The following is a 230,686-nucleotide window of genomic DNA, read 5'->3' as shown; positions in this document are numbered from 1 at the left end:
CCCGAACCAGCCGCTCAATGAGATTGCTGACGTTTTTTACTTTGATAATTGGATTGCTGGTGATCACGGCATCGAACGGTTTGAATTTGCTGATGGGACTGCATTTTCAGACCTATCTATTTCAGGCAGTGGCCAGATGAAATTTTATGGAACTGACGATGATGATGTCTTTACTGGCACGGATGCCAATGAGGAAATCTACGGAAGTGCTGGTGCTGATACTATCGATGGCGGAGGTGGTACTAACACCATCAAGTACAACCACTCCTCTGAAGGTGTAACTGTCAATCTTATCAGCGGGGAAGGCTCAGGCGGCGACGCTGAAGGCGATCAGCTCTCTAACATCAAATCAGTGTTCGGATCAGAACATGACGATGTGATTATCGGTGATTCAGGCAATAACGGCCTATACGCACTTGGCGGTAATGACCGCTTGGAAGGCGGTGCGGGTAATGACTGGCTCAACGCCTACGGCTCAGGAGACAACTATCTTGATGGAGGTTCTGGCAACGACACTGTTCGTTATCGCTGGTCAAAATCAGCTGTGACTGTGAATCTCGTAGATCAGACAAAGAATGCAGGCGATGCAGCTGGTGACACGTTTGTTTCTATCGAGAACGTTATGGGCAGCGACAAGTATGATGACCACATTACAGGCAATGACGAGAACAACAAGATTTGGGGCTATGGCGGTGATGACATTCTGGAAGGTGGTGAAGGTAACGACACCCTCCTCGGCGGCAAAGGCAACGATGTTCTCAAAGCCGGAAACGGTAATGATACCCTAGAAGGTGGAGCCGGTGACGACGAGCTCTATTATGGTGAAGGCAATGTAACCTTTCGCTATGACCTTGGTGATGGGAATGATGTCATTCATGTCAATCACGACGTGGATTCATCATATAATGACAAAGTCCTCCTGGGAGCAGGAATCTCACCTGATGAAATCACAGTAACTCGCCAGGGAGAAGGCACAGATAAATATGGAGACCTTCGAGACGATCTTGACCTGCTATTGACATTCAAAGACGGTGGCACCTTGCTCATCAAAGAAGCTTTTTATTATGGGCCAAATGGCTTTGCCTTCGGAGAACTTCAGTTCGCTGATGGCACTGTCTGGAACTGGGAGAGCTTCAACAAGATGCGCGTTGAAAACGCAGGAGACGAAGGTGAGGAACTCGCTGGCACTCTAGGAGATGACATTATTGATGGTCGGGGTGGTGACGACAAAGTCGACGGTTACTCCGGTGACGATCATCTCATTGGAGGTGAAGGGAATGACACACTTCAGGGACACGATGGAAACGATCATCTAGAAGGCGGGACCGGCGACGACAAGCTGAGCAGCTCTGCTGGCAACAACATCCTTGATGGAGGAGACGGCAACGACACCTTCTTCAGCATCACCTATGGTGAAGATCAGATCATTGGTGGAAGTGGAGATGATACCATTTATGCGGTAACTGGTACTTCCGTTATCACCGGAGGAACAGGTGATGATACAATCAATGTCTCCACTGCAAAAGTTACCGTCCATTATGATATTGGTGATGGCAACGATATTGTTGACTTCTGGTATCCAGAAAGGCTGAAGGATGAAAATCATAAAGTCATTCTTGGTTCCGGAATCTCACCTGATGAGGTCACTCTTACACGTGCAAATAGCGCTTCAACCAGCCTTTTGTTGACTTTCAAAGATGGCGGAACCCTGCATCTGAAATCCGTTATAGATCCAAGTACCTCGCGCTTAAACTTTGGTGAAATCGAATTTGCGGATGGAACAATCTGGAACTGGGAAGACATCAATAATTCATTGTATGGCAATGCAAGTGAAGCAGACGATTATCTCATAGGGACTTTAGGTGATGACATAATCACCGGCCTCGGTGGAGATGATGAGATCCTAGGCCATTCTGGGGATGATCACCTCCTTGGAGGTGAAGGAAACGACGATCTCTTCGGTGGAGAAGGAAACGATCATCTAGAAGGCGGCGCTGGTGACGACAAACTAAACGGTTGGTCTGGAAGTAACATTCTCGATGGGGGAGAAGGGAATGATACAATTCACAGCATCACTGACGAGCAAGACCAAGTTATTGGTGGAAGTGGTGATGATACAATCTTAATCAGGTATGGTTCTGCGGTTGTAACTGCTGGAACAGGAGATGATACACTTGACATCTCACTAGCTAATGTCACTCTCCATTACAATCTGGGAGATGGCAATGATGTCGTTGATTTTTGGTATCCAGAAAAATTGAAGGATGAAAGTCACAGGTTAGTTCTTGGCGAAGGTATCTCGCCTGATGAAGTTGTTGTCACACGAACATCAGCCAGTTCAACCAGTATTCTCCTGACCTTTAAAGATGGCGGAACTTTGCTTCTAGGTCAGGTCATGGATCGGTATACTTTGCGCTCTGATTTCGGTGAGATCGAGTTTGCTGATGGTACTGTCTGGAACTGGGAGAACATCAACCAGAAACTTCAAGAGCACATCGGCGACGGGGACGACGTTGTTGGAGGAACCTCCGGTAATGACATCATTGATGGCATGGGCGGAGATGACACCATTTACGGTGAAGCAGGTGATGATATCCTCTCTGGGGGAGATGGAAACGACGACCTCAAAGGTGGCGCAGGGAATGATCAACTCAGTTCCGGCAAGGGAGATGACTACCTTGACGGTGGTGATGGTGACGATGTTCTCACAGCCAACGGTACAGGAAGTGCCCAGCTTCATGGCGGTAATGGCGATGACACCCTCTATCACATACAGGGCTCATCAATCATAAACGGCGGAAATGGTGATGACACCATCCATTACTTTGGTGGCGATATCACAGTTGAGTATGGAGTCGGCAGTGGTGATGACATCATTCGCGCAGGTGGACTTGCTGGACCTAACAATAAGCTCATGATTGTGGGCGCGAAGCCTGATGAAGTCCTATTGAGGCATGCGGGAAGTGACTCGATTGAGTTTACCTTTAGCGATGGTGGCACATTGCTTCTGGAAGACGGCTTCTTCCAATCATCTGAAAAACTGTTATTTAGCGAAATTCAATTTCTTGACGGAACAGTCTGGACCTGGGACGACGTCAACCAAAAACTCATCGACAGTGCTGCAGCTCACGCTGTAGATCACGGAGCGACCGAAGGTAATGACACCATCAACGGTACGGTTGACGGTGATATTATCAAAGGCCTTGCAGGCGATGATGTAATCGATGGTGGTGCTGGAAGAGATTTCATTTTTGCCGGAGACGGAAACGACACCATCAAAGGAGGAGATGGCAAGGATATACTCAGCGGTGGCGATGGAAATGATCATATTTCCGGAGAATCCGGTGATGACGACATCAACGGCGGTGCCGGAGATGATCAAATCTTTGGCGGAGAAGGCAACGATTATCTCTCCGGTGGAGAGGGTGACGACATCCTCAAAGGGGGTGCCGGTAATGATCAGCTGAGCGGCGGCCCTGGTAATGACACCCTTGACGGGGGTGATGGCGATGATGTCATTTCGGCCTACCATGACGGGGATAGCACGCTTATCGGCGGAGCTGGAAACGATAAGTTCTACACGCTTCCATCACCAACGCTGTCTAACTTTGTAAAAGTTGAAGGTGGATCTGGGGATGACATCCTTGAGTATATCGGCGGCGAAGTTTCATTCCATTATGACCTTGGAGATGGAAATGACACTATCCGTACAGCTAGCGTGCTGAACCCACACAGCAAGATTGTCTTTGGTGAAGGTATTTCACCGGATGAAGTCATGATTGAGCGACTGGGTAATACCGAAAGCAGCTGGTCTGGCCTCCAATACACCTTCAAGGATGGTGGTAGCATAGTCGTCACGACTGCATTCACCGACGCTCCAGGCGAACTGCAGTTTGGTGAGATTCAGTTTGCAGACGGCACTGTCTGGAACTGGGAAGACATCCATCGGAAGCTTCTGGAAACCGCAAGTGATGAAGGTGAAATCCTTTGGGGCACGAATGGCGATGACGTCATTAACGGCCTTGGCGGAGATGATGTAATTGATAGCGTCGAAGGTGATAACCAGATTTCTGGTGGAACTGGAAACGACATTATCACCAGCGGTTTTGGAGATGACACAATCATATTCGGAGAGAACTTAGGACATGACACACTCATCGACTTTCATGTAGGCAAAAGCTCTCGTGACACCATACAGTTCACAGATGGTGTGTTTGAGAGCTTCGAGGATGTGATGTCTGCTGCTCGTCAGGATGGCCTTGATACCGTCATTCAACTTGATGAAGACAACTCAATCACTCTCCAGCATGTCGACGTTTCACATTTGCATGCTGATGACTTTGCGTTTGTATCCTAACTATTAAGGATAGCATTCATCTTTCGAGCCTCGGCGCCTTCGTGCCGAGGCTTTTTCGTTGCGACATCTCAAGACTTTTTGTAAAGACTTTGCCAACAGGTTTGGAAGGAGTTTACATTCAAAGTTGCAGAGTATCTGCTATTTACACATTTCCATAAACCATTGTTTATTTTAATAAACTTTACCCAAATGAACTAGAATTAAGCATTTACATTTCGAAACTCACTTCGGGTCAGCCATGCACAATCATGAGCTGCATAAATATTATGTGCAATTTGCACATTTATAAAAATTTATGAAATTCAAGGATAGTAGCCATGGAATACAAGTTTGGAAAATACGACGACAATTTTTCTAACAACAGCCCAGAAGATGACATTGTCTGGGCTGCTGGAGGTAACGACACCATACACATGGCATATGGTAACAACACGCTCCACGGAGAAGCTGGGAATGACAGCCTTAGTAGTGGAGAGGGTGACGATTACCTAGACGGCGGCACGGGTAATGACATCTTATCTGGTGGTGCTGGACACAACACTTACTTCTTCGACAGAGGTTATGACAAAGACGTTATTACTGACACTTTGGGTGAGGATACTATTCAATTTGGCCCCGAGATCACATTGGATAATATTAGAGTTGTAGCAGGTGGATCTGAAAGTCAGGACCTTCTGATCTATCTAATTGATCCAGCTAATCCAGATAAACCACTTGATGAGATTACTGACGTTCTAACAATTCAAAACGGCGCGCTTGATACCTCACCATCAATACAATTTGAATTTGCAGATGGTACGATCCTATCTAACATTGCACTCAAAGAAGATGGACGCGCGAAGCACTATGGCACAGCTGGAGATGATACATTCATTGGCAGCGATGGTCGTGATGAAGTTTATGGCAGTTCTGGTGCGGACGCAATTAATGGTAAAGAGGGCCATAATATTGTGAACTACCTTCTTTCAACTGAAGGTGTGTCAGTGAACCTCGATACTGGCGTGATGACTGGTGGTTTCGCTGAAGGTGACCAGCTCACAAATATTGATGCCATTATTGGTAGTTGGTATGACGATGTTCTCATCGGCGATGACAACGACAACTACTTATTTGCTCAAGCCGGTAACGACCATCTGGAAGGCGGCGCGGGAGACGATGAGCTGAATGCGTATGCCGATGGTTCCGACTATCTCGATGGTGGTGAAGGCAATGATACTGTCCGTTACCGTTGGTCCAGCTCTGCTGTCACAGTGGATCTGACAGATCAGTCCAATAACACCGGTGATGCAGCAGGAGATGTTTATGTCTCTATCGAAAACATTATGGGCACTGACAAGCATAGCGACCACTTAACTGGCGATGCTAATGCCAACAAGATCCATGGATACGGCGGTGATGACACCATCTTCGCTGGAGCTGGTGATGATACCGTCATTGCAGGAGATGGTGATGATGTGATTGAAGGTGGTGCTGGGGACGATGCGTTCTTCTTCAGATCAGATTTCGGCAACGACATCATCACAGATTTCGCTGCTGGTGCCGGTTCTGAGGATGTGATCCAGTTCGCAGCTACATTCGATAGCGTTGCAGAAGTGCTTTCTGCGGCAAGTGATGTTGGTGCGGATACTGTTATCTATGTGAATGATGACACTTCAATCACCCTGCAGAATGTTTCTGTAGCTGATCTTCATGCTGACGATTTTGCATTTTTCTAAGTGATGAGTAACTAGACCAATATGATGCCTCGGCGTTTATTCGCCGGGGCTTTTTTATATTTCGCTCTGCTGATCTCATGTTTGACAGTAGCGGATGAGTGATAGGACGCTTGGTTCTGCTTTGATGGGGGGTGTTGCCCTTGTGGGCGTTGAGTTTTTTCAATAGCTTCATGCTGATTGAAAGCAGGATGACTTGAAGGACGCGGTGTGGGCAACGAGCAGGAAATAGCGAAGACGCTGGGGGTACGCAGTGATCTTCTTGTGGAACGGAGCGTTAGTGAGGTTGAGATTCATCCAGACCGGATCATATTGCGCATACCGGAAGAGCCTCATTACTGGGCTGGCAACATGGTTTTCTTCCGGGGTGACAAGGTTGAACCAGAAAAGCAGATTGCTCAGTTTCGTAAGGACCTTCCAGACGCTGCACACACAATGTTCGGTTGGGATTCGCCTGACATGAAGATTAGGCCAGCACATACGGCTTTATCTGATCTTGGATACAAGCTGGAACAGATCGATGTGCTAAGTCTGACCGGTCCTTTGAACCGCTCACCTGCGCCGGATGGGATCGATGTCCGTCCTGTTCAGACTAATGAAGACTGGGAGCAAGTCATCGCGCTCCAAATCGATACTGCTGTTGATCAGGGCTATGACCGAGACAGTTTCGGGACCTATGTGCGGAGACGCTTTGAGAGCCGTCGCCGACAGATTAAGGCAGGACTGGCGAACTGGTTTGGCGCCTTTGATGGGGATCTCTTGGTTGCAGATCTGGGCATTTATACCGATGCAGCGGTTTCGCGTTTTCAAGAGGTTGAGACACGGCCCAGCCATCGCAGGCGGGGTATATGCGCAGCTCTCGTTACTGCTGGTGTCGATTGGGCTAAGGCGCAGGCACCTGCTACCGTACCTGTCTTACAAGCTCATAGTGACGGCCCGGCAGGCCGGATCTATCGGCGTTGTGGCTTCGAGCATCGCGAAACGCTTGTTCTTGCGATCCTTCCACCCCAAGGCACCTTTGAGCGTCCGGCTGACACTGCATAGCAACCGTACGAGGTGACTAGTGCATTAAGCCCCCTCACCTCGTCGTTTCGTTACAGCAGAACTTCTGCTAGCTCTTCATAGGGCGCACCAGAGCCTCGCGCTTGGCCTCAACGATGTCCCGGCAGCAGCAGCCTTCGAGGTGGTCATTGACCATGCCCATAGCTTGCATGAAAGCGTAGACGGTGGTTGGGCCGACGAAGGACCAGCCGCGTTTTTTGAGATCTTTGGAGATGGCCGTGGAGATTTCGGTTTTACCGAGCGTCTTGAGGTTGGCGTAATCACAGGTCTCAGGGCGTTGATCCGGAGTTGGTTCCCACTTCCAGAAGTAAGCTGCGAGTGAACCGAACTCTTCACGCATTTCCAGTGCACGATTGGCGTTGTTGATGGTGGAGTTGATCTTGCCGCGGTGGCGGATGATGCCGGCATCCTGAACAAGGCGCTCGATGTCATTTTGTGTGAACTTTGCGACCTTCTCAAAGTCAAAACCTGCAAAGCCGGCGCGGAAATTCTCGCGTTTGCGCAGGATAGTGATCCAAGACAGGCCTGACTGGAAACCTTCAAGGCAGATCTTTTCAAAGAGGCGGATGTCGTTGGTGACCGGATGCCCCCACTCATCGTCATGATAGGCCTGATAGAACGGATCTCCGCCATGCCACCAGCAGCGGTCTTTGCCATCTTCTCCGCGGATCAGTCCTTCAGCAATCGGTGATGAGTTCTGGTCCATTGCCTTGCCCTTCTTGGTCAATTGTCTTTGCGGGGTCTTGTTGGACGACCATCAGTCACCCTCACTAACTCGCTTAATATGTTTATGTTATGTTCTCTCATAAAGCATTGGCTTGCCAAAATAGCAAGCCATCTGCATATCACTTTTAGGAAAGATCAATCGAACAAAGCGTCAATGTCATCCTGTGTCACGGTACCAGCTTCCACATCCAAAGCCGGACCATGAAGCAGTGCGGAATCATCGCCCTCTTTATCAGAGGCAATACGATCACTGATTTCCTTGAAGCTTTCAATACCGCCCCATATCTCAATCATGCGAATGATGCGTTCTTCGACGAATGACAAGGTGTTCACGACCTTGCTGATGCGCTGGCCAGTCAGATCCTGGAAGTTACAGGCTTCAAAGATCGACACCACCTGCTCGTGAATGTCAGTGACAAGGCCTTCATGCTCACTTGGGACCATTGGCATGACGGTTGCCGCGCTCTGGTCGATGACCTCAGCTGCGGTCAGGATTTGCTCAGTCGCCCCTTCGGTGCCAGATACAATCGCGCCCAGCTCCAATGTCACGCGGCCACGCTCGTCATTATCGACGCTGGCCTTGTTGTGAAGAGCAGCAATTTCATTCTTGGTCTCAGCGATTGCCTGATAAATCGCATCCAGCTCGCCCTTGAGCTTTGCGGCCTCGCCGATTTCCTCACGCAGTTCTTCTGCGACGCGTCGGGACAGTTCTTGTGGGTCAGTTGCCGGAGATCCTACCAACTCTTTCAAGCTGGCAATTTCTTCCATGATCTGCTGGTGACGCAACTCTTCACCATTGTCCTGAATCGGAGTGCTTACTTCGGTGCGTTTGCTACGCACTCCGAACTGAGCCTCTGCACGAAAGGTTTTTCTTACAACTGACATCCCAACCCCGAACTCATGAAGCCAATACGCTTCCTAATGAGGACCACACCGTCGCTACTCCTGTCCGGCGATGCACCCTCTTTTGTTTTCCGCCCTTTCTTCGCAAACTGGCACAGGCTTACGAAGACAGGCTCTCAATTACAGGTTTTAAATAGCAATCCCGGTCACAAGACGCGTCCATGCACCCATAAGTAAGATGGGCACGATTCGCACTCCTGCACGCCGGTCACTACTCACATACTTCTTAGAGTGTTAATTATTACCTTAGATTTATCAGCATTGATTTTTAAGGATAAATTCGACGAGTGGCCGCATAACCCAGTAACAATTGGTTAACCTTAGTTTGAACTAGCATTAATTACATTGATAATTTTAACGATTATTAGAACTGCAACTCCTAGTTTTCCCGAGGACATCGGGTCATTGGCAAGGTCCAGAGGAGTGTGGAATGTTTGGAGCAACGGCAAAAAGCAAAGCAAACTGGCTTGTTACTTTGTTCGGCGTGGGTAGCTTGGTTTGTTCGTTTGGTACTGCTGTGCAAGCAGAGTACAAGCCGCGCGCCTCTGCACCTCCACTTGTCCTTAGCCCTGATCTTGCAAATCCGTGGGTTGTGCAAATCCCGCGATCCCAAGCCAAGGCTGTCCAGAACCTTCGTGGATCTGCAAAGCAAGCAAGACAATCGCGTACGACATCAAAGCGGTATGACCGCCGTATTCCCAAACAGTTCTTGCCGACGACAGTGAGCTACAACACCTCGTATTCACCGGGATCTGTCGTGATCGATACGACATCACGATATCTTTACCTGGTGCAAAGCAATGGCAAGGCCCGCCGTTATGGCGTGGGCGTTGGCCGTCCAGGTTTTGAATGGGCTGGCGTTCACAAAGTTACCAGTAAGCGCGAGTGGCCAGACTGGAGGCCACCTGCTGAGATGCTGAAACGGCAACCAAGCCTCCCCCGTTACATGCCGGGCGGACCGCGTAACCCATTGGGCGCGCGTGCACTTTATCTGGGCTCAACGCTTTACCGTATTCATGGGTCGAATGAACCATGGACGATTGGCCAAGCAGTTTCTTCCGGCTGCATTCGTATGAGAAACGAAGATGTGGCGGAGCTGTATAATATGGTTCCGGTTGGCGCAAAGGTCTATGTGCGCTAGGCATGCACGTTTGTTGCAATCTTGGGTACAGGAACCTATGATAAGGCAACAACTTCAAGTTGCTTGCCGTACCCCAGACAACGGCAAAGCATCAAAAAATAAAGGTCTGTCTTTAAACAGGCTTATTATGTGAATGTGCCGTTGCTGACCATCTGATTGAGGGACTTTTCCCCCAAGCCACATCTGTGTGTTTTGGGAGTGCGGCGTATGTGTGCCAAGAAGAATGGACTAGTCATCAGCAAGGACGAAGTGGTTGCAACTCTTTCCAGTATTTTGTCCAGCCCCAACTTCAGGCGAAGCCCGAAACTAACTGCCCTCCTGACATTTCTCGTCGAGCGTAAACTCTCCAAACAGGAAGAAGACCTCAAAGAACAAGTTATTGGACAGAGGGTCTTCAATTTACCTGAGGGGTTTAATCCGCGTGAAAACCCAATTGTGCGGGTCAATATCTCGCGCTTGCGATCTCTTCTGCGTGGTTACAACGACGCACACCCTGTTGCCCATCACATGCAGATCCGGTTGCCAGACATGGGCTATGTACCTGTTTTTGAGTGTCTACGACCCGTTATTGACGGGGCTGATGAAGAGAGCAACACCTCTCCCTCACAACACACGAGCGAGGAACGCTCACCCATTGAGCTGTTGGATGAGCCTTTGAACTCTGAAGACATCACCCAGATCCGCGGTGTTCTGGAGGATTGCCTGAAAGACCAAGGGCCATCACTCAATCGGTATACGCTTGCAGCCATCCTGCTTGGCTGTTTCGCCAGTATGCTGAGCTTGTTGTTGCTTGCGCATGAGACTGGCTTGGTGTTTGCCGGAGATTGGCATACCCAAGTCGTCGCTGTTCCGCCTCCGACGATTGACGAAGATCAGATCCCACCAGAAATTGCAGCGGAGCTACGACAAATAGAAGGTGAACTTGGCGGGAAAGTCAGCTGCAAAATTCACTCCGATGAGCATATTCTCGCTGAGTAAATGGCAGAAGGCATCATGTAGCTCACTCCTCACCACAAATATCTAGTCTGCGTTTGGATGTCGATCTCAATTAAGCTCACGCAGCTTTCAGGTTTTAGACTGTCAGTGTTTGAGGCGTTCTGTAATTTATCCGAGAGACTGAGGGTAGGTTTGAACTCAATAGATTTTTACCCCTAAAATCATCAGTTTAACATATTCATTTTCAGGAGTTGCCTGAAGCTGCGAAAGGCACAAAATCAAACTCATGAATGCATTGGGAATCAAATTTTTCACCGTTGCATGTCCCCCACGATGCCGAGGGTTTCGGTTCAGTTTTCTAAGGCGGGAATTTTGAGATGAAGACTACATTTTTGCTTGCGTCATTTATTTCAGCAGGTTTTGTCCTCTCAGGGTGCGCCAGTGTCACACGCGGTATGAGTGAAAAAGTCAAAATCTATGCCTCTCCAGAGGATGCACAGATCTCGACGGACATAGGAATGACCTGCAGTTCCTCGCCTTGTACACTCAAGGTTTCACGCAAAGAAAAGTTCAACGTCACCGTTTCCAAAGAAGGTTATAAAACGCAGAAAGTACATGTCACCACTGAAGTTGCAGGAAGCGGTGCAGCAGCTATGGCAGGCAATGCCCTGATCGGAGGTGTGATTGGTGTAGGTGTGGACGCTTACACCGGTGCAATGCTCAATCACAAGCCGAACCCAGTTCTCGTTGAGCTTAAGCCAACAAACCCAGCAAACCCTAATACACCTGTCGGCGATCTCTCACATATTCGGAAGCAATATGCTGATGATGAGAAAGCTCATCAGGAGAATGTTATGCGTCGTGGAGGCGGCGTATAACCTCCAAATCCCTCTCAATCTTATTTGAGAGGGATTTGTGTAAAGCAGCTTAGATCGCCTTGTCCAGCAGCATCGGCTTTGGACCGCCATAGGCCCAATCCAGAAGCTCAATGCTATGAATGACCGGGATTTGGGTGCCGCTGGAGATTTGGGTGATGCAGCCGATGTTGCCGGTGGCGACAAGGTCTGGTTGGGTTGCTTCCAGATTGCTTACTTTGCGGTCTCGCAGAGCAGTGGCAATTTTGGGTTGCATGATGTTGTAGGTACCAGCTGAGCCACAGCAAAGGTGACCTTCCAGAGGTTCTTTGACTGTAAAGCCAGCATTTTGCAGCAGCTTCTTCGGTTGCCAGGTGATCTTCTGGCCATGCTGCATGGAGCAGGCAGAGTGGTAGGCGATGGTCAGCTCTTCGTGCGGCTGTGCTTCGCCTAAGTCCTGTTCAATCAGAAACTCAACAATATCCTTGGACATCTGTGAGATTTGTTGAGCTTTCGCCGCATATTGCGGGTCATCGCGCAGCATGAAGCCATAATCTTTGATGGTGGTCCCGCAGCCTGACGCGGTGATGATGACGGCATCGAGCCCCTCACCGTCCATCTCTCTCATCCATGCATCAATGTTAGTTTTAGCCTGTTCGTTAGAGGCATCTTCCTTGCCCATGTGATGAACGAGCGCGCCACAACAGCCCTCGCCTTTCGGGAAGACCACTTCATAGCCGATGCGGGTAAGTAAGCGGGTCGCTGCATCATTGATGGACGGGGCAAGGACGCTTTGTGCGCAACCTTTCAGGATGGCGACGCGGCCCTTCTTCTGCACTTTCGGGGCAACGGTTTCCTGCCCTGCGAACTGAGAAGGCATTGCTGATTTGGTCGGAGCCAACGCCAGCAGGGTACCCAGTTTTGCAAGCGTACCACCGCATTTCTTCATGAGCCCAGCAAGTGGGCGACCATAGAAGGCGGCTGCGATGGCCAGACGGAAACGGCCCGGTTTGGGCAAAATGGCCTGTAGCACTGCTCTGAGCATCCGGTCTTGCAACGGACGCTTGTAGGTGCGTTCGATATGGATGCGAGCGTGATCTACAAGATGCATGTAGTTCACACCCGAAGGGCATGTGGTCATGCAAGACAAACAGGACAGGCAGCGGTCGATATGCTTGACGGTTTTGGCATCCGCAGGGCGGTCATTTTCCAGCATCTCTTTGATGAGGTAGATGCGGCCACGTGGACTGTCCAGCTCATCTCCCAGCAGCGCGAAGGTTGGGCACGTTGCAGTACAAAACCCGCAGTGCACGCATTTGCGCAGGATCTGTTCGGAGACTGCTGTGGCGCTGTCTTTAAGTTGCTCTGGTGTAAAGTTGGTTTGCATGACCTAGATCCCCGCGTACATTCGGCCCGGGTTGAGGATGTTGTGCGGATCAAACTGAGCTTTCAAGCGTTTAGAAAGCACCATCAATGTCTCCGGCAAGGGCTGGAACACATCCACGCTCATGCGCAGCTCAGCGCTTGCGCGCAGGAGCGTAGCGTGACCACCACCATTTTCAGCAATCAGACGGCGGAGCGGAACATCGTGAGGCTCTTCGCCTTGCATCTCCACCCAGACCAGACCGCCTGCCCAGTCCATCATCCAACGGATTGCAAAGCGCTTTTCCAGCTCGGCAATCATCTGTTGACCAGCAGTCGGACTTACTGAGAGCTTCCAGAGCGGCTTGTCACTTCCGGCGAACGGAATGAGGTCACGTAGATCACCCCATGTTTTGCGGGAGGCCTGACCTTCGATGAGCTCTTGCGATGGAAAGCGCTTCAAGATGCTGCGCAGTTTGTTCAAGCGATAGTCGATGGAAACGGGAATGCCTTCCAGTCTGAGCAAAGTGATGGAGTGTTCTTGTGAGAGCGGGCAGAAGCCTTTGGGCAGATAAGCTGCGGAAGAAACCTCTGCGGAAGACCCCATGGCTTCTGACATGGCACTGGATGCTTCTTGCGGGGTCAGGCCCAACAATACGAAGGTGCATTCTTTGGCTGCTCGAGGGAGAACTTTGATGGAGAAGCTTGTGGCAACAGCAAGAGTGCCCCATGAGGAGCAGAAGCCCCGGGACAGATCATAACCTGTCACGTTTTTCACCACGCGTCCGCCTGCCTTGAAGATCTCACCACGGCCAGAAACAGCTTCCAGACCAAGTACATGATCGCGTGCTGCACCCGCTTTGAGACGGCGCGGACCAGACAGGTTTGTTGCCAGCACACCGCCAATGGTGCCTGCCTGATTTGGGCCACCCAGAACTGCACTTAGGTCTGCTGGTTCAAAGGGAAGTTCCTGATTGTACTCCTTCAAGAGGGTCTGAACGTCCGTCAGTGGCGTGCCTGCCTTCACGGTGAGCACAAGTTCTGCCGGCTCATAGTCGATCACGCCGGTGATGCCGTCAGTGCGCAAAGTATGTGCGGACTGCACCGCCCTGCCCCAGTTGCGCTTGGAGCCGCTGCCAATTACTTCCAGCGGAGTTCGCTCGGCGGCGGCCCATTTGACGACCGCCTCCAGCTCATCAGCTGTTGTTGGGTGGAAACCCTCTCCCATGGTTTCGTCCTGTTCTCTTGTCTTAGGATCACGCTCTAAAAGCGTGGAATATCCGGGAATGGCAGTTGGCCCTGATGAACGTGCATGAAGCCGAGTTCTGCACAACGGTGCAGGACCGGGAACATCTTGCCCGGATTGAGAAGCTGCTTTTCATCAAACGCACACTTCACGCGTTGTTGCTGTTTCAGGTCATCCTCAGAGTACATTTCCGGCATGAGATCGCGTTTCTCAATGCCGACACCATGTTCCCCTGTGAGGACGCCGCCTACTTTTACGCAAAGGCGCAGGATGTCTGCGCCAAAGGCTTCTGCTGCGGCCAGTTCGCCCGGCTTGTTGGCATCATAAAGGATGAGTGGATGCAAGTTTCCGTCACCTGCGTGGAACACGTTAGCGACGCGTAACCCGTGTTTTTCGCTCAGCTCCTGCATTTCCTGCAGGACTTGTGGCAGAGCTGCGCGCGGAATGGTGCCATCCATGCACAAATAGTCCGGCGAGATGCGGCCTACCGCCGGAAACGCAGCCTTACGCCCTGCCCAGAATGTATTGCGCTCTTCTTCTGACTGAGAGACGCGCAGGTAAGATGAGCCGTTCTTTTCTGCAATGGCACTAACACGCTTGAGCAAGTCATCGACTTCAGCTTCAGGGCCGTCCAGTTCCACGATCATGAGAGCGTCTACATCCAGCGGATATCCGGCATGTACGAAGTCTTCGGCAGCATCAATTGCGAGCTTGTCCATGAGCTCCATGCCACCGGGGATGATGCCCGCTCCGATAATTTCAGCCACGCACTTGCCAGCTTCCTCTGAGGTTGGGAAGCCGATGAGTGCTGCACGGGCTGTTTCCGGTTTTTGTAGAACGCGGACAGTGACTTCAGTGACAACTGCGAGCAATCCTTCGGAGCCCGTGAGCAGGGCCATCAAGTCGTAGGCCTCAGAATCCAGATGTTTGCCGCCCAGGCGGATCACCTCTCCAGTGATGAGGACAATTTCCAGTCCCAACAAATTGTTGGTGGTTAAACCGTATTTGAGGGAATGCACACCGCCGGAGTTTTCTGCGATGTTACCGCCAATGGAACAGGCGATTTGGGAGGATGGATCAGGGGCATAATAGAAGCCATCCTGCTGTACAGCCGTCGTAATCCCCAGGTTGGTTACACCCGGCTGGGTCACAACTACCCGGTTTTCCAGATCTATTTCCAAAATCCGATTAAATTTCATCATGGACAGCAAAACGCCGTCTTCCAACGGCAATGCACCGCCAGATAGGGAAGTTCCGGCACCACGGGGCACCACTTTTACATCATTGTCATAGCAGTACTTGAGCACTTGCGAGACCTGATCTACGGTCTCAGGCAAGACCACCACAAGCGGCAGCTGGCGGTATGCCGTCAAGGCATCCGTCTCATAGGGACGCATCTCGATCTCATCGCAGATAACACCTTCTCCACGCACGATTTTTTGCAAATCAGCGACGATTTTGGAGCGCTTTTTTAGTGTTTCCTGTGACGGTTTTGGCATTGCGATCGCTACCATCAGGCCTCCCTCCTGAGTTGTGATTTGAAACTATATTTCCAAGCCACCAACCCAACCGTACTTACTGAATACAATAGCTGAGACTCTCATAATTTTTGCAAAGATAAAAGCCGCATTAAGTCTATTGTCGCCCACAAAACAACGGCTTCAGATTTTGGTGAGTTTGACTCAAAGCAAGTTATTTTCAGTCGTTTATGCTTATGATCAATTCCGTCCGCGACAATATGCCGTAACAATATATACGAAGGTAACGTCGAATCTGTGGGAACTGCCCCATGAGTTAGACTATGTTGTTCTCTATTCGCGGTTATCTCTTAGGATATAGTGGGAAGGATAAAATATGAAGCAGTTTGGCGTCGTTGCAGCGCTTGCATTGCTGTTGAGTTCCGGTGCGGCATTCGCTGAAGGCGATGTTGCTAAGGGCGCAAAAGTTTTCAAAAAATGTAAGGCTTGTCATGCTGTTGGTGAAAAAGCCAAGAACAAGGTAGGACCTAAACTCAATGGCGTCCTTGATGCTGGTTGGGGTGAAGTCGAAGGCTACAAGTATTCCAAGCCTCTTCTGGCAGGTAAAGAAGAAGGTAAAGCTTGGGACGCAGCTACCCTGGACGCATACCTTACAAAACCGAAGAAAGTTATCCCGAAAGGTAAGATGGCTTTCGCTGGTCTTAAGAAAGAAACTCAGCGTCAGGACGTTATCGCGTACCTCGCTCAGTTCAATAAAGACGGCTCCAAGAAATAATTGGATTCCAGAGATTCTAAAGATCGGGGGTCGCAGTTCTGCGGCCCTTTTTTATTTGGCCTGCCCTCATCCTTCTGCCTTACGCACCATCTTGTTTGCGAGGATTGGGATGCCGTTATAGTCGGTCATGAACTCGCTGGTAATGACAAAACCAAATTGCTCATAGAGCCGCTTGGCCGGCAGGTTGGATTTAGCGACATAGAGAGTTGCCTCCCCCTCAGCCCTCTCCAACATGTGTTGCATGAGCGTTCTACCGATGCCCTTGCCTCTGCCTTGCGGGTGGACGAACAATGACCTGAGATCAGCTCCATCCTGAGCTGCATAAGCCAGCATTTTCTCTTCTTCATAAACTGAGATTTGCGACGTGATTAGACTCGTATACCGCTTGGGGTCCTGATCAAGCGGAAGTAATTCAAACCGCTTATCTTCATAGGCAAACTCATCAAGTTTGGACTTTGCGTAAATGTCTAGCACAGCTGGAAGGTCCGCGTCCCGATACGGTCTGATCATCATTCAACTCTTTCTAAGTATATGTGTTTTTCGATTCCCTCGTATTTTGATGGCAGGCAATTGAGGTAACTTTGTGCACCTGCTTTTGATTGTAGTTTAGTACAGTCAAAATGCAGAATAAAACTCGGTCATTTCATGTAAAAGGGGATGCACAAGGCATCCCCTTTTGGCGTCGACTGTAAAGCTGATTAAGCAAGTTCTGTGAAAATCTCGCCTTCCGGGAGGCGGGATTTTGGGAGGGTGGCGTTGAAGTCGCTTTCATGACGGTGGCCGAGGGCAATCAGAGCAACTGCGCGGTAGCCTTTTTCCTGAAGGCCAAACTCTTCGTTAAGCGCGTGAACGTCTACACCCTCAATCGGCACAGCATCAATGCCCAGCGCGCCTGCACCCAGCAGGATGGTTCCCATGTTGAGGTAGACCTGTTTTTCCATCCAATGGTCAGCGTCTTTGAGCTGGTCGCGATGAATACCCACAAAGGTGGCACGGCCTGCTTTGACTGTCTCTTTTACGGCTGGGTCAGCGAAGCGTTTGTCTTGTTCTTCAGCTTCCAGCAAACGGTCCAGATACTCATCAGAGATGTCCGTTCTGACGCAAAAGACGACGACGTGGGAGGAGTTGAGCACCTTGCCGTTATTGAAGGAGAACATGCCCTGCGTTCCCTTTGAAACGCGCTCACGCCCTTCTGGGGTATCTGCAATGATAAAGTGCCAAGGTTGTGAGTTCACACTTGATGGGCTGAAGCGAAGCAGGGATTTAATATGATCAAACTGCTCTGCGGAAATCTGCTTTGATGGATCAAATTCCTTGGTGGAATAGCGGCTCAGCGCGACGTCTTTCAGGTTCATGCTCATGTTCCAGTTTCTTATTTTAAGTGATGTTCTGACCGGAAGATAACTATTAGTTTTTTCTTAGCAAGTACGCACAGAAAATGCACATAGGCACAAAATGTATACTGCAAGCTCCGTGTCCGACATCCGATAAAGTTATTCCACTTAGCCGAGGCGCTACCTTCCTCCTATCAAGATCAGAAGCGTGGATATTATTCTGATTGCGCAAAGCATCGAATGAAGTCTACTTCCATCCAGGCATCTTGTTCTGGTGTCTTTGGGGCACGGTGAGGGAACTCATAAAAGTTCAACATGAGCTGCATCGGATAATTTGGAGATTGAGAGGTTGTTGTAACCAGTTCGCCATCAGCGAAGAAATCAATCTGACTTGGAGACCAGTCCATCGAATAGACGTGCCAGTCAGTAACATCCAAGGGTAAAATGCTGTCGTCAAATTCATCTTTGAGGAGAGGATCGTTAATACGTTTTATTCCACGCCCGACTTGAGCTTCATTTGCAGTCGCACTCCTGCCAAAAATCTCAAAAACCGTAATTTCTCCGGAATGATCCGGCTGATCTTCAAAACCGATCAGCCAAAGCGCTGCTAAATTCCATGGTTTCAATTTTACACGAACACGTATGTCCAACCTACAATATTGCGGCAAGAACAACTGCATTTCAGGAACCTCAGACTTTACAGTAAGCCCATCACGGAACTTGTGTTGCCCATGAGGGCTATTGAGAGGTCCTGCAAAATGCCCAGTCTGGATTCCCGATACCTTGTTTTCTCCATCAAATTCTGGCGACCAGCATTGCTGATTTTCAGAGATGAACAAACGAAGCTTTTTGTCCTTTATCTCATAACTCGCCGCAGATAACTCCAAGGAACTCCAGTGAGGGAGGTAGTTGGGCAACCATTTGTTTATATCGAGAGCAGGACCATCAAAATTATCTTCAAGGATAAGCTTAGAGTTCGGCTGGAGGATCATTCAGATACCTTCACATAATGAATAATTGAAATTGCTGATGCTAAATTGTGATCTTAGAACTTACCCGACGTGCCATACGGCTGATAGTAAATTTAGGGTGGTTTCCCAAACCTAAGCAATCCTTTTAAGCATTGAAGTCCCCTTTGAATTGTGGCAGGCAGGTTGTAGCGATTTCATTTATGCATTGCTCAGAAACTGCAGGACTTCTCCTCTTATGGCCCGACCAAGACGCCCCAAATACAAGAAGGATGCCCGGGTCGGTTTGTTTGTTTCCTGTACTACCAATCTCTTTCGCCCTTCCCTTATAAAAGCTGCAGTTCTTCTGCTGGAAAGAGCCGGTTATGAGGTTGAAGCACCCAGCATTCAGAGTTGTTGCGGACTTGTGTCGCTACGTTCCAATGAACTGGATGATGCACGGGATATGGCGAAGGAGGTGATTTCTCAGTTTGGTCATTACGACTATGTGGCTGTGCTTTCTCCTTTTTGCGCCAAGGTGTTTGAGCGGGCCTATGCGCCACTGCTTTCCGAGCAGTCTGAAGAACTCACGAAGATCACCGCCAAGTTTACGCGTAAGTGCTTTGAAGTCTCTGATCTGTTGCTGGCTGCGCCGGAGTATGGGCAGAGCTTGCAAGGCTTTGCAGGTAAGGTCGCGTTTCTGGATGTGTCAGACGCGCCAAATCTGTTTGGCAGTCAGGTGGCTTCCCGCACTCTGCTGGGTCAGATGGAGCAAGTGGGCGTTATTGACCTGCCGCAGATCTGTGCTTCTCAGGTCAAAGGCGCTCCAGAGGGAACGATCTCCCCTGAACTGGGTCCAGGTGATTTGAGCGGTTTGCTGCATGCGGTGCGCTCTTGTGGGGCTGGTACGCTTGTCTCGACAGATCTGGCGCTCCTGATGGAGCTTTCCACCCATTTGCGCCGCTATGGCTCGGCTATTGAACTCAGACCTGTTTTAGAGATTCTGGCAGGTGATACTCAGTCCATGCCGATTGGCTTGAGTGCCCGTGTGATGGCAGGTCAGTCCATCCTCTGATTCCCCGAGGTCGTCACCAAACCTTGCGCAGGGATTGTGGTTCCCGGTGCTGCTTGTGAAAAACACAAATTCTGCATGACGGGAAATACTGCTTAAGGCCAGTGATTTGCCTCCTAAATCCATTAAATTCCTCAGAATGCCCTTACAAATGTTGTAGTTCTGCGTATTGCTGAGTAGTGTGCGCGGCAACTGGCCAAGGCCATGGTCCGGCTTTGTTGCCAGTTCACAGTGTGAGGCACTTTGTCTCCCCTATCTGCTGTTACACAGGAGCCTATAAAAATGGGAAAGCTCAAGCCGGGCGTCATCTTTGGTGAAGACTATAAAACCCTGATTGAAGCATGCCGCGAAGGTAAGTTCGCCTTGCCTGCGGTCAACGTTGTTGGAACGGACTCCATCAACGCAGTTCTTGAAGCAGCAGCTGCAAACAATACAGATATTATCGTTCAGCTCTCCAACGGTGGTGCGCAGTTCTATGCCGGTAAAGGCATCAAGGACAGCTTCCAGGCAAAAGTGCTTGGGGCAGTTGCTGCAGCTCAGCACGTGCACCTTCTGGCAGAGCATTACGGTGTTGGCGTTGTGTTGCACACCGACCATGCAGACAAGAGCCTGATCCCTTGGCTGGAAGAGCTCATCAAACACGGTGAGGCATTCTACAAGGCAAATGGCAAGCCACTGTTCTCCTCCCACATGCTGGATCTTTCTGCAGAAGACATCGAGTTTAACCTGTCTGAAAGCGAACGCCTGCTGAAGATGATGGCTCCGCTGGAAATGAGCCTTGAGATTGAGCTGGGCGTGACTGGTGGCGAAGAAGACGGTATCGGTTCTGATGATGACATTGGTGCAGACAATCCGAAGCTCTACACCCAGCCTGAAGACGTTCTGCAGGCTTATGACCGTCTGAACCCGCTTGGCCATTTCTCTGTTGCTGCGTCCTTTGGTAACGTGCACGGCGTTTACAAGCCAGGTAACGTGAAGCTGCGCCCTGAAATTCTGCGTGAAAGCCAGAAGCTGGTCAGCGAAACTCACAGCCTTGGTGCAAACCCGCTGGCACTTGTGTTCCACGGTGGATCCGGTTCTGAGAAATCCAAGATCACAGAGAGCCTGAACTATGGCGTGTTCAAAATGAACATCGACACCGACACACAGTTCGCCTTCTCTGAAAAGGTTGGTGCGTATGTGGAAGCAAACGCAAATGCTTTCAAATACCAGATCGACCCGGAAACTGGTGCTCCAACGAAGAAGGCTTACGACCCACGCAAATGGCTGCGTGAAGGTGAGCTCGGCATTGTTGAACGCCTGAAAGAAGCTTGCGAAGACCTGAATTGCGTTGGCAAGAGCCTCTGCCAGTAAGCTGACTAGATTTTATAAGATTGAAGAGCCCGGTACAGACGCGCCGGGCTTTTTATGTTTGTCCACTTATGCTGGGACGCAGTACATTACGTTTCGTGGAAGGTTACACCGCACTATGGGTGCTGGCAGAGCCAACATCTAGTAGTTAACCTGTTCTAAGATGATTAAGCCATCGTGCTCTCACCATCTAAAAACAGGATCGGTACGCCGAGGTTTTTGGCTACTTTTTCGGCGTGTTCCATGAAGATCTGGTATTTTTCTTCCTTGGTCAGGGCCTTTTTGCCTTCAAATTCCTGAAACGCAATGGTGTCGGGCGAAGGTTCAGCGTCTATGAGGAAAATACCATTAATCTTGACAGGCTCAGTTGCGTCTACGCCTTGTTTATGCTGAATGCCGTCCTTGGATGAAACAATCACTTCGTTATGCGCATAGTAGGTGTTGTCCATCAAGTCATCAACGTTCTGCTGACGTTTGTCATACTGGTATCTGTCCAGCTCATTCTTCAAGTAACCGTTGCGAACGTGGTCTGGCACATCAAGAAGCTTTTCATTTTGCTCTTGTGTGACGTTGACCATTCTGTCCTTTTTATCTTTGCGCCCAATGTTGAGTTCACTCATAAGATCATCAGGACTAGAGACCAGAACGTTTTGTGGCGGGACATCCAAGATGACGCCGAAGGCGCCGTAAACAAAGCATTTTTCGTCTGTCACGACAGACGTACAAATGGCATCCTTGTTCTCCAGATACTCAGCTCCCTGAGCAGAGAAACAACCCTTTTGATTGATAAAATCATCCATTGAACCTGTTCGAACGATGAACTTGAAGGGTGCTTTGCAGCCACCTCTTTTTTGGAGATCGAGCCTTTCGGAAGGATCAGAGAAGTTCTCTCTGTTCCAAGTCTCAAGAAAAGCCTTCGTCTTCTCATCCGGCTCAGCTTTGACCAGCTCGACTTTATGCTCCTGAGTCTTTTTTCGCATAAATGCAGCAGCAAGTTTGTCGAGTTTGGAAACATGTGGGTTTTCGCTAGCTCCGACGCCAGTAACTTCGGGCAGAGCATGCAGCCAATCGACTTCCTTCTGATAGCTCTGAAGCGTCTTATTGAGTTTCTTCAGGATCTTGTTCGCAGCATCCACCTGAAAGTTTGCGCAAAGCGTCTCTGCTTCACTAATAAGGCCGCTGGCTTCCTGATCAAGACTGAGGAATTTCTTGTGCTTTTTGCTCGGGATTTTCTTGGCAATGGCAAGGCTGTCAACAATAGGTAACTCGAGTGCCAGTTGCGCGAGGTCTTCTTTCACCCAAGGTAGCTGCGCCTCTAAACCTATCTGGTTAGATTTGGCAACTGTAATGAGTTGCTCCATAGAGGCGATGTTCTCTTTAACCTTTGTGATCCTTGCCTGTGCGTTTTGAGTTTTGCGGCCTTTAAAATCCTTCTTCGCACTTGCAATACCTGAGCGAGCAGATTGACCTGCCTTTTTGAATGATAAGAAGACTGCGCTTTGGTGCTTTACGAGGTCCGTATTTGCAAACAAGTATTCTGCTGTTTTTTCCAAGGCAGCAAGCTCTTCCCCTGGATCAATAGGAGCATTCACCTCTTCCACAAAGTTCAGGTTAAGATGGCGCGCCATGTCACTGGCCCATTTGTGCTCTTGTTTGTTCAACGTTTGCGGGGACATAGATCAACTCCGACAACATTTGCGCATCCCTCCCATCCGCATTTTTTTGGAAAGTAAACGCCTTTATTCCTAACGGGCCGCCAGACTACTACGCTCCCTCAAATGAAAACTTTCCTGAATGTCCTGATTTACTTTCAAATTGGAGACAATCGGTACAGACTTGCAAGCACACAATCATCAACGAGGAGGTGCGTAGAGTGCTTCTCTTTCGTTTAAGAGAAACCTCGTGCCGCCAACGTTGGGGGAAGGCAGCACGAGGGGTGCTGGGAGGCCTTTAACTTGGGTCTGCCAGCAGGTTCTTTTTGATGTGGGCCAGTTCTTCGTCAGAAATGCCCAATGCTTCGCGGCGGTAGGTGTCAAAGCTGCCGTAGTCTTCTTTCACCGCTTGCAGCGCAGCCGTGATCTGCTCTTTATGTGCACCGAAAGCCGGACGGAGAGAATGCGGGCCGTCCGCGACTAACTTGCTCAGTTCATCATAAGTGTAGAGATTGGTGGTGAGGTAGTCGCACATGACGTCTTCCTCAGAAAAGCCCAGAGACAACATCAGTACAGCTGCCACATAACCGGTTCGGTCTTTGCCGCCTGCGCAGTGGAACACCAATGGGTAGTTCTGTTCTTCCAACAACACATGCATGAAGCGGGAGATCTGCGGTGTAAACTTACGGGCGAAGTCCTTATAGCGATCAATCCGGGTGTTGTAGAGGTCTACATTATGGTCTTTCAGCAGTTGGTCAATCTCATCAAACTTTCCGCTGAACCATAAAGGACCAATTTGCGAGGCAACATCTAAAGGCATGATTTTTTTAACGTCTGCCGGGTCTGAGCCAATTGGCAGATTGATGTTGAAGTCTACTGTTGAAATATGTTTGTTCGGGTGTTTCTCCAGTTCATCCGGAGCACGCAAATCCACAATGGTCTCAATGCCCAATGCGCTGAGTTTTTCCTGATCAGCTTTTGTCAGGTTGTCCAGTTGGTCAGAGCGAAAGACTGTTTGCGGCTTTAAAGCCGGGCCATTTTTCGGCGTGGTTAGTGGGCGAAAGTTCTCCAGTTTTTCGATTGGTTTAATAACCTTGATGGCATCGCAATTGGAGGGGATGTCGATTGGCAGTTTGGTTTCGCACGGCATCGTTTCTGCCATGGCGAGCCCTGACGTCATGAGTGAGCCAATCATTGTTGCGGTTGCCAGCCCGATTATTTTTCGCATGGTCATTCCTCTCAGTTTGCAAATTTGGGTGACATAAAGATCAGTTTGACCTATGCAGTAAAGTTGAACTCCATCAGAATTTCAGATCGTGTTGAGGTTGGATGCCCAGTGTTGATCAGTTGGAAGCGTTTGTGACTGCCGCAGAGTTAGGATCGTTTTCTGCTGCGGCACGACGGTTGGGTAAGGCTCAATCCGCTGTAAGTGCTGCGATTTCCAATCTGGAGATTGATCTTGGCTCCGATCTTTTTGATCGCAGCAGTTACCGTGCAGAGCTGACTGTCTCGGGTGTTTCCTTACTGGATTATGCAAGATCCATTTTGCAGAGCAGGCAGGACTTGCTTGTGAAGGCTGGCGCCCTTTGTGAAGGGGCGGAAGGCAGCCTCAAAGTGGTGTTTGAGTATGGGACCTATGTTTCTGAGATTAATCAGGTTTTTCATGATTTCGACAAGCAGTTTCCGAAGGTAGAGTTGCATGTCCAAACCACCTCTTTTGGTGATGTATTTTCCAGGCTGACGGAAGAGAGCGCTCAACTGGGGATTATTATCGAGCGGCACCCTTACAAGGAAGGCTACCACTTCCGTGGGCTTGGATTTGAGCGCCGAATTCCGGTTTGCCACAAGGACCATCCTCTCGCCGAACTGAAGGAAGTCCGGTTGGTGGACTTGCGCGGGTACAGACAGATTATTTCTGGGACAGAGACTGACCGAAACTCGCCTGAGTTTTCACGTCAGAAAGGGCCTCATCTGCTGATTACAGATAATCCGCGCGTGGCACACACCATGGTGCATGGTGGTGTGGGCTGGGCAGAGTTGCCTGCGCAGATGGTGGATGATGAGGTGAAGGCTGGTGCGCTGAAAGAGCTTTCCTATGATTTTCAGCAAAATGCTATTCTCAACAAGGTCTCTCTTGTCTGGGGCAAACAGCAGGCGCAGGCACCTGCCTGTAAATGGTTGATCAACCGGATGTGCCAACTGCACCAGAAGACTTGGGTTTAGCGTCAGCGACCTTCTCAAAATACATCGCGAGCCTCTTTGTGCGTCTTTATCAGCTCTTCTACAAACACCCTGGTCTTGGCTGGGCGAAAGCGGCTGTTTGGGAAGAGCGCGTAAATTCCGCCTTCCTTATGGTGCCAGTCCGGCAAAACCCGTTGCAAACGACCTGATGCCAGATCTTCGCGGACCTGAAAGGACGGGAGGAGACACAGACCGCCGTGACTGAGAGCACATGCGTGCGAAGTCAGTGTGTTCCAGACTGTGATCGGCGGATTTTGGAGTACAAATTGCACCTCCTCCCCTTCAGCTGTTCGCCACGATATTCCCGCAGGTAGCTTGCAGTGGTAGATCCAGTCTTTATCTTGCAGATCGGTTGGTGTTGAGACCGGTCCCATCGCTTCAACATATTGCGGTGAGGCCACAGTAAACTGCTGGAAACTGCCTATTTTCCTTGCGATAGCAAAGCTGTCTTCCAACCAACCAACGCGGATGGAGACATCTATTTTCTCTTTAAGCTGGTCCAACTTTTCATCCGTGAAGACCGCATTGACCCTGATTTTTGGATATTTTACCCTCAATCGCATGAGCGCTTTGGCGACGACGCACTGGCCATAATCTTCTGGCGCTGTCACTGTGAGCAAACCGCTGGGAACCTCTTGTTCATGCTGGAGTTCCTGCACTGCTCGTTCTGCCTGATCGAGAATTTCTGCGGCGTTTTCATAAAACCGCTGCCCTGCTTCTGTCACTTGAAGAGAGCGTGTTGTGCGCACCAGTAGGGCTGCGCCGAGCTCTTCTTCCAGCTTTGCGACTTGGTGGCTGACGATGGCTTTTCCCAGGCCGAGCTTTTTCGCTGCTGCGGTGAAGGAGCCACTTTCGACGACTTCAACAAAATGGCGGAGGCGGTTGAGATTGTAGAGGCTCATACTAATTGTCTCTATTTTACAGACAGTATGTCGAAATTATCTATATTCTACAGATAGTCAAGTTGTCCTAGGTTCCCCTGCAACAAGGAGAAACTTATGACGCACTCATTCCTCTACATCTACGATCCGCTATGTGGGTGGTGTTACGGTGCAGCTCCCAGACTGGCAGATCTGGAGAAGGACTACGAGGTTGAAATGTTACCAGCGGGCTTGTTTAGCGGTGCTGGAGCTCGCCCTCTGGACCATTCTTTTGCATCTTATGCGTGGGCCAGTGACCAGAAGATTGCGAGGCTGACAGGGCAGACATTTAGCCGGGCCTATCAAAGCCAGATTCTAAATGGTGAGAGACAAACGCTAGACTCAACATTTGCGACACTTGCCATGACAGCATGCTCAATCGTGGAACCAGCGAGAGGGCCAGAGGCGCTGAAGCTCATCCAAGATGCCCGGTATGTGGAAGGCAAAGACATCACCGACCTTTCCATCCTGCTGGATCTGCTTTCCGGTGCAGGTTTTGTAGATGCTGCCACTCTGCTTCAAGACCATATGACGTCTGTTGAGGCGGAGACTTCACAGCGCGTTGCTTATGGACAGGTGGTTTTAAACCAGATGGGTGCGCGTGGTGTGCCAACACTTGTTGCAGACATGTTCGGTGAGCGCGTGCTGCTGCCCACTGATCTGCTTTACGGCTCTTACGAGCAACTAACGGAAGCTTTGAACAACTTCTCTCACAGCATTCAGCAGGACACTCCTGCTCTTTAACCCCAAGGAAAACAAATGATAAAGTCTTTTGCTCTTGCTGCAAGCCTTGCAGCAACCGCTACTCTTATGCCTGTTGCTACCTATGCTCAGGATACTGCTGCCCTCACCTTTGAGGTCTACAATCCGGGTGATGAGGGTTTGTTCCCAGTTACCTCAGTGTTGATTGAAGGCCCAAGGGAAGCGGTTTTGGTGGATGCGCAGTTTCAGCGCCGCGATGCCCGGAACTTAATTTCAATCATTAAGGAAAGTGGCAAGACGCTGACATCGATTTACATCAGTCATGGTGATCCTGATTACTATTTCGGTCTGGATGCGCTTCATGCGGCCTACCCTGATGCGAAGATCGTTGCCACGCAGCCGACGGTAGAGAAGATCAAAGCCACCATTGAGGGCAAGTTTGCTTATTGGGGACCGATCCTGAAAGATGATGCACCACAGGAGTTGATCGTTCCTAAGGTCATTGATGGCAACAACTTTGAGGTGGATGGAACTCCAGTTGAGATTGTTGGTCTTGATGGACACGACCCGTCCCACACTAGTCTTTGGGTTCCTTCAGAGCGTACTGTGGTTGGCGGTGTGCTGGTCTATGACAATTCTCATATATGGCAGGCTGATAATCCGACCTCAGAGAAGCGTAAGGATTGGCAGAAGAGTCTTGATGATCTTCTTGCTCTGAACCCGAAACGTGTGATCCCTGGGCATTTTCTTGGTAACACCAACAGCCAGACGGTGGGTTCTATCGCCTTTACCAAGGCCTATGTGGCTGCGGTTGAAAAAAATGCAGCTCTTGCAACAAACTCTGATGAGCTGGTGTCGCTCATGAAGACAGAGTTTCCAGCACTGGAAGAGCGCAGAACCAGTGACCTTGCTCTTGGAGCCAAGGTGGTGATGGGCGAGATGAAATGGCCTGCTGAATAATCGAAGGCTTCAAGCCCTCGCAGTTTTCTGCGGGGGCTTTCCTGTCATTTTTTTCTAATTGAGCTTACTGAGGCACAAGCACTTTCTTGCTACTCGCCCTTCTTACAGCAGAGCAATCCAGCGGCGGGAGATTTCCAGCCCCAACGCGTCGGCTCTTGGGCCGAATTTTGGTCCTTGCTCTTCCAGAATTTCGTTCCAGTGCGGCACCAGTTCATTGATTGGGCCATGGAAGCAGCCGTTCCAATGGTTCACCTGATCGACAGAGCACTCGAAATGGAACTGGATGGCGTATGTAGCGCGGCCCATTTTGAAGGCCTGATTGGGTGTCATCTCGCTGGATGCCAGATGTACGGCGTCTTTTGGCAGAGTGTAAGTGTCAGTGTGCAGGATGAAGATGTGGTCGTCTTCCTCGAAGGCGGAGATGACCGGATCTTGTTTGCCTTGCTCGGAGACTTGCAGTGGCAGCCAGCCAGCTTCCACCGGATTGCCTAAAATGTTCTCGCCGCCGAATGCGCGTGCAATCAACTGGCTCCCGAGGCAGATGCCCATCACCGGCTTATCAGCTTCGTGAAATGCAAGGATCGTGTCGCAAACGCCTTTCAGGAATGGGAACTCTTCATCTGCTCTGGCATGTTGCAAACCGCCTAAAACAACAAGCCCGCTGAATTTGGAGATGTCTGATGGCAGAGGATCACTTTCTGCCATGACACGCAGATCGATCGGCATTTTCGCTTCATCCAGCGCCTGTCCCAGCAGGCCAAGCGTTACGTTTTCGCAGTTTTCAATAACGAGAACGGTCATTCCAACTTCCTGTCATAAGCAGCTGTGCCTTCTTTGTTGGGCATGCTGCATTTATCATTGTTTGGTAGAAACCCGTCCGAAAACCTCTGTGGGCTTTTTAAGGACAGGTTCTAAGCTTCGTTTTCAAAGGCTCGTTTCATGCGTTGTTCCAGACCGCGAACGACCAGAGACAGCGAGACTGTCATGATGAGGTAGAGATACGCAACCACATTGTAAGTTTCGAAGAACTGAAATGTGGAGGCAGAATAGATTTTACCAAGCTGGGTGATGTCTTGCACACCAAGCACAGAGACAAGCGCACTTTCTTTGATGAGTGCGATGAAGTCATTTCCAAGTGGCGGCAGGATGTTCTTGAGCGCTTGCGGCCAGATGATGAAGCGGAACGTGTGCCATCTGGAAAGGCCAAGTGCCCGACCAGCTTCAAGCTGACCGTCATCCACGCTCTCAATACCTGCGCGAAAAATCTCAGCAATGAAGGCAGAGTAGCCGATGGACAGCGCAATGATCGCACGCCAAAGCATGGAAAGATCGCGCACCCGCAGCTTGTCGACGATCTCCCATTCAATCAGCGGCCCCATGATCCAGTTGTAAGCTGCAACCATTTGTGGGGCACCGACAAAGGCAATGTAGAAGAGCAGCACCAGCATGGGTACGCCGCGCATGATCTCGGTATAGAACGAACACAACTCGCGGATGGCACGGTGTTTAGACCCTCGTCCTAATGCGATGACGAGTCCTACAATGCTGGCGATGATGAACGAAACAAATGTGACAAACAGCGTGATGCCGACGCCTCTGAGAAGGGTCTCAAAGATCTGGCGATAATCACCGTTGGCGGCGATGAGCCAGAGAAAGAAAACTGCGAGAACAAATGATGCGAGCAACCACCATGGAAGCTTGTTCAACCGGGATCTTGTGGCAGAACGCATGCCCATCGCGTTTCCTTTAAATCTCGTTTGAATTTCCTGAAGAGATGCGGAAATCCGTAGTCATGCCAGAAGCAGATTGCTGGGTGTATTTGCATGCGAAAATCGCTTTCGACGCTCCTGCAATACCCAGACACAAAATGGCGGGTCGCAAGTACCCGCCAAAATCAACCAGGTTATTGTTAGTTCTTGGACTTATAGTCGAAGAACCATTTTTGGTTCAGGGTATCCAAAGTGCCGTCTTCGCGCATGGAGTTGAGTGCTGCGTTGATCGGCTCGCGCAGATCAGAACCCGGTGTTAGAATGAAGCCGAAGTCTTCAGAGCCGATTGGACCGCCAACCACTTTAAAGCTGTCTGGCGATGCACCCATGTAGCCTGCTGCTGCAGTTGCATCCATCAGCACCATATCGACATCATCAGCACGCAGTGCCTGAACAGAAGCGCCAAAGGTTTCGAACAGCTGAATGCGCTTGTTGTTTTCATCGCCATCCAACACAGCATAAACAGCGGTGTAGAAGTTTGTGGTGCCCGGCTGTGCGCCAACCAACAAGCCTGGATCATCAGCAAAAGCTTTTGAGTTGTCGAAGCGGTCTTCATTGGCCCGCACCAACATGAACATCTCGGAGGTCATGTAAGGATCGGTGAAGTCGATCTGCTTTTCACGCTCTTCGTTGATGGTGATACCATCCATGCCCACATCAAACTGGCCCTGACGAACAGCTTCAATCATGCTGTCCCATGAGGCCAAGCGCCAGTCGACCTTCATGTTGAGGCGTTTCGCAATTTCGTTGAACGCGTCATATTCCCAACCGATGCCTTCACCGGTCTTGGGGTCTGCAAAGTTCAAAGGTGTGTATGCATTTTCGGTTACGGCAACAACGGTGCGGCCCTTCAGATCTGGCAGATCCGTTGCGGAAGCTGCCGCTCCGAAACAGACAGAAAGAGCAAGAGTTGCTAATGCTAGTTTAAATCTCTTCATCATCGGGTATGTCCCCTCCAAGGAAAATTTGGCCACCACGTAGAAAAATCTGGCAGAATCACACCCGGCAGATGTTGACAGTTAGCCGATCAGTGAGCAATAGGATGCAGGTGATTGACCTGTAAAATACCGTAGTTAGCTTGAGTATTTACCCTGCAAATGCAGAGGCGGTCAACGAAAGCCTTGGTGATTTCCTAGGTTGTGCTACTGGTGTTAGAAGATACGGCTAAATGTCGTGGTGAACTTTTATAGACGGATATGTCGGTGCAAAAAGATCCCCTGAACAACGACGAGCCCTATCTTGAGGATGAGCACCACATGCCACTGGGCATAAGTTTGCTCAACTGGATCTCTGTTGGATTCCTTATCTATTTTCTTCTTTGTGCTGTTGGCCTCATTGAAGCGGGCTTTGTTGCTATTGGTCATCAGACAGCCGAACAGATTTTTTCCTATGCTACCAATCCAATTGCAGGCGTGCTGGTTGGCGTTCTCACCACATCTTTAGTGCAGAGTTCTTCTGTCACCACGTCCATTGTGGTTGGCCTGGTCGCGGCAGGAATGCCGATCTCCATTGCCATTCCTATTGTGATTGGCGCCAACTTTGGAACGACACTCACCAACACATTCGTGAGCCTTGGTTATGCGCGAGATCGTGCAGATTTCCGGCGCGCCTTTAGTGCGGCAACGGTTCACGATGCGTTCAACCTGATTTGCCTGCTGATCTTTCTACCGCTGGAGTTGGCCTTTGGCTTTTTGCAGAAGATCGCTATGGCTGTTGGTGATTTCTTTACGGCGCTCGATCCTGCCGACAATCTGATCACCGCAAACTTCAACTTCGTCAATTACTTAACCGAGCCCGTCATTGGAGAAATCCGTGAGTTAGCCTATGGGCTGGCGCAACCGTGGAACGGCCTCGTGATTGCGGCAATTGGTTTTGTGATGATTGTTATCAGCATCACGTTTGTGAGCCAGCTGCTCAAGTTGCTTCTTGCCGGACATGCACGTCGTCTGGCTGAGACGATGACGTCTGTCGCTCCATCCTCCGGCATTTTCACAGGGCTGATCGCGACCTTGCTGCTGCAGTCATCTTCAGCAACAACCAGCCTTATTGTTCCACTGGCGGGTTCTGGTGTTCTGACAACAAAGCAGGTTTATCCGTTCACACTTGGCGCAAATATTGGCACTTGTTTAACAGCAATTCTGGCTGCATTTGCTGTGACTGGTCAGCGAGAGCTGGCGTTTGAGATCGCGATTGTTCATCTGGTCTATAACGTACTGGGTGTTGTGCTGATCTACAGTTTGCCATTCACGCGTTATCTGCCAGTACGCCTTGCCGAGTTTGTTGGTGATTTGGGTGCACGCCGATTTGTGGTGGCCGCGAGCTATGTGGTCGGCATTTTCTTTTTGATCCCCGCTCTTGGCATCTTCCTACTGAGCAGATAACCTAACTCCAGTCATCTTTCCCTATTGCAGCGCTGTGCTCTTTCGTGTGCCAAAAGCTGCTCTCTATTTACATGAGCTTGTTGTTATGCCTTTGCAAAACCGTGTTGCTCCCAATGGTGAGCTGTGTGCTGTCCCTGCCCGTGGCATGTTCATGGGCAATCGTGGTGGCCGTATTCATGATTCAGAGACGCAGAGGCTGACTGGCCGAACGCATGCCTCTCGCAGATGGCTGTGTTGCTCTACCACCTATAAAGACTGGCACCGCGATGTCTGGGGCAAGTTTTATACGGAACTCTTCTTCTTTGACGAGGTGACTGCGCTGGCCGCGGGCCATCGTCCTTGTTTCTTCTGCCGCAAGGAGGATGCACGGCGCTTTGCTGAGCATTGGAAATGCTGCGAAGGATTAGAGGTGGCCCCAAGCTCTGACGAAATGGATCTGGTTTTGCATTCGCAACGGTGCGGGCACAAGAAATCACCAGTTTCCCTTCCACAGATCAATCCGCACGAGGATTGGCCGGAAGGTACTGTGGTTCATTGTGGCGACAGGTTTTATGCTCTGAGGAACCGTAAATGGTGGAGCTGGAGCTTTGAGGGATATACGGCGACTGACCGAAAGTTGCCTGAGGACGTTACTCTTATTACGCCTCCACAGATCATTGCGATCCTGAGAGATGGCTACAGCCCCAAATGGGGCATCTTTAATCTCTAATACTGACCTATAGACCTCTAAATCATTCGTTTTTCAAATGAATAGATGACGTTTATTCATTTGTTTCATCTCGCGATTTCATGCAGGAAGTTGCTTGGAACACTTTGAATTGGCAGGAATATTTCATGACAAGTGCTAGCGACGTTGATGCAGGAATTGCTATTTCTCAAAAGCCTCAAGCACTTAGTATGTTCGATCTCGCCCTTTATGGCACAACCGTATTTGCGTGGGGCTTCAGCTGGTACGCCTTGAAGTTGCAGGCGGTCATTACTCCTGAGATTGCACTTTTCTGGCGGTTTCTGTTTGCAACAATCCTAATGTGGGGCTGGGCCATCTTTGGTGGCCATAAGATGGCCTTTCCGCTGCGGGCTCACCTGAGCTTTGCAGGGCTTGGTCTGCTGCTGTTTTCAACCAACTTCCTTTTGTTTTATCATGGCTCACGAGAGCTGCCATCAGGTTTGCTGTCGGTGGTGTTTTCGCTTGCATCCGTGTTCAACATCGTACTTGGCTTCGTTCTGTTCAAACAGAAGGTAAGCCGTGCGCTTGTGGTTGGGGCTGTTCTTGGTTTCTCCGGCATCTGTCTGATGTTCTATCAAGAAATTGCGGGCAGTACCTGGAATATCGCGGCGTTGGGCGGGCTTGGTCTGTGTGCTCTGGGAACTTTGAGCTTCTGTTTTGGCAACATTGTCTCTGCACGTGCGACAGCAAACAAGATCTCGGTTATCTCAGCCAGTGCATGGGGTATGGTGTACGGCACTGTTCTTCTTGGTGTGAACGGGCTGTTACAAGGTGCGAGCTTTGAGGTTCCGTTTACGCCGGAGTTTATCTGGAGCTTCCTTTATATGGTGGTCATCGGTTCCATCGTTGCCTTTGGAGCTTATCTGACATTGCTGGGCCGGATCGGCTCTGCACGCGCAGGCTATGCGACAGTGATGTTCCCGATTGTAGCGCTTGGCGTTTCCACTGCGATGGAAGGTTACACCTGGACTGCAACATCCATTCTTGGCTTAATGTTTGCTTTGGGTGGGAACTGGATCGTGCTCAGTCGTTCTGCCAAAAAATAAGCCCGGCGTTTTGAACCACCGGACTTAAAGCACTTCAGTAGAGAAGTCGCTTATTCAGCGGCTTCTGTTTCCATTCCGTTATACTCCATCGTGACGTTACCAATGGACGCCACGATGTGATGGCAAAGCGCATCATGAACCGGCTCAATTGCCATTTGAGATCTGATGATGGTGATGTCGCAAGGTGGCAGTGGTGGCAGGCCTTCTTTTTCTCCAAGAATACGCTGTCCCTGACGCAACGCACTGGCTGGCAGGATTGCGATGGCCAGTCCGGCATTCACGGCACCAGCAAGAGCTGCGGCGCTGGCGCTGGTATAAACCACCTGATGCTGAACATTCAAATGATCAAGCGCAGCAACGCCGGCTTGTCTCCATGAACAAGTTGTTGGACCAACCGCAAGGCGCAATGGGCGCTGGTCATGGACGATATGCTCACGAGAGCCAATCCATTGAAGAGGCTCACGGCGCACAATCTGTCCTGGTACACTGGTACAGTCACCGCTGGTGACAATTCCCACGTCCAGATCACCCTTTTGGATTCGTCGCCCAATTTCGTTAGAGCTGGAACATTCCACATCCAAATTGATGCAAGGGTTCAGCCGATTAAATGCTGCAAGTACTTGTGGCAACAGTCGTTCTGCGTAGTCATCTGGCAGCCCGAGTCGGATTCGTCCGGCGATCTCAGGTTCATGAAACGCAGAGAGCGTTTCATCATTTAAAGCAACCATGCGCCGCGCATATTCGACAAGACGTCTTCCGTGTTCTGTTATCCTTGAGTTACGTCCGTCTTTCACAAATATTGGTTGTCCGATACGCTCCTCAAGCTTCTTCATTTGCATGGAAACAGCGGACTGAGTTTTATGTACGGCATCGCCAGCCTTGGTAAAACTTCCCAATTCTGCGACGGCCAGAAATGTTCTCAATTGATCAACATCGATCGAATAAGGCATGGGCTCCCTCCCATTTAACGATGATCAATCAATCACGATCTTGAATGGATTTCAATCGAAAACATTCTCTTGTTTGTCTACAACTTTTCGGTGATATTTGACGCATCGAACGACACCGTTCCCTCTTTTTTTAACCCCCTATACCAGTTCCAATGGATGGCCAGAGCAGCCTATCCAAACGGGAGAGTGATACCATGACGCTTGCATTCCCTACCCCTTCTGAATATCGCAACCCAAATCGCGCTAATGCAGGCACCTTTGAACCACTGACGCTGGCTCACACGTTGCACCTGCTGACAGCTTTGCCTCTAAAGCTCTGGAAACACTATCAGGATCGTCGCGCAATGGTTGAGCTTGCACGCTTGGAAGACCGTATGCTGGACGACATCGGCATTACTCGTGATGACGTTTTCAGCGCGCTTTCTGCTGGCGATGGCAAAGACCCAAGCTGGCATCTACGTATTCGCGCCAGCGAACGCCGCTGCGCCGAAATGGAAAAGCGCCGCCAGCGCGCATAATTTTTGTGGGAGCCTCAATTGGCGGCTCTACCCCTAATTGAACCGCCAAAAATTCATCACCCACATATGAAAAGGGCCTGCATTGCGCAGGCCCTTTTTCTTTTCCGATAACTCGGACTTATTCTTTGCAAGCCACTCAGGCAGAGGCTGCTGTTTTCTCAAAGGACTTCGCCAGATAATCACTCAAAGCGTTTGCTGCTTTGAAATGGCTTTCCTTACCGCGAACCAGCTTGACCACGTAGTTTGGTAGCTGCGGCAGGCCTTCCAGTTCCAGCAGCCCAGCATCAGATGCAACAAGAGATGAGCGCGGCTGAATTGTGATCGCCATACCGCTTGCTGCTGTCATTTCAACAAGACCTGGATTGCTTGAACTGTATTGGATACGGAATGCGCGTTCATCATCCTCAAGCGCTTCAACAGCAGCTTTTCGAATGCGGCATTGTTCCAGACCAACAGCCAATGGCAATTCTCTTTCACTGGCAAGTTTGAAATTGCTGCCAGCTGCCCAAACGAGACGCTCGCTGGAAAGAACACTCCCCTCACCAGCTTCGGCTTCATCTGCGAGGCTGCCGATGATGGCAAGATCCAGTTTGCCTTCTCCCAAAGCCTTACGAAGATCTGCTGCCGGTGCGCAGACGATGGATGCTTCAGCTTTTGGATTGTTCTTAGAGAACTCGAAGATAATCTTTGCGGTTCTGGTTTCGTCAATGCCTTCCGCAAGACCAAGACGAACCTTACCGGTCACTTCGCGCTCCGAGAACATAGCTAATGTCTCGTCATTCAAACGCAGCATCTGACGGGCATGGCGCAACAGTAGCTCGCCATCCTCTGTCAGTTTCGAGTGCCGCCCTTCTCTCCGGAAGACCGTGCGCTCAAGCTTATCTTCCATGCGACGCATTTGCATGGAAATCGCTGATTGCGTTTTATCAAGTTCTTCTGCTGCTCTTGTGAAGCTCCCAGTATCCGCAATCATTACCAGAGTTCGCAGAGAATCTAAGTCTAATAGTGCTGTCATGTCCCCAATCCATAACAATTTGATATGAATATACAGCAAACTGGTGGAAAGAAAACCGAGAGTTGGAATATAATACTTTATTATCGCAGTCTTTTCCCTCTTTTAGGGAGCTTAAGTCGATTCATCACAATAATTAATATAATCAAAATTGTTCTTATTCTGGGTTAGACTCTCGAAAGAATCCAATAGTCAAAATAAAACCCGAAAGAGATCAATCGACTTGGAGTTACGATATAAAAAACACCTAGTAATTCTCTCTAAGATAGAGAGTTATGCTAGATTAATTCATGCCGGTTTGTATTAGCTTGGACGATCAGGCTAGTTCTGAACTCTCGGTCTGAACGGAAACGGAGGAAATTGCAGTAAACAACTTCCTCAATTAGTGATCTTCATCACAAAAAGTTATCCTCAGGTATATGTGAAATATTGTTACCTACGAGATCGAGTTGGCCAAAAAACGTCGCAATATTGCTGCCAAGCCTCGCCCTGAGCTTGTTGCATTGCTGCCAAACCTCCAGACAAGGATGGCACACCCGATTCCTTCGCAGTGGATTGATGCGCCTTACGGCCTGATCCGTTCCCCGGAGACGATGGCTTCTTGGCTCGTGTGTTTTGCGTTGTAGATTCTTTTGGTGACTCATTGTGCTCATCAGAAGCTGAGCTTGTACCCTGCAGAGCATTTGTCCAGAATTCAAGCATCGGATTTTCTAATGGCATCATCTGCGACCAGAAAGCTTCCCGCGCATCCAAGATTGGATTACGCGCAGCATCCGTGTCCTGATGTAACTCTGGACATCCTTTTGCAAAGCCTTGCAAGTAGGCCTCCATCATAGTGCGCTGAGGCCCTGCCAGATAATTCTTCATCATGTTGCCATAGGAAAGCATCAGTAAAATGGGCATTAGCTCCATCCAGCTTTCAACATTCATGGCATCTTTGCGACTGAGGTGGCGTTGCATGGCTGCACTGATATTTTTATCGCCACTGAACATGCTCATGACTTGAGAGAGCATAGCCTGCTGTGGCAATCCGGTCATCCCTTGCCATTTAGACGGATCAGCCCAATTCATGTATGGAAACTCAGGAACACCTGTAGATTTTGCACCCGACTTTCCAGAGGGCGTTTCCTCTTTCTGCATGAAGGGCATAAAACCGTGGCTAGTCTCACAGTAGTCCTTATAGGCTTTTGCATAGTTTTGGCTGAGCATTTCCATAAGGGAAAACATATTGTTATTGGGATGTCGTAACATGAGGTTTTCCCCTCGTAAGCTTCTCACGGCTATTTAATCACTCATCAGACGTAACGTCAGTTCCCTAATTTTGGATGTAGTATTCTGCAAATATTATGTCTAAGAGACGAAATTTGATTGAATTGGGTTCAATAGTGATGCCCGCTCTAAACAATCCGGTAGACATCAACGGCCTCCTCACGGCCACGCAACTGATAATCTCCCAAATGTTTCGTATGAGATTTATCCCTGAGATGGTCCACCGTCGCGTTGCTGGCAAGGGCAATCACTCGGGCATCAGGATCCACCGTTTTGCCAAGCTCCTGTAGACGTGCAGCCACATTCACTGCATCTCCAACGACAGTATAGTTCATCCGTTCAATGGCACCGATGTTGCCGACAACGACTGTTCCTGTGTGAACTCCTATACGCAAGCGTGGCTTTTCAGTCGCGCCCTCCTCGTTTTTGAGCTCTGTCTCCAGCCTTTGCGCAATGAGATGTACCGCATCGATAGCTGCTTGCGCGTGGTTTTCCATGGTTTCCGGAGCTCCCCAAAACGCCATACAACCATCACCAATGTATTTGTCGATAGTTCCATGAGTGTGGCTTATGCAATCGGCAAGCTCCTGGAAGTGTGTGTTGAGTAAGGACGTGGTCTCTTCTGCTGTCAGCTTAGAGGCAACACCAGTGAACCCAGCGATATCAGAGAACAAGATTGTCATCTCACGAAGCTCCGTGCTGTTGAGACCTTCAAATTCTCGCTCCAGCAGCACTCTGACAAGGTCCTTAGGCACATATCTGGAGAATGCGCTCAGAGCCACGCCTGCTGAGTTGAAGGCCTGGTTGGCTTGATCTACCTCTTTAAGTCGCGACCTAGGCAGCGCACTCAACCCTTCCATATTGAGTTTACGGATAGCATTTGCTTGGGTTCCGAGAGCCACAAACGGTCCTGCAAGTCTTCGGCCAATCAAAAACATAAGAAGCACACCGACAGCCAGAAAAGCCGTGGCAGCAACAAAGATTTTGTGCAGATTCTCGAAGGGAACACTGAACTCAGAGGCTAATACATAGCTACCGATGATGATGGGGAAGCGATTTCCGTTTCTCAAATCGTCATAAAGATACAGATAGGTGCCATGGGTAGTTGTGTCGATGTGGGCTTTATAATTGGTGTTGAGAGACCTGCGATTGGCATTTTCGGACCAGATATTGCTCAGAGGTGTGTCCTGCAGATCTGAGATTAATGGGATCGGCTTTGCCTTACTCGGCTTGAAACTCAGAAACGCTTGCTCAGAGCTCGCCAGAACCTGATCTCGTCCATAAAGGATAAACGGAATCTGAGAAGCCCGCCATTTGATGCGAGCCATCAGTTGACCGAGTAGAGATATTGGATAATCCAACGTGAGTTTAGAGATTGTATTGTCGACTGGATTTCTAATGTAGACGGCAAACTGCATAAACGTTTCACCTATGCCCTCATCATAATACGGAGGAGCCCAGCGATGATTGCCGACTTCCATATCCTGTTCATTAGGAGGCATGACCACCATCTGCTGAACCGGCTGGCTCGCGTGATCTAACTGAACCGAGATCCGTCGTCCAGTCGGGAAAGTGTAGGAAATCCGCTTAATATTGGTCTGGCGTGATAGGATGGAAATCAACTGCTCACGTAAAGCTACAGGCGCGTTGTAGATTAGTGGATCTGACAGGACTTCGGCCGCCAACAGCCCCATCCGTTCTTCATTGCGGAAGAAATCTTCAACAACCTCCAGACCACGTTCGACAATGAGAGCCCCGGTTTCGCGCATAATGACGGTTGTCTGACGGTTTGTGGCATCAGATACATAAAGCAGCATGGAACCGCCAATTAAGGCCAGCAGCATCGCCGCACCAATGCTGAAGACAGTGGAGATGGACAGGCGCCATCTTTTGCTGTCTTTCTTTTTTGAGCTCTCTTTTTGGGGCTGCTTTTCAGCGTCAGCAGTCTTGTTGTTCAGGTCCATTCAGGCCTCCATTCGGAGGTACCTTAGAACCAATCTCCCAATTTTGCCTGAACAACGGCCAAAGCCGCGACGGCAGCTGTGTCTGCTCTCAAAATCCGTGGGCCAAGCGGGATAGCATGTACAAATGGTTTGCTATGCAAAAGCGCACGCTCTTCCTCAGAGAAACCGCCTTCCGGGCCGATTAATACGGCCAGAGGTCCTTTAGGAACATCTTTCAGTGCCTCCAACGGATTGTGCGTCCCATGGCCTTCGTCACAGAAGATAATCTGACGATCACCTTCTTCTTGCCCCCACATAGAAAGAAGTTTCTTAAGTTGTTGTGGCTCCATTACGGAGGGGATTGAAAGCACGCCGCACTGTTCGCAGGCTTCAAGCGCATTGGATTCCATGCGCTCCAGCTTCACCTTTGGGTTTTGGGTGAACTGGGTGAGCACCGGGCGTAAGCGCCCAGCTCCCATCTCCACGGCCTTTTGAACCATGTAATCCAGACGCGCCAGTTTCAGCGGTGCAAACAGATAGTCCAAGTCTGGCATCGGTGTCTGCTCACGCAGCTGCTCAGTCACAATCAGCTGACAGGACTTACGCCCCGTCGGCAGTATCTGGGCCCGCCACTCTCCATGCTTGCCGTTGAAGACGAGCACGTCGCCTCCCTCCTTCATGCGAAGGACATTCAGAAGGTAGTTGGCCTGTGCGCGGTCTGCCTCCAATTGAAGGCCTGTACGGAGATTTTGATCGACAAATAAACGTTGCATGCGAAACTCATAGCGGGACATGGGGGCACCATATGCCAAGCACACGGCAGATACCACTTTGCGCTTAAAGATTTGCTGGTGAGAACTCAATGTCTCAACAGGTGGAAGCGCTTCTCACGGTTCCCCTTTGCAATTGTCGCGGGCTACACTAAGAGAGAATGGTTTACTTTTTGCCGCATATGAAAGAAGTCTGACATTGTCTGAACGCTCCAACATTGCTGAATATACCGTCTCCGAGATTTCCGGTGATATCAAACGCGAGCTTGAGGACAAGTTTGGTTATATCCGTGTGCGGGGCGAGTTGGGTCGTGTGAGCAAACCAGCTTCAGGGCATATCTATCTGGATGTAAAAGACGACAAGTCCGTGCTTTCCGGCATTATCTGGCGTGGCAATGCTTCACGGCTCAAGGTGCAGCCAGAGCAAGGTCTTGAAGTCATTGCAACGGGTAAAATCACCACTTTTCCCGGGCAATCCAAGTACCAGATGGTGATTGATAGCCTTGAGCCAGCTGGCGCTGGAGCGTTGATGGCTCTATTGGAAGAGCGCAAGCGCAAACTGGCTGCAGAAGGTTTATTTGCAGAAGAGCGCAAGGTTGCCTTACCACGTATGCCACGTGTGATTGGCGTTGTTACATCCCCAACTGGCGCGGTTATTCGCGATATCCTGCACCGCATCAGTGACCGCTTTCCTCTGCATGTTTTGGTTTGGCCAGTTCGCGTTCAGGGTGAGAGCTGCAGCTCAGAAGTTGCTGCTGGTATTCGCGGTTTTAACGCACTTGAGGCCAACGGAGCGATCCCACGCCCTGATGTTCTGATCGTTGCGCGTGGTGGTGGCTCAATTGAAGACCTCTGGGGCTTTAATGATGAAGCTGTGGTTCGTGCGGCGGCAGACTCTCAAATCCCACTGATTTCGGCTGTTGGCCACGAGACAGACTGGACATTGATTGATCTGGCCGCTGATGTGCGGGCGCCAACTCCAACTGGTGCTGCTGAGTTTGCAGTTCCGGTAAAGGCTGAGATGACCGCTCAGGTGGATGATCTGTCCCGCCGCCTTTCAACGGGTTTGTTGCGCCTGGTCCAAACGCGCCGAACCGAGCTGCGGGCAGCAAGTGCTGCACTGCCTGCTCCACGAGATCTTCTTGCTCTTCCACGCCAGTGGTTTGATATGGTGGCAGGCCGTCTTGAGCAGGGACTGAAGACGAACACGCAGATCCACCGGAATTCTCTGACAGCAGTTTCCTCTGGCTTGCGTCCCATCACACTTGAACGGCAGGTTGCGCAAGGGCGCGAGCGGCTCCAAGTTTTAAAAGATCGTGCCATTGCAGCTTTTTCCAACCAGGTGCAACGGCAACGCCTGCGCCTTTCCAACTCTGCCGGGCTTTTGGCCTCACTAAGCTATGAGCGAGTGATTGAGCGTGGTTACGCTGTGGTGCGTGATCAGGCTGGTGTTCCACTGGCCAGCGCACAGGGTGTTCAGGCAGGGCAAGCCCTGAAACTGGAGATGAAGGGCGGTACTGTTGGAGCTGTGGCTGATGGAGGTGGTGTAACACCAACACCTCCACGAGCAGTAAAGCCGGTGTCAGAACCTGTCGCGGAGGCTACCGCGGAGCCAACTTCTCCTCCAAAGAACTTAGAGGAACACGTGGCTCAGACGAAAGCAAAGCAGGCTAAGCCTTCTCCGAGAAAGAAGAAAAGTGTGGTTGATCCAGACGCACAAGGCAGCTTGTTTTAGAAGTGTTTACGGAGGAATACCCTCTATATCCTCATAATTGCGCAATTAAGAGATCAGGACTAATTTGAGGAAGAAAAAAGGAAGCTACGGCCTCCTTTCCCGATGGCTTATTTTAGAATTGCACGGAACCAGAGTACCAGTCTGTTCCGTGCTTTTTCTATTTTGAACTTAAGTTCAAGCTTCATCTATCTACCACCTCCTTCACCAGTCCACGCTGCTGCTTTGCAAAGGAGATGGGTTTCTGGATGCTATCGAGCCTCGGTAGTAATCACTATCCGAGAGACTAAAGGGTATGTGTGGCCCAAGCGAGATAAAAGCAGTTCAGGCGGAGACACTCGATAATTCAACAGGCTCCTTAAGTAAGGCAAGATGGAAGCTTCCGTTTTGCTTGAAGCCGATAGCTTCATAAGCTTTTGCTGCCGCTGGATTATCAGTGAACAGAACCGATCTCTTTACACCTTGTTGCTTCACAAGATCCAGTGTGAGTGCAACGGCGGCTCTGGCATATCCATTGTTGCGATGTTCTGGTGGTGTCCAGACAGGGCCGACTTGCACGATTTCTGCGAGGGTTGCATTAAACCCGCTCAGCGCAACAGGTTGCTCGCTATCCAGCAAGACCCATGCATTGCCGCTTTTTTGCATTTCCATTACGCGGTTTGTGATGTGTTTGTCATGCTCTTTGCTGGCTTCACCGTCAAAGGCTTCCAGCTCATACGCTTTTAGCCAATCGAACAGTAATGACGTATCAGCTTCTGACGTTGGGATCAGACTGAACTGATCGCTAGTTGCTTTCTCAGAGAGTTGCAGGTCCTCCAAGGCCAGTTGATAGAGGCCTTCACTGCGGTTGGTATTGTAGGCATTTGCGGGAAAGTTCAGTTTGTTCAATACAAATCTGGCTTGCTCACCATCGCCAACCATTCCGGCAACCGGGCGATTAGCAACTTCACGGAAGTGCGTGGTGAGAGCTTCCAGAACGTTCAAGTCAGGTGCCTGAGACATCAAGTTACCGTTCCAGAACTGTGCCAAAACACCCTTTAACTCGTCAGCTTCATCGTAAGCCCCCCAATACTCTCCCGAATAGAGCTCGCCCGTAAATTCAAGGCCAGTTTGTTCGATGTTGTTGAGCAGGAACATTGAGCTGTAGACGTGTTTCATCAAGAACGACCAGACTACCTCTTGATGTTGATTGGATAATATTTTGATTTTCATGGCAATGCTCTTTGTTGGAAACCACAGAGTATGACCCAATAAAAAAACCCGGTCCACCGACCGGGGTTTCTCATTATCTCAATTGATCATCTATTTTACATCAAGGATGGCAAGAAGGTAATGATTGCCGGGAAGGCCACCAAGACAGCTACGGTCACCACATCCGCTACGAAGAACGGTGTAGCACCGCGGAAGACTTCCTGAACCGGGATGTCTGGACGCACACCGGAGACCACGAAGCAGTTCAAGCCAATGGGCGGTGTAATCAGGCAGAGCTCGGCCATCTTCACAACGATGATGCCGAACCAGATTGCACATGCTGCACCGGACATGCCGAGTGTGCTTTCTGCCGCGCTGACATCGAGACCACCATTCAGTGCCATGATCGCCGGGAAGACCACTGGAAGTGTCAAAACCAGCATACCGATTGCATCCATGAACATGCCAAGCACAGCATACCCAAGCAGAATGCAAACAATGATCATCATTGGTGGATAATCGAGTGCGACGATAAACTCGCGGAATGCGTCCGGAAGGCCTGCAAAACCGAGGAAACGTACATAGACGAGTACACCCCAGATGAGGGTGAAGATCATCACAGTCAGCTTCGCCGTTTCGTGAAGAGCCAGGAAAAGCTGCTTGGTACGCATGCCTTTGTAAAACGCAGCCAATAGCACCACGAACGCGCCACACGCACCCGCTTCTGTTGGTGTTGCAAAGCCGAAATAGAGGCTGCTGAAGATGATCAGTATCACGCCAATGATAGGGAACGTGCCGGGTACAGATTCAAAGCGCTCTTTCCAGCTGTAGCCGCCAATTGCAGGTGCTCCGCCCTGCCATGCAGCGATGACGTAAATGATGGCTGCATAGATGAGAACGGAAACAACACCGGGCAAGAAACCTGCCATGAGGAGTTTACCAACGCTCTCTTCCACCAAAATGGCGTAGATCACGAGGATCGCACTTGGTGGGATAAGCGAGGCCAGTGTTCCACCAGCCGCAACCACTGCGGCAGACAGGCGTTTGGAATAGCCTGCTTCCAACATTTCCGGGATCGCGACACGGGCGAACACGGCAGAGGTTGCCGTCGATGCGCCTGATACAGCTGCAAAACCTGCTGTGGCGAAAACGGTGCCGATTGCCAAGCCACCTGGAAGCCAACCTAGCCAGCGTTTTGAGGCTTCAAACAGCTGCTTTGTCAGGCCAGCGTAATAGGCCAGAAAGCCGATCAGGATGAAGGTGGGCAAAACGGACAGTGCATAGGTTACAGATTTAGAATGCGGGATCGTGCCAGCCATTTTTGCAGCAGTCATGACACCGCGTTCAAACCCGAGGCGCATGGAAAAGATCGCGACCATGCCCATAATGCCAACGAACGCTGCCGCAAAGGCAACGCGAACACCAATGATGACAAGAAGCAAGAGCATCCCGGTCATGATGAGACCGATATCAAACGGGGTCATGATGCACCTCCATGGGCAGGTGTTCTCATTTCAGGCCCTTCTTCTCCGTTATCGGCGGAATGGAATGTCTCCTCAATCTCAGCTTTTGCATGCTGAGCAGCATCCATCACGTGCGGTAAATCCAAAACTGAGGCTGACGGATTGATGATCAGGCGGGAGTAGCCAAACAGCTGAAGAACCAGGCGAAGCCACAACAAAGACAATGCAAGTGGAACAATAAACTTGGATGGCCAGGTCGGGATGGAAATATCCATCGTGCTGTCCCCAAAGGTCCATGCACGATCAAAGTGCAGGAAGGAGCCATACATCAACACCGATACAACGAGGAGGATTGCCAGCACACCGAGGAACTCTGCAATCCACTGAGTACGACCTCTGAAGACGCCGATTACCAACTCCATACGGATATGGCCGCCAACACGCTGACAATAAGCGATGCCCATGAACGCAAACACGGCCATGGCTTGCTCTGTAATATCAATAAAACCGGGTACGGGCTGGTTGAACAAGTTGCGTCCAGCGACCTGCACGACAGCCAGCAACATCAAGACGAGGATGGATGTTGCTGCAATAAGGTTGAACAGGTTTTCGATTTTCCCCAACACGCCGTTAAAGCGGAGATAGGCCATATCCGACTTGGGATATGCGGGGCCGTTTGATTTGGACATGTTATCAGCCCGATTTTAAGAGAAATGTTGTGCCCTGCTCTGAGCGAGTACATTCGAGCAGGCTCTTAAATAAACCTCCGATGAGCAGCCCCATCGGATTAAAAAAGGCGCACCAAACAAAGTGCGCCTTTTGATAGGAATTTACTTACCTGCAATTGTGTTTTGTACGAGCGTGAGCAGTTCTGCTGCTGGAAGACCCTTTGCAGACATGTCTTCAACCCACTTGTCCCAGATAGGCTTACCGGCAACAGCCTTGAAACCTTCAAGCTCTTCTTCGGTAAAGGAGATTTGCTTTACACCGTTTGCTTCCAGAGCTGGATAGAACTTGTCATAGACCTTTGCGTAGGTGTCTAGGTAGTGCTGAACTGCAGGAGCTACGCTTTCATCCAGTGCCTTTTGGAACTCAGGTGACAGCATGTCGTAGGCATCTGTGCTGACGACAACCGGACAACTCACAGTGCCTGGGTTCAGGTTGTTGGTCCACCAGCTACCAGCTTCAACTGTTTTGAATGACAGATGTGCGTGAGGTGCAAAAGCAACTGCCTGCACGGTGCCAGAATCGATCGCCTGATACGCCTCAGAAGCTGTCACGGTTGTTGGAACAGCGCCAATGGTCTTCATAGCATTACCAACGCCACCAAGAGCACGCACACGCATGCCTTCAAAATCGGCCAGCTTTGCAGGTGCGTCGCCTTTACCCAGCAGGTTGTACTGCGGCATTGGAGATGGCATCAACAGCTTTGCATTCCAACGACCCAGGTCCTTTTGAACTGCAGGGTGATTGTAGAGCGCGAAATCTACCTTCACCTGAGTTTCCAGATCCGGCACGCCGAGGAATGGCAGATCGGTGGTGGTCAATGTCGGGTTTTTGTCTGCATGGTAAGATGCGCAGAACTGCGCCATCTCGAACGCACCGATGGAGATACCGTCAAGGTTTTCGCGAGATTTGGAGAGCGCTCCACCGTAATGCAGCTTGATTTCGAATTTGCCGTTTGTGCGTGCTGCCACTTCTTCCGATAGCTTTTCAACGTGCTCGGTAAATGCACGTCGTTTGCCCCACAACGAGACATTCCAGGTCACATCTGCAGCCAGAGCTTCGCCCACAAATGCGGAGCCCATTGTTGCTGCGAGCGCAGCTGTCGCAACCTTAAGATTTTTCATTTATAAACTCCCGAAAATAAATTGGCCGTCCTTGCAATAGGCGCAAATCCAGCCCCTCCCTGAATTCCGTCAGATATAAAAATATCACAATTTTCTCAGTAATAAACCTTAGTAATTCGAAGATTTAATGACTATTCACATGCCCCTAGGTTCATTCGTTCAAAATATCTTTGCAGGGTACAAGTGTATAAAAACTCTGCTTTTATTCAGCCAATGAGTTCTTCTTTGCCTAAAGTATAAAGACTTTAAGTATACCTATTTGGGTCGAAACTGGGCTACCTTACACTCCCTTACTTATAATAATAGTGAAACTGCATTATTTTTCAAAACCTTATCCCAATGATTAAGGTTGACAAGGATCAAAGCAGCTATTGCAATGCTGACCTAATATTTCAGGCGAGGGACAACCTCCCGTACCGCTAAGAAATAGAGGGCAAGGAGACAAGGCTTATGGCAATCAAGGACATTCTCACCATTACAGACCTGAACGGCGATCAAACAGCATCTAAGGTTGCTGTTGAATTTGCCCGTCAGGCAGGTGCACATGCGACAGGGCTTGCGCTGGCATTCGAGCCAATCGTGCCCGGTTTTCTGGCTGCACCAATGCCAACCGATTATTTGCAGGTTGCTAAAAATCAGGCCATCGATGCTGCCAAGACTTCTACTGAGAAGTTCAAAGGCTATGCAGAACTCGCTGGTATCTCCACTGAAACTCGTGTGGAAGAGATCGTCACCGGTGGCAGCCTTGAATCCATCATGGGTCATTGCCGCTTGAGCGACATGGTTGTGATTGGTCAGGACAATCCTGAAGCACCTGAGCCAATGCGCGAAATGCTGATCGAAGGTCTGCTGTTCGAATCTGGCGTGCCTACGCTGATCGTTCCATTCATCTCCAAAGGTGATTTTAAGCCGAAGAAAGTTGTTTTGGCTTGGGATGGCAGCGCGACAGCAGCACGTGCAGTGCATGCAGCGCTTCCAATTCTGGAAATGGCAGAGCATGTTACAATCGTGATCGTGAACAAAGGTCTGCCTCTTGAAGGTGAGCCAGGTTCCGACATTGCAACGTATCTTGCCCGCCACGATCTGGAGATCAACGTTGATGTGATCAACAACCCACCAATCGGTGTTGGCGATGCGCTTCTCAACTATGTCTCAGAAAATGGAACAGACCTGCTTGTTATGGGTGGTTACGGTCATAGCCGTATGCGTGAATATCTCGTAGGTGGAGCGACCCGCGACATTCTGCATTCCATGACTATTCCAGTTCTGATGGCTCACTAATTTAGTCGGGGGACGTCCCATTTTGTCTCCCGATCCTTGCCCAATTTGAAGGGGAGAGAGGTGTCGCTTTGCTGTCGCACCTCTCTTCTATTTTGAAGATCAAACGCCCTTCAGCTCCATTGTGAGGGGCATTGGTCTGAATTGAATACCTTAGTAACAGCACCTAAAACTCAACAGAGTTTGACGGGAAATGCGCTATGACGATCTGCAATCTAGAGGGTTTGACCTCTCCACGCTCCATTGCCATTGTTGGCCCAAACAGCAAGCAGGAGGTGGTCCTGCAGCGTCTCATCGACAGCCTTGTTGGTTGTGGGTTTTCTGGTCCTAAAGCGTTTATTGGCTTGTCCGGAACTTCAGCTGATGGATTTAGGAGTATCGCTTCTATTCCAGAGGTGGATGGCAAAGCAGATCTTGCCATTTTGCTGGGAGACCATACTACAGCTGCAGATGACATCAGACTTCTCGGCGAGCAAGGCACACGCGCTGTGGTTATTCCCGCAAGCGGCTTTGACAGCTGGCGGGATGAACATCTTGATGCGCTTTTGAAAGCAGCACATCCGTACAATATTCGAATTCTCGGCCCGGGTAGTCTCGGGATAGCCTCCCCACATTCCAAGCTCTCTACGCTCCTGACAAGTGAGCAAGCTTTGAAAGGGGAACTGGCGCTTATTTCCCGCTCTGGCACCATCTTCAACACCACATTGTCCTGGGCCAAAGCCAACTCCATCGGATTCTCCGGCGTTGTTTCTCTTGGTCGCCGCTTGGATGTTGATGTTTCTGATCTGCTGGACTGGTATGCGCAGGATTATCGGACCAAAGCGATCCTTGTGCACCTTGAGACCATTGCAAACCCGCGCAAGTTTATGTCAGCTGCACGGGCAGCGGCACGCTCAAAGCCAGTGATCGTTATTCGCAGTGGTGCGAGCCGTGACCAACATATTTCAGGCACCGCCCACTCCAGCCGTCTGGCAACGCGCGATTCTGTTTATGATGCCGCTTTGCAGCGTGCTGGCGTGCTTCGTGTTTACGACCTTGATGAGATGTTTGAAGCCGCAGAGACTGTCACCCGCGTTGCTCCATCAGCGGGGCGGCGTCTTTCTATCATCGCAAATGGTCGTAGTCTGGCAACGCTGGCTGCTGACCGCCTTGCGAAGGTTGGTGGCAAGCTGGCTCCTATCAGTGAGGAAACCAAAGAGAAGCTTTGCTCTTTGACCCGGACTGATGCGCGGGCGGACAATCCGTTGGTCTTGTCTGAAGCTGCGAGTCCTGAGGAGTTCAAAGAAGGCATCAGCGCTTTATTGAGAGACCCGAATTCCGACGGTGTGCTGGCCATTGCTGCACCAACAGCTTTTGAAGATTTCTCTCAGGTTGCGAAAGCCTTTGCTGAGGCCGGTCAGGAAGACCGCAAACGGCTTGGCAAGCATCAGGCTTTTGTGACTACGCTGGCTGGTGGTGCCAATATTCCGCGACAAGTTCTGGATGAAGCACGTGTGCCTTGTTATCCAAGCCCGTCTGGCGCAATCCGCTCCTTTATGCATTTGGTCCGATACAAGGAAGCGAAGGATCATCTTTCCGCTGTGCCGGACAGTTTGCCCAGCGATTACAAGCCGAACTTGCGGCTGGCGAAAGAGACGATCCGCGTTGCGCTGGAGAATGGACAGAAGTGGCTGACACCTTTGCAAACGCGGGAACTTCTGCGAGCCTATTCAGTCAATCAAGTCGAATTGCATCTGGTCAAAACCGTTGAGGAAGCTGCCAAGGTTGCTGAGGTTTTGTTCGACAAACACGATCAACTTGTTCTTAAAGTCAGCAGCCCTGATTTAACCTTCAAGTCTGATGTTGGCGGCGTGCATCTTGGCGTTGACAGTGTTGCAGGTGTGAAAGCAACTTTTGAGAAAATCCTTGGCAATGTGAAGCACTCCTATCCGCATGCTGACATTACCGGTGTTGAAATCCAACCAATGGTGACACGCAGGTTTGGATTAGAAACCTATGCTGGCCTTGCAGATGATCCGGTGTTTGGTCCTGTGGTCGTGTTTGGCAAAGGCGGTACATCCGTTGAGGTGGTTGGTGACCGGTCGATTGATCTGGTGCCGATTGATCTTAACCTCGCCAAGGCGATGATCTCCCGCACCAGCACAGCCAAGCTGTTGAAGGGGTTCCGTAATCGACCATCTGCCAATGTTGCAGAGGTCGAGCATCTACTGGTGAAACTCTCTCAGATTGCCGTTGATTTCCCGGAAGTGCGGGAGCTGGATCTGAATCCGGTAGTGGTCGATGAAAATGGCATCGTGGTGCTTGATGCGCGTGTCGCGATCAGTGCTCCGGAGAAACGTCCGGGACGACAAGGCGCGTCTCGCCTGTCTATCGTGCCCTACCCTGTTGAATGGGAGCACACACACAAGCTGAAGGACGGTAAGACGATCCTGATCCGGCCAATCCGGCCTGAAGACCAAGGCAAACTGAAGAACTTTTTTGAGAAGGTGTCGGTTGAAGACTTGCGCCTGCGTTTCTTTGCTCCAGTCAAAGAATTCTCGCACACGTTTCTAGCTCGTCTCGTGCAGTTGGACTATGCGCGGGCTATGGCATTTTCGGCTATTGATCCTGAAACGGGCGATATTTTGGGAGTGGTCCGGCTTCATGCAAACCCAGACCATACTGAGGGCGAGTATGCGGTGATGGTTCAGTCCAACCTCAAAGGCATGGGCCTTGGTTGGGTTTTGATGAAGTTGATTATTCGTTATGCGAAGGTCGACGGCATCCAGACCGTCAAAGGCGAGGTTTTACGCGAGAACACCACCATGCTGGATATGTGCCGCAGTCTCGGCTTCCGCGTAAAGCGCTCTCCTGATGACGATGCGCTTGCGGATGTTGTTCTGGACGTCACTACGCTTGATCGGGAGACGATGAGTTAGATCACCGTCTCCGATATTTTTCAGGTTAACTGGTCGCCATAGAGGCTTCGCGGATCTGCGACAGCGAACGGATTGGCGTAATCGCCTCTGGGTCCAGATGCAGATGCAACAGAGCTGGCTTGCCGCTTGCTTTTGCGGCTTCAAAGGCGGGGCCGAATTCATCAGCCGTTTTCACTGTGCTTGAGTGGAAGCCATAGGCTTTTGCAATATCAGCGAAGTTTGGATTGTGCAGTGTGGTGGCGCTGATACGACCCGGATACTCACGCTCCTGATGCATGCGGATCGTGCCGTAGATGCCGTTGTCGATAACAACCACAATAATGTTTGCGCCATCTTGCGCTGCAGTTCCCAGCTCCTGAATGGTCATCTGCAGGCATCCGTCCCCTGCAAAGCAAATCACATCGCGCTCAGGGAACTTGAGCTTGGCCGCGACAGCTGCTGGCAAGCCGTAGCCCATGGAGCCGGAGGTTGGAGCCAGCTGTGTGTTGTATTTACGGAAGCGATGGAAGCGATGCACCCATGTTGCGTAATTGCCTGCGCCATTGGTGAAGATGGTGGTGTCATCGAGGTTGTTCTCAATCCACTCCATCACCTCAGCCATTTGCAGGTCACCCGTCACCGTTGGGCGAGCACCTGACCATGCCAGATAATCCGCATGCGCTTCTTCAACCTGTGCTTTCCAGCCAGTTTGCTGCTTCACGTCTAATTCTGTCAGAACTTCGCAGAAGCCTGCAGGGCTGGCGTTGATGCTCAGCGTTGGTAGGTACATACGACCAAGTTCTTCTGCACCCGGATGGATGTGAACGACCTTTTGTGCTGGGACTGGGATATTCAGCATGGAATAGGACTGGCTTGGCATCTCTGAGAGAATATCGCCGAGCAGGACAATAAGGTCCGAGTTCTCAATACGTGCTTTGAGTTTCGGGTTGATGCCAATGCCAACATCACCAGCGTAGCAGGCATGGCTGTTGTCAAACAGCATTTGGCGACGGAACGACACGCCAACTGGCAAACCGCTCTTTTCAGCAAACGCCTTAAAGGTGTCGCAGGTCTCTTCTGACCAGCGGGAACCACCCAGAATGAAGAATGGGCGTTCAGCACCTTCCAGCAGCTCTTGGAACTCTTCCATCTGATGATTGGACGGATAAGTTTCAACTGGGCGCATAGCCGGAACACGTTGTGCTTCTGCCAGCTCGATCAGCATGTCTTCTGGCAGGGCCAAAACGACAGGACCGGGACGGCCTGATGTTGCGACATGGTAAGCGCGAGAGACCATTTCCGGGATGCGGTCAGCCTGATCAATCTCAGCCACCCACTTGGCGATGCTGCCAAACATCTGACGGTAGTTGACTTCCTGAAAGGCATCACGCTCGCGCATATCGCGGGCAATCTGGCCAACAAACAGGATCATCGGTGTGGAATCCTGCTGCGCAATGTGCACGCCGGCAGATGCGTTGGTTGCGCCTGGACCGCGTGTCACCATGCAGATGCCCGGCTTGCCGGTCATTTTACCCCAAGCTTCTGCCATCATGGCCGCGCCGCCTTCCTGACGGCACAGGGTGATTGGAACGGAAGCATCATAAAGTGCGTCCAGAACAGCAAGATAGCTCTCACCCGGCACACAGAAGACACGCTCGGCGCCCTGATCTTCCAGCGCATCCACGATTAACTGACCACCGGTCCGCATTGTCTGGCTCATCCCTCACTCCAGTCCTAATTCGATTGAGGCGAAGATACGCGGATTATGCTCTCGTGAAAATCTGCAGTATTTCTCTTTATTATTCCCAGATGGAATGAACTGGGCAAATCACAATGCAAATGATGAAGCCTGCATGACAGATTGAGTATTTTATTGAGTTACTCTTTTTTTTCACTGCAAGACAAAGTCTCTCGCCCTAGAATAAGTCCTAAGCCCGATTGATAGATTGGCAATTGCAGCCTGAAGGTGCACAACATCTCCAGGTATTTTGCTTTTGCGTAGTTTCGATGGATGGACCCATGACCGCCGCCAGTTTTGACGTGGATACTCTGACCCAAAGCGACATCATCAGCTTTTTCACCTCTCCGGAGGCGCACCGGGGGCAAGAGGTCAAGCGCATCGACACACATGCCAATATTGCCTTTCTGGTTGGAAATGATGCCTACAAGATGAAGCGGGATGTGAAGTTTCCGTTCCTTGACTATTCCACGCTAGAGAAGCGGAAAACGGCCTGTGAAGCCGAGATCAAGCTCAACAGTCAGTATGCCCCACAGATTTACCGCAGCACCTTGCCCATCACGTTAGAGAGGGATGGCTCTTTAGAGCTGGCTGGTCATGGCGCTGTCGTTGAATGGGTGGTCCACATGAACCGCTTTAACGAGCACCTCGGGCTGGACAGGGTTGCTGAGGAAAAGGGTATCAGCAGAGAGCTGGCGGTAGACTTAGCGAAACTGATGGTAGATGCCCATAGCCGGACAACACGGCGGGAAGCTCAACCGTGGATTGATGACCTGCTCAATTACACCGACCAAAACCTTGAGGCATTTCGAGAGTTCCCGCAGTTCTTTCCTAGTGACCAGGTGTTGGCACTGGACGAAGCTGCCCGCAAAGAGCACCAACATATCGAGGGCATGATCCGGGACCGCGGCGAGTTGGGGCTCGTGCGTCTAAATCATGGCGATGCTCACCTTGCCAATATAGTGATGCATGACGGGAAGCCGCTTCTGTTTGATGCGGTTGAGTTTGATGATGCGATCGCGACGGGAGATGTTCTTTATGATCTCGCCTTTTTACTATTAGATCTATGTGAGCGAAAAGAGCCTGAAGCAGCTAATGTGGTGCTCAATACCTATCTCCAGTTGGCGCGACAGCCAAAGCATCTGGAAGACCTCCGCGTATTAAGGTTCTATCTGATGATGCGAGCTGCGATCCGCGCCAAGATCGGGGCAGCGGCGTCATTGCACCAAGAAGGTGAAACACGGCGGAAGACCGAGTATCAGGCGCAAGAGTATTTTAAGGTTTGCCGGAGAGCACTTGAACCAACTCCGCCCGTGCTTTGTGTGATTGGTGGCCTTTCCGGCACTGGTAAAACCACGCTCGCTCAAAGACTGGCTCCTTTACTGGGACGTATGCCGGGAGCGGTGCATCTGCGCACAGATGTTTTGCGTAAGGAGATGCTGGATCTCGGTGAGGTCGAAACCGCCAGCAAGGAAACATATACACCAGAGTTTTCAGCCAAGGTCTACGCTGAGTTGCTGGATCGGGCTGAAGTGGTGCTGGCAGCCGGGCACTCCGTCATTATCGATGGGGTTTATAGCAAGTCGGCAGAAAGAGACTCGGTTGAGCAACTTGCCGTAAAGACAGGTGCAGAATTTCAGGGGATCTGGCTGGAAGCTGACGTTGAGACGCTTATCAACCGTGTTGATGCGCGACACGGCGACGCATCAGATGCAGACTCTGAGGTGGTGCGGATGCAGCAAAGTTACGACCTGGGCGAGATTCACTGGGTTAGGCTGGATAGCGCTAAATCCAAAGAAGCTGTTTTAGAACAAGCACGTAGAGTGACAGGGCTGTCTCAGTTACAGTAGTATTCCATTTTTTATAATAATTCCAAAGTGATAGCAGTACTCTATAACGCAGCAATGTTCCTTTCTTGTTTGATTCCCGTCATTGCAAGTCATTCGCAGTTGCAGTTTTATGTCTTCAAGAAATAAGATTTTTGGAGACGTTGATGTCTTTGCTAGCCAGAGAAACATTCGAGCAAGCACCCCATAAAGAAGTCTTCGCACCTTATCGCGAAACATTCGTTCCACCTGTACAGGCTATGCCGCTGACAGAAGCACGTACAGGTGTTGAGCTGAAGGTTGTTCGCCTTGGACGCAACCGGGCAGATGCCCTGAAGTTGCGTTCTCTTGGTTTGACCAGTGATCGTCCGCTTTCCATTTTTGAAGGCAGCGGTTCACGGGCACGTATCCTTTCCATCGGCTCTCAGCGCGTGGCTGTTGGTGTTGACTTGGCTGACACTATTCTGGTGGAAGAGGTTAGCCAATGAGCTGCCACGACACTGGCTCTTGTCGCTGTGAAGACAAACCCCAAGTCCATTTGCTTGGAACTGCCAACTCCGGAAAATCCAGCCTGTTTAACAAGCTGACTGGCCGCAGTCAGGTTATCGGCAACTGGCCGGGTGTTACTGTTGACCGCAAGACTGGCATTTGTGAAACGCAGACCACCGCGCTGGCGCTGCTGGACTTACCCGGCGTTGCAACGCTTTCCTCTCCTGAAGATGACCGTATTGACGAACGCATTACCCGCCAGGCACTTTTATCTGATCGCCCATCCGCACTGGCCGTTGTGCTTGATCCGATTGCGCTGGAACGTTCACTTGCCATTTTACTACAAGCACTCGCGTTTGATGTGCCGATTGTAGCGGTGATGACCAAAGCAGATTTGTGGCCTGCCGGTGTTTTGCAATCAGCTGCTGATCGCCTCTCAGCTGCGCTTGCTATGCCGGTGATCGCAACTTCCGTACACGACGAGCATTCTCTGGCTGGTTTGCGTGATGAGTTGTCAACTGCCGTTCGCTCACCAGACGTCCCCTCCCGTTTGCTGACAGATCCGTTTGATCTGATTGAGCCTGTCAAAGAGCTCGCAGATGGGATCGCCAGACTAGCTCCGGCCTTGTCAGATCAATCCATGCCATTAGCGCATCGATTGATGGAAGGAGACAAGCTGGCGCGTGAGATGGTGCCTGCTGCTGTGCTGGAGAAGGCTCAAGCTGTTTCCCAAAGATGTGAGCTTCGCCTGCAAGACCCAACTGAGTTGGTGATGGCGACGAGTTACTTCAATCGGGCTTATTCTCTCGCGCAACTGATGGAACTGCCTGAGCCACAGGATGTACGCAGCTTCTCAGATAAGATTGACCGCTTTGTGCTTTCCAAGTGGGCTGGCCCGTTTGTGTTCCTTGGCGCGATGTATGCGATGTTCTTCATCGCGATTAATGTTTCCTCCTACTTCATTGATCTGTTTGATGGATTGGGAGATGCCTTGTTTATTCAGGCACCCCTAAGCCTGCTTTATGCGGTTGGGCTTGAAGGTGGTGCACTGGAAATGCTGATCACAGCGCTTGGCGGAGGTTTACAAACTGTCGGTACGTTCGCCCCTATCGTCGGCTTGCTTTTCCTCTGTCAGATTTTCCTTGAGCAGAGCGGGTATATGGCCCGTGCAGCAGTGGTTGCAGATGTCCTGATGCGCCGGATCGGACTGCCCGGTCGCGCCTTCCTGCCGCTCATTCTGGGCTTTGGTTGTACTGTGCCCGCTGTTGTGGCGACCCGTACGCTGGAGACGGAACGCGAGCGGGTGGTGACATCCATGATGGCGCCGTTCATGTCCTGCGGCGCACGCCTGCCAGTGTATGCTTTGTTTGCAGCGGCGTTTTTCCCGGTCAACGGCCAGAACATTGTGTTTGCGCTTTATCTGCTTGGCGTTGGCGTGGCTATCTTTACAGGCTGGGCGCTGTCCAACTCCTTCTACAGAGGGCAATCCACCAGCCTTGCTATTGAGCTGCCGACCTATCAGATGCCGCAGTTTGCACAGGTGATGAAGCTGGTCTGGACGCGTCTGAAGATCTTCCTGTTTGGGGCTGGTAAGATTATTGTCACGGTGGTGGCTGTTCTGACTATTTTGAACTCCGTTGATTTTGAAGGAAACGTTGGCAACGAGGCCAATGGCAACTCTGTTTTGGCTGTTGTTTCCAAACAAGTGACACCAATCTTCGCTCCTATGGGCCTGAGTGAAGATGACTGGCCTGCGACTGTTGGTCTGGTCACAGGCATTTTTGCGAAGGAAGCTGTGGTTGGCACTTTGCAGACGCTTTATGTGACCACTGATGAGGAAGGCGGTGCCCCTGCCCCGCTGGAGACTGCACAAGAGGCCATCAATATCTTCACGACCAGCATTGTGGATCTGACCTCGCAGATGCTTGATCCACTTGGCATCGATATTGGTGATACCTCCAGCTATAACGTAGCTGCTGAAGAGCAAGAGGTTGAGGTGGGCCTGTTCACCGCACTTGCGGCGCACTTTGACGGAAAAGTAGGCGCATTTGCCTACATGATTGCGGTCCTGCTTTACATTCCATGCACTGCGGCTTTGGCCACGATCTGGCGAGAGGTTGGGCGCAACTGGGCTCTGTTTGCGGCAGGCTGGACCACTTTGCTGGCCTACTCCGGCGCTTCTCTGGCTTATCAGATTGGCACCTTCGCTCGCCACCCAACATCTTCTGCGCTCTGGATCATTGGACTGCTGGCTGCAATTGTCAGTGTGTTGGTCTTTATGCGCCAGAAAGCAGAGAGCACCATTGCGCATCAGGCAGCACTGGAGGCCGCAGAATAAAATGTTGCAGCAGATCGAAGGTGTTTTGGCAAAACGTGGCGGCGCTACTGTTGGCGAGATCGCTCAGGATATGAACATCCCAAGTGATTTTGCTATGGCGATGGTTTCCCAACTCAAAGCATTAGGCCGCATTGAGGAAGTGGGATGCTCTTCAAGCTCCGCCTCCAGTAGCTGTGCAAGCTCCTGTGGGGGATGCAGCTTTGCGCCGACGGTTCAGTATCAGCTCAAACAATAAGCTCTGCTTAAGCAAATAAACACAAACAGGAGAGTAAAGACCCGTTCTTTGCTCTCCTGTTTTGCATTTGGCCTATGCCCTCAACTTTCTGGTGAGAAAGCGCGCTCTAGCCTTTCCTGCAAAAAGGAGGGCTCAATGGCCTACACGCACTCACAAGATGAACTTAATTTCAAAGATGCTATCATCTCATGCCTGAAGAACTACTTTAACTTTTATGGTCGTGCATCACGCGCTGAATACTGGTGGTGGTTTTTGTTCAATGCGCTTGTCATCACCGTAGCTGTTCTTTTTGATATTTTGGTTGTGAGTGGTCTTATTTTGGGCATCTCAGAGCTTCAGCAATCATCAGGTACTTCTGGAACTGCAGTGGCAGTCGGTATGTTCCTGCCCAACATCCTCACAATGATTGTTACGCTTTTTCTGTTGTTACCAACACTAACGGTAGCCGTTCGTCGTCTTCACGATGTTGATCGTTCCGGCTTCTGGGTGTTCATTACGGTGATCCCGTTTTTTGGGGCATTGCTTCTATTGTACTGGCATCTGCTTCCTTCAAGGCAAACCGTCAACGCCAATTACGAGTAAACACTCAAACTCAGCTAAGGCAAAAAGTACGCACGCAAAACAGGAGCACAGACCTCAGTTCTTTGCTCTCTGGCACATCGTTAGACAGCCAACCTCGACGTTCTGGTCAGCATGTGCGGTCTAACACCCCTACAAAAACTTGGAGAGTAGCGTGGTTAGTTTTCAAAGCGCCATCAGAACCTGTTTCAAGAAGTATGTGCAGTTCACTGGGCGTGCGCCTCGCTCCGAGTTTTGGTGGTGGGTACTCTTCGTGCTCATAGTGATGATCGCTGCTTACCTTATCGATAACTTTGTGATCGCCCCTACTCTGGGATTGCCCACGGGGAGCGTGCAGGATGGTGCTCCGTTAAGCGCCATCTTGAACATCGCATTCTTCTTGCCTAATCTGGCCGTGGCTGTGCGGCGACTGCATGACATCAATCGATCCGGCTTCTGGCTGCTCATCGCTTTCATACCGATTCTAGGCGGTTTGCTGCTGCTCTACTGGTTTGTGCAGCCATCATTCCATAGCAAAACGAAATATTAGAATTAGAATTAATACAAACTGGATAGTGCTGTGTCGGATCGGGCATAAGCAGAAATTATGCGACACTTTGCATAGCGCATAGCTCCTAATGCAACTCACTTTTTCAAGGAAACAGTTACTACAGCAAAGACAAGTGCCCTATCTTTTGGGGTGCACTGGTCATGGATCGCGGAAAAAACATAATTATTAACAGTGTTCCGCTACGGAATTCCATGATTTAAAATTAGCACATCCCATCGACAGGTGGTCACATGGACAGTTTAGCAGTTGATCTAGCTCGATTCCAATTTGCTTTTACAATCGCGTTCCATATCATATTTCCGGCTTTTACTATAGGTCTGGCAAGTTTTCTTGCTGTCCTTGAAGGCTTATGGCTATGGACAGGACGTGATGTATACTTGCGGGTCTTCAAGTTCTGGCTCGTGATCTTCGCACTTTCCTTCGCTATGGGTGTCGTTTCCGGCATCGTCATGGCTTATCAATTCGGCACCAACTGGTCTGCCTTTGCAGACAAAACCGGATCGGTCATTGGACCGCTCATGGGGTATGAGGTGCTCACGGCCTTCTTCCTGGAAGCAGGTTTCCTCGGCATTATGCTGTTTGGTATGAACCGCGTAGGCAAGAAGTTGCACTTCTTTGCCACCGTGGTTGTTGCCATTGGCACCGCCCTTTCCGCTTTCTGGATCCTTTCCGTCAACAGCTGGATGCAGACACCAGCAGGCTACGCCATGAATGACGTGGGCCAGTTTGTGCCTGCGGATTGGTGGGCGATTATCTTCAACCCCTCCTTCCCCTACCGGCTCGTGCACATGGTGCTGGCAGCTTACCTGACCACAGCCTTCGTGGTTGGTGCCGTGGGTGCCTATCATCTGTTGAAGAACCGATTTAATGCGGCGGCGCAGGTGATGTTCTCCATGGCAATGTGGATGATGATTGTGGTCACGCCAATCCAAATGCTTGCGGGGGACTATCACGGCCTCAACACTCTGGAGCATCAGCCTGCCAAGGTTGCTGCTATGGAGGGGCACTTTGATTCCCAAGGCCCTGCCCCGCTCATCCTCTTTGGATGGCCGGATGTGGAAGCTGGAGAAACAAAGTACAAGATTGAGGTCCCTTATCTCTCGAGCATTATTCTGGCCCACAGCCTCGATGGTGTTGTCCCTGGTTTGAATGAGTTTCCACGGGAAGACTGGCCACCGGCAGCGATCGTGTTTGTGTCATTCCGCATCATGGTTGGTATTGGTGTCTTGATGTTGCTGGTTGGCGTTTGGGGCCTATGGTCTCGGATCCGTGGCCGGCTTTATGAGAGTGAATGGCTTCAGCGAGCTTCCATTGTTATGGGACCTGCTGGCTTTGTCGCCGTCATCGCAGGCTGGACAACAACGGAAGTTGGTCGCCAACCTTACACCGTGTACGGGTTGCTCAAGACGTCAGAATCCGTCTCACCTGTTGAAGCACCTGCCGTCTGGGCCTCGCTGGTCATCTTTGTAGCGGTGTACTGTATCGTCTTTGGCGTTGGTATCTTCTACATCTTCCGGTCCATGGCGAAATCTCCGGATGCGAGCCAGGGCGTTGAGGAAGGCGTACCTGTCAGAACCGCAGGCATCACTCCTGCACAGGCCCTTCAACCACATGAGGGAGATCGTTCCCATGATTCTTGATTATCCGCTCATTTGGGGTTTTCTCATTGCAGTCGCGATCTTCGCCTATGTGATTTTGGATGGCTTTGATCTTGGTATCGGGATCTTGTACCCGACCACTAAAGACGCTGATGAACGCACATTGATGATGAACAGCGTTGCTCCTGTCTGGGATGGCAATGAGACCTGGCTCGTCCTTGGTGGCGGCGGTTTGTTTGCCGTGTTCCCGCTGGCCTACTCGGTTATCATGCCTGCGGTCTACGCACCGATTATTGGCATGTTGATCGGGTTGATCTTCAGAGGTGTTGCCTTTGAGTTCCGCTTCAAATCATCTGTTGAGCGCAGACCTTTCTGGGATATATCCTTCTTTGCAGGATCTATTGTTGCTGCGTTCTGCCAGGGACTGGTGCTTGGCACGCTTGTGCAAGGCATTGAGGTGGTTGACCGCACCTATGCCGGCGGCTGGTGGGATTGGCTGACACCATTTTCTGTCATGACCGGTTTTGCCGTGATCTCCGGCTATGCCCTGCTTGGGGCCACATGGCTGGTGATGAAGCTGGAAGGTGTGCCGCAAGCGCATTTCCGCCGCGTCTCAAAGTACGCAGCTCTTGTCCTGATTGGCTTCCTTCTGCTGGTCAGCATGTGGATGCCATTCATCAATGAGAGCATTATGGAGAAGTGGTTCAGCTTCCCGTATCTGCTTTACACCTTCCCGGTTCCGCTTCTTGTTGCGGTCACCACGCTGGTGCTGTGGCGGTCTTTGATGAGCGATGCGGATTACACACCGTTCCTCGCTTCACTGGTGATCTTCCTGCTGACCTATGTGGGACTTGGGATCAACATCTTCCCGTATGTGGTGCCAAATGTTTACACTCTTTGGGAAGCTGCAGCGCCTGACAGCAGCCTGAAATTCCTGCTTGTGGGAGCGGTCATCCTCATCCCGATGATCCTCGCCTATACGGCCTACGCGTACTACGTGTTCCGTGGCAAGATCAAATCAACGGAAGGGTATCACTGATGAGCCTCGATAAAACTGGCGAAATTGACCAACCTTTATGGAAGCGGTTGCTTTGGTTTGCAGCCCTTTGGGTGGCAGGCGTTGCCTCCATCGCAGTGGTCTCTTACGCCTTAAGAAGTCTGATTATTTAACAGACCCAGCAAAAAATAAGGGCGTGCTATCCCCATAGCACGCCCTTCTCCCAATGAACCGCTCGCGGTTCCTCCTCCGCTACGGCTCGAAACTGTCCGGAGCCGAATATCTCCCGAAAATTCGCCTCTCATATTTCAGGGGTGTACTGTGATATGTTTTAAAAATCCTTTCAATGCGTCAAAACCCGCAGTTAGGCGATTTTATTGCCTAAAACTGGCGAAAATGAGCAAATCAAGGCGATGCTAATATGTGGGTGGCCTGTGGTTGTATTGCGGCTGACGCCTGCCCACTCCTTCTGATTGTTCGGAGTGACGTCTTGCAACCATGCTCCTGTCATGAAAAGTTCACTTGTTGTTTGAGGTCAGACGGACTAATCAGCAGCGCAATTTCCGCTGATGCAGGCTTATTCATCGCTTAAAGTTTATTCTGACTTGCAGCCTATTTTTTTGGGGTACCACACATGATCTTCGCGCAGCTTACCGACATTCACATCAAGGCTGGCGGAAAGTTCGCCTACAACTGTGTTGATACGCTTTCTCATTTGCGTCAGGCCGTTGCGCACCTCAACGCATTTCGTCCACGACTTGATTTTGTGGTGATTAGCGGCGATCTGGTGGATTTGGGCAATGCGGATGAGTATGAGCTGTTCCGGCAAGAGATCGACCAGCTGGATATGCCGTTTTATGTGATCCCCGGTAATCACGATCACCGGGATGCAATGCGGGATGCGTTTGCGGATCATGACTACCTGACTTCAGAGGGTGCACTTCAGTTTTCAATTGAGAAAGATGACTTGCGCATTATCGGGCTGGATACGACCATTCCGGGCAAGCATGACGGCCATTTTGATGCTGATAAGCAAGCGTGGTTGCGTGATGAACTGGACGCACATAAAGATCAGCCGACTTTGGTGTTCATGCATCACCCACCGTTCAAGACGGGTATTCAGCATATGGATGATATTATGCTGATGCGCGCTGATGAGGACTTCTGGCCTGTGGTTACAGGGCGGCCGCAAGTCCGACAGATTGCTTGTGGTCATGTTCACCGAGCGATCGAAGTCTTCAAGAACGGCATTCCGGTGAGCATCTGCCCTGCTTCAGGCCATCAGGTCACGCTTGATCTGGCTCCGGACGGGGAACCTGGCTTTGTTATGGACCCGCCTGCAGCGCGCATTTTCTGCTGGTCCGGGGGAGAACTGATCAATCATTTGAGTTTTATCGGCGACTTTGGTGGCCAACATCCATTCTTTGATAAGGATGGCAAACTGATTGATTAGGCTGGGTCTTTCTCTGTTATGAGATCGGCTTCGTTCTCAACGATGTCCCATGAGACGGCGGCGCCCATTTCCTGCAGTGCCTCCTTCTGCAGTTTCCATGCCTTCTGATTTTGGGCGAGAATGGCGGGGTCGCAAAGTTCGACGCGGTGCCCTCTGTTAAGCGCACCGATTGTTGTGTTCTTGACGCAGGCATTGCCATCCAGACCTGTCACAATCAGGTGGTCAACTTCTTGATTTTTCAGGAACTCAGCGAGCGCCGGTTCGCCAAAAGCGTCGCTCTTTGATTTCACAAGATCCAGATCTGGCTCAACAGAAATGCGTGGATCCATCTTTAAGCCATCAGAGCCTTTTGCCCCCAAACCTCCTCCTAACAGCCGGACCAGAAGGTTGGTGTACCACCCCTTATAAACCTGCCGGATGGAGATAACGGGCCAGCCTTTTTGCTGTGCCAACTCACCAAGCGCGTTTATGTAGTTGAGGCGGGCTTGCAGATAGTCGGGCTCCCAACTTCGAGAGCTGGTTTCCTTGATGAAGTCACTTTGAACATCAATCACCAACAGCGCAGTGCCTCTGCGGCCTTCAAACATGATCGACGGGCCGTTGGTTGGTGTTTGAATGTTGAGGACACCCCAAAAGGTATAGGCAGCAAGGGTTACCACGCAAAGCAAAGCTCCTAAAACCAGAATAAGCACCGTTCGCTCCCCAAGCCAAGACATGCCAGTCCCCACACCATATCATGCTGCAGAGGGGGGCTGACATTTCCAAATTTTGGGGAGCAAAGCCGTCAGAACCTGTACACAATCCAGCTGGTGCTAATGGTCCCGACGGCGGTCTTCGATCTTAGTAAGTTTCGTTCTCTGCCGGGAATTGCTCGCGGCGAACGTCATTTGCAAACGCCTTTACACCTTGTTCGATCTGGGATTTCAGTTCAGCGTACTTGCGCACGAATTTTGGCGTCTTGTCGAACATGCCAAGCATGTCATCGGTGACGAGGATCTGGCCGTCGCAATCAACGGAAGCACCGATACCGATGGTCGGAATTGGCACGCTGTCAGAAATTTCGCGGGCGACTTCATCTTTTGTGCCTTCCACAACAACACAGAATGCACCAGCATCGGCCACCTGACGTGCGCATTCCAGCTGTTCTTTGCGGCTTTCTTCGCTTTTGCCAGCAATTTTATAGCCGCCTTCCACATGCAGATACTGCGGGCGCAGGCCGATGTGAGCGACAACAGGAATGCCACGGTCTACGAGAAAGCGTATGGTTTCTGGCGCTGCGGAATTGTATTCCAGCTTGACGGCCTGACAACCGGTTTCCTGCATCACGCGCAATGCGTTGCGGTACGCGGCCTGTGGGCTTTCTTCAAAGGAGCCGAAAGGCATATCAACGACAACAAGTGCGTTTTGAGAACCACGCATAACGGCTTTGCCGTGCATGATCATCATGTCCAGCGTGACTGCTGTCGTGTCTGGCAAGCCGTGGAGCACCATGCCGACACTGTCGCCCACCAGCAGCAGATCGCAGTGCTCATCCAGCATCTGTGCGATTGGTGCAGTGTAGGCCGTGAGGCAGACCAGCTTGTGATGGCCTTTTGCCTTCATGATGTCTTTAATGGTTTTCCGCCGAGTCGCAGATGTATGAGACATTGTTTTAGGTGCCCGTTTCGTTCATCCAAAGCAGCTGGCCCTTTGTCTGGAGCAATCCAACTGCCTTCATTCTTTGTTATTCCGCGCACTCATTGCCAGTCCGTTCAGCATCAAACCGGCGTACGCTTATTATTATTGTTTTTTGATCTGTGCCTGTGCTTTCAGACTTATGTCTTTACGCGACCTCACCGAAAACCACTCTTTGTCTTTCGGAATTGCGCAGTGCAACATGTGCTTCCTGCGCCTTTATAAGGAATTTTCGGAGAATATAAAATAACGTTGAGATACCCAATGGGACTTTTGGTGCGGTATGTACCATTCACAGTTGAGTTGCGGACTTTCTAAACTGGCTAGGTGTCTCCCCTGTCCATTGCTTAAATGCCCTGCGAAACACCCTTGGATCCGAGTAGCCAAGCTCTGCTGCGATCTGTTCGGATGACAAGCGCGACCATAAGAGCAGCTCCATGGCTTGCGACTGGCGGATCTGCGAGAGGATATCGCGGAAGGAGACTTGAAAAGCGTCTAGTTTGCGCCGAAAACTGCGCTCGCTCATGGAGAACCCACCCGCAATTTCCTCGATAGATGGGTTGCTTTTCAGGCTACGGCGGACTTCTTCCTCCACGGTTTTAAGGAAACCCAGACGGTTGCTTTCTTCCTGCATCATGCCTGCCAGAAGTGTTTCAACTTCCTGCACAACAAACCTGTCTGCAGTTGCCAGCGGACGTTGCAGGTGCTCTGCGTCAAAAAATATTGCATTTCGTGACGCATCAAACCTGACAGATAGTCCGAGTGCCTCCTGATAGAGGCTTCTCTTTGCTGGCGGTGTCTGCATCATCTCAATACGCTGGATCGCTTGCTTGCTTCCTGTTGTGAAGCGGACAACACCCACCATGGCGGCAAACAGTTCCTGCACAAAGAACGTGAGCAACGCTGGCTCATGGAACCGGCTGCGCGCAATCATTTTGATCGCATTATCTGTTGCAGGTTCCAGATCAATCTCCAGCATGCTTCCGGTCAAGCGGTGGTACTTTATGCCGAACTCAAGCGCCGCTCTTCCCGTTGCACTTGCCATAACCCCAAGGCTGACGAGCCCGAGAGAGGTGATGGACTGACGGTGGCCGACAGCAAGGCCGAGGCTTTCATCTCCCGTCAACGCCAGTGCCTTGAGGATAATTAGACGGCTCTGCTGATAGGTCAGGCGGGCCTCATGAGACAGAAGCACCGAGGGGTCAGTGTTTTGGCTCAGGAATGTGTGAGGCAGCACTTTTTCTGCGGCGATGCCGCGTTGCTCGAGCTCCTGCAACAGATAGCGCAACAGGTGCGGTGGAACCTTTGAATGCTGCGCCACTTTTGGCGGTGCCAACTGGCCAAATTCAGAATGCATGCCCTCTCCCAAAGCAGTCATGCTACGGAAACACGGGAGTGACCGCAAGATATGACCGAATTTGTCCGCCCTACGTCCGTATATGTCCTTCTAAACCTGCCTTCTCTTGCCGTAGGGTAAGATTTTCACAGTTCGGGGAGGGAACGGTGGAGATTATAGATAGGGGTGACGCGGTCTGCATTGTTGGTGCAGGCCCGGCGGGGCTTGTGATGGCCCGGGCATTACAGCACAACGGCATTGAATGGGATCAGTTTGACCCAAACCCGGATGTGGGTGGTCTCTGGGACATCAAGCACGATGGTACAGCCATTTATGAGAGCGCGCATTTTATCAGCTCTCGCAGCTTGTCTGGCTTTGCGGATTTTCCGATGCCAGACCATTTCGCAGATTATCCCAAGCACACTGAGATCCTGAAGTACCTGCACGACTTCGCTGAGGCTTATGGGCTGCGTGAGAAGATTACCTTCTCAACTAAGATCGAAAAACTGACCAAGACCGAGAAGGATCGCTGGCAGGTTCATCTCTCTAACGGGGAGTGCCGCGAGTATAAGGCTGTGGTTTGCGCTACGGGCTCGCAATGGCAGGCCAACATGCCGGAGCTGCAAGGCTCCTTTGATGGTGAGATCCGCCATAGCCAGACTTACAAGAACATTCGTGAGTTTGACGGTAAGCGTGTGCTGGTGATTGGAGCGGGCAATTCTGGCTGTGATATTGCCTGTGATGCGGGTGTCTTGGGGGAGAAGGCCTTCATCTCCATGCGGCGCGGCTATTACATCATTCCCAAGCATGTGTTTGGCATGCCTGCGGACGTGTTTGCTGATGGTGGCCCTGATCTGCCTGTCTGGATGATCCGCCCGTTTTTCACGCTGTTGCTGCGTATGTTCAATGGTACGCTGCAACGGTTTGGCATTCCCAAGCCGGATCATAAGCTGTTCGAGACCCATCCTTTGCTCAACACTCAACTGGTGCATTCATTGCAACATGGTGATGTGACTGTGAAGCCGGATGTGGACCATCTGGATGGCTCACACGTGGTGTTTAAAGATGGCAGCCGGGAAGAGATTGACCTGATCCTGTGCGCGACCGGGTTCAACCAGCAGCTGGACTTTGCGGGTGAGTATTTCAGCTATGAGGGCGGACGGCCCAAGATGTTTATTCAGGCAGCCTCCCGCGAGCACAAAAACCTATTTGGCATCAGCTATATCGAGACCAACTCCGGCGCCTACAAGCGGTTTGACTATATGGCTGGGCTGGTTGCCAACTATCTGAAGGACCAGCAAGACAATCCATCTCGTGCCAGCCAATTGGCCGCAATCATCCGCAGTGAAACACCGGATCTTTCTGGTGGCATCCACTTTTTGAAGACGGACCGACATGCAGGTTATTGTGATGCCACAGCGCACACCAAGTACGTGAAGAAGCTTTACAAGCGGATGGGCTGGACCTTCCCGGAGGATATTCGCTTCAAGCGGGCTGCGCCCAAGTCAAAGGGTTCACCGAGCGCAAAGAAAGCGGAGGTAGCAGCATGAGCACCTATCGTTTTCAGGGGCGTACGGCGGTGATCACTGGTGGTGGTGGTGACATCGCCGGGCACATCGCCACGCGTTTGCATGAGCGGGGAATGAACCTCGTGCTGGCAGATAAGAATGGCCGGGCTGCGCGGGAACTTCAGGCCCGGTTAGATAACCTGCGGGTTCATGTGTTTGAGGGGGATCTGACACAGCGCGAGGAGATGGAACGTCTTTTGCGCGAGGTGGAAGAGAACTTTGGAGTGCTGGATGTGCTCATCAATAATATGGCGATCACCAAGGTTGATCGCTTTCATGAGCGCACGCCAGAGAGCATTGAAGAAGAGATCACCATCAACATGGTCGCCCCTTTGTTACTGAGCCGATTGGCGGTGCCTTATCTGCTAAAGGGCGATGATCCACGTATCATCACAACCACTTCGCTTGGTGGCATACAGCCGCTTCGCGAAACACCGATTTATGCGGCAACTAAGTTTGGTCTACGAGGCGCCATGCTTTCGTTTGCGCTGGATGAAGACCTGCACGGCATCAAAGTGAGTTGCGTTCTGCCAACTGCTACAGATACTTACATGCTGCGGCAGGAAGCGTTGGAAGGTGGCAGCGTGCTCAACTTCATTGATGAGCCACAATCGCCCAGCGTGGTGGCTGATCAGTTCGTGAAGCATCTGGAAAAGCCATGTCTGGAGCGCTACCCAAAAGCCAGCGACTCCTGGCTGACACGTCTGGCCATGCTGCTGCCCAACATGATGCCTCGTATTCTGCCGTTCTTTGAAAAGAAAGGACGACGAGGCATGGCAAAATATGTGGCCTCGCTGCGCAGGCAAGGATTGCTGGTGGAAGTCGACGGCAAGCTTTATCAGCGGCAACGGCTTTATCTGGACAAGCCGGAAATGGAGCAAGAGCTGGAGAAGAGCTGAAGAAGAGCTGAATGCTAACGACATACAGCCAAGAATAAATGCAAGACGCTCGGTCTTTTGAAGCAAAACGCAAATCACATAACTCAAAGACCTGAATGTCCTAACTGGCCCCATCGCCACATGCGGGATGTCTTAAATGTCACAGTGCACGCATAAGTAGGCCTCTATGGTTGGCATCTAATCTATAACATTGGTGCCTCATGCCTATTTCGAATTTAGCCTCATCACCGATCTCCTCCTCCAGTGAACAGGTGCATACTGCGCCTGATGTCCGTCCTTCTGACGCTCAGGAGGTAACTCAGCCGCGTGCAGATCCTTCGAAAGACAACAAAACGGGGTATTTCTACGCACCGTTCGCCTCTGACGATATACTCAAAATGGTTTCTGGCACCAATTTATCGAGGGACAAGGCAGGTAAAGATTTGCGCTCTCTTATTGTTGCGACAAACGCTGACAAGGCTGAACTCGAAATACAGAAGTATCAACTCGCTGAGAAAATGTACCAAGAAGCTGGTGGCCTTGCCTCTGGTTTTAACTCCTACATGGCGGACAATGATCTCTCGGAAGATGGCTTCATAGCCGCGTGTGGTCCTGATAAAATTGAAGACATGCTGAGTGCTGCAAGTGATCATGCATGGCGTGCTGATGCACTATTGCGAGTCAACGTAATCAGTAACGAGGAAACGGGCATCCTGAGTACGCTGAAAAAGGGCGAAGACAAGCTCTATATTGCAGGACATGGACTACAGGGTGCAGCAGGTATTACTTCAAAAACGAGCTCAAGCGAAAAGGGCTACAAAGTTGCATGGTCCCAAGACATAGCCAAAGAACTTGCGCATGGAGGGTTAAACAAGTCCTTTTCAGATATTCGCGTGGTATCATGCTTTGGTGCAGATGCGCGATTGCCTACATCTTTCGCGCCAGAATATTTGGCAATCGCATCCGAAACAAAAATTAATAGTTTTCTGTTCATCGAAGTAGACAGAGAACAGGCATTTGCTCAATACTTAGCGAATGACCTTAAGAAGGCTGGTTTTGAACACCCAGAGGTTTCTGGCTACCATGGCGCGGGAAAAGGTTACTCCGATGACACTCATAATTACCAATCCCTTTCCACAACACACGGCGAAGAAATGGTGAGAAGTTCATCCGTGCGGCAGGTTTTTATTCCGGTCTGAACTCGTGTCTAAAGCCTGTCCCGCAGGCTGTAGTAGAGCATGCCCAGAACCATCAAAGGCCAGCGTAAATGGCGGCCACCGGGGAAGACGTGGGTTGGGACTTTTTCCAGGATGTCAAACCGGCTGGCTTGCCCGTCGATCGCTTCTGCCATGAGCTGACCTGCCAGTGTTGCCATGGCGACACCATGACCGGAGAAGCCGCTGGCGTTGAGCATGTTAGGGGCGAGTTTGGCGAAGTATGGCATGCGGTTGAGCGTGATGCCCAGTGTTCCGCCCCAGCCGTATTCGATGGGTACGTCCTTGAGCTGCGGATAGACTTGCAACATGGGTTTGCGGACGAAAGCCTTTATATCGCGCGGGAACTGGAAGCTGTAGCTTTCCCCTCCCCCAAACAAGAGACGGTTGTCTGCTGACAGACGGTAGTAGTTGATCACGAACCGGGAGTCTGCCACGGCTACATCATTGGCGATCAGAGAGCGAGCCAGATCGTCTCCCAGTGGTTCGGTGGCAATGATGTAATTGTTGATGGGCATAACCCGCGCCGCGACGCGCTTTTCAAGGCTATCAATATAACCGTTGCAGGCAAAGACCACGTAGCGGGCAGTGACGTGTCCATTGGCGAGCTTCAACTTAGCTGGCTCGCCCTTTTCGACCTCCAGCACTTCAGAATTTTCAAAGATCTGCACACCAGCATTCTGGCAAGCCTCAGCAAGACCCAACGCGAAGTTGAACGGGTGCAGGTGAGCTGCCCCCATATCCAGCGTGCCACCATGATACGCCGTTGTATCGAGCATCTCTTGTATTTCGGCAGAGTCTACGAAGCGAAGTTCTTCGTAACCGTATGTGTTTGCCAGCTTTTCGGCATAGGCCTTGCTGTGACTTACATAGCTTTGCTTGTGATCTGCGTGGAGAATTCCCGGTTTCAGGTCGCACTGGATCTGGTGTTTTGCAATGAGATCTTTCGTCAGGGACTTGGCGGTTTCAGCAAGGTTCCAGAGTTCTTTGGCACGCTCCAAACCAACAAGACTTTCCAGCTCATCCTGATCTTTTCGCTGACCGCTGCCAAGCTGGCCACCATTGCGGCCAGAGGCTCCCCATCCAACACGGTGCGCATCAAGGAGGTGGACTTTGTAACCACGCTCGGCCAGATGCAAGGCAGAAGACAGGCCCGCATAACCAGCGCCGATGACGCAGACGTCGCAGGTATGCTCGCCTTCCAGTGCGGGAAAGGAGAGCTGCTTGTTTGCGGTCGCGATGTAGTAGGAGGCTGGGTATTGGCCTGCCTTATCATTGGCGTGAAGAAAGCCTTGGGAAATAGCCATGTAAGTCCTTGAGAAGGCTCAGGTTGCAAACCCGAGCCTCTTAAACAGCGCAGGGCAACAGTTAGTGCCCTTCTTGCTTTTCTTTCACTGCTGCCTGCTGAATGAAGTTTACGATCATGTGTGCAACCTCGCCAATTTGCATGGGCGCTTCCGAGGAGGCGATTGCATGATCGGCGATGTCTTCAGGCAGCGTGTCACCTCGGCGTTCCTTAAACAAGGCCACTGAGTAGTCCTTGTTGAACTCCGGATGCCCTTGTAGCGTGAGCGCCCTGCCCTTGTAGTCAATCGCTGCGAACTCGCAGAAATCTGAGGACGCGATGACTTCTCCATCTGCTGGCAGTTTTGTCACCTGATCCTGATGATAGGCTTCAATGGAGAAACTGGTCAGGCCCTCTGGCACCCAATTGGGATTTTCGAGGACATAGTAAGTGAAGACACCACAGCCCCAGCCCTTGTTGGACTTTTCAGCCTTACCGCCCAGCGCTTCTGCAAGGATCTGATGTCCGAAGCAAATGCCGACAATTGGCACGTGCTCGTCATAGGCCGTTTTCAGAAAGGTCTTTAGCCGGTCGATCCACTCAAGATCATCATAGACACCGTGCTTGGAGCCGGTGATCAGCCAGCCGTCGCAGTCATGAACGTTTTGAGGCAGTTGGCCATCCACCACAGGGTAAGACATGTAATGCCAGTTGCCCCCCTGATCCTTCAGGAGCGTTTCGAACATTGACGGGTAATCACCGAATGTCTTGCTCAGGTTCTCGGGTGGTCGGCCAACTTCCAGAATTCCAAGTTTAAAGGTCAAAGAGCACTCCAAAATTCAAAGAGGCAAATGCCGCATAATACATCTGATTGGACTACTCAGTTATATCCTGTCGGCTTTGCCTCTGTAAACTCTTGGAAGCCACTTCAGGCAAAATCTCATGCCGCTCTTTTGGGCTGTTTCAGTGAGATCGGCTTGTTCAGCTGGAAAGCGGGTAAATGGCTGATGGCCTGCTTCAGAGCTTCCCGTTCCGGCGTTGCCTCAAAGTCAGGGAGCAGCTCATCAAACCGTGTTTTATCCATCCAATGCGGGGTATTCCAAAGATAGCGCATTTCCAAAAGGTGTTTTGCCATGGGCCAAAAAGGTCGGCTCAGACGGATCAGCCACCAGCTGAACTGTTTGATACTCACATTCTGTTTGGTGACTTCTGTGAGTGCTTTGCTGAGTTCATTCCCCGTCCACGTGTAGCCGGGGAATGAGATGTCTTCATAGGTGTTCAACTGGTCTCGCATTTCCAGCAGTTTGACGGCAGCACGCGCCATATCCGGCAAATAAGCCCATGCGTGGGGTATATCGGTCTTGCCGGGATAGATGAGCTTCCCCTTCTCCAGCTTGGTGGACATGATCAGGTCAAACCAGTTGCCGCTGGCAGAGGTGTCGATGAAATCTCCAGCTCTGAGCAAAATGGTCCGCACATCTGATGTTTTGTAGAGGCGTTCCAGTTCTATTCTGATCAGACCCAGCTCGTTGCTTGCTTTTTGAGGTGTTTGCGGGCCAATGGGAGAGCTCATGTTTGGGCCGAAGCAGTAATTGTTGCCCGGGATGATGACTGTGGCTTTGGCATGTTTGGCTGCTTCAATCACCTTGTGGGTGAAGGGCAACACATCCCGCTTCCAGTGCGGATATTGTGGATTTGCGCCATTCACGATGACATCAACACCTTCTGCAGCTTCTTTCATGTTTTGGTTTGCACGGTCAAAGGCGCGAGTTTCCCAGCCTGCAGCGTCTAACTGCTCAGTCATGTTTTTTGAAAATCTGCCAGAGGCACCTAAAATCAAAGCTATGGGTCTCATGACCGCTCCTGTCCAATACTCTTTTCCAAATCGCATATTCTTATCCGAACACCGGAAGTCACGTTTCGGGAATACGCTTTAGACACGATAGTAGGCGCTCTATTTCCTATGTAAATTCGAATGTAATGCAGGTATGATATTCAATTATGAATAGCAGACTACATCATCTTTCCTGGGATCTCATTGGTGTTTTTGTAGCGGTTGCGGAGACAGGTAGTCTTTCAGCTGCTGCCAAGACGATGAACCAGAGCCAACCGACAATTGGGCGACAAGTGAAGGCGATTGAGGCGGAGCTGGGCGTCTCGTTGTTTTACCGTCATCAGCGCGGGCTTGGCTTGACAGAGGATGAGGAAGCTTTGCTGCCCCACGCCAAGGCTATGCATTCAGCGGCGGCTCAGTTTCTGCTTCATGCAGAAGAGCGCAAGCAAAGCGGTTTTGCTGGGCCTGTGCGTGTCACCGCCAGTCAGGTGATCTCTCATTATGTGCTACCAAAGCTTATTGCAGAATTTCGGCAGAGCTACCCTGAGATCCAGATTGAGCTTCTCCCTTCTGACGATGCGCAAAACCTGTTGTTTCAGGAAGCTGACATTGCAGTGCGCATGTTTACGCCGACGCAGCTGGACATTGTTGCCAAGAAGATTGGCGAGACACCATTGGGGCTTTTTGCAAGCCGCGCGTTTGTAGAGCGGGTTGGCATGCCGAGCACAAGAGAGGAACTCTTAGCGCTTGACTGGATCGGGTACGACAGGTCTGACCTGATCCCTGCGCGGAATGCAGGAAGCTGGCCTGAACGTGGACCGGGACTTCTTTAGTGTGCGGTGTGATGACAGGGTAACTTACTGGGAATTGGTGCGTGCCGGATGTGGGGTTGGTCTTGGTCAGATTGGAATCGGCCTTGAGGATGACAGTCTTGTGCGCCTTGATCTGGAGGACCCATTGCCTGCTTTGCCTGTTTGGCTGGCTTCGCCGCACACTCTCAAGCAAATTCCGCGCATAAAGCTGTTTTTTGACTTCTTAGCCGGGAAACTGCCTAAGCTGTTGTGATTGAGGGGTTCTGGGTGCTGAACCTCACTGGTCTCGCGTTTTACCCCTAAGAATGCATGGGATAACTTGCCGTAGGGGAAATTATCCCACTATCCCCTTTCGTACACACGCTCACTCTCAAACTTTCGGATATGTTGGTTTGGAGGGAAACGCTGTGTTCATTGGGAAACTTGCGATTCCGGACAAGCAGAATTTTAAGGCGCTGATCTTATAGCGAATGCCTTAGTAAATACACTCCTGCTATTTTTGCCCCTTTATTTGACAGTACAAGTTCCCGAGATTGCCACATTTTACTCAGGGTGTTTTCTTAGATCCCACAAGAACACCGAAACTTCTTAGCGGGAACTGAGAGATTACTTGATACCTGTAATGCGTTGTATCTCCTAATCTTTCTGCTTCTCGCAAGAAGACCAAACAAAGCGTGGCCCCTCGAAAAAAACAAGTAAATGAAACTGCGATTACTGTCATAAATCAAGGGAACACGCCGTGAGTGATTTTCGCTTGTCCAGCCCTCATGCCCTCAATACTGAGGAAGGTAGCCATCCAATGCATGAGGTGCTGGACGCCCTGATTGAAAGCGTCGCTTATGTCTCCCGCGCCCATGGGAATTTCCTCAGTAAAACAGCGTTGACTGCCGGGCTTCCGCTGATCAATGGGCGGTTGCAATTCTCTCAGGTAGAAAAAGCCTCCGAGAATTGCGGGTTACAAGCCGAAAAGCGACAGATTGCTCTTAGCAAGATCTCCAGCAGCAGCCTTCCGTGCCTGTTGGTGTTTCATGACAGAGCCTTGCGCCTGCTGGTGGGCTATGACGCAGCCACACGGCAGGCCAAACTGCTGGATCCTTTAGATTTGGAAAGACCGCAATATCTCAGCTTGGATGTATTGCAGCGGGCATACTCTGGGTATGCGATCCTGTTTTCATCTCTTCATGCACGCGACAGCAGTGGGCAGGTTCATCAAGACAACAAGCATTGGTTCTGGTCCGAGTTCACACGGTTCTGGCCTGACTATGGCAATGTTGCGCTCGGGACATTGCTGATCAACTGCCTTGCCCTCGCTTCCCCCTTGTTCATCATGAATGTTTACGACCGCATCCTGCCCAACTTCGCTGTGGCGTCGCTATGGGCTCTGACAATTGGTGTGGCGTTGGCACTGGCGGGAGATAGTTTGCTGAAGGTGGCGCGATCATCCATCCTCAACAGCCTTGGTAAAAAGGCAGATCAGCGACTGGCTTCCAAGATATTCTCTCATGTGCAGAACATTGATTTTTCTGCCAAAACCAAGAGTGCCGGTGAATATGCCGGGACTGTTCATGACTATGAAAAGCTCCGCGAGTTCTTCAGCTCAACAGCGTTAATCGCCCTGCTGGATTTCTGCTTTGTCGGGCTTTTTATCTGCATCCTGTTTTTCATCGTTGGTCCCATCGCCTGGATTCCCCTGCTTGCTGTGCCCGTGGTTTGCCTGCTTAATCTGGCGGCTCAATTGCCTTTGGAGCGAACCGTTCAAGCCTCAAGCCTTGAAGGGAACAAGCGGCAGAACATTTTGATGGAGACATTGGGCGGGCATGAGACAGTGCGTGCTCTCAATGCAGAAGCTCATATGCAATCCCGCTGGGAGCAGTCTGTTGAGCGCAGCAGCGAGATCCTGTTGCAGAGCCGTCATTGGTCCAATCTGGCAATGGTGGGAACAGGGCATGTGCAAGGCATGGTGTCGGTGCTGATTATTGTCTGGGGTGTTTATCAGGTTGAGGCGGGTGCTGTGAACATGGGGGGGCTGATTGCTGCGATGATGCTGTCATCCCGTGTGCTGGCGCCGATCTCTTCTATCGCCAATGCACTGGTCCGGTTTCGTCAGGTGCTGCACAGCTATCGCCAGCTTGGAGATTTGCTAAGCCAGCCAACAGAACGCAAGACAGGAAAAGCAACTGCAAACCTGCGGTGCTGCCGTGGTGAAGTTCAGTTTCAAAATGTCAGCTTCTCTTATCCCCTCAGTGAGAAGGCAAGCCTGACCCACTGCAATTTCTCGATTGAGCCTGGGGATACGATTGGGCTGGTTGGGTGTGTCGGGTCCGGAAAATCGACCGTAGGCCGCCTGATGAGCGGGCTTCGGTATCCTTCTGAGGGTGCTGTTCTCATTGATGGAATTGACACGCGCCAGTTTGATCCATCAGACCTGCGCCATTTTGTTGGGTATCTGTCTCAGGACAACACGCTGTTTCAGGGCACGTTGAGAGACAATCTTTGCCTTGGATTGCCACATCTTACCAACGAGGAGATCGAGGAAGTTTGCCATGTAACGGGGCTGCATAGCCTCGTGAACAGGCATCCGGCTGGTTACAATCTGATTGTGGGTGAAAACGGAGCTGCGCTTTCTGGTGGGCAGCGGCAATGTGTGGCGTTGGCTCGTGTTCTTTTGCGTAAACCTAAGATCCTGTTTCTGGATGAGCCTTCCAGTCAGCTGGACCTTTCTGCGGAGCAGCGTTTGTTGCGTGGCTTGCGGCGCTATAACAACGGTTCTCTGACACTCATTATCAGCACGCACCGCCCTTCCCTCCTGAAGCTCACCAATCGGCTGATCGCTCTGGATCAAGGCCGCATCATTGCAGATGGGCCGAGCGAGGAAGTGAAGCAATCCATGCAGCAACCGCGTCTGCATGAAGTGCCACAGCCTGCGCAGGTTCCGATTGAAGAAAGGCTGAGAGCATGAAGGGTTGGTCACTTCCCGTTACACCGCTGCATTTGCCAGAGTTTCACAGCCCAAAGCAGTCCAGAATCCTGATCTTCACATGTGCCGCAGTTATGCTGTTGTTGTTCGTCTGGTCTGCATTTGCCCATGTGGAAGAGGTCACTCGAGGCAATGGACGCATCATCCCTTCTCGTCAGATGCAGATTGTGCAAGCTCCGGAACGCGGAATTGTCTCTGAGGTGTTGTTCTATGAAGGCGAAATCGTTGAGCAAGGCGCGGTTCTGGTGAAACTGGATAATACCGGCTTTGCCTCTCAGTTGGGGGAGTTGTTGCAGAAGAAGTATGCGTTGCAGGCTCGTCTTGCACGGTTGGCCGCTGAGGCCCGTCAGGCAAATCTGGCGCTTGATCTTTCAAACACGCCTGCCGACATTGCCGCGTTCTTGCAGCGAGAGCTGGCGGTTTATAAAGCTCGCAAAGAGCAGCTTGCTGCGGAAGTTGCTGTGCTTCGCAGTCAGTTCAGCCAGAAAGAACAGGATCTGAAGCAGCTTGAAGCTGAGGCACAGATGCTGAGCGCCAATCTGACCATCATTGCGCGGGAACTGGAGATCAACCAGCAGCTCTATAAACGTGGTGTCCTGCCAGAGATCGAGTTTTTGCGGCTCAAGCGGCAGTACACAACTCTGGAGGGAGAACGGCAGATGCTGGAGGCTTCTCTTTCAAGTGCCCGCTCTGCCAAGGAAGAGGTTCTACAAAAGGTAGCATCTGCGCAGACAGCGTTTGCCTCTCAGGCACAGTCGGATCTGGTGGCGACCAAAGCGGAACTTACTGTGATTGAGGAGCGGCTGCGCGGGGCGGAGGATCGGGTGCATCGCAGTGCGTTGGTGGCACCCGTTCGCGGGGTGATCAACAAACTCAATGTCAGCACCATTGGGGCGGTGGTTCAGACTGGCGAGCCATTGATTGAGATTGTTCCGCTGGAAGACACGCTGCTGATTGCTGCAAAAATCCAGCCGCAACATGTGGCCTTCCTACATCCGGGTCAGGATGTGAGCGTGAAGATCACGGCCTATGATTATTCTATCTATGGTGGATTGGACGGCGTGTTGGAGCGGATCAGTCCGGACACGTCAGAGGACGAGCGGGGACAGGCGTTTTTCAAGGTGATTGTGCGGACCAAGCAAAACCATCTGGGATCAGAGCAAAACCCGTTGCCCATCACGCCGGGCATGACGGCGAGCATTGATATTCTGACCGGTGAGAAAAGCGTGCTGAGTTATCTTGCCAAACCACTGCTCAAGGTGAAAGCGGAGGCATTTCGCGAGCGGTGAGATAGCAACTCCTCTCGCAGCAAACTAGAGCATAGGCGAGAGGAATGAGAAGGATTTATAGTCCGGTGCGAGCAACAGCATATCGGCCAAGTCAGTGTTTTGCAGAGAGGCCACGGACTGTTGCAGCCCCATCAGGGCAGCCGGATTGGACAGGCTCATGCGCAGCACTTCTTCAGCCGGGAACTGAAGCTCAGTTATCATGCGCGCAACAGACTCCAGCATGGTGACGTGCGCCCCTGCCAGAGACCCGGCTTTGTTGATGAGCTTGCCGTCTTCCAGATAGACCTGATGACCGTAAAGATTGAAGTTTTCCGGTCCACCGACAGTTGGCATAGCATCACTGATGATGATCATATGATCTTTGACAGGCCGCGCACGTATGGCAAGGCGGAGCATGTCGTCGGCGACGTGGTGCCCATCTACGATCAGCGAGCAATAGGCAGTGCTGTTGATGCCCGTTCCAACGGCTCCCGGCTCGCGGTTGACCATCTGGGACATGCCGTTGAACAGGTGTGTGAAGAGGTTTGCGCCCTCTTTCAGAACTGGTTTGATCTGCGCTGCGCCTGCATCAGTATGGCCGATAGAGACAACTGCGCCCATTTCAACCAGTCTTGCAACATCACCTTTGGCAACGCCTTCTGGTGCGACCGTCATGAGGACCGGGATGTCCCGATCTCGCAGGTCGCGGACCAGCTGCAAACTGCGCTCATTAAGCGGACGAACCCAGCTGGCTTCGTGGGTGCCTTTGCGCTCTACACTGATGTGCGGGCCTTCGATGTGGATGCCTTTGATGCCATAGGTGCCGTAAGCATCCTTCATGGCCTCAACGGCGTCCTCCAGCACATTTGGCGCGTCGGTGATGACTGTTGGCAGCAAGGCTGTGGTGCCGAATTGGCGGTGCGCCGCTGCAATGGCAGCCAGACCCTCTGGTGATGGTGAAGTGTTGTAGAGAACCCCGCCGCCGCCGTTGATCTGGATATCAAAGAAACCCGGTGTGATGAGGCCAGAGAGTTTTTTCACGGTCGCATCGGCGGGCAACTGGTCTGCTGAAGACAAGCCTGCGCATTTGCCATCCACGAGATGAATAGCGGTATCGGTCAGCAGGTTCTGGCCGTCAAACAGCTGATCTGGACACAGCCAGATATTTTGGTTGCCCGGTGCGGTGCTCATAGAGCCTCCTCAAGCTGAGGTGCCTCAACTCTCTCAAAGAAATATGGGTCCAGTGCCTGCTGGATTTCAGCAATCACCAGCGCCTTCTCTATGCCAAAACCGTGGCTCTGCAAAGCCCGCGCACGTTCAACAGTGCGAGATGCAAACAGTTGAAGCTGCAGTACCTTTGGAATCTCATGGGTTTGTAAGGCAGCAAAGAGTGCCTTAAGGGCATCCTGCACCTTCTCCTGAGGCCAGTAATACCGGATGCGATCTGCATAACTGAAGTGGCACAGCAAGCGCAGTTCCTGATCAGATCCCTGATAGTGAGAGCGCCAGTACTTGGGCTCAGACAGCATTTCAGCTTCCAGAATCTTTGAGATTTTTGGCGCAGTGCGCTTGTCCTCTTCCAGCCAATCCAGCATCTGATCGAGCGCGTAGATGGCCTGTCTGTAGGCGAAGGTGAGCGCAGGGCCGACTTTCAGGATCGCAAAGCCCATGTTGGCGAGGCGTGGGAACGCGCTGTCCAGCTGGTAATCGGTGCTGTGCGCTTCGAACACAACGTTCTGGAACGGGTCAAGCGCTGCTCGCAGAGCTTTGCCGTCATCAGCGGGTAGATGATCGATGTGGAAGGGTGAGAACTCGACACCCGGCTGCACGACAAGACCGCAGATGCGGTCTTTGGCATCCTGCAGGCCCAGCTCATCGAACTTATCAAAATGCATATGCAAGGTACGCGAGGCACGCGCGGGTGGGGTTGGCTCAATGCTATGAGCCTCACCTTCTTCACGCGCGCCTCCGGGAGGAGGAACTTCCGTACCGACGATGTAGTTGAGACGGCTTGGGTCTGGTGCATACTCTTCACAAACCGCTGCCAGTTCCGCAGCGCGACTGGCGCTCAGTTCGTCACCGACTTGAGCCTCTTCGCCTGCGCAGCCTTCTGAGCAATCCAGATGGATTTTGGTGAACCCAGCTTGCACATAGGCTTTCATCAGCTCTTTGGCTTTTGCCATGGCCTGATCGGCAGGCATGGAGCGCCAGGCTTGCGGGCCGAGATGGTCGCCGCCGAGGATGAGCGCGTCCTCCGGCAATCCGGCAGTGGCGCAAATGCTTTTGACGTAGCTGACAAAGTCTGCTGGCTTCATGCCTGTGTAGCCGCCGTCCTGATTGACTTGGTTGCTGGTCGCTTCCAGCAGCAGGGTCGTGCCTTTTTCTGCTGCGAGCAGAGCGGAAGCAAGGATGACGTCCGGCTGCGCGGAGCAGATGGAGGGAAGCGCGGCTCTGGCGCCTGCACGGTTGGCAGTGATCACCTCAAGCAAAGGGTTGCTCATGACGGCTCCTCCAATATTTGATAGTTTTGGACCGCAGCAAGCGCCGCTCCACGTGTGCCGCTGCTGTCACCATATTCCGCAACACGGATTTCCGGCGGCTCGGTCTGGTCCAGCAAGTGGCCCGGCAGAGCTTGCGCAATGAGGCGGTCGATGTTCGGGATCTTGGAAAGGCCACCGCCGAGCACAATGCAGTCCGGGTCTACCGTGCATTGGAGTGCCGCAACCAGTTCCGCCACAATGCGGGCCCACTTGCGCATGACTTCCTGCATCTGCGGATCACCAGCAGCGGATGCCGTGGTAATGGTCTTCGCATCGGCGTCTTTGCCGGTGACATGTTTGGCGAGGCGGCGTATTCCGGGGCCAGCCAGATAGGTCTCAAAGCAGCCGGTGCGACCACAGCCGCATTGGATACCGTCGAGCCCGAGTTCCTTCATGGTCATGTAGGGAATGCCGAGGTGACCGTATTCTCCAGCAGCCCCATTCAGACCCGAGATTAACGTGCCATTGGAGCAGTAACCGCCACCAACACCTGTGCCGATGATCAGGCCGAAGACGCTGGCGTAGCTTCGCCCAGCACCGAGCATTGCTTCAGAGAGGGCAAAGCAGTTGCAGTCGTTTTCAAACGCGACGGCTCTGCCCAGTTTGTCGATCAGGTCCTGATGGACTGTTCGACCTGAGGCGAGCAGGTTGGCGGTGAGAAATTTGCCTGTTCGTTTGGAATGAAAGCCGGGAATACCAACGCCCACCGGCAAGCCTTTTGAACCTGCGGTTTCTTCCAGCCACACGACCATCTCGCAGAGAGCATCAACCAGATTTTCGTAGGAATCCTGAGGGGTTGGAATGCGTTTGGTTTCAACCACAGCCCAATCACTATCAAAAGCGGTTGCCTCAATTTTGGTGCCGCCCAGATCAATACCGCCAGCTCGAACCATATCAGGCCTCTTCCAATGCGTAGAGCTTGACGCCCGAGACAACGCGGGTCAGCGTGCCCTGCCCTTCAAACGGATTGTCGACGTTGAAACCAAGCTTGTCAGACCAAGCCACTCCCAGCCACTGCGCAATGAGTACATGGAGCACGGACATCCAGCCATCCTCCAGTTTGCATGGAATGTGCACATCTGCCTTTGCAGAATTGCCAATGGTGGTAACTGTTTGCTCGCCGAACTGCGCCTTCACCTCGTCTGCCAGATCCTCGTCGTAACGGCGGGAATGCAGGTTGTTGGAGAGAAACACGAAGACCTTGGTCTGATCATCAACAAAGGACTTTGGGCCGTGCCGGAAACCGAGGGAGCTGTCCCAGATAGACGGGATTTTTCCTGCGGCCAGTTCCATCACTTTGAGCGCACTTTCGCGGGCAACAAAGGCAAGCGGACCGGAGCCTACGAAGACGGCGCGCTGTGGGATGGTGAGTTTGCCTGCCAGTTGATCCGCCTCTGCCAACACGATTTCAGCTGCGTGGCTGATCTCGTTCATGTTGGCGGCGAACTCTTCCGGTGTTTCCTGCCCAAACACTGCCATGGCTGTCAGGATCATAGTGGTGAAACTGGAGGTCATAGCAAAGCCGCTGTCGTGGCATTCGTCCGGCAACACAATCACGCGCTGACTGGCCTTTGAGGCAGGTTGGCGGGTCGCCAGTGCGCTGTCCTTGTTGCAGGTGATGTTCAGCCGTGGTGCTTCGGGGAAGATCGCGTCCAGCAGATCCAGCGTGCCGATGGACTCGGTGGAGTTGCCGGAGCGCCCAAAAGAGACAACCAGCGGAATGACACCGTTGCGTTTAAACACGTGCGGGGCACTGACAAGATCTGTTGAAGGAACGGAGCGCATTGGCAACACGGAGGTTGCGTCCAGCGCTCTGCACAGAAGGTCGCCGATATAGGCGGATGTGCCTGCCCCGCAGAACCAGACTTCCGTGGCTCCGGAGTTGGCAACCCATTCGCTCAGATCACTCAGACGCGCAGCGAATTCCTGTCCCCAACTTGCCCAGATTTGCGGTTGCGCCTGAATTTCGCGCGTAGTTGCCCATTTGGTCAGATCGACCATCGCAGCATTCCTTCATAAAATCAAATAGTTACAGTTACCTTAGAAAGTGTTTCCGGTTGGTCTGGATCCAGACCCAACTGGAGAGCAGTTTCCAAAATCACTGGGTACAATGCACGCAGCAGCATGGCGGAGCTTGCTGCGGGAGTAAGGCCCTGCGCACCAACGGTTTCTGGTGTCAGGCGGAAAACATTTGCGCCGACAGAGCGGAACCGCTCTTCCGCCAGGCTCAGGCTCTGGTTGCTGACCTCTTCCCCCGTATCCAGGATGAGGACACAGAGCGGTTTTGTGGCCAGTTGCAGCGGACCGTGCAGCACCTCAGCAGCGGAATACGCTTCTGCATGAATGGCTGTTGTTTCCTTCAGTTTCAGCGCAACTTCCTGCGCTGCGCCAAAGCCGCAACCGCGTCCGATCACATACACATGCGGCGTGGACTTCACGGCTTCAATGATCTCGTCAGCCTGCTCAAGTTTCGCCTCAGCACTGGCCAGCATGGCTTTTGCCGCTGCTTCACAGGCTTTGGCGTAGTCTGGTTTGAGCGCGGCCAGCAGAGCCATTCCGGCGGCAATGGTGCAGATGACTGTTTTGGTGGCCGGAACGGCTTGCTCCAGGCCTGCTTTGATATCGACACAGGCGTCCGTCTCAGTTGCTAACGGAGAACCCGGTGTGTTGGTGATGGCGAGCGTTTTACCGCCGCCGTTTTTGAACCCGATTGCAGCACTGACCAGATCCTTGCTTCCTCCGGATTGGGAGAAAATAAGGGCGCCAGCATTGCCCAACTGCAATCCATTCCCCAGACTGAACACAGAGGGCGGCAGTGTTGTTACCGGCTTTTGCAGTTCGGCCATCAGTTCATAGGAGATCAAGTTGGCGGCGGCGTCTGAGCTTCCACGCGCAATGGTGTAGAACGTGTCGAGCTTGTCCAGCGCTGCTGCTTTGACACTCTCAGTGAGGTCCTGACGGACCCCTTCTGCGAATGCCGGAATTGCCTGATCTATCTCAGCGCGCATGTACGCGCCGGGGAGTTTGGTCACTGTATTGATTCCATCTTTTTTGTTGTTGCTGCGGTTTCCCGCAGGTTGAAACTGTCGAATTTCTGCCAATAGGACGTCAGGTCCACGACCTGACCGGTTGTGCGCGCCTGATCGAGTGCCAGTGCGGCAACGCCTGCTTCCAGCGCATCCACGACGGAAACTGGCAGGCTGTCCATTTCACCGCGCAGATAGGCGCAGAGGTCCTGACACATCATGTCATCAGCGCCGTAGTGTGCGCCGGGGCGGTCGATGGACTTGTTGTAATCTTCATCCACCAATGTGCCGCGGGTGTGGGCATCGGTCACTTTTAGATAACCGCGCACGAAGTCACCTTCTGCCATGCCCTTGGTACCAATCACACAGAACCGGCGGTGTTCGTCCGGTACGTTGATGTTGGTGTGGAAGGCCATGGTGGCCCCGCTCTCGTATTCGAGGATCGCGGTCTGGTGATCGACGATATCGCCATCAGAGAGGAACGGGTCTTCCGCGGCTTCCCAGATGGACTCTTTAACATGATACACTTGCGTATCTGTTTCTTTTGCTGGTGCATTGCTTGGGACAAAGGATTTTCTACCGCCAAAGCTAGCAACGCGGGATGGGCGCGAGCCAGTCACCATGTTGTAGATATCAAGATCGTGGCAGCATTTTTCCAGCATGAAGCCGCCGGAGTACTTCTCATGGCGGCGCCAGTCACGCATGAAGAAAGCCCCATGATATGGCGCGATATGCTCGTTGGCCTCAATGGAAACCACATCGCCGATCTGACCAGCTGCCTGCGCATCCCGCAGATCTCTTGCATGCTGGGCGTAGCGGAGAACCAGACCGATGAGCACCTGATCTGCACCGTGTTTGGAAAGCAGCTCTGCCAGTTCCATGGTCTCGCTCATGGAGATCACCACTGGCTTTTCTGCAAACATGCGGATGCCAGCTTCCAGCCCGAGGCGGATGTGCTCCAGATGCATATGATTTGGAGAGCTGACGAACAACAGATCCGCCTTTTCACCAGCCAGCATCTCTTCCAGCGTGCCATAAGGCTTGATGGCCTCGTGGTTTTTGAGGCGTTCAATCTGGTGCGGTTTGGGGTCTACATAGGCCACCACTTCCGCTTCGCTCATGTGAGCCTGCAGTCTTTCCAGAACACTGACAGCTCGCAAACCCAAACCAACAACGATGATACGCATGTGTTTCTCCTATGCCAGTTCCAGAGCACCAAGGCGTTGCAGTGCAACTCCTCTTTCGTCAAAGACGTAGGCATCCTCCGGCTTGATACTGAGTTTTATGGTTGTGCCTTCCGGAATCTCAGCCATGCCAGGCAAGGATGTACAAAACGCGCCGTCCCCTTCAACTTTACCGTAGGCGATGGAATGGGCTCCCAGCCGCTCCAGCACTTCTACATGCATGGAAACTGGTCCATTCTCATCAAGCTGCATATGCTCAGGGCGGATGCCGATATCCACGTTGTCACCGGCCTTCACGCCCTCAGACGACACTGGCATGCTCATGACACCGCCATTGGCGAGTTTCACGTGCAGCATGCGGTCTTCAACGCGGCTGACGATGGCAGGCAGGAAGTTCATTTTAGGATGGCCGATGAAACCAGCCACGAACTTGTTGCGCGGGCGCAGGTACAGGTCCATCGGGGTGCCGCACTGCTCCACCACACCGCCGTTGAGCACCACGATACGGTCGGCCATGGTCATGGCTTCCACCTGATCGTGGGTGACGTAAATCATTGTGGTGTCGAGGCTTTTATGGAGCTTGGAGAGTTCCACACGCATGTCCCCGCGCAGCGCTGCATCAAGGTTTGAGAGCGGCTCGTCAAACAGGAACACTTTTGGATTGCGAACAATGGAGCGACCAATGGCAACACGCTGGCGCTGACCACCGGAGAGCTGTCCCGGCTTGTGGTTCAGGCGCTCTTCAAGTTGCAGGATTGCAGCAGCCTTGTTGACGCGGTCCTTGATCTCCTCTTCCGGGCGTTTTGCGACGCGCAGCGGAAAGGCGATGTTTTCGAAAACTGAGAGGTGAGGATAGAGCGCGTAGCTTTGGAACACCATGGAGATGCCACGGTCAATAGGGTGGTCATCGGAAACGTCTTTGCCATCAATGATGATGGAGCCTTCGGAGGCTATTTCCAAACCTGCCACGATCCGCAGGAGCGTTGTTTTTCCGCAGCCAGAAGGGCCAACGAAGACGACGAATTCCTTGTCCTCAATGGAAAGGTTGACGTCTTTCAACACGGTTGTTGGTCCAAATGATTTTTCGATGTTTTGTAGCTGGAGCGTGGCCATAATATTCGTCTTCTCGCACTAAGGAACGGGGAGAGGCTGTCGCCAGCCTCTCCGGGTTTTGCTTACTTGAACTCTTCGAGTTCTTCAGCGGCGATTGCCACCAGGTTTTCAGCGGTATCGTCTTTCAGGATGATGCCCTGAATCATGGAGTTGATGGTTGTCTGCATCGCTTTGTAATCAACAAAGAGGGGCTCTGGACCACCAGTTGGGATGGAGTCTACGAAGACTGCCCAGTATGGGTCATCCATGTAGTATGGCTTCTCATAGCCAAGCTCTTCGTATTTCAGGATTGGTGTGAGGCCCCAACCGTCTGGTTTGTCCAGTGTGTACTGAGATTCGCCTGTGGTCATCATGCGTGCAAATTCCATCGCCAGTTCTTCATGGCCAGAGCCTTTGAAGACAGCGAGGGAGTCAGTGATGAGAAGCGTACCACTGACACCACTTGGACCTGCTGGAATTGGAGCAGCCTTGGTGGTGATGCCTTCTTTATGCTGACCGCGAGCCCAAGGGCCGTCGATGTACATGCCGACTTTATTGTCGTTGAACAGATCACGGACCTGCGTGCGCTCAAATGCGGTTGGACCTTCCTGAGCAACTTCCACCAGCTTGCCGTAGAACTTCAGAGTTTCCAGAGTGTTCTTGGAATCCAGAGTGATTTCGTTGGTGGATGGATCGATGACCTGACCGCCATTGGAATACAGGTAGTTGAGGAACTGGTGCATGGTGTTGTCGAAGTCTTTGCCCGTCAGACCGACACCTGCTTTACCGGTTTTGTCCTTGATGGTCTTCGCAGCCGCATACATCTCGTCCCAGGTCTTTGGTGCTTCACACGCAAGACCGGCTTCCTCGAAGATGTCACAGTTGAGGAACAGACCCTTAGTGGAAAATGCACGCGGGAAGCCCCAGAACTTGTCGCGATAGCTCACGGTGTTCAAAACGCCCGGCTGATAGGCTTTCTGCTGATCTTCAGAGATCGTCACATCAACAACGAGGTCGTTGTCTGCCAACTGTTTTAACGTACGTGAGCCCATGTAGGACACAGATGGCGGGCTGCCTGCGGATGCAAGTTTCAAAGACTTATCCTGACAGGTGCCCCATGGAAGGCTTTCCATGTTGACGGTGTTGCCGGGATGGGCGGCTTCAAATGCGGCAATAACCTTGCGATCTTCATCCAACCCGTTGTCCCCACAACGGATGAAATGTAGCTCAGCTGATTGTGCAGATGTTGCTGCCATCATTGCGCCTGCCCCTGCAGCCGCTGCAAATAGTAGTTTGGTTCTCATGGTTTCTCCTCCCAGTAGTAACCATTGACACTTTTAAAAATCACTCCTTGATCGCACCGGCTGTGAGGCCGGCCACCAAGTAGCGCTGTAAAAATAGGAAAATTACGAGTACGGGCAGTATTCCAACAATGCTTGCTGCCATCATCTGGTTCCATTTGACTGACTGATAGCCAATGAACTCGAGGATGCCCGCTGGCAGAGGCATGAACTCCTTGACGCTGTTGAACGTGATCGCGAACAGGAACTGCTGTGCGTAGGCTGACAGGAACACAGCCACACCCACCACGATGAGACCGGGAACCGCCAAAGGCAGAACAACGCGGCGCAGAGTGTACATACGGCTGGCGCCATCCATGAAAGCTGCTTCTTCCAGTTCGCGCGGGATTTTCTCCAGATAGGATTTCAGGAGCCAGATTCCCATTGGCACCAGAAACGCTGCACCGGGAACAATCATGGCGAAGTATGTGTTCAGCAGGCCGTAGTTTCTCAGGAGCTTGTACAGCGGAATAAGCAGGACAGCACCGGAGAACATGTTAACCGCCAGAAAGATGCCGAGACTGAGTGATTTGCCTTTGAAATCAAACCGGGCATAGGCATAAGCGGCGGGAATGACGAACGCCAAAGCCAGAGCTGTCACCGAGATGGAGATCAGCATGCTGTTTGCGATGTAGCGCGGCAGCATTGGCACTGTCTCCCACATCTGGGAGTAGGCTTTGAACGAGAAGTCGTCTGACCAGAACTGGTAGGGCGAGCGGAACAGGTGTTCCAGTGGCCGCAGCGAGGTCATGAACATCTCAAAAAACGGCAGCAGAATGAAGCCGAGGAATAGCACCACGCAGAAGTAGAGAAATACTTTATGTGGCAGCGAGTAACGATCCATCATTTTAGGCTGCCTCGAAACGTTTTTTGATCTGGTGAAGTGCGAACAGATAGACCAGCGAGAACACGCTAAGCAGTGTCACCACAATCACAGCACGGGCTGCCCCCTGCCCGAACTTGAAGTTTGCAATGGCCATCTTGTAGGTGTCGATGATCAGCGTTGTGGTTGCGTTGCGCGGGCCGCCTTCCGTCAAGATCCAGATGATCTCAAAGGAGTTGAAGGTCCAGATGATCGACAGGATCGACATGGTGATGATCACCGGTAGAATTTGCGGAATGGTGATGCGGCGGAAGCGGTACCAACGGGACGCCCCGTCCACATAGGCTGCTTCATAAAGATCGCGCGGCACGCCCTGCATGGCTGCCAGCATGAAGATGGTCACCATAGGCAGGCCGACCCAGACATCGGTCACAACAGCGGAGTAAAACGCGCTTTGTTTGTAGGCGAGGAACTCAAACGGGCCATCCAGAATGCCTACGTATTGCAAGGCTCCCGAGATGATGCCGAAGTGGCCGTTGTAGAGCCACAACCAGCCGAAACAACCAATCGCGACAGGCACAATCCACGGCGGCATGACCAGCATGCGGAACAGAGCCCGCCCCGGAATTGCCGCGTTGAGCAGCGTTGCACCGATCAGGCCGAAAATGATTTTGAATGAGACAGACAGAAACATCCAATAGAACGTTCTGGACACTGTCTGACCGAATTTGCGAGAGCTGAGCAGCTTCTCATAGTTGGCAGTGCCGATGTAGGCTTCGCCGCCAATGTTGGCGTTGGTGAAAGACAAACGGACTGTCTCTACCAGCGGCCAGGCCACGACTAATACGAGATACAATGCTGCCGGAGCAATCAGTAGCCATGCAAAGGTTGCCTGTGAGCGCATGAGCCCTTGCAGTATCCCTTGTTTCTTTTGTGCCGAACCGCCGCGCTCGCCCTGATAAGGCAGCAGGTCCCCTGACGCATGTGTCATGCGCTCTCCCCAATTCCCAAAGGTGATCGCTTGTCACTCGCCGCTTGCGTCTTGTTATCGCCAGGGAGACGAACCGCGTGTTTTTTGCGAGCACCAAAATAATACCAAAACAAATCCATTTGTCTACCATTTCAGTACCTCCTGTGAAATATTTCTGTTTCAGGCGAAAAAACTTCGATTTTTCAAGAAAATCGCGAGGGGATAAGCTTTATTTCTTTCATTGGTATCCCATCGGTATTGTTTTGCATTGGTATCAAAAAGGTATTATAGATAATACGGATTCACATAAAGATGAGCAGAATGAGCGCACAAGAAGATACCCATACCGATCTGTTCTCAACGACATCCTGGCAGCAGAGGAGTGGCGGTCCACGCTACTTACAGCTTTACCGACACCTTGAATCTGCCATTAAAGATGGGCGGTTAGCAGCAGCGACCACTCTGCCTGCCGAGCGTGAGCTGGCTACATTGACCGGCTTGTCCCGTGTGACGATTCGCAAAGCCATTTCGCAGCTGGTGGTGGATGGTCTGGTGATTCAGCGCCGAGGCTCAGGCTCTTATGTCGCCCCTCAGATGAAGCGCATGGAGCAGTCATTATCTGCGCTCACCAGCTTTACCGAGGACATGCAGCGGCGCGGAAAAACGTCTTCCTCCGAGACGCTGTCCTGTGGGATCTACCTTCCCTCACCTGAGGAGATTGTTGCGCTTGGGCTTGCGTCTGACGGTCAGGTTTCGCGGATTACCCGTCTGCGCCGTGCGGATGGTATTCCGTTAGCCATTGAGACCAGTTCGCTCTCAACCGAATTCGTGCCTGATCCGTCGCGGATTGAGACGTCTCTCTATGAGAAATTGTCTTTGAACGGTATGCGCCCTTCCCGTGCTATCCAGCGCATCTCCGCCTGCAAACTGACAGAAGAGCAAGCTGACTTGCTGGAAGTTTGTGAAGGGGATGCGGCGCTTTACATTGACCGAACGGCTTATCTGGCGAGTGGCCGGGCGATCGAGTTGACCACAGGCGTTTATCGCGGTGATATCTATGATTTTGTTGCAGAATTGCGCAACGTCTGAGATATCGAAAGCCCCGCTGCCAAAATTTGGAGCGGGGCTTTTATTGTTTAGTCCCTTACATCCTGACGCCACCCGATGGCAGAGAACAGCTTGCTGTAGCACGCAGCCTTTTGTGTGATCTCATCTGCATCCGGTTTGTTGGCGCGGGTCGCCCAGCCGATTTCAGAAATACCCAGAATGCGCGGAGCCATCATGGTTTCCATGTTGGCGTCTCGCAGGACGACCTCTGACCACAGGCAACCCTGGGCGCCGATGATCTTGCCTTCCAGCTCTGGTTCATTTTCCGGCACCGGATCCCAGTTCACACTGTCTGCAAGGCTGGTGATGCCTGCCCAGTTGAGGCCGATCTCGTTGAAGTTGCTGGAAGGTGCAATATCCCAATAGGCGTGCGCAGCTGGGGTCATCACCACCGAATAGCCTTTGCGCGCTGCTTCCAGACCCGGTCCTTGCTGTGTCCACGAGAACAAGATGGCGTCGTTGTTGATGCCTCCATTGGCACCTTTGGCAGCTTCTTCCCACGCTGCGGGGCGTACGCCCAGCGAACGGACGTAGGACGCCAGCTTGTCCATCATCCAGCCCTGCACGTCATCCGCTGTTTTGAGGCCCTGCTCTGCCTTCAACTGTTCGATGGCAGGAGACCTGGTCCATGCTGCTGGCGGGCGCTCATCACAGCCAAGGTGCAAGTGAGCAAACGGGAAGATGCCAGAGATTTCCTTGGCCAGCGCTTCCATATAGGTCCACGCTTCTGGCAAGGCGGGATTGATGGTGTTGTTCAGGTAGCCGTGGACGGAGATTTCACCGCTTTCATCCGCTGCATCGCGTAGTTCCGGGTGGATTTGAAGCACAGCCCAGGAGTGAGCGGGAACTTCGATTTCTGGCAGGACTTCGATGTTCAATGCTTTGGCGTGGTCCACCAGTCGCTTGGCGAAGGCAATGGAGTAAGTACCACCTTGCGGGCCATCCGCAGCCCCATAGATGCCGGGAACGACACGTCCTTCGCCGCGCATGCCAGACTTCTTCCAGAGCTCTGGATAGCTCTCCACCTCAAGACGGAAAGCCTCATCATCGCAGAAGTGCCAGTGGAAGCGGTTAAGCTTGAACAGCGCCATCATATCCACCAGCCGCAGCAGGGTTTCCGGCTCGTAATAGTGGCGTGCGCAGTCCAGATGCTGGCCGCGCCATTCAAACCGTGGTGCATCGGAAATCTGGCCGCAAGGGATGGTTCCACCGTAGATCAGCTTGAGGTTGAGCAGTGTGATGGAACCGTAAAAAGCACCGGCTGCCGCTGACGCAGAGAGCGTGATGCCCTCTGAGGTGATTGCCAGTTCGTAGGCGTCTTCGGCGAGTTCTTCGGTTTTGGCAAAGCGAAGCGCAATACCATCCTCAGATAGGAACGGACCAATGTTGTTGCGCTCTGCAAGGGCCTCCACAGCGTCCGTGCTGTCGGCCTCGCCTTCGGCATCCCAAGAACGGTCCAGCTTGTAACCTGCGCTTACGTCCAGCGTGTCACCGGAGGGCTGCCAGCTTTGCGGGGCTGGGACAAGCATCAGTTCACTGGATGCGGGATCGGCCTGTTGCTCAGGCAGTTTGGTGGTGAAGGCCAGATCAATGCCGCGCGGGGCGAGCTGGACTGGCGCAATGCTGCCATCCTCCATGCGCAGGTAAGCGCCTTTTGGCAGCCAGCTGCGGTTGGAGGGGTTCATGCTTCGCTTGTATTTGAGCGTGAACGCCAGGGCCTGCCCTGTTCCCAGTACATCTCTGTCAAAGCCAAGCTCTATGTAGCCCGCCGTCATTTTCTTGACAGTGGCGCCTTCAACCACCTCACAGGGCGCAAGCATGCTGAAGCACAGGGTGTAGTTGGAGATGGGTGCATCACACTTGGCAGAGAGGATGCAGTTGATCTGCCGATCCTCCGTTCTCCATGTTTCCATTCTGATTGTAGTATCAGCACAGGCAGCAGCTTCCATGCCCACGACTCCTCACCAATTTCAGGATGTTGCAGTGAGCACACCAAAGGCAACGGGTTGCCTGAGCGCATGCTCTAACTGCTTGAATTTGCGAATGCTCTTGTCAGAAAATCAGGTTTCATTTCCTGAAGAACACGCAGTAGCATAGCTTCTACTTGGCTGGGCATGTCAATACCATGGCAGACAAATAAATCCATAATTTTGAATTGGTATTACTCTCGAAATGCGCGGGTAGTTACTTTATTTTGAACAGCTGAAACTTACACAAACACTCATGGTGACAAATCAAACACAAACTTTTCAGGTTGCATAAGTCTTTGACTGCAATTCTGTTTTCCAACGCAGTCGCCTGCCTTGTTGCATCAACTCCGGAGCAAGGCATGGTGTTTGTTAGAGCTTTCCGGCTGATAGACAATCTGCCTGCCAAATTTAGGACCAGTTATTCAAGGTGGCCTTCCTCACATCGCGATTAAGACCTCATTTGCGGCTGGGTAACGTGTTGGGTTCTATACTTGCAGGAGAATGTTGAGTTGTCTGCGAAAGGCCAAAGAGGATGGAACGCAAGAGTGTACGGACCCGAGATGGAGTGGAACTCTCCTATCTGACAGGCGGGCAAGGACGGCCTGTCTTTTTGCTGAGTGGCTGGAGCCAGACGGCATCTGTATATGAAGGACAGTTCGCCGACTTTTGCCAGGACCATACGGTATACGCCCTTGAGAACCGGGGGCACGGCGCATCACAAAAGCCCACGGATGGTTATCGAATCCATCGGTTTGCCAAGGATCTGTTTGACGTGGTTGAGGCGTTGGACCTTCGAGATTTCGACGCGGTTGGCCATTCGCTTTCCGTCGCCATGCTCTGGGCATATCTGGATATGTTCGGGACTGAACGCCCTGCGCGCCGTCTGATTTTTATCGACGAGCCAGCGGCCCTCATGGCACGGCCCTCATGGACACAACAAGAGATCAACGAGGCGGGTTCTATCCACCCCACTTTGGAGTCACTTGATGAGATGGTGGAGGCTATTCGCAGGACCCGCAATGTTGAGGATCATCTTGAGATTATTAGCGGGATGTTCACCAGCAAGGTTGGTGATGCTGCCTTGCGCGCATTGGCAGCCGAGAACCTGAAATTGCCCCGCGTGCATGCTGCTGCTCTTATCGAAAACCTCATGATGCAAGACTGGCGGGCCTTTTTGCCTAACATTCACCAGCGCACTCTGGTATTTACAGGCGAGGCCAGTTGGCATCCGCTGGCTTCACAGCAGTTCATCGCTTCCTCAATGCCAAATGGTTCGCTTGAGGTGATCCGCGAAGCCGATGGTGGAAGCCACTTCCTGATGTTCGAAAACCCAGCGCTCTTTAATGAGAAAGCACTGGGTTTCCTGAATGCGTGAGAATCTGCCTACTGTGTTTTCAGCGTGCTTTTGGAGATCATGTAGGCTGCTCCGGCCAATGCTGTGCCGGCGAAGGCATCCATAGCTGCGCGAGAACGGGCGGAGACTGCGAATTTGGAGGCCCGAGTTCCGAGATAGGCGTAAAACAGCAGTGCCGGATATTCGAGCGCGATGTTGAAGACGGCCAGTGCCATCATGCGCAGAGCCATGCCATCACCTTCCCCTGCGAACACAGGCAGCATCGCGCCAAATGACAGGACGGACTTCGGGTTTGCGCCCTGCATTGCGAATGAGGTGAGGAACAGCTTCAAAGTGGATGCCGGCTTCTGCTCTTTCGCTTCGCCCAGCGAGGCTGAGAAAGCGGCTTTGAAAGAGCCATATGCAAGATACAATAGATAAGCTACGCCAATCCATTTGACCGTCTCAAACAGGACTGGGAAAGACAGTAGCAGCGCGCTCATGCCTCCCGCGGCGAGGAGCGCATACATGAGGTTGGCTCCGAACACACCGGCCATGCTGGCGTGGGTTTTACCAATACCGTTTGTGATGCTGTCGCCAACCACTTTCAGGACCGCGGGACCGGGTGTGAAATTGAGCGCCATGAAGGTGACGATAAACCCAAAAATGAGTGTGGCATCAAAAGAGCGAAGAAGCTCCATGGTTTTTCCAATTCAACGCTAGAAACACATAAATAACGCAAAGCAACGCACATACGAACGCAACCCAAAACCCGGAAGGCTAAGGGGAGATGACTGATGGTTCATCTCCCCTCGCGCGCGGATTAGAAATTCACTTGCCGTAAGCCTTAAGGCCCGCCTCTCCAAACGTGGCACTGTGAGTTTCTGTAGCTGCCCCCTCTCCGCGCGCTGTTTGTGCAAACTCTGTTGGTCGGCACATTCGCAAGGGGCGTGCCAAACTAACGATGACGCACTGATCTTCTGATAACTCATTGATGAATATGTGTATATTTCCGGATGGGACTCATTGAAGGAGGACCCAAGAAATCGATAATACTGCCCATTGTTTGATCAGATTGCCCATCTGCTAAGCAATCAGACATAAAAAACCCGGTGTTTGAGACACCGGGTTTGGCTTTTCTGAGATGCAGCAGGTCTGTTCAGGCAGGTTCTGTGATCTTTACTGGTTCGGCCATTTTGCAGGTCTGGCTGATTAGATTGCGCAGTTTTTGTCTTGTCTCCGAACAGGTTAGCTGACCGTCATCATTGGTCTTTGATGCCATATTACCGACAGCGACATATCGCGGATGCACCCAACAACCGTGGTCAGCTGCAAACGACGCCAGACGCGGAAGCATTCTTACACCCCCGAATGGACCCGGTGCGGCGGCCAACAAACCAACCACTTTTCCCTCAAGCACGGAGTGGGATTTGCCAGCTGCACGTCTGGACGCCCAGGTGAATATGTTATGTAGATGCGGGGTGTGGAAGCCGTTGTATTCGGGAGAGGAGATCAGGATTACATCTGCAGCTTCAATCTGTTGCCGTAGCATCGAGAGCTGGTTCTGAACGGTGGCATCTGCTTCAAGATCGGAATGATAGAGGGGAAAAGAGGCAAGCTGGTGCGGCAGGCTGGTCGTCTGATGGTTCAGGTTATGCGCTTCTTCTTCAGCGGCATCCAGCAGGCTCTTATTCAACGAGCCTTCTCTGGTGCTTCCTGAGATGAGGAGGATATTCATGGGAAACTCCATATGACAATATTTTTGTTTTTATATACATTTTTGTTTCTTTATTATGCAAGCACAAAAAAAGCGGCACTGAACTTCAGCACCGCTTTTTGAAATTTGACCGTAAACACTTCTTTATTCTAGCGAACACTTAAAGCAGTTCGCATTTAAGCTGAAACACTTGCACTGCTTTAGCCTTTGTTTTTGCATATCTTTATCCGAAAACCGGTTTCCACTTTTCAGAGATACGCTGTAGGGTTAATCAAACCGAACGCACTTTAGGAGAAGAAGCGCTCAGTGATCTGCAGCATGATCTGATGACCTCCCCAAACGCCAAGGATCGCTACGCAACCAGACAGAACTGGTGGAGCGGGAATAGGTAGTTTGATTGCGGTGAAGATCGCTCCGATGATGAAGCCAGCAAGTGTTGACATAAGCAGTTCAGCCATGGTGTCTCCCGTTAATTCTTTCTTATTGTTCAGAAAACTCTGTTTTCGTTGAACTACAGCCCTTGCTTCTACTGCGCGCCCATACCCCTGCAGTCCCCTGGGTGTATGACCGAAAACCGTGAAGGACAGCCAGCTAAGGTCCTTGAATAAATATTTGGGTCGCCCGACAAGACGGACCCTACCCTGTAATTGCACTTTTAACGCAAAAAAAATCATTTGCAGAAAAAATATTCAAAATGCGATCAGTTGCCGCACTGTCATTTTCATTAGTTAAGTTAAATCAATGTGTTGATCAGCAATCATTTATGTTAGTTCTGCGCAAAACTCCTGCGTTTTCTTACGGCACTCGTACTTACCGCCATTTTCATGAGCTCAGAATTGTGTTGTCAGCCCATCCCTCTGCCTTTACGTTAAAGTCAACATAAGCGCCTTTGCGATCCTTTACTGGTATTCGCTCAGGCCTGCAGCTCGACGCTTTTTTGTTGCACGACCATTCTGTGGAATGCAGTGCGAGGGGGAATAAAATGGCAGAGTATAATGTGACGGCGCTGGCTATTCCGCTGTTTCTGTTTTTTATGCTGATGGAATACGCCTACCTGCGCATGAGCGGGCGGGACCTGCACCGGTTTAGCGATAACATTGCCAGCCTTTCCATGGGCATTTGCCTGCTGGTTTCAGATGCGCTGCTAAAAACTTTTACATTCTCGGTGTTTATCTGGGCGTGGTCATCTTATCGGCTGTTTGACTTTGGCTCAACCAGTTGGGCCACATGGGTCCTGTTCTTCTTTGGTGTGGACTTTTGCTATTACTGGTTCCACCGCATTGCACACACCTACAATTTTCTTTGGGGCGCCCATGTGGGGCATCACCAAAGTGAGGAGTATAACCTGACCACGGCGCTGCGGCAGAGTGCGTTTCAGTATGCGTTCTCGTGGGTCTTCTATCTGCCTCTCGCCTTCTTCGGCTGCCCGCCAGAGGTGTTCCTTGTGCAATTTATGCTGTTGAAGGCCTATCAGTTCTGGCTGCACACCCAGGCGATTGATCGTATCCCCCTTATGGAAGGTGTGTTTTCCACGCCCTCAAGCCACCGTGTCCACCATGCCAAGAACCCGATTTACATCGACAAGAACTTCGGCGGCACGCTGGTGATCTGGGATCGGATGTTTGGCAGCTGGCAGCCGGAGGTCGCAGAGCATCCTTGCCATTATGGCACCACAACGCCGCTGAAAACGTGGAATCCGGTGAAAGCCAACTTGCAGCACTGGTCCATGCTGTTTCGCGACAGCCTTCATACGCGCAGCTGGTGGGACAAGGTCCGGCTGTGGTTCAAACCAACGGGGTGGCGACCAGAAGACAGGCGGCGGAACACCAGTAAACTGCAGAAAACAGGTGTCACCAATCGCCCTAAATTTGATCCGGTGATCTCACCGCTGACCAAGCTGTACTGTGGCATTTCATTTGCGTTGCTGGTGCTGCTGGTGACCATGTTTATCTTCCTGTCCCCACAACTGAGCGCGCGGGAGCTGGCGTTTGGTGTGGTGCTTATTCTGGCTGGTCTCGTGATGATCTCGCAGTTTCTGGAGGGCAAGTATCAACTGCGCTTTGTTGAGGTCGCACGCGTGCCAGCTCTGCTCTGGTTTCTCACCGTGCTTTGGACTTTGCCGATTTCGACGCAGGTCTCGCAGCGGATGGATGTTGCAAAAGGGGTTTCGCCTGAGATTGAACTCTCTGAAGAAACAACGCTTTCTGCACTGCCGTGGCTGGAGAAGCCAGCGGTTTTGGATGGCAGCACACCTGCGGTGCAGCAGGTGACGTGGCATCCTGACGGGGAGCAAGGACAGCTGGAATATACGCTGCGCTATGAGCTTTCCTCTTTCCCGGAGCATGTTGCGAACATCATATCAGCTCGCAACGCGCTGGAAGAAAGCAGTCGGGTCTGGTTGCAGGAGCAGCTTTAGGCGGTCCTCTTATTCCCCATGTGGGGCAGTGACATAGGGAAGGTGTCCGGACTTGATCCAGAGCTTGGCGCCCTCTTCTCCTGCTGTGATGTTGAGGTCATAGCCGATGGGTACACGGAGCCAAGCGTGTTCGGGAAGGTCCTCTCCATCTTCGGTGATTGAACCCTCCAGCACGAAGATTTCTGCTCCGCCGTCAGCCTCAACCGCGTGGTTTGCACCTGCCTGCCAGTGCTCCATACGCACATTTTCACGCTCATCCTGAAACAGAGGGGAGACAGCAACACCTTCGCGCATAGCATCGTTTACGCGGCCAAGTTTGTTGGTGTCCACGCGCACATGGGTGCGGTCTGCAAGGTCGAACTGCCAGAGTTTGACGAGGATGGTACAGCCGGGTTCAGAGGCTGGTGTGTGTTTGGATTCAGGTGGGTTGCGGATGTAGGAGCCAGCCGGGAAATCCCCGTGCTCATCCTGAAATACTCCCGCCAGAACAATGAACTCTTCCCCGCCAGTGTGGACGTGTTCAGAGAAGTGGCTGCCGGGTGCGAAGCGAACAACGGTGGTTGCTCGTGCAACTTCATCTCCCAAACGATCAAGTGGCCTGCGCTCAACACCTTTCATTGGGGACGCGACCCAAGGAATATCGTCGCTGAACTCAACCACTCGCTTTGAAAAATCACCGTTGATCTTCACTGAAGCCTCCATCACATGATGCTCTCAAGTTAAGCACACTTGTCGCTCATTTACAGATGTTAGCGTGCTGTTAGGGATCACTTCATTGTTAAGCTGTTTGTTGCATTCCGTTCCCAGCAGTCCCTTGTTAGGCTTCCGGCGATTTTCTGATGCACTGCGCTGTGCAACTACGGGACGCCTGACCATGAGCCTGCTGGCAGATTTACTTTCCACCCTTTTTGATCGTCGTTATGTTTTTATGGGCAAGCGGGATGAGCGCCCCCTTACCGAACTTTGCAATGCCTTGATGAGCAGTCAGGGAGACGTTTCCGGTGCTGCCATTGCCCACGAGATTCTGGATGGCTACGCCACCACAGATACTGAGGGAAAGCGGGCGTTTTTTGAGCATTTGAACCGCGAAATGGACATTGATCCAGATAAGCTGGAGACCGTTGTTTCCAGTTATAAAACAGAGCGGACGGAAGCCAATTACCGAAAGCTAGTAGAGGCCGCGGAGCCAAAACGGCAGGAGTTGGCACGGCGGCTCAATCAGGTTCCCGGTGCCACTCATCAGCTGGTGCATATGCGCAAGGACTTGCTGGGTTTCATGAAGGAGCAACCGAATCTGGCGCGCACTGATCTGGACTTCCAGCACCTGTTCAACTCGTGGTTCAACCGTGGTTTTCTGGTGCTGCGACCTATCAGCTGGGATAGCCCAGCGCAGATCCTGGAAAAGATTATCGCCTATGAGGCCGTGCATGCCATTGATAGTTGGGATGATTTGCGCCGTCGTTTGCAACCGGAAGACCGGCGGTGTTTTGCCTTCTTCCATCCCTCATTGCCAGATGAGCCGCTGATTTTTGTGGAAGTGGCGCTGACCAAAGGTGTGCCCTCGTCCATTCAAGGCGTGCTTGCAGAAGAGCGGGATATTGTGCCGGTTGATGAAGTGGATACGGCGGTCTTCTACTCGATTTCTAACTGTCAGAGCGGGCTGGCTGGTGTTTCCTTTGGCAACTCACTGATCAAGCAGGTGGTGCAGGATCTTTCGCGTGAGCTCAGTCAGCTGAAGACGTTTGTGACGCTGTCCCCGCTCCCTACTTTCTGCAAGTGGGTCAAAGAGCAAGAGATTGAGCTGCCGGAGACTGATGCAGCCCTTAAAGAACTCGCTGCTTATTACCTTCTTGAAGGCAAGCGGAAGAACGATATGCCGTTTGATCCGGTGGCACGGTTCCATCTTTACAACGGTGCGCTGGTGCATGACGTGCATGTGGGGGCGGATACTTCTGAGAACGGCAAGAAGCAATCGGCGGGGGTGATGGTGAACTACCTGTATGATCTACAGAAGATCTCGCAGAACCACGAAGTGTTTGCGAATAAGAAGGAAATCGTGGCCTCCAAACGGGTGCAGGCGCTTGCTAAGGCTGGTGTGGTGCAGACAGCATCCCAGCCCAAGAGCGATGTTGCCTAGCCGACAATCTTTCGGAGTGCTTTGTTCAGCGGGGCAAGCCTGCGCGGCATGGGCAGGTAGACATCCTCGAACAGCTTCTTGTAGAGCTGAACCGTTTTCGGGTCCGGCTGAAACACCTCGTTTTGCCGTGTCATGGCCTTCATGGCCTGCGTGAAGTCAGGGTGGACCCCAGCACCTACGCTTGCGGCAATGGCAGCGCCCAGACCAGCAGTTTCAAAGGTATGCGGGCGCTCGGTGGGCAGGCCGAAGATGTCTGCGGTGATCTGCATGATGGCGTCAGATTGTGAGCCGCCGCCGGAGACACGCAGGACGTTGATCTTCTCACCGCTTTTGCGCTCGATCCGCTTCAGACCGCGATGTAATTCCAGCGTTATGCCCTCAATGATCGCGCGGTAGATGTGGCCTCTGGTGTGCACATCCCCAAAGCCGATAATCGCGCCTTTCACTGGCGTGGAACGTCCGTTGTCACGGCCCCATTTAGGCAATAGGGTCAAGCCATGGGACCCGGGAGGTGTGCTGTTGAGCAGGTCGTCAAAGAACACTTCGACCGGACTGCCAATCTCTTTGGCTTTCTCCTGCTCCGGGTGGCCGAACTCTTCCTTGAACCAGTTGACCATCCAGTACCCCAGAATGACGGAGGTTTCTGGTGTGAACATACGCGGCATACCCCCGGCATAGGCAGGTAGAGGGCGCTCCACCTCGAAGTACTTTCTGGAATGAATGGTTGCCGTTGCCCGTGTGCCGTAGCTGAGGCAGCCGACGCTGGCATCCACTGCGCCGCAGCCGACAGCTTCGCATGCTTTGTCAGCAGCTGCGGAGATGACTGGTAAGCCTTCCGGAAGTCCAGTGTGCTGGGCAGCTTCTTCACTCACATAGCCGATTGGATTTCCGGGTTCTATGAGCTCTGGTAGGTGGCTGCGCTTGAAGGCGAAGAGCTTCCAGAGAAAGTGGTTATCACTCGCCCATTGCTGCTTTTTGTAATCGTAGGGAATGTAGCCAACCTGTGCGCCAGTTGAATCGCGAAAAAGATCTGTCAGCTTGAAGTTGAGGTAGCCGGAAACCTGCAGGAACTTATAGGTTTTCTTCCAAATTCCGGGCTGGTTGACTGCGATCCAGTTCACTTCACATTCGCTACGTACGCTCTTGATAGATCGGGACAAGCCTGCCACGCCAAAGATTGTTTTCCAAAGCAGTGGCAATGGTTTCTGCTGGTCTTCAATACGCTCGTCCATCCATGTGATGGCAGGGCGCAGAGGGATGCCTCTCTCATCAACTGAGATTTGCGTGCCGCGCTGTGTGGTGACACTCATGGCTTTGACGGCAGCGGGGTCAGCTCCTCTATCCCACAGTTCACGGCAGCAGCGGCCCAGCAGCTCCCACAGGATTAGCGGATCAATTTCTGACCAACCGGGATTATCACTTCGATAATCCGTAATCGGCTTTTGTACTTTGGACAGGAGCGTCCCGTCTGGAGAAAACAGCAAGGCGCGGATGCTCTGGCTGCCGCAGTCGATGGCGAGAAGCGTTTCCGTCATCCTGCTGCCACCTCTTGCATCATTTCCTGCTCTTGGGGCGCGTGAGTTGTTGGCAAGCTGTAGTGGTCTCGCCAAATCTTCTGATATCGCGACCACTCATCCTGCCATTTGTCCATGGACCACCCCAGTTTATCTCTCAGTTGTGTTTCCAGCTCATCAGCCAATGCTGCCCCGCCTTCTTCCAACACTAAGCCAATTCGAGTGCGGCGCAAAAGGAGATCGTCCAAATGCACGACTTCTTCATGCATGACAGCCCACTCAAGCTCTGCCCAAATGCGGTTTGTGCCACTGATGAAGGAAAGACCCTTGGGAGATATTGCTGCGATAAGTGTTGGAAAATCAGCGCCATAGTAGCCCTGTAATCGCTTGAATTCGGCTTCTGGTAACCCAATACTGTCCTTCGTTTCAATGGGAGGTTCGAACACATAGTCTCCCGCCCGCGCAGTGCTCTTGCCTTCCAGATAGGTCGCACAGGTTTCCAGCACTTGCTCGGCCATCACGCGGAAGGTGGTGAGCTTTCCACCTGTCACCGTGATGATGCCATCATCATCCCACACCACATGGTCGCGTTTGGCTTTTGATGGATGCAGTTCTTTAGGGTCAACGCCTTCATTGCCTACGATTGGCCGGACGCCAGACCATGTTGAAATGACGTCTTTCTCAGTAAGCTTTGTGCCGGGGAAGTTGTGGTTGGCACCATCAAGCAGATACGCCACCTCCTCCGATTTGATCGCGGCTTCCTGATCCAGATCCTCAGAGTGATCCAGATCAGTCGTCCCGATTACCGTGCGGCCCAACCACGGGTAGATGAAGACGCCGCGCTTGTCCTGCGGGTGCAGATAGGTCAGGCATTGATGCACTGGCATACGCCAGGACGGGACGACTATATGACTGCCACGTAAAGGGCGAATGCGTTTGGCCTGGCCCAATTGTTCACGCAGGTCATCCGCCCAAACTCCGGTCGCGTTGATGACTGTTTTGGTTGAGATGGCAAAGACTTCGCTGGTTTCCTGATCTTGCACTTCAAGGAGTTTTGGTCCTTCCCCCTCACGATGGATCATCTTCACAGCAGCATAGTTGAGTGTGGTTGCACCGCTGCATCTGGCATCAGCAAGGACACGCAGGACAAGGCGGCTGTCATCTGTGAGGGCATCAGTATATTGCGCTGAGCCCAGCAAACCATGTTCATTGAGCCCCGGCAAAGCAGCGATGGTCTGGTCACGGTCCAAATATTTGTGGTCACGCTTTCTGGCGAAGTATCCGTAGATGTTGAGAAGGACAGAGAAGGCGCGACGGGTTGGGAACTGCTTTTCGCGGAACGGAAAAAGGTAGCTCATGGGCTCGATGAGACCGGGGGCTTCCTTCATCAGCCTTTCACGTTCCCGTACAGATTCCCGTGCCAGCCGGAACTCGCCCTGAGACAGGTACCGTAAGCCGCCATGCACCATCTTGGAGGAGCGGCTGGACGTGCCCCATGCATAATCCTGTTTTTCCAGCAGCAGAACATCGAGCCCAGTTCTTGCTGCCATCAATGCAACACCGGCTCCGGTGATGCCACCGCCAACAACAACCATGTCCCACGGCTTGCTGCGCTCTTTTGTGAGTGACAGCTTTTCGTGCCTGCTAAGTTGTCCTGTATTCGCCATTGCCCCCTCCTCTAATACTGAGTGTTATGCGGGTTCTGTGTTGCTTACGGTTTCCTCGGAGATCAGAACACCGGGGTTCATGCGGTGGTCTGGGTCGAAATTGTTGCTGAGGGCTTTCAGAGCACTCATGCCCAGCACGCCTTTTTCCGCTGGCAGATACGGGGCGTGGTCACGTCCGACACCATGCTGGTGGCTGATGGTTCCGCCGTGGGCAACCACGGTTTCAGATGCGACTTTCTTGATGATTTTCCAGCGTTCCAGTGTCTCTTCATAGGTGCTGGCAACTGGGAACAGATAAGTGGTGTATGCACTGGAGCCTTGCGGATAGACGTGAGACAGATGCGTGAAGGCGAACACGGGAATGCCTTGTTCCTTCAGTGCTTTGGTGACGCTTTGTTCGACCACGTTGATGTATGGGCGCAGGGCTGACCAGTCCATTGCCGTCTCAAAGGTATCGACGCCCACACCATGCTCCCACAAGGGGTGGCGCAGATATGGTCCTTTGAAACGGCCTTCCTTCCATTTGTCGCCCAGCATCTTGGAGAGAACGCGCTTGGCGCCGTGTTGCTTCAGGTAGGTGTTCGCAAGTTTCTGGTTTACGGAGACTTGCTTCTTTGATCCTGTCAGCCCAAAGGTGAGCATGCATTTTTGATCTGTCAGGCCCTTGAGTTTGAAGAGCATATTGAGCTTGGAGAGCTTTTTCTCCGGCACGGCCAGCTTCAGGCTTACATCGGTTTCTGTTGCATTGCTCAGGCGCATCATGGAAAGCGGAATGCGGCCTTGCGTGATGGCCTGCACTGCTGCAACACCGCTTTCCCAATCCGGCATGAAGACCGTATAGAACTGCTCCGCCTCAGCCAATGGCGTGACGCGCAGTTTTACTTCAGTCAGGATGCCAAGTGTGCCTTCTGAGCCGAGCACCATTTCCCGCAGATCAGGGCCAGCAGATGATGCGGGGAGACTTGGAATTTCCAATGTGCCCTTTGGCGTTTCCAGCGTACCACCGGCAAAGAGCTGCTCAATGCGGCCATACCGCAGAGATTGCTGGCCAGAGGAACGTGTGACGACCCAGCCACCTGCGGTGGAAAGCTCAAAGCTTTGCGGGAAGTGGCCGAGCGTGTAACCGATGGCTGCCAGTTGAGCTTCCAGATCCGGCCCGCGCACGCCAGCTCCGAAAGTCGCGATCTGACTTTCCTTGTCGAAATCCAGCAGGCGGTTCATGCGCGTGAGTGCAATGGTGATCTGTGGTTTCTCACTGGCAGGACATGCCAGATGGCCGACAACGGACGTGCCTCCGCCATACGGGACGAGGATGACATCTTGCTGCGCTGCCCAGTCCATCAGATCACGGATTTGCTGGGAGGTTTCCGGGAAAGCGACTGCATCAGGGATGTTTTCAAACTTGCCACTGCGCATTTGCAGCCAATCTGAGAAGCTCTGCCCAGATGCATGCCTGATGCGCGTTGAGGGCGTTTTATCCAGTAAGGGATGGTCTGGTGCGCGAGACGCAGGAACACGCTCAATGGCGCTTTGCAAGGTGGCGTCAGATAGCGGATGAGTCTTGCCTAAAAGCTCTGCGATCAAGGCCTTAGCAAAATCTGCCAGCTCCGTCTGGTGCGTATCATCGCCCCAACCGTTCCATCTTCTCATCTTCGTCGCTCCCCCACACGTATAAACTGTGCTGCGTGACGCATGCTACACAGAGTTTACGCATAGGGAAACTATGCAAGTGGATTATTTTGAGTGATGGCTAAAATACGCCGCGTTACACGACAATCTTCTGGCTCATCTGCTTGCCAACCCCGAAAACGCGCTTATAGCGTTCAATTTCTTCTCGTGATCCCATAGCCTTATTGGGATTGTCGGAGAGCTTGACCGTTGGTTTGCCGTTTGCAGAAATGGCTTTGCAGACCAATGAGAACGGCGCCAAGGCATCTTCTGGCACCAGCCCGCGGAAGTCGTTGGTAAGCATGGTTCCCCAACCAAAACTGCAACGAACGCGACCGTGGAACTTGCGCTGGAGGTGAGCAATCATGTCTTCGTCCAACCCATCAGAGAAGATGACGCGCTTTTGCGTTGGATCTTCACCGCAGGCTTTCCACCATTTGATTGCTGCTTCTGCGCCTTTGACTGGGTCACCGCTGTCGATGCGGATGCCTGTCCAGGAGGACAGCCAGTTCGGAGCGCGTTTCAGGAAGCCTTCGGTCCCGAACGTGTCTGGCAAGATAATGCGCAGATTGCCATCGTGCTCTTCCTGCCAGTCATTCAGCACCTGATACGGGGCGTCGGCAAGTTCCTCGTCACTTTCTGCCAGAGCGGAATAGACCATCGGCAGTTCGTGCGCGTTGGTGCCGATTGCTTCTACTTCGCGGCGCATGGCGATCAGGCAGTTGGATGTGCCGACAAACTTCTTGCCGAGGCCTTCCATCATGGCCTGCACGCACCAGTCCTGCCACAGATAGGAGTGGCGGCGGCGGGTGCCAAAATCTGCCAGTGACAGGTCTTCAACCTTGCGCAGGCATTCGACTTTTTCCCAGAGTTTGGTCATGGCGCGGGCATACAGGACCTGTAGCTCGAACCGGCCCATGTTTTTGAGCACGGCCCGGGAGCGCAGTTCCATCAGCACAGCGAGAGCCGGGACTTCCCAGAGCATCACGGCAGGCCAGTCGCCTTCAAAGGTGAGCTCGTACTGGTCGTCTTTGACTTCCAGATGATAGGGCGGCAGGCGCAGGTTTTCGAACCACTCCAGAAACTCGGCGCGGAACATGGACCGCTTGCCGTAGAACATGTTGCCGCGCAGCCATGTGCTTTCCCCGCGAGACAGGGAGAGCGTGCGGATGTGGTCCAGCTGGTCGCGGAGTTCCTTTTCATCAATGAGCTTTGCCAGCGGAATGTGCTGCGCTCTGTTGATGAGGCTGAAGGTGACCTGCGTGTTCGGCTTTTTCAGAAAGACCGACTGTGCCATGAGCAGCTTGTAGAAGTCGGTGTCGATCAGGGAACGAACAATCGGGTCGATTTTCCAATTGTGGTTATAAACGCGGGAGGCAATATCAATCATTGTGCAACCATCTCGCCAGAGAATTTGACGCCGTGGCTTTGCATCTCATTCAAAGCCTCTTTCAGGGATCCGTTCAGGTCAATCGCTCTGCAGGCATCCAGATGTACAATCACGTCGAACCCCAGCTTTGCCGCATCCACAGCTGAGAAACGCACGCAGAAATCCGTGGCCAGACCAACCATGTGCAGTGTATCGACACCGCGCTCACGCAGGTAAGCCGACAGGCCGGTTGGGGTGGTGTGGTCGTTCTCAAAGAAAGCGGAGTAACTGTCGATGTGCGGACGGAAGCCTTTGCGCAGGACTAGGTCGGCACTGTCGGTATTCAGGTCCTTGTGAAAGGCGGCACCGTTTGTGCCCTGCACGCAATGGTTTGGCCACAGGACCTGCGGGCCATAAGGCATATCGGTCATATCATAATGCTGCTTGGCGTCGTGATTGTCCGCAAAGGATTTATGGTGCTGCGGGTGCCAGTCTTGCGTCAACACTTTGACGGCAAACTCGTTTTGCAGCTCATTGACCAGAGGGACGATCTGCTCACCGTGCTTCACAGCCAGAGCTCCGCCCGAACAGAAATCGTTCTGAATATCAATCATAATCAGAGCTTCGTTTGTCGGTCGTGTCATGGTTGCTTCCTGTTCGCGATGAGTAGTCCTGTATGAGTTTCGCAGAGCAAAATGCGAGGACGTTTAGATACACCGAAGTGGCCAGCGCGAAATATTGCGATAATCTCCGCCAAACTCAAGCAAAATATGCGGGATTAATCCGCAACCAGAGGTAAAATCTATAATTTAGGCAATGTGTGTCTTGGGCGCCTTACTCCAAGGCCATCTTTGTGCACAAGTCACTGCGAACACAGCGTCCGGTTACTGCTTCCAGAAGGCGAACTGAAAGCCAACAACGAGTTGACGCAGGCCGATGGCCGCTCCGGCGATGATAGAGAGCATAACAACGGGTGCGCTGACTGCGAGTGTCGAGAAGGCTGATATGCACTGTCCGATGGTGCAACCCAGAGCAATCACGCCGCCTGTGCCCATCAAGAACCCTCCGAGAATCTGGCGCCTGAGTTCGCGGGGATCATCGCAGGCTTCCCATCTGAAGTGGCCTTTGAGGAGTGAGCCAAGAAATGCCCCACTGAGGACCCCGAAGACAGAACCCACAGCGAAAGACAGGCCGCCACCAGATGCGGTCATGAGATACATGAGGGTATCGCCCACCGGGACTGTGAAGGAATGGCTGGCTACTGAAACTTCCTCAAAGCTTTCTTCAAAGAGATAGCTGGTTGCGACCCAACCGAGGACGATCGCAAGAGCGACGGCCAATGAGGCGATAATGGCCTTCGGGCTTTGGCGAAACTCTTTGTTGCTGACAGCGAACAGGCCAATAGCTCCGGCAATGAACAGGGCGATGGTCAGTTCTGAGAGTTCCAGCCTTTGAGCAAGAGCGTGCGCGATGCCTGTTGAGCCAACATTCGTGACCTCAGTTGGAAACAGGAGAACCCGCAGATAAGCTGTTGGCCCCCCAACCGCCATGGCCGCTGAAATGGCAATCACCAGGGAGAGTACGAAGTACCGCATATCTCCCCCGCCTAAGCGCGCCAAAGCACCGAAACCGCAAGATCCTGCCATCGCCATGCCATAGCCAAACATCAAACCACCGACGACACCGGCGAGCGGGTTCCAGCTTTGGGTGAGATAGATGGTTTTATCCAGAGCAATCAGGCCGAGATCTGCCATCAGAAATGTCGATGCAATTGAGATGGCGATTGCGAAGGCCCACATGCGCATGCGCAGCCATTCTTTGCCATAAAGGGCGTCTTCAATCGCGCCAAGTGTGCAGAAACGGCCCAGACGTGCAGCAAGGCCAAGCAAAACACCACCCGCAAGGCCTGCGAGTGCCGCAAAAATCTCCTCGGACATTTGACCCCTCCCAAGACCAAAACGCCGGAGCTTGAATTTTATTTATCGCTGTTTTCTTCGGTGCAGAACAACTCGAAAATCAGGTCCAGAACCCGAGCTGCCCGTTCATCCTTGAGGCTGTAATAGACTGCCTTACCGTCCCTTCGGCAATTTACCAGACCATCCAAGCGCAAACGTGCAAGTTGCTGACTGACCGCAGACTGACGAGACGACAGAAGCTGCTCCAGCTCTGTTACAGACTTTTCGCCCGTAACGAGATGACACAGGATCATCAATCGGCCTTCGTGTGTCAATGCTTTCAGGAAATCAGTTGCATCCTTGGCATGGCCAACCATGCGCTCGATGTCTTCTTCTTTCATCCCACGTTCAATCATGGGTATAGCCATTAAACCAAATCCTGCAGACCATTTGGAACGGAGTGAGCAAGGTCAGTTAAAGTTGAATAAATTACAGCTGACCTTACAGCACACCTTTGAAGTGGTGGCATACGCCGAATGCAATCATTTTTCAACCATTGCACAGCGAATACCTTTTAGAAGTCCAGCAAATCCGAGATTTCCTCTAGGCCACTTTGGGCACATTCTTCATCAACTTTTGGAGAGGGCGCACCGGAGACACCAATTCCGCCAACAATAGCACCCGCAGATTCGACAGGAAGACCACCACCCAGTGCCACAGCACCAGGGATATCACGCAGACCTGCCGACAGATTTCCTGCCTTGATCCCTTGCTGAATTTCCAGTGTAGACCCGCGGAAACTTACCGCAGTCCACGCTTTTCCGCGTGCTGTGTCGACCGTATGAACGCCAGCATACCGATCCCGGATTGCTGCTTGTGTCTGGCCGAAGCGATCAACGACAACAGCAGAGATCTGATAGCCCCCTTCACGGCAGGCTTCCATGGTGGCAACGGCAAGCTTCATGGCAATTTCCGGCTTCAAAGACTTGAAGCTGACAAAGGCGGATTCATCTTCTGCCTGCGCAACGCTGAAGCCTGCGGACACTGCGAGTAATGCCGCCCCTGTGATGACTGATTTCATTGAGTTCTCCCAACTGAGTTATGCCCCGGACTGACCGGGAAAGATGAATTTCTTTTCAATATTGTTATTGAGCAGACTGAAGCATCTGGTTCAGGGCGGGGTAGAAGAAGTCTTCTCCCGGGTAACCTTCAATCCGCTGGACTTCGGCACCGTCAATTAAAAGGATGAAGGTTGGCGTAAACCGCGCCTTTCCTTTCAGAGTCACGTCTTTGGGAATCGGATCATCAATATCCATCCGCATCAAAGGGGCTATTTGCCCCTCCTCTGTTTTACCGTAGGCTCCACCAATTTCCTTTTCCCAGCGTTCACACCAAGGACAGATTTCATCCTCGACCATGAGCAATTTCATGGTTGAACCAGCTGCTTGGGCACTGCTGAAAAGAAGGGCGAAAATAACAAATGAGATCCAACCAAAATTGCTCATGATATCCACGATTGACATTTTAAAATCTATGATATCTAAATATTCTAATAATAGAATGTGTTTTTAGCAAGTGCCCATATGTATCCAGATCTAACTATCATTGCGGCGGGGAGCGCGGGGTTACTCTCGTTCCTATCGCCTTGTATTTTACCGATTGTGCCGTTCTACCTTTGCTACATTGCAGGCATTGGAATGAACGAGCTTTCCGGTGATGGGGTCACCCCCGCCATCCAGCGACGTGTTGTTTTTACGTCCTTTTTCTTTGCTGCCGGTATTCTCACAATCTTTGTTGGCCTTGGCGCGACAGCAACAGTCTTCGGCCAGTTGCTGCGAGACTGGTTTGATGTGCTGCGCTACATGGCTGCTGCTGTCATCTTTGTTCTTGGCCTCCATTTTGTCGGCATCATCCGGCTCAATCTGCTGCTGAGAGAAGCCCGACTCGATAGCTCATCAGCCCCTGCTGGAATCATTGGTGCTTACTTTGTGGGGATGGCCTTTGCCTTTGGCTGGACGCCCTGTGTTGGTCCGGTTCTGGCGACTATTCTGTTTACCGCTGGTGCCAGTGATGATGTTTCTCAGGGCATGTTGCTGCTGTTTGCTTATGGGGTTGGCATGACGCTACCGTTTATTCTGGCAGCTGTTTTTTCAAAGCCATTCCTGAGTTTCATGGGTCGTTTTCGGAAGTACCTTGGTGCCATCGAAAAAGGCATGGGCGTTCTTTTGATTATTTTTGCGGTGTTGATCGGGACAAACACCGTTTCCTGGATTGCAGAACAAATGATTGAGTATGCGCCAGGACTGACATCTTTAAGCTGAGACGTGTCTATCTTTCGAAAACCATAGAGGAGTTCTCGGGTGCGGTGCGTTATGGGAGGGATCGATGCTTAAAAAACTAATGCTTGCTGCAGCGATGATTTTCGCCAGCATGACGCTGAGCTTTGCTGAGGTTGGAGAGGACGGTCTCCACAAACAACCATGGCTTCGCCTTACCTTCAAAGACCTTAGAGAGGACCTTGCTGCTGCCAATGAAGAAGGCAAACGCATGGTTATTCTCTTTGAGCAACGCGGCTGCATTTACTGCTCCCGCTTGCATAAGAATGTCTTCAGCGATCCAGAGGTTCGCAAGTTCATTGAAGACAACTACTTCGTGGTTCAGATGAACCTGTTTGGCGATGAAGAGGTGACGGACTTCGACGGGGAAGTTCAAACCGAGAAGAACATCGCACGTCGCTGGGGCGTTGTGTTCACCCCCACCTTCCTGTTCCTACCTGAAGAGGTTGGGACAAACAGAACAGCAGGGACTGCCTCTGTGCAGACTATGCCTGGTTCATTTGGAAAATGGACCACCCTCAACATGCTCCGCTGGATCAAACAGAAGGGCTATGAGGGCGAAGAACATTTTCAAAAATTTCATGCACGTGAATTTTTGAAACAAAAAGCAGCCTCAGAATAGCGTTTTCACTCAACTATTTAGACTAAGGTCGATATATTAACATATTCAATTATGTGAATTTTAAGTTGAGTGTTTCTACGTATATGAGTAGCATAAAAAAATTGAATCGCTGCAATTGGGAGGGAGCAATGAAGGCGATTGCCAAAACTATAGCGGCTGCAACGCTGCTGATTTCAGGAAGTGCCGTTGCCGGAGTTGTTGCTCCAGGTAACGTTCAATTTGTCGAGGCAGCTGTGCCGGTGTCTTTGACCGGAGCGGTTGGTGACCCAGCCAAGGGACGGGAATGGTTCGCCAACCGTAAACTGGGAAACTGCCTTGCCTGTCACGCGAATGATGATCTTGCTGAAGAGCAATTCCACGGAGAGATAGGTCCGTACCTTGAGGGTATCGGAGACACCTACACCGACGCGGAATTGCGGGCGATTGTTGTCAACTCGAAGGAAGTCTTCGGGGAAGCGACCATTATGCCTGCCTTCTACAAGAGCGAAGGTTTGAACCGCGTGGCAAAGGAGTTTGCGGGAAAGACCATTCTTTCAGCAGAGCAAGTTGAAGACATCGTCGCTTATCTGGCGACTTTGAAAGAATAGGCGCGTTTGCCTTGAGCGTGCTGCATTGCTGACCAGTTGTGCATCACGCCCAGAATTATTGCTTAAGCGTATTTTCCCAAAGAGTGCTCAGCGCCTGTTGGGGAGATACGCTCCAAGGAGGATTTTTAATGACTGTTACCAGACGTGAAGCGCTTGGTTTGGCAGTGGGAGGCGCAGCCGCTCTGACGACACTGCGTTTTACCGCGCCTGCGTTTGCAGCAGGCAATGCTGTTGAAGATGCAATTATGGAGTTCACTGGCGGCGCGAAGCCGGGAAGCGGTGACATTGCCATTGGTGCACCAGAGATTGCTGAAAACGGGAACACTGTTCCGATTGAAGTGTCTGCGCCGGGTGCAACCTCCATCATGCTGCTTGCAGCAGGCAACCCGAGCCCGGGTGTTGCGACATTCCATTTCAGCGCTCTTTCCGGCGCTCAGGAAGCCAAGACCCGTATTCGCCTTGCGAAAACGCAGGACATTGTCGCCATTGCAAAGATGCCGGACGGGTCCGCCATCATGACAAAGCGTAGTGTCAAGGTCACCATCGGTGGCTGCGGCGGTTAATCAGAAAAGGCATTGAGAAACACATGGCAAAGGTAAAACCACGCGTCAAAGTGCCTAAAAAGGCAAGCGTAAACGAGGTCGTGACCATCAAGACACTGATCTCGCATCCGATGGAATCTGGTCAGCGCAAGGACAAGAAAACCGGCGAGACCATTCCACGCAAGATCATCAATAAGTTTGCTGCCAGCTTTAATGGCGAGCCCGTGTTCATGGCAGATATTGAACCTTCTGTTTCTGCGAACCCTTACATCGAGTTTCAGATGCGGATTCCAGAGTCTGGAGCGGTTCGGTTTGAATGGACGGATGATGACGGCTCGGTCTACGACATGGAAAAGAAAATCACGGTCGCCTAGGCAGCCATTCTTTGGGAGGAGAAGGGTATGAAAAGGACGGTTTCAATACTCGCTGGGGGGCTTCTTTTCGGCACACTTAGCACTGCTGCGCTTGCAGATGACGGACGCGAACTTGTCATCGATGGCGAAACAATTGCAACCACTGCTGTTCCGGCGGATGACCATCCACTGGACGAGTTGATTTCAGGCTGGCGTTTTCGCTCTGCTGAAACTCAGGCACTGCAAATGGATGACTTTGAGAATCCAGCTTTTGTGGCCATTGAGTATGCTGAGGAAATTTGGGAAACGCCCGCTGGCAAATCCAATCAATCCTGCGCGGATTGTCATGGAGATGCGGATAACTTTACCGGTTTGCGGACCAAGTTGCCGCGCTGGAATGACGAGATGGGCAAGCCTGCCACCATGGAAATGCTGATCAATGCGTCCATCGAGACGCATCAGGGAGCAGAGCCGTGGAAATGGGAGAGCGCCGAGATGCTGGCCATGACGGCTCTGATCGGTTTGCAATCTCGTGGCATGCCAGTTGCCATGAAGACTGACGGGCCGATTGCTGACTGGGTCAAGAAGGGTGAAGAGCTTTACTACACCCGTGTTGGCCTGCTGAATATGGCCTGTGCCAACTGCCACGAAGACAATTACGGCAACATGATCCGTGCTGACCATTTGAGTCAGGGGCAAATCAACGGGTTCCCGGTGTATCGTCTGAAGTGGGGCGGACTTGGGTCCATTCATCGCCGGTTTAAAGGCTGTATGGATCAGGTGCGAGCTGAGCCTTACAAACGCGGAAGTGATGAGTTCATTGCTCTGGAAGCTTATGTAACATCTCGCGGGATGGGACTTTCAGTCGAGACCCCATCTGTTCGTAACTAGGTGCATTCCACTTGATTGAGAAATCAAGTGATAAGAATTCGCTCATGCTAAATAGTGGTTTTGGAGGTTGCTCTTATGCAGCAACCTCCTGATCTAAAACAATTTTCGAAATTCTAATAACCTACGGAGGGTGCGGAGATGATCTCGCGCCGTGATTTCTTGCAGGCTGGTGTCGCTGCAGCCGCTATTTTTGGGGCTGGTAGTTTGCCAGTGCTGGCCGCGCGTCAGGCCCTGACACAGAACCAATTTCTGGACTTCAAAACCACCGGCAATGTGACCATCATCCACTTTACGGATTGTCATGCGCAGGTGAAGCCTGTCTGGTTCCGTGAACCCTCCGTGAATATTGGTGTGGGTGCCCAAAAGGGATTGCTGCCGCACATCACTGGTCAGGACCTGCTGAAGGCGTTCAACTACCAGACCGGAACGCCGGAAGCCTATGCCCTCACCTCTGAGGATTTTGTCTCATTGGCCCGTAGCTACGGTAAGATGGGCGGGCTGGACCGGGTGTCGACCATCGTGAAGTCGATCCGGGCAGAACGTCCTGATGCGCTGTTTCTGGATGGCGGTGATACGTGGCACGGGTCCATGACTGCGCTACGCACTGAAGGTCAGGATATGGTCAACCTGATGAACGCGCTCAAACCGGATGCCATGACCTCTCACTGGGAGTTTACCTACGGTATTGATCGCGTCAACGAGATCGTTGAGGAACTGCCCTTCCCGTTTTTGGGAGCCAACATCTTTGACAATGAGTGGGACGAACCGGCGTTCGAGCCCTACAAGATTTTCGAGCGTGGCGGGGCCAAGATTGCTGTGATCGGTCAGGCCTTCCCCTATATGCCAATCGCCAATCCGGGCTGGATGTTCCCGAACCTTTCCTTCGGCATTCGTGAAGCGCGTATTCAGGAGATGGTTGCGGAAGTGAAGCAGGAAGGCGCTGATGTTGTTGTCCTGCTCAGCCACAATGGTTTTGATGTAGACCGCAAGGTGGCACAGCAGGTTTCCGGCATTGACGTGATCCTGAGCGGTCACACTCATGATGCGGTGCCGGAGCCGGTGAAGGTCGGTGAGACCATGATCATCGCATCTGGCTCCAATGGTAAATTTGTGTCTCGTCTGGATCTTGACGTCGACAAGAACGGCATCAAAGACTTCACTTACAAGCTGATCCCGGTGTTTGCCGATGTGATTGCTCCCGACCCTGAGATGGCAGCTCTGATAGAGAAAGAGCGCGCGCCGTTCAAGGAAGAGCTGGAAGAAGTCATCGGCACAACCGACAGCCTGCTTTACCGCCGTGGCAACTTCAACGGTACGTGGGATGACCTGATCTGTCAGGCGCTGATTGAGGAGCGGGAAGCAGACATTGCGCTATCTCCGGGCTTCCGCTGGGGACCATCCCTGCTGCCGGGTGACAACATCACCCGCGAAGACATCCACAATGCCACCAGCATGACCTACCCAAATGCCTACCGCTCTGAGATGACCGGGCAATACCTGCATGAAATTCTGGAGGATGTGGCCGACAACCTGTTCAACCCGGACCCTTACTACCAGCAGGGTGGTGACATGGTTCGCGTGGGCGGCATGGGTTACTCCATCGACGTTTCTAAGCCGGTGGGTGAGCGCGTGACCAACATGACGCTGCTGAAAACCGGCGAGACCATTGATCCTGCCAAGACCTACGTGGTTTCGGGCTGGGCCTCTGTTGGAGAAGACACCGAGGGGCCTGAGATCTGGCAAGTGGTTGAAGATTACATCAGCCGTAAAGGCACCATCACAATGGACCCCAATTCTACCGTTCGCGTTACAGGCGTGTGAGGCGAACCCTGACAGATTTTGAGATGACGAGTAATTGACATGAGTGAAAGACTAAAGTCACCTACCCGCCGAAACCTCCTGAAAGGCGGGGCCTTACTGAGTGGAGCTGCCTTGACTGGCGCTGCACTTCCAGCACGGGCGAATGACCCGGCCATCACCAATCTGCAGCCATGGATGCAGGAGCTGGGAGACGGTGTTGATGCCATGCCTTATGGCGTGCCCTCGCAATATGAGGCGCATGTGAAACGGCGCACTGTGGAATGGCTGACGGCTGACCGCGTGAGTTCGATCAACTTTACCCCGCTGCATGAACTGGACGGCATCATCACGCCGAACGGCCTGTGCTTTGAGCGTCACCATGGCGGGGCCGCTCATATTGACCCTGCCCAGCATCGTTTGATGATCAATGGTCTGGTGGACAAAGAGCTTGTGTTCACCATGGAAGACATCCTGCGCTTCCCACGGGAGAACCGGATCTACTTTCTGGAATGTGCAGCTAACTCCGGCATGGAGTGGCGCGGGGCGCAGCTTAACGGCTGTCAGTTCACCCATGGCATGATCCATAACGTGATGTACACCGGCGTTCCACTGCGGTTGCTGCTGGAAGAAGCTGGCCTGAAGACCAACGCCAAGTGGTTGATGCCGGAAGGCGCTGATGCCTCTGCCATGACCCGCTCCATTCCTTTGCAAAAGGCTCTGGATGACTGCCTTGTTGCCTTTAAGATGAACGGTGAAGCGCTGCGTCCTGAGCAAGGCTACCCGCTGCGACTGGTGGTTCCGGGCTGGGAAGGCAACATGTGGATTAAGTGGCTGCGCCGCATCGAGGTGGGCGATGAGCCGTGGCACCACAGGGAAGAGACCTCCAAATACACTGACCTGATGGAAAACGGGAAGGCGCGTCGCTTTACCTGGGAAATGGACTGTAAGTCCATCATCACCAATCCAAGCCCTCAGGCCCCTATCCTGCACAAGAGCGGTCATACGGTCCTGACTGGTCTGGCATGGTCTGGTCGCGGCACCATTCCGCGCGTGGACATCACGTTGGACGGCGGCAAGAACTGGCATGCTGCCCGAATGGATGGCCTGAGCTTCGACAAGTCCATGCATCGCTTCTATTTCGAGTTTGACTGGGATGGAAAGCCGCTGCTGCTGCAATCTCGCGCACACGATTCCACGGGCTACATCCAGCCAACGAAAAACGAGCTTCGCGCTGTTCGCGGCGAAAACTCCATCTACCACAACAACGGAATCCACACCTGGTACGTTAGCGAAAATGGTGAGGCGGAAAATGTTGAAATTTCTTAGTGTTCTTGCGACTGGAACGCTGCTGCTCACCAGCGCGGCGACAGCCGGTTCTTTCAATATCGGCCGTGCAGCCACCCCTGCTGAAGTGGCCGCATGGAATATTGATGTACGCCCTGATGGACAGGGATTGCCTGCAGGACGCGGAAACGTGGAGCAAGGCGAAGAGATTTTTGCTGAGCGCTGCGCCGTGTGCCACGGTGACTTCGCAGAGGGTGTTGATCGCTGGCCGGTTCTTTCCGGCGGAGACGGCACGCTGACATCCGATCGCCCGGTTAAGACCATCGGCTCTTACTGGCCGTATCTCTCAACCGTGTTTGACTATGTGAACCGCGCCATGCCGTTTGGCGAGGCGCAGTCTTTGAAGCCAGATGAAGTCTACGCCATCACGGCCTTCCTGCTTTACGCCAACGATCTTGTTGAGGATGACTTTGAGCTGAGCCAGGAGAACTTCACCTCCGTTCGCCTGCCAAATGAAGACGGCTTTTACATGGATGATCGCGAAGAGTCGCCGGTCTTCAAGAAACGCGATGTCTGCATGAAAGACTGCAAAGCGGAAGTCAAGATCACCGCACGGGCTCAGGTTCTGGATGTGACACCGGAAGAGACGAAAGCAGCTGAGGAAGCAGCAGCTGCGACTGAAGCCCCAAAGGCTGAAGACGTTGCTTCTGCAGAACCAGCACCAGTTGCAGAGCCTGCTCCGGAGCCCGTTGCTCTTGATGATGCACTCATCAAGAAGGGTGCTAAGGTCTTCAAAAAATGTAAGGCCTGCCATCAGGTTGGAGAGAAAGCCAAGAACAAGGTTGGCCCGATCCTGAACGATATCATCGGTCAGCAGGCCGCTGTGGTTGCCGGCTTTAAATACTCCAAGGCCCTGAAAAAGCTCAATGGCGACGGCCTTGTCTGGTCTGACGAAAATCTGGATGTTTTCCTGACCAAACCGAAAAAGTTTGTGAAGGGCACCAAAATGACATTCGCTGGTTTGAAGAAGGAAAAAGACCGCATTGCTCTTATCGAATTCCTGAAGAGCCACTCCCAATGAGAGCGTTGATACCTGCCCTCGCCCTCACACTTGGCTTTCTGTCAGGGGCAACTTCGGTTGCCTCTGCTCAGGATATTGCGCGCGGCGAACGCCTGTTTAATGCTTGTTTGCGATGCCACGATGTTGGCAAGGATGCCAAGAACCGCATTGGCCCTCACCTGAATGGTGTGTTTGACCGGAAGGCTGCAACCATTGAAGGCGCGACATATTCAAAGGCCATGAAGCGTGCTGGCGCTGATGGCCTGCGTTGGACAATCGACACGCTGAACATCTACATTCAAAACCCTAAGAACCTCGTCTCCGGTACACGCATGAACTACCGGGGAATGAGAAAGGAAAAAGATCGCTCTGATCTGCTCGCTTATCTACGCCAGTTTTCCGTGAGCCCTGCCAACATTCCAGAGGCTTCTGCCAGCCTTTTGCAGCAGGATGCTCCAAGTCTTCACGAAGAAACTTATCTGGACGGAGATGCTGAATATGGCGAATATCTATCAGGTGAATGTACCAGTTGCCATCAATCCAGCGGAGCGGACAAAGGGATCCCTTCCATCACGGGATGGTCGCAACCAGACTTTGTGATTGCGCTGCGGGCCTACAAAAAGGGGCATAGGCCTCATCCCGTCATGCAGATGATCGCCAAACGGCTCTCGGAGGAGGAGATTGCTGCGCTGGCGGCTTATTTTAAAGAATTGCATTAGAGCGGGACCTTTTTGACTGGCTTTGCTCAAATAATTGTTTTCACGCGTATTCCTATCAAAACCGGAGATACTTCCGGGCATACGCTTTAGGGGAGGAATTGACATATGAGACTGAACCGACGTCGTTTTTTAGGGACTGCAGCGGCAAGCGCGGCGCTCTTGTCCTCTCCTATCGCCCTTGGGCAAAAGCGGCCCCGTGTGGTCATCATTGGCGGCGGTGCTGGCGGGGCGACGGCTGCCCGTTACATTGCCAAGGATTCTGATGGTGCGATTGAGGTGATCCTCATTGAACCCTCCCGTACTTACTACACCTGCTTCTTCTCCAACCTGGCCATTGGCGGTTTTCAACCCATGTCCAAGCTGGCACACTCCTACGGCACGTTGGCCAGTGAGTATGGCGTAACCGTCGTGCATGACTGGGCCTCTGACGTGGACCGTGAGAAAAAGGAGGTTCGGCTCGCAGGCGGCGATGCCATCTCCTATGATCGCCTTGTCCTGTCTCCGGGTATCGACTTTGTAAAAGGAGCGATTGAAGGCTGGGATGTGACTGCCCAGACCAAGATGCCTCACGCCTATAAAGCTGGTACACAGACCCAACTGCTGAAGGCGCAGGTTGAGGCTATGACGGAAGGTGGCACCTTTGCCATGGTCGCTCCGCCCAACCCGTACCGCTGTCCTCCCGGCCCTTATGAGCGCGTCTCCATGGTTGCTCATGTGCTGAAGCAGCGAAACCCGACTGCCAAGATCCTCATTCTTGATCCAAAGGAGAAGTTCTCCAAGCAAGGCCTGTTCATGGAAGGCTGGGAGAACCACTACACAGGTATGGTGGACTGGCTGACCGACGAGTTTACCGGAGGTGTTCAGCGTGTTGACCCGAACACCATGGAAATTGTGCTGGAAGACGAGACCATCAAAGCGGATGTCTGCAACGTGATCCCGGCGATGCGGGCTGGTAGCATTGCCCAACAAGCTGGTTTGACCAACGAGGCAGGTTGGTGTCCGATCGTTCCGGCAACACTGCAAAGCCAGATGGATGAAAACATTCATGTGCTTGGTGATGCGACCCAGAACGGTGATATGCCCAAGTCCGGCTACTCTGCCAACAGTCAGGCCAAAGCTGCCGCCATGGCGATCCGTCACGCCCTCACCGGCTCCCGCGCGTTCAAACCACGGTTCTCCAACACCTGTTGGTCGCTGATCTCACCAGACAACGGCGTGAAGGTTGGCGCAAGCTATGTGGCCACGGATGAGAAGATTGCCAAAGTGGATGGCTTCATCTCCCAAAACAACGAGGACGACGCCCTGCGCAAGCAAACCTACGAGGAAAGCCTCGGCTGGTACGCTGGCATGACTGCGGACATGTTTGGGTAAGGAACTGGGTTGCGGAGCGCTCAGCGGGTTTGAGGTGATGCTGAAAGGACTGCTGAGCGTCTTGGTGGAGGAGGCAGAACTGGCTGAAGTGAGTTGAGCACCTGCTTATGTGTAGGACGCTTGATTTGGCTGGTTCCTCAGAGCTGCGGGCACGTATCAGGAAGGTGCCATGCTATCACCGTACATGTGAGGAGTTCACAAGCTGGCAGGGTAGAGTCACGCTGTTGTTAGCTGACTGCACTTGGCACTTAATGAGCTCAAATCACTTATCCCCGGCGTGCATTCCAGAGCATTTCATCGACTTCATCTGAGATAGGGGGGATAGATTAATTCTATCCCCTTTTCGTGGCATCAGTGCTGAGCCAATGCCTGCTGGAGTTATCCTACAGAACGCGGTCTATCGTTGACGTGTTGCCAGAGCTACTTTCGCGAGCAGTATAAACATAGCAACGCAGTCCCAACGCTAATAACGCAAACGAACGCACATTGGAGCGCAAAGCCGTCACCGCCAGCCGCAACTCTGGTGGTCAGCGCCGTTTTATGCGTGCAGACATCCGCCGCCTATCATTTGCGTTAGTCGCGCAGGAGTTTGACTTCACCATCAAAGAGAGCTCTGATCAACTCGGGACACCTCCGCCAGGCCGTGCGCCAAACAAAGCTGATCTTGAAGGAAGCCGTATCAGGAAACCTTCGACCTCCTCACATAGGTGGCCTGCATTGATCATGCGCGTAGTCGGTTCGAGGTTTTTAAGCGGCGTATTTGCCGCGTTTTGGTGCAACATCGGTCAACGTAGCGGCGGTTTCCACCTGAGCGTGCGGACGAAGGACACCTAATCGCGGATATGATTAAGCTGACGCATCAGTATGGTTAACGTCGGACAACTGCCTTATTGAGAGACGCTGGCTGGCTGATCAACAACAAGAAATCGCTCAATACAATGTTATTTAACCAAATAAAAATAGCTACTTAGTCCTTAAATCTCCTCCCTCCTGACTGATAGTTCTCTACTTATAGAAAGTCATTTCCTGTCTAAACCTCTTGCACTGCGTCTCAACTATGCAACCGCGGTAGTTTCTGTATTTCAAGAAAAACACTCTCTTTAAAGCCCTGCAATATTTGACGGATCAGCTTGACAGGGCGGTCACAGGCTTATAGTTGAATGTATGACTCATATTTAATACGCACCTCCTGATTGTATTGAGAATAGTGGTCTCCATTGTTTAAACCTTCGATAACTATGCCTGCCATTGCGGCGAGTACATTCCATCAAGCGTGTCTGGTGGTCATGGTGCCGTTACTGCAAGATGTCTTTGACCTGACACTCAGTATGATTGGGGTTGTTGTAGGAACAGGTTTGATGGCAACCGCAATCAGTTTGCCTGCTTGGGGACGAATAGAAGCATATATCGGAGCTCTCGGTGCCTTGAAGATCATACTGAGTTTCGCGGTCTTAAGCGTGTCTGCAATTGCGGTCAGCTTTATGCTAGTCAGCTATGCTATAATCTCACCTCTTCTCGGATTAACTGTCCTCATTACGGCCCGAATTGCTTATAGCATTTCAGTTCCAGCTCTCCTTCCGCTTACTCAAGCGATACTCGCAAGAAATTCGCAAAATTCTTCCAAGCTTCTAGCTCCGATAGGTCGTTTGAGTTCTATGACAGGTCTTGGACGACTTGCGGGAAACGCCGCTGTGGCTCCGCTCTTGCTTCTTGGAGGTGTCGCTCCACTCGTTGCTCCGATTCCAGTCTATGCAGTTTGCTTATTTTTCGCACTTAAGCAGTCATCACCAGCAACGACAAAATGCAAAAAGAGCAACGAATACAAAAACCGGATCACACTTCCCAAAACTGCGCTTTTAATTGGATTTGCTCTGCAGTTGTGTCTTGGTGCAACATATGTGCTGCTTGGCCCGCTCATAAAAGAAAGCATGCAACTAAACTCAACTCAGGCAACCACTGTTGCAAGTTATTGTCTTACCGCTGCTGTTCTAAGCGGGTTGGTCGCTCAGTTGGGCCTCTTACCAATCTTTCGCAAGCATGCAGGCATTGTGCAAATCACCAGCGCAATTAGCTTTACGGCAGGCCTCAGTCTGCTTTGCATAGCGCATACGCTTTCTTTTATTGCAATGAGTGCAGCTATCATTGGCGCTTCAGCAGCACTGCTCGCAGCTACTAATTCAGTATATTTGCTGAAACGATTGCCAGCTTCACTCAAAGCAAAAGGGTCGACCACTCTTTCCTGTTCTCAGTTTGCCGGACTAGCCACAGGCTCCCTTCTTGGCGGCTTTGGTGGAGAGACGAGCCTGACCTTAACTTTTTCATTTGCCACCATAATCGCACTTGTTTTTTGCGTAGGTGGTTCCGGGTTCGTGATCAGCCACAAGCCAGTTGCGCGACCTTTGCGTCCCTCTGATATTTGACAGAACACAAAGGAGCCTTGAGATGTCCCAGATCGTCAAGATGCCGAAGAATTCGCAACCAGTTTATGACCTGATCGGACTAGGCATAGGGCCGTTCAATTTGAGCGTTGCCGCACTGGCACAGAGCTCATCACGCATTCGCACAGCATTTTTTGACAGCAAGTCAGAATTCAGCTGGCATCAGGGATTGATGTTTTCGCGATCTGTTTTGCAAACGTCGTTCTTGAAAGACCTTGTCACAGCAGTACAACCGACCAGTGCATACTCGTTTATGGCGTTTCTGGTTGAGAAGAAGAGGTTCTATGACTTTTTAGCTGGCCGTTTCACCGGAGTAACCCGTGTGGAGTTTAATGAATATCTTGCATGGGCTGCTGGCAAGATGAACAATCTTCATTGGAACCACACTGCGCAGGAAATCTCGGTAAAAGACAACCGTCTATCTGTGGCGTTTGAAAACGGACGAGTTGAGCACACTCCCAATCTTGTTGTGGGTACAGGCATGAAGCCTTTTGTACCGCAGTGGGCGACCCCTTACTTGGGTGAAAATTGTTTTCACGCAAGCGGTTACCTCAACAAAGCACGGCAGACAAAAAGTAAGCGTATTGCAGTAATTGGTGGCGGACAAACCGGTGCGGAAATTGTTCTGGACCTTTTGACAAGCAAACAAGCAGCTCCATTGGAAGTCCAGTGGATCAGCAATTTACCCCGGTTCTCCCCCCTAGAAGAAGGTGGGTTTGTTGATCAGGTTTTCACACCTGCTTATGTTCAGAGCTACCAGACACTGCCCAAGCAAAGCCAGCGACAAGAAGTGGTAAACCAGAAGCTCGCGAGTGATGGCCTGACCCCAAGCACAGTCGATGAGCTGTATGCAGAAATCTATCGCCTCAAGCATCTTTGCGCGGATCCTTGCACCATCACCTTGCTGCCGGGACGGGACGTAAAAGCCATGGAACAGCAGGGAACCGGCTACCGGCTGACCTCAAACTCCACGATCAGCGGTCAGACGGAAACGCAGCACGTGGATCAGGTCATACTAGCGACAGGGGCAAGGCCAGCGCTTCCGGAGTTTATGACGCCGCTCTTACCGCGCCTTTCGTTAGATGAAAATGGCCTGCCGGAACTGGATGCATCCTACCGACTGCAATGGGACGGACCAAGAAACCTTCAGATTTTTGGGTTAAATCTCGGCCTTTCCTCTCACGGCATTGTGGATCCGCAAATGAGCCTCATGACGTGGAGGAGTGCGACCATATTGAACGCTGTTGTTGGAGAGCCTCTCTTCGATCTGGAAGAAGACAGCGAATTAATCGATTGGCCAAGTGTGCCACGAGCGGAAATCTTAAATCAGGTCATACCAGCCTGAACTGCTGATTAAATCATTAATTGCTCTATTCATCAGGTTCGCCATGAACAAAACCTTAGTTTACACTCAGGCAAACAATCGTCCTGTGTCTGTACCTCCGACACCTTCACAAAGGGCTGAGCAAGCCACTGCAAGTGCATTCTTAAATGCGCTCTTGCGCGAATGGTCAGGCTGGTCCTTTTTATCACACGCGCAAAAAGAGCTTTTATGTTTGAGTGAGGATACAGTTTGTCTTCCTCTGCAAAACAATGATCGCTTGTTGCTGCAAGTCCCTCACCATACGGCTGCTCGATTTGAAATACAGCTGCCTTTTTACCTCTGGAACAGCGAGGGGCATTGCAAGCCTGTTAGCCTCATGAGTGCGCTGACTGCACTTATTACAGATAGTACAATCAGCGGTGAGCACAGCGAAAAGCAGTTTACGCTTTTATCGAGGGTGTTGGATAGTCATCAGGCTCAAATGCAAGCTTATGAGCTGGACGCCAACAACTCTCCTCATGCTGCAGAGAACTGGAATTTTCAGGACGCTGAGCAAGCGCTTATTTCCGGCCATCCGACCCATCCAAACCCGCGTAGCAGAGACGAGCTGACCAAAGCCGATGCCTTGTTGTTATCGCCTGAATTAAAGGGGCAATTTCCTTTATTCTGGGTCTTGGCAGATCGTTCGATCCTGGTTTCAGGTTCTGGTGTGCAAACAACTGCTTTTGACATGTGCCAGAACCTTGCCAAGAGTGATGAAACCTTGCCGGAAACACTGCGGACTAAAGTTGACAAAGGTTACGTGCCTATTGCCTGGCACCCATGGCAGGCAGAACGTTTATTGGCTCGTCCTCAAGTTCTCCGATGGATACAGCAGGGTTTTCTCAGACCCTATGGGTCAATTGGCAAGCCATTTGCAGCAACCGCATCAATGCGCGGAGTACACGCTTTCAAGGCGCCGTACATGCTTAAGTTTTCACTTTCCATGCGGCTAACAAACTCAAAAAGAGTACTTGCTCGCAAGGAGGTTGAACGCGGTGTGCAAATGGCAGAGCTGCTCTCAGGTGCTTTGGGGGACAAGTTGGCAAGTGATTTCCCAAATCTGACCATCCTTACTGAGCCCGGATATGTTGCTCTGCAAGATGAAGACGGCGGCGCACTGGAGGATAGTTTTGTAGTCTTGCGGGACAATCCGTTCCATGAACCGACACAAACCGGCCCCGCCATGCTCGCCAGTTTATGTGAACCTCAACTTGGTGCTCCATCCCCAATTGGTGACTTAATTTATAGGCAGGCGGCAAAAAAAGCACGCTCCCCTCAGGAATTGGCAGAACGCTGGCTGGATGCATTCATGCAAGTGGCTATCCTGCCTCTGCTTGATATTCGCGCTACCTACGGTCTGCTGTTCGGCTCTCATCAGCAAAATATGATGATTGCACTGGAAGATGGCATGCCCGCTCATCTTTATGTCAGGGATTGTCAGGGGACAGGTCACCTAACGACCCACCATGACATACTGTCTGCCTACGTACCTGACATTGGCAAAAATGCTGAAAATGTGGTCCCTCCTGAGCTTGGTGATGAGCTGCTTTGCTATTACGTGATTGTCAATAACCTACTCCACACCGTGAGCACTCTGGTTATTGATGGCTTGATGGACGAGGCCCGCGCCTATGACACGCTTCGCAGAAGATTTAAAGCTGCAGCTCAAAGTACAACCGGCGATCCAGCCTTTTATGACTATCTGCTGACCTCTCCAACATTGGTCAGTAAGGGTAACTATCGCACTAGCCTTAGCAACGTAAACGAAGCATCGGGCGACGGAGCTGGCCAGCTCGCAACATTCTTCAAAATAGCTAACCCATTTAATAACAAGAGAAATAGCGATGACATTGCATAGGATGCCTATTGGCTCATCACTTTCGATTGCCCATAAAACACATGATAGCTCCTCTGATTGCAGATTTGCTCAGGTTGTTACATCCGAAGATTGGAATGGCGGACAGCTAACCGTGTTGCGTGACACCAAAGCTTTTGCCTGTGCTCATCTGGAGAATGCGACAGAGGCAAACCTGAGTTTTTCATTCTATTTGAAAGGTTCTCAAGAAGAAAAACTAGAAGCAGTATTGTTGTGTCTGGAGGCATGCTTTTCGTCGCATTCAGAGATAGAAACTCTGAAAATCAGCCTGCCAGCAGATACTATTGATCCACGAGACTTGCCATTTCTTGCAGTAGCAAATGGGCAGTATCAAGTGTATCGCTCTGGCTTCTATCAAAACCCACAACTCTGGCTCCTTCACAGATCCACAGGTCGCCTTCGCACCGGTTTGGTCGAGGGGCCAGATGGTCGGGATCATCCATTAAGACCACCACATCCAACCGGGCTGTGCTACGAGCGTTATGACCCCGTTGCTGACGTGGTCGTATCGTTTCGTGCCGTTGACATAGACCGTGATCTGGACAGGTTTCATCGCTGGATGAACGATGGCCGTGTCGCATATTTCTGGGAGCTGGCAAAATCTAAAGATGAGCTGAAGGCGTACCTGGAAACATTACAGGCCAAACCCCACACCTATCCACTAATTGGTTGTTTTAATGGTGAGGAAGCAGGTTATTTCGAAACTTATTGGGTGCGAGAGGATCGGCTCGGCCCCTATTACGCCTCTCAAAGTTACGACAGAGGCTGGCATGGGTTGATTGGTGAACGCAGGCACCTAGGCAAAGTAAAAACCGGCGCTTGGTTGCGCGGGCTGACACACTATCTTTTCTTGGACTGCCCGCTGACTGATAACATAATGGGTGAGCCTCGGGTGGATAACGCCAAACTGCTCTCCTATGCAGATTCTCTTGCCTATGAAAAACTCATGGAATTCGATTTCCCGCATAAACGCTCGGCACTCATGTGCTGTCGGCGGGAACGTTTTTTTGAGGAGGTTCGTTTATGATCCTCAACAAACAGCATTGCAGCACAATGGTGGTGGACACGACGAGTCCCTCGCCCTTATGGCCAAAAGTCTGCCAGACAGCGCTCGCAAAGTTACTTAGTGAACTAACTTATGAAGAAGTTTTAAACCCCACTTGTACTGGCGGCGAAACTTTTGAGCTACGCCTTGCCTCAGGTGTACTCTACACGTTTCAGGCGCAAACCATGGTCTGGGGGAACCTCTGGGTGGATGCAGGCAGTATCACTCGGACTCCCGCATTGACACTACCATTGTCTCCTCTTCAATTCTCAGTGGATGCACAGGCCGAACTTGGAATGAGACCGGAAACACTGGCCACCTTTTTGCGTGAAATGTCCAACACTCTGCGTCAGGATTTATTTCTGGCTCAATCCTGCGAAGGTTATGATGCTGACACGCTCCTCCAGATGCAACCATATGAGTTACACGCGCTGCTGGAAGGGCATCCAAAAGCCGTAGCAAACAAAGGTCGCCTTGGTTGGGGAGCAGAGGATGTCGCCCGCTTTGCGCCGGAGAGTCGACAACCGATCGAGTTGTTATGGCTTGCTGCTCGCCGTGAGAACTGCGAGATCAGCGATAGTGATATCCATGCAGAAAAAAGCTTTCTGAAAGACACCTTAGGCGCAACTGAAATGGCGCAACTAATGGACACTCTGAAAAGCAAAGGAGGTACTCTAGAAAGCTACTGTCTCATTCCTGTACACCCCTGGCAATGGGATCATGTGCTCCAACAAACGTACATCAATGATCTACAAACAGCAGACCTGATCCTGCTGGGTACTTTTGGCGGACGCTATGTTTCGGGCCCATCTTTGCGGACGCTCACCAGTCTGGACCGCCCTGAAAGCCCAGATGTAAAGGTTGCTCTGACAATCCTGAACACGTCAGCATGGCGAGGAATTCCTGGAAAATACATCGCTCATGGAGCTGACTTATCTGAGTGGTTGGATGGAATTGTTCAATCAGATGATCACTTGAAGAATAAGGTTTTCATTCTAAAAGAACTGCGCGGTGTATGGTATCGCCATCCGTTTTACCAGCAGCTTCGCGATATTCCCTATCAGCATGATGAAACTTTGGGGGTAATCTGGCGGGAACCTGCAGACTACAAAGTGGGACCAAATCGCAAAGCTTATCTTTACGCTGCCTTGTTGCACAAAGATGGTTCAGGCGTTCCCCTGGCTGCTCATCTCGCGCAAAAGGCAGATCTTGATTTAGCGGATTGGCTGCAAAAGTTGTTTGAAGTCACCGTTGTGCCACTTTATCACATGCTCTGCGTATATGGGCTTGGTTTTATTGCTCACGGACAGAACATAACAGTTGTTCTGGAAGACAATGTACCTGTCGGTATGGCGATCAAAGATTTGCAAGGAGATGTTGATCTCGTAAATGAGGTTTACCCTGAGCAGTGCGATCTAAGTGATGAACTGCGCACATTACTGCCAGCAAAGCCACCAGCTTACATTGTGCATGACATTCAAACCGCTCACTTCGTCACGGTGCTCAGATTTCTGTCATCTTCACTGGCGCAAGCCGAGCAGATGACTGAGACATGTTTCTACCAAATTCTTACAGATACGCTGAAGAGCTATATTGCCGCTAATCCGGGATATGACGCGCGCTTTAAGACATTTGAGCTTTTTGCACCAACCATTCCTAAAGTGTGCATCAACAAGGTACGCTTTGAAATTGGATATGGTGACAGCACTGAACGCCCCTTGCCTGCGCTTGGTATAGATTTGAGTAATCCCCTACTCTGCTAAGATGAAAAGGCAGCTCTGCAATCTGATGGAGCTGCCTCTCTGCCTAATCTCTGACAATGAAGAAGTTGGCTAGAACCCAACAAGAAGCGATCAGAGGAGAGCTACAATCAACGAGTTTGTCGTCTCGCAGAAACGCCCCTCTTACAAATCAGGCTTGCGTAGCCATTGCCTGCTCTTCCAGAACAGCACGAAGTTGTTGTGTTGCCTCCCACAAATCTGCGTGTGAATGATAGAGCGGTGACAGACCAAATCTCACTGCATTCGGAGAACGGAAAGAAGAGGTTATGTTCTTCTTCTTAAGCGCTTCAACGATTTTGCTTCCATCTCCCGGAATGCGAACGCATACATGCCCGCCGCGTTCATCGTAATTTTCAGGGGACGCAAGTTGGACACCAAAATCACCGCATTGTTCTTTGATTAGTGTAACCAGTGTTTCACTCAAAGAACGATGCTTGGCCCAAACCTGATGCGGGTCAACCGAGTTCCAGATCTCTGCTGCACACCAAAAAATCTCATTTGCAATCACCTGCGGAGATCCGGTCATGTGGCGCAACACGCCTTCAGCTGGCTCAAACTGCTCAGAAAATGAAAATATATTTGCATGACCGATCCAACCAGAGATCTCCGGCCAAATCTTATTCTGATGCTTTTTGTTGATGTATAACCATGCAGGACCACCAGGACCGCCACACAAATACTTGTAACCACATCCAACCGCAAAATCTGTTTGTGTGCCCTCAACATCCAGCGGAATAGCGCCCGCAGAATGAGAAAGATCCCAAAGTGTTAATGCGCCTACAGAACGGGCTTTGGTGTTGATTTGCTCCATATTGAAACGGCGACCAGAGCGGTAATCCACTTGAGACAGATAAACGACTGCAACATCCTCAGTGATGGCATCAAGAATGTCTAAATCTGGGTCCGCATAGGCCACTTTCAGCTGGTCGCTGTGTGCGTTCTCCAGGCCTTGCGCTACGTGAAGGTTGGTGGGGAATGTGGTCGTCTCGCTCAAAATCACCTGGCGATCCGGGTTAAGCTTCAGTGCATCCGTCAGCAACTTAAACAGGTTTAGCGTGGTATTGTCATAGGCAAGCGTGTCTTCTGGAGCAGCGCCAATTAAACGACTTATCGCAGCACCAATTTGCATAGGCCGGGCCATCCAACTGGCCGCTGCCCAACTTGCACTGCGTTCATCCGCCCATTCACTTTGAAACACATGTGCAAGATGCGCCGGAACTGACTTTGGCATAGATCCTAGAGAGTTCGCGTCTAAATGTATGACGCCAGGCCGTTCTTCAAACAACTCCTTGCAGTGTTTGAGCGGATCGTTATCGTCAAGCGCTATAATATCTTGATAATTCACTGGATTTCCAATCTTCATAATAAGATGTATGGAGGCAGCGAAGCCGTTTAAGGGGTAACGTCGTGAAGCTTGGTCTCAAAGCCTCCCGGCAACGAGACTTCCAAAATCTCGAGATCATCAGAACCATTCAGCAGAGATGTTTTCATCGTTGGCGGTATGACAAACGCATCTCCAGCTTTCAATTGATGGGCTTTGCCCTCTTCATTGACCAGGGTAACGCTGCCTTCCATGACAAAAGAGAACAAGATATCCGAGGTGTGACTGGTAACAGCCCCAGATGGCCCCGTCGTTGCACGGGCGACTTGCACATTGGCAACCTGTTTTGTTGCTAAACCAATGCCTGTATCTCTGCATTCAAAGCCATCAAGGCGATGGGGCTGCCATATGGCGCTATCCAATTGATGATGAACAAATTTTTGCCCCTGAAACTCGCGTTCTGGGTTCACAGTTCCATTCGGCAAGTCCATCTCGTGATCAATGCTGGTGATATGTTCTGCGGGAACGCCAATTTCGATCACCTCAAGCTCACCAGAGGATTCCAGTACACGATGCCGAATCTCTGGAGGTTGGATAACACAGTCGCCAGCTTTGAGGATAAAAGGCTCACCTTGATCTTCATAAACAAGCCGGACCCAGCCGCGATAGCAAAAAATCAACTGAAACCCAACGGTATGATAATGCACCATATCCGGAACAGGGCCTGCATCTGGAATGCGGATGTGAGAGGCAATAATACTGCCACCCAGACGATCCGGGATCAGGTCACGATACTGCATACCAGCGCGGCCAATCACCCACGGATCATTGTCAATCATATGCCTGACAATGAAAGAGTGCTGGGTTTTGGGCATTTCCAGCGCAGGAGAGGCATCAACAATCTCAATCTTAGTGCCATTTGGCGCGATCAGTTCGGTTTGCCCTTCAGCAAAATCAGCAGGCTCTTTGCATAGCAAACGCAGTGTTCCTGGTTGCTCTGATGCACCTTTTTCCAGGCGCACCCGAAGACCGTGACCGGACATCACCGCAATAGCAGGATTATCAGCTGGGAAAATCATATCCAGCTTCATACCGAGGATCTTGCTGAAAAACGGCAAATCTTCCTTTAGATCGTTGGTTGGCAACCGAATTTCAGCAGATGCAATATGATCTGTCTTGGTTTCTAACTGTGCCACTTGACGTCCCTCCCAGAATTTCAAATGTGATAAATAAAATTGAACGCGTGGTGCTTATTCACCCTCACTTTTGATGTGCGTGGCATCAATCGTCGCGATTACCAAAATACGCGCCGGAGTATCACCAGCACAAACGTAAGCATGCTTCATTGAGCTATCGAAATAGATGGAGTCTTCTGCCTCCAGGAGCAGAGGGGCATAGTGTTCTGAATGCAAATGCAAGTTTCCCTCCAGCACAATCAAAAACTCTTCACCCGGATGAGCATGCAATCCGCCAACCTCTTCCAGAGTTCGCCCTGCTACAATATCAATGGCTGGGTTCATCATTTTGTTGGTGATGTCGTTACTCAACACCTGCGCACTATAGCGTTCTGTTTCCAGAAAAACGCCCTGCCCTTTGCGGGTGATGCTGCGAATGCCACTGCGAGCCGGACTTGCCGGGTTTTCAAAAAATGCAGACATATCTACATTGAGAGCTTGCGACAAAACATAAAGATTGGCAGCACTCATCAGCGTTTGATCATTCTCCACTCGGGACAATGTCGCCTCTGAAATTCCAGTCTGTATGGAGAGCTCACTGAGTGATAACTGCAATGCTTTGCGGAAGGTTTTCACGCGCTCGCCAATGTGCAGTTTCTCTTGCCTCTTCGCGTTCGTAGGCTTTCCAGAGATCGCTGCCGTATTATTTGTTTCACGTCGCAAAATAGATAACGCCTCGCTCATTTAGATTACTTGTTTGTTCGTGCATATAAGTGTTGTGCCACACAATAGAATGACTAATTTCATTAGCGCAAGAGAATTTCATAATTGAAATATGAAATAGCATTTGGCTCAGATGCCAGAACAAGTGAGTGACTTCTGATGATATCTCCCTACCATCAAAACAGGAAAACAGCTGTCTGTGAGGACACTTGCACTTCTGGAGAGGTGATTGACAGCATCTTGCGCATATGCAAGTGTTTTTACTTATTACGCCGTTTGTAGCAGTAAGAATCTCCGATATTGGAGGAGATAGCTGAAATCAATGAGGCCAAAGCCTTCCGACGGTGCAATGCAATGGGAGGGATTTATGAATAAGACTCTTTTGATGCTGACGACAGCAGCATGCATAACATTTGCAGGTTCGGCTTGGGCCGAAGATATTAAAGTTGGGGCATTGATGGGCGTGACGGGGCCTCTCGCCAACTTTATTCCACCAATCCTCAACGGGGCAAAACTGGCAGAGGCAGACGTGAACAAAGGCGGCGGTTTGTTGGACGGGCAAACCATGAAGCTTGTTGTTGCGGACAGTCAAGCATCTGCACAGCCATCGGTTGATGCTGCAGGTAAACTGGTAAACATTGAGAACGTTGTTGCGATCATGGGAGCACTGTCTTCTGGCGCAACCATTGCTGCGGCAAATGCGGTTGCTATTCCAAATGGCGTGCTTCAGGTTTCCCCAACAGCGACTGCACCAAGTATGACCAATTTGGAAGACAACGACTATGTCTACCGCATTGTTCCAAGCGACAACTATCAGGGCAAAGTGCTCGCACGCGCCGTTTTGGAGGAAGGCTTTAAAAAGGTTGCAATTACATATGTTAACAATGACTACGGTGTGGGCATAGGTAATACCTTTAAGGTTCAATACGAGAAGTTGGGTGGGGTCGTCACCAAATTCTCCAAGCATGAAGACAAGAAAAACTCATACCGTGGTGAGTTGGCGACCCTGGCATCCAGCGGTGCTGATGCACTTGTCGTTATCGCTTATGCAGCGGGCAGTGGCGCGAAGATCGTCAAACAATCATTGGAAAATGGCTTCTTCGAGAAGTTCATTGGTACAGACGGTCTGAGGGATGACATCTTAATTCAGCAAATTGGCGCAGAAGCTCTTGCCAGCTCCTTCTTTACCTCACCCAGTTCCCCGAGCTCAAATGCAGCTACAGAAGCGTTCCATGCCCGGTTTGACGAGACATTTGGCGGCGGATCTGACAAGCCATTTGTAGATCAGGCCTATGACGCTACCATGTTGATTGCGTTGGCAATTCAACAAGCGGGTTCAACCGATCGTGCCGCTGTAAAAAATGCGCTTCGTTCAGTTGCGAATGCACCAGGTGAGATTGTTGGCCCGGGAGAATGGGCGAAAGCACGTGAGTTGATCTCTGCGGGCAAAGACATCAATTACGAGGGCGTTTCTGGTGCCCACGAGTTTGATGAGAATGGAGATGTCGCAGGTTATATCGGCAAGTATATTGTCGAGGGCGACAGCTACAAGCAAACCAAAATCTTCAATTAATTCAGCCGTCTACCACAAGAGGTTGAATTTTACCGAGTAATGACCGGGCTCTTCTGGGCCTGGTCATGTTGGACCGTGTCATGACGGTGCAGTCAATGAGATTTTGGGAATACAAATGATCCAGCTTGAGAATGTATCAAAACGATTTGGTGGATTAACTGCCGTTCACAACTGCTCATTTTCAATTCCAACTGGCCAAATTACGGGAGTCATCGGGCCAAATGGAGCGGGTAAGACTACTGTTTTCAATATGATAGCCGGGCTACTGCAACCAAGCAGCGGACAAATTTTTCTTGATGGAGAAGACATTACTGCATTGCCAGCGCATAAGCGTCAGAGCAAAGGGCTTTATCGGACTTTCCAATTGGCGCACGAATTCTCACGCATGACTGTGGTTGAGAATCTGATGGTCGCAGCGGATGGCTCTATCGGAGAAAATGTACTCAATGCAATCTTCCGCCCCTCCGTCTTTCACAAGCAAGAGCATGCGGCCTACGATAAAGCTATGGAAACACTGCGCTTTCTGGAGATTGAGAAACTGCAGGACGAACTGGCAGGAAACCTTTCCGGCGGGCAAAAGAAGCTGCTGGAACTTGGCAGAACCTTGATGCAGACACCAAAGGTCATTTTGCTGGATGAGATCGGTGCCGGCGTCAACCGCAGCCTGCTCAGTAAGATCGCTGTGAAGATCCAACAGCTGAATGACGACTTCGGTTACACTTTCTGCCTGATCGAACATGACCTGGACTACGTCTCGCGGCTTTGCGACGAGGTTGTCGTACTAGCGCAAGCCACTGTTTTAACAACAGGAACCATCGAAGAAATCAAACGTGACGAACGCGTGGTGGAAGCTTACTTCGGTGGTGGCAAGTATGAGGATGTCCATGCCTGACCCAATTTTGAACATCCAAAACCTGACTACAGGCTATGGCGCAACGCCTATTATTCATTGCGTTGATCTGTGCGTTGATTTGAAAGGAATAGTGGTAATTGTGGGACCAAATGGGGCTGGCAAGTCCACTTTGCTGAAATCAATCTTTGCGCTCAATAAATACTTTTCTGGCTCCGTGGAGTTCATGGGGCGTTCGATTGTCGGTGTCAAAACGGCAGACCTCGTCCCTATGGGCATTTCTGCTGTTCCACAGACCAGCAATGTCTTCGCAAACCTGACAGTGCGTGAAAACTTGCAGGTTGGAACTTATGCAGCACCACCGAAAAATCCAGCTTCAACATTAGATATGATCCTGACGCTGTTTCCTGACCTTCGTGAAAAGCTAAACCAGCCAGCGGGGCAGCTTTCCGGAGGTCAACGGCAAATGGTTGCCATCGGAAGAGCAATGATGAGTGATCCAAAGCTGCTGCTGTTGGACGAGCCGACAGCCGGTTTGTCGCCTGCATATCTGGAACGGATCTTTGATATGATCCTGAAGATCAGGGAGACCGGTATCTCCGTGTTGTTGGTAGAGCAAAACGCCAAACAGGCGTTGCGCATTGCGGACATTGGATATGTGCTGGTGAACGGCAAGAACGGATATACGGATACGGGCAAAAACCTTCTGGCTAATGATGAGGTCCGGCATGCATTTCTCGGCGGAGGGCTGCCAGCATGATTGATTTCATCAACTATTACCTCATACCAGGCATAACTCTTGGCAGCATTTATGCATTGGGCGCTGTCGGGATTTCGATGATTTTTGGCATTCTGCGCTTTGCACACTTTGCTCATGGCGACTTGATGACAACTGGCGCTTACATCGCACTAACTGCTGTTTGGACACTTGGTGTTCCAGCACTTGCAGCTATTCCGATTGCCGTTGTCGGGACGGCTCTGGTGGCAGTGTTTTTGGATAAGGCCTTCTATAAACCACTGAGAGATCTACCCAGCATCTACACTGTCATCGCATCCTTTGGGGTTGCTCTTATTTTGCGTTCAGCCATCCAGTTATTGTGGGGCACGGACTCTCAAGTCTATGTGGTCGGCTTTCAAAAACCGCTGGTCTTTTTTGATAGTTTCCGCATCGCTCTTCGGCATATGCAAATCATCGCGTTTACAGTCGTTATTGCCATCACGCTGCATTTCTTCCTCTCGTATTCTAAAACAGGAAAATCCATGCGAGCGGTTGCAGATGACCCAGAACTGGCAAGGATTGCCGGACTGGATACGGAAAAAATTATTCGATGGACTTGGCTAATTGGAGGTGGCCTTGCTGCCATTGGTGGTGTGTTTGTGGGGTTGGATACGGACATCCATACAAACCTGGGTTGGAACTTGCTGTTACCTATGTTTGCAGCAGCTTTGTTGGGCGGAATTGGCCGCCCCTTAGGAGCTATGCTGGGAGGCTTGATAATCGGCGTTGCAGAAGAGATTTGTACGTTCCCGATCATGGAAATAGAGATCATCTCGCCCAGTTATAAGAGCGCAATCGCCTTTATCATCATGTTGGCGCTGTTGTTGTTCCGTCCGCAAGGCCTACTAAAAGGAAGGGTACTTTGATGGAACTCACAGGTCTGTTCTTCTATTTCGTTTCCTTCCTCACCATGGCTGGCATTTATGCTGTGATTTGCCTGGCGCTTAACATCCAATGGGGGTTTGGCGGCCTGTTTAATGCCGGGATTGCTGGCTTTTACGCTATCGGCGCATACTCAGCAGCTATTATCACTTCCACGGCAGCATCAAACAATGTTGGGGGATTTCAGCAACCCATTTTTGTAGGTATGGCCGTTGCAGCTGTCATTGCAGGTCTTGTTGGCTGGGGCATTGCACGGCTTTGCGTTTCTCTCAAAAGCGATTACCTCGCCATGGCAACAATTGGAATTGCAGAGATCATCCGACTTGTCATCGTAAATGAGGAGTGGTTGACCAACGGGAGTTTGGGAGTTTCCAACATCCCCCGTCCCTTTGAAGGGGTGTTCAAAGGGCAAACAGCCGAAATTGTCTTCGTTCTTTTCGTTTGGATAATTGTATTGCTGACTTATTTCATTTCTCAGCGCCTCCACAAAAGTCCGTGGGGCCGGGTTTTGCGAGCGATCCGCGACAATGAAGACGCAGCTGAATCCATCGGCAAGGACACTCACTCTTTCCGCACGCAAACGTTTGTGATTGGTGCCATATTTATGGCGTTGGCTGGAGCGTTGAGTGCGCACTATTTCAAGTACTTCAGCCCAGACGCAACTGAGCCAATCCTGATAACATTTCTTGCCTGGGTGATGTTGATAGCAGGAGGAAGTGGAAACAACAAAGGGGCTATCGCGGGAGCGCTGATCGTTTGGGCGATCTGGTCAATGACAGAGATCCTAACAGGCTTCCTCCCCTCCGAGTGGGCAACCCGATCCTCCTACATGCGCATGCTGCTTATTGGCCTATTCCTGCAGTTCGTTCTGCAACGATATCGCTCTGGCTTGCTACCAGAAAGAGCGCCAAAACTGGACAAGTTGAGACGCTCTTAGCTTGCTGGAGGCAGAAGGCATCATATTCCGCTATGAGCCCCGGATTTTAGTTCAATCCAGCCACCAACCATCCCGGCGGAGTTTATAAGGCAGAGAGCGATCCAGACCCTCCAGAGGAATGGAGCGTTGACCTGTTCGAGTAATATAGCAACGTATTGTCCGAACCATGCTGACAAGGTTTTGGCGGAAGCGCGCGACAAGACCCATAATCACGATCAAGAGCCCCATAATCCCTTCTGGTTCTGGCGCTGAACTTCCACTGAGGTTTGGATAGGCTTTTGTCGTTACCCCAGAAACTTGCGGCAGTGGGACCGACGCTGAAACTGCATTTTCTGGGGCATGATTTACGGGGCCCTCAGAAACCGCAATAAACGAAGTGAAGCGGGTTTGCAGGGAATGATCCAGACCAAGCTTAATAATCTCGTTTTTTAAGGCCTGATTTGAACTGCCTCCAATCGTATATGCCCGATTTTTTGCAAAGATCTGCTCACGCGCCCAGATGATTGGAAGCGCTTTCTTTTCTGGGCTTTGTTGCTGAGTTTTCCCCGACAGATCAATCTCCAGCGGCATCCGAGCTGCCTTTCCATTCACTAAGCCACTTATGAAAATGGTGTGCTTTCCACTTTTTTGATAGCGCCCCAGAACTCGAAGTGCGCGCCCTTCGAACAGGTCTGGCAACTTTGTCGGGCTTTGCTCTTCAACTTCTAATCCGTTCCAATCAATTGAGACATCGGTCAGCACAGGCGTTTTCAAGTCTTTTGCAAAGGCCTCTGCAGTCTCATGGAAGCTCTCGTCAGCCTCAACGTAGCGTGCATATCCCCGTCCCTCTGTTGCCAGCGCCTCAAGCAGGAAGCGATTGACGGACGAACCCACTCCAAACGCATAAAGACGTGCGTTTCCAATGCGATTGGCAACCGTTTGGATTACTTTGCGCTCATTGCCTATGTAACCGTCTGTCAGGAAAACAACGATGCGCGTTGTGTCTTTAGGTTGTTGCGTACCAAACGCAGCATTGAGCGCTGCATTCAGTTCTGTACCGCCACCAGCATAAAGACCGGAGACATACTCAAGCCCTGCCTGTTTGTTATGCTCGCTTGCAATTAAGGACTGCTCCTCAAATGCAGTTGTCTCATTTGCAAACCGAAGGATCCGAAAGTAATCATCTGGGCGTAGATTATTAATCGCGGCACGCATAAAGGCTTTGCTTGCAGTGATCGGAGCGCCCCCCATGGAGCCGGAGGTGTCCAACACAAACACCATCTCTCTTTTACCAATAGTCGCTTCTGCCGGAACTTTAGGCGGCTCGATGAGTAGCGAAAAGAAGCCCCCTTTTTCATCCTCGTAGTAACTGTCTAGACCGGCAGTCACACTCGTCTCAGCGGCCAGTTCGTAACGCAAGACAAAGTCTTTATTGTCAACCTCCCTAGCTTTCTCAAAAGTCGCCTGTTTTTTGGTTTCATCTCCGGAAATGCTCAACTTATGTGTTGAGCTCCAAAGGCCAGATATAGGCAGAGCTGCAGTCATGGACATATCCAGGGAGACCCGCCGACTATCGATGGCCTTGGATGTTGAAACGCCTAACACCTGAGGATATGTCGGTAGCCGATCAATTTCCCAGCCGGAAACGACGTCAACTTCATCACTGCCAGACATCGCATCTGGCTTGCCCTGCTGGGCGGGCTCGGTTGCTCCTTCGTATCGCGGCCCAACCACCATGGGAACAACCAGTTCATAAGCCCCATCCAACTTCGGCACTGACTGCACATATTGCAGGTGCACGGTCACTGACTTACCCGGCATCAAGTTGGCTATATCCTGGGTGAACATGTTTGGTCGGTGCTGTGTCAGCAGAGATGCTGCTTTACCCTCTGCCTTCGCTTGCTTGAATACGGCATTAGCTTCTTGTTTTTCTTTGATTTGCGCGACGATCCGCTGCCCTTCCAACTCCATTTCCATCGCATGCACGGCAGCTTTCTGATTTAGGGGAAACAGATATGTTGCATGGAGCGGCACATCATTGGGATTGAGGAATGTCTGTGAAAGCGTAACCTGGGCGATATCTCCAACCAAATCCACATCGTAGTGCGCAGAGAGCAAGGGCAACTCGACCTGTAGTCCATCTAACATGGCGACAATTGTGCCCGCCTTCTTTTCCAGCGGGTCTGGCTGCTCGGCACCAGCATCGGAGCTCGTGCTAACTACGAAAATCAAAAGCAAGGAGAGAAAGCGCGTTGTCTCAAACATCAAGAATATCCTCTAAATTTCAGGTCCTGGGAAAATCGAAGGCAGCAAAGACCGCGGCCTCAAACTGGTTTTGGTTGGAAAGGGCACCCTGCCATGGTGAAACGCGCTGAATGCTGGTCCAAGAGAGCGACGGGTTTTGCAACCAAATCCAGATCGCTTCGGCCACGTTGTTGGTGACATGCCCGTCATCAGAGAAAAAAGAGACGGAGACCTGCCATTGCTGGCCGTTTTCTGCAGTGGCTCGATACAGCGCTGAAGGCATTGCCTCAAAACGAGACCCAAGAAACTCGACCCGGTAGCCCAGACCGCGCAAGCAATCATCCGGCGCATGAAGATGGCGAAGCGGGGAGCTGGTATGTACAAGAGTAAGCGCATGCTCTCCATAGCGCTTTTTGACTGCATACCCTCCATACGCTTCGAGATACTGTTGCTCGACAGGAAGTAATGGGATGTCCTGCCCGGACTGCCCATTCAAAAACAAAGGCAAAACAGGGAGCGTAGTTGCTCTCGCCACATCAACAGCCTGTCGGGGCAGGCTGACAACAACAACAGCAAGACCAACAAAGGCGAGAGCCAGATACTTTTGAAGTGACTTAGGCAGCTCATGACCTTTAACCATATGAGGAGAGGCAACGAACATGCGTGCCTTAGGCCGATACAGCCTCAGGATTGGCAGAAGGGTGAGAGCAAGAGTGATGTACCCAATCACGCTGTGCCATGGTTCCATCATAACGTTTACGTCAAGAACCCAATGCGGATAGGCGATGCCGAGCGCTAATGTGCTGATGCGGAGAGAGTTGCCTAAGATGCTGAGAACCAGCGTAATACCGACCCAAAGCAGAGCGACACTTAATCGTGGGCGATAGATGGCATTCAACACCACAATAAATGCCAAGCTGAGCATAAGGCTGGACGTGCCAGAACAAGGCAAATCAACCAGTACCTCTTTGCCTTCAAGTGTCAGCCGCACGCCATTGCAGGAAAGGTTCTCAGTGACACCGCTGAGAAGAAAACAAGGCGCTTTCGCAGACAGTTCCTGCAATGGGTAACCCAATAGCCTTTGAACAATCCGCTCAACAGGCAGGGAGAACAGGAAAAGCGCTGAGAGCCATAATGGAGAGAGTGCACGCTTGCGCTCCCCTACCCTCAAAAGCGTGGCAATCGCGAAGGTATCAAAAGCCAGAGCCAACCCGCCAATAACATTGATTGCAAACACCTGACTGATCAGCCGAATGAAAGCCGAAGCAACAAGAAGCAAAGCTGCGGTTTGGCGGTGATGATTAGCGGAGTGGTCCACGGGGCTCGACAGCGACCAAAGCAATAAGCCCGCGACTGCGATCAGATAGACCGCGCCGGAGGATGAATAAGAGGGATCAAACCATGTTCGAACCAGCCATAGCACAGGCTCAAAAGCCAGAATGGCGGAGGCGAGCCCAAACCCAAAAGCTGTCACTCTGTAATTTGCAAGAGTCTTTGTCATGCAAACCGTTGTGCCACCCTGATTTGCAGACCCTACTCACCATCTGTGCAGATTTTCAGCATTTCAACCAGCCAAAGGCACAAGCCTGTCGCAGCCTTTTTGCTCTACAGCTGCGCTTATGATCTTCCTGTTTCTCTAAGGATAGCTTTGGGTGAAAGTACTGGGCCAGATGTACAGGGTTTTAGCCTTGAAAAGCAGGCAACACGACTATTGTGGATGCATTGGGGTCGGTCACTGAGTGACGGATTTTCTTGTATGGTTGATATTCTGGATCATTGTACCAGGCATCGAAGACAACACGGCTGGCAAACTTCAGAATTAAGGTGTTCTCTTTCTGGTAGGTCCCTTCAATGACATCAGGATGCTGAGAAACAGCAATCCGCTCGACACCATGACGGGCGCTAATCGGCCCCAGATGGGCTGAGTAGTCATTGAAGTAGCGGTCAACATCATGAATGCTCAGTTGAACAATGGCGTAGACAGCTGTGTTTTCTTCTTTCTGTGTCATCTGGTAACTCCTCGAATTAAGGGGGATGGAACAGACTCTTCAGCGGGTGGATTTAAGTGCACTCATCACCACAATTGTCAGACCAATGCCGATGGTAGCGAGGCCGCCCCATTGAATGACTGATGGTGTTTCACCGGTTAGGGGAACTCCGATAATCAATGCAAAAACAGGAACTAAAGCAGGAAACATAGCAGCCTGAGCCGCACCCAATATCTGAACCGACTTAGCAAATGCAATCATAGCGACAACACCAGACAGAACACCTTGCACAATGAGTTGGGTCACTAGTATGTGTGCAGACTGCGCAGTGAAAACATCAACGCCACGAGAGCTGAGATAGATTGGCCCAACAGTCAAAAGTCCTGCAACTGAAACAACTGTAGTCACATCGAGCGCGTTCAGTTTCCAGTGCTGCTGCAATACACTAAAGCCAGCCCAAAGCATTCCTGCGACAATGAAAAATGTGTCACCAATGAAAATCTCAAGGGAGCTGGTCATGGCAGCTGGACCAGCAATGAGAGCAAGACCAATAAGTTTTATCAGTGTCCCAAATATGCGCTGCAGGCCAAGTTGTTCACTCAGGAAAATACGAGCAAGCAAAAACCCGCCAAGCATCATGGAGGCCGGCACAATAACGGCACCGTGCGTCAATGGTGCATAAATATAGCCGCCTACACCGAGCAACACGAAGGGAGGTCCTAACAGGACAGACACAACAGCTGCTTGTAAGAGGGAGATGCGCTTGAGGGGATTACGTCGCACGATCAAAAGAAACAGCAGCATGAGCGGGCCTGCCACAATATAACGAAGAAATGCGATATCAAACCCATCAAGGCCTGCGGTAACGCCGACACGCGAGAGTGAGAGATACGCTCCCCAGATTAGACTGGCGGTAAGCCCGGCAATTATCCCTGGACCGAGACTTGGGACTTTCTTAACGGGGCATTCCAATAAGACGCTTTTCATTTCCGTTTTAGTGGCCTGAACATGAAACATTTTGTTTCTCCTTCGCAACCGATCTACTTGTCGACCAATATGTTGAGCAGGACCAAAGCGGTTCAGATGGCGTATCGTTTTATCCCGGAAGATGCTGAGATTTACGTCGCTAACACGACAGACTAGAAATCAAAGCGATCTCATAGTGCGACGTCCCTCGCAGAAGCAACCTATCGACAAAATAGCAGGGTGTCTGAGAGGGCAACGCCACCACCTTCTTAACTGTGAGAGTATCTGCGGGGAGCAGTGCTCATTCGAGTTCTCAGGAATGTTTAGGATAACCGGGCCGTGACTGGCCCAACTTGCCGACTTATGTTTTTGTTGTTCACTGTGGTCCTGAATGGATCGGTTAAGGAATATATGGCAGTACTGGCACGCGTGATAAATCGGTTATCCGGTCAACGCACTATTGCTCAGGAGCAACAATGAAAGAGCTTGATGGGTTGATGGAGTTTTGCGCTGTCGTTGAAAACGGTGGTTTCAAAAGAGCTGCAGAGTCTCTTGATGTATCGACATCATTCGTTAGCCGCCGAGTTTCCAATCTTGAAAATCGCTTAGGGGTGCTATTGCTGCACCGGACGACGCGCAGCGTGAATCTAACAGATATTGGGGAGCAATATTACCTGCGTTCAAAAGCGATTTTGGCAGATATACACGCACTATCAGCTGACTTAGCTGAACAGCAAAATCTGGTAAAGGGGCGTATCCGAGTAGCCGCTGGAGGAATATTTGGCGAGACATGGGTGGCCAGTGCTCTTGCTGACTTTGCCAGATCGCACCCTGAGGTTGAACTTGACCTTGAAATAAGTGACCGGCCTGTAGACTTGGTCAGAGAAAAGTTTGACCTGGCTATTCGTCATGGAATGCCATCAGACCCTGATTTGACAGTTAGCAGGATAGGAAGCCGACGGATGATGGTTTGTGCGTCTCCAGATTATCTGAGAGAGCATGGAGAGCCAAACGAGCCAAAGGATCTGGTATCTCATTCTTGTTTAATTACACCCGGCTTGCGCTGGCTCTTTGCCAGGAATGAAGACACGTTTGAAGTCCGGGTTTCTGCTCGTTGGGCCAGCAATAATGGGCGAGCGCTGATGATTGCTGCGTGTGCAGGTTTAGGATTCACGAGGCTCGCTGAGGGATATCTGACCAGCGCCCTAAAGTCGGGTGCTTTGGTTGCCGTTCTCAAGCCCTATGAGATATCACCACAGGAAACCCTCTTGGCATATCCATCTCGTGCATTCCTTCCCTTCCGGGTACGCTCGCTCGTGGAGCATTTGAAGAAATACTGAAGTCAAACAGCCCCTTCCAGTTGCCCTTCATGAAGCTCACTCATTAAGCAGTCGTTTGAACCCACCGCATTCAAAAGCAATACAATGCTCCAGCAACTCAGGATCCCCTGAGATTATTGCTCCTGAGCAATAGTGCGTTGACCGAACACCCAGTTTATCACGCACGCCAGTACTGCCATATTTCCCTCATCTGATCCATTCAGGACCAAAGCACACTAAATAATATTTGTCCGAAGGCTCAGGTTCGCACTGTCCAACAAACGTTGTCACTACTGGAAAATATGACTTGATAAGCAGATCGCGAGTAATCGCTTTGCCCGCTTTCAGGCAATGGTGAAACGATCATTGGCTTGATCAATCTCGTGTCCTTCTCATCTTCATGTCTTGAATTGAGTCACAAGATAGCCCCGTTTTCCAGTCTTTAGTCATGCAGTGTTTGACTTGACCGATCATAATTCAACCAAGTAGAGGAAACATCTACAATGTCTTTACATGAAAAAATTGCGACCTTAAAAGCTCAAGTCGAAAAAAAGCTGCCTCAGAAAACTCGCGATGTCATGGACCGAGCTACTGCAGATCTGGCGGTATCAGGCATTTTGAATGGCACTATTAAAGTTGGCGATACACTTCCTGGTTTCACCTTGCCCAATCAGAATGGCACACCAGTCAACTCTAACGAGTTGCTTAAGAACGGCCCATTGGTGATCAGTATTTTCCGAGGAGCGTGGTGCCCTTATTGCATGTTAGAGCTTGAAGCTCTGGAAGAAGTTTCACAGCAGTTCCAAGAAGCTAGCGCCAACATATTGATTATTTCGCCACAAACTCAAGCAGCTTCGCTCAAAACCAAAACCGAGAAAGATCTATCTTTCGATATCATTTCGGATCTTGGTAGTCTTTATACCAGCAAGCTCGGTCTCGTTTTCTCTCTACCTGAAGATCTGCGCAAGGTTTATAGAGGGATCGGTATCGACCTACCAAGTTTTAACGGAGATGGAAGTTGGGAACTCCCTATGCCGGCACGCCTGATTGTTAGCCAAACAGGCAAAGTCATGAACGCTGACATTAGTCCAGACTACACCAAACGTCCTGAGCCAGCAGACACTCTTCGAGAACTCCTTGATATGGCGAAGCAAGACCTAACCAACGCGTAGCCTGAAAGCGATTGGCGGCAAGCGATAGCAGCACGTGCCGCCACGTCTCACAGGATTGATTGCAGAACCTCCTGCTTGCTTAGTCACAACGCCGTGAGGACTTGAAAAGTCGATTATTTGCAATTGAATTGCTGATCTGGCGGCATACATAGGATTGATCAGTGTTGCTCTGGATTTCAGGGTATTTTAGTGACCTACTGAAAGGTATACTTGTATGAACACAATCACGGTGCCTAAATTTCCTTTGATCTGGTCTCTCTTTAGCTTGCGCTTGAGTATATCTATTGTGTTCATCCTCTGGACATTAAATAAATTCCTTAGCCCTGACTCGACAGCTAGGACTTTCGAAGCTTTCTATGGCTTTTCAGCTATGAGCGAGGCTCTCTCTTTTATACTCGGCGGAATACAAGCGCTCATCGTCATCTGCTTTCTCGTCGGGTTTAAAAAACGCCTTTCAATAGGCGCTCTTTTAATCATGCATATCGTATCGACGCTTGTATCTTACGAGCGATATCTCGACCCGTTCACAAGCCCCAACCTCCTGTTCTTCGCAGGATGGCCCATGTTAGCCGGACTTCTCACTCTCTATCTTCTGCGTGACTACGATACCAAATTCTCAATAGAACGCAGTGCGATGACGTAACTCTACAGCATCGGGGATATTAGATAACGGGGTGTAAGTTCAGCGTTGGTAAGAAGATTTTGCTCATAGCTGGACGTGATCACCCTGAGCTTGCTACCAGTATTCAGTATTCAGTATTCATAAGATGTAAAAGTGATTGCGCATCGATTGGGAACAATGAAATGAGCAAAATCCGGCGGGCTGTTCCCGATGATTTAGAGGCACTCTACCGAATTTCAGTTCAAACAGGCCATTTAGGTGGTGATGCAAGCCACTTGTATGCCGACTATAAAATGATGGGGCACATTTACTCTGCCCCATATTTAAAATTCTCCCCTCAACTCTCTTACGTAATTGAGCACCAAAATCAAGTCGTGGGCTATTGTGTTGGAACCATCGATACTATTGAATTTGAGGAAGTTCTAGAATCTCAATGGTGGCCCAGCTTAAGACAAAGGTACCCACTACCAGAGGAAGAAACGCGATCAACCTGGACAGCCGAAGAACGCCGATGCCAGATGATCCACTTTCCGGAGAAAACACCAGAACAGATTTCTATAGGTTTTCCTGCCCATCTACACATGAACCTTCTTCCAGTTATTCAAGGGCAAGGTATGGGTGCCCAACTTCTTGACAAATGGCTGCGAGAAGCAAAACGATATGGGGTAGTAGCCATACATGTTGGTGCAAATACAAAAAATGCTAGAGCCATACGCTTTTGGCAAAAACAGGGATTTAGCAAGCTTGACGCATCAGCCTCAAGAACAGCATGGATGGGCCGTTTCATGCCCCCCTGATGCATCTGATCTAAAGTTAAGACCTTCTATTTGATTTGTCTAAACCCATGATGGAACTACGCGGATGCCTGCCAATAGCCCCTTACGCTATCAACTGCCAGTCACTTAACCAACTTCAGACAGTGTAGCGAAAAACTGTTTCTCATCAGCCGTCTTACGACAACTGTATGGGTTGCGGCTGCCTGTCTCTGGACAAATGCGAGCTCTACAACGCCGGCGACGCCGCCTCCAGCTACGACCGCGGCCCCCGCTTCATCTATGGCGACAAGTCATTTAGAGCTGAGGGCTAGGATACGGTAATCGGAATTATAGCATTTCAAAATTTAGACAACAAAAAAACCTGTCATCTTGGTGATAAGGGGTTTGTATCTTTGGTTGCGGGGGGTAGGATTTGAACCTACGACCTTCAGGTTATGAGCCTCTAATATAGCAAATTCTACTATAAGTTACTTTTCAATAACTTAGCTCACAAGCGACTGATACCGCTTAGCAACTCTCATAAAACTTTAACGAACTATACAACATCAAACGGCACCATGTACAGCTCAAAATGCGTACGGCGGTTGACGTGGTGTTGACGTGAAACTTTGCCGGGCCTCTGCCATACCCGTAGGAAAGGCCTTCGTCTACTCTTTAGCCTGCATTGTTGCGCTCTCAATAATGCACTTGCAACCTACAATGCAGGAAGAAGCTGCCAGACCTCCCCAAACCCTTTGCACATTTCGCTGCTCCTATTAAGCGCTACACCGCATAAGTATTTATTATGCGATTTATAGTATATTGACCCATTATTCGTTATTTCGTATAGTGAGCTCATGTTGACGCTTATCCGCACCCCTAAACTGCTCGGAACCTATATCCGTGAACGCCGCAAAGAGCTTGGTCTCAGCCAATCCGACCTTGCTGAGAAATGCGGGACGCGTCAAGCTTCGATCTCGCTTCTCGAAACAGGCAACCCAGGCATAAAGCTAGAGAACCTTCTTCTCGTTCTTTCCGTGCTGCAATTGGACCTAGCAATCCAAAACCGCAAGCAAAGCAGTCATAGCGAAATTGAGGATTTGTTCTGATGGGACGAAGACCAGCCCATGTTGCTCTCCAAATTTTTCTAAATAACCGCCATATCGGGCAGCTGACGAAGGAACGCTCAGGAGCAATTTCATTTGCTTATGCTGCTGAGTGGCTCAAGCTAGATCGGGCGATCCCTGTTTCCCTATCATTGCCGCTACGACAAGATCGCTATGTTGGCGAACCAGTATCCGCTGTCTTTGAGAATCTCCTGCCAGATTCCGCAGATCTTAAGCAGCTGGTCGCCGAGCAAGTGGGCGCGCGGGGCACAGATGCTTTCAGCCTTCTCTCCAAAATCGGACGGGACTGTGTTGGGGCCCTACAGTTTTTACCAGTTGGTACAGAGCTGCCTGAAAATAGCTTTGAGATTACAGGCGAAGCTCTCAGCGTTCCTGAGATGGAAGCAACGCTGCTTAACCTCAAGCGCGCGCCTTTAGGGATAGACAACGGGCAAGACTTCCGCATCTCTATCGCAGGAGCACAAGAAAAGACCGCGCTTCTCTTTCACGACAGTACCTGGAAGAGACCACATAGAACAACGCCGACGACACATATCTTCAAAACACAGATTGGGCACCTGCCCGGTGGTTTAGACTTAACCAACAGCGTGGAGAATGAATGGTATTGCCTGCAGCTGCTGCAGGCATTTGGTCTGGACGTCGCTCAGGTGGAAATGATGTGTTTTGGCGAGACTAAAGCCCTTGTGATTGAGCGCTTTGACCGACTCTGGGCAAAAGATGGACGCCTGCTACGCTTGCCGCAAGAAGACTTCTGCCAGATACGATCCGTGCCCCCAACACTGAAATACCAAAATGAAGGTGGCCCTGCCCTACACGACATACTTGAGGTCCTGAAGGGAAGCGATAAACCAGAGCAGGACATCACTACAGTTCTAAAGGCCCAGATCATATTTTGGCTGATTGGTGCAACTGACGGGCACGCAAAAAACTTCAGTGTTTTCTTAAGCCCACAAGGCCGCTACCGCCTCACTCCAATTTATGACGTCTTAAGTGCGCAGCCAGCTTTGGATCAGGGCGTACTCAACCGCAGACAGATGAAGCTTGCCATGTCAGTCGGTAACGCCAACCACTACAGGTTTGATCAGATAGCTGCACGACACTTTCTCCAAACAGCAGAACGAGCAGGTGTACCGACAAACCTTGCCACAAAGGCAATTGATGAGATCAAGGCATCGGCGGACAAAGCGATCTCCCAAGTTGAGAGCATTCTGCCTCAGGACTTCCCAGTGGCCCTGCACCACAGCATCACGGCTGCAATAACAACCCGCTTGCGGATGCTTTGAGTATAACTTTTATACATCGCAAGTTGAGGACCAGTTTTGCAGCAAACGTAGAATGCTTCCCAGAACAATGTGCGGACAAAGCGGTCATTCGTTGTGGCTGTGCAGATGGCTGATTTCGGTATTAGCTTCAATACCGAACGTGCCTATTACGTCACGGTCAGTGGCACTCTGTTCAATCGCCGTCATGCTGGAAAACTTGAAGGAAGGTGGCTTGACAAGTCTGCCCAAGTAGGTGGCGATCAGACCAAGAGCCGGATCAACTCCGCCGCCAAGGCCAGAAGGCTCGCTCAGTTCGTGCGACAAATCCCCGAACACCGGCACAGCTTGCCCGAGAGGCTTGATCCATACGTAAAACATCTGCCATGTAGACCGGAGGACTTTCTGCATGGGGAATGTCGGTTAAAAGTCAGTTAATATAACTTCGCCTGTCTTAACTAAGGGTCCAACTATCTGTAACCACTTCTTTAGACCATGCAGTACAAAAAAATTAATTGGGGATTCGATTCATGGCCAAATTTTCAGGTCCAGAAGAAATTAGAGAATGGTATGAACAGCAATCTGAAAGTGTTTTATTGAGAGCCAAAGGTACCGCAGAGAATGTGCTTAATGTATATTCTAATGAAGTAGTTGAATCCTATTTGGTGGATCATCAGCGAAGTATCGAAGAAGGAATAGTGGTTGGTGAGATTCGTGACTTAAAGGCGTTTTGGCCTCAGTTTGGCGTTAATTTGGCAGGAGGTTTTATAAGTGCGCTATTATTTGCAGCCCTTCTCACTGTTGTGGCTTTCTTTGTTTTAAACGATGCATCACCAGTTGAAATTGGACGTGAAATAAGACAACAGATAGAGGAACAATAAAATGGCTAGAAGTGAAGTTACAAGCAAGCGCGCTGCATCAGCAGCTTCAAAAGTTTTGAGGAGCAAAACTTCAAGTAAGAGTGCAAAGTCTGCAGCGGGTTCAGCACTTTCTCAAACCAAAAAGCCTAGTCGAGTTACTTCTGCAAAAGCCGCAACGGCAGCATCCAAAACATTACGTAGTAGAAAATCCAGCAAAACTTCTAAAACATCAGCTGGTTCAGCACTTACCCAAAAACCAACTAGAGCGAAAAATTGAAAATAGCCGGTCAAACAGCTTATTTACTTTTTGGAAAACGTGTCATTTTACTATCCGTATAAGCCTGTCTGATTCCACTACAGCTGCAATTTGATGCGTGGTGAGTAAATACTTGTCCGAGCCATCAATTATTGGCGCCAGTATATTAATTTCATCATCAAGTATTGAGCCGAACTGTTTGCGTCTAAGTATGCGCAATGCGCGCTTAGACAAACCAAGGGCGTAGAGAAGTAGGTTCTCTGACGGGGCCGTGAAAGCAGTTCCATTCGCTAGTTTTCTTGTGTTCGAGCCCCACGCCTCCTGATCTCGTGCGGAACCAATTAGCCACCTGTCTGTTAGCTGTCATTCACGCAAGAAGCAGCATCGGATAGTTTGGGCTCTTTTTTTTATCAAAACATCATCTCCCAGTAACTGATACAGAGAACCTCCAACCTACTTTCGCTCCTATTTTGTATTCAACGCCTCCCAACGCCCATCAACGCCTATACGCCCAGAGGCTGCTGCTTTTAGGCTTCTCCACGAGTACACGTGCCACACCACGAGACTTTGATCTTGCAAGAGCTGGCACACTACGCATTACTTGGATGTTATGTGAGGGGGAGTGTATTGTGCCTAGTCGTCAACGCCTTACAGAAAAGGTAGCGCGCGCTGCAAAGCCCACCGTGCGCCAGTATCAAGTGTTTGACACTGAGGTCTTGGGTTTTGCGCTGGTGATCTATAAATCTGGTTCCAAGGCGTTCAATCTTTCCTACCGTGTCAATGGCCGCCAACGTCGTTATACCATTGGCATGTGGCCCGCATGGAGCGTAGTAGCCGCACGAGAACGCGCCAAAACCATCCGCCGCGAGATTGAGATGGAGTGCGACCCGCTGGGCAACCGCGAAGCAGAACGTGTTGTGCCCCGTATAAGCGATTTGGTTGAGCGCTATATCGACGAGCATCTGCCCAAGCTTGCCGCCCGGAACCGCTCTGACCAGATATCCATGCTAACCAAGTTGGTTTTGCCACAGTGGCGCAATCGGTTGGTGCGCGAGATTTCTCCAGCAGACGTCAATAAGCTCTTGCGTGAGATGGCTGCTGGACGCCATCGTCCTGCCAAGAAACTACTGCGCAGATCTGCCCCTTGCCCGACACCAATACGCGCCAATCGGCTTGGTGAGATCCTGCGCAAGATGTTTAATCTGTCGGTTCAATGGAAGATGCGCTCTGATAACCCCGCTCAAGGGTTTCACAAACGCCCTGAAAATGCCCGTGAGCGGTTTCTGTCCTTTGACGAGATCAACCGTCTCTCAGAAGCGCTGGAGAACAGCGAAGACAAGCGCGGAGCAGATGTAATCCGCCTGTGCTTGCTAACTGGCGCCCGCCTTGGAGAAGTGCGCCATGCTCGCTTTGAACACTTCAATCTTGAACTGCTCACGTGGTTTAAGCCTGCCACAACAACCAAACAAAAGCGCACCCATCGCCTGCCTATTTCCGCAGAAGTGGCTGGCCTAGTGAGACGGCGGTTAGAACTTGTGCCTGAGGACTGCCCCTGGCTGTTTCCTGGTGATGGCACTGGCAGACCCATTCATGAAATGCGTCGGTATTGGCAGAGCATCTTAAAGGAAGCAGGAATCTCCGATGTGCGCATTCATGACCTGCGCCATACGTTTGCGTCTCTTCTTGTGTCAGGCGGTGCCTCGCTCGAAGTCATCGGCAGGCTCTTAGGTCATACTCAGATGAGCACTACACAACGCTATGCCCATCTAATGGAATCTCCACTGCGTGATAGCGTCAATGCGGTGGCGGAGTATGTGAAACAAAAACCATCCCAACAGGCGCAGCAGGTTGCTGCACCGCCTGCCCCCAACACGCCTGCACCTCCCTCTAATCCTCCCGCTCCTTCTTTAGTGCCTCCCAAATGGGGCGAATACGGCGGCGGATGGTACTCATATCAGGCGCCTCTCCGGTTGGAGACGCCTCAATAAACCAGGCTTGCACTTCGTTCGCCAGTTCTTGCATGGTAGCTGGCACGCCCTCAGCAAAGATATGCACGCAGAGCGGTGCCCACATTCCCTCCCAATCATATTTCGGCTCACGCCCACCTTTGCCAGCGCGCTGGGCAAGGCCATACTTCTCTTCAAAGCGATAAAGATCGATGGCCGGGATCCAGAGCTCATCTGGCTGGACCCTCAAGCCTTGTTCTGGCTTGGTCACATAAAGCAGCTCAGCACAGTCTTGGTGAAACGGAATAACACGCTGGACCAAACAACAACGGGAGCGCTTTCCTGTCGTGCTCAGCATCCTGAGCAAATCTGCTCCAAACAGCTCCACCATGCCAAAAATCCGCCGATCACCACAGGCGATATGCGGCGTACTGGTGACAATGCGAAAGCGGCCAACTTCTGCCCAACCTGCAATGGTGCCTAATTGAGCTCCCCAGCGCGCGCCAGCTTCAATTAAGGTGAAATACTCTTTTGATGGCAGCGTCATTGGTTTCCCTCCCCTCACGCAACCCGAACATCATGAAGAAGAAAAGTTGAGGCGCGAGACAAATCGCCTGCGTCTAATATCTGCTGCTTGAGAGCTGCCTTGTGGCAGCCAGCTTCTATTGGGCCTCATCAAAGAACACGCCGCCGCATGTATTTCGCATTCAGCCTGCCGTTTAGGTCAGGTTATTACCAGCAAAACTTAAGACCTTTCCCGGCTAACAACAGGCCAATCTCTCAATTGTGTTGTCCCAACAAAGTTGATTTGACCAACGCGTCAACCTTTTGAAACACTGAAAGGTTTTGTGGCGACCGAAACTCTAAAATTACCCATTGATATCTATAGGATATTCCAAACCCTCATGATCTAGGCGAGATGATTTTTGCGCTTCATTGCACATGTTGAGCTGCATTATTCAGGAGCCTGCCTTGCCTCTATAGGCGGTGCCCAGGCATTTGAACGCCCATCAACGCCTACGTGCCTATTGACCTTCCATGCTTAGCTTTTTCGCAAACCGTTTGGGCCCGAGCGGTCCCACTTTGGAGGAGCACATGGAAGAGAGCATCCCTACCCCGGAACCTGAACAAACAGAGCCTAAGGCCGTCCTTGATGGATGGATGACACGGGCGGAGCTTGCCAAAGAGCTTGGCGTTTGTGTCGACACGCTGAGCCGCTGGCAGACCATGCGCATTGGCCCGCCTTGTGTTCGCACCGGACGGCGAGTGTTTTATCGCCGGAAATCTGTACTCGACTGGCTCAGGCAAAAGGAAATCCGTGAGAACAGGATTTCGAACCTATGAGCGTTCAAGCGATCACCTGGGCTTATGGGCGGAGCGACATCACCGATCCAATCGAGAAGTTTATACTCATCACCATCGCCAACTTTGCAGATGAATACGGCCTGTGCTGGCCCTCGCAAGCCACGCTGCAGGAGGCCTGCTGCTGCTCGGAGCGCAAGCTGCGCAACTGCCTGAATGACCTGGAAGCGCTGGGGCTGATCACCCGCTACCAACGTCGCCGTGCCAATGGCTCTCGCAGGTCCGATATTTTCGTCCTTACTGGCTTTGACGGACGCAGGGCCATTCCCGATCAAAATGATCACCCTGCCCTAGAAAATCTGGAGGTGACCAAACCGAGAACACACAAGCGGCATGGTGTGCCGGAAGGACCTGCTAGCAACCGGCACGTGGTGCCGCACCAACCGGCATCTGGTGCCGCTACCAACCGGCACGTGGTGCCCCCCTTGAACCGTCATTTAGAACCATCAAAAGAACCTTTTCCCCCTTACCCCCAAAACACGGCCTGTGAGCAACATCGGGTAAAACCTCCAGCACAGGCGGTCCTTCAATCCAAGGAGCAATCCCATGAGCAATCTGTTCGATCCCATGAACCCTCCAAACGTAAAAAATCCATTTCCCATGTTTGGCAGAGAGCCTGGAATGAGGCTCTTGCAGCAACTGATGGCATCTCGGCCAGAGCGACGGCAAGCGCAGCGGACAGCTCAGGAGATTGAGGAACTGGAGCAGCTCCTGATCACACTCACACAGGCCAATACGCCTGGAGGATCAAAGCCAGTGAGCCTGGCTGTAGGTCAGCTTCTCAACCACTATCCCCAAAAGCGGCTCTCACCAGAGGCCATCACACAGCTGATTGAGGATTGGATTCAGGATCTGGGCGGCTATCCAACCGATGTGATCTTTGCCACCTGTCAGGCTTGGCGCCGAAGTTGCAAGACGATCGCTCCCACACCCGGCCAACTGATCACCCTGGCTGAACCCATCATGGCAGCGCGCAACTTCCATATCCGCGTGCTGCACAGCGTTTTGAAAGCGCAAGTGACGCCTCAGTCCAACAGCTAGGAGATACTTGCTTGACCCTGAACACCACCCAGATCGTCGACCGATTGGAGCTTGCCGCCAGCACCTTGCGGCGCTTGCCCAACCCGCCAAGGTCAACACCACGGCGCGACGGCAACACCTGGCCGCAGGTCATCCATGATGTTCATGAAGCCTATGGTTACAACAAGACCCAGATCCGGGCGGTGCCCAGCGCCAAAGACATTCAGCTCATGGAGGAAGCCATTGATTGGCTACGATACATACCTCAGCCTGATGATAGAAAAATACTCTGGATGCGGGCAGAAGGTTTCCGCTGGCGACCCATCTGCATTCAGGTCGGGCTCACCCGTTCTACCGCTCACCGGCGTGCTGTGGCGGCTGTTTTGACGATACAACGCACGCTTTGTCGCCAACGCAGATAGACCAACCCGTCCTACCACCAGTACTCAGGACCGGCTAATGCCATGGGTTTGTGGAGGAATTCGGTTTCCTTGCATTGACACCTTGCGTCATTCATCGCATGGTCATCTTGAGGCATCACAACCTCTTAGCTTAGCGGTCACCGTAGCCGTAAACCGCGGTCATTTGTGTTTGGAGTTAGCTCTCCTTACGCAAGCTCTCGCTTATGGGCGGGAGGGCGGTGAATACAATACCCCTTCGCGGGGGAATAAACCCGCCTGTCTAAGCCAGGTTGTGAACCTCCCGCTCACCAGTGGGTTATCACAAGCCTTCTGCTGAGTGGTTCATTTAACTACCAGCTTAGAGGGTTTAATGATGACTGATACTGGTAAAGAGAAATGTGCCCATACGTCCCTTCGCAATGAAGTGGATCAGCTTCAATTATCAACCAACCACCTCAAAAATCTAGTCTATTCCATGAGCGTGGTGATGAGCGAACGCATGGAGCATACCCAGGAATATGAAGCGTTGCTGACGCTGTTTGATACTGTGCGCAATCACATAGAAGATGTGCAGGGAAGTAGCGAGAAGATCTCAGAGCTGCTTGAACCTTGCGCACTGGAAGTCTCAAAAGGCTAAAAAGCATTGGAATACCGAGAGGTTCTGCCTCTCAAGGAATATTCTGGCTTGGGAGGCGCAGTGCCTCTCAGGCCTCTTTGTTGTAAGTAAAATGAACTTCCACCTCTGGTGGAGGTCGGTGAATTCCAAGCAGTCAGCTCTTAGTGCATTATAATTAGCTCACGAATCGTGATAACTATTTGAATAGATTTGCTTTATCATGCATCTAGGGAGAGTTCCATGAGGTCGATAGCCTTCACACGACCAACCGTAATTGCTGCGATCGAATTACTAGAAAAACACACTCAAGCTAAATTCAATCAAATGATTCTTCGTCTCCGTCTGGAGGACGACATTCCATCAGAAACTAGTCTCAGTGTAGCAAAAAAGTGCGATCTGTTAGGACGGCTCGTCGTAAAACAGCCAGACGCTTGCATCGACACATTAGAAGGACCAATGACTTTAAATGAAGCAGTTGTCCGTGAAGCAATACGCTTGGTACCTGAGTTTTCTGAAAATACCCTACATATATCGTTTCTGAGAGGATTGGCTCGAGATGGATATGTGCTTCATCGGGAATGCTATAACTCAGAACCTAATCTTCGAGCTGCGCTACCCGAACAGATAAAACTACCGCAAACCGCTGATGAAGTTCATTCATTGTTAAAAGATTTTGGGTTTCTGACCTCCCTTGGTCATTTGAATCAAGCCATTGATGCGCATACTCGAGGAGATTGGGCCGCAGCGAATAGTCAGTTGCGTACGTTTATCGAGAGTCTTTTCGATCACATTGCACATAATATACGCCCAAAAGAAGCTGGAGAAATGAGCAGTTCTGAAAACAGACGGGCATTGTTAGCCAAAGTTGGTTTCCTCGCAAGCGATCGCAATGAGTGGCATGCAAACGGCAAGAGCTATATACATGGCCTTTTCAAAATGTTGCACACAGACGGCTCCCACCCAGGTCTTTCTGATGAAGACCATTGCACCTTTCGCTTACATGTCGTTATCGTAACTGCACGCACTTTTTTAAGAAGATTATCTTTTAATTCGTAAACACTATCAAGACAGGGAAAGTGCAAGCCATATGACCAAAATTTTCGAAATCGATGGCTCTAATCTTGAACTTGGGTTTAAGAATATTCAGTCCCCTAAATCGCGCATAGAACAAGAAATGCACGAATTAATTGAATGCATGTGGAAAACATATGAACCGTATGCTGATCCAGATTTTAGGGAGGGATTTGCGCGCGATGTGGACGGTCGATTTTGGGAAATGTATATCGGATGCAGCCTACTGGAGGCTGGGCACACCCTACTACCCGTCTCTGAACGAGAAAAAGAAGGCGGACAACCAGACATATGCGTACTAGAAAATGGTCGACGAATCTGGATTGAAGCAATCGCCCCCGATGACGGACAAGTTGGCCCAGATCAAATTGAGCGACCAGTTCCTCTCAATGAAGGCGGTAAGTTAATTGCTGTACCGGTTAGACAGGCCCAGTTGCGAACAACAAGCGCCTTCTGGACTAAGGCTCAAAAGATCGAGCGTTACTTAGCCGAAGGCGTTATTCAGCCAGAGGACACTAGAATTATCGCAATTAGTGCAAGTCGCTTTAGCGTATGCGTTAGCGAAGATCCTCCATTAATCCTAACGTCACTTTTCCCACTTGGCGACAGATATGTGACTCTTGACCGCGTAACTGGCAAAATTCTCGAAGAAGGGTACACAGATGCTCCTATGATAAAGCGAGCGGGCGGGGTGATTCCTCGCACTGCTTTTATGGACAAACAATTTGCTCATATCTCAGGAGTACTTTGGTCACGCATCGGGCTAGGGAATTTATCCCGCAAAGTTCGTCCACTGCATTTTGTTCACAATCCACTTGCTGAAGTTAGTTTTCCTCCAAATTGGGATGTGTGGGACAATGAGTTTGTTGCAACGATTGGGAAAGATTACTTTGAAATCAAGAACACTCACAAGATGATAGAACCAGCAGATCAGAGTGATTAATTTAGACATTTAGGCCTAAACAAAAACACCTAATGCCCGCCCATAGACCGGGAAGGCGCTTCACTAGAGACCCAGAAGGGGTGCACTGGCCTCCTTTACCACAAACGAATCTTCTGGCGGAACCAATCTTGCCAAAAGGCAAACCCCGCGTGGAGCGGGGTTACAATCCATGCAGTGACATCCAGTTGGTTCAAATCAGCCCAAGTTCTCGCAGTGTTGTCGCTGCGTCTATAAGTTGGTCGGTGTTCACTTCCACCGTGAGTGTCATACTGTCTGCGTTGACGCGGGCCTTAACAGCGGCCTTGTCGTCAAGCTCGCAGGCGATTGGATCACACGCCTCATATGGCCTGTGTTCATCAAAGCCTGCTTTGCCTAAATCATGCGCTGCAATTCTGATAGTGCTGGTTCTCATAGCCCTTCCTCCGCTTAGCGAGCCCCTGCCCGCCTCTCACGACCGCAACCCCGCACCTCTGGCGGGGTCAGGCTTCTTGTGGTGTGGTGGGGTTTAGCTTTCCAGTTCAGCTGCCAGCTTGTCTCTGGCAGCGCTGAGCATGTCCAGGTAGGCACCGCCCTTGTGCAGGATGATCTTGCCGGCCCACAGCTCCTCGGCGTTTTTGTCGCCAAAAACCTCGTGCATTTCTTCGTTGGTATAGCGTAAGATTTCCGTGCCCCATTGGGGGTGTTCTGTGTAGATGTAAGTCACGTGCATGGCGCTTGCTCCTCTTGAGGAGTGTGCCTCCTACACATGGCCTGCACGCGCCTATTCGGGTACCGCGCAATGCCATACCCGTCCGCACAAACAAGGGCTTATAGGTGTCATACCGTTGATCTCGTGGGTGCATGAGGGCCCGCTTAGTGTGGCGAGCGAGCGCTTTCAAACAAGAGGTGCCTTGCTTGCTGATACCGTCTATTCCCGGCTGCTATCGTCTCGCGACCGCTTTGGGCTGGGTTCAACTGCGTCCTACCGCGTACCCCAACAAATGACCCTGCACTTCTGGCGCGACAGAAACAGGCTGGTTCGGGCAGATTATCGCTATGCTCAGTGGAACTGCGGTCTCCTCCTCCAATCGCAGTCAAGCCGCACAAAGCCACTTGCACAATCCCATACCATGCATCCCCTACCCCGACTTTTGGGTCCTTCCGGGCCGCATTCGTATGCGGTGGGGCTTTGCGCCCCAGATCGCCAGTTACAGAGGAAAATTTTGGGTTCGCACTTTTAATCTGCGGCTGCGCACCTCGCAAATCCAATCTTTTGTTATTGCTTCACCGCTACGGCGCGAGTGCCCCCTGCGCCAACGGATCGCCAAACACGCTACTTGTAAAATGGCAACGCAGTTGCAGTGGTCTTGTTAGAAGCCTTGCATGGATCATTGTTATGATCTGCATCACGGAGTTGGGAAGTGCTTTCACGTAGAACGAAAGTGATATCTGCGGCATCTTCGAGGAGTACATCTCGCACTTGAAAACCACGACCTCGCATATTTGAAGCTCAAAACATTGGAGTGAATTGCCAAGATTATGGGACGAAACGCATATCTTAAAATGAGGTACTGCTTGTCGCCCCCTATGGAGAGGTGCAGATCTCTGTACTGGCGCAGCTGTTCATGCGCCACTTTCCCTCTCATACACTCTGAAAGAGCAAGCTAATCACCCTCTAGAGAGTCTATCTGCTCGAGACCGAGACATGCTATGCCATACTTATATCCAGCATGACTTTCTTAGCTGTTTGTTTGACGCTTTCTTCCGCTCGCGTCAGGAGTTTTATCCGGTCAAAGATCTGTGCGTCCTCATTCAGAGTTTTCCGAAGCGATTGCCCGAAAGCCATGCGAACTTCAGTGCCGATATTGAATTTGCAGATCCTTGTTTCTTTTGCCAGTTTTTGCCTGATTTCTACAGGAATTCCAGAGCCTCCGTGTAGCACGAGCGGAATGTTGGTGACGTTTTCAATAGCGCGGACCAGATCAAAATCGATCACTGCTGCTTTCTCTTGCTGCAAGTGCACATTGCCGACAGAGATAGCAAGCGCATCGGCATTACTTTCCTTCGCAAACTGCGCGGCTTCTTCAGGTTTTGTCCCTGAGGACACAGCGCCCTCAGCGTACCCGACAAAGCCGACTTCTCCTTCCAGAGATACACCATGTGGCTTAGCGCTTGCAGCGATGGACTGCATCAGGCGGATGTTCTCCTCAAGAGGAAGCTTGGAGCCATCAAACATGACAGACGTAAAGCCAAGATCTATTGCTTTCAAGCAATCCTCTACTTCATAGCCGTGGTCAAGATGAGCAACCACTGGCACAGAGGCTGTCTCAGCTAAAACTCTAAACATTGGAGCTAGAACTTTCAATGGAGTATGCGCGCGGCATCCAGGACCTGCTTGCAGAATGACCGGGCAGCCGATCTCTTCGGCAGCCTCCACAAATGCACGTGCATCTTCCCAACCTAAGACAACAAAGCCAGCAACTGCTGTCCCATTGTTCATAGCTGGCACTAAAACGTCTTTAAGACTTGCAATAGGCATTACTGTATCACTACTTAAACTTGGCGATCATGTCTTTGATGCCTGGGATCGTTTCGACCTGATATGCGTGCGTTGGCTGGAAATGCTGCACCAGTGAGCGTTGACTGAGGCCGCCGAGAATTGTGAAGTAATACATTTCATAGCCCGGTGCAGCGACACAAGGATGGTAGCCCTTATCGATAACGAGAGTTGATCCATCTACGATGTGATAGGCTTCCCCGACTTTCCCATCTTCTTTCTGAAGCAGTTGCATTCCAAAGCCGCGTCCGGGCCGGAAGCGGAAGTTGTAAGTTTCGTCATGCCGTGTCTCATAAGGCAAATTGTCTGTGTCATGCTTATGAGGAGGAAATCCTGACCAGCCACCTTGCCCTACAGTAAACAGCTCGGAAACCAAGAGACGGCCAACTTTATCGTGATATTTGGTTCCAAGTATATGTTTGATTTTGCGATGTGTTTTCGTGTCATCTGAGCCGTACTGAACAACATCCAGGTCAGATGTTGTCACCGCAAATGGTGTCAGAACACCGTCATATCGCGCTCCAGCGATGAACACTTCGGCGGCATCACTGACGCAAACAATTGTTGTTTTCGCTCCTGTCGGGATATAGACGCCTTCAGGCTCACCATCCCAAACATCTACGCCGCGACCGCCTATACCATTCCAGTTCAACCCTTCGCATTCAACGTTTACCGAGCCAGTTGCAGGTACGATGCAAGTTTCATAACCGGGAACCTGATAGTGGAATGCTTCCCCTTGCTTCAGCTTTACGATGTTGAAGTAATTTAACGGGACGCGGGCATCATCAACGTCTACGATGGGCTTATTCTGATTATTATATGGAGGGATATGCATGCTTAGTCCTTCGTCAAACTCAATGTTTCTTCTATGGAAATGCTGTGTTGTTTCAAAAACCTAACCAGCTCTTTTTCATCGGGCATTGCTGTTGCACAGCCAACCTTGGACACCACAATTGCTGCGCAGGCAGACCCGCGAAAAACGCTCTGCTGCAAGGTCTTTCCATTCGAAAGTGAGGATAGGAAACCACCTAGAAATGCATCTCCAGCACCGGTCGGCTTCATTGCAGAAACAGTGAATATGCCGGTCTGAAATGACTCATTTGCAGTGTAAGTGGTCGAGCCTTTTGAGCCCATTTTGTAAATACAGATACAGTCAGATCTGTTTGCAAGTTCGTGGGCAAACATTGGGCCATTAGCTATGTTCCCAGCCATAAAGCCAAACTCCTCGTCATTACCTACGATGACATCACAGAGTGAGCTCATGCGTTTATATGTACCTGTGGCTTCCTGTGCAGATGCCCAACTGTAGGGGCGGTAATCGATATCAAAAATCGAAACCAAACCCTCAGCTTTTGCTTTCTCCAAGGCGTAGAAAGTCGCTGTGCGAGACGGCTCGGAGGCCAGCAAAGTTCCTGTGGTTACGATTGCATCAAACTGAGAGAAATCAACAACGTCTACATCTGCTTCGCTCATCATAAAATCTGCTGCACCATTTCGGTAAATGGTCGTCTGATGGTCGAGCAAACGTGCTTCCGAGAGCGCAAGGCTGTTTCTGTATTCTCCGCCAATTGGGGTGACGTACTTGTGAACTATTCCGTACCGCTCCAATTGATTGACGCAGTAACGTCCGATTGCATCGTCAGAAACACGGGTCAGCAACGAGACGTGGCACTCTTGCCGGCGCAGGGCGACTGCAATGTTTGCAGCTGATCCGCCCAGATGCACAGACATGGTTTGCGCATCTTCAATTGATGTGCCTGCAGGTTCTGGCGTGAGGTCCATGCCTGCACGCCCGACAACCAGATATCTTTTCCCCTGCAGCTGTTGCAAAAGTCTGTTCATTACACACCCACACGCTGGTTTATGCGACCGGCTTCCCACTCTTCGCGTGCGGTGCGTACGTTCTGACTGTTAGAAACTTCGGGCAGTCCAACTTCCCACCATGCATGACCTTCCTGTGTCCATCCTTCATAAGGATCCACCTGAACAGAAATGATTGTGGTTCGGTCTGCTGCCTTTGCACGTTTGAACGCTTCACGCAGCTCTGCAATCGTCTCTACGGTTTCGGCCAGTGCACCCTGAGCTTTTGCGTGCGCAGCAAAATCCACGGCAACAGGGTTTGTAATTGTTGGTGAATCTTTGATCAGGTTGTTGAAAGACGTGTTGCCGGTGTTGTTCTGCAGTTTGTTGATCACGGCGAAGCCACCATTGTCACAAACCATGACAATGAGCTTCTTTTCGGTCAGGACAGAGGAATAAATATCTGAGTTCATGAGAAGGTAGGAGCCGTCACCAGCAAACACGATGGTATCCTGATCAGGCTCTTTCTCGGCTTGAGCTATACGCGCGCCCCAGCCGCCAGCAATCTCGTAGCCCATGCATGAGAAGCCGAATTCGACATCAACCGAGCCGATGGCTTTGGTTTGCCAGTTAGCGGTGACTTCGGCAGGTAGGCCGCCTGCTGCTGCAACAACCCTGTCATTGGTGTCGCACAGGTCGTTTACAGCACCGATAACCTGCGCATAGCTGTTGGGTCCATTTGCGGGGTCAACATTGTGCTTCACATAGGAGAGCCACTCTGCTTTCTCCTGTTGCGCAAATACAGTCCATGTCTTTGGGGCCTTGTACTGCTTTAAGGATGCAATAAACGCAGACAAACCTAATTTTGCATCACCCACGACAGGGAGCGAACGGTGTTTGCTTGCATCATGACGAGCAGCATTAAGGGAAATAAACCGAGCATCTTTCCTGAAAGCGGTCCATGACCCGGTGGTAAAGTCCTGCAAACGTGTTCCAACAGCAATAATCACGTCTGCATCAGCAGCAATTGCATTTGCTGAGTTTGAGCCTGTTACGCCGATTGGTCCGCAATTCAGCTCGTGATCTGACAGCAGGTTTGCACGGCCCGCTATTGTTTCTGTAACCGGAATTTGTGTCTGCTCAGCAAACGCAAGCAATTCCTGCGCCGCGTCAGAATATTGCACGCCGCCTCCCGCTATGATCACAGGCTTTTCGGCGAATTTAATTAATGCAATCGCGTCATCAAGCTCGCTCGTATCAGGTGCTTGGCGGCGGATGCGGTGAATTTTTTTCTCAAAGAAAGCAACGGGGTAGTCATAGGCCCAACCTTGCACATCCTGCGGTAGGCCCAAGAACGCTGGACCGCAATCTGCCGGGTCAAGCATGGTCGCTATCGCGGCAGGCAACGACTGAATGATCTGCGCTGGATGTGTAATACGGTCCCAGTAACGTGAGACTGCGCGGAAGGCATCATTCACTGATGCAGTCGGATTACCATAATGCTCAACCTGTTGCAGCACCGGGTCTGGCAATCTTGAGATGAACGCATCGCCACATAACAGTAGCATTGGAAGCCTGTTTGTGTGTGCCAACGCAGCCGATGTGACAAGGTTTGTTGTGCCTGGTCCAGCTGAAGCCGTGCAAAACATGAATCTCTTACGTAAATGATATTTGGCATAGGCTGCAGCAGCAAAGCCCATGCCCTGTTCATTCTGACCTCGATAAAGCGGAAGTGTATCGCGATGCTCATATAGTGCCTCGCCCAAGCATGACACATTGCCGTGACCAAAAATTCCGAACCCACCTCCGCAGAGCAGCACTTCGTCACCGTCAATACTAATGTACTGGTTTGCAAGATACCGGATGATCGCCTGCGCCATAGTCAAACGGATTGTGCCAGTGGTGATTTCACTTTTTGTGGTCATGGTGTCCCTATTTCCTTCCGCCTGCAATTGTCGCCTTGTTCCGCCACAATTCGCGGTCCCATCAACTCATCTATTGACGCCGTGGTATTTTTGAAGGATACCTATTTTGCAACCGGTTGCAACATATCTTTTCTGGGAGATGCATTTTGACCCAACTGGAACTGCGCTGATGAGAGGTAACTACAGGTGAGAGATCTATGAGATTGCGCTAAACTATCCGCATCTTTCTCGCGATCAGATCTTAGGATTTCTCGGAGGGGTTACACCTACCTGTTCGCAGTAAGAGGGGCAAAAATAGCGTTTACATCGAGTGTAGAATGATTTTTTTGCCCGTTCATATGTGAACACGTCGTTTGCGTGACTTCATGTTCTCCAGAGGTTCGGACTTGAAGAAAGGCTGCAGGTTTTCAGATGAGAGGGCCTTACGTTCGATATAGTTTCAGTCTGGTCAATGCTGTGGCAAATCGCATTGAAACCGCTTTCAATTTTCCATACCCCTCCTCCGACCTGAACATAAGTCCGCCACAGCAGCATGATGGCACCAGTAGATTAGCAACATCGCTCTAAGCACAACAAAGGGATGAAACGTGGGAATTAGAATTGGTAATGCGCCCTGCTCATGGGGGGTAGAATTCGCAGATGATGCACGTAACCCGAGCTGGGAAAGCGTTCTCGATCAATGTGCCGCCGCGGGCTACAAGGGCATCGAACTTGGGCCGATTGGTTATATGCCAGAGGACCCGGCAGTGCTGAAGGATGCGCTTGTGAAGCGGGATCTGGAACTGGTTGGAGGTGTCGTTTTCCGGCCATTTCACGATCCGAAAGCATGGGAGGATGTTTGGGATGGCGCGAAGCGGACCTGCGAAGCCCTGAAGGCTCATGGTGCTGAGCATCTTGTGTTGATTGACTCGATTTCCCCACGGAGGGCGCCAACTGCCGGACGTGCGAGTGAAGCCGAGCAAATGGATCTGCAGGAGTGGACTGCATTCAAAGAGCGTATCATGACAGTTGCGCGTATGGGGGCCGAAGAATACGGCCTTACAGTCGGCATCCACGCGCATGCCGCAGGCTTTATGGACTTCGAGAGTGAGTTAGAGCGCCTCCTGGCTGAAACCGATCCCGAGTTACTAAAAATCTGTTTAGATACTGGCCACTCTACATATGCTGGCTTTGATCCGGTTGCATTCATGGACCGCCATATGGACCGCATTTCTTACATGCACTTCAAAGATACATCGGCATCAGTAAAGGCAGAGGTTATAACCAACAGGATTGGTTTTTACGACGCATGCGCTCAAGGGATTTTCTGTAACCTTGGTGAGGGCGAAGTGATTTTCCCAGCAGTGCTTGAAAAACTGCGTCAGGCAGGCTTTGAAGGTTGGTGTACGGTTGAGCAAGACTGCGACCCACAAGGTGACACATCTCCGATTGATGATGCTAAACACAATCGTAACTACCTGGAATCCATTGGCTTTCACTGAGGAAACATCATGACTAAATTAAACTGGGGTCTGATTGGAGGCGGCGAAGGAAGCCAGATTGGTCCTGCGCACCGTCTAGGTGCATCCGTTGACGGATTGTTTCAGCTGGCTGCAGGCGCTCTGGATGCAGATGCCGAAAAAGGGCGTGTATACGCACGGTCACTGGGTATCGCAGAAGACCGGGCTTACGGTGATTGGCAGGAAATGTTAGCTGCTGAGAAAACGCGCAGTGACAAAGTTGATCTTGTGACTATTGCAACACCAAACGCAACGCACTTTGAGATCACCAAGTCCTTCCTCGAGGGTGGCTTTCATGTGCTGTGCGAAAAGCCCATGACCATGACTGTCGAAGAAGGCGAAGAGATCGTAAAGATCAGTCGCCGGACTGGCAAAAAGTGTGCAGTAAACTTTGGCTATTCAGGATTTTCTTTGGTTCGCCAGATGAGAGAAATGATTGCCGCAGGTGAACTGGGTGAAGTCCGCCTTGTAAAAGCAGAATTCGCGCATGGTTTCCACGCCGACGCAGCTGATGCCGATAATCCGCGCGTTCGCTGGCGCTACGACCCTGCTGCTGCTGGCGTTTCTGCTGTACTAGCTGATGCTGGCATCCATGCACTGCATATGGCCTGCTTTGTCACCGGACAGGAAGTATCGACTGTCTCAGCTGACTTTGCATCGACCATTGCTAGCCGTGACTTGGAAGATGATGCAATGATCAACTTCCGAATGAATGGCGGCGCAGTTGGGCGTCTCTGGACATCAGCAGTTGCCGTCGGACGTATGCATGGCCTGAGCCTGCAGGTGTTTGGTGAAAAAGGTGGATTGGCCTGGCAACAGGAACATCCGAACCAATTGCATTACACGCCACTGAACGGGCGCACCCAGATCATCGAGCGCGGCGCTGGTGACCTATACAATGCAGCCCAAAAAGCATCACGCGTCACGATTGGTCACTCAGAAGGCATGCCCCTGGCCTTTGCTAATATCTATTGCGACCTTGCAGAGATGATCCATGCGGACAAAGCTGCTGGATCTTCTGACGGAGCAGCATTCCTATTCCCAAGTTCTGAAGATGGTTTGCGGTCTATGGCAAGTGTTTATGCGGCAGTAAAATCAGCGCATGCATCTGGTGCATGGCAAGACGCTGTCCCTGTTCTACTGAAGTAACACTTTTGAAAAGGGGCCGTATAACTTACTGGCCCCTTTTTTGTAGGGGCCCCTGGTATTTGCCAGCAACTAAGTGACCTTTTGTAAAAGAGTTCCGCGCTCAACCACACGGCATGGAAACATCCGTGTTTCAGGAATCCGGTCTGGATCATCCAGACAGTCAACAAGCAACTCAACAGAGGATGAGATGATTTCCTGAACGGGCTGATGAATGGTTGTCAGATTGATATTTGCCCAACCTGCCATTTCCATGTTGTTGAAGCCAATAAAGCCTATTTCCTCAGGCACTTTGAGACCAGCGGTCTGCGCAGCACTCAAAGCCCCAATAGTAAGCACGTCATCGCCGCAGAAATATGCCTCGGCGTGCTCTTGCATCAGGATGCTCTGCATCGCCTTTCTGCCAGCGTCATAAGAGTAATCCTCCGCAAAATCGACGGATAATTTTACACTAGGATGCTCAGCGAGAACTCGTTGAAAACCGAAGAGGCGATCCTGCGTAGATGAAGCATTTTCCGGCCCACCCAAAAATCCGATGTGCTCATACCCTTTAGAGAGCAAGAGCTCCGCAGCCAACTCACCGGCGTAACGGTTATCAATGCCTACGGTGTGCACAGTCGGCGTCGCGCTGCATCTCCCAAAGGAATGCACAACCGGTATTTTTGCATGCCGGAATGATTCAGCAAAATCAGGAGGCAGAGTGGAAGACGCTACAATTACTCCATCAACGCTGTATTGCAGAAGCATATCGAGTGATTTAGCCGGATCAACCTCACCTGAAAGGTTTACGAGAAGAGGCCTGAGCCCTTTTGCCTGCAATGACTGCGTAAACAGATCAAAGACCTGCAGAAAAACTGGGTTATGGAAATTGTTGGAAACCAGACCAATGAGCTTTGTCCGCCGCGTTGTTAAGCTGGAAGCTAAGACATTGGGTCGGTAGCCCAACTCTTGTGCTGCTTTCTCGACTTTTCGGCGGGTTTTTGCAGAAACGCTTGCACCTTCCGTAAAGGAGCGCGACACCGCTGAAGCAGAGACCCCGGCACGCAATGCAACATCTTTTAGCGTAACAGCCATCCTCTGCCTTTTCGTTTTCACGCATCTGGAAGATACAAATTAATCCGTTCATCAATGATGGCCCAAGTAAAAAAACACAATTAAATTTTGGTGTTATTACTTGGTTATCCCTTCGAAACTGGGAGCAGACCTCCCAGCTTCGAAGTTTTACATATCATCAGGCTGCAACTCGCTTTTGGCGATAAGTATCTGCCACTACGGCCGCAACAATCAGAACACCTTTCACGATATTGATGTAATAAACATCGATACCTAAGAAGGTAAATCCTGACGTCAATGTACCCAAAATAAGCACACCAATGATGGTGCCCATAATGCGACCACGACCTCCGAAGAGAGAGGTTCCACCAATCACAACTGCCGAGATTGCATCCAGCTCCAACATCAGGCCAGTGCCAGATTGAGCGGTCATTGCGCGCGAGGTCTGAACGATGGAGGCGATGCCGTAGAGTGCGCCAGCCATGGTGTACACAAGGATTTTGTGTCTTTTGACGGCAATGCCTGCAACACGGGCTGCATCTTCATTTGAGCCAATTGCATAGGTACGGCGCCCATAAACCGTGTACTTCAAAAGCACATGGAAGACGCCAGCAACAATCAAGAATGTTATGACTGGCCAGGCTCCGGAACCGAAGATAGCAAAATCCTCAGTCAGGAAGCTCACCTGCTTGCCACTTGTATACCAACGCGCCAAGCCACGCGCTGCGACAAGCATCCCAAGGGTCGCGATAAACGGCGGAATTGCGGTAATGGCAATTACGCTCCCGTTGACAAAACCAAGCAGCGCTCCGACCGCAATGCCTGCGAGTACCGGAAAGATGATCGGCAGATCTGTAAGTGCTGGATAGACAGCTCGGGCATACTCTGAGCTTTGTGCCAGAGAGGCCGCTACGATGCCGGCGAAACCAAGAATGGAACCACCGGAAAGATCGATGCCTGCCATGATGATAATCTGACCAACGCCAATAGCAAGAATGCCAATGATTGCCATCTGCAGGATCATGATGAACAGACGTTGACCGTTGAAGATGAAAGTCTGCTCAACGACAAACCAGCCCAAAACTTCAAAAATTGCGGCGATTCCGACGAGTACCAGAAGAATACCCGTGTCCTTTGGAAGACGCTGAAGGAGAGACTTTTGCGTTTCGGCTGAGCCTAATGTTGATGATGAATTAATCAAGATGGCCTCCGAACTATGCCTTACGAGCCTGCCGACGCTGGTCAGCGATAACGGCAGCAACGATGATCATGCCCTTGGCGATTTCCTGATAATAAAAATCGATCCGCAGGAAGGTGAAACCTGATGTGATAACGCCGAGAATGAAGACGCCGATAACGGTCCCCGAAATCTTCCCTTTGCCGCCGAACAATGACGTTCCGCCAATGACGGCTGCGGAGATTGCATCCAGCTCGTACATGAAGCCCATGCCAGGCTGGCCCATTGTCGCTCGCGCACTCATAACGATACCGGCAAGACCGGCAAGGCCACCCGCAATCGAATATACAAGAACCTTATGGCGGTTTACTTTGATGCCGACTATTCGGGCCGCCTCTTCGTTGGATCCGATCGCATAAGTCCGGCGCCCATAAACCGTATGCTTCAAAAGAATATGAAAGAGCACAGCAACACCGAGGAAAATCAGGACCGGATTAATGCCTTGCCCAATCGCCGTATATTGCTCGGTCAAACCAAAGATTGGCTGGCCTTCTGCATACAGCACAGCAAGCCCACGAGCTGCAACAAGCATTCCCAGTGTAGGAATGAACGGGGGAACTCCGGTATAGGCAGTGATGGCTCCATTGATACTTCCTGCAAGCAACCCAACCCCGATGCCAGCCAGCAGAGGAACAATAACGGGTAGATCTACAATGCCTGGATAGAAGATGGAAAAGCCGCCAGACGCCTGCGCAAAGCTCGCTGCCACCATGGCAGAGAGTGCTGCTACGGACCCGCCCGACAAGTCGATACCAGAGGTAATGATGACTTGCGTTACACCAACAGCAATGATGCCGATGATAGATACCTGAAGAACAATGATAACGAGCCGCTTAGAGTTTGCCAAAAAGCTTTGCCCAACGAAAATCCAGCCCAGGATCTCAAAAAGCGCGGCAATTCCGATCAAAACCATCAAAATGCTCGCCTCCTGAGGAAGCTTTCGGATTGCGGTAGTGTTCATCTACGTGCTCCCAATTATATGTAGCTGGCGTTTTCATGCACGCCAGTTTTCACACCTGTAATAAGGGAGACAATTTCGTTGCCATCCGTCTTGTCTGCATCCACAACACCAACAATCTCACCGCGTCGGAACACAAAAATCCGATCTACAAGATTAAACACCTGACGTAAGTTGTGGCTGATCAGGATCAGCGGAACACCTTGTTTTTTCAGGCGGCGAATGATGTTTTCGACCTGCGTGGTTTCCTGAACCCCAAGTGCTGCGGTTGGCTCATCCATGATAATGAGTTTTGAGGCAAAGGCTGCAGAACGTGAGATTGCAACGCACTGGCGCTGACCACCGGACATTTTACCAATTGCGTTGCGCAAGTTGGGAATCTTAACAGCGGTCTTCTCAAGGCCTTCTTTGGCTTTCGCCAGCATTTTCTTCTCATTCAGAAAACTGAAGGGCCCGAGATTGAAATAGACTTCTTCACGTCCAAGGAAGATGTTGGCTGGAACATCCAGATCGTTTGCGAGTGCCAGATTCTGAAATACAGCTTCAATACCTGCTTCCCGAGCATCCAGAGGGCTTTTGAAGCTGACCTCCTTTCCGTCGAAGAACATCTGACCAGAAGAAGGCTGCTCAACGCCAGTGATTTGGCGAACAAAGGTGGACTTCCCTGCCCCGTTATCACCAACGATTGCGATGTGTTCGCCTTCACGGAGCTCAAAGTCTGCACCTTTCAGAGCTTGCACTCCACCATAGTTTTTGCAAAGACCTTGCGTTCGCAGGACGATCTTTCTCGCATCATTCATTGTTCTTTTCCTCACCAGGGCTGAGATAAAATCGGTCAAACCGACATCGCGGCCAATAGACTATGAGTTGCAAAGCGAGCAGCGCTCCGCACAGATGCACGGAGCGCCCTTACTGAAAGCCTGCTATTGGCTCATGTAGGATTTATGATTGTCCTGAGTGACCAGTTCGAACGGAATATTGATCCAGTTTGGCAGAGCTTCGCCGCTCATAGCTTTCACAGCAGCATCAACAGAGCCAGTTGCCTGCCCCTTGGCATTCTGGAAGACAGTGACATCCAGCTCATTTTTACTCAGGGAAGCAAGAGCGTCATCCGTTGCATCAACGCCAGCAACCAGAACATCATCCATATTCACGCCAGCAGCTTTGAGAGCCTGCACCGCGCCAAGAGCCATCTCGTCGTTGTTGGCAAATACGATATCGAATTCAAGACCAGAGCTGAGCCAGTTTGACACGACGTTGTTTGCTTCTGTGCGCTGCCATTTGGCTTCCTGCTCCGCAACAAGCTCGATGCCGTTACACATGGAGAGGCTCAGGACTTCGCGTACGTCTTCAGAACGAGTAACAGCAGCTTCGTTTGAAAGAATACCCATCAGCATAACCGCTTTACCAGTGCCTGCCGCCTGCTTGCACACTTCAAAAGCTTCCAGCGTGCCCGACCAGGTTTCATCGGAACCCACAAAGGCAGCCTTTTCACCCAGCGCATCCAGATCTGCAGGGCGACGGTTCACATAGATCAACGGAATACCCGCTGCTTCTGCCATTTTGGTAATTTGAGGGGCCGCTGCTGCACTTACCGGAGCTACGATGATTGCTGCAACGTCAGAGGCAATAAAGTTCTGAATTTGGCTCAACTGCATGCCGACATCTTCTCGGGCATCTTCGATCTGAATTGAATGCCCAAGTTCTTCTGCGCGACTTTTGGCAGCTTCTCGAAGAGCTGTCTGGAAATTATCATCAAAATTTGGACTTGAAAAACCGATAGTGTCGGCGCTTACGGCTGTTGCCATCATCGTGAACGCAGCGACTGCTGCCAGTAAACCAGTTTGTTTCATAGTTTCCTCCCATTTGCGTTAGCAACCGATTGCAAGAATTAATGAAGCGAATTTGGGAGCCATATCAACACCAGAACCCAAATAAACACTATACTCACCAAATCTTTCCTACCGATCACTACGGGATTAAACTAACCTAACAATTACCAATATTGCAACCGCTTGCATTAAATTTACTATTTTGATGATTTGAAGTAGCCGTCTGCAGCTTCAAACAAAGAGATTAACATCAGCTCGGAAAACAACAAAACAGCCACGACGCCTACATCAAGCAGGCAACACCGCAACTGAATGGCAAGATAGGACGCTCACACCGATTGGTTGCACGTGTGGATGCGGGAAGACGGCCTGTCTGTTTTAGACTGCTCCAGTTACACTGCTTTTGCCGCGCAGTACCACGGCATAAGGTCGTTGTTATGGTTGATCTTATGATCGCAATCTCAAAGGGTGATTTGTTTGACGCCAAGCTAATCGCCGGACAGCCAGATGGGGAGCGAAGCAGCCGTCAATGCGACTAAGGCCATCATTCCCCCCCACCAAAAACCAGCTGAACCTTGGTTAGCGCCACCAGCAAGTCCAGTGATCGCCAAAAGTCAGCGCTGAGTTATTCCTTGATTGGATTCTTTCACAGCTGGGCTGAGTGCGCTAAACGGATGGCGGTACTGTTGTCAAACAAGATCACTGCGATTAGGGAATTGGGCTTTAAGGCAGGCGATGGGCACTTTGCTTTTGCAGTTCCTTCGTGAAAACGTCCGCGGCCATCCCTTCATTCAACGCGCGTTTCAATAGCATTTGTTGAGTTTCAGGAGCTAACCCGCCGACTGGTGGGTCCAAATCCAGATTGGTTGGGAACGAGTACCCTTCTCCGCAGGATGCTATTGCCGCGTCAAGATGTTTGCCTGATAGCACCCCTTGCTCAGTCAGATGCTTCAGGGCCGGAAAAACCTTAGAACACATAGCACTACGATCAACACTTTCCATTGCGCGGCCAAACGCAGATGAGACCTGAAGCAAGTTCACCATACGATGAATATCTGTCGTCGTGTTTGCACCAGCTGCATGGAACAATGCAGGATTGAAGAAAACCGCATCTCCCTTTTCGAGTGGAAGCTGCACATAGTTAGCCTCGAAATATTCCCGGAAATCGTCTCGCCTCCACGCCACATAACCTGACAGGTATTTTTGTGAAAACGGCAGCAACTTTGTAGGTCCGCTTTCAAGGGGCATATCGCAGTGAGCAATCGCGCCCTGCAAGGTCATGTAGGGTGACAGGTGATGGACATGAGCCGGATAATCCTCGCAGACCTCGGCAGTCTGAAAGCCCAGATGATAATCTCTGTGTGCTTGCTGTGCTGCCCCTCCCGGATGGACCAGATTGACCTGTGTCGTCATCTGATAATTCGGCCCAAGCCAGCTCTCACAGACCGCGTCAATGAGCGGATTGGCAAAGTAACGAGCAAATACAGATGGATCTGCCAAGCATAGCTTCTGCAGGCTGTTCCAGATACGATCGTTCGCACCAGCAGCAGCAAAATGATCACCGCCATTGCCGGAAGATCTCTCAGCAGAAATAATGCTCTCAAATATCTGCGTAGCTTCGTCTATCGCTGCGATATTTTCTGCTGCTCCCTTAATCACCAGAACACCAGCTGTATTTTGCAAAACACTAGCCCACTCTGACAACAAGCTTCTGCGCTTGGATGTGTCTTCAAGCATATTTCGCAGGTTCGCTGCGCTGTAAATAGGGATATTGCTTTGCACATGGGTGGCGTTGGGAACTGTCTCAGCGGACAGCTCCTGTTCCACGAGTGCCTTGAACTCGTTTAAGTCACAGGCCGATTGCCTGTAAAATCCATCAATTTGTTTGCTACTGACCATCTTAGCCCCTCTCCTTGATGTATCAGGCATTAAATAAGCAAAATGTTGAATTGCCAGCCATATGCATTTCCATCAAGAATCCATCAATGACGCATCGTTTCCCTGTTAAAGAAATCGCTCTTCAAGCTGGATTAAGTACAGCAACGGTTGACCGCGTACTTCACAGCCGCACAAACGTAAGTCTGCAGTCTGTCCGCAGAGTACAAAACGCGATTGCAGATTTACACCTGCAGGAAAAGCAGCTGTCTGCACGCGGCAAGAAGCTCTTTATCGACTTTGTTGTCGAAGCTCCGGACCGCTTCTCCTCTGAAATACGGCGCGCTGTTGAAAGTGAAATTGGCAGATCAAACCCTGTCGTCATCCGGCCGCGTTTCATCATGCAAGAGCATATGCAAGAGGCTGAGGCCGTCAGTTACCTCAAACGCATTATGACTCACGGTAGTAATGGGGTTTGCCTGAAGCTGCGTGACACGCCAAAGCTCAGAGACATGATCAAAGCGCTCTCAGAAAGGAATATTCCTGTCCTCACGATGTTCACCGATATTCCGATCTCAGAACGACTGACATACATTGGAATTGACAATGCAAAGGCGGGAAAAACTGCAGCTTACCTGATCTCAAAGATGCTGCATTCTGCTGGCGGAACCATATTGATGAGCCGCAGCCACGAGCATTTTAAAGGTGAAGAAACACGCGCAATCAGCTTTCGATCATGGCTCACACGTAATCGTCCAGACCTGAAATTTGTTGAAACCATAGGAGGCTCTGGAGTTGATCATAAAATTGAAAAAGACCTGGCCTCTATTCTTGAGAAAGAGCAGAACATATGTGCTGTGTATTCCATGGGCGGAGGAAACAGGGCAATTATTCAAATGCTTGAGCAGTATAAGATGTATCCGGACAGCTACATTGCACATGACCTTAATCAGGAAAACAAAGCATTGCTCAACGCGGGCAGAATTTCATTTGTACTCCATGACGAGATCACTCAGGATATCTTGGCTGCCTTTTTTCACATTAGCCGTGCCAACAACATAACCCTAGCGGAGCCTCCAACTCCCAATGGTTCTGATGTTCACATAATTGCACCTGAGCTTAAATGAACCGCCCCCTCACCCACGCATTTATCCAGAAGGCTTCGATGGGAACAATTACGAAGGCCTCGCTCTCTTCAAACATTCCTCTACTTGTTCTCCAAAGTAGCTTTGTCATTCAAATCGATAATCGTGCTTACGATAGCAGTCATGAGCTATCAGCAACACTCCATGATCTGTTGTCAGGTTTTGTATCATGCTCACGATCTGAGTAGCATTCGCCTCATCCAGCGCAGAGGTCGCTTCATCGAAGATTAGAATATCAGGACTGCTCAAATGAGCCTGTTCAAGAAGCCGCTTTCGCTTTTGCAAAGGCTGGACTGCTAGATCAGGGAAATTGCTTCTTTAGAGCATTTTGCGGAGCCCCAAAGAGCAGCATTCGAGAGTTTGCTTATGATCTGTTCTCGTGACATCAAGCCCATTTCGACAATGACATCGACAAATCGTTTTCCGTTTACATCAGCTTCCTTCACAATCTTGGAGACCTCAGCATATCCAAGTATGGGTACGAATACGGTAGCAAGAGCAGATGAGTTGAGGAGATTTTGAAGCGCCTTATCTTCCAATGCTTCTATTCCATTCACGCATTTTTTCGCAAACAGATCCGCACCATGAGTAAGCAAATCTATGCTGTCAAACAATCGAGACGCGATAATCGGTTCGAAGTGGTTGATCTCGAGTTGTCCATTGAGAGCGGCAAGTGAAATCGCCGTGTCATTACCAATCACAGCAAATGCCAGCTGTTGAACCATCATAGGCATCACCGGGTTCACTTTACCTGGCATGATCGATGAGCCTGGCTGAATCGCGGGTAGCTTGATTTCACCGATGCCGGATTGTTTGTCGGAAGACATCATAATTAAATCGAGGCTGATCTTGCCCAAAATCTCAGCAGTAACTCGCAGTTCAGCAGAAAGTCTTGAAAACCCATCTGAGTTCTGCATCGCATCAAACAGGTTGTCAGATTGCTGTACAGGATGTGGCAATTCTTGACCTAAATACCGATAAACAGCTTCCTGATAACCTGCACGAGCACCGAGCTCTGTTCCGATTGCAGTTGCTCCCAACGGCAGAACTTGCAGGGCTTCAGTAGTATCCATGATTTTGTCACGGGCTCGAAGAATAGCAGCTGAGTATCCGCTGAACTCCTGTCCCATGGTCATTGGTTGCGCACCTTGCATACATGTACGGCCAATTTTGAGTACTTCGGCAAGCTCATCTGCTTTTAGCTGAAATGCCTCTCCCAGCCTTGTCAGAGCCTTAGTAAGCGCTGGAACTTTCTGCAGCACAGCCAGCTTGACAGCAGTAGGAACCACGTCATTGGTTGATTGTCCCATGTTTACATGGTCGTTAGGCTTCAAGTATTCGTAAGCTCCAGCCTCATATCCCATAATCTGCAAGGCACGATTAGCGATGACTTCGTTGGCATTCATGTTGATAGACGTACCACCGGAACCTTCCAACATGTTGATGATGAACTGGTCATGATGCTTGCCACCCATAATCTCATCACACGCCGCGGAGATCGCATTAGTCTGCTTGACGGTTAGACCTCCCAATACCCCATTAGCTTGGGCAGCTGACTTCTTGATGATCGCAAGAGCCCGGACCAGAGCTTGGTCGTCACCGATCGTTGCAGAAGAGATCAAAAAGTTTTCTGCACCGCGAAGCGTGTTGATGCCGAACAATACATCATCAGGTAGTTCGCGAGACCCGATGCTATCAGTTTCAATTCTTGGCATCCGTCATGCCTCCGTAAATGTCAGGTTAGAATGATCTTTCCGTGCTCCAGGCAACGTCAGAACGCGGTTATGGAAGGCGATATAGATGCCGGGCTGTAAGAGCCGCGCGCACACCAATGCCTCAATCATGTTCTGAGAAGCATCAGACCCTTCAATGACATAGGGAACCATCGCACCTGTAAAAATCACCGGCACACGAGGTGCTTTGACCGCACAACATAATGCCTCACCACTCAGCGCCATGCTGTCTGTACCATGCGTGATAATCACCGCATCATGAGTTGCAGCAGCACTTGTAACTGAACGGGTAATTTGAGCACGTTCTTCATCACCAATTTCAAGAGAGTCCAGATGCATCAAGTCAACGAACGTGAACTCCAGATCTGGCAAGCTTAAGGAAGTAATGATCTCTTTGACTTGGAGCTCAAAATTATAAAGTCGTGCTGAGTTAGGATCATAGCTTTTCGCTATCGTCCCCCCCGTCATAACAACAGCAACTTTCAGCAGACCATTCTTATAGCTCGTCGTTGAATTAGAGGCATCAATCATGAGTAGCTCTCTTGTTCTTGGGTCGTATCACCAACACAGAGCAATTTGCATGACGAACAATCTTTGCTGCATTTGGACCCAGCAAGTAATCTCCGAAATCAGGAATGTGAGACATCAGGATAATGAGATCTGCTGATAACTCATCAGCGGTTTGCAGGACCTCCGAATAGATGTTGCCAGATCGAGCAAACCGATTGATGATTCCGAACTCCTCTGTTTCGGTTATCTCGCCAAGCCGGGACTGCGCGACCTCGAGGGCTTTTTCCTTCAGCTCGCCAGGCACAAACGATGCAAAAGGTGCAGCCTGAGCGGCCTGCGCAATCACTGTGCCCAGATCAGGAACAACTGTCATGCAGGTCAACTCAACTGAGTTGCCTTTTGCATGAAGCCTTAGCTCTGGCAAAATCTCGGTCCATGAGCGTTTTTCTTCCACATCAATGGGAATGAGAATTCGAAGTGTCATTTACCTGCCTCCTACCTGATGCCTGTTACGGCCATCGGCAGCCACATGGATAGTATTGGGACAAAGGTGGTGAGCAGAACCACTGGCATATATGCGAGGAAAACAAACACCAGAGTAGGTTTTAGAACCTTCGCAAGCGACGTCTGCCCTATCAAAGTACCAAAATAGAGGATTGGCGCTGTGGGCGGCGTAATAAGACCCATGCCCAGATTGGTTCCAATAATCGCAGCAAAGTGCACCGGATGTACGCCAGCCTCGGTCACCACAGGCAGCAACAGCGGAGCTGCAAGCAAGATGCCAGAAACATCCTCCATAAACATCCCAATAAGCAACAGGAAGCCGTTTACAAGCAGCAGAAGTACGATCGGATCATCAGAAATGGAGAGCATCGTCTCCAGTATCTGTTGAGGCACTTCTTCAAGCGTCAACACGCGCGCTAGCATGTTTGCTGTAAAGATTACAAGCATCAGTACCGAAGTCACTTGAGCTGCTTTCCAAACCACATCGTAAAACGATTTGAATGTCAGCTCCCGATAAACGAGAAACGCGACTGGCAATGCGTAGACCACAGCCACAGCAGCAGCTTCAGTAGGTGTGGTGATACCTCCATAGATAAACCCCAGGATGATCAAAGGCATTGCCAACCCGAAGCCAGCTTCTCGTGTGCGTTGGAAAACTGTTTTGATCTGCACATTCAACGGCTGGGCTTCAGGAACAGTAATCTCCATCTTGCGTGTCAGGACCATGTTCCAGAAGGAAAACAGACCAACAAGCAACAGTGCAGGAACCAAAGGTGCAAGGAAGCTTGCTGCAATAGAGGTACCTGTCACCCAGCCATAAAGGATCATGGTCGCGCTGGGAGGGATGAGCAGCGCCAGAACTGCTGAGCAGCTGACCAGAGCTGTCGCATAGCCACGGTCATATCCTCGTTCCACCATTCTTGGAATGGCAATAGAACCGATAGCAGCAACAGCAGAAGATGCCATCCCGGAGATTGCGCCAAAAACGGCAGTTGTGATGACGGTTACAACACCAAGACCCGAGCGGTATCGACCAAAGAAGCTGTCTGCAACTTCAAGCAAACGTTTGGCAATTCCACCTTGTGTCATGATACCACCAGCTAGAATGTACAGTGGGATCGCAAGTAATACGACTGAAGAAAGCTTAGAAAAGCCTGCAGTTATCAAGAAGGTTGTCGAGTTGTATTCACCAAAGATGATCAGGAATGCGGCTGCGGCTACAAATGTCAAAGCAACAGGTACACCAAGGATCATCAACGTCACGAGAAGCGCAACGTCCATCAAAATTAGGGAGCTCATGATTTAGGATTCCGTATTTGGTGCGTGCCAGATTGTTGCGCGGAAGCTTTCAATAAACTCGAGCAGGAAATAGAAAGCCGTCAGAGCCAGTCCCACGAACATCGTCCCATAGATCCAGATCATTGGGAGACGTAGCTCCGTTGATACGGTGTTCATACGCTCTGTGAAGACGAGCAGCCCCCAGAGTGAGTTGAGGATATAAACCACCAAAATTGCAGACAAGAGGCGTGTGAAGGCATGGACGCCTGCAGTGATGCGTCCTTCTCCGAATATTGTGTCCACTAGACTGGCCGAGATGTGGCTGCGTTCATGCGTTCCATACGCTGCCCCAACGAAGTACATAATGACACCAGCAAAACTGGCGAACTCTTCAACACCAAAAAGCGAATAGTTAAACAGATATCGCATCACGACCTGAAGAAAGACTGCTGTGGTGAATGCGATACTTGTGATGAACATAATGAACCGCAACAGCTTCAGCTTGAGTTGCCAGATTGGGTTCTTAATGTGTATTTGGCGCTCTTGAAGCATACCGCCCTCTTTTATTTTGTCCGAGGACCGGAGGAGATCTCCGGTCTTCGAAACTCATTAGTTTGAGTAGCGGCTTTCAAGCAGCTCATAGAGCTCGTCGCCGATCTGATCTTTCATCTTCGGCCATGCATCAACGCGCACGGCTTTTGCCATGTTTTCGATCTCATCACGTGAATAGGTAACAACAGTCACACCATTCTTGCTAAGCTCTTCAAGGTAGCGGTTGTCAGCTTCTTCTACGGCGTTAAAGCGCTCCGTAGCCATCTGGGCAGCTATCTCGTTCAACACGGCAGCATCTTCTTCTGGTAACTGAGCCATGGAGAAGGCTGATGAAAGCAACCAGTTGATTTCAAAATGATCGTTGATCTGCAACCATGTATCGACAACACCATTCCAATCACGAACCGCATTTTCAGGAACGCCACCAACCATTCCGTCGATTACGCCGGTCTGCACTCCAGTGTAGAGTTCCGCCCAAGGCATTGTGGTTGTTGAATACCCCAGACGCTCCAGCAGCGGCTTGTGCGTACCCACGCCCGATGGCCAGACGCGAATCTTGAGCTCACTATGGTCCGCATTCGGATCTTTCGGATCATCGACAGGATTGCCAACAGCCAAACCGCCCAAGCCGTTTGCATAAGGTGCTAAAACCTGAATTTGCTGCGGCTTTACGAGGTCATTCACGATATTGAAGAGAAAGCCACCATTGTTCCAGGCATCTTTTGCGCTGTCATAGTCAACTGCGGTGTAAGGAAACCATGTTAGAGAAAGTCGCGAGTCAAATTTCGTTGAGATTGACTGAATTGCCAGATCAACAGAACCTTGGCTCAGCTGCTCATAAACTTCCTCCCAATCACCTAGTTGGCTTGCAGGAAAAATGCGAAGATTTACGCGGCCATCAGAAGCTTCCGAAACGCGACTTGCAAAGTCCTTAGCCCAGTTATCCATGTCACTGCCTGGAGGTGATAAGTGAGATAGTCTAAGCGTTGTCTTTGCTTCAACCGCAAACGTTGAAAGACCAATTGTCATTGCCGTCGCCAACACAACCGCAGCTGTTTTCCGCAATTTAAAAACCAAGTTCAATCCTCCCAAGTTAAATTCCCTCACTAGTTCGATTGTGAGATCACCCTGAGAATAAGAGACTGATAGCACCCTATAAAAGAACACATAAGTCATTTTGGAGAACGTAGCAGACAGGATTAAGGGGAATTACATTCAGTAACTTCCCCCATCCGAAACTTTACGTTTGAGTTGTTCACCCGTTAGTCTAGCGCAACTGGAATAACATGGTCGATGCCAGTTCCCCAGGTGTCTGCCATGGTGTAACCCAACTGGTAAGGATCTGTTGGATCAGCTCCCAACTGCATGGTTGCATAGATCCAGGCCCTCCCAGAGATACGAGGAATAACTGCGGGTTGCCCAGCCACTTTCGTCTCAGAAAGAATAGAAGCCTCAAAACGAGAGTTGATCGTGGATCGCATTTCGAGCTGCTGATTGGGTTCAATCAATCCCTTGGCATGCATGGCAGCCAGACGAGCAGCGGTACCGGTTCCACATGGTGAGCGATCAACACGTCCTGGTGGCATAATCGTAGCATTGCGGTATGAGCTCTGCTTTCCATCAATCATATCAGTAAACATCAAAAATTCGACACTGTTGAAGTTCTCAATCTCTGGATGCTGAACTGTGAGCTGCTCCTGGGCTGCCCTTTTGATCTTGTTTCCGAGCACAACCATATCTTGCGCGACATCAGGCCCAATACGAAACCCAAGCTGTTTTACATCTGGCAGTACGTAGTAAACACCACCAAACGCAACATCCACCGTGAGCGTTCCCAGTCCTTCTACCTCAAGCTGAGCATTCAGATACTCAGCAAATGCTGGGAAGAAATCCAAGGACACTCGCTCGACACGTCCCTCTTTGCAGTGCGCAACTGCTTTTACCAGTCCAGCCGCAGTGTCCAAAACAACTGTCGTTTCAGGTTCATGCATTGGCAAGATGCCAGTCTCCAGCAACACCGTTGTCACACACATTGCATTGGATCCAGACATGGCATGCGTCCCATCTGCCTGCATGGGTATAAAGGCAGCATGTGCCTCCGAATGTGATGGAGGTAGCAAGAGGTTCGTTGTCATCTGAGCACAACCGCGAGGTTCACGATTTACAAACTGACGAAGCTCATCATTGGCCTTCAGGTACTCCATCTTCTCAAGTATATCAGCTCCGGGAACATTCAGTACTCCACCCGTCAAAACACGCCCAACTTCCCCTTCAGCGTGTGCACCAATTACCGTCACAGATTTATTCCAGCGCATATGCCCTCCTTGTTAGCTAAGGAGAAATGCAGTACGTAACGGGCTAATAATAGAACAAAAAAGACATTTACTTGCAGATTCGGGAGTATCAGCTTGCTAAGCCCTCACATCACAGATGAACAGATTGAACCAGACGTTCGCTTTGCCTTTATTCTCGCTCCGGCGTTTACAATCCTGCCGCTAGCAGGATTTATCGATGCTGTGCGTCACTCCTCAGATGAAGCTGATAGAAGTAGACAAGTATTCTGCCATTGGGATGTTTTAAGTCATGATTTGGAACCCGTAGCATCAAGTTCTGGTCTTGCAGTTATGCCATGGAAGACGTTTGAGGAAGCAGGGATTTATGATTATGTCGTCATCGTCGGCGGCCAACTTGAACAAATGGAACAGATTCCAGAAGAAACCTATGCATTCTTGCGAGACGTTCACGCCAAAGGGACAGAACTTATCGGACTTTGCACTGGTAGCTTTATCATAGCCAAGGCAGACCTCCTTAACGGTAGAAAGGCCGCAATTCACGCGCACCATCGCCCGCTTTTTTCGCAACAATTTCCAAAGGTAGAGCCCGTAGAAAATGAGCTATATGTCCGCGATGGAAGTATCCTGACCTGCCCTGGTGGAACTGCTGCGATTGACCTTGCAGTAGAAATTTTGATTAAGCACTGTGGACGCTCTCGTGGAATGAAAGGCCTGACGGCCCTCGTTGTAGACGAGCATCGATCAGCACATGAGATTGGGCGGCTTCCCTATCAAGATTTAGAGGAATGCGGAAACTGGCGTGTGGAACAGGCCATTAAAATCATGCGTCAGAAGCTGAGAGACCCAGACACAACAGAAAAGCTTGCCGAAATGCTGGGTTCCACCGTCAGGCAACTGAACAGAGCTTTTACTGAACATGCAAAAGCCACACCACAAGAAGTCTGGCGTGACATGCGCCTCCAGCATGCTCGCTGGCGCCTCATGAACTCAAAACGAACCGTCACCCAAATCGCCCATGAATGCGGTTTCTCCGACAGCAGCCACTTCTCCCGCTGGTTCAAAGCTAAATTCAACCAAACCCCGAAACACTATAGAGCGCAACGTTTGGTGAAGCAGAGATGAACCAACGATTATGTATCGTTGACGCTGAAAGGAAAATTTAAAATTACGGCAAGAGTAAAATATAGAATCTCCGTTGCGTCAGTTAATTTAAATATATTATATCAATAATCAGGTACTAGCCCAGATTCAACAGTTTGTTACTTATGCTCAAATCGCGGACATTCGCACTGGCGTTGACCTTTGATTATTGAGGCGCTCTTACTATTCCTGGTTGCTATCCCACTTAAAAGTGCGGAGAGACAAGAAAGTGCACTCGCCTTCCACTAGGGCAAAACAGGTTTGCGAACGAGAGCAAACATTTGCGTGGCCAATTACACGCGGCGATAATTGGCAAAATTGTGCTGTAGGACGGATCTAAGCTCTATATGCTGCAGCCTCGCATTTTTCAGATGGTTTCATTGCACGGTTAGGAATGGCTATTCTGCTTGGCTCCTTCTAGAAAAAGCAGAAGGAGCCAAGGATTATCAACTTAGGAAAAATAACAAAGTATGAGATAAACTATTCCGTACTCACCTAAATTCGTTCAACGACGCTCTGACGATTATTCGCAGTGTTGTCATGATCGATTACACCAGCGTTAATCGCCTCACCAATCTTGAAGCCTTCATGGATGTATGCATCAATGATTTTCTGGCCTTCCTCTTTCTTCAAGAGCCTTACTATGTGGCCCATGAAAACCTCTCCCAATATCGAAAGTCGGTAATCATGAGGTCCATCGATGACAAGCGCTTCATTGATCAAATCTTGTAGAGTAGAGAGCTGTGCTTCATCCACATCTCCGGCATCAATCATTGCTTGAAGGCGATCTTTTCTCAGCCCTTCATAAAACAATGGGAACGTCCACAAAGACATGTCCTTCTGGTGATGAAGTGCTGACTTTCTGAGGTTGAAACCAAATTCACCATTACGCACAGCTTCTTTCCAATGATTGATATCTACAGTGTTTTCAAACCGGACACCTGGTGCTGAACCGATAGCCTGTGCACCAGCGGCAATCAGAAACGTATCGTAATGTGCTGCCCCAATACATTCGTTGCCCGGCAAATGATCAATGATTTCCTTACTAACGGAAGCTTTGTCGACATAAGTGTTTGTTCCACAACGAACCCAACCTGACTGCTGCAGAGTACTGTAGGAATGCAATCGCATGATTGCTTGTTCTTTATGCGTTGGCACATGAGGCACCTTTTCGCTTTTCACATCCGCAACCAAAGATGGCGCTGCACCTGGTGTCAGTAGGTATGTACTGACAGCATTGATGATCGGGTGCTTCAAGGCATAATCCAAATCCGCTTCAACATCAGCAAGTGTTTGACCAGGCAAACCGGTGATAAAGTCGGTATTTACGATTGGAATCTTGCCACCAACGTATTCACATAACTCTTCTACTTTACGCATTGATCGCGGCAGACGGATATTAGCCCTGATATCTGGATTGATGCTTTGCACGCCGAAGCTGAGCTTTGTCACATCATGAGTAATCAGTTCGTCCAGAAAATCAGGTTTGGTTGTTGCTGGAGCACATTCAACTGCAATCTCCGTGTTTTCATCCATACCCTCTAGCGAACGTACATAACTTAAAAGTCTTCCGATATGGCTACGCACCAGATCTGGGCTCCCGCCTCCAATGTGTACGGAACGAATACGTTTTTGACCATAAGTCGGCGTAATTTGCAGTATCTTGCGGAGTTGCTGAATCAATAGGTCAATATATTCACCCGCATTATCGAAATCCAGAGTATTGCCTCCGGAGAATGCACAGAATGAACACTTCTGGGCGCAAAACGGGATGTGAAGGTACAGCTGTAATGTTGTTTCATCAGTTACTGGAGCTGCGGAAATACACTGAACTATTTCCGTCTCACTTAATTTCTTACTATCTGGGACCATCCAGTAATCAATTGTATTTCGTGCCATGTATTTAAAGCGTGTATTTAAAAGATTTTCATTACCTACGCGAAGATCAACCATGTATAACCTCAAAATATAATTTTTAATATTGCGTTGACGTTAACAAAATTAACTCACATCAATCAATTACTAGAAGTATATTATATAATGAAAAATATTTATTCATATAAAATTCGATATTATTACCAATATGCACGCGTTAGATTAATTAAAATAAGTAACATGAAATATATTATTATATAAAGAGGATTTTTATACATATATTACGTAGAGGTAGTTTTCTAAATAGCTTGGCCTTGTTCATTGAAAAATAACAAAGCCGACGCTCCATGAATTAAGAATAATGGCAATGAACGCTATGAGACAGGATCAGGCCACCAGATATTAAATTTCATGCTATTTTAAAGTAATCCATGAACTCTATACGGACTTCTTCTGATAAATAAGTAATTTGGCTCATCAAAGCAGGTATTTTCTAGTTTTTTCACACAGTAATCAACTCATAGGGAGGCGATCAGAAAGCCTTTAGCTCGTGAATTGAGGCTATTTGCTGCTAATATTTTGGGTTGCATTTTTTTAGTCTACACGCTTATATGTTTTTGCTTTCAATATAAGATTGTCTTTTTGATTATTTATTTTAATCTTATTGAGAGTTACTTTAGAGCGATTCATCTAGCTTAACTTAAGATGACTTCTATGTGCGCATACCAAGTACATGATTAGAAATACAATTGACTACGAGCCATTGCGCGAATTCGTCAAGAAATACAAAAGACAAGCGCGTTTGATGCCCATATTCAGGAGAGTTCTAATTGGAGTGCGATCTAGATTGGCGACAGGCTGTAGGGCAGATTGGTCTCCCAGTATTGGTGAGATTGGTAAACTAATAAATTTTGTAACTTAATATAAATTTCAAATAGGGTTCTTTAAATTATGAAAAAGATCGTAATATTTTTTCGTGGTGAAGTTGCCATGCACTTTAAATATCTCGACAATTTCGTGAGAGTTATAAAGGATCTGAAATATTCTTTGCATGTTATGTTCCATTCTGGAAGCACGCCACCGAAAAGCATGTTCAATAAGCTCTTGACATATGAGTTTATTGACTTGAGTTCAGTGCCCGACGTGCGTGCACGAGTGGATGAGATTTGCTCTAAGGAAGCGATCGAACGTATTTTTGTTTTCCACGATGAAGATGTTTACACTGCTTGTCTGTGCAGGGAAGACAATAATATTGTCGGATTACGACCAGCAGCCGGCATCCATTTTAGAGATAAAAATGTGATGCAACAGCGTGCTAAAGAACTCGGCCTTAAAACACCTCATTGCTGCGTTCCCCATACAAGGGCCACCTTAGATGAGTTCGCAGGACAACACGGTTATCCGATAATTATCAAACCATATGATGGTTATGGCTGCGGTAATACCTTTAAGGTTGAAACGCCGGAGCAACTTGAGGAAATTTGGAAGAAAATTCGTAATGAACGCCATGATTACCGTGTTGAGGCATATATTCATGGAGTTCAATATTTTATCGATAGCTTAGTGCAGAATGGTGAGACCGTTTTCGACAACCTTTCGCAGTATACTTACAATATTATTGACTATAAAGAGTCAGGACAACACCAAGGCGTCATCACCCTCGGCCAGGGTGAAAATACAGAGCAGAGAGACATTCTTGCGCAATGTCGACACCTCTTAAACCATTTTGGCATGCACACAGGTGTTGCTCATACTGAGTTCTATCTTACTGACGATGGAGAAATTTACTTCGGCGAGTCTGCTGCTCGTTGTGGTGGGGGCCCCATAATTTCCCTTATCAACCATGCCTACGGATTTGATCTGGTAGAACAATGGGTCAGGCTTGATCTTAATGAAGAAGCCCATATCACCCAAGACTACACGACAAGTTTTGGTGCCGAATACCTTTCCACTCTGGTTACAGGTTCTATAACACAGATCAGTGACAGTGACGCCATACGCGCGTTACCATCAGTCCTTGAAGCCGAAGTGTGGGCGCAGAAGGGAGATGTTTTGAAAGAGGCTGAACATTGCTATGAAGTGCTGGGCTATTACATTTGTCATGGCGATGATTTTGCAGGGGTCGCCCAGAAATTTCGAAACATTCGCGAAGCCTTCCAGATCCAAGTAGGTAACTGATATGTTTACTATAGCCAAAGACTTCCAACAGTTACCCCGGCAACTATATTTCATTTTCCTCTGCTCGCTGGTGAATAGATTGGGTATGTTTGTTTATCCCTTCCTCACCCTATATCTCGTAAATGGGCGCGGTTTATCTGTCGCTGCTGCAGGCACTATGCTGTCAGTTGGTAGCTTGGGAATGATCCTGGGTAATCTGCTGAGCGGCAGTCTAGTCGATCGTTGGCAAGCAAAAGGAGTTATTCTCTTATCATTTTCTATCCATATCATCGGTTATTGGGGCCTGATGACCCAGGATGCATCTCCTTATGCCTATACTTTTTTTCTCTTTGTCGGACTACTTGGCATGGGGATGTACGGGCCAGCTGGTAGTCTATTGATCGCCAAATTGTCTTCTACAGAGCAACGGCAGTTTGCCTATGCTAATGACTATGTTTTCAAAAACTTAGGCATGGCTTTTGGTCCATTACTCGGTGGTGTGCTTGCAGTGCGCTCATTTGAGCTTGTATTTTATGGCGACATTCTATCCAAGACGATTTGCTTGTTACTCATATATTTTGGACTAAAAGCAACAATCGGTGGTAGTCGGCAAAAAGCCCAGCAAACGCAGAATAACCAAAGCATAATACAACTTCTCATTGCGTCCCCAGCGCTTACAGTATTCTGCTTGTCCGGTATCCTGCTAATAGGTGTATTATTCGGCATGGAGTATCTGGTGCCGTTATTGCTAAAAAACGTATTTCACACCAGTGAGATAATGGTTGGTGCTGTCTACACATTGAATGCAGCAATCGTCCTTGGCGCATCGTTCATTGTCGAGCGTTTGATACGAGACCGTAGTGAGCCGCTTATGATGGTTATATCTGCTTGCTTCTGGGTTGTTGGCATGCTGACGATCGTTATCGGGTTCAACACGACGGCATTGCTACTAGGGATTACATTCTGGTCTCTTGGAGAAATCATCTACTCCATTATTCTACCGGCTTACGTCTCGAAGAATGCACCGGAGCATTGTAAGGGTCGTTTCCTAGCATTGGTTGACCTTACAGTGAGTGGCGCACGTATAGTCTTCCCCGCGTTACTGGGATACATCTGGTTTAACTATGATGTGCAATCTGCTCTCTGGCTTTTGACTGTTATGCCAACTCTCGGGCTACTAGTTTATGCCAGTATTTTCCTAATGCATAGCCGTCGATCACCAGCATTGGAAACCGCTAGAGATTGACCGAGCCTCTTATTAGTACGAACGTTCCTTTCTGAAGGCATCTATATTTGTTCAGATCACAGCAAACGCTGCTTACACTCTGAAAAATGAGCGTGGAACCTGAGGGAAAGCTAGACGCTATCGATATCGACTGCTTTGATGATCGCAAAGTTTAGAAAGGTAAACGGGCTCAGGGTTGTCTATTTTTTTTGGGGGGGGTAATAGACTGATCATTTGATTTGAATAATGGAGTGTTGTGACCATATTTGCGAAGATAACAGTGAGAGATGAGCCAAAAACCAATAGTAGACAGCAATTTATGGGCAAAATCTAAAACCCTAGGGGAATAGCTCGAATGTCCAGAGTTGGCCCGTTGCACCTTGAAACAGCCACATGCATTTTCAATTTTCTGCATCGCAGCAAACGCCAGCATTATACGCATTGACTAAGCCATTGCCGCTCAGTTAAGCGCTTGGTTTGTTGGCTACGCCTACGAATGATAGTTCAATCGAGCATTAGTAGCGTACATGGAATATATTAACTCCGCAAGCCAATTAGAAACTACATCTCATCCCAATCCGTTAGAAGAACATATGCCACTTGGCCCCCAGCATTGTCTCATCAGGCTTTTACAACTGTGCCTTTAATGTTGACGTGGTGTTGACGCGAACGCAAAAAGCCCTGAACCAGAGGTTCAGGGCTTTTGTTATGTTGTTGATCTATTGATCATAATTTGGTTGCGGGGGTAGGATTTGAACCTACGACCTTCAGGTTATGAGCCCCTAATTTAGTAAACCCTACTATTACAATTTTTCAATAAGTTAGCTCACAAACAACTGATACCGCTTAGCAACTTTCACAGTACTTCAACGAAATACACGACAACAAACGGCGTTATGTACAGCTTAAAATGCGTAGGGCGGTTGACGTGGTGTTGACGCAAAATTCTCAATTCCGGCTTCCAGAAAATTAACCATTATGGGTTGGACGATGCTCCAAACACGGTATTTTCTTAGTTTGGAAAAATCAGGCGTTCTCCGCTCTCATGTGGGTCGTGCCCAATACCCTCATAATTATCAGAGTGATGAAGGTACTTTTTCTTCAATAGCTTCAGTTCATCATCTGACAAAGGTTCGCCCTTGTGGATTTTCTCATCAATGAATTTCAGTTCATCTGGAATATCAGTTAGCTCAGGGATAGGATTAGCTTCCTTAGAGCCTTCACCATCCTCATGATTTAGTGCGATAAAGGGAACCTGACTGGCAACAGCATAATCATGCATTTTATGCAAAGCGATACGGGAATATGCTCCGTCGACATACTTGCGTTTCAATGTGGATTTGTGCGTAGAACGCGAACTTGTTCCGATATCTTTTAATGTTGTAGTAGTTGTTGAAGTCTCCTGAATTATTTTGCCAGTTTCGCCTTCAATAATGCATGTCTCTTCAGTTAAAGACTGTTCAATAGGGTAGCCATCATGCCTATAAGATTTATCCGTTGTTTTGGATGTGCAACTTTTAGTTATGTCATCACCAATCCAGCCCTCATCCAACGCTTGTGTTGAAGCATTAGCCTTCGATCCAAGGTCGATATCAGAAGCTTTCGAGACATATCCACCTCCAATATCAGAATGCGCACCATACATACATTCTTCCAGATGGTTGCCTTCTGTTTTAACTTCAGGTGCCTTACATGACACTGGATTGGAGAGGATAGATTTTAATCCAAAGTTCTCCCTGCGTTCATGTATTGCAGCAATTTGAACTACTTTACTTTGCGCAATACCTGAAGGTAAGTGAGTTAAGACATCACCGTTATCATCATTTGTGGCTTCGAAATCACCACCTAGCAAGTCTATAACTGATGGAACCGTATCAAATAGCCCGATAAACTGTATTCTTGTTGGTATTTTGTGATAAATCATATATTGCTTGTCATTTATAGACTTTATACTACTTCCCAATCCCTGCTTCACCTCCAATGGGGCATATATACTCTCAAATTTATTGATCATATTAGAAAAATGGCGTGCCGCAGCAGATCCGCGTGAAAACCCAAATACATCTACTTCAATTCGAATAATGTTGTAACCGGCGTATGTAGATATGAAATTAAATGCCTGCGATGCACCCTTTTCGCTTTTAGCAATTACTCCGTAGTCTCCCGTTCCCAACCCTGCACCCAATTTACTGTCGGGTTCATTGTTTTCGGTCCCTATCCCTTCAACATAATAGTTTCCAAAAATATACTTTTCTTCATTAATATTTCTCTGTGAATGTTGTCGGGGATATAGGTTATGCAACTTCCAAATATTTGTGAAGTCGCTCTTATAACTATCATCACCTTCCCAAAAATATAGAAAACTGTCTGAAATCTTTTTTGAGCGGACATTACTTTGATTGTTTCCAGTTCCGTCAAAGAAAACTCCAATCCGAAGTACAAAATCACAACTTTCGCAAGAAGAAACTGATTTATCAGGGAAATTATTACTCATAGATAACCTCAATCAATATACATAACTAACTGACATCATCGAAAAATATTTATTTATACAGAACAATAAAACAAATAGCGTTATATATATAATCATAAAATACTTATGGATATTTTTTTTATTTACACTTGTTAAGTGTAAGCAAGTTATAAGCATAATAAAAATTACAGCATTATAAATATCTGCTATCTCCTTTGTATAGTTGTCTATACTAGGAATTATGCGTGAAATATTATTCAATAAAGGATTGTATTCGATACCATCGTTATTAAATAAGACACCCCATGGCATGGCGCCGATAGTAACAAGGAGAAATATCTTGTAAAAAGAAAAACTGGAAAAATTATTTCTACTCATTTACTATGCTTCCTGCTCTGATTAGACTTATTTGCCATAGTCCGAATAAAAGCATACATCTCATTTTGGCCTTCCAAACCTTTGGATTGCGCATTTTTTAGCTCACCTTTTACAAATTCTTTTACTTCTGCGTAGCTCAAAAAATTAAAATTTTTACTATTTTCTTCTTCAATTAAAGATCGAACAACTTTCTCTGCATACAACTCCCATTGCATATCCTCAAACGCTTTCTCCTGCGCCTTGCGGATGAGGGTGATGTGTCCTTTGGGGCGGTCGTTGGTTTGCGTCGAGCTTTCCGCAAATGGTGTCATGGGCATGAGTTGACGTGTTTGCATGCTAAAGCGGCCTGCTTTGCAATGCTGTCCCGATGCAGGTGCTGCAAAATGCCAGAGCTGCAGGGCATTGCACAGGCTGGGCTCCTCACACCAATCCTCAGCAATGAAGTCAGTAATTGGCCCAAAGAATGCTTGTGTTTCCATCGGGTTTGTAGAGAGCAACCAGACGCGCAGAACAGCTGGATCAAAAAACCGGAACCGAACCAACCGGCCATCACTTTCGAACTCAACGCGCAAATAACGCCGGAAGTGCCGTCGCAGAAGCACTACATCCGTGGCTTCGTCCTCAGAGATATCTGGCGAAGCAACAAAGGCACCACGCTCTACTTGCTGCTTCAGGTTTTCAGGGGGCGGGGTTCTGTAAAGCTCTTTGGCCTTTGACTTTGAAGCTAAGAAGTAAATGCCCCAGCCCTTGCCCCAGCCTTCTTGAATCAGCCAATTGGTGAGATCGCTATCCTGCTCCAACCGCACCAGATAAGGAGCTGTCAAGGCAAGTTCCTGCGCCAGTTCTCCAGCAATCAGACTGCACCAGTCGGCATTCTCGTCCCCCAGTAAACGGCCATAGATATCTTCACACCATTGTCCGTCGATAATCGCATAAGCGGCAATGTCCTCAGTGACTTTGGCAAACAGGCTTGCCTTCACACTGTCCGCGATGAGCGTATCTGGCTCTACATCAATAGATAAAACTGCCTGCGTCATGAGGCATCCTTAGCAAATGGACATTCCTCGGCGAACGGCTTGCGTGTCCCTGGAGGAGACGCAGCACCGATGAATACATTGGCGCTTCCCGAGACATCAGCACCACCACAATCTATCGGATCGCCAACACGGCCTGCTTGCTTGTTGTTAAAGTTCACCGTGGGGCTACCAGCCGCCAATGCTCTGCCATGAGAAGGAGACGGGCATGGTGAACAGCCATGGGGCGCATAAGCATCCCCCTGCCTTACAGCAGGCCGGTTGTTAATGAAGATATTTGGACTTCCGGCAATGGCAGGTGTTGGCGGAAAGTGACAATCATGGCCAGAGCCAATGTCACCTAAACGAGCTGCGGGTTTTCCTGACATAGACCTCTCCTATTTCTCAAAGGAGCGGGCATAGCGCTCAGCATGAGGACCTTGATAATCTTCTGGTGCAGATGGTTCAATGAATGGAACATCCTTGCCAGTCGCAGGGGCCCCTGCCCCGCAATTAACATTCACAACAGTGCCTTCAATCTTAATGCCGCTCGCATCAATTCGAATGAAGTTGCCACCCACGTTGAGAGAGATGGCAGAGCCAGCACGAACAACCACCTGATCACCGCCATCAACAAAGATAGTACCTGGAGCGGTGTAATGCTGGTGTGCCAGACTTTCCATACGAATGTTACGGTTCACCTTGGCGGTATAGTTGCCTCCAACCTGCAGCGTTTTGTCATCAGCAATGCTTTCATTGTCGGCTGCGTCAACCTGCGTGCGGCGAACCGCTTTCACATGAAGGTCTTTCACACCAGAGATGGTTTCTCTGTGTGAGCCATCCACCTCAATATCCTTTGATCCGCCTATAGATTCAGACTGTGAGCCCTCAACGCGCTTGTGGCGATTGGCCCCGACCTTCCAGGTCTCATTGTTCTCAACAACGCCGTTGTGAAACTTCTGGGCGTGGAACCAGACTTCCTCTTGCCCGCCCTCATCTTCAAAGCGGAGCTCATTGGATCCCGTCGCCTTGTGGCTGTCGGACTTCAGGACCATGCGGGTTTTAAAGTCAGGAAGCTTGTTCGGCGTACGATTGTTGTTGTGATACGTCCGTCCCGTAATGATTGGTTGGTCTGGGTCGCCTTCGAGGAAGTCTACGATGACTTCGTGGCCGATGCGGGGGATGGCGATGTGGCCCCAGCTGGCGCCGGCCCAGTTGGAGGACACGCGGATCCAGCAGGAGGAAGTGTCGTTCTTCTTGCCGTGACGATCCCACGGGAACCAGACTTTCACCCGGCCATGTTCATCGCAGTAAATCTCTTCACCTTCCGGCCCGGTGACATGGGCGATCTGCGGGCCATCCACCAAAGGCTTTTTGAGCAGTTTGGGCCGGTATGGCAGACGGGCGGGCATGACCTCAAACCCAGCGCTGTAAGTGGTGGAGCCACTGCCAGCTTCCTCAGCCACGGCTTGCGGCTGGCTGCCCTGATGCGAGACGGTGAGCAAATGATACTTGATGTTGTAATCACTGTTCGGGTGGTCCGTGAGGGCAAACTGATGACCTGCCATCAGGTGAATGGCATTGGTCGCCCCGTGGCCTGTGGTGGCCTCTACACGTGCTGCCTCCAGCCGGTGTTTTGTGAAGGGTTTGCCGACACCATCCGCCTTGTAGCGCCCCGGATATTCATAGAGTGCATAGTCTCCGGCAGAGCCGTTGTCTTCACCGCGCTGATGAGCGTGTTGCTGGTTGTAAGGCGGGTTCTTGAAGGAATAATCGCGCTGCATGAAGCTGGTGGCTCGCAGCTGCTCACGCAGGACAAAGCTGTTGCAATAGACGCCTTTGACAGCCCCGCCAACCATGGCGTTGTATTCCAGCTTGGGTTGGTCCGGCAGCTCGGAGACAATCTGCGGGTTATCAATAAACTGCAGTGTATGCTGGCCGTTGGCGCCATAGGTGAAGTAGTACCAGATGCCTTCTTCTGCCGTGATGCGATCTAAAAAGCTTAAGTGGCTTTCCCGGTACTGCACACAGTATTCGCGGGCTTCATGAGGCTCGGTCAGATCCCACTTCACATCCTCTACGCCGTGCTCCTTGAGCAGGATCTTGACGATCTCGGGCACGCTTTTCTTCTGGAAGATCCGGCAGTCAGAGCCGTGGGCTAAACGGTGCAGGCTGGGCAGCAGCGTGAGTGAGTAACTGGTGCGGTGATGGCCTTCATTACCCCGGGCAATTTCGGCGATCACTCCGGAGAGATGGCGCAGGCCCTCGTATTTATGATGAATGGTCAGTGTTGCCGGCGTATCGAGCAGGCTATGCAGGTCGAGCGCGTTGTCGGGACTGGCAAGCTCAATCTGGATCTGCGTGAGCCCATTGAGACGCTCTGTTGCCGAGAACCCGGTGACCAGCAATTCCGCATTGGGCTGCGCAGGAGCTGCAAAGGTGAAGGCCAGATCTTGTTCCTGGAAGAGCTGCGGGATTTGGACAATAGCATTCATAACAAACTCACTGGCAAAGGAAAAAACAAAGGAAGCATAAGAATTGAAAGTGGTCTGGCGGGCTTTGTTAGGGCCTCACCACCGGTGGTGGATACGGTTTGGAATGCCATTCATCAGCGGGACATAAAGTGTCTGGACGCACATAGGTATGGAAGGATTTTGCCGGTGCGAAAAACTCGTTCTGGCAAAGTAGGTACCCTTCGTCTTGCGCTCTTTGCCCGATTGATTGCGCCCATAGATTGCCGGCGATAGCAAAGATCAGGAGCGATCCGAAAATAAGAATGAGATATGTTTTGACAGACCATTGCAGCCGTTGATGGCCCCAGGGCGTAAAGACAAAATGAGCGATGGGGATTGCAACAGATCCAAGCGCTAAAGCCTGGATCCCATGAGCAATTTCAAAGTTATCTTGCCGGAGTTCAATGACTTGCTGCGCATAAAGAAAGTCAGAGACCGTACTCCACACCAAAAACACCATCAAAAGATCAAGCGCAGCTGCAAACCCGTGTGCTCTGCGCGGATCCCGGCCAATCCACTGGCCAAAATGAACAGTTTTATTGATGTACCAGTTGATCATCATCACCGCCTGTAGATCTGATTATAAAGATCAGGGCCGCCAAAGTGCCAGATGGTCTCGCGTTCCAGATCATAGAAAAACCGATTGCTGCGGCGCTCAAGCGCTTCCACCTTCTGGCGCATGGAAACTTGTGCTTCGTGAATAACCTGGCCGGTTTTTTGAAGGCCGCGCGCAACAGCCTCACCAGTCCAGCGCAAGGCAGCAGACAGTTTTTCTCGCAGGCCAAACATCTTGTCCAGTTGACCAAGAGCCATACCCACTGCCATGCCAACAACAATGGCACCAGCCGTAATGGCAAGGGCAGGAATAGCAACTGTCGTGATAGCACCTGCCAGAAGCGCGCCAGCAGCGGCTGCGGCCATACCAGCGCCAATGGCAACAGCTCCGATCGCTACATCGACAATGATGTTGGCAAACAATTCACTGTAAAGCTGCGTATCGCTCATGATGAACTGCATGATATCCAGGGCCACATAACAGGTGATCATGATGATCGCGTTCGCCCGGCCACCTGCGCGTATGGCTTCAGGGCCAATTCCAAAAGCAACAACCTTTGGAGAGGACGACAGATATCTTGTCCCCTTAAGAACCTCGCGCACTGCAGGATAGCCCTTGAAGATCACGTAGGTCTTCCCATTGGCTATCTTTGTGTAATAACGCCCCTTAATACCGATCTCTTTAAGAAGCTGATGTCCAGACCGGCTGTCCAGCAATGTGCCGGGCAAGGTGGCTAAATCTAAAGCTCCACCAGTCATAAGCGCCATGCTCTGATGGGCATCTACGATCGCCTGAGCAAACGCCTCAAGAGAAACCGCGATTGCCTCATCCTGAACCGGATTTACATCATGAGCTGCACTATGTTGCTGCGCCAGTCTCTGCTCCGCCAGCGGATAGACCATCAGAATATCTCCTTGTGGGGCTGTTCCCCGGGTTTGACCATCAAGCGGTGACCGGGAAACTGATCCAGAAAGCCCCGGATCTCCAGCTCTTCGGACAGATCTTCGTGCAGAGCATCTGACGAGCGCTCAGGCCGGTCACGACCTTGCAAGACCACATGCGCCGTTCCTGCCGGGTCGCACTCTTTGGGAGCAGCTTCTGCAATCGCCTCCACCTTGCGCCGTCGCCACAGCAAGCTGCGAAAGAAGCTGCGCAAGTAGCCGCGCTTTGCTGAGGCTTTGCCAGAGACACGTTGCATATTCCAACTCCGCAGATCAGGCCCAAATCAAAGACTGCCCATGATGAACTCACCCATAGACAGTGTCCGGGCCAAAGCTGGCCCGGATCTGACTTCCATTCCCATCAGGAAGGAAGGTTTAAGCTGCAGGCGCGCGCCAGTCATCAGCACCAGACGTGCCGGAGACTGTGTGTTCCCACATGATCTTGCGGTAAGACAACTCAATGGTGATCAGCTGAGTGAAGTCAGCGTTCTTTGGATCCTGACAATGTGGCAGGCCACACTCGATGTTAGTGATCAGGGCATCTTCAAAGGAGGTGGTGAAGAAATGCTCCTGCTTGCCGGAAGAATTGGTGCGGTACCATTTGACTTCACACTTTGGCAGCATCTCACCAGAGACCAGCGCATTATACAGCAGCGGGATGGACTTGTTCATGGAGCAGGTGAACTTGAACGGAGTGTGCACGCGCTGACCAGCTGGCTGGCCGGACTGGATATCACGAGGAATGATGACGGTGTGATCAATGGCCTGCACCATGATCTCGTCTTCATGGCCTTCCTGCCACACGTTACCGACGGAATCTTCAGTAAACGCGCCTTGAGTGATTGGGCCCTGAGTTGACCCTTCAATGGTGATATAAGCGGGTGTTGGCATAGTATGCTCCTGGTGAGCGCCCTCCATGTGCGGACAGACGCAGCAAAACAAATAAATGAACCCCATTTGATGAGAATGGGCCACAGCCCCAGACCCCAGTCTGCGACAGCGTACCAACACAATTGCAACTTGCATGCCAGAATGGAAAAGTAGTCACAAAAAACTCACCAGGTCGGCTTACCCATTGAAATAACAAGAGAAATTAATTTTAAAGCACGCGCAAAGTTGCCTGCGGCGCAGCGCTGCAAATTTAGTGCCGCCACGTAAACTTGAGCCACTTCTGGCCCGGAAAGTAAACAAGACGCCAAAAGGCGGCTATATTATTGAAAAATATGGGAAATCAGCGGGCCATTTTCGGCCCAGTCTGGGCTGCTTTTGGCTTACCCCTGAAATATAAGGGAAAATCGGAATAAGACCTCAAAGACAAGGTCTTTTTTGAGCTGAATTTGGGGGCTTCAGACCTCAAATGACCTCCAAAACAATTCCTCTTAGGGGAGCTTATAGTGACCTTTGACAGCGAAGAATTGCTTTCAGATGAATACTGCTCAGGAATAATGCCTGATATGCAAACTGGCTGAAGCTGGCAGCTCAGCCTATCGCTATTCATCTTCCAGTTCTTTCGAAGGGGGATTTTTCTCCTGATTTGGCGTCCTGCGTGCACCCCTTCTACTTTTCACTGCTTTTGAACGCCTTTCATTGCCTTTGAACGCCTATGAACGCCTATACGCCCAAGATCTGCTCCGATTAGACTTCCCTGCAAGCGTGAGCACGCCATAAGCTAAGACTTAGAACTTGCAAGAGCTGGCACACTACGCATTACTTGGATGTTATGTGAGGGGGAGTAGATTGTGCCAAGTCGTCAGCGCCTTACAGAAAAGATTGCTCGCACAGCAAAGCCCACGGTTCGGCAATACCAGCTGTTTGACAGTGTCGTATCTGGTTTTGCTTTGGTGATCTACAAGTCCGGCACCAAGGCGTTTAACGTGTCCTACCGCGTCAATGGCCGCCAGCGTCGCTACACCATCGGCCAATGGCCGGCCTGGAGTGTAGTCGCAGCACGAGAGCGAGCCAAAACCATCCGCCGGGAGATTGAGCTTGATTACGACCCGTTGGGCAACCGGGAAGCAGAACGTGTTGTGCCGCGCGTAAGCGATCTTATTGAGCGTTATATCGATGAGCACCTACCCAAACTTGCCGCCCGCAATCAGGCAGACCAGATTTCCATGCTGAGTAAATTGGTGCTGCCGCAGTGGAAGAACCTTCTGGTGCGCGAGATTTCACCTGCGGATGTCAACAAGCTGCTCAGCAACGTGGCCGCTGGGCGACATCGTCCCGCAAAGAAACTCAAACGCCGAAGCAAACCAAAATCCACACCCATTCGAGCCAATCGTCTCGGCGAGATCCTACGCAAAATGTTTAATCTATCGGTGCAGTGGAAGATGCGTCCTGATAACCCAGCGCAAGGATTCCACAAGAGGCTAGAGAATGCCCGCGAGCGGTTCTTGTCACTTGATGAGATCAACCGTCTGTCTGATGCGCTCGAGAACAGCAAAGACAAACGCGGAGCTGATGTGATCCGCCTCTGCCTTCTCACAGGCTCACGTCTGGGCGAAGTAAGATTTGCCCGCTTCGAGCAGTTCAACCTCGAACTGCTTACTTGGTTCAAACCAGCAACCAATACCAAGCAGAAGCGTACCCACCGCCTGCCTATATCACCTGAGGTCGCTGACCTGGTGAGGAGACGCCAGTCCGTTGTCTCTGAAGACTGCCCCTGGCTATTTCCGGGAGATGGGACTGGCAAGCCCGTTCATGAAATGCGCCGTTATTGGCAAGGCATTTTGAAACAGGCAGAGATCTGCGATGTTCGCATTCATGATCTTCGCCATACATTTGCATCTCTTCTGGTGTCTGGAGGCGCTTCACTCGAAGTAATTGGCAGGCTCTTGGGTCACACCCAAATGAGCACAACCCAGCGCTATGCCCATCTGATGGAATCTCCTTTGCGTGAGAGTGTAAATGCAGTTGCAGGTTATGTGACCGCCAAGCCGCGCCGACACACACAGCAAATTATCTCACCTCCTCCAACTTCACCTGTCTTTTCTGCACCAACCTTGACTGCTAGTTCTCCCGTGCCGTTTTCAGCGCCTGCCAAAGAGGCTGAATACGGCGACGGATGGTACTCATATCAGGCGCCTCTCCGGCTGGAGAGACCTCAATAAACCAGTCCTGCATCGCACTGGCGAGCTCATTCAGGGTATTGGGGACGCCTTGCGTAAACAGATGCACACACAGCGGTGCCCACATCCCTTCCCAGTCATACTTAGGCTCACGTCCACCCCGATTGCCACTCCTGCCACTACACTGACCAAGAGCATGCTTTTCTTCAAAGCGATAAAGATCAGTCGCTGGAATCCAAAGCTCATCGGGCTGTACTGCCAGACCTTGCCTGGGGCAGGTGACATAAAGCAATTCGGCACCTTTCTTGCGCAAAGGGATCACGCGGTGCACGAGGCAGGTGCGTGCAGGTACCCCCGCGGTTCCCAGCATTTTGAACAGATCCGATCCGCATAGCTCCACCATCCCACATACTTTTTGTGCCCCGCACACAACCAATGGCGTGCTGGTAACGAGACGAAACCGCCCCGCCTCAGCCCAGCCTGCAATGGTGGCAAGTGGAACACCCCAACGCGCCTCAGCTTCAAAAACTGTGAAATACTCTTTTGATGGCAGCGTCATTGGTATCCCTCCCCTGTGGCATCCAGCTTCTATTGGGCCTCATCAAAGAACACATCACCGCATGTAGTTCGCATTCAGCCTGCCGTTTAGGTCAGGCAATTTCCAGAAAAACTTAAGACCTTTACCGGCTTACAACAGGCCAGCTTCTCAAATCAGCAAATCCAGCAGAGTTGATTTGACCAGAACATCAACTGTTTGAAATACTGAAAGTTTTTGCTGCAACTCGAATTCTAAAATTGACCATTGATATCTATGGGATATTCCAAATCTTCATGAACTCACAGGGGCAGTTGCGGCCCTTGGTTTGAGGCCTCCGATGCATCGAGGGAGCAGCCTCAGGAAGCGGTTCGGTTGTCCTCAATAGGCGTTGCCTTAATGTTTGAACGCCTATGAACGCCTTTCACTGCCTTTGAACGCCTATACGCCCATTTGCCCTCCATGCTTAGCTTTTCCGCAAACCGTTTGAGCCCGAGCGGTCCTGCTTTGGAGGAGCACATGGAAGACAACGTCCCTACCCCGGAACTTGAACAATCAGAACCCAAGGCCGTTCTAGATGGCTGGATGACCCGCGCCCAGCTGGCCAAAGAGCTTGGCGTTTGTGTTGATACGCTGGGCCGCTGGCAGACCATGCGTATTGGCCCGCCTTGCGTGCGTACTGGGCGCCGGGTGTTTTACCGCCGCGCCTCTGTCACCGAGTGGCTGAGGCAAAAGGAAATCCGTGAGAACAGGATTTCGAACCTATGAGCGTTCAAGCGATCACCTGGGCTTATGGGCGGAGCGACATCACCGATCCAATCGAGAAGTTTATACTCATCACCATCGCCAACTTTGCAGATGAATACGGCCTGTGCTGGCCCTCGCAAGCCACGCTGCAGGAGGCCTGCTGCTGCTCGGAGCGCAAGCTGCGCAACTGCCTGAATGACCTGGAAGCGCTGGGGCTGATCACCCGCTACCAACGTCGCCGTGCCAATGGCTCTCGCAGGTCCGATATTTTCGTCCTTACTGGCTTTGACGGACGCAGGGCCATTCCCGATCAAAATGATCACCCTGCCCTAGAAAATCTGGAGGTGACCAAACCGAGAACACACAAGCGGCATGGTGTGCCGGAAGGACCTGCTAGCAACCGGCACGTGGTGCCGCACCAACCGGCATCTGGTGCCGCTACCAACCGGCACGTGGTGCCCCCCTTGAACCGTCATTTAGAACCATCAAAAGAACCTTTTCCCCCTTACCCCCAAAACACGGCCTGTGAGCAACATCGGGTAAAACCTCCAGCACAGGCGGTCCTTCAATCCAAGGAGCAATCCCATGAGCAATCTGTTCGATCCCATGAACCCTCCAAACGCAAAAAATCCATTTCCCATGTTTGGCAGAGAGCCTGGGATGAGGCTCTTGCAGCAACTGACCACCACACGACCAGAACGGCGTCAGGCACCAAGAAATTGAGGAACTAGAGCAGCTGCTCAGCACACTCACACAGGCCAACGCACCTGGAGGATCAAAACCAGTGAGCCTGGCTGTTGGTCAGCTTCTCAATCACTATCCGCAAAAACGGCTCTCACCAGAGGCCATCACACAGCTGATTGAAGATTGGATCCAGGATCTAAGCAGCTATCCAACCGATGTGATCTTCGCTACCTGTCAGGCCTGGCGGCGCAGTTCAAAAACGATCGCTCCCACACCTGGCCAACTGATTGCCCTTACTGAACCCATCATGGCAGCGCGGAACTTCCACATCCGGGTGCTGCACAGCGTATTGGACGCACAAGTCACCCCAAAAGCATCCACCTAGAGGATCGTATGGCGCTCACCACCACCCAGATCGTCGACCGACTTGAACTTGCGGCCAGCACATTACGACGGCTTCCAAATCCGCCAAGATCTACACCACGGCGGGACGGCAACACCTGGCCGCAGGTCATCCATGATGTTCATGAAGCCTATGGTTACAACAAAACCCAAATCCGGGCGGTGCCCAGCGCCAAAGACATTCAGCTCATGGAAGAAGCCATTGATTGGCTACGATACATCTCTGAGCCTGATGACCGTAAAATCCTTTGGATGCGGGCAGAAGGTTTCCGCTGGCGACCCATCTGCATTCAGGTGGGGCTGACCCGTTCTACCGCTCATCGCCGCGCTGTGGCGGCAGTTCTCACCATACAGAGCGCTATAAACAGGCGAAGGTGACGTCACATACACCTCTACCCTCTACATTCATGACCGGCTAATGCCATGGGTTTGTGGAGGAATTCGGTTTCCTTGCATTGACACCTTGCGCCAATCATCGCATGGTCATCTTGAGGCGTCGAAACCTCTCACAAGTAGCGGTCACCGCTGCCGTTATTCGGCGGTCAATTTGTGTTTGGAGTTAGCCCTCCTTACGCAAACTCTCGCTTATGGGCGGGAGGGCGGTGAATATAATACCCTCTCGCGGGGGGAATAAACCCGCCTGTCTACTTGCAGGTTTCGAACCTCCCGCTCGCCAGTGGGTTGTCGAATGCCTTCTGCTGAGCGGTTGTTCAACACCCAAAGTAGAGGGCTTGAAATGACAGAAACTGGTAAAGAGAAATGTGCCCATACGTCCCTTCGCAATGAAGTGGATCAGCTTCGATTATCAACCAACCACCTCAAAAATCTAGTCTATTCCATGAGCGTGGTGATGAGCGAGCGCATGGAGCATACCCAGGAATATGAAGCGTTGCTGACGCTGTTTGACACTGTGCGCAATCACATAGAAAATGCGCAGGCAAGTAGTGAGAGGATCTCCGATCTGCTTGATCCTTGCGCACTGGAAGTCTCAAAAGACTAAAAAATATGGAATACCGAGAGGTCCTGCCTCTCATGGAATATTCTGGCTTGGGAGGCGCAGTGCCTCTCAAGCTTTTAGACGTATATCTATACCTCCCAAGGAGTAATGATATCACCATCTGTAATGCCTATATTATACTGTATGGCTTCCCAGGGAGAAAATACACCATAGCTACCTTTCTTTAGATCTAAAGGAGGGTTATCAGGATCTGTGATCCCGGCATTAATGCCAAGAAATGCGACTTTCTTGTTTGACCGGCTTGAACTAAGCGGTACGAAAACCGGCGCTCCACTATCACCTGGAGTTGTCGAGTAAGAAGTGATCACTTGGTTGGTAAGCGTGCCACCATCCGAAAATCTCACAGTCGCGTCTTTCCCCAAAACTACTCCTTCCTTTACATCTTCAATATTTGACCCTGCCATAAATACGTTTTGACCGATCTCGTATTTTTCGGAAGACCATACTTCATCAATTGCAAAGAAGTTTGGGTTGTCAACTGTCCCACCTTTTCTCCAAATGATACCTTGGCTGAAACGTTCTTTACCCGCTTCATTGGCAAGAACCCATGCAGCATCGCACGAGCCATTCATGTAGTCTGATATGAACGCTACTGTTCCGATCTCATCAGGAGAGCCAGTCTGATAAATGGCCTGATCGACTTCCTTTGCAACATGACCGGAAACAAGAAAACCAAAATCTTCAATAATTGTACAAGGTGCAGTAATCGTTCCAATACCTCGGTCAGCACCTTCCATTTGTAGAGCACCTTGAACCGGACGAACCTGAAGTTGATTATTGTGGCTCATCCTCTGAGGCGAAACTGCCTCCAACCGTATTGGTGTTTTCCCAATCAAACATTGAACCCGAGCAATAAGCTCTTCATGTTTCATCTTACGCTTCAAATCCAAGCCAATAACCAGCTCTTGCACCCCGGTATCTACAAAACACATTGAGACCGGTAGCTCAGCTTCTGATTTGGTTCTAATAAAGTCACTCATTATTCTTTGTGCAAGTTCAAGCCTTTGCATTATCATCTCTATTTCCTTGGTGTTTACACTGACATCCAAGAGACGAGCACAAGCTCATGATGTGAGGAGTGCAGCCCACACCCAATGACTCGTGGTGAAAAAATGATGAACTTCTGCGCTCACAATAACTAAACCCATAGACCGGGAAGGTGCATCACTAGAGACCCGGAAGGGGTGTACTGGCCTCCTTTACCACAAACGAATCTTCTGGCTAATCCAATCTTGCCAACCAGCAAACCCCGCGCTGAGGCGGGGTTATAATCCATGCACTGACAACCAGTTGGTTCAAATCAGACCAAGCTCTCGAAGTGTGGTCGCTGCGTCGAGGAGCTGGTCGGTGTTCACTTCTACTGTTAGGGTCATGCTGTCTGCATTTACTCGGGCCTTAACAGCGGCCTTGTCGTCTAGCTCGGAGGCGATTGGGTCGCACGCCTCATAAGGCCTGTGTTCGTCAAACCCCGCTCTGGGTAGCTGCTGTACTGCAATCCTGATTGTACTGGTTCTCATAAGCCCTTCCTCCGTTAGGGACAGGCACTTTGCCCGTCTTTCACGATCCCTACCCCGCACTTGTGGCGGGGCTAGTCTTCTTCCTAGTCTTGTGTGGTTTAGGCTTCGATTTCTGCTGCCAGCTTTTCGCGCACGGCTGACAGCATGTCCAGGTAGGCACCGCCCTTGTGCAGGATAATCTTGCCGGCCCAGATTTCCTCAGTGAGCTTGTCACCGAAGACCTCGCGCATTTCCTCGTTTGTGTAGCGTAGGATTTCCGTCCCCCATTGGGGGTGTTCGGTGTAGATGTAGTTCACGTGCATGGCGCTTGCTCCTCTCGTCGCTTGTGCCCTTTACACATGGCCTGCCCGCGCCTATTCAGGTACCGCGCAATGCCATACCCGTCCTCACAATCAAGGGCTTATAGGTGTCATACCGCTAATCTCGTGTGTATCTTGGTGCCTGCGAAGTGTGGCTAGCGCGCGTTGTAAAACAAGAGGCCTCTTGCTTGCCGGTGCCGTCCAGTCCCGGCTGCTATCGTCTCGCGACCGCTTTGGGCTGGGTTCAACTGCGTCCTACCGCGTACCCCAACAAATGACCCTGCACTTCTGGCGCGACAGAAACGGGCTGGTTCAGGCAGATTATCGCTATGCTCAGTGGAGCTGCGGTCTCCTCCTCCAATCGCAGTCAAGCCGTGCAATATCCTCGGCACAATCCCATACCATGCATCCCCTACCCCGACTTTTGGGTCCTTCCGGGCCGCAATCGTATGCGGTGGGGCTTTGCGCACCAGATCGCTAGTTGCAGCGGAAAATTTTGGGTGCGCAGTTGGGGTGCGCAGGTGCGCACTTGGCAAACTTCGCACTGCAACACAGCAACAATAACCTACTGAGGCGATTAGTTTTCACCTCACTGGGGTTCGGTCGACCCCATCTCCTCAGGGTGCGCACCTTCAGTTTTGGGTGCGCATCTTAGGTGCGCACTTTAGCTACTCGGGTGCGCACCCTGACTTCCATGGTTCGCACCCAAACAACAGGAGTTACTCTTTGCAAGTCGAGATGATGTCGATTGCGATGCTGGTCCCCTATGCCCGCAACGCACGAACACATCCCGATTGGCAGATCACCCAGATTGCAAGTTCCATCGCAGAGTTCGGCTTTACCAACCCGATCCTAGTCGGCGCTGAGAACGATATTATCGCTGGCCACGGGCGTTTGCTGGCAGCGCAAAGACTGGAGCTCGAGCAAGTCCCTGTTATCCGATTAGCGCATCTGTCTGAGGTGCAGCAGCGAGCCTTGATCATTGCCGATAACAGGATCGCGGAGAACGCAGGCTGGGACGAAGCCCTGCTCCGCGAAGAATTGGCAGCACTTAGCGATGACAGCTTCGATCTGGATGTACTGGGGTTTTCCGATGAGGAACTTGGCGATCTTCTGGGATTTGGAAGTGAAGACACTCCACCGCCTCCACCTGGTGACGAGGATCATATTCCCTCACCTGAGCCGGTACACGCTTCGGTTCCTGGTTGCATCTGGCAGTTAGGTGAGCACCGCCTCATGTGCGGTGACAGCACCTCTTCGGATCACATGAACGCGCTGTGCGACGGAGAACAGGCCGATGGGGTTTGGACCGACCCGCCCTACAACGTCAATTACGAAAGCGCGGCAGGAAAGATTAAGAACGACAATCTCAGTAAAGGCGCGTTCCGTGAATTCCTGCTAGATGCTTTTTCCTGCACCTCAGCTGTCATGCGAGCAGGAGCACCCATCTATGTGGCGCATTCCGAAACCGAGGGTGTCAGCTTCCGCCGGGCTTTTGTGCAAGCTGGATTTAAGCTTTCTAGCTGCCTCATCTGGATCAAGCCCGCTTTGGTGATTGGGCATGCTGACTATCAATGGCGCCACGAGCCCATCCTTTACGGCTGGAAACTGGGCGCATCTCATAGCTGGTATGGTGGACGCACCAACACCACCGTTTTTGAAGCGGACGGCAAATTCCTGCGGGTGATGCCGGACGACAGTCTGCAAATTGATCTGGGAGATCAAGTGATCGTCGTTGAAGGCGAAAACATATCCATGCGCTCGCTCGACAGCACCGTCATCCATCACGATAAACCGGTCAGAAGCGCTGAACACCCGACCATGAAGCCAGTCTCTCTCATCCAGCAAATGCTGGAGAACTCAACCAAGCATGGCGATCTTGTGCTGGATCCCTTTGGTGGCTCAGGTTCCACGTTAATTGCCTGCGAAAAGCTAGGGCGCAAAGCACGGCTGATGGAACTTGATCCCCAATACTGCGATGTGATCGTTGCTCGCTGGCAAGAATACACCGGCAGACAAGCAACGCTTGCCGGCGATGGCCGCAGCTTTGACGAAATCAGAACACTGGCGAGCACAGATGGTTAAAGGCAAGGGACGCCCACGCGCGCTAAGATATGCATCCAAAGCAACCCGCACCGTAATTCATCGGACGGCAAGTGCGGCAGCTCTGATCGGCCCGTTGGAACCAGGGCTGCAGATCACAGGGCTTACTGCAGGACAATTCTCCGCAATAGATGCCATGGAGCACATGGTCTCAGAACTAGGTCCCGCAGATGTACGCATCTCGACCTGGACCACTGGGATCTATGACGTGGAACGCACCCGCCAGATCCAGATGGAAGGCCGGATCAAAAATATCCGCGTCCTTCTTGATCGTGGCACTTTTGAGAAATCGCCTAAGTTTGCAGGACCCCTTATCGAGAAGCTGGGCGTTGATGCGTTCCGCTGTCTGTCGGTCCACGCCAAGGTGGTGATTGTCTCCGGCAAGTGCGGTCAAGCAGTGATGCGCTCCTCTATGAACCTCAACAAGAACTTGCGCACCGAGCAGTTCGACATTGACGTGGATGACAAAGTGACTGCGTTCTACACAAGCTGGTTTGATGCCCTGTGGGAACAATCAGCACGTTCCCAAGACAACAAGGCAATCATTCAGGCGGTCTATGATCGTTATATCGAAGCTTCAGAGGAGCAGAAGGTCAAACATACCTCACCGCAGCAACGCCCCGAGCAGGACGTTACCGTCTCGCTCGATGAAATTGAACAGTTATGGACCTGATACATGGGACTATCACGACGTGCTTATGCTGCCCACCGTAAAGCTTTGGGTTTATCTGGCGGAGGAGAATCCGCCGTTCGCAAGGCAATCCAATCAGGCAGGATCACCATTGAAGCTGATGGCAGCATTGATCCAGCTAAAGCGGATGCGCAGTGGGCGGCATCAACAGACAGCGCGAAACGCAGACAGCCCAAGAGCTCGGAGCGGCAACCGACCAAGCCGTCTACCACCCCTTCAATTCCCGAAGGATCCGATCCAATTGGTGGTTCGCAAGGCATCACCTACGCCAAGGCGCGGGCAGCCAATGAAGCGTTGAAGGCACAACGCTCCAAACTGCTTCTGCAACAGCTTAAGGGTGAGCTCATTGATCGTCGTGCGGCGGTGAACCATGTGTTCGATCTGGCCCGTAAGGAACGGGATTCCTGGCTGCAGCTGCCGGCCCGCATTGCCGCCAATATGGCAGCGGAGCTGGGCGTCGATGCCCACAAGATGGAGTTGCTGCTTGATGAGGTTATTCGCGATCACTTAGCCCGGCTTTCGGAAATCAAGATAGAGCTCGGTGGGTGAGTATCAGGGCACAAGTGACATTCAAACCGCCTGGCTTTCGGGACTGGCACCAGATCCAGCCCTTACGGTTACGCAGTGGGCTGATGCCAAACGCTATCTGTCCTCAAAGGGCGCAGCAGAGCCTGGCAAATATGCAAGTTCGCGCACGCCGTTCATGCGCGCCATTATGGATGCGCTCTCGCCCAGTCACTGGGCTCAGAAGATCATCTTTGCCAAATCCGCTCAGGTTGGCGCGACGGAGGCCGGCATCAACTGGATCGGGCACACCATGGAGGTGGCGCCCGCTCCGTTTTTAGCCGTGCAAGCCAATGAGACCACTGCCAAGCGGTTCTCCCGCCAGCGGGTGGATCCGATGATTGAGGCAACACCTACCATTCGGGAGATCGTGGCCCCGGCCAAGTCACGCGACAGCGGCAACACGCAGCTGGAGAAAAGCTATCCTGGCGGGCATCTCTTCATTGCTGGCGGCAACTCGGCGGCAGGTCTTCGCTCTATGCCAATCCGCTATGTGCACCTGGATGAGGTGGACGCTTACAAGGATGATCTGGATGAGGAAGGTGACCCAGTCACCTTGGCGGAAGCACGCACCCATACGTTTGGTCGGCGCAAGAAGATCTACATCTCGTCCACGCCAACCATTAAAGGGGCCTCGCGCATCGAAGCGGAGTTCGAGCTTTCTGACCAGAACCGCTACTTTGTCCCCTGCCCCCATTGTCTGGGCCTCCAGGTTCTAAAGTTCGAACGCCTCAAGTGGGATTGGGGTATCCCGCGCTCGGTGCGGTATCTTTGTGAGCATTGCGACCAGCCAATCGAGGAACGCTTTAAGACATGGATGATGGATCCTGAGAACCGTGCGTGTTGGCAGCCGACCGCAGATCCGGAACTCATCCGCAAAGCCCATGAGGCTGGTATTGTCGGGTTTCATATCTCGGGGCTTTATTCGCCCATTGGCTGGCTGTCCTGGGAGGCGATTGCCCGCTCCTGGGAAGCAGCCCAGGGCAAGGATGCGCTGCTCAAGGCGTTCAAGAACACCACTCTGGGCGAGACCTGGGAAGAACAAGGCGAAGCGCCGGACTGGCAAAAGCTCTATGAGCGCCGCGAGACCTTCAAACTTGGCACGGTCCCACATGGCGGATTGGTGCTCACCATGGGCGTTGATGTACAGCGTACCGGACGTCTGGAAGCAGATGTCTGGGCCTGGGGCAGAGGCGGAATAAGCTGGCTTATCGATCACATCACGCTGGATGGCGATGTTTTCAGCGAGAATGTGTGGGATGAGCTCACAGAGCTTTGTGCCAGCACCTGGCCTCATGAAAGCGGCGTACCCATGTCCGTTGCCCGTGTGGGCATTGATACGGGCGACGGACATGGGGGTGGATTCCGTTTATGCTTGGGTGCGCAAGATGGGTCGCGGCCAGGTGATCGCCTTGAAGGGCCGCGGCGGGTTTGACCGCATAGCCCCTGTTGATGGGCCAAGCTATGTGGACGTGACTGAGGGCGGGCGCAAAATCTCCCGCGGAGTGGCTCTTTGGAATGTGGCGGTTTCCGTCTTCAAGCTGGAGACCTATCGCTATTTCCGCTTGAATGTGCCCACCGACGAAGATCTTGCCCTTGGCAAAGCCTATTCCGATGGTTTCATCCATGTGGGTCAGGGCGTCAGTACTGAATGGTTCAAGCAGATAACTGCAGAGCAGCTGGTTCAGCGCAAGAACAAGCGCACCGGCTTTGCCAAATCAGAATGGGTCAAAACCCGTGAACGTAATGAGGCATTGGATTGCCGCGTCTATGCCCGCGCGGTCGCCTGGCTGCTGGGCATCGATCGCTGGGATGAAAGCCGCTGGCAGGACCTGGAAGCCCAGCTCAAGCAAGCGCAGCAATCTGCCCCAGAACCTGCGGGCCAACCGCGCCGCCAGCGACGCTCCCGCAAGGCCAAGCAGAACACCTGGTTTGGGAAACAACAGAGGAACTGGTTCAAATGAGCTGGACGCCAGCAGAATTGGCTGCCCTGAAGAAAGCCTATGCAGCTGGTGCCACCCGTGTTTCTTATGAAGGCAAGACAGTTGAGTATGACAGCGGTGCCCAGCTGCTTACCCGCATTCGCATCATTGAAGCTGAGATCTCCGCCTCAAATGGTAAGAAAAAGCCAGTGGCAGGCTTTGTTCGGTTCACCCGGGAGATCCGATGAGAACGAAGTCGGTGCAGGTATCCTTTACCTGGAGTGATCGGGCGCTGGCTCTGTTTTCACCAACTCGCGCCGCAAAGCGCTATGCCAGCCGAGCAACCCTTGCCAATTTACGCCGACTGTATGAAGGCGCGCAAAAGGGTAGATTGAGCGACGGCTGGCGCTCCAGTAATACAGCAGCTGACAGTGAGATCACAGCAGCAGGCGGTCTTCTGCGCGACCGCATGCGTGATCTTGTCCGCAACAATCCACTGGCAGCCCAAGCGGTTCAGGTGCTCGTCAACAACATGGTTGGCCCCGGCATAAGGCCACGGGCGGCCACATCCAACAAAGCGCGCAACAAGAAGATCGACAAGCTTTGGAACGAATGGGCAAAGGCTTGCGATGCCCATGGTCATACGGACTTTCATGGGCTCTTGAGCCTGGCCGTGCGTGAGATGATTGAAGGCGGTGAGGTCTTTGCCCTCAAACGCCCTCAGCGCAGCTCCAAAGGCAAGGTGCCCTTGCAGATTGAGCTTCGCGAGGCCGACCACCTGGATACCTCCCGGCTGAGTGAAGCCAAAGACAATTCTATCCGGCAGGGCATTGAATACGACAAGGCTGGCAGGCGGACCGCTTATTGGATGTTTCCAGATCATCCGGGAGACACCACCTCTGCCTTCACGCGCCGGTTGGAATCCATTCGCATACCGGCAGACATGGTGGCACATCTGTTTGAGCGTCAGCGCGTGCAGTCACGAGGCGTGCCCTGGGGAACGCCGGCCATGACAGCACTGCGCGATCTCGGTGACTGGCAGCTTGCTGAAATGGTGCGCAAGAAAACCGAAGCTTGCCTGGTCGGCGTGGTGCTGGGCGAGGACGGCGATGGCGGGGCCTCTGTTGCACCCACGGTGGAAGATGTTGACGGCAACCAGATCGAACAGTTCTCTCCCGGTATGATCGCCTATGCGCGGGGCGGCAAGGACATTCGCTTTAACACACCGGGCCATTCTGGCGGTATTGCCGAATGGAACCGGGTGCAGATGCATATCATCGCCTCCGGTTTCCGGGTGCCATATGCGCTGATGACGGGTGACCTCAGTCAGGCGAACTTCTCCTCCAACCGGGCAGGCCTCAACGAGTTCCGCCGTATGGTCGATCAGGTACAATGGCACATCATCATCCCGATGTTCTGCGAGCACATTTGGATCTGGTTTGTTGAGGCCGCTTACACCGCCGGGCTCATTGATACGCTGGACGTACCAGCTGAATGGGCACCGCCCAAGTTTGAAAGCGTCAATCCCAAGCAGGATGCTGAAACCGATCTTATAGAGACCAGATCAGGCTTCACCTCCCTGCCCCAGCAGATCGCCAAGCGCGGCTATGATCCGCGCGAGGTGGTGGAAGAACAAGCTGCCTTCCTTATCGAGACCGACAACCTCGGCCTGGTTCTCGACAGCGATCCACGCAAGGTGTCCCGTGCCGGCCTTGCACAAGCTGAACTCGAAACGGGCCCGCAAGCAGAACCATCCAGCAGCTCCCAAAAGGACGAAACCTGATGCCAGAGCAAACGTTAGGCCTGCCGCTTTTGGGGCGGGCTGCAGAAGTGCGCACAGATAGCGTGGATCGTGAGGCACGCACCATCCAGATCGTCTGGACCACGGGTGCCACCGTCCAGCGCATGCGCTGGGAAGGTTGGGATGAGCTTGTCGAATACGACGAAGAGCTTCAGGTTGATGAGAGGTCCGTTCGCCTTGGCAGGCTGGATGCCGGTGCTCCGTTCCTCAATTCCCACAATGCCTGGCGTCTGGAGAATGTGCTTGGTTCTGTTGTTCCAGGCTCCGTGCGTCTTCAAGACGGGAAAGGCTTTGCCACCATCCGGCTGACAGACGCACCTGATGCCTCAGGCATTGTCCAGCGTATCCTGGAAGGCACCGTGCGCAGTGTTTCCGTTGGCTACCGCGTCCACACTTATGAGATCACAGCACAAGAAGGCAAACGTGAACTCTGGCGTGCCACCGACTGGGAGCCTCTGGAAGTCTCAGCAGTCGCTATTCCCGCTGATCCGGGCGCGCAAACCCGAAGCTCAAATGAGATAGCGCCTTCGTTCAGTCCCTGCACGCTTGTTCGCAACTTGACCCTCTCGTCGCCCTCCAAGGAGTCCGTGATGCCAGATACGCCCAATGACAAACCTGCACCAGATACGGTAAGAACCAATCCTCTTAAACCACAGGAGCAAGCAACCTCGCCTTCATCAACGACAGAGGCCACACTTGACACTGAGAGCGTTCGTGTAGAGGAACGCACTCGCGCCAGCACCATCACACAGCTGTGCCGGCGTCATAAACTGGAAGAGAGCTTTGCTGATGATCTGATTACCCGTGGGGTTTCTCTAGAGGCCGCCCGCTCCGAAATCCTCGACAAGATCTATGAAGCCGATCCTTTAAAAGGCAAAACCTCAGAACCTGCACCAGCTGAGGCACGCGGTCAGGACACACACGAGATCAGCTACCGTGATGCACTCACCAATGCTTTGCAACACCGGGCCTCGCCCGATCTCACCAAGCTCAGTGACGAGGCCAGACAGTTCCGCGGCATGACGCTGTTGGAGTTGGCTCGCAATGCTTTGGAACGACGCGGTCTAAGCACGCTTGGCATGAGCAAGATGGAGCTGGCCACCGCCGCCTTTGCCATGCGTTCAGCCGGCTATCACGCCACCTCAGATTTCCCAGCGATCCTTGCCAATGTAGCCGGTAAAACTTTGCGTGATGCTTATGACAGCACCCCGCGCACCTTCCGCCCCTGGGCACGGCGCACAACCATCGTTGATTTTAAACCGGTACAGCGCACCCAGCTTGGCGGCGCGCCGGATCTTGAAAAAGTGCTGGAATCCGGCGAGTTTCAATACGGCACAATGGGTGAAGGCAAGGAAGTCTATGCGCTGGCCACCTATGGCAAGATCATTGCCATCACCCGGCAGGCCTTGATCAATGATGATCTGGATGCCTTTACCCGCATCCCACGCTCCTTTGGAGCCTCCGCTGCTGATCTTGAAAGCGATATCGTTTACGCCATCCTTAAGGACAATCCGGTGATGCAAGATGGCACAGCGCTGTTCCATGCAAAGCATAACAATCTGGGCGCAGCGGCCAGAATTGATGAAACGTCGCTAACGGCTGCCTATCGGGCCTTTGGCTTGCATAAGGGACTGGAAGGCAGGCTGATCTCAGTTCAGCCACGCTACATCATTACCCCGCCTGGCCCCCGCTCGGTAGAAGCGCGCAAGCAGATCACCGCAACCACACCGGCCAACACTTCAGACGTCAATGCTTACGCTGGACGCCTGGAGCCTATCGAAGAGCCCCGTTTGATCCCGGCATCAGGTCAGGATCCCTGGTTCCTGACAGCTGATCCAGCGCGCATTGATACGGTGGAGTTTGCCTATCTGGAAGGGCAGGAAGGCGTCTTTACAGAAACCCGAAGTGGCTTTGAGGTGGATGGCATCGAGCTCAAGGCCCGGCATGATTTTGCTGCTAAGGCCATTGATCATCGCGGGCTCTACAAGAACCCCGGCGCGGCTTCCTCTTAAATCCTGATAAGACCCCGCACCTTATCAGGACAACCTGCACCCGGCTCTACCCAGCTCCTCTTGAGCCGGATGCAGGGATTTACAAGGCTATGTTGATCAGAGGGGTTCGTTTAGCGAAATACTTCCCCCGAAGTAGCATTGAGATAAAGCCGATTTGCGACGGAACCTCCCCCACAATAAGTGAAGTAAATGGGTTTTCTCCGATGGTTTGAAGACTTCACCCATCCACCCATTTCTTGAAAGTCTTGTTCCGTGCATCGACGTTGCTCAATCAAGGATTGAGCAGCTTTTGTGAACATAGTTCTGTACTGAGCAAAATCATCTGAACCTGCAACTAGCTTTTCGACGCCCGACGCATCCGCAGCAGGATCAGGTGGGCGATCTTGAGACAGGAATTCTGCAGAAACCCATTCAGAGAAAGCACCATCAGTTATACCATTTGAAGAATTGCAAAAAGCATTCCCCGCATCGACATACTTACTCTGCCCATCAACACAGAAGGCATCATAAGGTTCTGTAACTCGAGCCCAACCACTTTTCGTTTCCAGAACCATTGCTGCCTCACGGAAAAAGAACTGACCGACTACTCCGCAATCTACAGAAGGACATGTTCTACGGTTCAACCGCTTTGAGACCACCCAGTATTTTTCATTCTTTTCAGGCCCTATCGATTGCTCTCTCTTGGCTTCTCCTGACTGTGTTTCAGGTTCATCTGGTTTAGGTGCAAACACACCGACAAGCACAAAGCAAAGGATAGAAGAAAACAAGGCGCGCCACCTTCTCTTGAAAGGCTTGAAGGGATAGATGATACCCGCTAGCGAAAATAATAACGCAATAGCTAACAACGATGTGACGATCATATTTCTTCCCCCAGCGCCCAACATAGACCAAAAAGCAATCGGCATCTGAGACGGCCAGCCAGCTTTTGTCTAAGTCATAGTCTAGCGCCATTTCTACCGCCCAGAACCTGCTTACTTAGTTGTATCTCAACGCTCACTCTCGCATCAACGAAATCCACATCAAAGGCCTACCTATGAAGAACTTCATCTCTCAGGGAAATACACTTACGTTCACCAATGACACAGGCGCACCGATTAGCTCCGGCAGCGGCGCCTTACTCGGCACAATCTTTGGCGTTGCCGCCGGCGACATCGCGGAGAACGCAAGCGGTATACTGAACCTTGTGGGCACCTATGAGCTCGCCAAAGCGCCGTCTGAGGCGTGGAGCCTGGGCGCCGCTGTCTATTGGGACAACACAGCCAAACACTGCACCAATGTTGCTACAGATAACACGCTCATCGGCACTGCAACGGAAGCTGTCGGTGGCGGCGCAGCAGACATTCTCGGCAAGGTCCGCCTTAACGGCTCCTTTGGCTGATGGAGTTTTTTGCCTCGGCGATCGATCTGATCTTTGCCGATGACAGCATGGCCCGCACTGCGCTTTATCGCAGGCAAGGTCGAGGCAATGGCCAGCCGGTGCGCATTATCCTACGCTCCCCCGATGCCCTACAGCAGTTCAATGGCGGCAGGTTTCGACAAGATGCCATGTTCATTGATGTACGGGTGATCGAAGTCCCAGAACTCTCCAAGGACGATACCTTCGAACTTTTAGCCGAAGACGGAACCCTCTCGGAACAGATCTATGAGCTGACCGGCGAGCCAGCCCTGGACCGTGAACAACTCATCTGGCAAGGCGAAGCCGCAGACTCATGAAGCTTCTCGTCAAGGTCAAGGGTTCTCCAGAAGACCTGATGGTAAAAGAGCTGGAGCTTGCCGAGAACGCTGTCACCAAAGGCATTCGCACTGCTGGCAAGGGCCTTAAAGACGACTGGCGTTCCCAGATCCAAACCTCGGGCCTTGGCACCAGGCTGGCCCGAACGATCCGCCAGCAGAGCTACCCGACACGAGGAACAAGCCTTAAAGCTGCCAGTCTGGTTTATAGCCGTGCCAGCAAAGTGGTGGATGCCCATGATCGCGGTGTTCTCATCAGATCCAAGGAAGGCTTCTGGCTTGCCATTCCCATAGGCCTTGCCGCCAAGATGCGCGGGCCGCAAAACAAGCGCATTACGCCGGGCGGCTTTGAGCGACGCACCGGTATTCGCCTGCGCTTTGTCTATCGGCGTGGCCAACCTTCCCTGTTGGTGGCAGAGGACGCCCGCTTCACCAAACGCGGACGCATTGGCAAGAAAGGTGGCCGGCGCCGTAAGGACGGTATCCTGACCGGTGCGCAGACCGTTCCGGTGTTTTTGCTGGTGCCGCAAGTCAAACTCAAGAAGCGTCTGGATTTGAACCATGACACCGAACTTTGGGAAAGCCGATTGCCCGGCCTCATTGTTGCTAACTGGAAGGACCGCTGATGAGCTCCAGCACCTCAGAACAAGTGTTGAGGGCTTTGTTTCAGATGCTGCAAAGCAACACGCCTGAGGGTGCTAAACTTCTGCGCAATGAAGCCTATCCTGAACGCATTTCCGAGGCAGGCATCTTGATCCTGCGTGATGGTGATCCCGGAGAACCGCAGGTCACGCTGTCACCGCCCTCATACCTTTATGAACACCGCGCAGAAGTTGATCTGCTGGTGGAAGCACGAAAGGCTGAAGCGCGGGATGCCAACTTTGATGCGCTGAAACAGACAGTAGGTGCTGCCATTGCTTCAGATAGAAGTCTTGGTGGTCTGTGCGATTATTTGGAGGCTGGAGCTCCTGCTCCCATTGATCTGGCTTTGGAAGGCACCGAGGCCGTCAAGGCTGCCAGCATCACCATCAAATTGATCTACGCCTCCGCCGATCCTCTAGCTTAGAAAGGAATACCCATGGCCCGCGCCCAAGGTGCCCGCTCTGTGATAGCTGCGGCCTTTGAAGCAACCTATGGCACAGCCCCTGCAGCAGGTTCTTATTGGATAATACCCTTCGCCAGTTCCAACCTTGGCAGCGAACAACCCTTACTGGAAAGCGAGTTGTTGGGCCAGGGCCGTGATCCCTACCCGCCCGTCAAAGACGCCATCACCACGGAAGGCGATATCAGCGTGCCCATTGATGTGCGCTATCTTGGCATCTGGCTAAAGGCGCTGTTCGGCGAGCCGGAAACAACGGGTTCCGCAGTGCCCTACTCGCATGAGTTTCAAAGTGGTAAGTGGGACCTGCCCAGTCTTGCCATTGAGGTGGGCATGCCCGATGTGCCCTACTTTGCCATGAACACCGGATGCAGGGCCAACTCCATCAACTGGACCATGCAGCGCTCAGGCTTGGTAACGGCCACCCTCAACCTGATTGCTCAGGGTGAGGTTACTGGCACCACTTCGAGCACCGGTGATCTGGAGCAACTGCCTCTCAAGCGGTTTGGCTCGTTTAGCGGCTCCATCCTGCGCAATGATGTGCAGCTCGGCAACATCACTTCTGGCCAGATCACCTATACCAACAATCTGGAGCCCATCGAGACCATCCGCGGAGATGGCATGATTGATGGCGCAGATCCCGCCATGGCCATGCTGTCTGGTACCATTGATGTGCGCTTTGCTGACCAGACGCTTTTGTCTCAAGCCCTTTCTGGAGATCCGTGCAAACTGAGTTTCCGCTATGCGCTGGGCAGTGACACCAGCTTTGAGCTTGTCGCTCATGCAGTCTACTTGCCCAAGCCTAAGCTTGCCATTGAGGGACCTGGCGGAGTTCAAGTGAGCTTTGCCTGGCAAGCGGCCCGTGACGAGACGCTGGGCCGAATGGCAACCGCCACGCTTCAAAATGATGTTGCTTCCTATGATAACCCATCTGTTTAGATCGTTTTCTTATCCGAAAACCGGCCCCACTTTTCGGGAAAACGCGGCAAGGAGACTGCCATGCGCCTTGATCTCAGTTTAGAGCCCAAATGGTATGACCTCATCCCCGAAGCTGGCATTCGGGTGCTGGCCGATCCTGCCGTCACCGACATCATGGATGCCGCCCGTGACGATGACCGATTGACAGCTCTTGCCGGTGATGAAGTACTATCTGAAGTGATCGAGCCCGGCAAAGCCACCAGGCTTGCCCGTGTTCTGTCCCTAGTCGTTGCACAGCAAGTCATTCGTGACTGGGAAGGTGTGGAAGAAGATTCAGGCGTTAAGGCAAAGTTGACACCTGACCACATCGAAGCATTTTTGAGGCATCCACAAGTCGCCGATGCGTGGTTGCTTTATTACATGCAATATTGGCTTCAGGTGGATAAAGGTATACTTGAAGAAAAAAACGTCTCTGCGCCCTTGCTGAGTGGCACTTCAGCGGCGGCGCAGAATATTGCAGCGCGTGCCCCAGTAAATGCAAAGACTGCCCACAAAAACAAAACCAGCCGCAAACCCAAGACGGCAGACGGCTCTGGCAGGTCGTCATGAGACTGGGCGGTCAGGTGCGCACCATCTCCACCATGAACGGCTATGTGGTTCTGGGCTGGGACATGGGAGCTGCCTTAAAGCTTGCTGATAATCTTGATGCCAATCCATATCTGGCAGCTTTGATCCTGCCCGAGATCGAGCAGATCGCATGTGCCAAGATTAACGAGAGGCTGCAGGCAGATGGTTGAACGCAAGGTCTCTGTCAGGCTGGCAGCGATTGGTGGTAAAGCCCTCAAAGATGAACTGGTTGCCATCGGCAAGACTGGCAGCGCGGCTCTTACCCAGATCGGATCGGCCAGCGAGGTTGCTAATGCGGGACTTGATGAGGTCTCCCTGGCTGTTGCCAGAGGCCGGGAACAATTGGAACAGCTCGCCGCTAAAGCCGCCCGTTCAGCCAATGCCCTCAGAGCAACGGCAACAGCCACCACACCGCTGATTGATCAGATCAACCGCATGAGCGGTGTGACACCCGCGATTGGCAAGACCACAGCAGAGTTTCTGGCCCAAGGCCAGGCGCTGGATGATCTGCGGGCCCGGTATAATCCTGTCTTTGGTGTGATCCGCAGATACCGGCAAGCCATCTCAGAGATTAAAGCCGCCCATCTGGAAGGCGCGCTTTCTGCAAATGAGATGACAGCTGCCATTGCCCGTGAGCGCAGCGAGACCTTGCAAAGTATCGCTGCCCTTAAGAACCGGACAACGGCTATCACTCGTATGGCCCGCGCATCGCGAGGCGCAACCTTGCGCCTGCAGCAGATGTTCTTTCAGGTGAATGATATTGGTGTCTCGCTGGCTGGTGGGCAAAACCCGTTTCTGGTGCTGGCCCAGCAAGGCACGCAGATTGCCCAGATCTATGGTTTTGGTAATGGCGGCGTCTCTGGAGCTTTCAAAGATCTAAGATCCCTTCTTGTCGGTGTGGCACGCAGGTTCTGGCCAGTGGCTGTTGCCGTGGGTGTGGTAACAGCTGCCTTTGCTGGCCTGACCTATGAGATCAATCAGACCACTGAGACTTCAGTCACCATGGGCGATACACTGCTTGCCGTCTGGCAGCTCATCCGGGATGGGTTTAATGCGCTGGTCGCTCCTCTCATCAATGCGATTGCTCCGTGGTTTGAAGCGGCCTGGACCCGTGTGGTGGCTGCCACCAAAGCAACAGGTAACTTCATCATCAACGAGATGAAGATCACTTATGAGATCGTCACCACCATCTGGGAGCAATTGCCAGCTGCCTTTGCTGCTCTGATGATCGGAGCCACCAATGCAGTCATCCGCGGCATCAACCTAATGATCCGCAAAACCACCCAGAGCCTCAACACGCTAAGTCGGGCCGCCGACCGGGTGCTTTCTAATATTCCCGGCCTTGATGAGAATTTCCGCGTTGGTGAGCTACCAACCGTCCAGATTGGGCAGATCGCCAATCCTTATGCAGACCAAGTGGCAGCAGCTTCCAGAGCCCTAGATGAGCGCGTTCGCGAGATCTCAAAGCAAGATCCCATGGGTGAGCTGTTTTCTGCCATCAAAACCCGCGCTGTTCAAAATGCCCTCAACCGCATCGCGGAGACGGCAGATAAAACCGGCAAGGCAGTCAAAAAAGCTGCAGAGGATGCTAAGACCGGATGGGAAGCTGCTCTTGCATCAATCGAGGCCTATGTGGCCAGTGCCCGCGATATTGGCGCTGCCTTTGGCGATCGCATTGTCAAAGTATTCTCCGATGGCGAGCAAGCCATTGCCAACTTCGTTCAAACCGGCAAGCTGGAGTTCAAAAGCCTCATCACCTCGCTGATTGCCGATATGGCAAAGCTGGCAGCCCGGCGCTTTATCTTTGGCCCCATTGCCTCGGGTCTTTCCGGCGGCTTGAGCAATCCATCAGGTGGCCTGCAGACCCTATTATCCGGCTTCTTCAAGTCGCTCCTGACGCCGACAACAAGCTTTGCGGGTGGTGGGCATACGGGCTCGGCCCCGCGCACCGGCGGGCTTGATGGCCGCGGCGGGTTCCTCGCGCTGATGCATCCGCAAGAGCGGATCATTGATGAGTTCAGAGGTGGCAGGCAGCAGCAACAACAATCTATGCCGCCCGTTATCGTCAATATCGAAACCCGCGATGCAGAGTCCTTTCGCCAATCCAGAACACAGGTGGCAGCTGACATTCAGCGGGTGGTGGCTCGCGGTCGCCGAGGGCTTTAATGGTCTTTCATGATGTGCGGTTCCCGGAGAAGATCAGCCGCGGAGCCCGCGGTGGACCGCGCCGCCGCACGCAAGTGGTTGAGCTTTACTCTGGAAATGAGGAGCGTAATGCCTCCTGGGCCAACTCCCGGCGTGAATATGATGTGGCCTTTGGCATTCGCAGCAATGATCAGCTACAGGAGGTCATTGCCTTCTTTGAAGCACGCAATGGTCGGCTCTATGCCTTCCGTTTCAAGGATTGGGCAGACTATAAAAGCGCCCTGCCCTCGAAAGCCATTACGCCACTGGATCAGCAGTTGGGCGTTGGCGATGGGACACAGACCAAGTTCCAGTTGCGCAAGCTCTACGGCACAGTGGCGCTTGGGTACTGGCGCACCATCACGAAGCCGGAGGCTGGCAGCATCCGGGTTGCGGTGAACGGGACAGAGCAAACCAGCGGCTGGACAGCTGACCTTGCCACCGGGCTCATCAACTTCAATAGCGCCCCAGCTTCAGGAACTATTATCACCGCCGGCTTTGAGTTCGATGTGCCCTGCCGCTTTGACACCGACAGCATCGACATCACGCTAGACCTGGAGCGCCTTGGGTCCATCACCTCCATTCCACTAATTGAAGTTCGGGACACCTAACAGTCATGAAGAAGCTTGTCGAAGGCCTCGCAACTCTCCTTGCCAGTGGCTCCACCACACTGAGTTGGTGCTGGCGGCTGATCCGCAAAGACGGTGTGGTCTTTGGCTTTACCGATCATGATCTGACACTTCAGTTTGATGGCACCAGCTTTGAACCGGAGACCGGGCTCATCCCATCAGAACTACGCGCCTCATCCGATCTTGCCGTGGATGCACAGGAAGCCGAAGGGGTGCTGTCTTCCGACCATATCTCCGAGACCGATATCTTTGCCGGGCTTTGGGACAATGCCAGTGTGGAAGTCTGGCGCGTCAACTGGCAGAACCCTGAGGAAAGGGTTCTGATGCGACGTGGATCCATCGGCCAGATACGACGCGGCAAAACCGCCTTTGTTGCCGAGGTGCGCAGCATGGCCCATGTGCTGGAGCAAAGCGTGGGTCGCACTTTCCAGAATGCCTGCGATGCAGCCCTTGGTGACAACCGCTGCAAAGTCAATCTGGAAGCGCCTGAACTTAGCGCTACCGGCACCGTCACCAGCCTCATCAGCGATCGTGGCTTTGTCGTCTCTGGCTTAGATGAATTTGCAGCTGACTGGTTTGCTCTTGGCCTGCTTAACTGGCAGAGTGGCGAGAACCAAGATCGGCAGGTAGAAGTCTCCCGCCATGAGATCATCTCTGGCGTTACCATCATCACATTGCTGGAAGCGCCGGTGCGACGGTTTACTATTGGAGATACTTTCCAGATTAAGGCCGGCTGTGACAAGCTCTGGCAAACTTGTCTGGAAAAGTTCAGCAACGGCGATAACTATCGCGGCTTCCCGCACATTCCCGGCAATGACACGCTGATCCGCTATGCCGCCACCAGCCGGGGACACAAGGGCGAGCCGTTGTGAGCAAAGACCAGGCAGAGCGCATCATCTCAGCAGCGTGGCGCTGGGTCGGCACACCCTATCACGATCAGGCAAGTGTTCGCGGGGTGGGCTGCGACTGTCTTGGGCTCATTCGCGGTGTTTGGCGCGAGGTCATCGGCGATGAACCCACCGTGATCCCGCCCTACACACGGGATTGGGGGGAAACTGGAGACATAGAGGTTTTGGCAGAAGGGGCGAGGAAATGGCTGCAGCCGGTGCCTCTTGAGGAGATCAAACCCGGTTGCATTCTGCTGTTTCGGATGAAGGAAACATCTATCGCCAAGCACTGCGGAATAATGAGTGATGCCAGCCACTTCATCCATGGCTGTGAGCGGGTTGGAGTTATTGAGCAACAGCTCACAGAGGCATGGAGGCGCAGGCTAGCGTTTGGGTTTAGATTTTCAATTATGATGCCAAGCGTATCAATATGCGGCCCTGAAATTTTAACTCTAACTTGAGCCCCAAACTTGCAAACTGTGGAACTCTATACACAGCGGTAGAAAGGTAATCACCCAGAACCGCATCTGCTTCCTTGAAAAGATAAGCGATAGTGTGCGTATCCCCCTCTAGGTCTGTATCGATTGGTACCGCACTTCCTAGAAGTTGGGGAAACATCGTACCGTGCTCAAGAGAGAAATCTGCTGTCGTCTCAAAAACGGTCGGCTGAGTACGATCTAGCGACAGAAACTCATCCTTTGTAGCAAAAGTAAGAGTATTAATACCAAGCTGCTTCATGGCAGACAAATTGTTCTTAGTCGCACCAGCGAAACTAATTTGAGCACTAATCCTGCCAGTTCTATCTCGCTTTAAGGCTCCCTCTTCGATCTTAAGGTTAAAATCGCTTCTTAACTGCTCCATTTGCACATCTAAGTCTTGCAGCTGCGGAGCAAGTTTCTTGAAATCTTCCGTTTTATCAATACCATTTTGATAAATATGGAAAGACCATTTATCGATCTCATATTCTCTTGAACGGAGCTCAGCGGATGACCTTAACCCGTCACACAGTTTAAGGTTTAAATCATAAGAAACCTGACAGTTTTTTGCTAAACTCTCTGGCCCTAGGATATTTTCAATCTCATGAAATCTTGCGTCAATTTCAGCCAGAGGTACATCAACGATTGGGTCGCTGTTAGGACCAGACAGTGTTTCATAAACGACAAGTGTATTCCCATCACAGAGCACAAAATAGTTTGCGCCTACTTGGGCATGTGCAGCATAAGAATGTGCTTGTTCGACATCTTCCGCAGAGATATCTACCTTTGCAGCCTTCGCTTCTACAACAAAGCTACCACGCCTTCCTTTTAATCCCGCTCTATAGTCAGGAAATCCTAACGGTAAATCCTTTTTTTTGCTTTTATGACCAATGTGGAAATAAGGGTAGGCAAGTTCTTCCTCGAGCTCGATGTAGGTTTCTCCACCGTCGTCATAGCCTAATTTTCGCATAATGGGATCTATGACCTGATATCGCACCTTTGCTTCGTTATAAGAATGAGCTTGTTGAAGAACTGTTGGTGTCACAATCGTCATTTCACAACTTCTCTCTTGCGGATCGAGCACTTTAATCAACTTAAAAGTGTCATCTCAAGAAAGGCAACACCAGTGTTCGTGGTATCCAGATAATAGCGGCTACCCTCGCTAAAAAACTGACTTCCAAGCAAAATTTCCATACTGATCAGAAAAGAGGCTTTCCATGGCTACACTTGTCCTCGGCGCTGTTGGCACCGCCGTGGGCGGAGCCATTGGCGGCTCGTTTCTTGGCGTGACCGCAGCCACAATCGGTGGTGCAATCGGCGCGGCAGCTGGGTCCTATATTGACAGCTGGCTGATCAGCACAACACTTCCCGACCAAACCATTGAAGGTCAGCGGCTTGATCGCCTGCAGGTGACCACCTCAACAGAGGGCGCCGTCATCCCCCGTGTATTTGGCCGCATGAGGATTGGCGGCAACATCGTCTGGGCCACGGATTTTCGCGAGGAGATCAACCAACAGACCCAAGGTGGCGGTAAAGGCGGCGGACCGAAGGTCACCACAACCACCTACGCCTATTACGCCTCGTTTGCCATCGCACTGTGCGAAGGGGTTCTTACCGGCATTGGTCGCATCTGGGCAGATGGTGAGCTTATGGATCTGCAAGGTGTCACCTGGCGCTGGTATGCAGGCGATGAGGCCCAAGAGCCAGATCCCCTCATCAAGGCCAAGATGAACGCGGCACCGGCCTATCGCGGCACAGCCTATCTGGTCTTTGAAGAGCTGCTATTGGAAAGCTATGGCAACCGCATTCCGCAGATCACGGTGGAAGTGTTTCGCCCACTGTTGGACGGCACACCAGAAGGCCGGTTGCAGTCCGTCACGCTAATCCCGGCATCCGGCGAATATGTCTATGCCACACGGCAGGTGACCAAAACCGAAGGCGGCGCCAAGACAACCGGCATCAACGTAAATGCAGAAGCGACCCAAGCTGATCTCATCGGTGCATTAGATCGCCTGCAAGCCTCGGCCCCGAACATCCAAAGTATCTCACTTGTGGTTGCCTGGTTCGGCGATGATCTCAGATGCGGAACTTGCAAGATCCACCCAGGTGTCGATCAGCCGACCAAGAACGCCAGCACGCCCTGGAACGTGAATGGTGTCAGTCGGTCTGATGCTTTTCTGGTCAGCCGTGATAACAAAGGCGATCCCGTCTTTGGCGGCACGCCTGCTGACTTTTCCGTTGTCGAGGCGGTCAAGGAGATCAAGGCACGCGGCCTGCGAGTGACCTTCTATCCCTTCATCCTGATGGATAATCCACCAGACAACACCCTGCCTGATCCTTACAGCGATGATGCCGGTAAAGTTGGCCAGCCAGCCTATCCCTGGCGTGGCAGGATAACATGCTCTCCTGCCTCTGGCTTTGCTGGCTCGCCAGACAAAGGCGAAATAGCAACTGGACAGGTGTCTGCGCTGTTTGGCTCTGCCACGATTGGTGATTTCGGTGTGAGCGGAACCAGTGTCTCGTGGACGGGGCCACCTGATGACTGGGGCCTGCGCCGCATGATCTTGCACTATGCCCACCTTTGCAAAGCTGCTGGCGGAGTGGATGCGTTTCTCATTGGCTCTGAAATGCGGGCTCTTAATCAAGTCCGAGGACCAGCAAACAGCTTTCCTGCAGTCGATCAATGGAGCAGCCTTTTAGGCGATGTCCGCGCTGTTTTGGGTTCAGATACCAAGCTTTCTTATGCTGCCGATTGGTCCGAGTATTTCGGCTTCAGGCTGGCAGATGACAGCGGAGACCTCTTCTTCCATCTTGATCCGCTCTGGGCTCTTGATGCCTGCGACTTTGTCGGCATTGATAACTACATGCCGCTTTCCGACTGGCGTGATGGCTTTGACCATGTCGATGCACAGATCCACCCGCACATCTACGATCAGGGCTATTTGAAGGGCAACATTACCGGCGGCGAAGGTTTCGATTGGTTTTATGCAAGTGATGTTGATCGCATTGCTCAGGTCAGGACCCCAATCACTGATGGCGCGCATAACAAGCCGTGGGTGTTTCGTTACAAAGACCTGCAGAGCTGGTGGAGCAATCAGCACTATAACCGCCCGAGCGGTGTGGAAGAGACAACGCCAACGGCCTGGGTGCCACAGAGCAAACCCATCTGGTTTACCGAGTTCGGCTGCCCTGCTGTAGACCGCGCCACCAACCAGCCCAATGTGTTCATTGATCCCAAGTCATCGGAATCCAAAGCACCCTACTTTTCTCGTGTCTGGCGCGATGATGCCATCCAGCGGGCTTTTTTGAATGCCACACTGAGCTATTGGCAAGAGCCAGACAACAATCCCACATCAAGCGTCTATAACGGTTCTATGCTGGACCTTGGCAATTGCTCCGCCTGGACATGGGATGCCCGGCCTTACCCCTTCTTCCCAGAGCTTACCAATGTCTGGTCAGATGGTGAGAACTGGCAACTGGGTCACTGGCTGGGTGGCAGGCTCGGAGCCGTTGGTCTTGGTGCGCTGGTCAAACACTTATGCCAGCGAGCTGGGCTGTCTGGAGATCTGATCGACACCTCGGATCTTTATGGTGCCGTTGAAGGCTATGTGATTTCCGCCTTGCAAAGCCCGCGTGCATCAATTTCCGTGCTGGCCCGTCACTTCGGCTTTGATGCGGTCGAAAGCCAAGGCATCCTGCATTTTAAGATGCGAGGACGCGGAGCCGTCAAACGCCTTGAGCTTGATGATCTGGTGGCAGCACCAAAAGACACCGAACCCATCGAGCTTGAACGCGCACAGGAAACCGAACTGCCTCAAGCGCTCAAATGGTCTGTTGCCCGAGCAGATGAAGACTATGACGCCATCCAGGTGGAAGCGCAGCGGGTCACGGTACAGGCAAGCCGGGTCTCATCAGAAAACTTCCCGCTTGCCGTTGCCCCAGAAGAAGCAGAGCGCCAAGTACGCCGCGCCCTTCAAGAAGCCTGGGTTGGACGCGAAGGCGCCAGCTTTGCCCTTCCACCCTCAGAGCTTGCGCTTGATCCCACAGATGTGGTGGTGCTGGATCATGATGGCCGAAGCTATGATTTGCGGCTCTTGAGCGTGAATGATGGCTTGGAGCGCAAGCTGACCAGCGTTTTGCAAGACCGCCAAGTCTACGATATGCCGCCAGGACCATCACGCAAGAGAACGGATGGCGCACTTTCGCAGGCTGTTGTCTTTGGCAAACCACTGTTTGCGTTTCTCGATTTGCCGCAACTCTCAGACAGTACCCCTGCTCATCAGCCGTTGATGGCAGCTCATGCCGATCCCTGGCCCGGTATCCTCAATGTCTATCGCAGTCAGAGCGAGGCTGGCTTTAAGTCCGTTGCGCAGATCACCACACCAGCTCAGTTTGGGGTAACAATGGAGCCTCTTAAGCGAGGTCCGACCTCCAGGTTTGATCTTGGCAATGAACTGGTAGTCTCAGTCTCTTCAGGAACAATCGAGAGCATTACAGACTTAGAACTCTTTGCGGGCAGCAATGCTTTTGCCATTGAGACTGCTCCCAGCACCTGGGAGATCATTCAGGCCAGCAGAGCAGAGCTCATAGTGCCTAGCACCTACAAGCTCTCACGGCTGCTTCGCGGTCAGCGTGGCACCGAGAGCTCTATCCCTGATAGTATCTCGGTAGGCGCAAGGGTCATTCGCCTTGATGATAACCTGATCCCTGCTCCCATAACCTTGAGCGAGATTGGCTTGCCGTTCCGGTGGCGCATCGCGCCTGGTAGAGCGTCACTCTCTGATCCTGCCACGTTAGCACTAGGCTTTACGCCGGAAGCCAATGGCTTGCGTCCGTTCTCTCCGGTTCATGTTGCCCAGCCCAATCGCACAGGACGGCTACCCGGAGATCTCACTCTCTCCTGGATCAGGCGTTCTCGCGTGCCCGAAGCGGACAGCTGGCTTTCACGTGATGTGCCACTTGGCGAAGAGGTCGAGGCCTATGAGGTGGAGATTTCCAAAGACGGCTCAGTGATCCGCACGCTGAGTTCCGCGGCCAGTAATGCTGTTTATACCAGCGCACAGCAGCTAGAGGATTTTGGGGCAGAGCTCTCAGCAGGAGACATGCTCACCCTCCGCCTCTACCAGCTCTCCAACACTTTAGGCCGCGGCACGCCGCTTACCGCCACTTTGTACTTCTGAGGCAACATCCATGTCAGAGACAACATCTCGGCTTGCCCTGCCCTACATCATGGCAGCGCAGGCACAAAAGCATGTCACCCACAATGAAGCCCTTCGCCTGCTCGATGGCCTCATTCAGATGGGGGTCCTCAATGCAACTTCGGCAGCACCGCCAAGCTCCCCCGGTGAGGGCGACGCTTACATCGTGAGTTCTCCCGCCACAGACGTATGGACTGGCTGGGAAAAGGATGTGGCCTTCTATACCGATGGCAGCTGGTTCCGGCTGCCCGCCATCGTCGGAATGCGCATCTGGGACGCGGATGCTGAAACATTGCTGGTCTATATTACCGGTAGCTGGAAATCCCTCTCTGATGCCTTGAGCCTTCTGAAATCAGCGCCGCTGGTTCATGTCGCCAGGGGGACGCTTGGAGCCACCACAGGCCTGGGTGTTCTGGAGGAAACGCTCTCCGACCTATCGGGCTCTTCCGTCGCGACGACAATTGCCATACCTGATCGCTCCATCTGCCTTGGTGTTTCCACCCGAACAGTCTCAGCAATCACAGGCGCCACTTCTTACGACTGTGGCATTGACGGCGAGCTCTCCAAGTTCGGCGGCAGTCTCGGCGTTGCTGCTGGCAGTACCAACAAGGGCATCATTGGCCCACAGGGCTTTTATGCAGACACGCCTATCCGCCTGACAGCGAATGGTAGCGACTTCACCGGAGGCACCGTCAGCGTGGCCATCCATTACCTCAGCATCGGTGTGCCGGACGCTCCATGACCAATTTTAGTGAAATCATCAGTGCACTGGGCGGAGGGCCCGCCGCCGTTGCCATTGCTGGTCTGGGCTATTTTGCCTGGCGGGTTCTCAATTGGTGGCGGGAAGATACCAAAGAATACAACGCTGCCCTTCGTGAAATCCAGAAGGAGGCTACCGAAAGCCTGCAAGCCAGCACAGAGGCCATTCGCACTTTGACCGAGGAGATCAAGCGCCGTGATTAAACGCTTCCTGAAAGTCGCTCCGCAGCCCCGCAAGCGGACATGCAAGACTTGTAGTCGGCAGGCTGTACTTGCTGTGCGCCAAAAGCGCCAGGAGCTCACCCAGGCGCTTCAGGAGCTGGCACAAGCGAGAAAAGCCAAAGACCGAGCCTGACGCCTACCCATCCCAAAGAATTCACCTCTTCAAGCTGCCTTCGGGCGGCTTTTTTTATGTCTGGAGGACTAACCATGACGTACACCACACGAGACATCCAAGCTCGGCTTGCTGCGCTGGGCTATGATCCCGGTCCCATCGATGGTCTTGATGGACCAAAAACAAGAGCAGCAATAGCTGAGGCGTTGAAAGCGCGGAACGTGAAGTGCATCAAGGAGTTGTTTCACGCCTCAGGGCTTCATCGCATCATCTTGCACTGGACAGCTGGCGCGGACGGGCTCATCGAGCTGGAGCGGCGGCACTATCATCTGATCATCGATCGCTTGGGGCGAACACACTCAGGCGCTCTGAAACCAGAGGCCAATGCCAATTGCCTCGATGGCCGCTATGCTGCTCATACCAGAGCGCTCAACACCGGCTCCATTGGCGTAGCGCTGGATGCCATGGCAGGCGCAAAACAAACTCCATTTGATCCCGGCAAGTATCCAATCACACAAGTCCAAGTTCAGGCACTTGCAGAGACCGTTGCAGATCTCTGCGAGACCTATCAGATTCCGCTGACCTTGTATTCCGTCCTCACCCATGCAGAAGTTCAGCCAATGCTGGGCGTCAAACAGCGTAGCAAATGGGATATTACCTGGTTGCCGGGTATGGCAGGTCCAGGAGATCCAATCGAGGTGGGCAACAGGCTTCGCTCCCTCGTCACCGAAGCGAAACTCTGAAAATGATCAGCTTGCTATTCCGTCTGGCACCCTATGCAATTATTGTTGCCGCGATCGCAGCTGCATTCTGGTTCTTCGCCGATCATGTTCGAGATCAAGAGCGTATTGCAGTTGAGCTGAAAAGCACCAGGCTTCGACTCTCTCAGGCTCAAATGGCACTTGCTCGAGCTGAAGAAGTGGCCCGCGTCCACAAGGCATATCTGCAGCAAGCAGAAGCGGAAGCCGAGCTCTGGGAGAAACTCGCCAACGATCTTCAATCCATGGAGAGCCGTGATGCGCCCCTATCTGATTTTCTGGGCACTGCTGCTGAGCGCTTGTACAGCAAGAGAGCCGCCTCTACCTCAGATAACAATGCCGCCACCAATTCCAGCAGATCTCCTGCGTCCCTGCCCCGGCTACCGCGGACCAATCCCGCGCAATGAAGGGCAGCTTATAGATGCGCTGGTAGCTGAGAAGCGAGGAAGGAAGTGCGCGAATGGGAAAATACTATCCATTGGAGCAGTCAACCAATTGCATTATGAATGACGCAGGAGCGTAAAAACTGCAAATACTCAGCGGCCGAGAGGATTCCAACTTTGTGTCCTAACCAACGGTTGCCCAAGCCATCCTGTTTCGCTAGCGCAGAGTGCCGCATAGCAGCCGTTTGTTCGGGAACTAAACCCACAACCAAAGCAATCACTGGTTGAAGTTGCAAACTATGGCAGTTAATAAAAGTTGAGTAACTTTTTCAATTGCTAGCAGCCAGATAATGAGTAGTTATGCAAGACGCGAACATTCTTGAAGCACATAATGAGAACGATGCATTAAATGATTTTGAGTCCGCAATAATTGAAGGCAACACCGAGGCCGCGCGAACTGCTTTGCGGACTTTGCTCTTTAATTTAGCAGAAACTCCATGCTCCGGTTCCGTTGCGGACGCTGTACGATTGCTAGCAAACGAAAACCATCCACCGGCTAGCGCAGCTGCAATAGTCTTGCGGGCTGTCGCCGTGGATGACTTCCTACAGAGCAACCAATCAAACCAGCTTTCCCGGAATGTTGTCACTTTGGTGGAAAAAGGCCTACCCGGTTTATCGAACTTTTTTAAGCTCGGTGATGTAAAGCAAACATACGAGAAATTTGAGATTTTAGTTGGGGTAAAGGCATGGGTCGATGAAAAACTCGGCGCACTTATTGTGTCTTATACATCGCTCGCCTCTCTTATTGAAGGGCGCAAATCGATCTTGAGTTCGCTCGCCCATGGGCGACTGGTTGAGTTTGGAATTATCTACAAAATTCCAGAGGTTAAAGACGCAGTCAGCTCCGTATTCGCTAAGCTAGAGCAAGTTTCAAAGATCGCTGCGACTCTTGCCGCTGATGTTGATTCATGTGAGCGCTCAATCAACGATGCTTTAGACTTGGTGGAGGAAAACCCATCATTCGTTACTCTAGAATACCTCAAACCGTTCTTACTTTGCACTTCAAAACTACTTCATGAATTTATCGACTCACTCCGCGGCAGATTCACCGCGCATGTAGAACAGGGTTGGTCAGGTACGACCCTGCCCAAACGCTATCCGCTGCTAGAGGTTGATCGAGATCTGCGTATTCTAGTACCTTTCAGAAGTGGGGGGCGTGGCGCTGCGACCGACGTACGTGTAAGTGTCGTGAGCGATAGCCAAAAAATATTGTTTCTCAACGATGAGATCGCATTAGGAAATATATCGCCGGGAAAATTCTCAGTTGCGCTTAGTGTGAATGTTCTTGAACCGAGTTCCGAAGTCTCTGCGATGTTAGAGATAGAGTGGGGTGAAGTTGGAACAGCGCAGCGACAAACTGCTGTTTTTGACGTGAACGTTTTAGCACAGACATCAGGTGTCAACTGGGAAGCGTTTACATATGCCGATCCCTATGGAACAGGTCCAGCAGAAGGGACTGAGTTCGTTGGGCGCCGCGAGCAAGTACAAACTCTCATTGCACGCATGTTGAGACGTCCTATGGAGCCATCATACATCACTGGTCAAAAGAGAGTTGGCAAGACCTCACTGGCAACTGCTGCAGCAGCTCAAGCGGAAAGGCTAGATCCCAAGAGTAAGTTTTCTTGGCACTATATTTTGTGGGGTCAAATTGCGCATGAAGATCCGCGGGTTTCGCTTCAGCAACTTGGTGAGCAAATCGAAGATTTTATAGTGAATGAACTCCCCGATAGTATCAATGTAAACAAGGGTAACTATCAGGGTTCGCTCTCTCCCCTGATTAAGCTTTCAGCCACCGCAAAAGCCGTAGATCTTGATCGTCGTTTCATCATTATCATCGATGAATTCGATGAAATGCCCCAAGAGCTATATCTACAGGGAAATCTTGCAGACACTGTTTTTGGCAACATCCGTGCGTTAACTACCACGAGCAACATTTGTCTATTGCTAGTTGGTGGAGAAAACATGCCGTTTGTGATGGATCGTCAGGGACAGAAACTGAACAAATTTTCCCGCGTCAACTTAACTTACTTTGATCGCGCCTCTGAGTGGGACGACTACGTTCGACTTATTCGTCAACCTTCCTACGATTTGCTAAATTGGCATGAAGATGCTGTCACCGAAGTATACAATCTTACTAACGGAAATCCATATTTCAGCAAGATAATCTGTTCTAAGGTATTTTCGCGCGCCTTGAGGGAACGTGACGTAGATGTTACTAGTGAAGAAGTTCGTGAAGCTGTTAGTTCCGAAATTTCGCGCTTAGACGAAAATCTATTTGCCCACCTTTGGCAGGATGGCATATTTACCCCGGTAAATGAACGAGAACCTATTGTGCTAAAACGCAAACGCGTGCTCGCAGCCCTTGCTCGCTGTATAAGAGCAGGCCAGTCAGCTTCCCTCGCCAATATCTATGGACATAAAAGCTCTTCCGAGATGACAGAGGCCGAGTTAACGAGTGTACTTGCCGACTTTGTAAGTCGTGAGGTACTCGTTGAAGTGGACGGTCTCTACAGCGCAGCTTTACCGATCTTTGAGCAATGGCTTGTTGATATTGGTTTGACAAGGCTCGCTTCCGATGCGCTTTCTCAGGATCTTGCGGAACAAGCTTTGCGTGCCGAAGATGAGGCACGTGTACTCTCCAGCGAAATTGTGGCTTTAACAAGTGAATGGCCAACGTATAGAGGCCGACATATTGGCTCAGAAGAAGTACGGGCTTGGCTAGACCAATGCCCCAGCAGTCACGAACAAAGAGCACTGTTTACGATCCTTAAGGCTACACGCTTCCTTTCTGAGGCAGATGTATTAGAGCGAATTAGGAGTGCTCGTCTGACTGTGCTTGGATTAGTAGACGCTGCGGTCCGAAGGAAGAAAACCGAAAGACGTAGTGACATTGTAATATCTTATGTCGATGGCGAAGGTAAAAGCGGCCAAAAATACGCTTCACTTTATGCTGAAGAAAACTTAGTTTCTACAACAGCTATTCTACCGCCTTCAACCTTTAATGAATCCTATCAGCGACATGTAGAAAAGCATGGCGTGCCAAAGGTAATCGTAATAGTTGACGACATGGTTGGAACTGGGAAGTCACTTGCTAAAAACTTAAAAACTTTCCACGACAACAACTTGGCTGTACTGACTAGCGACAATCCGTTAGTTTTGGCGTTCTCTTTGCTAGCGACCCAAGAAGGTCAACAACATATGCTCAGGGAGTTATCCAAACTTAGCTACGATAATTTGGATTTCCGAGCAGGGGAAATCTTAGACGAACACGCATCGGTATTTGCAGATCCCAAAGGAGTCTTCTCAAATGCAGGAGAACGGGACCGCGCAAAAGAACTGGCCACGACTATTGGAGTGTCAATTTACAAAAAAGCACCCCTTGGATATGGCGGTCAGGGTCTTAGTATAGTTTTCCCTACTACGGTGCCCAATAATAGTCTTCCCTTGCTGCATTCTAGAGGAAAAGGTTCAGCTCCACAGTGGTGCCCTCTCTTCGAAAGACTGGTAAACTAAACCCACTTCCTGATGCAATCATCAACAACTACGATGGCATTGGGACTAATCTGTAGTATTTGCAACTGTGTTTTGTTTCTCATGCCAGACTGTTAGGGGAACCTACCACTATTTCGCTCATAAAAACTTCTCATCAAGCGTCTCACGACTGCCTTGAATGTTGACGTGGTGTTGACGCGAACGCAAAAAGCCCTGAACCAGAGGTTCAGGGCTTTTGTTATGTGTTTGATCTTACGATCATAATTTGGTTGCGGGGGTAAGATTTGAACTTACGACCTTCAGGTTATGAGCCTGACGAGCTACCGGGCTGCTCCACCCCGCGGTAAAATGTGTTTGTTCTGTTTTATTTTGTAGAGATTTGTCGGTGTGGATTATTCATGCCCGGCGGCGCCCTACTCTCCCGCGTCTTAAGACGAAGTACCATTGGCGCAGGGGCGTTTCACTTCCGAGTTCGGGATGG

211 protein-coding genes, 1 tRNA gene and 1 pseudogene (1 of these 213 cut by a window edge) are annotated in these 230,686 nt (G+C 51.2%); 114 read left to right on the top strand and 99 right to left on the bottom strand.

Features of this window, described 5'->3' with window-relative positions:
- From PsAD13_RS07860 to PsAD13_RS07850, 3 genes are all read left to right on the top strand, one after another.
- On the top strand, positions 1-4,357 hold the 3' portion of the coding sequence (locus PsAD13_RS07860) for a calcium-binding protein (RefSeq protein ID WP_063317807.1). 188 nt of this gene lie to the left of the window's left edge; only the last 4,357 of its 4,545 coding nucleotides appear in the window; its start codon lies beyond the left edge, outside the window; it ends in the stop codon at positions 4,355-4,357.
- A gap of 317 nt (positions 4,358-4,674) precedes the next feature.
- A complete protein-coding gene (locus PsAD13_RS07855; RefSeq protein ID WP_063317806.1) occupies positions 4,675-6,072 on the top strand; it encodes a calcium-binding protein in 1,398 nt (465 codons plus the stop codon).
- Between the two features lie 207 nt (positions 6,073-6,279).
- Positions 6,280-7,113: a GNAT family N-acetyltransferase gene (locus PsAD13_RS07850; RefSeq protein ID WP_208986494.1), complete on the top strand. Its 834-nt coding sequence runs from the start codon at positions 6,280-6,282 to the stop codon at positions 7,111-7,113.
- 67 nt (positions 7,114-7,180) lie between these two features.
- Here PsAD13_RS07850 and PsAD13_RS07845 read toward each other — a convergent pair whose 3' ends face one another.
- Positions 7,181-7,837: a DNA-3-methyladenine glycosylase I gene (locus PsAD13_RS07845; protein WP_084404680.1), complete on the bottom strand. Its 657-nt coding sequence runs from the start codon at positions 7,835-7,837 to the stop codon at positions 7,181-7,183.
- 155 nt (positions 7,838-7,992) lie between these two features.
- A complete protein-coding gene (locus PsAD13_RS07840; RefSeq protein WP_063287144.1) occupies positions 7,993-8,742 on the bottom strand; it encodes a protein phosphatase CheZ in 750 nt (249 codons plus the stop codon).
- A gap of 448 nt (positions 8,743-9,190) precedes the next feature.
- On the opposite strand from PsAD13_RS07840, the gene PsAD13_RS07835 reads away from it, so the two are divergent.
- The 3 genes from PsAD13_RS07835 to PsAD13_RS07825 all read left to right on the top strand — a co-directional run bounded on the left by PsAD13_RS07835 (position 9,191) and on the right by PsAD13_RS07825 (position 11,715).
- Positions 9,191-9,901: a L,D-transpeptidase gene (locus PsAD13_RS07835; RefSeq protein WP_063317805.1), complete on the top strand. Its 711-nt coding sequence runs from the start codon at positions 9,191-9,193 to the stop codon at positions 9,899-9,901.
- Positions 9,902-10,108: 207 nt separating this feature from the next.
- Complete coding sequence (locus tag PsAD13_RS07830; protein ID WP_063317804.1) at positions 10,109-10,879, top strand: hypothetical protein; 771 nt, start codon at positions 10,109-10,111, stop codon at positions 10,877-10,879.
- Between the two features lie 335 nt (positions 10,880-11,214).
- Positions 11,215-11,715, top strand: coding sequence for a PEGA domain-containing protein (locus PsAD13_RS07825; RefSeq protein ID WP_063317803.1), 501 nt, complete (start codon positions 11,215-11,217; stop codon positions 11,713-11,715).
- A 49-nt stretch (positions 11,716-11,764) separates the two neighbouring features.
- Here the strand turns inward: PsAD13_RS07825 and glcF are convergent, their stop codons facing one another.
- Genes glcF through PsAD13_RS07810 form a run of 3 tightly spaced genes read right to left on the bottom strand, consistent with a single transcriptional unit; the run spans position 11,765 to position 15,813 of the window.
- On the bottom strand, positions 11,765-13,078 hold the full coding sequence (glcF, locus tag PsAD13_RS07820) for a glycolate oxidase subunit GlcF (RefSeq protein ID WP_063317802.1): 1,314 nt from the start codon (positions 13,076-13,078) through the stop codon (positions 11,765-11,767).
- Between the two features lie 3 nt (positions 13,079-13,081).
- Positions 13,082-14,281 carry a glycolate oxidase subunit GlcE gene (gene glcE / locus PsAD13_RS07815; RefSeq protein WP_063317801.1) on the bottom strand — a complete coding sequence of 400 codons (1,200 nt, stop codon included), beginning with the start codon at positions 14,279-14,281 and terminating at the stop codon, positions 13,082-13,084.
- Positions 14,282-14,316: 35 nt separating this feature from the next.
- Positions 14,317-15,813: an FAD-linked oxidase C-terminal domain-containing protein gene (locus PsAD13_RS07810; protein WP_063317800.1), complete on the bottom strand. Its 1,497-nt coding sequence runs from the start codon at positions 15,811-15,813 to the stop codon at positions 14,317-14,319.
- A 340-nt stretch (positions 15,814-16,153) separates the two neighbouring features.
- On the opposite strand from PsAD13_RS07810, the gene PsAD13_RS07805 reads away from it, so the two are divergent.
- Positions 16,154-16,552, top strand: coding sequence for a cytochrome c family protein (locus tag PsAD13_RS07805; protein ID WP_063317799.1), 399 nt, complete (start codon positions 16,154-16,156; stop codon positions 16,550-16,552).
- A gap of 66 nt (positions 16,553-16,618) precedes the next feature.
- On the opposite strand, the gene PsAD13_RS07800 is transcribed toward PsAD13_RS07805, so the two are convergent.
- The 3 genes from PsAD13_RS07800 to PsAD13_RS07790 all read right to left on the bottom strand — a co-directional run bounded on the left by PsAD13_RS07800 (position 16,619) and on the right by PsAD13_RS07790 (position 18,878).
- On the bottom strand, positions 16,619-17,065 hold the full coding sequence (locus PsAD13_RS07800) for a GNAT family N-acetyltransferase (protein ID WP_063317798.1): 447 nt from the start codon (positions 17,063-17,065) through the stop codon (positions 16,619-16,621).
- A 185-nt stretch (positions 17,066-17,250) separates the two neighbouring features.
- Positions 17,251-17,907 (bottom strand): oxygen-insensitive NAD(P)H nitroreductase, encoded by a 657-nt coding sequence (gene nfsB / locus PsAD13_RS07795; protein ID WP_063317960.1) that lies wholly within the window; start codon positions 17,905-17,907, stop codon positions 17,251-17,253.
- Positions 17,908-18,101: 194 nt separating this feature from the next.
- A complete protein-coding gene (locus tag PsAD13_RS07790) occupies positions 18,102-18,878 on the bottom strand; it encodes a glycoside hydrolase family 16 protein (protein ID WP_063317797.1) in 777 nt (258 codons plus the stop codon).
- A 214-nt stretch (positions 18,879-19,092) separates the two neighbouring features.
- Here PsAD13_RS07790 and PsAD13_RS07785 point away from each other — a divergent pair, with 214 nt between their 5' ends.
- Positions 19,093-19,908 (top strand): (Fe-S)-binding protein, encoded by an 816-nt coding sequence (locus PsAD13_RS07785; RefSeq protein ID WP_063317796.1) that lies wholly within the window; start codon positions 19,093-19,095, stop codon positions 19,906-19,908.
- Positions 19,909-20,187: 279 nt separating this feature from the next.
- On the top strand, positions 20,188-21,258 hold the full coding sequence (gene fbaA / locus PsAD13_RS07780) for a class II fructose-bisphosphate aldolase (protein ID WP_063287135.1): 1,071 nt from the start codon (positions 20,188-20,190) through the stop codon (positions 21,256-21,258).
- A gap of 164 nt (positions 21,259-21,422) precedes the next feature.
- Here the strand turns inward: fbaA and PsAD13_RS07775 are convergent, their stop codons facing one another.
- Both PsAD13_RS07775 and PsAD13_RS07770 read right to left on the bottom strand, forming a co-directional pair.
- On the bottom strand, positions 21,423-22,931 hold the full coding sequence (locus tag PsAD13_RS07775; protein ID WP_063317795.1) for a hypothetical protein: 1,509 nt from the start codon (positions 22,929-22,931) through the stop codon (positions 21,423-21,425).
- A gap of 274 nt (positions 22,932-23,205) precedes the next feature.
- Entirely contained in the window at positions 23,206-24,135 is a 930-nt protein-coding gene (locus PsAD13_RS07770; protein WP_208986493.1) for a tyrosine-protein phosphatase, read from the bottom strand.
- A gap of 101 nt (positions 24,136-24,236) precedes the next feature.
- Here PsAD13_RS07770 and PsAD13_RS07765 point away from each other — a divergent pair, with 101 nt between their 5' ends.
- Complete coding sequence (locus PsAD13_RS07765) at positions 24,237-25,130, top strand: LysR family transcriptional regulator (protein ID WP_057463758.1); 894 nt, start codon at positions 24,237-24,239, stop codon at positions 25,128-25,130.
- Positions 25,131-25,144: 14 nt separating this feature from the next.
- On the opposite strand, the gene PsAD13_RS07760 is transcribed toward PsAD13_RS07765, so the two are convergent.
- Entirely contained in the window at positions 25,145-26,050 is a 906-nt protein-coding gene (locus PsAD13_RS07760; protein ID WP_063317793.1) for a LysR family transcriptional regulator, read from the bottom strand.
- Between the two features lie 96 nt (positions 26,051-26,146).
- Here PsAD13_RS07760 and PsAD13_RS07755 point away from each other — a divergent pair, with 96 nt between their 5' ends.
- Together PsAD13_RS07755 and PsAD13_RS07750 are read left to right on the top strand one after the other, a co-directional pair.
- Entirely contained in the window at positions 26,147-26,812 is a 666-nt protein-coding gene (locus tag PsAD13_RS07755; RefSeq protein ID WP_063317792.1) for a DsbA family protein, read from the top strand.
- A gap of 15 nt (positions 26,813-26,827) precedes the next feature.
- Positions 26,828-27,730, top strand: coding sequence for an MBL fold metallo-hydrolase (locus PsAD13_RS07750; RefSeq protein WP_063317791.1), 903 nt, complete (start codon positions 26,828-26,830; stop codon positions 27,728-27,730).
- Between the two features lie 102 nt (positions 27,731-27,832).
- Here the strand turns inward: PsAD13_RS07750 and PsAD13_RS07745 are convergent, their stop codons facing one another.
- From PsAD13_RS07745 to PsAD13_RS07735, 3 genes are all read right to left on the bottom strand, one after another.
- The gene (locus PsAD13_RS07745) at positions 27,833-28,531 is read right to left on the bottom strand and encodes a type 1 glutamine amidotransferase (RefSeq protein WP_063317790.1); all 699 of its coding nucleotides are present in this window, start codon (positions 28,529-28,531) and stop codon (positions 27,833-27,835) included.
- Positions 28,532-28,641: 110 nt separating this feature from the next.
- Complete coding sequence (locus tag PsAD13_RS07740; RefSeq protein WP_063302493.1) at positions 28,642-29,466, bottom strand: amino acid ABC transporter permease; 825 nt, start codon at positions 29,464-29,466, stop codon at positions 28,642-28,644.
- A 173-nt stretch (positions 29,467-29,639) separates the two neighbouring features.
- On the bottom strand, positions 29,640-30,440 hold the full coding sequence (locus tag PsAD13_RS07735) for a transporter substrate-binding domain-containing protein (RefSeq protein WP_063317789.1): 801 nt from the start codon (positions 30,438-30,440) through the stop codon (positions 29,640-29,642).
- 255 nt (positions 30,441-30,695) lie between these two features.
- On the opposite strand from PsAD13_RS07735, the gene PsAD13_RS07730 reads away from it, so the two are divergent.
- The 3 genes from PsAD13_RS07730 (at position 30,696) to PsAD13_RS07720 (ending at position 33,653) form a co-directional block, all read left to right on the top strand.
- Complete coding sequence (locus tag PsAD13_RS07730; RefSeq protein WP_193757737.1) at positions 30,696-31,880, top strand: Na/Pi symporter; 1,185 nt, start codon at positions 30,696-30,698, stop codon at positions 31,878-31,880.
- Positions 31,881-31,965: 85 nt separating this feature from the next.
- Entirely contained in the window at positions 31,966-32,589 is a 624-nt protein-coding gene (locus tag PsAD13_RS07725; protein ID WP_063317959.1) for a hypothetical protein, read from the top strand.
- Positions 32,590-32,714: 125 nt separating this feature from the next.
- Complete coding sequence (locus tag PsAD13_RS07720) at positions 32,715-33,653, top strand: EamA family transporter (protein WP_063317788.1); 939 nt, start codon at positions 32,715-32,717, stop codon at positions 33,651-33,653.
- Positions 33,654-33,703: 50 nt separating this feature from the next.
- On the opposite strand, the gene PsAD13_RS07715 is transcribed toward PsAD13_RS07720, so the two are convergent.
- On the bottom strand, positions 33,704-34,603 hold the full coding sequence (locus PsAD13_RS07715) for a LysR substrate-binding domain-containing protein (protein WP_057463767.1): 900 nt from the start codon (positions 34,601-34,603) through the stop codon (positions 33,704-33,706).
- Between the two features lie 194 nt (positions 34,604-34,797).
- On the opposite strand from PsAD13_RS07715, the gene PsAD13_RS07710 reads away from it, so the two are divergent.
- Positions 34,798-35,121, top strand: coding sequence for a DUF1127 domain-containing protein (locus PsAD13_RS07710; RefSeq protein ID WP_057463768.1), 324 nt, complete (start codon positions 34,798-34,800; stop codon positions 35,119-35,121).
- Between the two features lie 136 nt (positions 35,122-35,257).
- On the opposite strand, the gene PsAD13_RS07705 is transcribed toward PsAD13_RS07710, so the two are convergent.
- The 4 genes from PsAD13_RS07705 to PsAD13_RS07690 form a co-directional block, all read right to left on the bottom strand.
- Positions 35,258-36,136 (bottom strand): LysR family transcriptional regulator, encoded by an 879-nt coding sequence (locus tag PsAD13_RS07705; protein ID WP_063287123.1) that lies wholly within the window; start codon positions 36,134-36,136, stop codon positions 35,258-35,260.
- Between the two features lie 429 nt (positions 36,137-36,565).
- Entirely contained in the window at positions 36,566-37,384 is an 819-nt protein-coding gene (locus tag PsAD13_RS07700; RefSeq protein WP_208986492.1) for a hypothetical protein, read from the bottom strand.
- A 146-nt stretch (positions 37,385-37,530) separates the two neighbouring features.
- Complete coding sequence (locus tag PsAD13_RS07695) at positions 37,531-39,366, bottom strand: adenylate/guanylate cyclase domain-containing protein (RefSeq protein WP_063293677.1); 1,836 nt, start codon at positions 39,364-39,366, stop codon at positions 37,531-37,533.
- A 23-nt stretch (positions 39,367-39,389) separates the two neighbouring features.
- Positions 39,390-40,118, bottom strand: a complete 729-nt coding sequence (locus tag PsAD13_RS07690) for a 16S rRNA (uracil(1498)-N(3))-methyltransferase (RefSeq protein WP_084404679.1) — start codon at positions 40,116-40,118, stop codon at positions 39,390-39,392.
- A 196-nt stretch (positions 40,119-40,314) separates the two neighbouring features.
- Here PsAD13_RS07690 and xseA point away from each other — a divergent pair, with 196 nt between their 5' ends.
- Positions 40,315-41,850 (top strand): exodeoxyribonuclease VII large subunit, encoded by a 1,536-nt coding sequence (gene xseA, locus PsAD13_RS07685; RefSeq protein ID WP_063317787.1) that lies wholly within the window; start codon positions 40,315-40,317, stop codon positions 41,848-41,850.
- Between the two features lie 321 nt (positions 41,851-42,171).
- Here the strand turns inward: xseA and PsAD13_RS07680 are convergent, their stop codons facing one another.
- From PsAD13_RS07680 to PsAD13_RS07665, 4 genes are all read right to left on the bottom strand, one after another.
- The gene (locus PsAD13_RS07680; protein WP_063317957.1) at positions 42,172-43,059 is read right to left on the bottom strand and encodes a GNAT family N-acetyltransferase; all 888 of its coding nucleotides are present in this window, start codon (positions 43,057-43,059) and stop codon (positions 42,172-42,174) included.
- Between the two features lie 95 nt (positions 43,060-43,154).
- On the bottom strand, positions 43,155-44,522 hold the full coding sequence (locus PsAD13_RS07675; protein ID WP_057463773.1) for a TRAP transporter large permease: 1,368 nt from the start codon (positions 44,520-44,522) through the stop codon (positions 43,155-43,157).
- On the bottom strand, positions 44,519-45,190 hold the full coding sequence (locus tag PsAD13_RS07670; RefSeq protein WP_057463774.1) for a TRAP transporter small permease: 672 nt from the start codon (positions 45,188-45,190) through the stop codon (positions 44,519-44,521). The genes PsAD13_RS07675 and PsAD13_RS07670 overlap by 4 nt, the downstream gene beginning before the upstream one ends.
- 141 nt (positions 45,191-45,331) lie before the next feature.
- Positions 45,332-46,351 (bottom strand): C4-dicarboxylate TRAP transporter substrate-binding protein, encoded by a 1,020-nt coding sequence (locus tag PsAD13_RS07665; protein ID WP_063302499.1) that lies wholly within the window; start codon positions 46,349-46,351, stop codon positions 45,332-45,334.
- Positions 46,352-46,801: 450 nt separating this feature from the next.
- Here PsAD13_RS07665 and PsAD13_RS07660 point away from each other — a divergent pair, with 450 nt between their 5' ends.
- Both PsAD13_RS07660 and PsAD13_RS07655 read left to right on the top strand, forming a co-directional pair.
- Positions 46,802-47,632: a universal stress protein gene (locus tag PsAD13_RS07660; RefSeq protein WP_057463776.1), complete on the top strand. Its 831-nt coding sequence runs from the start codon at positions 46,802-46,804 to the stop codon at positions 47,630-47,632.
- A 197-nt stretch (positions 47,633-47,829) separates the two neighbouring features.
- The gene (locus PsAD13_RS07655) at positions 47,830-50,547 is read left to right on the top strand and encodes a bifunctional acetate--CoA ligase family protein/GNAT family N-acetyltransferase (RefSeq protein ID WP_063317786.1); all 2,718 of its coding nucleotides are present in this window, start codon (positions 47,830-47,832) and stop codon (positions 50,545-50,547) included.
- A 25-nt stretch (positions 50,548-50,572) separates the two neighbouring features.
- Here the strand turns inward: PsAD13_RS07655 and PsAD13_RS07650 are convergent, their stop codons facing one another.
- On the bottom strand, positions 50,573-52,246 hold the full coding sequence (locus PsAD13_RS07650) for a thiamine pyrophosphate-binding protein (RefSeq protein WP_063306517.1): 1,674 nt from the start codon (positions 52,244-52,246) through the stop codon (positions 50,573-50,575).
- Positions 52,247-52,545: 299 nt separating this feature from the next.
- Between PsAD13_RS07650 and PsAD13_RS07645 the strand changes: the two genes are divergently transcribed.
- From PsAD13_RS07645 to PsAD13_RS07605, 10 genes are all read left to right on the top strand, one after another.
- Complete coding sequence (locus PsAD13_RS07645; RefSeq protein WP_208986491.1) at positions 52,546-54,114, top strand: bifunctional aminoglycoside phosphotransferase/ATP-binding protein; 1,569 nt, start codon at positions 52,546-52,548, stop codon at positions 54,112-54,114.
- Positions 54,115-54,257: 143 nt separating this feature from the next.
- Positions 54,258-54,578, top strand: coding sequence for a FeoA family protein (locus PsAD13_RS07640; protein ID WP_063287113.1), 321 nt, complete (start codon positions 54,258-54,260; stop codon positions 54,576-54,578).
- On the top strand, positions 54,575-56,917 hold the full coding sequence (gene feoB, locus PsAD13_RS07635; protein ID WP_063317784.1) for a ferrous iron transport protein B: 2,343 nt from the start codon (positions 54,575-54,577) through the stop codon (positions 56,915-56,917). Before PsAD13_RS07640 ends, feoB begins: the two co-directional genes overlap by 4 nt.
- A gap of 1 nt (position 56,918) precedes the next feature.
- The gene (locus tag PsAD13_RS07630; protein WP_063287111.1) at positions 56,919-57,152 is read left to right on the top strand and encodes a FeoC-like transcriptional regulator; all 234 of its coding nucleotides are present in this window, start codon (positions 56,919-56,921) and stop codon (positions 57,150-57,152) included.
- Between the two features lie 135 nt (positions 57,153-57,287).
- Positions 57,288-57,734 (top strand): DUF805 domain-containing protein, encoded by a 447-nt coding sequence (locus PsAD13_RS07625; protein ID WP_208986490.1) that lies wholly within the window; start codon positions 57,288-57,290, stop codon positions 57,732-57,734.
- A 151-nt stretch (positions 57,735-57,885) separates the two neighbouring features.
- On the top strand, positions 57,886-58,260 hold the full coding sequence (locus PsAD13_RS07620; RefSeq protein ID WP_063306513.1) for a DUF805 domain-containing protein: 375 nt from the start codon (positions 57,886-57,888) through the stop codon (positions 58,258-58,260).
- 251 nt (positions 58,261-58,511) lie between these two features.
- The gene (locus PsAD13_RS07615; RefSeq protein ID WP_084404666.1) at positions 58,512-59,921 is read left to right on the top strand and encodes a cytochrome ubiquinol oxidase subunit I; all 1,410 of its coding nucleotides are present in this window, start codon (positions 58,512-58,514) and stop codon (positions 59,919-59,921) included.
- Entirely contained in the window at positions 59,911-60,918 is a 1,008-nt protein-coding gene (gene cydB / locus PsAD13_RS07610) for a cytochrome d ubiquinol oxidase subunit II (RefSeq protein WP_063306512.1), read from the top strand. Before PsAD13_RS07615 ends, cydB begins: the two co-directional genes overlap by 11 nt.
- Positions 60,918-61,049, top strand: a complete 132-nt coding sequence (locus PsAD13_RS27555) for a DUF2474 family protein (protein ID WP_152986720.1) — start codon at positions 60,918-60,920, stop codon at positions 61,047-61,049. Before cydB ends, PsAD13_RS27555 begins: the two co-directional genes overlap by 1 nt.
- Positions 61,050-61,510: 461 nt before the next feature.
- Positions 61,511-62,329: a phosphodiesterase gene (locus tag PsAD13_RS07605; RefSeq protein WP_063306511.1), complete on the top strand. Its 819-nt coding sequence runs from the start codon at positions 61,511-61,513 to the stop codon at positions 62,327-62,329.
- On the opposite strand, the gene PsAD13_RS07600 is transcribed toward PsAD13_RS07605, so the two are convergent.
- The 3 genes from PsAD13_RS07600 to PsAD13_RS07590 all read right to left on the bottom strand — a co-directional run bounded on the left by PsAD13_RS07600 (position 62,326) and on the right by PsAD13_RS07590 (position 65,360).
- Entirely contained in the window at positions 62,326-63,045 is a 720-nt protein-coding gene (locus PsAD13_RS07600) for an isochorismatase family cysteine hydrolase (RefSeq protein WP_063306510.1), read from the bottom strand. The two genes, PsAD13_RS07605 and PsAD13_RS07600, sit on opposite strands and share 4 nt — an antisense overlap.
- 124 nt (positions 63,046-63,169) lie before the next feature.
- Positions 63,170-63,976 (bottom strand): 3-methyl-2-oxobutanoate hydroxymethyltransferase, encoded by an 807-nt coding sequence (panB, locus tag PsAD13_RS07595; protein WP_063317782.1) that lies wholly within the window; start codon positions 63,974-63,976, stop codon positions 63,170-63,172.
- A 319-nt stretch (positions 63,977-64,295) separates the two neighbouring features.
- Complete coding sequence (locus PsAD13_RS07590; RefSeq protein ID WP_084404665.1) at positions 64,296-65,360, bottom strand: AraC family transcriptional regulator; 1,065 nt, start codon at positions 65,358-65,360, stop codon at positions 64,296-64,298.
- A 146-nt stretch (positions 65,361-65,506) separates the two neighbouring features.
- Here PsAD13_RS07590 and PsAD13_RS07585 point away from each other — a divergent pair, with 146 nt between their 5' ends.
- From PsAD13_RS07585 to PsAD13_RS07575, 3 genes are all read left to right on the top strand, one after another.
- Positions 65,507-66,889: an NAD(P)-binding domain-containing protein gene (locus PsAD13_RS07585; RefSeq protein WP_063317780.1), complete on the top strand. Its 1,383-nt coding sequence runs from the start codon at positions 65,507-65,509 to the stop codon at positions 66,887-66,889.
- Positions 66,886-67,806: an SDR family oxidoreductase gene (locus PsAD13_RS07580; RefSeq protein WP_063293660.1), complete on the top strand. Its 921-nt coding sequence runs from the start codon at positions 66,886-66,888 to the stop codon at positions 67,804-67,806. Before PsAD13_RS07585 ends, PsAD13_RS07580 begins: the two co-directional genes overlap by 4 nt.
- A 200-nt stretch (positions 67,807-68,006) precedes the next feature.
- Positions 68,007-68,984: a hypothetical protein gene (locus tag PsAD13_RS07575; protein ID WP_063317779.1), complete on the top strand. Its 978-nt coding sequence runs from the start codon at positions 68,007-68,009 to the stop codon at positions 68,982-68,984.
- An 8-nt stretch (positions 68,985-68,992) separates the two neighbouring features.
- Here PsAD13_RS07575 and PsAD13_RS07570 read toward each other — a convergent pair whose 3' ends face one another.
- The 3 genes from PsAD13_RS07570 to PsAD13_RS07560 all read right to left on the bottom strand — a co-directional run bounded on the left by PsAD13_RS07570 (position 68,993) and on the right by PsAD13_RS07560 (position 72,088).
- The gene (locus tag PsAD13_RS07570) at positions 68,993-70,306 is read right to left on the bottom strand and encodes an FAD-binding oxidoreductase (protein ID WP_063317778.1); all 1,314 of its coding nucleotides are present in this window, start codon (positions 70,304-70,306) and stop codon (positions 68,993-68,995) included.
- A gap of 61 nt (positions 70,307-70,367) precedes the next feature.
- Complete coding sequence (locus PsAD13_RS07565; protein ID WP_057463794.1) at positions 70,368-71,108, bottom strand: gamma-glutamyl-gamma-aminobutyrate hydrolase family protein; 741 nt, start codon at positions 71,106-71,108, stop codon at positions 70,368-70,370.
- Between the two features lie 116 nt (positions 71,109-71,224).
- Positions 71,225-72,088: a hypothetical protein gene (locus PsAD13_RS07560; RefSeq protein ID WP_208986489.1), complete on the bottom strand. Its 864-nt coding sequence runs from the start codon at positions 72,086-72,088 to the stop codon at positions 71,225-71,227.
- Positions 72,089-72,285: 197 nt separating this feature from the next.
- On the opposite strand from PsAD13_RS07560, the gene PsAD13_RS07555 reads away from it, so the two are divergent.
- The 4 genes from PsAD13_RS07555 to PsAD13_RS07545 all read left to right on the top strand — a co-directional run bounded on the left by PsAD13_RS07555 (position 72,286) and on the right by PsAD13_RS07545 (position 77,196).
- A complete protein-coding gene (locus PsAD13_RS07555; RefSeq protein WP_208986488.1) occupies positions 72,286-72,951 on the top strand; it encodes a LysR family transcriptional regulator in 666 nt (221 codons plus the stop codon).
- Positions 72,911-73,183, top strand: coding sequence for a LysR substrate-binding domain-containing protein (locus PsAD13_RS28475; protein WP_208986487.1), 273 nt, complete (start codon positions 72,911-72,913; stop codon positions 73,181-73,183). The genes PsAD13_RS07555 and PsAD13_RS28475 overlap by 41 nt, the downstream gene beginning before the upstream one ends.
- Before the next feature lie 486 nt (positions 73,184-73,669).
- Positions 73,670-75,889, top strand: coding sequence for a type I secretion system permease/ATPase (locus PsAD13_RS07550; RefSeq protein WP_208986486.1), 2,220 nt, complete (start codon positions 73,670-73,672; stop codon positions 75,887-75,889).
- Positions 75,886-77,196, top strand: a complete 1,311-nt coding sequence (locus PsAD13_RS07545) for an HlyD family type I secretion periplasmic adaptor subunit (RefSeq protein WP_063317775.1) — start codon at positions 75,886-75,888, stop codon at positions 77,194-77,196. Before PsAD13_RS07550 ends, PsAD13_RS07545 begins: the two co-directional genes overlap by 4 nt.
- Positions 77,197-77,220: 24 nt before the next feature.
- On the opposite strand, the gene nagA is transcribed toward PsAD13_RS07545, so the two are convergent.
- The 10 genes from nagA to PsAD13_RS07495 all read right to left on the bottom strand — a co-directional run bounded on the left by nagA (position 77,221) and on the right by PsAD13_RS07495 (position 88,084).
- Positions 77,221-78,366, bottom strand: coding sequence for an N-acetylglucosamine-6-phosphate deacetylase (gene nagA, locus PsAD13_RS07540; protein WP_063317774.1), 1,146 nt, complete (start codon positions 78,364-78,366; stop codon positions 77,221-77,223).
- Positions 78,363-79,676: a class II D-tagatose-bisphosphate aldolase, non-catalytic subunit gene (locus tag PsAD13_RS07535; RefSeq protein ID WP_063317773.1), complete on the bottom strand. Its 1,314-nt coding sequence runs from the start codon at positions 79,674-79,676 to the stop codon at positions 78,363-78,365. The genes nagA and PsAD13_RS07535 overlap by 4 nt, the downstream gene beginning before the upstream one ends.
- Positions 79,673-80,608 (bottom strand): ROK family protein, encoded by a 936-nt coding sequence (locus PsAD13_RS07530; RefSeq protein ID WP_063317772.1) that lies wholly within the window; start codon positions 80,606-80,608, stop codon positions 79,673-79,675. The genes PsAD13_RS07535 and PsAD13_RS07530 overlap by 4 nt, the downstream gene beginning before the upstream one ends.
- A gap of 1 nt (position 80,609) precedes the next feature.
- Entirely contained in the window at positions 80,610-81,716 is a 1,107-nt protein-coding gene (locus PsAD13_RS07525; protein ID WP_063317771.1) for an SIS domain-containing protein, read from the bottom strand.
- A gap of 20 nt (positions 81,717-81,736) precedes the next feature.
- Positions 81,737-82,747, bottom strand: a complete 1,011-nt coding sequence (locus tag PsAD13_RS07520; RefSeq protein WP_063317770.1) for an SIS domain-containing protein — start codon at positions 82,745-82,747, stop codon at positions 81,737-81,739.
- Entirely contained in the window at positions 82,744-83,928 is a 1,185-nt protein-coding gene (locus PsAD13_RS07515) for a Gfo/Idh/MocA family oxidoreductase (protein WP_063317769.1), read from the bottom strand. The genes PsAD13_RS07520 and PsAD13_RS07515 overlap by 4 nt, the downstream gene beginning before the upstream one ends.
- A gap of 9 nt (positions 83,929-83,937) precedes the next feature.
- On the bottom strand, positions 83,938-85,038 hold the full coding sequence (locus PsAD13_RS07510; RefSeq protein ID WP_063317768.1) for an ABC transporter ATP-binding protein: 1,101 nt from the start codon (positions 85,036-85,038) through the stop codon (positions 83,938-83,940).
- Between the two features lie 62 nt (positions 85,039-85,100).
- On the bottom strand, positions 85,101-86,321 hold the full coding sequence (locus PsAD13_RS07505; protein WP_063317767.1) for a sugar ABC transporter substrate-binding protein: 1,221 nt from the start codon (positions 86,319-86,321) through the stop codon (positions 85,101-85,103).
- Positions 86,322-86,361: 40 nt separating this feature from the next.
- Positions 86,362-87,204: a carbohydrate ABC transporter permease gene (locus tag PsAD13_RS07500; RefSeq protein ID WP_063317766.1), complete on the bottom strand. Its 843-nt coding sequence runs from the start codon at positions 87,202-87,204 to the stop codon at positions 86,362-86,364.
- Position 87,205: 1 nt separating this feature from the next.
- Positions 87,206-88,084, bottom strand: coding sequence for a sugar ABC transporter permease (locus PsAD13_RS07495; protein ID WP_208986508.1), 879 nt, complete (start codon positions 88,082-88,084; stop codon positions 87,206-87,208).
- Between the two features lie 387 nt (positions 88,085-88,471).
- Here PsAD13_RS07495 and PsAD13_RS07490 point away from each other — a divergent pair, with 387 nt between their 5' ends.
- Entirely contained in the window at positions 88,472-89,239 is a 768-nt protein-coding gene (locus tag PsAD13_RS07490; RefSeq protein WP_057463808.1) for a GntR family transcriptional regulator, read from the top strand.
- Between the two features lie 47 nt (positions 89,240-89,286).
- Here the strand turns inward: PsAD13_RS07490 and PsAD13_RS07485 are convergent, their stop codons facing one another.
- Positions 89,287-91,206: a family 20 glycosylhydrolase gene (locus PsAD13_RS07485; RefSeq protein WP_063317764.1), complete on the bottom strand. Its 1,920-nt coding sequence runs from the start codon at positions 91,204-91,206 to the stop codon at positions 89,287-89,289.
- 553 nt (positions 91,207-91,759) lie between these two features.
- Between PsAD13_RS07485 and PsAD13_RS07480 the strand changes: the two genes are divergently transcribed.
- Positions 91,760-92,602: an alpha/beta hydrolase gene (locus PsAD13_RS07480; RefSeq protein ID WP_063317763.1), complete on the top strand. Its 843-nt coding sequence runs from the start codon at positions 91,760-91,762 to the stop codon at positions 92,600-92,602.
- A gap of 8 nt (positions 92,603-92,610) precedes the next feature.
- Here the strand turns inward: PsAD13_RS07480 and PsAD13_RS07475 are convergent, their stop codons facing one another.
- The 3 genes from PsAD13_RS07475 to PsAD13_RS07465 form a co-directional block, all read right to left on the bottom strand.
- The gene (locus tag PsAD13_RS07475; RefSeq protein ID WP_208980514.1) at positions 92,611-93,261 is read right to left on the bottom strand and encodes a LysE family translocator; all 651 of its coding nucleotides are present in this window, start codon (positions 93,259-93,261) and stop codon (positions 92,611-92,613) included.
- A gap of 458 nt (positions 93,262-93,719) precedes the next feature.
- On the bottom strand, positions 93,720-94,298 hold the full coding sequence (locus tag PsAD13_RS07470; protein WP_084404678.1) for an NAD(P)H-dependent oxidoreductase: 579 nt from the start codon (positions 94,296-94,298) through the stop codon (positions 93,720-93,722).
- Between the two features lie 266 nt (positions 94,299-94,564).
- Entirely contained in the window at positions 94,565-94,735 is a 171-nt protein-coding gene (locus tag PsAD13_RS07465) for a DUF1427 family protein (RefSeq protein ID WP_057463812.1), read from the bottom strand.
- A 524-nt stretch (positions 94,736-95,259) separates the two neighbouring features.
- Between PsAD13_RS07465 and PsAD13_RS07460 the strand changes: the two genes are divergently transcribed.
- Complete coding sequence (locus tag PsAD13_RS07460) at positions 95,260-96,693, top strand: sterol desaturase family protein (RefSeq protein WP_063317761.1); 1,434 nt, start codon at positions 95,260-95,262, stop codon at positions 96,691-96,693.
- Positions 96,694-96,702: 9 nt separating this feature from the next.
- Here PsAD13_RS07460 and PsAD13_RS07455 read toward each other — a convergent pair whose 3' ends face one another.
- Positions 96,703-97,383 carry a cupin domain-containing protein gene (locus PsAD13_RS07455; protein WP_063317955.1) on the bottom strand — a complete coding sequence of 227 codons (681 nt, stop codon included), beginning with the start codon at positions 97,381-97,383 and terminating at the stop codon, positions 96,703-96,705.
- 184 nt (positions 97,384-97,567) lie between these two features.
- On the opposite strand from PsAD13_RS07455, the gene PsAD13_RS07450 reads away from it, so the two are divergent.
- A complete protein-coding gene (locus PsAD13_RS07450; RefSeq protein WP_063317760.1) occupies positions 97,568-98,830 on the top strand; it encodes a malonyl-CoA decarboxylase in 1,263 nt (420 codons plus the stop codon).
- Here the strand turns inward: PsAD13_RS07450 and PsAD13_RS07445 are convergent.
- From PsAD13_RS07445 to PsAD13_RS07405, 9 genes are all read right to left on the bottom strand, one after another.
- Positions 98,827-100,365: an FGGY-family carbohydrate kinase gene (locus PsAD13_RS07445; RefSeq protein WP_063317759.1), complete on the bottom strand. Its 1,539-nt coding sequence runs from the start codon at positions 100,363-100,365 to the stop codon at positions 98,827-98,829. The genes PsAD13_RS07450 and PsAD13_RS07445 overlap by 4 nt on opposite strands.
- The gene (locus PsAD13_RS07440; protein WP_063317758.1) at positions 100,362-102,011 is read right to left on the bottom strand and encodes a glycerol-3-phosphate dehydrogenase/oxidase; all 1,650 of its coding nucleotides are present in this window, start codon (positions 102,009-102,011) and stop codon (positions 100,362-100,364) included. Before PsAD13_RS07440 ends, PsAD13_RS07445 begins: the two co-directional genes overlap by 4 nt.
- Before the next feature lie 24 nt (positions 102,012-102,035).
- Positions 102,036-103,661 (bottom strand): FAD-binding oxidoreductase, encoded by a 1,626-nt coding sequence (locus PsAD13_RS07435; RefSeq protein WP_063317757.1) that lies wholly within the window; start codon positions 103,659-103,661, stop codon positions 102,036-102,038.
- Between the two features lie 115 nt (positions 103,662-103,776).
- A complete protein-coding gene (gene pncB / locus PsAD13_RS07430; RefSeq protein ID WP_063317756.1) occupies positions 103,777-105,069 on the bottom strand; it encodes a nicotinate phosphoribosyltransferase in 1,293 nt (430 codons plus the stop codon).
- Positions 105,066-105,692: a bifunctional nicotinamidase/pyrazinamidase gene (gene pncA, locus PsAD13_RS07425; RefSeq protein WP_063317755.1), complete on the bottom strand. Its 627-nt coding sequence runs from the start codon at positions 105,690-105,692 to the stop codon at positions 105,066-105,068. Before pncA ends, pncB begins: the two co-directional genes overlap by 4 nt.
- A 240-nt stretch (positions 105,693-105,932) precedes the next feature.
- On the bottom strand, positions 105,933-106,985 hold the full coding sequence (locus tag PsAD13_RS07420; protein ID WP_063317754.1) for a YeeE/YedE family protein: 1,053 nt from the start codon (positions 106,983-106,985) through the stop codon (positions 105,933-105,935).
- A gap of 38 nt (positions 106,986-107,023) precedes the next feature.
- Positions 107,024-107,371, bottom strand: coding sequence for a metalloregulator ArsR/SmtB family transcription factor (locus PsAD13_RS07415; RefSeq protein WP_063287076.1), 348 nt, complete (start codon positions 107,369-107,371; stop codon positions 107,024-107,026).
- Positions 107,372-107,517: 146 nt separating this feature from the next.
- The gene (locus tag PsAD13_RS07410; protein ID WP_063317753.1) at positions 107,518-108,024 is read right to left on the bottom strand and encodes a heme-binding protein; all 507 of its coding nucleotides are present in this window, start codon (positions 108,022-108,024) and stop codon (positions 107,518-107,520) included.
- 64 nt (positions 108,025-108,088) lie between these two features.
- Positions 108,089-108,466 (bottom strand): thioredoxin family protein, encoded by a 378-nt coding sequence (locus tag PsAD13_RS07405; RefSeq protein WP_244275122.1) that lies wholly within the window; start codon positions 108,464-108,466, stop codon positions 108,089-108,091.
- Positions 108,467-108,526: 60 nt separating this feature from the next.
- On the opposite strand from PsAD13_RS07405, the gene PsAD13_RS07400 reads away from it, so the two are divergent.
- From PsAD13_RS07400 to PsAD13_RS07320, 17 genes and pseudogenes are all read left to right on the top strand, one after another.
- Positions 108,527-109,264, top strand: coding sequence for a cytochrome c biogenesis protein CcdA (locus PsAD13_RS07400; protein WP_063317752.1), 738 nt, complete (start codon positions 108,527-108,529; stop codon positions 109,262-109,264).
- Between the two features lie 64 nt (positions 109,265-109,328).
- Complete coding sequence (locus PsAD13_RS07395; protein ID WP_063317751.1) at positions 109,329-109,901, top strand: thioredoxin family protein; 573 nt, start codon at positions 109,329-109,331, stop codon at positions 109,899-109,901.
- Between the two features lie 128 nt (positions 109,902-110,029).
- Positions 110,030-110,488, top strand: coding sequence for a sulfur oxidation c-type cytochrome SoxX (gene soxX, locus PsAD13_RS07390; RefSeq protein WP_063317750.1), 459 nt, complete (start codon positions 110,030-110,032; stop codon positions 110,486-110,488).
- A 128-nt stretch (positions 110,489-110,616) separates the two neighbouring features.
- Positions 110,617-111,051: a thiosulfate oxidation carrier protein SoxY gene (gene soxY, locus PsAD13_RS07385; RefSeq protein WP_063317749.1), complete on the top strand. Its 435-nt coding sequence runs from the start codon at positions 110,617-110,619 to the stop codon at positions 111,049-111,051.
- A 23-nt stretch (positions 111,052-111,074) separates the two neighbouring features.
- On the top strand, positions 111,075-111,404 hold the full coding sequence (soxZ, locus tag PsAD13_RS07380) for a thiosulfate oxidation carrier complex protein SoxZ (RefSeq protein WP_057463825.1): 330 nt from the start codon (positions 111,075-111,077) through the stop codon (positions 111,402-111,404).
- A 27-nt stretch (positions 111,405-111,431) separates the two neighbouring features.
- On the top strand, positions 111,432-112,274 hold the full coding sequence (gene soxA / locus PsAD13_RS07375) for a sulfur oxidation c-type cytochrome SoxA (protein WP_057463826.1): 843 nt from the start codon (positions 111,432-111,434) through the stop codon (positions 112,272-112,274).
- A 138-nt stretch (positions 112,275-112,412) separates the two neighbouring features.
- Positions 112,413-114,095: a thiosulfohydrolase SoxB gene (gene soxB / locus PsAD13_RS07370; RefSeq protein WP_063317748.1), complete on the top strand. Its 1,683-nt coding sequence runs from the start codon at positions 112,413-112,415 to the stop codon at positions 114,093-114,095.
- Between the two features lie 39 nt (positions 114,096-114,134).
- Positions 114,135-115,400 (top strand): sulfite dehydrogenase, encoded by a 1,266-nt coding sequence (gene soxC / locus PsAD13_RS07365; protein ID WP_063317747.1) that lies wholly within the window; start codon positions 114,135-114,137, stop codon positions 115,398-115,400.
- Positions 115,384-116,439, top strand: a complete 1,056-nt coding sequence (locus PsAD13_RS07360; RefSeq protein WP_063317746.1) for a c-type cytochrome — start codon at positions 115,384-115,386, stop codon at positions 116,437-116,439. Before soxC ends, PsAD13_RS07360 begins: the two co-directional genes overlap by 17 nt.
- On the top strand, positions 116,436-117,137 hold the full coding sequence (locus PsAD13_RS07355) for a c-type cytochrome (protein ID WP_063300056.1): 702 nt from the start codon (positions 116,436-116,438) through the stop codon (positions 117,135-117,137). Before PsAD13_RS07360 ends, PsAD13_RS07355 begins: the two co-directional genes overlap by 4 nt.
- A gap of 105 nt (positions 117,138-117,242) precedes the next feature.
- Entirely contained in the window at positions 117,243-118,508 is a 1,266-nt protein-coding gene (locus tag PsAD13_RS07350) for an NAD(P)/FAD-dependent oxidoreductase (RefSeq protein ID WP_063317745.1), read from the top strand.
- Positions 118,509-119,221: 713 nt separating this feature from the next.
- Positions 119,222-119,377, top strand: a pseudogene (locus tag PsAD13_RS28280) (IS3 family transposase); the annotation flags it as partial.
- Between the two features lie 369 nt (positions 119,378-119,746).
- Positions 119,747-120,928 (top strand): MFS transporter, encoded by a 1,182-nt coding sequence (locus PsAD13_RS07340; RefSeq protein ID WP_063317743.1) that lies wholly within the window; start codon positions 119,747-119,749, stop codon positions 120,926-120,928.
- A gap of 22 nt (positions 120,929-120,950) precedes the next feature.
- Positions 120,951-122,291 (top strand): SidA/IucD/PvdA family monooxygenase, encoded by a 1,341-nt coding sequence (locus PsAD13_RS07335; RefSeq protein ID WP_063317742.1) that lies wholly within the window; start codon positions 120,951-120,953, stop codon positions 122,289-122,291.
- 211 nt (positions 122,292-122,502) lie between these two features.
- Positions 122,503-124,170 carry an IucA/IucC family protein gene (locus PsAD13_RS07330; protein ID WP_193777034.1) on the top strand — a complete coding sequence of 556 codons (1,668 nt, stop codon included), beginning with the start codon at positions 122,503-122,505 and terminating at the stop codon, positions 124,168-124,170.
- The gene (locus PsAD13_RS07325) at positions 124,157-125,215 is read left to right on the top strand and encodes a GNAT family N-acetyltransferase (RefSeq protein WP_084404664.1); all 1,059 of its coding nucleotides are present in this window, start codon (positions 124,157-124,159) and stop codon (positions 125,213-125,215) included. The genes PsAD13_RS07330 and PsAD13_RS07325 overlap by 14 nt, the downstream gene beginning before the upstream one ends.
- Complete coding sequence (locus tag PsAD13_RS07320) at positions 125,212-126,996, top strand: IucA/IucC family protein (RefSeq protein WP_084404663.1); 1,785 nt, start codon at positions 125,212-125,214, stop codon at positions 126,994-126,996. The genes PsAD13_RS07325 and PsAD13_RS07320 overlap by 4 nt, the downstream gene beginning before the upstream one ends.
- A gap of 148 nt (positions 126,997-127,144) precedes the next feature.
- Here PsAD13_RS07320 and PsAD13_RS07315 read toward each other — a convergent pair whose 3' ends face one another.
- The 3 genes from PsAD13_RS07315 to PsAD13_RS07305 are packed head-to-tail and all read right to left on the bottom strand — an operon-like array spanning position 127,145 to position 130,254.
- Positions 127,145-128,377 (bottom strand): aminotransferase class V-fold PLP-dependent enzyme, encoded by a 1,233-nt coding sequence (locus PsAD13_RS07315; protein WP_082831197.1) that lies wholly within the window; start codon positions 128,375-128,377, stop codon positions 127,145-127,147.
- A 29-nt stretch (positions 128,378-128,406) separates the two neighbouring features.
- A complete protein-coding gene (locus tag PsAD13_RS07310; protein ID WP_063305135.1) occupies positions 128,407-129,531 on the bottom strand; it encodes a cupin domain-containing protein in 1,125 nt (374 codons plus the stop codon).
- 54 nt (positions 129,532-129,585) lie between these two features.
- Positions 129,586-130,254, bottom strand: coding sequence for an XRE family transcriptional regulator (locus tag PsAD13_RS07305; protein WP_063305136.1), 669 nt, complete (start codon positions 130,252-130,254; stop codon positions 129,586-129,588).
- Between the two features lie 346 nt (positions 130,255-130,600).
- Between PsAD13_RS07305 and PsAD13_RS07300 the strand changes: the two genes are divergently transcribed.
- From PsAD13_RS07300 to PsAD13_RS07280, 5 genes are all read left to right on the top strand, one after another.
- Positions 130,601-131,806 (top strand): ABC transporter substrate-binding protein, encoded by a 1,206-nt coding sequence (locus tag PsAD13_RS07300; RefSeq protein WP_063317741.1) that lies wholly within the window; start codon positions 130,601-130,603, stop codon positions 131,804-131,806.
- A 115-nt stretch (positions 131,807-131,921) separates the two neighbouring features.
- Entirely contained in the window at positions 131,922-132,698 is a 777-nt protein-coding gene (locus tag PsAD13_RS07295) for an ABC transporter ATP-binding protein (protein ID WP_063293621.1), read from the top strand.
- The gene (locus tag PsAD13_RS07290; RefSeq protein ID WP_063293620.1) at positions 132,691-133,416 is read left to right on the top strand and encodes an ABC transporter ATP-binding protein; all 726 of its coding nucleotides are present in this window, start codon (positions 132,691-132,693) and stop codon (positions 133,414-133,416) included. Before PsAD13_RS07295 ends, PsAD13_RS07290 begins: the two co-directional genes overlap by 8 nt.
- Positions 133,413-134,300, top strand: a complete 888-nt coding sequence (locus PsAD13_RS07285; protein WP_063306471.1) for a branched-chain amino acid ABC transporter permease — start codon at positions 133,413-133,415, stop codon at positions 134,298-134,300. Before PsAD13_RS07290 ends, PsAD13_RS07285 begins: the two co-directional genes overlap by 4 nt.
- A complete protein-coding gene (locus PsAD13_RS07280; RefSeq protein WP_063293618.1) occupies positions 134,300-135,253 on the top strand; it encodes a branched-chain amino acid ABC transporter permease in 954 nt (317 codons plus the stop codon). The genes PsAD13_RS07285 and PsAD13_RS07280 overlap by 1 nt, the downstream gene beginning before the upstream one ends.
- Before the next feature lie 51 nt (positions 135,254-135,304).
- Here the strand turns inward: PsAD13_RS07280 and PsAD13_RS07275 are convergent, their stop codons facing one another.
- The 4 genes from PsAD13_RS07275 to PsAD13_RS07260 all read right to left on the bottom strand — a co-directional run bounded on the left by PsAD13_RS07275 (position 135,305) and on the right by PsAD13_RS07260 (position 140,481).
- Complete coding sequence (locus PsAD13_RS07275; RefSeq protein ID WP_063317740.1) at positions 135,305-137,497, bottom strand: VIT and VWA domain-containing protein; 2,193 nt, start codon at positions 137,495-137,497, stop codon at positions 135,305-135,307.
- 19 nt (positions 137,498-137,516) lie between these two features.
- The gene (xrtT, locus tag PsAD13_RS07270) at positions 137,517-138,977 is read right to left on the bottom strand and encodes an exosortase T (protein WP_063317739.1); all 1,461 of its coding nucleotides are present in this window, start codon (positions 138,975-138,977) and stop codon (positions 137,517-137,519) included.
- Positions 138,978-139,158: 181 nt separating this feature from the next.
- Positions 139,159-139,485, bottom strand: a complete 327-nt coding sequence (locus PsAD13_RS07265; RefSeq protein WP_063317738.1) for a DUF1330 domain-containing protein — start codon at positions 139,483-139,485, stop codon at positions 139,159-139,161.
- A 39-nt stretch (positions 139,486-139,524) separates the two neighbouring features.
- A complete protein-coding gene (locus tag PsAD13_RS07260; RefSeq protein WP_063317737.1) occupies positions 139,525-140,481 on the bottom strand; it encodes a DMT family transporter in 957 nt (318 codons plus the stop codon).
- Between the two features lie 425 nt (positions 140,482-140,906).
- Between PsAD13_RS07260 and PsAD13_RS07255 the strand changes: the two genes are divergently transcribed.
- From PsAD13_RS07255 to PsAD13_RS07230, 5 genes are all read left to right on the top strand, one after another.
- Entirely contained in the window at positions 140,907-141,770 is an 864-nt protein-coding gene (locus tag PsAD13_RS07255; RefSeq protein ID WP_063317736.1) for a LysR family transcriptional regulator, read from the top strand.
- A 482-nt stretch (positions 141,771-142,252) separates the two neighbouring features.
- Complete coding sequence (locus tag PsAD13_RS07250) at positions 142,253-142,921, top strand: peroxiredoxin-like family protein (RefSeq protein WP_063317735.1); 669 nt, start codon at positions 142,253-142,255, stop codon at positions 142,919-142,921.
- 804 nt (positions 142,922-143,725) lie between these two features.
- Positions 143,726-144,340, top strand: a complete 615-nt coding sequence (locus tag PsAD13_RS07240; RefSeq protein WP_063317734.1) for a GNAT family N-acetyltransferase — start codon at positions 143,726-143,728, stop codon at positions 144,338-144,340.
- 815 nt (positions 144,341-145,155) lie between these two features.
- Positions 145,156-145,407, top strand: coding sequence for a helix-turn-helix domain-containing protein (locus PsAD13_RS07235; RefSeq protein WP_057465834.1), 252 nt, complete (start codon positions 145,156-145,158; stop codon positions 145,405-145,407).
- Positions 145,407-146,708 (top strand): type II toxin-antitoxin system HipA family toxin, encoded by a 1,302-nt coding sequence (locus PsAD13_RS07230; RefSeq protein ID WP_063317733.1) that lies wholly within the window; start codon positions 145,407-145,409, stop codon positions 146,706-146,708. Before PsAD13_RS07235 ends, PsAD13_RS07230 begins: the two co-directional genes overlap by 1 nt.
- An 84-nt stretch (positions 146,709-146,792) precedes the next feature.
- Here the strand turns inward: PsAD13_RS07230 and PsAD13_RS07225 are convergent, their stop codons facing one another.
- Complete coding sequence (locus PsAD13_RS07225; RefSeq protein WP_152986854.1) at positions 146,793-147,095, bottom strand: hypothetical protein; 303 nt, start codon at positions 147,093-147,095, stop codon at positions 146,793-146,795.
- Positions 147,096-147,214: 119 nt separating this feature from the next.
- Here PsAD13_RS07225 and PsAD13_RS07220 point away from each other — a divergent pair, with 119 nt between their 5' ends.
- The 3 genes from PsAD13_RS07220 to PsAD13_RS07215 all read left to right on the top strand — a co-directional run bounded on the left by PsAD13_RS07220 (position 147,215) and on the right by PsAD13_RS07215 (position 149,788).
- Positions 147,215-147,565: a hypothetical protein gene (locus PsAD13_RS07220; RefSeq protein WP_063317732.1), complete on the top strand. Its 351-nt coding sequence runs from the start codon at positions 147,215-147,217 to the stop codon at positions 147,563-147,565.
- 1 nt (position 147,566) lies between these two features.
- Positions 147,567-147,821 carry a hypothetical protein gene (locus PsAD13_RS27240; protein ID WP_082597150.1) on the top strand — a complete coding sequence of 85 codons (255 nt, stop codon included), beginning with the start codon at positions 147,567-147,569 and terminating at the stop codon, positions 147,819-147,821.
- 608 nt (positions 147,822-148,429) lie between these two features.
- Positions 148,430-149,788 (top strand): site-specific integrase, encoded by a 1,359-nt coding sequence (locus PsAD13_RS07215; protein WP_084404661.1) that lies wholly within the window; start codon positions 148,430-148,432, stop codon positions 149,786-149,788.
- Here PsAD13_RS07215 and PsAD13_RS07210 read toward each other — a convergent pair.
- Entirely contained in the window at positions 149,688-150,293 is a 606-nt protein-coding gene (locus tag PsAD13_RS07210) for a hypothetical protein (protein ID WP_063317731.1), read from the bottom strand. The genes PsAD13_RS07215 and PsAD13_RS07210 overlap by 101 nt on opposite strands.
- A gap of 548 nt (positions 150,294-150,841) precedes the next feature.
- Here PsAD13_RS07210 and PsAD13_RS07205 point away from each other — a divergent pair.
- The 7 genes from PsAD13_RS07205 (at position 150,842) to PsAD13_RS07175 (ending at position 155,159) form a co-directional block, all read left to right on the top strand.
- The gene (locus tag PsAD13_RS07205; protein ID WP_057465839.1) at positions 150,842-151,090 is read left to right on the top strand and encodes a helix-turn-helix domain-containing protein; all 249 of its coding nucleotides are present in this window, start codon (positions 150,842-150,844) and stop codon (positions 151,088-151,090) included.
- A complete protein-coding gene (locus tag PsAD13_RS07200; RefSeq protein WP_063317730.1) occupies positions 151,087-151,803 on the top strand; it encodes a helix-turn-helix domain-containing protein in 717 nt (238 codons plus the stop codon). The genes PsAD13_RS07205 and PsAD13_RS07200 overlap by 4 nt, the downstream gene beginning before the upstream one ends.
- Positions 151,751-152,149 (top strand): hypothetical protein, encoded by a 399-nt coding sequence (locus tag PsAD13_RS07195; protein WP_057465841.1) that lies wholly within the window; start codon positions 151,751-151,753, stop codon positions 152,147-152,149. Before PsAD13_RS07200 ends, PsAD13_RS07195 begins: the two co-directional genes overlap by 53 nt.
- An 11-nt stretch (positions 152,150-152,160) precedes the next feature.
- A complete protein-coding gene (locus PsAD13_RS07190) occupies positions 152,161-152,550 on the top strand; it encodes a DUF6362 family protein (protein WP_057465842.1) in 390 nt (129 codons plus the stop codon).
- Positions 152,551-152,899: 349 nt separating this feature from the next.
- A complete protein-coding gene (locus PsAD13_RS07185; protein ID WP_208986485.1) occupies positions 152,900-153,166 on the top strand; it encodes a hypothetical protein in 267 nt (88 codons plus the stop codon).
- 219 nt (positions 153,167-153,385) lie between these two features.
- On the top strand, positions 153,386-154,201 hold the full coding sequence (locus tag PsAD13_RS07180; protein WP_063317729.1) for a hypothetical protein: 816 nt from the start codon (positions 153,386-153,388) through the stop codon (positions 154,199-154,201).
- A 31-nt stretch (positions 154,202-154,232) separates the two neighbouring features.
- Complete coding sequence (locus PsAD13_RS07175) at positions 154,233-155,159, top strand: hypothetical protein (RefSeq protein WP_063317728.1); 927 nt, start codon at positions 154,233-154,235, stop codon at positions 155,157-155,159.
- Positions 155,160-155,349: 190 nt separating this feature from the next.
- Here PsAD13_RS07175 and PsAD13_RS07170 read toward each other — a convergent pair whose 3' ends face one another.
- From PsAD13_RS07170 to iolD, 6 genes are all read right to left on the bottom strand, one after another.
- Positions 155,350-155,571 (bottom strand): hypothetical protein, encoded by a 222-nt coding sequence (locus PsAD13_RS07170; RefSeq protein ID WP_063317727.1) that lies wholly within the window; start codon positions 155,569-155,571, stop codon positions 155,350-155,352.
- A gap of 93 nt (positions 155,572-155,664) precedes the next feature.
- Complete coding sequence (locus PsAD13_RS07165; protein WP_063317726.1) at positions 155,665-155,868, bottom strand: hypothetical protein; 204 nt, start codon at positions 155,866-155,868, stop codon at positions 155,665-155,667.
- A 978-nt stretch (positions 155,869-156,846) separates the two neighbouring features.
- The gene (locus tag PsAD13_RS07160; RefSeq protein ID WP_063288942.1) at positions 156,847-157,677 is read right to left on the bottom strand and encodes a class II fructose-bisphosphate aldolase; all 831 of its coding nucleotides are present in this window, start codon (positions 157,675-157,677) and stop codon (positions 156,847-156,849) included.
- A 10-nt stretch (positions 157,678-157,687) separates the two neighbouring features.
- Positions 157,688-158,530 carry a 5-deoxy-glucuronate isomerase gene (locus tag PsAD13_RS07155; protein ID WP_063317725.1) on the bottom strand — a complete coding sequence of 281 codons (843 nt, stop codon included), beginning with the start codon at positions 158,528-158,530 and terminating at the stop codon, positions 157,688-157,690.
- Between the two features lie 2 nt (positions 158,531-158,532).
- Positions 158,533-159,537: a 5-dehydro-2-deoxygluconokinase gene (gene iolC, locus PsAD13_RS07150; protein ID WP_063317724.1), complete on the bottom strand. Its 1,005-nt coding sequence runs from the start codon at positions 159,535-159,537 to the stop codon at positions 158,533-158,535.
- Positions 159,537-161,420, bottom strand: coding sequence for a 3D-(3,5/4)-trihydroxycyclohexane-1,2-dione acylhydrolase (decyclizing) (gene iolD / locus PsAD13_RS07145; RefSeq protein WP_193777033.1), 1,884 nt, complete (start codon positions 161,418-161,420; stop codon positions 159,537-159,539). Before iolD ends, iolC begins: the two co-directional genes overlap by 1 nt.
- Before the next feature lie 587 nt (positions 161,421-162,007).
- Here iolD and PsAD13_RS07140 point away from each other — a divergent pair.
- Together PsAD13_RS07140 and PsAD13_RS07135 are read left to right on the top strand one after the other, a co-directional pair.
- Complete coding sequence (locus PsAD13_RS07140) at positions 162,008-162,901, top strand: TIM barrel protein (protein WP_063317723.1); 894 nt, start codon at positions 162,008-162,010, stop codon at positions 162,899-162,901.
- A gap of 9 nt (positions 162,902-162,910) precedes the next feature.
- Complete coding sequence (locus tag PsAD13_RS07135; protein WP_063317722.1) at positions 162,911-164,068, top strand: Gfo/Idh/MocA family oxidoreductase; 1,158 nt, start codon at positions 162,911-162,913, stop codon at positions 164,066-164,068.
- A 69-nt stretch (positions 164,069-164,137) separates the two neighbouring features.
- On the opposite strand, the gene PsAD13_RS07130 is transcribed toward PsAD13_RS07135, so the two are convergent.
- From PsAD13_RS07130 to PsAD13_RS07105, 6 genes are all read right to left on the bottom strand, one after another.
- Entirely contained in the window at positions 164,138-165,139 is a 1,002-nt protein-coding gene (locus tag PsAD13_RS07130; protein WP_063317721.1) for a LacI family DNA-binding transcriptional regulator, read from the bottom strand.
- Positions 165,140-165,296: 157 nt separating this feature from the next.
- The gene (locus PsAD13_RS07125) at positions 165,297-166,316 is read right to left on the bottom strand and encodes an ABC transporter permease (RefSeq protein ID WP_057465093.1); all 1,020 of its coding nucleotides are present in this window, start codon (positions 166,314-166,316) and stop codon (positions 165,297-165,299) included.
- Between the two features lie 16 nt (positions 166,317-166,332).
- A complete protein-coding gene (locus PsAD13_RS07120) occupies positions 166,333-167,316 on the bottom strand; it encodes an ABC transporter permease (protein ID WP_057465082.1) in 984 nt (327 codons plus the stop codon).
- Between the two features lie 14 nt (positions 167,317-167,330).
- Positions 167,331-168,113 (bottom strand): ATP-binding cassette domain-containing protein, encoded by a 783-nt coding sequence (locus PsAD13_RS07115; protein WP_057465081.1) that lies wholly within the window; start codon positions 168,111-168,113, stop codon positions 167,331-167,333.
- A gap of 123 nt (positions 168,114-168,236) precedes the next feature.
- On the bottom strand, positions 168,237-169,166 hold the full coding sequence (locus PsAD13_RS07110; RefSeq protein WP_057465080.1) for a substrate-binding domain-containing protein: 930 nt from the start codon (positions 169,164-169,166) through the stop codon (positions 168,237-168,239).
- 702 nt (positions 169,167-169,868) lie between these two features.
- The gene (locus PsAD13_RS07105) at positions 169,869-171,044 is read right to left on the bottom strand and encodes a phytanoyl-CoA dioxygenase family protein (protein ID WP_057465079.1); all 1,176 of its coding nucleotides are present in this window, start codon (positions 171,042-171,044) and stop codon (positions 169,869-169,871) included.
- Between the two features lie 86 nt (positions 171,045-171,130).
- On the opposite strand from PsAD13_RS07105, the gene PsAD13_RS07100 reads away from it, so the two are divergent.
- On the top strand, positions 171,131-172,147 hold the full coding sequence (locus PsAD13_RS07100; protein WP_057465078.1) for a LacI family DNA-binding transcriptional regulator: 1,017 nt from the start codon (positions 171,131-171,133) through the stop codon (positions 172,145-172,147).
- A 105-nt stretch (positions 172,148-172,252) separates the two neighbouring features.
- Here the strand turns inward: PsAD13_RS07100 and PsAD13_RS27755 are convergent, their stop codons facing one another.
- The 8 genes from PsAD13_RS27755 to PsAD13_RS07060 form a co-directional block, all read right to left on the bottom strand.
- Positions 172,253-172,414 carry a hypothetical protein gene (locus PsAD13_RS27755; RefSeq protein WP_193776989.1) on the bottom strand — a complete coding sequence of 54 codons (162 nt, stop codon included), beginning with the start codon at positions 172,412-172,414 and terminating at the stop codon, positions 172,253-172,255.
- Positions 172,415-172,461: 47 nt separating this feature from the next.
- Positions 172,462-173,880: an aspartate ammonia-lyase gene (locus PsAD13_RS07090; protein WP_082597082.1), complete on the bottom strand. Its 1,419-nt coding sequence runs from the start codon at positions 173,878-173,880 to the stop codon at positions 172,462-172,464.
- A 3-nt stretch (positions 173,881-173,883) separates the two neighbouring features.
- Positions 173,884-174,429 carry an asparaginase domain-containing protein gene (locus tag PsAD13_RS07085; RefSeq protein WP_084404512.1) on the bottom strand — a complete coding sequence of 182 codons (546 nt, stop codon included), beginning with the start codon at positions 174,427-174,429 and terminating at the stop codon, positions 173,884-173,886.
- A complete protein-coding gene (locus PsAD13_RS07080) occupies positions 174,422-174,892 on the bottom strand; it encodes a universal stress protein (RefSeq protein WP_063317720.1) in 471 nt (156 codons plus the stop codon). The genes PsAD13_RS07085 and PsAD13_RS07080 overlap by 8 nt, the downstream gene beginning before the upstream one ends.
- An 11-nt stretch (positions 174,893-174,903) precedes the next feature.
- Entirely contained in the window at positions 174,904-176,211 is a 1,308-nt protein-coding gene (locus PsAD13_RS07075) for a TRAP transporter large permease (protein WP_063288954.1), read from the bottom strand.
- A gap of 3 nt (positions 176,212-176,214) precedes the next feature.
- The gene (locus PsAD13_RS07070) at positions 176,215-176,742 is read right to left on the bottom strand and encodes a TRAP transporter small permease subunit (protein ID WP_063288955.1); all 528 of its coding nucleotides are present in this window, start codon (positions 176,740-176,742) and stop codon (positions 176,215-176,217) included.
- Between the two features lie 57 nt (positions 176,743-176,799).
- Positions 176,800-177,819: a TRAP transporter substrate-binding protein DctP gene (gene dctP, locus PsAD13_RS07065; protein ID WP_193777032.1), complete on the bottom strand. Its 1,020-nt coding sequence runs from the start codon at positions 177,817-177,819 to the stop codon at positions 176,800-176,802.
- A gap of 185 nt (positions 177,820-178,004) precedes the next feature.
- Positions 178,005-179,057, bottom strand: a complete 1,053-nt coding sequence (locus PsAD13_RS07060; protein ID WP_063317718.1) for a proline racemase family protein — start codon at positions 179,055-179,057, stop codon at positions 178,005-178,007.
- A gap of 201 nt (positions 179,058-179,258) precedes the next feature.
- Between PsAD13_RS07060 and PsAD13_RS07055 the strand changes: the two genes are divergently transcribed.
- Positions 179,259-180,158, top strand: coding sequence for a helix-turn-helix domain-containing protein (locus PsAD13_RS07055; RefSeq protein ID WP_153040860.1), 900 nt, complete (start codon positions 179,259-179,261; stop codon positions 180,156-180,158).
- 513 nt (positions 180,159-180,671) lie between these two features.
- On the opposite strand, the gene PsAD13_RS07050 is transcribed toward PsAD13_RS07055, so the two are convergent.
- Complete coding sequence (locus tag PsAD13_RS07050; protein ID WP_084404659.1) at positions 180,672-182,129, bottom strand: radical SAM protein; 1,458 nt, start codon at positions 182,127-182,129, stop codon at positions 180,672-180,674.
- Between the two features lie 873 nt (positions 182,130-183,002).
- On the opposite strand from PsAD13_RS07050, the gene PsAD13_RS07045 reads away from it, so the two are divergent.
- Both PsAD13_RS07045 and PsAD13_RS07040 read left to right on the top strand, forming a co-directional pair.
- Positions 183,003-184,229: an ATP-grasp domain-containing protein gene (locus PsAD13_RS07045; RefSeq protein ID WP_063317715.1), complete on the top strand. Its 1,227-nt coding sequence runs from the start codon at positions 183,003-183,005 to the stop codon at positions 184,227-184,229.
- 1 nt (position 184,230) lies between these two features.
- Positions 184,231-185,454, top strand: coding sequence for an MFS transporter (locus tag PsAD13_RS07040; RefSeq protein ID WP_063317714.1), 1,224 nt, complete (start codon positions 184,231-184,233; stop codon positions 185,452-185,454).
- Between the two features lie 991 nt (positions 185,455-186,445).
- On the opposite strand, the gene PsAD13_RS07035 is transcribed toward PsAD13_RS07040, so the two are convergent.
- From PsAD13_RS07035 to PsAD13_RS06995, 8 genes are all read right to left on the bottom strand, one after another.
- Positions 186,446-187,927 (bottom strand): DUF2235 domain-containing protein, encoded by a 1,482-nt coding sequence (locus PsAD13_RS07035; RefSeq protein ID WP_063317713.1) that lies wholly within the window; start codon positions 187,925-187,927, stop codon positions 186,446-186,448.
- Between the two features lie 353 nt (positions 187,928-188,280).
- Positions 188,281-189,321 carry a DUF4123 domain-containing protein gene (locus PsAD13_RS07025; RefSeq protein ID WP_063317711.1) on the bottom strand — a complete coding sequence of 347 codons (1,041 nt, stop codon included), beginning with the start codon at positions 189,319-189,321 and terminating at the stop codon, positions 188,281-188,283.
- Positions 189,318-189,686 carry a PAAR domain-containing protein gene (locus PsAD13_RS07020; RefSeq protein WP_082596416.1) on the bottom strand — a complete coding sequence of 123 codons (369 nt, stop codon included), beginning with the start codon at positions 189,684-189,686 and terminating at the stop codon, positions 189,318-189,320. The genes PsAD13_RS07025 and PsAD13_RS07020 overlap by 4 nt, the downstream gene beginning before the upstream one ends.
- A gap of 9 nt (positions 189,687-189,695) precedes the next feature.
- Positions 189,696-191,792, bottom strand: coding sequence for a type VI secretion system tip protein TssI/VgrG (gene tssI, locus PsAD13_RS07015; protein ID WP_063317710.1), 2,097 nt, complete (start codon positions 191,790-191,792; stop codon positions 189,696-189,698).
- A gap of 67 nt (positions 191,793-191,859) precedes the next feature.
- Positions 191,860-192,372, bottom strand: a complete 513-nt coding sequence (locus PsAD13_RS07010; RefSeq protein ID WP_063317709.1) for a hypothetical protein — start codon at positions 192,370-192,372, stop codon at positions 191,860-191,862.
- Complete coding sequence (locus PsAD13_RS07005) at positions 192,372-193,268, bottom strand: hypothetical protein (protein ID WP_063317708.1); 897 nt, start codon at positions 193,266-193,268, stop codon at positions 192,372-192,374. Before PsAD13_RS07005 ends, PsAD13_RS07010 begins: the two co-directional genes overlap by 1 nt.
- On the bottom strand, positions 193,268-193,564 hold the full coding sequence (locus tag PsAD13_RS07000; protein ID WP_063317707.1) for a hypothetical protein: 297 nt from the start codon (positions 193,562-193,564) through the stop codon (positions 193,268-193,270). Before PsAD13_RS07000 ends, PsAD13_RS07005 begins: the two co-directional genes overlap by 1 nt.
- A 118-nt stretch (positions 193,565-193,682) precedes the next feature.
- Entirely contained in the window at positions 193,683-194,198 is a 516-nt protein-coding gene (locus PsAD13_RS06995) for an Hcp family type VI secretion system effector (protein ID WP_057465969.1), read from the bottom strand.
- Positions 194,199-195,046: 848 nt separating this feature from the next.
- Here PsAD13_RS06995 and PsAD13_RS06990 point away from each other — a divergent pair.
- Positions 195,047-196,417 carry a site-specific integrase gene (locus PsAD13_RS06990; protein ID WP_084404658.1) on the top strand — a complete coding sequence of 457 codons (1,371 nt, stop codon included), beginning with the start codon at positions 195,047-195,049 and terminating at the stop codon, positions 196,415-196,417.
- Here PsAD13_RS06990 and PsAD13_RS06985 read toward each other — a convergent pair.
- Positions 196,317-196,934, bottom strand: a complete 618-nt coding sequence (locus PsAD13_RS06985) for a hypothetical protein (protein ID WP_063317706.1) — start codon at positions 196,932-196,934, stop codon at positions 196,317-196,319. The two genes, PsAD13_RS06990 and PsAD13_RS06985, sit on opposite strands and share 101 nt — an antisense overlap.
- A gap of 495 nt (positions 196,935-197,429) precedes the next feature.
- Here PsAD13_RS06985 and PsAD13_RS06980 point away from each other — a divergent pair, with 495 nt between their 5' ends.
- From PsAD13_RS06980 to PsAD13_RS06960, 5 genes are all read left to right on the top strand, one after another.
- Entirely contained in the window at positions 197,430-197,678 is a 249-nt protein-coding gene (locus PsAD13_RS06980; RefSeq protein WP_063317705.1) for a helix-turn-helix domain-containing protein, read from the top strand.
- Positions 197,675-198,388 (top strand): helix-turn-helix domain-containing protein, encoded by a 714-nt coding sequence (locus PsAD13_RS06975; RefSeq protein WP_063317704.1) that lies wholly within the window; start codon positions 197,675-197,677, stop codon positions 198,386-198,388. Before PsAD13_RS06980 ends, PsAD13_RS06975 begins: the two co-directional genes overlap by 4 nt.
- 53 nt (positions 198,389-198,441) lie before the next feature.
- Positions 198,442-198,726, top strand: a complete 285-nt coding sequence (locus tag PsAD13_RS06970; protein WP_063317703.1) for a hypothetical protein — start codon at positions 198,442-198,444, stop codon at positions 198,724-198,726.
- 8 nt (positions 198,727-198,734) lie between these two features.
- Positions 198,735-199,121 carry a DUF6362 family protein gene (locus PsAD13_RS06965; RefSeq protein WP_063317702.1) on the top strand — a complete coding sequence of 129 codons (387 nt, stop codon included), beginning with the start codon at positions 198,735-198,737 and terminating at the stop codon, positions 199,119-199,121.
- Positions 199,122-199,479: 358 nt separating this feature from the next.
- The gene (locus PsAD13_RS06960) at positions 199,480-199,743 is read left to right on the top strand and encodes a hypothetical protein (protein ID WP_063317701.1); all 264 of its coding nucleotides are present in this window, start codon (positions 199,480-199,482) and stop codon (positions 199,741-199,743) included.
- Positions 199,744-199,829: 86 nt separating this feature from the next.
- Here PsAD13_RS06960 and PsAD13_RS06955 read toward each other — a convergent pair whose 3' ends face one another.
- The 3 genes from PsAD13_RS06955 to PsAD13_RS06945 all read right to left on the bottom strand — a co-directional run bounded on the left by PsAD13_RS06955 (position 199,830) and on the right by PsAD13_RS06945 (position 201,580).
- Positions 199,830-200,771, bottom strand: a complete 942-nt coding sequence (locus PsAD13_RS06955) for a hypothetical protein (protein ID WP_153040858.1) — start codon at positions 200,769-200,771, stop codon at positions 199,830-199,832.
- Positions 200,772-201,056: 285 nt separating this feature from the next.
- Positions 201,057-201,278 carry a hypothetical protein gene (locus tag PsAD13_RS06950; protein WP_063317699.1) on the bottom strand — a complete coding sequence of 74 codons (222 nt, stop codon included), beginning with the start codon at positions 201,276-201,278 and terminating at the stop codon, positions 201,057-201,059.
- Positions 201,279-201,376: 98 nt separating this feature from the next.
- Positions 201,377-201,580 carry a hypothetical protein gene (locus PsAD13_RS06945; RefSeq protein WP_063317698.1) on the bottom strand — a complete coding sequence of 68 codons (204 nt, stop codon included), beginning with the start codon at positions 201,578-201,580 and terminating at the stop codon, positions 201,377-201,379.
- Positions 201,581-202,303: 723 nt separating this feature from the next.
- Here PsAD13_RS06945 and PsAD13_RS06940 point away from each other — a divergent pair.
- Genes PsAD13_RS06940 through PsAD13_RS06910 form a run of 8 tightly spaced genes read left to right on the top strand, consistent with a single transcriptional unit; the run spans position 202,304 to position 210,670 of the window.
- On the top strand, positions 202,304-203,662 hold the full coding sequence (locus PsAD13_RS06940) for a site-specific DNA-methyltransferase (protein WP_153040857.1): 1,359 nt from the start codon (positions 202,304-202,306) through the stop codon (positions 203,660-203,662).
- Positions 203,655-204,353: a hypothetical protein gene (locus PsAD13_RS06935; protein WP_063317696.1), complete on the top strand. Its 699-nt coding sequence runs from the start codon at positions 203,655-203,657 to the stop codon at positions 204,351-204,353. Before PsAD13_RS06940 ends, PsAD13_RS06935 begins: the two co-directional genes overlap by 8 nt.
- A 3-nt stretch (positions 204,354-204,356) precedes the next feature.
- Positions 204,357-204,920, top strand: coding sequence for a hypothetical protein (locus PsAD13_RS06930; protein WP_063317695.1), 564 nt, complete (start codon positions 204,357-204,359; stop codon positions 204,918-204,920).
- Positions 204,913-206,370, top strand: a complete 1,458-nt coding sequence (locus tag PsAD13_RS28470) for a terminase gpA endonuclease subunit (protein ID WP_208986484.1) — start codon at positions 204,913-204,915, stop codon at positions 206,368-206,370. The genes PsAD13_RS06930 and PsAD13_RS28470 overlap by 8 nt, the downstream gene beginning before the upstream one ends.
- Entirely contained in the window at positions 206,324-206,899 is a 576-nt protein-coding gene (locus tag PsAD13_RS28465) for a terminase gpA endonuclease subunit (RefSeq protein ID WP_208986483.1), read from the top strand. The genes PsAD13_RS28470 and PsAD13_RS28465 overlap by 47 nt, the downstream gene beginning before the upstream one ends.
- Positions 206,896-207,105, top strand: a complete 210-nt coding sequence (locus PsAD13_RS06920) for a hypothetical protein (protein WP_063311391.1) — start codon at positions 206,896-206,898, stop codon at positions 207,103-207,105. Before PsAD13_RS28465 ends, PsAD13_RS06920 begins: the two co-directional genes overlap by 4 nt.
- On the top strand, positions 207,102-208,640 hold the full coding sequence (locus PsAD13_RS06915) for a phage portal protein (RefSeq protein WP_063317694.1): 1,539 nt from the start codon (positions 207,102-207,104) through the stop codon (positions 208,638-208,640). The genes PsAD13_RS06920 and PsAD13_RS06915 overlap by 4 nt, the downstream gene beginning before the upstream one ends.
- Positions 208,640-210,670: a prohead protease/major capsid protein fusion protein gene (locus PsAD13_RS06910; protein ID WP_063317693.1), complete on the top strand. Its 2,031-nt coding sequence runs from the start codon at positions 208,640-208,642 to the stop codon at positions 210,668-210,670. Before PsAD13_RS06915 ends, PsAD13_RS06910 begins: the two co-directional genes overlap by 1 nt.
- 110 nt (positions 210,671-210,780) lie before the next feature.
- On the opposite strand, the gene PsAD13_RS06905 is transcribed toward PsAD13_RS06910, so the two are convergent.
- Complete coding sequence (locus tag PsAD13_RS06905) at positions 210,781-211,530, bottom strand: SAM domain-containing protein (RefSeq protein WP_153040856.1); 750 nt, start codon at positions 211,528-211,530, stop codon at positions 210,781-210,783.
- Between the two features lie 173 nt (positions 211,531-211,703).
- On the opposite strand from PsAD13_RS06905, the gene PsAD13_RS06900 reads away from it, so the two are divergent.
- The 11 genes from PsAD13_RS06900 to PsAD13_RS27235 are packed head-to-tail and all read left to right on the top strand — an operon-like array spanning position 211,704 to position 219,206.
- Positions 211,704-212,048 (top strand): DUF2190 family protein, encoded by a 345-nt coding sequence (locus tag PsAD13_RS06900; protein WP_063317691.1) that lies wholly within the window; start codon positions 211,704-211,706, stop codon positions 212,046-212,048.
- On the top strand, positions 212,048-212,383 hold the full coding sequence (locus PsAD13_RS06895) for a hypothetical protein (RefSeq protein WP_063317690.1): 336 nt from the start codon (positions 212,048-212,050) through the stop codon (positions 212,381-212,383). Before PsAD13_RS06900 ends, PsAD13_RS06895 begins: the two co-directional genes overlap by 1 nt.
- Complete coding sequence (locus tag PsAD13_RS06890; protein WP_063317689.1) at positions 212,380-213,027, top strand: DUF6441 family protein; 648 nt, start codon at positions 212,380-212,382, stop codon at positions 213,025-213,027. The genes PsAD13_RS06895 and PsAD13_RS06890 overlap by 4 nt, the downstream gene beginning before the upstream one ends.
- Positions 213,027-213,467 (top strand): hypothetical protein, encoded by a 441-nt coding sequence (locus PsAD13_RS06885; protein ID WP_063317688.1) that lies wholly within the window; start codon positions 213,027-213,029, stop codon positions 213,465-213,467. The genes PsAD13_RS06890 and PsAD13_RS06885 overlap by 1 nt, the downstream gene beginning before the upstream one ends.
- Positions 213,468-213,479: 12 nt before the next feature.
- On the top strand, positions 213,480-214,439 hold the full coding sequence (locus PsAD13_RS06880) for a phage tail tube protein (protein WP_063317687.1): 960 nt from the start codon (positions 213,480-213,482) through the stop codon (positions 214,437-214,439).
- A gap of 60 nt (positions 214,440-214,499) precedes the next feature.
- Positions 214,500-215,027, top strand: coding sequence for a hypothetical protein (locus PsAD13_RS06875; protein WP_063317686.1), 528 nt, complete (start codon positions 214,500-214,502; stop codon positions 215,025-215,027).
- Positions 215,024-215,215 (top strand): hypothetical protein, encoded by a 192-nt coding sequence (locus PsAD13_RS06870; protein ID WP_063297202.1) that lies wholly within the window; start codon positions 215,024-215,026, stop codon positions 215,213-215,215. Before PsAD13_RS06875 ends, PsAD13_RS06870 begins: the two co-directional genes overlap by 4 nt.
- Positions 215,208-217,211, top strand: a complete 2,004-nt coding sequence (locus PsAD13_RS06865; RefSeq protein WP_063317685.1) for a phage tail tape measure C-terminal domain-containing protein — start codon at positions 215,208-215,210, stop codon at positions 217,209-217,211. Before PsAD13_RS06870 ends, PsAD13_RS06865 begins: the two co-directional genes overlap by 8 nt.
- The gene (locus PsAD13_RS06860; protein ID WP_063317684.1) at positions 217,211-217,840 is read left to right on the top strand and encodes a DUF2460 domain-containing protein; all 630 of its coding nucleotides are present in this window, start codon (positions 217,211-217,213) and stop codon (positions 217,838-217,840) included. The genes PsAD13_RS06865 and PsAD13_RS06860 overlap by 1 nt, the downstream gene beginning before the upstream one ends.
- A gap of 5 nt (positions 217,841-217,845) precedes the next feature.
- A complete protein-coding gene (locus tag PsAD13_RS06855; protein WP_063317683.1) occupies positions 217,846-218,730 on the top strand; it encodes a DUF2163 domain-containing protein in 885 nt (294 codons plus the stop codon).
- Positions 218,727-219,206, top strand: coding sequence for an NlpC/P60 family protein (locus PsAD13_RS27235; RefSeq protein WP_084404657.1), 480 nt, complete (start codon positions 218,727-218,729; stop codon positions 219,204-219,206). The genes PsAD13_RS06855 and PsAD13_RS27235 overlap by 4 nt, the downstream gene beginning before the upstream one ends.
- On the opposite strand, the gene PsAD13_RS06850 is transcribed toward PsAD13_RS27235, so the two are convergent.
- A complete protein-coding gene (locus tag PsAD13_RS06850; RefSeq protein WP_063317682.1) occupies positions 219,154-220,275 on the bottom strand; it encodes a type I restriction enzyme HsdR N-terminal domain-containing protein in 1,122 nt (373 codons plus the stop codon). The two genes, PsAD13_RS27235 and PsAD13_RS06850, sit on opposite strands and share 53 nt — an antisense overlap.
- A 163-nt stretch (positions 220,276-220,438) precedes the next feature.
- Here PsAD13_RS06850 and PsAD13_RS06845 point away from each other — a divergent pair, with 163 nt between their 5' ends.
- The 6 genes from PsAD13_RS06845 to PsAD13_RS06820 all read left to right on the top strand — a co-directional run bounded on the left by PsAD13_RS06845 (position 220,439) and on the right by PsAD13_RS06820 (position 230,226).
- Positions 220,439-224,401 (top strand): glycoside hydrolase TIM-barrel-like domain-containing protein, encoded by a 3,963-nt coding sequence (locus PsAD13_RS06845; protein ID WP_063317681.1) that lies wholly within the window; start codon positions 220,439-220,441, stop codon positions 224,399-224,401.
- Between the two features lie 10 nt (positions 224,402-224,411).
- Entirely contained in the window at positions 224,412-225,161 is a 750-nt protein-coding gene (locus tag PsAD13_RS06840; protein ID WP_063317680.1) for a DUF2793 domain-containing protein, read from the top strand.
- Positions 225,158-225,382 carry a hypothetical protein gene (locus tag PsAD13_RS06835; protein ID WP_063317679.1) on the top strand — a complete coding sequence of 75 codons (225 nt, stop codon included), beginning with the start codon at positions 225,158-225,160 and terminating at the stop codon, positions 225,380-225,382. The genes PsAD13_RS06840 and PsAD13_RS06835 overlap by 4 nt, the downstream gene beginning before the upstream one ends.
- 225 nt (positions 225,383-225,607) lie before the next feature.
- Entirely contained in the window at positions 225,608-226,255 is a 648-nt protein-coding gene (locus PsAD13_RS06830) for an N-acetylmuramoyl-L-alanine amidase (RefSeq protein ID WP_063317678.1), read from the top strand.
- Between the two features lie 2 nt (positions 226,256-226,257).
- Positions 226,258-226,677, top strand: a complete 420-nt coding sequence (locus PsAD13_RS06825; protein WP_063317677.1) for a hypothetical protein — start codon at positions 226,258-226,260, stop codon at positions 226,675-226,677.
- A gap of 336 nt (positions 226,678-227,013) precedes the next feature.
- A complete protein-coding gene (locus tag PsAD13_RS06820) occupies positions 227,014-230,226 on the top strand; it encodes an ATP-binding protein (RefSeq protein WP_063317676.1) in 3,213 nt (1,070 codons plus the stop codon).
- Between the two features lie 245 nt (positions 230,227-230,471).
- Here PsAD13_RS06820 and PsAD13_RS06815 read toward each other — a convergent pair.
- Positions 230,472-230,548 (bottom strand) — tRNA-Met (locus PsAD13_RS06815).
- Positions 230,549-230,686 lie beyond the last annotated feature (138 nt).

The organism is Pseudovibrio sp. Ad13, assembly GCF_001623225.1.
Classification (GTDB): Bacteria; Pseudomonadota; Alphaproteobacteria; order Rhizobiales; family Stappiaceae; genus Pseudovibrio.
This window is presented reverse-complemented; position numbering and strand designations above follow the sequence as displayed.

What these genes read in the sequence shown, in the direction of transcription:
- PsAD13_RS07855 (WP_063317806.1), top strand. Translation starts at nt 4,675, where the DNA reads ATGGAATACAAGTTTGGAAAATACGACGACAATTTTTCTAACAACAGC.
- PsAD13_RS07845 (WP_084404680.1), bottom strand. Translation starts at nt 7,837, where the DNA reads ATGGACCAGAACTCATCACCGATTGCTGAAGGACTGATCCGCGGAGAA.
- PsAD13_RS07840 (WP_063287144.1), bottom strand. Translation starts at nt 8,742, where the DNA reads ATGTCAGTTGTAAGAAAAACCTTTCGTGCAGAGGCTCAGTTCGGAGTG.
- PsAD13_RS07835 (WP_063317805.1), top strand. Translation starts at nt 9,191, where the DNA reads ATGTTTGGAGCAACGGCAAAAAGCAAAGCAAACTGGCTTGTTACTTTG.
- PsAD13_RS07830 (WP_063317804.1), top strand. Translation starts at nt 10,109, where the DNA reads ATGTGTGCCAAGAAGAATGGACTAGTCATCAGCAAGGACGAAGTGGTT.
- PsAD13_RS07825 (WP_063317803.1), top strand. Translation starts at nt 11,215, where the DNA reads ATGAAGACTACATTTTTGCTTGCGTCATTTATTTCAGCAGGTTTTGTC.
- glcF (WP_063317802.1), bottom strand. Translation starts at nt 13,078, where the DNA reads ATGCAAACCAACTTTACACCAGAGCAACTTAAAGACAGCGCCACAGCA.
- glcE (WP_063317801.1), bottom strand. Translation starts at nt 14,281, where the DNA reads ATGGGAGAGGGTTTCCACCCAACAACAGCTGATGAGCTGGAGGCGGTC.
- PsAD13_RS07810 (WP_063317800.1), bottom strand. Translation starts at nt 15,813, where the DNA reads ATGGTAGCGATCGCAATGCCAAAACCGTCACAGGAAACACTAAAAAAG.
- PsAD13_RS07805 (WP_063317799.1), top strand. Translation starts at nt 16,154, where the DNA reads ATGAAGCAGTTTGGCGTCGTTGCAGCGCTTGCATTGCTGTTGAGTTCC.
- PsAD13_RS07800 (WP_063317798.1), bottom strand. Translation starts at nt 17,065, where the DNA reads ATGATGATCAGACCGTATCGGGACGCGGACCTTCCAGCTGTGCTAGAC.
- nfsB (WP_063317960.1), bottom strand. Translation starts at nt 17,907, where the DNA reads ATGAACCTGAAAGACGTCGCGCTGAGCCGCTATTCCACCAAGGAATTT.
- PsAD13_RS07790 (WP_063317797.1), bottom strand. Translation starts at nt 18,878, where the DNA reads ATGATCCTCCAGCCGAACTCTAAGCTTATCCTTGAAGATAATTTTGAT.
- PsAD13_RS07785 (WP_063317796.1), top strand. Translation starts at nt 19,093, where the DNA reads ATGGCCCGACCAAGACGCCCCAAATACAAGAAGGATGCCCGGGTCGGT.
- fbaA (WP_063287135.1), top strand. Translation starts at nt 20,188, where the DNA reads ATGGGAAAGCTCAAGCCGGGCGTCATCTTTGGTGAAGACTATAAAACC.
- PsAD13_RS07775 (WP_063317795.1), bottom strand. Translation starts at nt 22,931, where the DNA reads ATGTCCCCGCAAACGTTGAACAAACAAGAGCACAAATGGGCCAGTGAC.
- PsAD13_RS07770 (WP_208986493.1), bottom strand. Translation starts at nt 24,135, where the DNA reads ATGCGAAAAATAATCGGGCTGGCAACCGCAACAATGATTGGCTCACTC.
- PsAD13_RS07765 (WP_057463758.1), top strand. Translation starts at nt 24,237, where the DNA reads ATGCCCAGTGTTGATCAGTTGGAAGCGTTTGTGACTGCCGCAGAGTTA.
- PsAD13_RS07760 (WP_063317793.1), bottom strand. Translation starts at nt 26,050, where the DNA reads ATGAGCCTCTACAATCTCAACCGCCTCCGCCATTTTGTTGAAGTCGTC.
- PsAD13_RS07755 (WP_063317792.1), top strand. Translation starts at nt 26,147, where the DNA reads ATGACGCACTCATTCCTCTACATCTACGATCCGCTATGTGGGTGGTGT.
- PsAD13_RS07750 (WP_063317791.1), top strand. Translation starts at nt 26,828, where the DNA reads ATGATAAAGTCTTTTGCTCTTGCTGCAAGCCTTGCAGCAACCGCTACT.
- PsAD13_RS07745 (WP_063317790.1), bottom strand. Translation starts at nt 28,531, where the DNA reads ATGACCGTTCTCGTTATTGAAAACTGCGAAAACGTAACGCTTGGCCTG.
- PsAD13_RS07740 (WP_063302493.1), bottom strand. Translation starts at nt 29,466, where the DNA reads ATGGGCATGCGTTCTGCCACAAGATCCCGGTTGAACAAGCTTCCATGG.
- PsAD13_RS07735 (WP_063317789.1), bottom strand. Translation starts at nt 30,440, where the DNA reads ATGATGAAGAGATTTAAACTAGCATTAGCAACTCTTGCTCTTTCTGTC.
- PsAD13_RS07730 (WP_193757737.1), top strand. Translation starts at nt 30,696, where the DNA reads ATGTCGGTGCAAAAAGATCCCCTGAACAACGACGAGCCCTATCTTGAG.
- PsAD13_RS07725 (WP_063317959.1), top strand. Translation starts at nt 31,966, where the DNA reads ATGCCTTTGCAAAACCGTGTTGCTCCCAATGGTGAGCTGTGTGCTGTC.
- PsAD13_RS07720 (WP_063317788.1), top strand. Translation starts at nt 32,715, where the DNA reads ATGACAAGTGCTAGCGACGTTGATGCAGGAATTGCTATTTCTCAAAAG.
- PsAD13_RS07715 (WP_057463767.1), bottom strand. Translation starts at nt 34,603, where the DNA reads ATGCCTTATTCGATCGATGTTGATCAATTGAGAACATTTCTGGCCGTC.
- PsAD13_RS07710 (WP_057463768.1), top strand. Translation starts at nt 34,798, where the DNA reads ATGACGCTTGCATTCCCTACCCCTTCTGAATATCGCAACCCAAATCGC.
- PsAD13_RS07705 (WP_063287123.1), bottom strand. Translation starts at nt 36,136, where the DNA reads ATGACAGCACTATTAGACTTAGATTCTCTGCGAACTCTGGTAATGATT.
- PsAD13_RS07700 (WP_208986492.1), bottom strand. Translation starts at nt 37,384, where the DNA reads ATGTTACGACATCCCAATAACAATATGTTTTCCCTTATGGAAATGCTC.
- PsAD13_RS07695 (WP_063293677.1), bottom strand. Translation starts at nt 39,366, where the DNA reads ATGGACCTGAACAACAAGACTGCTGACGCTGAAAAGCAGCCCCAAAAA.
- PsAD13_RS07690 (WP_084404679.1), bottom strand. Translation starts at nt 40,118, where the DNA reads ATGCAACGTTTATTTGTCGATCAAAATCTCCGTACAGGCCTTCAATTG.
- PsAD13_RS07680 (WP_063317957.1), bottom strand. Translation starts at nt 43,059, where the DNA reads ATGAAAATCAAAATATTATCCAATCAACATCAAGAGGTAGTCTGGTCG.
- PsAD13_RS07675 (WP_057463773.1), bottom strand. Translation starts at nt 44,522, where the DNA reads ATGACCCCGTTTGATATCGGTCTCATCATGACCGGGATGCTCTTGCTT.
- PsAD13_RS07670 (WP_057463774.1), bottom strand. Translation starts at nt 45,190, where the DNA reads ATGTCCAAATCAAACGGCCCCGCATATCCCAAGTCGGATATGGCCTAT.
- PsAD13_RS07665 (WP_063302499.1), bottom strand. Translation starts at nt 46,351, where the DNA reads ATGAAAAATCTTAAGGTTGCGACAGCTGCGCTCGCAGCAACAATGGGC.
- PsAD13_RS07660 (WP_057463776.1), top strand. Translation starts at nt 46,802, where the DNA reads ATGGCAATCAAGGACATTCTCACCATTACAGACCTGAACGGCGATCAA.
- PsAD13_RS07655 (WP_063317786.1), top strand. Translation starts at nt 47,830, where the DNA reads ATGACGATCTGCAATCTAGAGGGTTTGACCTCTCCACGCTCCATTGCC.
- PsAD13_RS07650 (WP_063306517.1), bottom strand. Translation starts at nt 52,246, where the DNA reads ATGAGCCAGACAATGCGGACCGGTGGTCAGTTAATCGTGGATGCGCTG.
- PsAD13_RS07645 (WP_208986491.1), top strand. Translation starts at nt 52,546, where the DNA reads ATGACCGCCGCCAGTTTTGACGTGGATACTCTGACCCAAAGCGACATC.
- PsAD13_RS07640 (WP_063287113.1), top strand. Translation starts at nt 54,258, where the DNA reads ATGTCTTTGCTAGCCAGAGAAACATTCGAGCAAGCACCCCATAAAGAA.
- feoB (WP_063317784.1), top strand. Translation starts at nt 54,575, where the DNA reads ATGAGCTGCCACGACACTGGCTCTTGTCGCTGTGAAGACAAACCCCAA.
- PsAD13_RS07630 (WP_063287111.1), top strand. Translation starts at nt 56,919, where the DNA reads ATGTTGCAGCAGATCGAAGGTGTTTTGGCAAAACGTGGCGGCGCTACT.
- PsAD13_RS07625 (WP_208986490.1), top strand. Translation starts at nt 57,288, where the DNA reads ATGGCCTACACGCACTCACAAGATGAACTTAATTTCAAAGATGCTATC.
- PsAD13_RS07615 (WP_084404666.1), top strand. Translation starts at nt 58,512, where the DNA reads ATGGACAGTTTAGCAGTTGATCTAGCTCGATTCCAATTTGCTTTTACA.
- cydB (WP_063306512.1), top strand. Translation starts at nt 59,911, where the DNA reads ATGATTCTTGATTATCCGCTCATTTGGGGTTTTCTCATTGCAGTCGCG.
- PsAD13_RS27555 (WP_152986720.1), top strand. Translation starts at nt 60,918, where the DNA reads ATGAGCCTCGATAAAACTGGCGAAATTGACCAACCTTTATGGAAGCGG.
- PsAD13_RS07605 (WP_063306511.1), top strand. Translation starts at nt 61,511, where the DNA reads ATGATCTTCGCGCAGCTTACCGACATTCACATCAAGGCTGGCGGAAAG.
- PsAD13_RS07600 (WP_063306510.1), bottom strand. Translation starts at nt 63,045, where the DNA reads ATGTCTTGGCTTGGGGAGCGAACGGTGCTTATTCTGGTTTTAGGAGCT.
- panB (WP_063317782.1), bottom strand. Translation starts at nt 63,976, where the DNA reads ATGTCTCATACATCTGCGACTCGGCGGAAAACCATTAAAGACATCATG.
- PsAD13_RS07590 (WP_084404665.1), bottom strand. Translation starts at nt 65,360, where the DNA reads ATGCATTCTGAATTTGGCCAGTTGGCACCGCCAAAAGTGGCGCAGCAT.
- PsAD13_RS07580 (WP_063293660.1), top strand. Translation starts at nt 66,886, where the DNA reads ATGAGCACCTATCGTTTTCAGGGGCGTACGGCGGTGATCACTGGTGGT.
- PsAD13_RS07575 (WP_063317779.1), top strand. Translation starts at nt 68,007, where the DNA reads ATGCCTATTTCGAATTTAGCCTCATCACCGATCTCCTCCTCCAGTGAA.
- PsAD13_RS07570 (WP_063317778.1), bottom strand. Translation starts at nt 70,306, where the DNA reads ATGGCTATTTCCCAAGGCTTTCTTCACGCCAATGATAAGGCAGGCCAA.
- PsAD13_RS07560 (WP_208986489.1), bottom strand. Translation starts at nt 72,088, where the DNA reads ATGACTGAGCAGTTAGACGCTGCAGGCTGGGAAACTCGCGCCTTTGAC.
- PsAD13_RS07555 (WP_208986488.1), top strand. Translation starts at nt 72,286, where the DNA reads ATGAATAGCAGACTACATCATCTTTCCTGGGATCTCATTGGTGTTTTT.
- PsAD13_RS28475 (WP_208986487.1), top strand. Translation starts at nt 72,911, where the DNA reads ATGCAGGAAGCTGGCCTGAACGTGGACCGGGACTTCTTTAGTGTGCGG.
- PsAD13_RS07545 (WP_063317775.1), top strand. Translation starts at nt 75,886, where the DNA reads ATGAAGGGTTGGTCACTTCCCGTTACACCGCTGCATTTGCCAGAGTTT.
- nagA (WP_063317774.1), bottom strand. Translation starts at nt 78,366, where the DNA reads ATGAGCACCGCACCGGGCAACCAAAATATCTGGCTGTGTCCAGATCAG.
- PsAD13_RS07535 (WP_063317773.1), bottom strand. Translation starts at nt 79,676, where the DNA reads ATGAGCAACCCTTTGCTTGAGGTGATCACTGCCAACCGTGCAGGCGCC.
- PsAD13_RS07530 (WP_063317772.1), bottom strand. Translation starts at nt 80,608, where the DNA reads ATGGTTCGAGCTGGCGGTATTGATCTGGGCGGCACCAAAATTGAGGCA.
- PsAD13_RS07525 (WP_063317771.1), bottom strand. Translation starts at nt 81,716, where the DNA reads ATGGTCGATCTGACCAAATGGGCAACTACGCGCGAAATTCAGGCGCAA.
- PsAD13_RS07515 (WP_063317769.1), bottom strand. Translation starts at nt 83,928, where the DNA reads ATGCGTATCATCGTTGTTGGTTTGGGTTTGCGAGCTGTCAGTGTTCTG.
- PsAD13_RS07510 (WP_063317768.1), bottom strand. Translation starts at nt 85,038, where the DNA reads ATGGCCACGCTCCAGCTACAAAACATCGAAAAATCATTTGGACCAACA.
- PsAD13_RS07505 (WP_063317767.1), bottom strand. Translation starts at nt 86,321, where the DNA reads ATGAGAACCAAACTACTATTTGCAGCGGCTGCAGGGGCAGGCGCAATG.
- PsAD13_RS07500 (WP_063317766.1), bottom strand. Translation starts at nt 87,204, where the DNA reads ATGATGGATCGTTACTCGCTGCCACATAAAGTATTTCTCTACTTCTGC.
- PsAD13_RS07495 (WP_208986508.1), bottom strand. Translation starts at nt 88,084, where the DNA reads ATGCGCTCACAGGCAACCTTTGCATGGCTACTGATTGCTCCGGCAGCA.
- PsAD13_RS07490 (WP_057463808.1), top strand. Translation starts at nt 88,472, where the DNA reads ATGAGCGCACAAGAAGATACCCATACCGATCTGTTCTCAACGACATCC.
- PsAD13_RS07485 (WP_063317764.1), bottom strand. Translation starts at nt 91,206, where the DNA reads ATGGAAGCTGCTGCCTGTGCTGATACTACAATCAGAATGGAAACATGG.
- PsAD13_RS07480 (WP_063317763.1), top strand. Translation starts at nt 91,760, where the DNA reads ATGGAACGCAAGAGTGTACGGACCCGAGATGGAGTGGAACTCTCCTAT.
- PsAD13_RS07475 (WP_208980514.1), bottom strand. Translation starts at nt 93,261, where the DNA reads ATGGAGCTTCTTCGCTCTTTTGATGCCACACTCATTTTTGGGTTTATC.
- PsAD13_RS07470 (WP_084404678.1), bottom strand. Translation starts at nt 94,298, where the DNA reads ATGAATATCCTCCTCATCTCAGGAAGCACCAGAGAAGGCTCGTTGAAT.
- PsAD13_RS07465 (WP_057463812.1), bottom strand. Translation starts at nt 94,735, where the DNA reads ATGGCTGAACTGCTTATGTCAACACTTGCTGGCTTCATCATCGGAGCG.
- PsAD13_RS07460 (WP_063317761.1), top strand. Translation starts at nt 95,260, where the DNA reads ATGGCAGAGTATAATGTGACGGCGCTGGCTATTCCGCTGTTTCTGTTT.
- PsAD13_RS07450 (WP_063317760.1), top strand. Translation starts at nt 97,568, where the DNA reads ATGAGCCTGCTGGCAGATTTACTTTCCACCCTTTTTGATCGTCGTTAT.
- PsAD13_RS07445 (WP_063317759.1), bottom strand. Translation starts at nt 100,365, where the DNA reads ATGACGGAAACGCTTCTCGCCATCGACTGCGGCAGCCAGAGCATCCGC.
- PsAD13_RS07440 (WP_063317758.1), bottom strand. Translation starts at nt 102,011, where the DNA reads ATGGCGAATACAGGACAACTTAGCAGGCACGAAAAGCTGTCACTCACA.
- PsAD13_RS07435 (WP_063317757.1), bottom strand. Translation starts at nt 103,661, where the DNA reads ATGAGAAGATGGAACGGTTGGGGCGATGATACGCACCAGACGGAGCTG.
- pncB (WP_063317756.1), bottom strand. Translation starts at nt 105,069, where the DNA reads ATGATTGATATTGCCTCCCGCGTTTATAACCACAATTGGAAAATCGAC.
- pncA (WP_063317755.1), bottom strand. Translation starts at nt 105,692, where the DNA reads ATGACACGACCGACAAACGAAGCTCTGATTATGATTGATATTCAGAAC.
- PsAD13_RS07420 (WP_063317754.1), bottom strand. Translation starts at nt 106,985, where the DNA reads ATGTCCGAGGAGATTTTTGCGGCACTCGCAGGCCTTGCGGGTGGTGTT.
- PsAD13_RS07415 (WP_063287076.1), bottom strand. Translation starts at nt 107,371, where the DNA reads ATGGCTATACCCATGATTGAACGTGGGATGAAAGAAGAAGACATCGAG.
- PsAD13_RS07410 (WP_063317753.1), bottom strand. Translation starts at nt 108,024, where the DNA reads ATGAAATCAGTCATCACAGGGGCGGCATTACTCGCAGTGTCCGCAGGC.
- PsAD13_RS07405 (WP_244275122.1), bottom strand. Translation starts at nt 108,466, where the DNA reads ATGTCAATCGTGGATATCATGAGCAATTTTGGTTGGATCTCATTTGTT.
- PsAD13_RS07400 (WP_063317752.1), top strand. Translation starts at nt 108,527, where the DNA reads ATGTATCCAGATCTAACTATCATTGCGGCGGGGAGCGCGGGGTTACTC.
- PsAD13_RS07395 (WP_063317751.1), top strand. Translation starts at nt 109,329, where the DNA reads ATGCTTAAAAAACTAATGCTTGCTGCAGCGATGATTTTCGCCAGCATG.
- soxX (WP_063317750.1), top strand. Translation starts at nt 110,030, where the DNA reads ATGAAGGCGATTGCCAAAACTATAGCGGCTGCAACGCTGCTGATTTCA.
- soxY (WP_063317749.1), top strand. Translation starts at nt 110,617, where the DNA reads ATGACTGTTACCAGACGTGAAGCGCTTGGTTTGGCAGTGGGAGGCGCA.
- soxZ (WP_057463825.1), top strand. Translation starts at nt 111,075, where the DNA reads ATGGCAAAGGTAAAACCACGCGTCAAAGTGCCTAAAAAGGCAAGCGTA.
- soxA (WP_057463826.1), top strand. Translation starts at nt 111,432, where the DNA reads ATGAAAAGGACGGTTTCAATACTCGCTGGGGGGCTTCTTTTCGGCACA.
- soxB (WP_063317748.1), top strand. Translation starts at nt 112,413, where the DNA reads ATGATCTCGCGCCGTGATTTCTTGCAGGCTGGTGTCGCTGCAGCCGCT.
- soxC (WP_063317747.1), top strand. Translation starts at nt 114,135, where the DNA reads ATGAGTGAAAGACTAAAGTCACCTACCCGCCGAAACCTCCTGAAAGGC.
- PsAD13_RS07360 (WP_063317746.1), top strand. Translation starts at nt 115,384, where the DNA reads ATGTTGAAATTTCTTAGTGTTCTTGCGACTGGAACGCTGCTGCTCACC.
- PsAD13_RS07355 (WP_063300056.1), top strand. Translation starts at nt 116,436, where the DNA reads ATGAGAGCGTTGATACCTGCCCTCGCCCTCACACTTGGCTTTCTGTCA.
- PsAD13_RS07350 (WP_063317745.1), top strand. Translation starts at nt 117,243, where the DNA reads ATGAGACTGAACCGACGTCGTTTTTTAGGGACTGCAGCGGCAAGCGCG.
- PsAD13_RS07340 (WP_063317743.1), top strand. Translation starts at nt 119,747, where the DNA reads ATGCCTGCCATTGCGGCGAGTACATTCCATCAAGCGTGTCTGGTGGTC.
- PsAD13_RS07335 (WP_063317742.1), top strand. Translation starts at nt 120,951, where the DNA reads ATGTCCCAGATCGTCAAGATGCCGAAGAATTCGCAACCAGTTTATGAC.
- PsAD13_RS07325 (WP_084404664.1), top strand. Translation starts at nt 124,157, where the DNA reads ATGACATTGCATAGGATGCCTATTGGCTCATCACTTTCGATTGCCCAT.
- PsAD13_RS07320 (WP_084404663.1), top strand. Translation starts at nt 125,212, where the DNA reads ATGATCCTCAACAAACAGCATTGCAGCACAATGGTGGTGGACACGACG.
- PsAD13_RS07315 (WP_082831197.1), bottom strand. Translation starts at nt 128,377, where the DNA reads ATGAAGATTGGAAATCCAGTGAATTATCAAGATATTATAGCGCTTGAC.
- PsAD13_RS07305 (WP_063305136.1), bottom strand. Translation starts at nt 130,254, where the DNA reads ATGAGCGAGGCGTTATCTATTTTGCGACGTGAAACAAATAATACGGCA.
- PsAD13_RS07300 (WP_063317741.1), top strand. Translation starts at nt 130,601, where the DNA reads ATGAATAAGACTCTTTTGATGCTGACGACAGCAGCATGCATAACATTT.
- PsAD13_RS07295 (WP_063293621.1), top strand. Translation starts at nt 131,922, where the DNA reads ATGATCCAGCTTGAGAATGTATCAAAACGATTTGGTGGATTAACTGCC.
- PsAD13_RS07290 (WP_063293620.1), top strand. Translation starts at nt 132,691, where the DNA reads ATGCCTGACCCAATTTTGAACATCCAAAACCTGACTACAGGCTATGGC.
- PsAD13_RS07285 (WP_063306471.1), top strand. Translation starts at nt 133,413, where the DNA reads ATGATTGATTTCATCAACTATTACCTCATACCAGGCATAACTCTTGGC.
- PsAD13_RS07280 (WP_063293618.1), top strand. Translation starts at nt 134,300, where the DNA reads ATGGAACTCACAGGTCTGTTCTTCTATTTCGTTTCCTTCCTCACCATG.
- PsAD13_RS07275 (WP_063317740.1), bottom strand. Translation starts at nt 137,497, where the DNA reads ATGTTTGAGACAACGCGCTTTCTCTCCTTGCTTTTGATTTTCGTAGTT.
- xrtT (WP_063317739.1), bottom strand. Translation starts at nt 138,977, where the DNA reads ATGACAAAGACTCTTGCAAATTACAGAGTGACAGCTTTTGGGTTTGGG.
- PsAD13_RS07265 (WP_063317738.1), bottom strand. Translation starts at nt 139,485, where the DNA reads ATGACACAGAAAGAAGAAAACACAGCTGTCTACGCCATTGTTCAACTG.
- PsAD13_RS07260 (WP_063317737.1), bottom strand. Translation starts at nt 140,481, where the DNA reads ATGTTTCATGTTCAGGCCACTAAAACGGAAATGAAAAGCGTCTTATTG.
- PsAD13_RS07255 (WP_063317736.1), top strand. Translation starts at nt 140,907, where the DNA reads ATGAAAGAGCTTGATGGGTTGATGGAGTTTTGCGCTGTCGTTGAAAAC.
- PsAD13_RS07250 (WP_063317735.1), top strand. Translation starts at nt 142,253, where the DNA reads ATGTCTTTACATGAAAAAATTGCGACCTTAAAAGCTCAAGTCGAAAAA.
- PsAD13_RS07240 (WP_063317734.1), top strand. Translation starts at nt 143,726, where the DNA reads ATGAGCAAAATCCGGCGGGCTGTTCCCGATGATTTAGAGGCACTCTAC.
- PsAD13_RS07235 (WP_057465834.1), top strand. Translation starts at nt 145,156, where the DNA reads ATGTTGACGCTTATCCGCACCCCTAAACTGCTCGGAACCTATATCCGT.
- PsAD13_RS07230 (WP_063317733.1), top strand. Translation starts at nt 145,407, where the DNA reads ATGGGACGAAGACCAGCCCATGTTGCTCTCCAAATTTTTCTAAATAAC.
- PsAD13_RS07225 (WP_152986854.1), bottom strand. Translation starts at nt 147,095, where the DNA reads ATGCAGAAAGTCCTCCGGTCTACATGGCAGATGTTTTACGTATGGATC.
- PsAD13_RS07220 (WP_063317732.1), top strand. Translation starts at nt 147,215, where the DNA reads ATGGCCAAATTTTCAGGTCCAGAAGAAATTAGAGAATGGTATGAACAG.
- PsAD13_RS27240 (WP_082597150.1), top strand. Translation starts at nt 147,567, where the DNA reads ATGGCTAGAAGTGAAGTTACAAGCAAGCGCGCTGCATCAGCAGCTTCA.
- PsAD13_RS07210 (WP_063317731.1), bottom strand. Translation starts at nt 150,293, where the DNA reads ATGACGCTGCCATCAAAAGAGTATTTCACCTTAATTGAAGCTGGCGCG.
- PsAD13_RS07205 (WP_057465839.1), top strand. Translation starts at nt 150,842, where the DNA reads ATGGAAGAGAGCATCCCTACCCCGGAACCTGAACAAACAGAGCCTAAG.
- PsAD13_RS07200 (WP_063317730.1), top strand. Translation starts at nt 151,087, where the DNA reads ATGAGCGTTCAAGCGATCACCTGGGCTTATGGGCGGAGCGACATCACC.
- PsAD13_RS07195 (WP_057465841.1), top strand. Translation starts at nt 151,751, where the DNA reads ATGGCATCTCGGCCAGAGCGACGGCAAGCGCAGCGGACAGCTCAGGAG.
- PsAD13_RS07185 (WP_208986485.1), top strand. Translation starts at nt 152,900, where the DNA reads ATGATGACTGATACTGGTAAAGAGAAATGTGCCCATACGTCCCTTCGC.
- PsAD13_RS07180 (WP_063317729.1), top strand. Translation starts at nt 153,386, where the DNA reads ATGAGGTCGATAGCCTTCACACGACCAACCGTAATTGCTGCGATCGAA.
- PsAD13_RS07175 (WP_063317728.1), top strand. Translation starts at nt 154,233, where the DNA reads ATGACCAAAATTTTCGAAATCGATGGCTCTAATCTTGAACTTGGGTTT.
- PsAD13_RS07170 (WP_063317727.1), bottom strand. Translation starts at nt 155,571, where the DNA reads ATGAGAACCAGCACTATCAGAATTGCAGCGCATGATTTAGGCAAAGCA.
- PsAD13_RS07165 (WP_063317726.1), bottom strand. Translation starts at nt 155,868, where the DNA reads ATGCACGTGACTTACATCTACACAGAACACCCCCAATGGGGCACGGAA.
- PsAD13_RS07160 (WP_063288942.1), bottom strand. Translation starts at nt 157,677, where the DNA reads ATGCCTATTGCAAGTCTTAAAGACGTTTTAGTGCCAGCTATGAACAAT.
- PsAD13_RS07155 (WP_063317725.1), bottom strand. Translation starts at nt 158,530, where the DNA reads ATGCATATCCCTCCATATAATAATCAGAATAAGCCCATCGTAGACGTT.
- iolC (WP_063317724.1), bottom strand. Translation starts at nt 159,537, where the DNA reads ATGAACAGACTTTTGCAACAGCTGCAGGGGAAAAGATATCTGGTTGTC.
- iolD (WP_193777033.1), bottom strand. Translation starts at nt 161,420, where the DNA reads ATGACCACAAAAAGTGAAATCACCACTGGCACAATCCGTTTGACTATG.
- PsAD13_RS07135 (WP_063317722.1), top strand. Translation starts at nt 162,911, where the DNA reads ATGACTAAATTAAACTGGGGTCTGATTGGAGGCGGCGAAGGAAGCCAG.
- PsAD13_RS07130 (WP_063317721.1), bottom strand. Translation starts at nt 165,139, where the DNA reads ATGGCTGTTACGCTAAAAGATGTTGCATTGCGTGCCGGGGTCTCTGCT.
- PsAD13_RS07120 (WP_057465082.1), bottom strand. Translation starts at nt 167,316, where the DNA reads ATGAACACTACCGCAATCCGAAAGCTTCCTCAGGAGGCGAGCATTTTG.
- PsAD13_RS07115 (WP_057465081.1), bottom strand. Translation starts at nt 168,113, where the DNA reads ATGAATGATGCGAGAAAGATCGTCCTGCGAACGCAAGGTCTTTGCAAA.
- PsAD13_RS07110 (WP_057465080.1), bottom strand. Translation starts at nt 169,166, where the DNA reads ATGAAACAAACTGGTTTACTGGCAGCAGTCGCTGCGTTCACGATGATG.
- PsAD13_RS07105 (WP_057465079.1), bottom strand. Translation starts at nt 171,044, where the DNA reads ATGGTCAGTAGCAAACAAATTGATGGATTTTACAGGCAATCGGCCTGT.
- PsAD13_RS07100 (WP_057465078.1), top strand. Translation starts at nt 171,131, where the DNA reads ATGACGCATCGTTTCCCTGTTAAAGAAATCGCTCTTCAAGCTGGATTA.
- PsAD13_RS07090 (WP_082597082.1), bottom strand. Translation starts at nt 173,880, where the DNA reads ATGCCAAGAATTGAAACTGATAGCATCGGGTCTCGCGAACTACCTGAT.
- PsAD13_RS07085 (WP_084404512.1), bottom strand. Translation starts at nt 174,429, where the DNA reads ATGATTGATGCCTCTAATTCAACGACGAGCTATAAGAATGGTCTGCTG.
- PsAD13_RS07080 (WP_063317720.1), bottom strand. Translation starts at nt 174,892, where the DNA reads ATGACACTTCGAATTCTCATTCCCATTGATGTGGAAGAAAAACGCTCA.
- PsAD13_RS07075 (WP_063288954.1), bottom strand. Translation starts at nt 176,211, where the DNA reads ATGAGCTCCCTAATTTTGATGGACGTTGCGCTTCTCGTGACGTTGATG.
- PsAD13_RS07070 (WP_063288955.1), bottom strand. Translation starts at nt 176,742, where the DNA reads ATGCTTCAAGAGCGCCAAATACACATTAAGAACCCAATCTGGCAACTC.
- PsAD13_RS07060 (WP_063317718.1), bottom strand. Translation starts at nt 179,057, where the DNA reads ATGCGCTGGAATAAATCTGTGACGGTAATTGGTGCACACGCTGAAGGG.
- PsAD13_RS07050 (WP_084404659.1), bottom strand. Translation starts at nt 182,129, where the DNA reads ATGGTTGATCTTCGCGTAGGTAATGAAAATCTTTTAAATACACGCTTT.
- PsAD13_RS07045 (WP_063317715.1), top strand. Translation starts at nt 183,003, where the DNA reads ATGAAAAAGATCGTAATATTTTTTCGTGGTGAAGTTGCCATGCACTTT.
- PsAD13_RS07040 (WP_063317714.1), top strand. Translation starts at nt 184,231, where the DNA reads ATGTTTACTATAGCCAAAGACTTCCAACAGTTACCCCGGCAACTATAT.
- PsAD13_RS07035 (WP_063317713.1), bottom strand. Translation starts at nt 187,927, where the DNA reads ATGAGTAATAATTTCCCTGATAAATCAGTTTCTTCTTGCGAAAGTTGT.
- PsAD13_RS07025 (WP_063317711.1), bottom strand. Translation starts at nt 189,321, where the DNA reads ATGACGCAGGCAGTTTTATCTATTGATGTAGAGCCAGATACGCTCATC.
- PsAD13_RS07020 (WP_082596416.1), bottom strand. Translation starts at nt 189,686, where the DNA reads ATGTCAGGAAAACCCGCAGCTCGTTTAGGTGACATTGGCTCTGGCCAT.
- tssI (WP_063317710.1), bottom strand. Translation starts at nt 191,792, where the DNA reads ATGAATGCTATTGTCCAAATCCCGCAGCTCTTCCAGGAACAAGATCTG.
- PsAD13_RS07010 (WP_063317709.1), bottom strand. Translation starts at nt 192,372, where the DNA reads ATGATGATCAACTGGTACATCAATAAAACTGTTCATTTTGGCCAGTGG.
- PsAD13_RS07005 (WP_063317708.1), bottom strand. Translation starts at nt 193,268, where the DNA reads ATGGTCTATCCGCTGGCGGAGCAGAGACTGGCGCAGCAACATAGTGCA.
- PsAD13_RS07000 (WP_063317707.1), bottom strand. Translation starts at nt 193,564, where the DNA reads ATGCAACGTGTCTCTGGCAAAGCCTCAGCAAAGCGCGGCTACTTGCGC.
- PsAD13_RS06995 (WP_057465969.1), bottom strand. Translation starts at nt 194,198, where the DNA reads ATGCCAACACCCGCTTATATCACCATTGAAGGGTCAACTCAGGGCCCA.
- PsAD13_RS06985 (WP_063317706.1), bottom strand. Translation starts at nt 196,934, where the DNA reads ATGACGCTGCCATCAAAAGAGTATTTCACAGTTTTTGAAGCTGAGGCG.
- PsAD13_RS06980 (WP_063317705.1), top strand. Translation starts at nt 197,430, where the DNA reads ATGGAAGACAACGTCCCTACCCCGGAACTTGAACAATCAGAACCCAAG.
- PsAD13_RS06975 (WP_063317704.1), top strand. Translation starts at nt 197,675, where the DNA reads ATGAGCGTTCAAGCGATCACCTGGGCTTATGGGCGGAGCGACATCACC.
- PsAD13_RS06965 (WP_063317702.1), top strand. Translation starts at nt 198,735, where the DNA reads ATGGCGCTCACCACCACCCAGATCGTCGACCGACTTGAACTTGCGGCC.
- PsAD13_RS06960 (WP_063317701.1), top strand. Translation starts at nt 199,480, where the DNA reads ATGACAGAAACTGGTAAAGAGAAATGTGCCCATACGTCCCTTCGCAAT.
- PsAD13_RS06955 (WP_153040858.1), bottom strand. Translation starts at nt 200,771, where the DNA reads ATGCAAAGGCTTGAACTTGCACAAAGAATAATGAGTGACTTTATTAGA.
- PsAD13_RS06950 (WP_063317699.1), bottom strand. Translation starts at nt 201,278, where the DNA reads ATGAGAACCAGTACAATCAGGATTGCAGTACAGCAGCTACCCAGAGCG.
- PsAD13_RS06945 (WP_063317698.1), bottom strand. Translation starts at nt 201,580, where the DNA reads ATGCACGTGAACTACATCTACACCGAACACCCCCAATGGGGGACGGAA.
- PsAD13_RS06935 (WP_063317696.1), top strand. Translation starts at nt 203,655, where the DNA reads ATGGTTAAAGGCAAGGGACGCCCACGCGCGCTAAGATATGCATCCAAA.
- PsAD13_RS06930 (WP_063317695.1), top strand. Translation starts at nt 204,357, where the DNA reads ATGGGACTATCACGACGTGCTTATGCTGCCCACCGTAAAGCTTTGGGT.
- PsAD13_RS28465 (WP_208986483.1), top strand. Translation starts at nt 206,324, where the DNA reads ATGGGTCGCGGCCAGGTGATCGCCTTGAAGGGCCGCGGCGGGTTTGAC.
- PsAD13_RS06920 (WP_063311391.1), top strand. Translation starts at nt 206,896, where the DNA reads ATGAGCTGGACGCCAGCAGAATTGGCTGCCCTGAAGAAAGCCTATGCA.
- PsAD13_RS06915 (WP_063317694.1), top strand. Translation starts at nt 207,102, where the DNA reads ATGAGAACGAAGTCGGTGCAGGTATCCTTTACCTGGAGTGATCGGGCG.
- PsAD13_RS06910 (WP_063317693.1), top strand. Translation starts at nt 208,640, where the DNA reads ATGCCAGAGCAAACGTTAGGCCTGCCGCTTTTGGGGCGGGCTGCAGAA.
- PsAD13_RS06905 (WP_153040856.1), bottom strand. Translation starts at nt 211,530, where the DNA reads ATGATCGTCACATCGTTGTTAGCTATTGCGTTATTATTTTCGCTAGCG.
- PsAD13_RS06900 (WP_063317691.1), top strand. Translation starts at nt 211,704, where the DNA reads ATGAAGAACTTCATCTCTCAGGGAAATACACTTACGTTCACCAATGAC.
- PsAD13_RS06895 (WP_063317690.1), top strand. Translation starts at nt 212,048, where the DNA reads ATGGAGTTTTTTGCCTCGGCGATCGATCTGATCTTTGCCGATGACAGC.
- PsAD13_RS06890 (WP_063317689.1), top strand. Translation starts at nt 212,380, where the DNA reads ATGAAGCTTCTCGTCAAGGTCAAGGGTTCTCCAGAAGACCTGATGGTA.
- PsAD13_RS06885 (WP_063317688.1), top strand. Translation starts at nt 213,027, where the DNA reads ATGAGCTCCAGCACCTCAGAACAAGTGTTGAGGGCTTTGTTTCAGATG.
- PsAD13_RS06880 (WP_063317687.1), top strand. Translation starts at nt 213,480, where the DNA reads ATGGCCCGCGCCCAAGGTGCCCGCTCTGTGATAGCTGCGGCCTTTGAA.
- PsAD13_RS06875 (WP_063317686.1), top strand. Translation starts at nt 214,500, where the DNA reads ATGCGCCTTGATCTCAGTTTAGAGCCCAAATGGTATGACCTCATCCCC.
- PsAD13_RS06870 (WP_063297202.1), top strand. Translation starts at nt 215,024, where the DNA reads ATGAGACTGGGCGGTCAGGTGCGCACCATCTCCACCATGAACGGCTAT.
- PsAD13_RS06865 (WP_063317685.1), top strand. Translation starts at nt 215,208, where the DNA reads ATGGTTGAACGCAAGGTCTCTGTCAGGCTGGCAGCGATTGGTGGTAAA.
- PsAD13_RS06860 (WP_063317684.1), top strand. Translation starts at nt 217,211, where the DNA reads ATGGTCTTTCATGATGTGCGGTTCCCGGAGAAGATCAGCCGCGGAGCC.
- PsAD13_RS06855 (WP_063317683.1), top strand. Translation starts at nt 217,846, where the DNA reads ATGAAGAAGCTTGTCGAAGGCCTCGCAACTCTCCTTGCCAGTGGCTCC.
- PsAD13_RS06850 (WP_063317682.1), bottom strand. Translation starts at nt 220,275, where the DNA reads ATGACGATTGTGACACCAACAGTTCTTCAACAAGCTCATTCTTATAAC.
- PsAD13_RS06845 (WP_063317681.1), top strand. Translation starts at nt 220,439, where the DNA reads ATGGCTACACTTGTCCTCGGCGCTGTTGGCACCGCCGTGGGCGGAGCC.
- PsAD13_RS06840 (WP_063317680.1), top strand. Translation starts at nt 224,412, where the DNA reads ATGTCAGAGACAACATCTCGGCTTGCCCTGCCCTACATCATGGCAGCG.
- PsAD13_RS06835 (WP_063317679.1), top strand. Translation starts at nt 225,158, where the DNA reads ATGACCAATTTTAGTGAAATCATCAGTGCACTGGGCGGAGGGCCCGCC.
- PsAD13_RS06830 (WP_063317678.1), top strand. Translation starts at nt 225,608, where the DNA reads ATGACGTACACCACACGAGACATCCAAGCTCGGCTTGCTGCGCTGGGC.
- PsAD13_RS06825 (WP_063317677.1), top strand. Translation starts at nt 226,258, where the DNA reads ATGATCAGCTTGCTATTCCGTCTGGCACCCTATGCAATTATTGTTGCC.
- PsAD13_RS06820 (WP_063317676.1), top strand. Translation starts at nt 227,014, where the DNA reads ATGCAAGACGCGAACATTCTTGAAGCACATAATGAGAACGATGCATTA.